220 protein-coding genes, 2 tRNA genes, 1 pseudogene, 1 CRISPR repeat array and 1 riboswitch (1 of these 225 only partly in view) are annotated in these 225,754 nt (G+C 63.4%); of the genes and pseudogenes, 94 read left to right on the top strand and 129 right to left on the bottom strand.

The features are described 5' to 3' along the window. The 12 genes from lnt to trpS form a co-directional block, all read right to left on the bottom strand. Positions 1-829: the 5' portion of an apolipoprotein N-acyltransferase gene (gene lnt / locus ACX93L_RS08670; protein ID WP_459404486.1), read on the bottom strand. It extends 758 nt beyond the left edge of the window; the window shows 829 of its 1,587 coding nt (coding positions 1-829); its start codon is at positions 827-829; its stop codon lies beyond the left edge, outside the window. Between the two features lie 100 nt (positions 830-929). Further along, complete coding sequence (locus ACX93L_RS08665; protein ID WP_459404485.1) at positions 930-2,108, bottom strand: transporter associated domain-containing protein; 1,179 nt, start codon at positions 2,106-2,108, stop codon at positions 930-932. A gap of 12 nt (positions 2,109-2,120) precedes the next feature. After that, positions 2,121-2,627, bottom strand: a complete 507-nt coding sequence (gene ybeY / locus ACX93L_RS08660; protein ID WP_459404484.1) for an rRNA maturation RNase YbeY — start codon at positions 2,625-2,627, stop codon at positions 2,121-2,123. 17 nt (positions 2,628-2,644) lie between these two features. Next, a complete protein-coding gene (locus ACX93L_RS08655) occupies positions 2,645-3,697 on the bottom strand; it encodes a PhoH family protein (protein WP_169591398.1) in 1,053 nt (350 codons plus the stop codon). A 39-nt stretch (positions 3,698-3,736) separates the two neighbouring features. Then, positions 3,737-5,143: a tRNA (N6-isopentenyl adenosine(37)-C2)-methylthiotransferase MiaB gene (miaB, locus tag ACX93L_RS08650; RefSeq protein ID WP_459404483.1), complete on the bottom strand. Its 1,407-nt coding sequence runs from the start codon at positions 5,141-5,143 to the stop codon at positions 3,737-3,739. 50 nt (positions 5,144-5,193) lie between these two features. Further along, the gene (olsA, locus tag ACX93L_RS08645) at positions 5,194-5,997 is read right to left on the bottom strand and encodes a lyso-ornithine lipid O-acyltransferase (protein WP_459404482.1); all 804 of its coding nucleotides are present in this window, start codon (positions 5,995-5,997) and stop codon (positions 5,194-5,196) included. A gap of 29 nt (positions 5,998-6,026) precedes the next feature. Then, the gene (locus ACX93L_RS08640; RefSeq protein WP_459404481.1) at positions 6,027-6,455 is read right to left on the bottom strand and encodes a Fur family transcriptional regulator; all 429 of its coding nucleotides are present in this window, start codon (positions 6,453-6,455) and stop codon (positions 6,027-6,029) included. Between the two features lie 43 nt (positions 6,456-6,498). Continuing rightward, positions 6,499-6,996: a GNAT family N-acetyltransferase gene (locus ACX93L_RS08635; RefSeq protein WP_459404480.1), complete on the bottom strand. Its 498-nt coding sequence runs from the start codon at positions 6,994-6,996 to the stop codon at positions 6,499-6,501. Between the two features lie 5 nt (positions 6,997-7,001). After that, positions 7,002-7,646, bottom strand: coding sequence for a tRNA (adenosine(37)-N6)-threonylcarbamoyltransferase complex dimerization subunit type 1 TsaB (gene tsaB / locus ACX93L_RS08630; RefSeq protein ID WP_459404479.1), 645 nt, complete (start codon positions 7,644-7,646; stop codon positions 7,002-7,004). Between the two features lie 29 nt (positions 7,647-7,675). Beyond that, positions 7,676-8,239, bottom strand: coding sequence for a NifU family protein (locus ACX93L_RS08625; protein ID WP_169591417.1), 564 nt, complete (start codon positions 8,237-8,239; stop codon positions 7,676-7,678). Between the two features lie 114 nt (positions 8,240-8,353). Continuing rightward, positions 8,354-8,845, bottom strand: a complete 492-nt coding sequence (locus ACX93L_RS08620; RefSeq protein WP_459404478.1) for a universal stress protein — start codon at positions 8,843-8,845, stop codon at positions 8,354-8,356. A gap of 81 nt (positions 8,846-8,926) precedes the next feature. After that, positions 8,927-9,991, bottom strand: coding sequence for a tryptophan--tRNA ligase (gene trpS, locus ACX93L_RS08615; protein WP_459404477.1), 1,065 nt, complete (start codon positions 9,989-9,991; stop codon positions 8,927-8,929). A gap of 303 nt (positions 9,992-10,294) precedes the next feature. Here trpS and ACX93L_RS08610 point away from each other — a divergent pair, with 303 nt between their 5' ends. Then, positions 10,295-10,726, top strand: coding sequence for a YcbK family protein (locus ACX93L_RS08610; protein WP_459404476.1), 432 nt, complete (start codon positions 10,295-10,297; stop codon positions 10,724-10,726). An 18-nt stretch (positions 10,727-10,744) separates the two neighbouring features. On the opposite strand, the gene murJ is transcribed toward ACX93L_RS08610, so the two are convergent. The 3 genes from murJ to mutS form a co-directional block, all read right to left on the bottom strand. Further along, positions 10,745-12,307 carry a murein biosynthesis integral membrane protein MurJ gene (gene murJ / locus ACX93L_RS08605; RefSeq protein ID WP_459404475.1) on the bottom strand — a complete coding sequence of 521 codons (1,563 nt, stop codon included), beginning with the start codon at positions 12,305-12,307 and terminating at the stop codon, positions 10,745-10,747. A gap of 3 nt (positions 12,308-12,310) precedes the next feature. Then, entirely contained in the window at positions 12,311-15,139 is a 2,829-nt protein-coding gene (locus ACX93L_RS08600; protein WP_459404474.1) for a [protein-PII] uridylyltransferase, read from the bottom strand. Between the two features lie 97 nt (positions 15,140-15,236). Continuing rightward, positions 15,237-17,972, bottom strand: coding sequence for a DNA mismatch repair protein MutS (gene mutS / locus ACX93L_RS08595; protein WP_459404473.1), 2,736 nt, complete (start codon positions 17,970-17,972; stop codon positions 15,237-15,239). Positions 17,973-18,085: 113 nt separating this feature from the next. Between mutS and ACX93L_RS08590 the strand changes: the two genes are divergently transcribed. Then, entirely contained in the window at positions 18,086-20,368 is a 2,283-nt protein-coding gene (locus ACX93L_RS08590) for an NADP-dependent malic enzyme (RefSeq protein ID WP_459404472.1), read from the top strand. Here ACX93L_RS08590 and ACX93L_RS08585 read toward each other — a convergent pair. After that, the gene (locus tag ACX93L_RS08585) at positions 20,365-21,309 is read right to left on the bottom strand and encodes a LysR substrate-binding domain-containing protein (RefSeq protein ID WP_459404471.1); all 945 of its coding nucleotides are present in this window, start codon (positions 21,307-21,309) and stop codon (positions 20,365-20,367) included. The two genes, ACX93L_RS08590 and ACX93L_RS08585, sit on opposite strands and share 4 nt — an antisense overlap. A gap of 113 nt (positions 21,310-21,422) precedes the next feature. Between ACX93L_RS08585 and ACX93L_RS08580 the strand changes: the two genes are divergently transcribed. Then, the gene (locus ACX93L_RS08580; protein ID WP_459404470.1) at positions 21,423-21,593 is read left to right on the top strand and encodes a hypothetical protein; all 171 of its coding nucleotides are present in this window, start codon (positions 21,423-21,425) and stop codon (positions 21,591-21,593) included. A 59-nt stretch (positions 21,594-21,652) separates the two neighbouring features. Here ACX93L_RS08580 and olsB read toward each other — a convergent pair whose 3' ends face one another. The 6 genes from olsB to ACX93L_RS08550 all read right to left on the bottom strand — a co-directional run bounded on the left by olsB (position 21,653) and on the right by ACX93L_RS08550 (position 26,049). Continuing rightward, positions 21,653-22,531, bottom strand: coding sequence for a l-ornithine N(alpha)-acyltransferase (olsB, locus tag ACX93L_RS08575; RefSeq protein WP_459404469.1), 879 nt, complete (start codon positions 22,529-22,531; stop codon positions 21,653-21,655). A gap of 141 nt (positions 22,532-22,672) precedes the next feature. Continuing rightward, positions 22,673-23,164 carry a signal peptidase II gene (lspA, locus tag ACX93L_RS08570; protein WP_459404468.1) on the bottom strand — a complete coding sequence of 164 codons (492 nt, stop codon included), beginning with the start codon at positions 23,162-23,164 and terminating at the stop codon, positions 22,673-22,675. Next, the gene (locus tag ACX93L_RS08565; RefSeq protein ID WP_459404467.1) at positions 23,161-24,021 is read right to left on the bottom strand and encodes a TrmH family RNA methyltransferase; all 861 of its coding nucleotides are present in this window, start codon (positions 24,019-24,021) and stop codon (positions 23,161-23,163) included. Before ACX93L_RS08565 ends, lspA begins: the two co-directional genes overlap by 4 nt. Next, positions 24,018-25,145: a class I SAM-dependent methyltransferase gene (locus ACX93L_RS08560; protein WP_459404466.1), complete on the bottom strand. Its 1,128-nt coding sequence runs from the start codon at positions 25,143-25,145 to the stop codon at positions 24,018-24,020. Before ACX93L_RS08560 ends, ACX93L_RS08565 begins: the two co-directional genes overlap by 4 nt. A 132-nt stretch (positions 25,146-25,277) precedes the next feature. Continuing rightward, entirely contained in the window at positions 25,278-25,622 is a 345-nt protein-coding gene (locus tag ACX93L_RS08555) for a DUF1049 domain-containing protein (RefSeq protein ID WP_459404465.1), read from the bottom strand. A 106-nt stretch (positions 25,623-25,728) separates the two neighbouring features. After that, entirely contained in the window at positions 25,729-26,049 is a 321-nt protein-coding gene (locus ACX93L_RS08550; protein ID WP_315853078.1) for an integration host factor subunit beta, read from the bottom strand. Positions 26,050-26,377: 328 nt separating this feature from the next. Between ACX93L_RS08550 and lptC the strand changes: the two genes are divergently transcribed. The 6 genes from lptC (at position 26,378) to ptsN (ending at position 31,516) form a co-directional block, all read left to right on the top strand. Next, positions 26,378-27,043 carry an LPS export ABC transporter periplasmic protein LptC gene (lptC, locus tag ACX93L_RS08545; RefSeq protein WP_459404464.1) on the top strand — a complete coding sequence of 222 codons (666 nt, stop codon included), beginning with the start codon at positions 26,378-26,380 and terminating at the stop codon, positions 27,041-27,043. 14 nt (positions 27,044-27,057) lie between these two features. Then, positions 27,058-27,618: an LptA/OstA family protein gene (locus tag ACX93L_RS08540; protein WP_459404463.1), complete on the top strand. Its 561-nt coding sequence runs from the start codon at positions 27,058-27,060 to the stop codon at positions 27,616-27,618. Positions 27,619-27,655: 37 nt separating this feature from the next. After that, complete coding sequence (lptB, locus tag ACX93L_RS08535) at positions 27,656-28,444, top strand: LPS export ABC transporter ATP-binding protein (RefSeq protein ID WP_459405351.1); 789 nt, start codon at positions 27,656-27,658, stop codon at positions 28,442-28,444. A 152-nt stretch (positions 28,445-28,596) separates the two neighbouring features. Then, positions 28,597-30,165: an RNA polymerase factor sigma-54 gene (gene rpoN / locus ACX93L_RS08530; protein ID WP_459404462.1), complete on the top strand. Its 1,569-nt coding sequence runs from the start codon at positions 28,597-28,599 to the stop codon at positions 30,163-30,165. 231 nt (positions 30,166-30,396) lie between these two features. Then, the gene (gene hpf, locus ACX93L_RS08525) at positions 30,397-30,981 is read left to right on the top strand and encodes a ribosome hibernation-promoting factor, HPF/YfiA family (RefSeq protein ID WP_459404461.1); all 585 of its coding nucleotides are present in this window, start codon (positions 30,397-30,399) and stop codon (positions 30,979-30,981) included. A gap of 70 nt (positions 30,982-31,051) precedes the next feature. Further along, positions 31,052-31,516: a PTS IIA-like nitrogen regulatory protein PtsN gene (gene ptsN / locus ACX93L_RS08520; RefSeq protein WP_169591489.1), complete on the top strand. Its 465-nt coding sequence runs from the start codon at positions 31,052-31,054 to the stop codon at positions 31,514-31,516. A gap of 80 nt (positions 31,517-31,596) precedes the next feature. Here ptsN and grpE read toward each other — a convergent pair whose 3' ends face one another. Both grpE and hrcA read right to left on the bottom strand, forming a co-directional pair. Continuing rightward, positions 31,597-32,211 (bottom strand): nucleotide exchange factor GrpE, encoded by a 615-nt coding sequence (grpE, locus tag ACX93L_RS08515; RefSeq protein WP_459404460.1) that lies wholly within the window; start codon positions 32,209-32,211, stop codon positions 31,597-31,599. Between the two features lie 100 nt (positions 32,212-32,311). Further along, positions 32,312-33,400 carry a heat-inducible transcriptional repressor HrcA gene (hrcA, locus tag ACX93L_RS08510; protein ID WP_459404459.1) on the bottom strand — a complete coding sequence of 363 codons (1,089 nt, stop codon included), beginning with the start codon at positions 33,398-33,400 and terminating at the stop codon, positions 32,312-32,314. Between the two features lie 172 nt (positions 33,401-33,572). Between hrcA and rph the strand changes: the two genes are divergently transcribed. The 6 genes from rph (at position 33,573) to ACX93L_RS08480 (ending at position 38,496) form a co-directional block, all read left to right on the top strand. After that, complete coding sequence (gene rph / locus ACX93L_RS08505; protein ID WP_459404458.1) at positions 33,573-34,289, top strand: ribonuclease PH; 717 nt, start codon at positions 33,573-33,575, stop codon at positions 34,287-34,289. A 25-nt stretch (positions 34,290-34,314) separates the two neighbouring features. Further along, positions 34,315-34,731, top strand: a complete 417-nt coding sequence (locus ACX93L_RS08500; RefSeq protein ID WP_459404457.1) for a VOC family protein — start codon at positions 34,315-34,317, stop codon at positions 34,729-34,731. 13 nt (positions 34,732-34,744) lie between these two features. Further along, positions 34,745-35,389 (top strand): RdgB/HAM1 family non-canonical purine NTP pyrophosphatase, encoded by a 645-nt coding sequence (gene rdgB / locus ACX93L_RS08495; RefSeq protein WP_459404456.1) that lies wholly within the window; start codon positions 34,745-34,747, stop codon positions 35,387-35,389. Positions 35,390-35,396: 7 nt separating this feature from the next. After that, positions 35,397-36,578, top strand: a complete 1,182-nt coding sequence (gene hemW, locus ACX93L_RS08490) for a radical SAM family heme chaperone HemW (protein WP_459404455.1) — start codon at positions 35,397-35,399, stop codon at positions 36,576-36,578. Between the two features lie 21 nt (positions 36,579-36,599). After that, positions 36,600-37,337, top strand: a complete 738-nt coding sequence (locus ACX93L_RS08485) for a class I SAM-dependent methyltransferase (RefSeq protein WP_459404454.1) — start codon at positions 36,600-36,602, stop codon at positions 37,335-37,337. A gap of 160 nt (positions 37,338-37,497) precedes the next feature. After that, positions 37,498-38,496 (top strand): fatty acid desaturase, encoded by a 999-nt coding sequence (locus ACX93L_RS08480; RefSeq protein WP_459404453.1) that lies wholly within the window; start codon positions 37,498-37,500, stop codon positions 38,494-38,496. Here the strand turns inward: ACX93L_RS08480 and ACX93L_RS08475 are convergent. From ACX93L_RS08475 to mutM, 5 genes are all read right to left on the bottom strand, one after another. Next, a complete protein-coding gene (locus ACX93L_RS08475) occupies positions 38,478-39,281 on the bottom strand; it encodes a phosphate/phosphite/phosphonate ABC transporter substrate-binding protein (protein ID WP_459404452.1) in 804 nt (267 codons plus the stop codon). The two genes, ACX93L_RS08480 and ACX93L_RS08475, sit on opposite strands and share 19 nt — an antisense overlap. A 9-nt stretch (positions 39,282-39,290) precedes the next feature. Next, complete coding sequence (gene dnaA / locus ACX93L_RS08470) at positions 39,291-40,841, bottom strand: chromosomal replication initiator protein DnaA (RefSeq protein ID WP_459404451.1); 1,551 nt, start codon at positions 40,839-40,841, stop codon at positions 39,291-39,293. Positions 40,842-41,696: 855 nt separating this feature from the next. Next, positions 41,697-41,963, bottom strand: coding sequence for a 30S ribosomal protein S20 (rpsT, locus tag ACX93L_RS08465; RefSeq protein ID WP_459404450.1), 267 nt, complete (start codon positions 41,961-41,963; stop codon positions 41,697-41,699). A gap of 187 nt (positions 41,964-42,150) precedes the next feature. Beyond that, positions 42,151-42,924, bottom strand: a complete 774-nt coding sequence (locus ACX93L_RS08460) for an enoyl-CoA hydratase (protein WP_459404449.1) — start codon at positions 42,922-42,924, stop codon at positions 42,151-42,153. Between the two features lie 25 nt (positions 42,925-42,949). After that, positions 42,950-43,846, bottom strand: a complete 897-nt coding sequence (gene mutM, locus ACX93L_RS08455; protein ID WP_459404448.1) for a bifunctional DNA-formamidopyrimidine glycosylase/DNA-(apurinic or apyrimidinic site) lyase — start codon at positions 43,844-43,846, stop codon at positions 42,950-42,952. A gap of 139 nt (positions 43,847-43,985) precedes the next feature. Here mutM and ubiE point away from each other — a divergent pair, with 139 nt between their 5' ends. The 7 genes from ubiE (at position 43,986) to ACX93L_RS08420 (ending at position 51,070) form a co-directional block, all read left to right on the top strand. Beyond that, positions 43,986-44,762 carry a bifunctional demethylmenaquinone methyltransferase/2-methoxy-6-polyprenyl-1,4-benzoquinol methylase UbiE gene (gene ubiE, locus ACX93L_RS08450; protein ID WP_459404447.1) on the top strand — a complete coding sequence of 259 codons (777 nt, stop codon included), beginning with the start codon at positions 43,986-43,988 and terminating at the stop codon, positions 44,760-44,762. Positions 44,763-44,767: 5 nt separating this feature from the next. Next, positions 44,768-46,342, top strand: coding sequence for a 2-polyprenylphenol 6-hydroxylase (ubiB, locus tag ACX93L_RS08445; RefSeq protein WP_459404446.1), 1,575 nt, complete (start codon positions 44,768-44,770; stop codon positions 46,340-46,342). A 59-nt stretch (positions 46,343-46,401) separates the two neighbouring features. Then, the gene (locus ACX93L_RS08440; protein WP_459404445.1) at positions 46,402-47,889 is read left to right on the top strand and encodes a sensor histidine kinase; all 1,488 of its coding nucleotides are present in this window, start codon (positions 46,402-46,404) and stop codon (positions 47,887-47,889) included. 2 nt (positions 47,890-47,891) lie between these two features. Next, a complete protein-coding gene (locus tag ACX93L_RS08435; RefSeq protein WP_169591550.1) occupies positions 47,892-48,329 on the top strand; it encodes a response regulator in 438 nt (145 codons plus the stop codon). A gap of 15 nt (positions 48,330-48,344) precedes the next feature. Beyond that, a complete protein-coding gene (locus ACX93L_RS08430; protein WP_459404444.1) occupies positions 48,345-49,397 on the top strand; it encodes a sensor histidine kinase in 1,053 nt (350 codons plus the stop codon). Positions 49,398-49,481: 84 nt separating this feature from the next. Further along, positions 49,482-50,699: a bifunctional phosphopantothenoylcysteine decarboxylase/phosphopantothenate--cysteine ligase CoaBC gene (coaBC, locus tag ACX93L_RS08425; protein WP_459404443.1), complete on the top strand. Its 1,218-nt coding sequence runs from the start codon at positions 49,482-49,484 to the stop codon at positions 50,697-50,699. Between the two features lie 5 nt (positions 50,700-50,704). Further along, complete coding sequence (locus ACX93L_RS08420; RefSeq protein WP_459404442.1) at positions 50,705-51,070, top strand: MmcQ/YjbR family DNA-binding protein; 366 nt, start codon at positions 50,705-50,707, stop codon at positions 51,068-51,070. 12 nt (positions 51,071-51,082) lie between these two features. Here the strand turns inward: ACX93L_RS08420 and ACX93L_RS08415 are convergent, their stop codons facing one another. Further along, a complete protein-coding gene (locus tag ACX93L_RS08415) occupies positions 51,083-51,907 on the bottom strand; it encodes a class II glutamine amidotransferase (RefSeq protein WP_459404441.1) in 825 nt (274 codons plus the stop codon). Positions 51,908-52,137: 230 nt separating this feature from the next. Between ACX93L_RS08415 and ACX93L_RS08410 the strand changes: the two genes are divergently transcribed. The 4 genes from ACX93L_RS08410 to ACX93L_RS08395 all read left to right on the top strand — a co-directional run bounded on the left by ACX93L_RS08410 (position 52,138) and on the right by ACX93L_RS08395 (position 55,602). Beyond that, a complete protein-coding gene (locus ACX93L_RS08410; RefSeq protein WP_459404440.1) occupies positions 52,138-53,049 on the top strand; it encodes a pirin family protein in 912 nt (303 codons plus the stop codon). 140 nt (positions 53,050-53,189) lie between these two features. Beyond that, positions 53,190-53,807, top strand: coding sequence for a glutathione S-transferase family protein (locus ACX93L_RS08405; RefSeq protein ID WP_459404439.1), 618 nt, complete (start codon positions 53,190-53,192; stop codon positions 53,805-53,807). A 36-nt stretch (positions 53,808-53,843) separates the two neighbouring features. Beyond that, entirely contained in the window at positions 53,844-54,455 is a 612-nt protein-coding gene (locus ACX93L_RS08400) for a hypothetical protein (protein ID WP_459404438.1), read from the top strand. A gap of 112 nt (positions 54,456-54,567) precedes the next feature. After that, positions 54,568-55,602 carry an Ldh family oxidoreductase gene (locus ACX93L_RS08395; protein WP_459404437.1) on the top strand — a complete coding sequence of 345 codons (1,035 nt, stop codon included), beginning with the start codon at positions 54,568-54,570 and terminating at the stop codon, positions 55,600-55,602. Between the two features lie 102 nt (positions 55,603-55,704). Here ACX93L_RS08395 and ACX93L_RS08390 read toward each other — a convergent pair whose 3' ends face one another. The 5 genes from ACX93L_RS08390 to thiM form a co-directional block, all read right to left on the bottom strand. After that, complete coding sequence (locus ACX93L_RS08390; RefSeq protein WP_459404436.1) at positions 55,705-56,667, bottom strand: dihydrodipicolinate synthase family protein; 963 nt, start codon at positions 56,665-56,667, stop codon at positions 55,705-55,707. Positions 56,668-56,861: 194 nt separating this feature from the next. Then, complete coding sequence (locus ACX93L_RS08385) at positions 56,862-57,626, bottom strand: 3-oxoacyl-ACP reductase (protein ID WP_459404435.1); 765 nt, start codon at positions 57,624-57,626, stop codon at positions 56,862-56,864. Continuing rightward, positions 57,623-58,441: a bifunctional hydroxymethylpyrimidine kinase/phosphomethylpyrimidine kinase gene (gene thiD / locus ACX93L_RS08380; protein ID WP_459404434.1), complete on the bottom strand. Its 819-nt coding sequence runs from the start codon at positions 58,439-58,441 to the stop codon at positions 57,623-57,625. Before thiD ends, ACX93L_RS08385 begins: the two co-directional genes overlap by 4 nt. Beyond that, positions 58,438-59,073 (bottom strand): thiamine phosphate synthase, encoded by a 636-nt coding sequence (gene thiE / locus ACX93L_RS08375; RefSeq protein WP_459404433.1) that lies wholly within the window; start codon positions 59,071-59,073, stop codon positions 58,438-58,440. Before thiE ends, thiD begins: the two co-directional genes overlap by 4 nt. After that, the gene (thiM, locus tag ACX93L_RS08370) at positions 59,070-59,873 is read right to left on the bottom strand and encodes a hydroxyethylthiazole kinase (protein ID WP_459404432.1); all 804 of its coding nucleotides are present in this window, start codon (positions 59,871-59,873) and stop codon (positions 59,070-59,072) included. Before thiM ends, thiE begins: the two co-directional genes overlap by 4 nt. Positions 59,874-59,928: 55 nt before the next feature. Then, positions 59,929-60,025: riboswitch (TPP riboswitch) on the bottom strand. Between the two features lie 189 nt (positions 60,026-60,214). Here thiM and ACX93L_RS08365 point away from each other — a divergent pair. Then, complete coding sequence (locus ACX93L_RS08365; RefSeq protein ID WP_459404431.1) at positions 60,215-60,886, top strand: HAD-IA family hydrolase; 672 nt, start codon at positions 60,215-60,217, stop codon at positions 60,884-60,886. A gap of 50 nt (positions 60,887-60,936) precedes the next feature. Here ACX93L_RS08365 and ACX93L_RS08360 read toward each other — a convergent pair whose 3' ends face one another. Further along, the gene (locus ACX93L_RS08360) at positions 60,937-62,520 is read right to left on the bottom strand and encodes a peptide chain release factor 3 (RefSeq protein ID WP_459404430.1); all 1,584 of its coding nucleotides are present in this window, start codon (positions 62,518-62,520) and stop codon (positions 60,937-60,939) included. A gap of 93 nt (positions 62,521-62,613) precedes the next feature. Here ACX93L_RS08360 and dut point away from each other — a divergent pair, with 93 nt between their 5' ends. Beyond that, positions 62,614-63,081 carry a dUTP diphosphatase gene (gene dut / locus ACX93L_RS08355; protein WP_459404429.1) on the top strand — a complete coding sequence of 156 codons (468 nt, stop codon included), beginning with the start codon at positions 62,614-62,616 and terminating at the stop codon, positions 63,079-63,081. Between the two features lie 47 nt (positions 63,082-63,128). On the opposite strand, the gene ACX93L_RS08350 is transcribed toward dut, so the two are convergent. Beyond that, positions 63,129-63,608, bottom strand: a complete 480-nt coding sequence (locus tag ACX93L_RS08350) for an Lrp/AsnC family transcriptional regulator (protein WP_459404428.1) — start codon at positions 63,606-63,608, stop codon at positions 63,129-63,131. An 89-nt stretch (positions 63,609-63,697) separates the two neighbouring features. Between ACX93L_RS08350 and ACX93L_RS08345 the strand changes: the two genes are divergently transcribed. Next, complete coding sequence (locus ACX93L_RS08345; protein ID WP_459404427.1) at positions 63,698-64,612, top strand: DMT family transporter; 915 nt, start codon at positions 63,698-63,700, stop codon at positions 64,610-64,612. Continuing rightward, a complete protein-coding gene (locus tag ACX93L_RS08340; RefSeq protein ID WP_459404426.1) occupies positions 64,609-64,911 on the top strand; it encodes an NIPSNAP family protein in 303 nt (100 codons plus the stop codon). The genes ACX93L_RS08345 and ACX93L_RS08340 overlap by 4 nt, the downstream gene beginning before the upstream one ends. Before the next feature lie 41 nt (positions 64,912-64,952). On the opposite strand, the gene ACX93L_RS08335 is transcribed toward ACX93L_RS08340, so the two are convergent. Beyond that, positions 64,953-65,582 carry a LysE family translocator gene (locus ACX93L_RS08335; RefSeq protein WP_459404425.1) on the bottom strand — a complete coding sequence of 210 codons (630 nt, stop codon included), beginning with the start codon at positions 65,580-65,582 and terminating at the stop codon, positions 64,953-64,955. 147 nt (positions 65,583-65,729) lie between these two features. Between ACX93L_RS08335 and ACX93L_RS08330 the strand changes: the two genes are divergently transcribed. Beyond that, positions 65,730-66,344: a LysE family translocator gene (locus ACX93L_RS08330; RefSeq protein WP_459404424.1), complete on the top strand. Its 615-nt coding sequence runs from the start codon at positions 65,730-65,732 to the stop codon at positions 66,342-66,344. Between the two features lie 161 nt (positions 66,345-66,505). Beyond that, complete coding sequence (gene cysK / locus ACX93L_RS08325) at positions 66,506-67,474, top strand: cysteine synthase A (RefSeq protein WP_459404423.1); 969 nt, start codon at positions 66,506-66,508, stop codon at positions 67,472-67,474. A gap of 179 nt (positions 67,475-67,653) precedes the next feature. Here cysK and ACX93L_RS08320 read toward each other — a convergent pair whose 3' ends face one another. The 9 genes from ACX93L_RS08320 to rsmI all read right to left on the bottom strand — a co-directional run bounded on the left by ACX93L_RS08320 (position 67,654) and on the right by rsmI (position 76,785). Continuing rightward, positions 67,654-69,186 carry a YifB family Mg chelatase-like AAA ATPase gene (locus tag ACX93L_RS08320; protein WP_459404422.1) on the bottom strand — a complete coding sequence of 511 codons (1,533 nt, stop codon included), beginning with the start codon at positions 69,184-69,186 and terminating at the stop codon, positions 67,654-67,656. Positions 69,187-69,378: 192 nt separating this feature from the next. After that, entirely contained in the window at positions 69,379-70,326 is a 948-nt protein-coding gene (gene gshB, locus ACX93L_RS08315) for a glutathione synthase (protein ID WP_459404421.1), read from the bottom strand. A gap of 99 nt (positions 70,327-70,425) precedes the next feature. After that, positions 70,426-70,926 carry a cupin domain-containing protein gene (locus ACX93L_RS08310; protein ID WP_459404420.1) on the bottom strand — a complete coding sequence of 167 codons (501 nt, stop codon included), beginning with the start codon at positions 70,924-70,926 and terminating at the stop codon, positions 70,426-70,428. A 126-nt stretch (positions 70,927-71,052) separates the two neighbouring features. After that, positions 71,053-72,168 carry a sn-glycerol-3-phosphate import ATP-binding protein UgpC gene (locus tag ACX93L_RS08305; RefSeq protein WP_459404419.1) on the bottom strand — a complete coding sequence of 372 codons (1,116 nt, stop codon included), beginning with the start codon at positions 72,166-72,168 and terminating at the stop codon, positions 71,053-71,055. A 13-nt stretch (positions 72,169-72,181) separates the two neighbouring features. Next, positions 72,182-73,024: a sn-glycerol-3-phosphate ABC transporter permease UgpE gene (ugpE, locus tag ACX93L_RS08300; protein ID WP_459404418.1), complete on the bottom strand. Its 843-nt coding sequence runs from the start codon at positions 73,022-73,024 to the stop codon at positions 72,182-72,184. A gap of 11 nt (positions 73,025-73,035) precedes the next feature. After that, positions 73,036-73,917, bottom strand: coding sequence for an ABC transporter permease subunit (locus ACX93L_RS08295; protein WP_459404417.1), 882 nt, complete (start codon positions 73,915-73,917; stop codon positions 73,036-73,038). Between the two features lie 172 nt (positions 73,918-74,089). Further along, on the bottom strand, positions 74,090-75,388 hold the full coding sequence (locus ACX93L_RS08290) for an extracellular solute-binding protein (RefSeq protein ID WP_459404416.1): 1,299 nt from the start codon (positions 75,386-75,388) through the stop codon (positions 74,090-74,092). A 120-nt stretch (positions 75,389-75,508) separates the two neighbouring features. Next, the gene (locus ACX93L_RS08285; protein ID WP_459404415.1) at positions 75,509-75,877 is read right to left on the bottom strand and encodes a YraN family protein; all 369 of its coding nucleotides are present in this window, start codon (positions 75,875-75,877) and stop codon (positions 75,509-75,511) included. Next, a complete protein-coding gene (gene rsmI / locus ACX93L_RS08280; RefSeq protein ID WP_459404414.1) occupies positions 75,874-76,785 on the bottom strand; it encodes a 16S rRNA (cytidine(1402)-2'-O)-methyltransferase in 912 nt (303 codons plus the stop codon). The genes ACX93L_RS08285 and rsmI overlap by 4 nt, the downstream gene beginning before the upstream one ends. A 252-nt stretch (positions 76,786-77,037) precedes the next feature. Here rsmI and dnaN point away from each other — a divergent pair, with 252 nt between their 5' ends. From dnaN to ACX93L_RS08245, 7 genes are all read left to right on the top strand, one after another. Then, positions 77,038-78,156, top strand: coding sequence for a DNA polymerase III subunit beta (dnaN, locus tag ACX93L_RS08275; RefSeq protein ID WP_459404413.1), 1,119 nt, complete (start codon positions 77,038-77,040; stop codon positions 78,154-78,156). Positions 78,157-78,279: 123 nt separating this feature from the next. Beyond that, positions 78,280-78,873 carry a phospholipid N-methyltransferase PmtA gene (gene pmtA / locus ACX93L_RS08270; protein ID WP_459404412.1) on the top strand — a complete coding sequence of 198 codons (594 nt, stop codon included), beginning with the start codon at positions 78,280-78,282 and terminating at the stop codon, positions 78,871-78,873. Between the two features lie 9 nt (positions 78,874-78,882). Further along, entirely contained in the window at positions 78,883-79,473 is a 591-nt protein-coding gene (locus ACX93L_RS08265; protein WP_459404411.1) for a histidine phosphatase family protein, read from the top strand. Further along, positions 79,470-80,162 (top strand): orotidine-5'-phosphate decarboxylase, encoded by a 693-nt coding sequence (pyrF, locus tag ACX93L_RS08260; RefSeq protein WP_459404410.1) that lies wholly within the window; start codon positions 79,470-79,472, stop codon positions 80,160-80,162. Before ACX93L_RS08265 ends, pyrF begins: the two co-directional genes overlap by 4 nt. 169 nt (positions 80,163-80,331) lie before the next feature. Further along, positions 80,332-80,619, top strand: coding sequence for a DUF1330 domain-containing protein (locus ACX93L_RS08255; RefSeq protein WP_459404409.1), 288 nt, complete (start codon positions 80,332-80,334; stop codon positions 80,617-80,619). Between the two features lie 119 nt (positions 80,620-80,738). Further along, a complete protein-coding gene (locus ACX93L_RS08250) occupies positions 80,739-81,719 on the top strand; it encodes a complex I NDUFA9 subunit family protein (RefSeq protein ID WP_459404408.1) in 981 nt (326 codons plus the stop codon). Between the two features lie 191 nt (positions 81,720-81,910). After that, on the top strand, positions 81,911-82,069 hold the full coding sequence (locus ACX93L_RS08245) for a hypothetical protein (protein ID WP_028738715.1): 159 nt from the start codon (positions 81,911-81,913) through the stop codon (positions 82,067-82,069). Between the two features lie 67 nt (positions 82,070-82,136). On the opposite strand, the gene ACX93L_RS08240 is transcribed toward ACX93L_RS08245, so the two are convergent. Beyond that, positions 82,137-82,955, bottom strand: a complete 819-nt coding sequence (locus tag ACX93L_RS08240; RefSeq protein ID WP_459404407.1) for an undecaprenyl-diphosphate phosphatase — start codon at positions 82,953-82,955, stop codon at positions 82,137-82,139. Positions 82,956-83,104: 149 nt separating this feature from the next. Here ACX93L_RS08240 and ACX93L_RS08235 point away from each other — a divergent pair, with 149 nt between their 5' ends. The 13 genes and pseudogenes from ACX93L_RS08235 (at position 83,105) to guaA (ending at position 96,463) form a co-directional block, all read left to right on the top strand. Then, a complete protein-coding gene (locus ACX93L_RS08235; protein ID WP_169591712.1) occupies positions 83,105-83,797 on the top strand; it encodes a glutathione S-transferase family protein in 693 nt (230 codons plus the stop codon). Positions 83,798-83,809: 12 nt separating this feature from the next. After that, complete coding sequence (queG, locus tag ACX93L_RS08230) at positions 83,810-84,964, top strand: tRNA epoxyqueuosine(34) reductase QueG (RefSeq protein WP_459404406.1); 1,155 nt, start codon at positions 83,810-83,812, stop codon at positions 84,962-84,964. Positions 84,965-84,968: 4 nt separating this feature from the next. After that, a complete protein-coding gene (locus ACX93L_RS08225; RefSeq protein WP_459404405.1) occupies positions 84,969-85,862 on the top strand; it encodes an NAD-dependent epimerase/dehydratase family protein in 894 nt (297 codons plus the stop codon). Positions 85,863-86,205: 343 nt separating this feature from the next. Beyond that, entirely contained in the window at positions 86,206-86,568 is a 363-nt protein-coding gene (locus ACX93L_RS08220; protein ID WP_169591723.1) for a septal ring lytic transglycosylase RlpA family protein, read from the top strand. Between the two features lie 100 nt (positions 86,569-86,668). After that, positions 86,669-87,958, top strand: a complete 1,290-nt coding sequence (locus ACX93L_RS08215; protein WP_459404404.1) for an RsmB/NOP family class I SAM-dependent RNA methyltransferase — start codon at positions 86,669-86,671, stop codon at positions 87,956-87,958. A 134-nt stretch (positions 87,959-88,092) separates the two neighbouring features. Beyond that, positions 88,093-89,370 (top strand): annotated as a pseudogene (locus ACX93L_RS08210) (imelysin family protein); the annotation flags it as partial. A 51-nt stretch (positions 89,371-89,421) separates the two neighbouring features. Next, positions 89,422-90,954, top strand: coding sequence for a di-heme oxidoreductase family protein (locus ACX93L_RS08205; RefSeq protein WP_459405350.1), 1,533 nt, complete (start codon positions 89,422-89,424; stop codon positions 90,952-90,954). Beyond that, the gene (locus tag ACX93L_RS08200; protein ID WP_459404403.1) at positions 90,951-92,054 is read left to right on the top strand and encodes an imelysin family protein; all 1,104 of its coding nucleotides are present in this window, start codon (positions 90,951-90,953) and stop codon (positions 92,052-92,054) included. Before ACX93L_RS08205 ends, ACX93L_RS08200 begins: the two co-directional genes overlap by 4 nt. A gap of 3 nt (positions 92,055-92,057) precedes the next feature. Continuing rightward, the gene (locus ACX93L_RS08195) at positions 92,058-93,140 is read left to right on the top strand and encodes a DUF1513 domain-containing protein (protein WP_459404402.1); all 1,083 of its coding nucleotides are present in this window, start codon (positions 92,058-92,060) and stop codon (positions 93,138-93,140) included. A 44-nt stretch (positions 93,141-93,184) separates the two neighbouring features. Next, on the top strand, positions 93,185-93,637 hold the full coding sequence (locus ACX93L_RS08190) for a TspO/MBR family protein (protein WP_459404401.1): 453 nt from the start codon (positions 93,185-93,187) through the stop codon (positions 93,635-93,637). Between the two features lie 86 nt (positions 93,638-93,723). Then, positions 93,724-94,173, top strand: a complete 450-nt coding sequence (locus ACX93L_RS08185) for a PaaI family thioesterase (RefSeq protein ID WP_459404400.1) — start codon at positions 93,724-93,726, stop codon at positions 94,171-94,173. After that, positions 94,170-94,808 carry a 5'-methylthioadenosine/S-adenosylhomocysteine nucleosidase gene (locus ACX93L_RS08180; RefSeq protein ID WP_459404399.1) on the top strand — a complete coding sequence of 213 codons (639 nt, stop codon included), beginning with the start codon at positions 94,170-94,172 and terminating at the stop codon, positions 94,806-94,808. Before ACX93L_RS08185 ends, ACX93L_RS08180 begins: the two co-directional genes overlap by 4 nt. 92 nt (positions 94,809-94,900) lie before the next feature. Further along, positions 94,901-96,463: a glutamine-hydrolyzing GMP synthase gene (gene guaA, locus ACX93L_RS08175; RefSeq protein ID WP_459404398.1), complete on the top strand. Its 1,563-nt coding sequence runs from the start codon at positions 94,901-94,903 to the stop codon at positions 96,461-96,463. A 39-nt stretch (positions 96,464-96,502) separates the two neighbouring features. On the opposite strand, the gene ACX93L_RS08170 is transcribed toward guaA, so the two are convergent. Together ACX93L_RS08170 and ACX93L_RS08165 are read right to left on the bottom strand one after the other, a co-directional pair. Beyond that, on the bottom strand, positions 96,503-98,029 hold the full coding sequence (locus tag ACX93L_RS08170) for a mechanosensitive ion channel family protein (protein WP_459404397.1): 1,527 nt from the start codon (positions 98,027-98,029) through the stop codon (positions 96,503-96,505). Next, a complete protein-coding gene (locus ACX93L_RS08165) occupies positions 98,026-98,922 on the bottom strand; it encodes a Tll0287-like domain-containing protein (protein WP_459404396.1) in 897 nt (298 codons plus the stop codon). Before ACX93L_RS08165 ends, ACX93L_RS08170 begins: the two co-directional genes overlap by 4 nt. A gap of 461 nt (positions 98,923-99,383) precedes the next feature. Here ACX93L_RS08165 and ACX93L_RS08160 point away from each other — a divergent pair, with 461 nt between their 5' ends. Both ACX93L_RS08160 and ACX93L_RS08155 read left to right on the top strand, forming a co-directional pair. Continuing rightward, on the top strand, positions 99,384-100,952 hold the full coding sequence (locus ACX93L_RS08160) for a methyl-accepting chemotaxis protein (protein WP_459404395.1): 1,569 nt from the start codon (positions 99,384-99,386) through the stop codon (positions 100,950-100,952). 118 nt (positions 100,953-101,070) lie between these two features. Further along, positions 101,071-102,018 (top strand): sensor domain-containing diguanylate cyclase, encoded by a 948-nt coding sequence (locus tag ACX93L_RS08155; RefSeq protein WP_459404394.1) that lies wholly within the window; start codon positions 101,071-101,073, stop codon positions 102,016-102,018. A 255-nt stretch (positions 102,019-102,273) separates the two neighbouring features. Here ACX93L_RS08155 and ACX93L_RS08150 read toward each other — a convergent pair whose 3' ends face one another. After that, positions 102,274-102,795 (bottom strand): MarR family winged helix-turn-helix transcriptional regulator, encoded by a 522-nt coding sequence (locus tag ACX93L_RS08150; protein ID WP_459404393.1) that lies wholly within the window; start codon positions 102,793-102,795, stop codon positions 102,274-102,276. Positions 102,796-102,938: 143 nt separating this feature from the next. On the opposite strand from ACX93L_RS08150, the gene ACX93L_RS08145 reads away from it, so the two are divergent. Beyond that, on the top strand, positions 102,939-103,289 hold the full coding sequence (locus ACX93L_RS08145) for an ArsC family reductase (protein ID WP_459404392.1): 351 nt from the start codon (positions 102,939-102,941) through the stop codon (positions 103,287-103,289). 4 nt (positions 103,290-103,293) lie between these two features. Beyond that, positions 103,294-103,767, top strand: coding sequence for a Cys-tRNA(Pro) deacylase (gene ybaK / locus ACX93L_RS08140; RefSeq protein ID WP_459404391.1), 474 nt, complete (start codon positions 103,294-103,296; stop codon positions 103,765-103,767). 18 nt (positions 103,768-103,785) lie between these two features. On the opposite strand, the gene ACX93L_RS08135 is transcribed toward ybaK, so the two are convergent. Then, a complete protein-coding gene (locus ACX93L_RS08135) occupies positions 103,786-104,295 on the bottom strand; it encodes a MarR family winged helix-turn-helix transcriptional regulator (RefSeq protein ID WP_459404390.1) in 510 nt (169 codons plus the stop codon). Positions 104,296-104,319: 24 nt separating this feature from the next. Between ACX93L_RS08135 and ACX93L_RS08130 the strand changes: the two genes are divergently transcribed. Continuing rightward, positions 104,320-104,991 carry a glutathione S-transferase family protein gene (locus ACX93L_RS08130; RefSeq protein WP_459404389.1) on the top strand — a complete coding sequence of 224 codons (672 nt, stop codon included), beginning with the start codon at positions 104,320-104,322 and terminating at the stop codon, positions 104,989-104,991. Positions 104,992-105,077: 86 nt separating this feature from the next. Then, positions 105,078-106,334: an aminopeptidase gene (locus tag ACX93L_RS08125; protein WP_459404388.1), complete on the top strand. Its 1,257-nt coding sequence runs from the start codon at positions 105,078-105,080 to the stop codon at positions 106,332-106,334. Positions 106,335-106,377: 43 nt separating this feature from the next. Here the strand turns inward: ACX93L_RS08125 and ACX93L_RS08120 are convergent, their stop codons facing one another. Both ACX93L_RS08120 and xseA read right to left on the bottom strand, forming a co-directional pair. After that, positions 106,378-106,719: a hypothetical protein gene (locus ACX93L_RS08120; RefSeq protein WP_459404387.1), complete on the bottom strand. Its 342-nt coding sequence runs from the start codon at positions 106,717-106,719 to the stop codon at positions 106,378-106,380. Between the two features lie 253 nt (positions 106,720-106,972). Beyond that, positions 106,973-108,610, bottom strand: coding sequence for an exodeoxyribonuclease VII large subunit (xseA, locus tag ACX93L_RS08115; RefSeq protein WP_459404386.1), 1,638 nt, complete (start codon positions 108,608-108,610; stop codon positions 106,973-106,975). A 217-nt stretch (positions 108,611-108,827) separates the two neighbouring features. On the opposite strand from xseA, the gene ACX93L_RS08110 reads away from it, so the two are divergent. Then, positions 108,828-109,091 (top strand): spike base protein, RCAP_Rcc01079 family, encoded by a 264-nt coding sequence (locus ACX93L_RS08110; protein WP_459404385.1) that lies wholly within the window; start codon positions 108,828-108,830, stop codon positions 109,089-109,091. A gap of 123 nt (positions 109,092-109,214) precedes the next feature. Next, entirely contained in the window at positions 109,215-109,433 is a 219-nt protein-coding gene (locus ACX93L_RS08105) for a hypothetical protein (RefSeq protein WP_459404384.1), read from the top strand. A 17-nt stretch (positions 109,434-109,450) separates the two neighbouring features. Here the strand turns inward: ACX93L_RS08105 and ACX93L_RS08100 are convergent, their stop codons facing one another. Then, positions 109,451-111,271: a hypothetical protein gene (locus ACX93L_RS08100; RefSeq protein WP_459404383.1), complete on the bottom strand. Its 1,821-nt coding sequence runs from the start codon at positions 111,269-111,271 to the stop codon at positions 109,451-109,453. A gap of 161 nt (positions 111,272-111,432) precedes the next feature. Here ACX93L_RS08100 and ACX93L_RS08095 point away from each other — a divergent pair, with 161 nt between their 5' ends. Both ACX93L_RS08095 and ACX93L_RS08090 read left to right on the top strand, forming a co-directional pair. Then, entirely contained in the window at positions 111,433-112,428 is a 996-nt protein-coding gene (locus ACX93L_RS08095) for a glycosyltransferase (RefSeq protein WP_459404382.1), read from the top strand. Further along, on the top strand, positions 112,425-112,799 hold the full coding sequence (locus tag ACX93L_RS08090; protein ID WP_459404381.1) for a GtrA family protein: 375 nt from the start codon (positions 112,425-112,427) through the stop codon (positions 112,797-112,799). Before ACX93L_RS08095 ends, ACX93L_RS08090 begins: the two co-directional genes overlap by 4 nt. Positions 112,800-112,808: 9 nt before the next feature. On the opposite strand, the gene ACX93L_RS08085 is transcribed toward ACX93L_RS08090, so the two are convergent. Further along, on the bottom strand, positions 112,809-113,798 hold the full coding sequence (locus tag ACX93L_RS08085) for a Gfo/Idh/MocA family protein (RefSeq protein ID WP_459404380.1): 990 nt from the start codon (positions 113,796-113,798) through the stop codon (positions 112,809-112,811). A gap of 202 nt (positions 113,799-114,000) precedes the next feature. Here ACX93L_RS08085 and ACX93L_RS08080 point away from each other — a divergent pair, with 202 nt between their 5' ends. From ACX93L_RS08080 to ACX93L_RS08065, 4 genes are all read left to right on the top strand, one after another. Next, entirely contained in the window at positions 114,001-114,561 is a 561-nt protein-coding gene (locus ACX93L_RS08080; RefSeq protein WP_459404379.1) for a cysteine hydrolase family protein, read from the top strand. Beyond that, positions 114,558-115,541, top strand: coding sequence for a GlxA family transcriptional regulator (locus tag ACX93L_RS08075; protein ID WP_459404378.1), 984 nt, complete (start codon positions 114,558-114,560; stop codon positions 115,539-115,541). Before ACX93L_RS08080 ends, ACX93L_RS08075 begins: the two co-directional genes overlap by 4 nt. A 96-nt stretch (positions 115,542-115,637) precedes the next feature. Then, positions 115,638-116,588, top strand: coding sequence for an aldo/keto reductase (locus tag ACX93L_RS08070; RefSeq protein WP_459404377.1), 951 nt, complete (start codon positions 115,638-115,640; stop codon positions 116,586-116,588). A gap of 7 nt (positions 116,589-116,595) precedes the next feature. Then, positions 116,596-117,042 carry a GNAT family N-acetyltransferase gene (locus tag ACX93L_RS08065; protein WP_459404376.1) on the top strand — a complete coding sequence of 149 codons (447 nt, stop codon included), beginning with the start codon at positions 116,596-116,598 and terminating at the stop codon, positions 117,040-117,042. Here the strand turns inward: ACX93L_RS08065 and ACX93L_RS08060 are convergent, their stop codons facing one another. Further along, positions 117,043-117,933 (bottom strand): LysR family transcriptional regulator, encoded by an 891-nt coding sequence (locus ACX93L_RS08060; RefSeq protein ID WP_459404375.1) that lies wholly within the window; start codon positions 117,931-117,933, stop codon positions 117,043-117,045. 120 nt (positions 117,934-118,053) lie between these two features. Between ACX93L_RS08060 and ACX93L_RS08055 the strand changes: the two genes are divergently transcribed. After that, a complete protein-coding gene (locus ACX93L_RS08055; RefSeq protein ID WP_459404374.1) occupies positions 118,054-119,052 on the top strand; it encodes an aldo/keto reductase in 999 nt (332 codons plus the stop codon). An 81-nt stretch (positions 119,053-119,133) separates the two neighbouring features. Then, a complete protein-coding gene (locus tag ACX93L_RS08050) occupies positions 119,134-119,493 on the top strand; it encodes a nuclear transport factor 2 family protein (protein WP_459404373.1) in 360 nt (119 codons plus the stop codon). Between the two features lie 67 nt (positions 119,494-119,560). Here ACX93L_RS08050 and pheT read toward each other — a convergent pair whose 3' ends face one another. The 9 genes from pheT to infC form a co-directional block, all read right to left on the bottom strand. Then, on the bottom strand, positions 119,561-121,984 hold the full coding sequence (gene pheT / locus ACX93L_RS08045; RefSeq protein WP_459404372.1) for a phenylalanine--tRNA ligase subunit beta: 2,424 nt from the start codon (positions 121,982-121,984) through the stop codon (positions 119,561-119,563). 13 nt (positions 121,985-121,997) lie between these two features. Then, a complete protein-coding gene (gene pheS / locus ACX93L_RS08040) occupies positions 121,998-123,083 on the bottom strand; it encodes a phenylalanine--tRNA ligase subunit alpha (protein WP_459404371.1) in 1,086 nt (361 codons plus the stop codon). Between the two features lie 134 nt (positions 123,084-123,217). Continuing rightward, on the bottom strand, positions 123,218-123,622 hold the full coding sequence (gene rplT / locus ACX93L_RS08035) for a 50S ribosomal protein L20 (protein ID WP_459404370.1): 405 nt from the start codon (positions 123,620-123,622) through the stop codon (positions 123,218-123,220). Positions 123,623-123,661: 39 nt separating this feature from the next. Next, positions 123,662-123,865, bottom strand: a complete 204-nt coding sequence (gene rpmI / locus ACX93L_RS08030; protein WP_169591873.1) for a 50S ribosomal protein L35 — start codon at positions 123,863-123,865, stop codon at positions 123,662-123,664. Positions 123,866-124,043: 178 nt separating this feature from the next. After that, complete coding sequence (locus ACX93L_RS08025) at positions 124,044-125,369, bottom strand: sensor histidine kinase (protein ID WP_459404369.1); 1,326 nt, start codon at positions 125,367-125,369, stop codon at positions 124,044-124,046. Beyond that, complete coding sequence (locus tag ACX93L_RS08020) at positions 125,366-126,031, bottom strand: response regulator transcription factor (protein WP_459404368.1); 666 nt, start codon at positions 126,029-126,031, stop codon at positions 125,366-125,368. The genes ACX93L_RS08025 and ACX93L_RS08020 overlap by 4 nt, the downstream gene beginning before the upstream one ends. A gap of 3 nt (positions 126,032-126,034) precedes the next feature. After that, positions 126,035-126,562, bottom strand: a complete 528-nt coding sequence (locus tag ACX93L_RS08015) for a PepSY domain-containing protein (RefSeq protein ID WP_459404367.1) — start codon at positions 126,560-126,562, stop codon at positions 126,035-126,037. Positions 126,563-126,719: 157 nt separating this feature from the next. After that, a complete protein-coding gene (locus ACX93L_RS08010) occupies positions 126,720-127,256 on the bottom strand; it encodes a hypothetical protein (protein WP_459404366.1) in 537 nt (178 codons plus the stop codon). A 152-nt stretch (positions 127,257-127,408) separates the two neighbouring features. Further along, positions 127,409-127,945: a translation initiation factor IF-3 gene (infC, locus tag ACX93L_RS08005; protein WP_169592907.1), complete on the bottom strand. Its 537-nt coding sequence runs from the start codon at positions 127,943-127,945 to the stop codon at positions 127,409-127,411. Between the two features lie 185 nt (positions 127,946-128,130). Here infC and ACX93L_RS08000 point away from each other — a divergent pair, with 185 nt between their 5' ends. Beyond that, complete coding sequence (locus ACX93L_RS08000; RefSeq protein WP_459404365.1) at positions 128,131-128,946, top strand: alpha/beta hydrolase; 816 nt, start codon at positions 128,131-128,133, stop codon at positions 128,944-128,946. Between the two features lie 105 nt (positions 128,947-129,051). Further along, positions 129,052-129,669, top strand: a complete 618-nt coding sequence (locus tag ACX93L_RS07995) for a transglutaminase-like cysteine peptidase (protein WP_459404364.1) — start codon at positions 129,052-129,054, stop codon at positions 129,667-129,669. 16 nt (positions 129,670-129,685) lie between these two features. On the opposite strand, the gene ACX93L_RS07990 is transcribed toward ACX93L_RS07995, so the two are convergent. Further along, on the bottom strand, positions 129,686-130,879 hold the full coding sequence (locus tag ACX93L_RS07990; protein WP_459404363.1) for an MFS transporter: 1,194 nt from the start codon (positions 130,877-130,879) through the stop codon (positions 129,686-129,688). A gap of 43 nt (positions 130,880-130,922) precedes the next feature. Then, positions 130,923-131,906 carry an iron exporter MbfA gene (gene mbfA / locus ACX93L_RS07985; protein WP_459404362.1) on the bottom strand — a complete coding sequence of 328 codons (984 nt, stop codon included), beginning with the start codon at positions 131,904-131,906 and terminating at the stop codon, positions 130,923-130,925. Positions 131,907-132,104: 198 nt separating this feature from the next. Between mbfA and ACX93L_RS07980 the strand changes: the two genes are divergently transcribed. The 4 genes from ACX93L_RS07980 to ACX93L_RS07965 all read left to right on the top strand — a co-directional run bounded on the left by ACX93L_RS07980 (position 132,105) and on the right by ACX93L_RS07965 (position 137,798). After that, positions 132,105-132,572, top strand: coding sequence for a group III truncated hemoglobin (locus tag ACX93L_RS07980; RefSeq protein ID WP_459404361.1), 468 nt, complete (start codon positions 132,105-132,107; stop codon positions 132,570-132,572). Between the two features lie 175 nt (positions 132,573-132,747). Next, a complete protein-coding gene (locus ACX93L_RS07975) occupies positions 132,748-133,854 on the top strand; it encodes a TRAP transporter substrate-binding protein (protein WP_459404360.1) in 1,107 nt (368 codons plus the stop codon). Between the two features lie 240 nt (positions 133,855-134,094). Beyond that, positions 134,095-134,949 carry a FecR domain-containing protein gene (locus ACX93L_RS07970; protein WP_459404359.1) on the top strand — a complete coding sequence of 285 codons (855 nt, stop codon included), beginning with the start codon at positions 134,095-134,097 and terminating at the stop codon, positions 134,947-134,949. A gap of 92 nt (positions 134,950-135,041) precedes the next feature. Continuing rightward, positions 135,042-137,798: an EAL domain-containing protein gene (locus ACX93L_RS07965; RefSeq protein WP_459404358.1), complete on the top strand. Its 2,757-nt coding sequence runs from the start codon at positions 135,042-135,044 to the stop codon at positions 137,796-137,798. 64 nt (positions 137,799-137,862) lie between these two features. On the opposite strand, the gene ACX93L_RS07960 is transcribed toward ACX93L_RS07965, so the two are convergent. The 6 genes from ACX93L_RS07960 to ACX93L_RS07935 all read right to left on the bottom strand — a co-directional run bounded on the left by ACX93L_RS07960 (position 137,863) and on the right by ACX93L_RS07935 (position 144,409). Further along, complete coding sequence (locus tag ACX93L_RS07960; RefSeq protein WP_459404357.1) at positions 137,863-139,422, bottom strand: hypothetical protein; 1,560 nt, start codon at positions 139,420-139,422, stop codon at positions 137,863-137,865. Further along, positions 139,419-141,422 carry an SH3 domain-containing protein gene (locus ACX93L_RS07955; RefSeq protein ID WP_459404356.1) on the bottom strand — a complete coding sequence of 668 codons (2,004 nt, stop codon included), beginning with the start codon at positions 141,420-141,422 and terminating at the stop codon, positions 139,419-139,421. Before ACX93L_RS07955 ends, ACX93L_RS07960 begins: the two co-directional genes overlap by 4 nt. 195 nt (positions 141,423-141,617) lie before the next feature. Beyond that, entirely contained in the window at positions 141,618-142,643 is a 1,026-nt protein-coding gene (locus ACX93L_RS07950) for a histone deacetylase family protein (protein WP_459405349.1), read from the bottom strand. Between the two features lie 140 nt (positions 142,644-142,783). Continuing rightward, on the bottom strand, positions 142,784-143,170 hold the full coding sequence (locus ACX93L_RS07945) for a hypothetical protein (RefSeq protein ID WP_459404355.1): 387 nt from the start codon (positions 143,168-143,170) through the stop codon (positions 142,784-142,786). Between the two features lie 119 nt (positions 143,171-143,289). Next, on the bottom strand, positions 143,290-143,808 hold the full coding sequence (locus tag ACX93L_RS07940; protein ID WP_459404354.1) for a GNAT family N-acetyltransferase: 519 nt from the start codon (positions 143,806-143,808) through the stop codon (positions 143,290-143,292). A gap of 22 nt (positions 143,809-143,830) precedes the next feature. After that, on the bottom strand, positions 143,831-144,409 hold the full coding sequence (locus ACX93L_RS07935; RefSeq protein WP_459404353.1) for a helix-turn-helix domain-containing protein: 579 nt from the start codon (positions 144,407-144,409) through the stop codon (positions 143,831-143,833). Between the two features lie 258 nt (positions 144,410-144,667). Between ACX93L_RS07935 and ACX93L_RS07930 the strand changes: the two genes are divergently transcribed. Then, on the top strand, positions 144,668-145,933 hold the full coding sequence (locus ACX93L_RS07930; protein WP_459404352.1) for an MFS transporter: 1,266 nt from the start codon (positions 144,668-144,670) through the stop codon (positions 145,931-145,933). A gap of 95 nt (positions 145,934-146,028) precedes the next feature. After that, positions 146,029-147,852, top strand: a complete 1,824-nt coding sequence (gene lepA, locus ACX93L_RS07925; RefSeq protein WP_459404351.1) for a translation elongation factor 4 — start codon at positions 146,029-146,031, stop codon at positions 147,850-147,852. Positions 147,853-147,991: 139 nt separating this feature from the next. Here lepA and ACX93L_RS07920 read toward each other — a convergent pair whose 3' ends face one another. From ACX93L_RS07920 to ACX93L_RS07900, 5 genes are all read right to left on the bottom strand, one after another. Beyond that, complete coding sequence (locus tag ACX93L_RS07920) at positions 147,992-148,483, bottom strand: acyl-CoA thioesterase (RefSeq protein ID WP_459404350.1); 492 nt, start codon at positions 148,481-148,483, stop codon at positions 147,992-147,994. 178 nt (positions 148,484-148,661) lie between these two features. Beyond that, positions 148,662-149,237 carry a LysE family translocator gene (locus ACX93L_RS07915; RefSeq protein WP_459404349.1) on the bottom strand — a complete coding sequence of 192 codons (576 nt, stop codon included), beginning with the start codon at positions 149,235-149,237 and terminating at the stop codon, positions 148,662-148,664. Positions 149,238-149,325: 88 nt separating this feature from the next. Continuing rightward, entirely contained in the window at positions 149,326-149,883 is a 558-nt protein-coding gene (locus tag ACX93L_RS07910) for a sugar O-acetyltransferase (RefSeq protein ID WP_459404348.1), read from the bottom strand. 51 nt (positions 149,884-149,934) lie between these two features. Continuing rightward, positions 149,935-150,636 carry a type 1 glutamine amidotransferase gene (locus ACX93L_RS07905; protein WP_459404347.1) on the bottom strand — a complete coding sequence of 234 codons (702 nt, stop codon included), beginning with the start codon at positions 150,634-150,636 and terminating at the stop codon, positions 149,935-149,937. Positions 150,637-150,747: 111 nt separating this feature from the next. After that, positions 150,748-151,194 (bottom strand): DoxX family protein, encoded by a 447-nt coding sequence (locus ACX93L_RS07900; protein ID WP_459404346.1) that lies wholly within the window; start codon positions 151,192-151,194, stop codon positions 150,748-150,750. 128 nt (positions 151,195-151,322) lie between these two features. On the opposite strand from ACX93L_RS07900, the gene ACX93L_RS07895 reads away from it, so the two are divergent. Next, positions 151,323-151,628: an Rdx family protein gene (locus tag ACX93L_RS07895; RefSeq protein ID WP_459404345.1), complete on the top strand. Its 306-nt coding sequence runs from the start codon at positions 151,323-151,325 to the stop codon at positions 151,626-151,628. Positions 151,629-151,678: 50 nt separating this feature from the next. Here ACX93L_RS07895 and ACX93L_RS07890 read toward each other — a convergent pair whose 3' ends face one another. Continuing rightward, positions 151,679-152,125: a BA14K family protein gene (locus tag ACX93L_RS07890; protein WP_459404344.1), complete on the bottom strand. Its 447-nt coding sequence runs from the start codon at positions 152,123-152,125 to the stop codon at positions 151,679-151,681. Between the two features lie 333 nt (positions 152,126-152,458). On the opposite strand from ACX93L_RS07890, the gene ACX93L_RS07885 reads away from it, so the two are divergent. Continuing rightward, positions 152,459-152,545 (top strand) — tRNA-Leu (locus ACX93L_RS07885). 112 nt (positions 152,546-152,657) lie between these two features. On the opposite strand, the gene ACX93L_RS07880 is transcribed toward ACX93L_RS07885, so the two are convergent. The 4 genes from ACX93L_RS07880 to ACX93L_RS07865 form a co-directional block, all read right to left on the bottom strand. After that, a complete protein-coding gene (locus tag ACX93L_RS07880; protein WP_459404343.1) occupies positions 152,658-153,056 on the bottom strand; it encodes a hypothetical protein in 399 nt (132 codons plus the stop codon). A 78-nt stretch (positions 153,057-153,134) separates the two neighbouring features. Then, positions 153,135-153,989, bottom strand: a complete 855-nt coding sequence (locus ACX93L_RS07875) for a C40 family peptidase (RefSeq protein ID WP_459404342.1) — start codon at positions 153,987-153,989, stop codon at positions 153,135-153,137. A 9-nt stretch (positions 153,990-153,998) separates the two neighbouring features. Continuing rightward, positions 153,999-154,349 (bottom strand): MarR family transcriptional regulator, encoded by a 351-nt coding sequence (locus tag ACX93L_RS07870; RefSeq protein WP_459404341.1) that lies wholly within the window; start codon positions 154,347-154,349, stop codon positions 153,999-154,001. Between the two features lie 132 nt (positions 154,350-154,481). Further along, on the bottom strand, positions 154,482-155,873 hold the full coding sequence (locus ACX93L_RS07865; protein WP_459404340.1) for a leucyl aminopeptidase family protein: 1,392 nt from the start codon (positions 155,871-155,873) through the stop codon (positions 154,482-154,484). 144 nt (positions 155,874-156,017) lie between these two features. On the opposite strand from ACX93L_RS07865, the gene ACX93L_RS07860 reads away from it, so the two are divergent. Next, positions 156,018-156,848 (top strand): tetratricopeptide repeat protein, encoded by an 831-nt coding sequence (locus tag ACX93L_RS07860; RefSeq protein WP_459404339.1) that lies wholly within the window; start codon positions 156,018-156,020, stop codon positions 156,846-156,848. Between the two features lie 21 nt (positions 156,849-156,869). On the opposite strand, the gene ACX93L_RS07855 is transcribed toward ACX93L_RS07860, so the two are convergent. The 9 genes from ACX93L_RS07855 to ACX93L_RS07815 form a co-directional block, all read right to left on the bottom strand. Beyond that, entirely contained in the window at positions 156,870-157,514 is a 645-nt protein-coding gene (locus ACX93L_RS07855) for a LysE family translocator (protein ID WP_459404338.1), read from the bottom strand. Positions 157,515-157,638: 124 nt separating this feature from the next. Further along, complete coding sequence (locus ACX93L_RS07850) at positions 157,639-158,625, bottom strand: type II secretion system F family protein (protein WP_169592003.1); 987 nt, start codon at positions 158,623-158,625, stop codon at positions 157,639-157,641. Positions 158,626-158,638: 13 nt separating this feature from the next. Continuing rightward, entirely contained in the window at positions 158,639-159,652 is a 1,014-nt protein-coding gene (locus tag ACX93L_RS07845; protein ID WP_459404337.1) for a type II secretion system F family protein, read from the bottom strand. A 5-nt stretch (positions 159,653-159,657) separates the two neighbouring features. Then, positions 159,658-161,154 carry a CpaF family protein gene (locus ACX93L_RS07840; protein ID WP_459404336.1) on the bottom strand — a complete coding sequence of 499 codons (1,497 nt, stop codon included), beginning with the start codon at positions 161,152-161,154 and terminating at the stop codon, positions 159,658-159,660. A gap of 28 nt (positions 161,155-161,182) precedes the next feature. Continuing rightward, entirely contained in the window at positions 161,183-162,472 is a 1,290-nt protein-coding gene (locus ACX93L_RS07835; protein ID WP_459404335.1) for an AAA family ATPase, read from the bottom strand. 33 nt (positions 162,473-162,505) lie between these two features. Continuing rightward, entirely contained in the window at positions 162,506-163,195 is a 690-nt protein-coding gene (locus ACX93L_RS07830) for a CpaD family pilus assembly protein (protein WP_459405348.1), read from the bottom strand. A gap of 62 nt (positions 163,196-163,257) precedes the next feature. Further along, positions 163,258-164,829: a type II and III secretion system protein family protein gene (locus ACX93L_RS07825; RefSeq protein WP_205927830.1), complete on the bottom strand. Its 1,572-nt coding sequence runs from the start codon at positions 164,827-164,829 to the stop codon at positions 163,258-163,260. Positions 164,830-164,840: 11 nt separating this feature from the next. Next, positions 164,841-165,653 (bottom strand): Flp pilus assembly protein CpaB, encoded by an 813-nt coding sequence (gene cpaB / locus ACX93L_RS07820; RefSeq protein WP_169592016.1) that lies wholly within the window; start codon positions 165,651-165,653, stop codon positions 164,841-164,843. 121 nt (positions 165,654-165,774) lie between these two features. After that, on the bottom strand, positions 165,775-166,290 hold the full coding sequence (locus ACX93L_RS07815) for an A24 family peptidase (protein WP_459404334.1): 516 nt from the start codon (positions 166,288-166,290) through the stop codon (positions 165,775-165,777). On the opposite strand from ACX93L_RS07815, the gene ACX93L_RS07810 reads away from it, so the two are divergent. After that, complete coding sequence (locus ACX93L_RS07810) at positions 166,289-166,480, top strand: hypothetical protein (RefSeq protein ID WP_459404333.1); 192 nt, start codon at positions 166,289-166,291, stop codon at positions 166,478-166,480. The two genes, ACX93L_RS07815 and ACX93L_RS07810, sit on opposite strands and share 2 nt — an antisense overlap. Here ACX93L_RS07810 and ACX93L_RS07805 read toward each other — a convergent pair. Beyond that, a complete protein-coding gene (locus ACX93L_RS07805; protein WP_169592019.1) occupies positions 166,477-166,653 on the bottom strand; it encodes a Flp family type IVb pilin in 177 nt (58 codons plus the stop codon). The two genes, ACX93L_RS07810 and ACX93L_RS07805, sit on opposite strands and share 4 nt — an antisense overlap. A gap of 577 nt (positions 166,654-167,230) precedes the next feature. Here ACX93L_RS07805 and ACX93L_RS07800 point away from each other — a divergent pair. The 7 genes from ACX93L_RS07800 (at position 167,231) to ACX93L_RS07770 (ending at position 172,716) form a co-directional block, all read left to right on the top strand. Next, positions 167,231-167,635, top strand: coding sequence for a pilus assembly protein N-terminal domain-containing protein (locus ACX93L_RS07800; RefSeq protein WP_169592022.1), 405 nt, complete (start codon positions 167,231-167,233; stop codon positions 167,633-167,635). Positions 167,636-167,767: 132 nt separating this feature from the next. Beyond that, a complete protein-coding gene (locus ACX93L_RS07795; protein WP_459404332.1) occupies positions 167,768-168,403 on the top strand; it encodes a TadE/TadG family type IV pilus assembly protein in 636 nt (211 codons plus the stop codon). Positions 168,404-168,477: 74 nt separating this feature from the next. Continuing rightward, positions 168,478-169,020: a TadE/TadG family type IV pilus assembly protein gene (locus ACX93L_RS07790; protein WP_459404331.1), complete on the top strand. Its 543-nt coding sequence runs from the start codon at positions 168,478-168,480 to the stop codon at positions 169,018-169,020. Between the two features lie 123 nt (positions 169,021-169,143). Next, entirely contained in the window at positions 169,144-170,364 is a 1,221-nt protein-coding gene (locus tag ACX93L_RS07785; RefSeq protein ID WP_459404330.1) for a phosphopentomutase, read from the top strand. Beyond that, entirely contained in the window at positions 170,361-171,329 is a 969-nt protein-coding gene (locus ACX93L_RS07780; protein WP_459404329.1) for an adenosine deaminase, read from the top strand. Before ACX93L_RS07785 ends, ACX93L_RS07780 begins: the two co-directional genes overlap by 4 nt. Before the next feature lie 110 nt (positions 171,330-171,439). Next, complete coding sequence (upp, locus tag ACX93L_RS07775; RefSeq protein WP_459404328.1) at positions 171,440-172,069, top strand: uracil phosphoribosyltransferase; 630 nt, start codon at positions 171,440-171,442, stop codon at positions 172,067-172,069. A gap of 131 nt (positions 172,070-172,200) precedes the next feature. Continuing rightward, on the top strand, positions 172,201-172,716 hold the full coding sequence (locus ACX93L_RS07770; protein ID WP_459404327.1) for a TIGR02281 family clan AA aspartic protease: 516 nt from the start codon (positions 172,201-172,203) through the stop codon (positions 172,714-172,716). Positions 172,717-172,829: 113 nt separating this feature from the next. Here ACX93L_RS07770 and deoA read toward each other — a convergent pair whose 3' ends face one another. The 10 genes from deoA to ACX93L_RS07720 form a co-directional block, all read right to left on the bottom strand. Then, entirely contained in the window at positions 172,830-174,143 is a 1,314-nt protein-coding gene (gene deoA / locus ACX93L_RS07765; protein ID WP_459404326.1) for a thymidine phosphorylase, read from the bottom strand. A 4-nt stretch (positions 174,144-174,147) separates the two neighbouring features. Continuing rightward, the gene (gene deoC / locus ACX93L_RS07760; RefSeq protein ID WP_459404325.1) at positions 174,148-174,921 is read right to left on the bottom strand and encodes a deoxyribose-phosphate aldolase; all 774 of its coding nucleotides are present in this window, start codon (positions 174,919-174,921) and stop codon (positions 174,148-174,150) included. Beyond that, complete coding sequence (locus ACX93L_RS07755; RefSeq protein WP_459404324.1) at positions 174,914-175,723, bottom strand: purine-nucleoside phosphorylase; 810 nt, start codon at positions 175,721-175,723, stop codon at positions 174,914-174,916. Before ACX93L_RS07755 ends, deoC begins: the two co-directional genes overlap by 8 nt. Then, entirely contained in the window at positions 175,720-176,112 is a 393-nt protein-coding gene (locus ACX93L_RS07750) for a cytidine deaminase (protein WP_459404323.1), read from the bottom strand. Before ACX93L_RS07750 ends, ACX93L_RS07755 begins: the two co-directional genes overlap by 4 nt. A 3-nt stretch (positions 176,113-176,115) precedes the next feature. Continuing rightward, complete coding sequence (locus ACX93L_RS07745; protein WP_169592062.1) at positions 176,116-177,087, bottom strand: ABC transporter permease; 972 nt, start codon at positions 177,085-177,087, stop codon at positions 176,116-176,118. An 11-nt stretch (positions 177,088-177,098) separates the two neighbouring features. After that, on the bottom strand, positions 177,099-178,202 hold the full coding sequence (locus ACX93L_RS07740) for an ABC transporter permease (RefSeq protein ID WP_459404322.1): 1,104 nt from the start codon (positions 178,200-178,202) through the stop codon (positions 177,099-177,101). A 7-nt stretch (positions 178,203-178,209) separates the two neighbouring features. Then, positions 178,210-179,730, bottom strand: a complete 1,521-nt coding sequence (locus ACX93L_RS07735) for an ABC transporter ATP-binding protein (protein ID WP_459404321.1) — start codon at positions 179,728-179,730, stop codon at positions 178,210-178,212. A gap of 65 nt (positions 179,731-179,795) precedes the next feature. Beyond that, on the bottom strand, positions 179,796-180,788 hold the full coding sequence (locus ACX93L_RS07730) for a BMP family lipoprotein (protein WP_169592074.1): 993 nt from the start codon (positions 180,786-180,788) through the stop codon (positions 179,796-179,798). 247 nt (positions 180,789-181,035) lie between these two features. Then, positions 181,036-181,695: a peptide-methionine (S)-S-oxide reductase MsrA gene (msrA, locus tag ACX93L_RS07725; protein WP_459404320.1), complete on the bottom strand. Its 660-nt coding sequence runs from the start codon at positions 181,693-181,695 to the stop codon at positions 181,036-181,038. 52 nt (positions 181,696-181,747) lie between these two features. Then, positions 181,748-182,065, bottom strand: coding sequence for a hypothetical protein (locus ACX93L_RS07720; RefSeq protein WP_459405347.1), 318 nt, complete (start codon positions 182,063-182,065; stop codon positions 181,748-181,750). 188 nt (positions 182,066-182,253) lie between these two features. Here ACX93L_RS07720 and ACX93L_RS07715 point away from each other — a divergent pair. From ACX93L_RS07715 to ACX93L_RS07700, 4 genes are all read left to right on the top strand, one after another. Continuing rightward, positions 182,254-182,343 (top strand) — tRNA-Ser (locus tag ACX93L_RS07715). 412 nt (positions 182,344-182,755) lie between these two features. Then, positions 182,756-182,971: a helix-turn-helix transcriptional regulator gene (locus tag ACX93L_RS07710; RefSeq protein ID WP_459404319.1), complete on the top strand. Its 216-nt coding sequence runs from the start codon at positions 182,756-182,758 to the stop codon at positions 182,969-182,971. Then, on the top strand, positions 182,968-183,426 hold the full coding sequence (locus ACX93L_RS07705; RefSeq protein ID WP_459404318.1) for a helix-turn-helix domain-containing protein: 459 nt from the start codon (positions 182,968-182,970) through the stop codon (positions 183,424-183,426). Before ACX93L_RS07710 ends, ACX93L_RS07705 begins: the two co-directional genes overlap by 4 nt. Before the next feature lie 189 nt (positions 183,427-183,615). Continuing rightward, positions 183,616-184,731, top strand: coding sequence for a tyrosine-type recombinase/integrase (locus ACX93L_RS07700; RefSeq protein WP_459404317.1), 1,116 nt, complete (start codon positions 183,616-183,618; stop codon positions 184,729-184,731). Positions 184,732-185,128: 397 nt separating this feature from the next. Continuing rightward, positions 185,129-190,220: direct repeats of the CRISPR family, unit length 29 nt; unit sequence GGGTCTATCTCCGCGGGTGCGGAGGAACC. Between the two features lie 52 nt (positions 190,221-190,272). Here the strand turns inward: ACX93L_RS07700 and cas2e are convergent. The 12 genes from cas2e to ACX93L_RS07640 all read right to left on the bottom strand — a co-directional run bounded on the left by cas2e (position 190,273) and on the right by ACX93L_RS07640 (position 205,272). Then, positions 190,273-190,584, bottom strand: coding sequence for a type I-E CRISPR-associated endoribonuclease Cas2e (gene cas2e, locus ACX93L_RS07695; protein ID WP_459404316.1), 312 nt, complete (start codon positions 190,582-190,584; stop codon positions 190,273-190,275). Beyond that, positions 190,584-191,480, bottom strand: coding sequence for a type I-E CRISPR-associated endonuclease Cas1e (cas1e, locus tag ACX93L_RS07690; RefSeq protein WP_459404315.1), 897 nt, complete (start codon positions 191,478-191,480; stop codon positions 190,584-190,586). The genes cas2e and cas1e overlap by 1 nt, the downstream gene beginning before the upstream one ends. 1 nt (position 191,481) lies before the next feature. After that, positions 191,482-192,285, bottom strand: coding sequence for a type I-E CRISPR-associated protein Cas6/Cse3/CasE (locus ACX93L_RS07685; RefSeq protein WP_459404314.1), 804 nt, complete (start codon positions 192,283-192,285; stop codon positions 191,482-191,484). Continuing rightward, the gene (gene cas5e / locus ACX93L_RS07680) at positions 192,282-193,040 is read right to left on the bottom strand and encodes a type I-E CRISPR-associated protein Cas5/CasD (RefSeq protein ID WP_459404313.1); all 759 of its coding nucleotides are present in this window, start codon (positions 193,038-193,040) and stop codon (positions 192,282-192,284) included. The genes ACX93L_RS07685 and cas5e overlap by 4 nt, the downstream gene beginning before the upstream one ends. After that, positions 193,027-194,160, bottom strand: coding sequence for a type I-E CRISPR-associated protein Cas7/Cse4/CasC (gene cas7e / locus ACX93L_RS07675; protein WP_459404312.1), 1,134 nt, complete (start codon positions 194,158-194,160; stop codon positions 193,027-193,029). Before cas7e ends, cas5e begins: the two co-directional genes overlap by 14 nt. After that, positions 194,157-194,687 (bottom strand): hypothetical protein, encoded by a 531-nt coding sequence (locus ACX93L_RS07670; protein ID WP_459404311.1) that lies wholly within the window; start codon positions 194,685-194,687, stop codon positions 194,157-194,159. The genes cas7e and ACX93L_RS07670 overlap by 4 nt, the downstream gene beginning before the upstream one ends. Continuing rightward, positions 194,680-196,254, bottom strand: coding sequence for a hypothetical protein (locus ACX93L_RS07665; protein WP_459404310.1), 1,575 nt, complete (start codon positions 196,252-196,254; stop codon positions 194,680-194,682). Before ACX93L_RS07665 ends, ACX93L_RS07670 begins: the two co-directional genes overlap by 8 nt. 20 nt (positions 196,255-196,274) lie before the next feature. Next, positions 196,275-198,854: a CRISPR-associated helicase Cas3' gene (gene cas3 / locus ACX93L_RS07660; protein ID WP_459404309.1), complete on the bottom strand. Its 2,580-nt coding sequence runs from the start codon at positions 198,852-198,854 to the stop codon at positions 196,275-196,277. 321 nt (positions 198,855-199,175) lie between these two features. After that, positions 199,176-199,673: a hypothetical protein gene (locus tag ACX93L_RS07655; protein ID WP_459404308.1), complete on the bottom strand. Its 498-nt coding sequence runs from the start codon at positions 199,671-199,673 to the stop codon at positions 199,176-199,178. Positions 199,674-200,019: 346 nt separating this feature from the next. Continuing rightward, on the bottom strand, positions 200,020-201,225 hold the full coding sequence (locus ACX93L_RS07650) for a tyrosine-type recombinase/integrase (RefSeq protein ID WP_459404307.1): 1,206 nt from the start codon (positions 201,223-201,225) through the stop codon (positions 200,020-200,022). Between the two features lie 370 nt (positions 201,226-201,595). Next, on the bottom strand, positions 201,596-203,374 hold the full coding sequence (locus ACX93L_RS07645; RefSeq protein ID WP_459404306.1) for a trypsin-like serine peptidase: 1,779 nt from the start codon (positions 203,372-203,374) through the stop codon (positions 201,596-201,598). Then, positions 203,371-205,272 (bottom strand): serine/threonine-protein kinase, encoded by a 1,902-nt coding sequence (locus ACX93L_RS07640; protein ID WP_459404305.1) that lies wholly within the window; start codon positions 205,270-205,272, stop codon positions 203,371-203,373. Before ACX93L_RS07640 ends, ACX93L_RS07645 begins: the two co-directional genes overlap by 4 nt. 175 nt (positions 205,273-205,447) lie before the next feature. Between ACX93L_RS07640 and ACX93L_RS07635 the strand changes: the two genes are divergently transcribed. Continuing rightward, positions 205,448-210,124 carry an nSTAND1 domain-containing NTPase gene (locus ACX93L_RS07635; protein ID WP_459404304.1) on the top strand — a complete coding sequence of 1,559 codons (4,677 nt, stop codon included), beginning with the start codon at positions 205,448-205,450 and terminating at the stop codon, positions 210,122-210,124. Positions 210,125-210,127: 3 nt separating this feature from the next. Here ACX93L_RS07635 and ACX93L_RS07630 read toward each other — a convergent pair whose 3' ends face one another. Further along, the gene (locus ACX93L_RS07630) at positions 210,128-211,978 is read right to left on the bottom strand and encodes a RyR domain-containing protein (protein ID WP_459404303.1); all 1,851 of its coding nucleotides are present in this window, start codon (positions 211,976-211,978) and stop codon (positions 210,128-210,130) included. A 2-nt stretch (positions 211,979-211,980) separates the two neighbouring features. Then, a complete protein-coding gene (locus tag ACX93L_RS07625; RefSeq protein ID WP_459404302.1) occupies positions 211,981-212,424 on the bottom strand; it encodes a hypothetical protein in 444 nt (147 codons plus the stop codon). Between the two features lie 150 nt (positions 212,425-212,574). Here ACX93L_RS07625 and ACX93L_RS07620 point away from each other — a divergent pair, with 150 nt between their 5' ends. After that, the gene (locus ACX93L_RS07620; protein WP_459404301.1) at positions 212,575-213,000 is read left to right on the top strand and encodes a hypothetical protein; all 426 of its coding nucleotides are present in this window, start codon (positions 212,575-212,577) and stop codon (positions 212,998-213,000) included. Positions 213,001-213,104: 104 nt separating this feature from the next. Here ACX93L_RS07620 and ACX93L_RS07615 read toward each other — a convergent pair whose 3' ends face one another. The 3 genes from ACX93L_RS07615 to hglS all read right to left on the bottom strand — a co-directional run bounded on the left by ACX93L_RS07615 (position 213,105) and on the right by hglS (position 217,287). Next, positions 213,105-214,337, bottom strand: coding sequence for a pyridoxal phosphate-dependent aminotransferase (locus ACX93L_RS07615; protein WP_459404300.1), 1,233 nt, complete (start codon positions 214,335-214,337; stop codon positions 213,105-213,107). Between the two features lie 117 nt (positions 214,338-214,454). Continuing rightward, positions 214,455-215,876, bottom strand: coding sequence for an FAD-binding oxidoreductase (locus tag ACX93L_RS07610; protein ID WP_459404299.1), 1,422 nt, complete (start codon positions 215,874-215,876; stop codon positions 214,455-214,457). A 10-nt stretch (positions 215,877-215,886) separates the two neighbouring features. Then, entirely contained in the window at positions 215,887-217,287 is a 1,401-nt protein-coding gene (gene hglS, locus ACX93L_RS07605; protein WP_459404298.1) for a 2-oxoadipate dioxygenase/decarboxylase HglS, read from the bottom strand. Between the two features lie 214 nt (positions 217,288-217,501). Here hglS and ACX93L_RS07600 point away from each other — a divergent pair, with 214 nt between their 5' ends. Then, complete coding sequence (locus ACX93L_RS07600) at positions 217,502-218,092, top strand: IMPACT family protein (protein ID WP_459404297.1); 591 nt, start codon at positions 217,502-217,504, stop codon at positions 218,090-218,092. Between the two features lie 24 nt (positions 218,093-218,116). Here the strand turns inward: ACX93L_RS07600 and ACX93L_RS07595 are convergent, their stop codons facing one another. The 8 genes from ACX93L_RS07595 to ACX93L_RS07560 form a co-directional block, all read right to left on the bottom strand. After that, positions 218,117-218,275: a hypothetical protein gene (locus ACX93L_RS07595; protein ID WP_169592155.1), complete on the bottom strand. Its 159-nt coding sequence runs from the start codon at positions 218,273-218,275 to the stop codon at positions 218,117-218,119. A gap of 114 nt (positions 218,276-218,389) precedes the next feature. Next, entirely contained in the window at positions 218,390-218,860 is a 471-nt protein-coding gene (locus ACX93L_RS07590; protein WP_459404296.1) for an SRPBCC family protein, read from the bottom strand. A 128-nt stretch (positions 218,861-218,988) separates the two neighbouring features. Further along, positions 218,989-220,293, bottom strand: coding sequence for a nicotinate phosphoribosyltransferase (gene pncB / locus ACX93L_RS07585; RefSeq protein ID WP_459404295.1), 1,305 nt, complete (start codon positions 220,291-220,293; stop codon positions 218,989-218,991). 139 nt (positions 220,294-220,432) lie between these two features. Beyond that, on the bottom strand, positions 220,433-220,696 hold the full coding sequence (locus tag ACX93L_RS07580) for a hypothetical protein (protein WP_459404294.1): 264 nt from the start codon (positions 220,694-220,696) through the stop codon (positions 220,433-220,435). 99 nt (positions 220,697-220,795) lie between these two features. Then, complete coding sequence (locus ACX93L_RS07575) at positions 220,796-221,758, bottom strand: 2-hydroxyacid dehydrogenase (RefSeq protein ID WP_459404293.1); 963 nt, start codon at positions 221,756-221,758, stop codon at positions 220,796-220,798. A 13-nt stretch (positions 221,759-221,771) separates the two neighbouring features. Next, positions 221,772-223,400 (bottom strand): ABC transporter ATP-binding protein, encoded by a 1,629-nt coding sequence (locus tag ACX93L_RS07570; protein ID WP_459404292.1) that lies wholly within the window; start codon positions 223,398-223,400, stop codon positions 221,772-221,774. Continuing rightward, positions 223,397-224,539, bottom strand: a complete 1,143-nt coding sequence (locus tag ACX93L_RS07565) for an ABC transporter permease (RefSeq protein ID WP_459404291.1) — start codon at positions 224,537-224,539, stop codon at positions 223,397-223,399. Before ACX93L_RS07565 ends, ACX93L_RS07570 begins: the two co-directional genes overlap by 4 nt. Position 224,540: 1 nt before the next feature. After that, on the bottom strand, positions 224,541-225,635 hold the full coding sequence (locus ACX93L_RS07560; protein WP_459404290.1) for a microcin C ABC transporter permease YejB: 1,095 nt from the start codon (positions 225,633-225,635) through the stop codon (positions 224,541-224,543). Positions 225,636-225,754 lie beyond the last annotated feature (119 nt).

Genomic DNA, 225,754 nt, shown 5'->3' with positions numbered 1-225,754 from the left:
GCGGCTTGCCGGCTGCAACAGGTTCGGCAGACAGCGCCAGATGCTGGTTGAAGACATCGATCCTGTCGGTGTTCGCCAATTTCTTGGCCTGATCGATCATCGGCTGGACCAGACGCACGGTCAGCGGCTTGCCGGACGGAACCGGCTCGGCAAGACGGTAGGCACCATAACCGAGATGGGCGGCCACCAGCAGTCCGGCGAGCGCCAGACCGGGCACGAGCCCCTTCCGGGTGCCCAGTAAGGCCGGGGCAGCGAAGACGACGACGGCAAGCGCACTGACGCCGAAGACACCGATCACCGTCACGGACTGCATCATCAGCGGGATCGGCATTGCGCCGTAGCCGACCGCATTCCAGGGAAACCCGGTCGCGACGAAGCTGCGAAGCCATTCCATCAGACCGAAACCGGCGGCGAGAGCTGCAAGGCGACCGAACCCTTCCGACCAGAAGAGGCGCGCCAGCATCGTCGCAAGACCATAGAAGACCGCGAGAACAGCAGGCAGGCCGAGTACCGCGAGCGGCAGCGCCCAGGCGAATTCATCGGCCTCCACGAGCAGGGCATTCCCAAGCCACCAGAGGCCGGCAACAAAATAGCCAAATCCGAAAGACCAACCGATGACGAAGGCCGAGCGCAACCCGAAGGAATGGCTTCGATCAGGATTGCCGGCTGTGCCGTCGAGCAACCAGACGAGGATCGTGAAGGAGAGAAACAGGGATGCGAAAAAACTGAAGGGCGGAAGGGCCAACGCGCCTACGGCCCCGGCCAGGAATGCCAGAAGCAATCGCTTCCATCCCCAGAGCAGCATGATCCTTCCGGCCAGCCGTTCCATGCCCGCCCTTTCCTTCATCCGCGAATCGGTTCGCCCGCAGTGTTCCAAAAAACACCTCGCTTGTCCCGTCGGTTGAACAATGAAGGGAATGCGGCGACGCTCATGCGCCGCTGTCTACATCCGTGGGCAATGCATCATCGGCCTTACCGGCCTTGGCGCCGCTACTGGCCCTGGCCGGCGCATCGGCCTCGCCCTTGGTCGGGCGCCGACGAGCGGCCGCGCGCTTGCGCACGATTCGGACACGCTTGATGCGTCTGGGATCCGCATCGAGGATGTGGAACTCGAAGCCGGGAACAGCCTGCACGACCTCGCCACGGACCGGGATACGACCCAGGGCCGAGAAGATCAGGCCGCCAAGGGTGTCGACATCCTCCAACTGGTCGCGAATGTCAAAATCCGGACCGATCGCCTCGGCGATTTCCTCCAGCTCGACACGCGCATCCGCGACCAGCACGTCTTCGGAGGTGCGGCTGAACATCGCCTCCTCGTCATCGTGCTCGTCCTCGATGTCGCCCACGACCATCTCCACGATGTCCTCGTGCGACACCAGACCGTCAGTGCCGCCATACTCGTCGATCACGAGGGCGATCTGCGTCCGCGCCGCCTGCATCCGGCTCAGAAGATCGGATGCGAGCATGGACGGAGGCACGAACAGGATGGAGCGAATGATGCCGCATTCGGCGACGGTCTTGCTCAGGTCGACGCGGGCAAGGTCGAGATCGGTCCTGGCATTGCGCGCCACCGCCTTCTCGGTCTTTTCCGCCTTTTCGGCGACAGCCGGGGCCGGGCGTGTTCCGTTGCGGCGTTTGTTGCGGGCCTGCTTCGTCACATAGGACAGCAGGTCGCGGATATGCACCATGCCGCGCGGATCGTCGAGCGTCTCGCAATAGACAGGCATGCGCGATCGCCCGGATTCCTCGAACAGCGTCATCAGTTCGCCGATGGTGATGTTCTCGTCGACGGCCTCGATGTCGACGCGCGGCACCATGACGTCTTCGACACGAACCTCGCGGAAGCGCAGGATGTTGTGGAGCATCGCCCGCTCTTCGGGCGTGAAGACGTCGCTCGTGCCGGCATCGGCCTTGAGGGCGTCGGTCAAGTCCTCGCGAAGGCTTGACGCCGAGGACGGCCTCAGGATGCGGGCGGCGCGCGCCCAGAAAGAAGTAAGTGCTCGGCCGGATGATCCCTCCGGCCGCGAAGGACTACTGCCTTCCTCCGAAGAGGAACCTTCAGATCCCTCATTGGCCTCTGCGGCCACTCTCGTCGAAAAATCGCTCATTATTCCAAACTATCAAACCGGGTCCTGCCCCGCATAGGGATCAGATAAGCCAAGTGCCGCCAAAATGCGAGTCTCAAGGGCTTCCATTCTTTCAGCCTCGCCCGCTTCCATGTGGTCATAGCCGAACAGATGCAGGAAACCATGGACCATGAGATGGGTCAGATGATCCCCGAAACTCTTCTCCAGGTCCAGTGCCTCCCGTTCGACGGTTTCCCTCGCAATGATGATGTCGCCCAGCATCGGACCGGGCATGCCACCCGGCTGCAACGGAAAGGCGGGGAAGGACAGCACGTTGGTGGGCTTGTCCTGTCCTCGCCACTCGGCATTGATCTCGCGAATGGACTGATCGTCGGAGAAGACGAGCGACACTTCCGGCGCCATCGCCGGGAAGGGTTGCTTTTCCTCGGCCTGGAGATAGCGGGCTGCCTCGCCCAGCACACGGCCGGCGAGGCGTTCAAGTTCGGCTTCGTCCGCCCAGCCTTCGGCTTCGACGGCGATCTGGATATCGAGTTCTTGCATCGTCGGTCGGTCCGACCCTATCGGTCGGTCTGCTCGCTTTCGTCCTGCACGGCATATTGGGCATCATAGGCCTTGACGATGCGCCCGACCAGCGGATGGCGGACGACGTCGACATCCTTGAAGCGGACCACCGAAATGCCCTCGACGCCCTTCAGGATCTGCAAGGCCTCGACCAGACCCGACTTCACGCCGCGCGGAAGGTCGACCTGGCTCGGGTCGCCGGTGATGATCATCCGGGCATTTTCGCCGAGACGGGTCAAGAACATCTTCATCTGCATCGACGTGGTGTTCTGCGCCTCATCGAGGATGACGGCGGCATTCGCCAGCGTGCGGCCACGCATGAAGGCCAGCGGCGCGATCTCGATGACGCCGGCGGTGATCGCCCGCTCGACCTTGTCACCGGGCATCATGTCGTAGAGCGCGTCATAGAGCGGACGGAGATAGGGATCGACCTTCTCCTTCATGTCGCCCGGCAGGAAGCCGAGGCGTTCGCCGGCTTCGACGGCAGGACGCGAAAGGATGATGCGGTCGACCGCGCCACGCTCCAAGAGCTGGGCGGCATGGGCAACGGCAAGATAAGTCTTGCCGGTACCGGCAGGGCCGACGCCGAAGACCAGCTCCGAACGCTCCAGAGCCCGCATGTAGGCATCCTGGGTTGGGGTGCGGGCCGAGATGGTCTTCTTGCGGGTGGCGATCTGCGCCATCGACAGCTTGGCCTTGCGTTCCATCGTCGGCAGCGTCAGCTGATCGTCGGCGGCGACTGCCATGCGGATCGCGCCTTCGACGTCGGAGGCTTCGACCGAGCCGCCGCTCTGAAGACGGGCATAGAGGAAATCCAGAGCGCGGCGCGCCTGATTGGTGGCGAGCAGGTCGCCGGAGATGGAGACGGAATTGCCGCGGGCCCGCGCCTCGATCTGCAGCCTGTCTTCCAGAAGCTTCAGGTTCTGGTCGAACTGGCCAAAGAGCTCACTGGCAAACCGATTGTTCTCGAACGTCAAAATGAAGTGATTGGCGTCGGTCAGGGCACGGACGTTGCGCGAGGATGAAGAAACCACTTCTTGTGCGTTCAAGCGATCAGGCTCCTGTTTGATCAGGTTCAGGCCCTCACTCTAACCCTCTGCCACCTCGGCAAACAAGCTGTTTGGGCCGGCTGCGGTGATTCGTACATTTATAATGTCGCCGATTTGCGATGAATTTGCATCAACATTCACGGACTGCAGCCAGGGAGACCTCCCGATCAGCTGACCGGGCTGACGTCCGGGCTTCTCGAGGAGCAAGTCGATCGTTCGACCGATCAGGGAATGCGAGAACTCCTGCTGCTGCCTGAGCAGCAGTTCCTGCAGTCGCGCCAGTCGCTCGACCTTGACCTCTTCCGGCACATGATCGGGCAGATCGGCGCCGGGCGTGCCGGGACGAGTCGAATACTTGAACGAGTAGGCCTGGGCATATCCGACGGTCTGGACGAGATCCATCGTCGCCCGGAAATCCTCGTCCGTCTCGCCGGGGAAGCCGACGATAAAATCGCCCGACAGGGCGATGTCGGGCCGCGCCGCGCGGATGCGCTCAATCAGGGCGACGTACTCCGAGGCCTTGTGGCGGCGGTTCATGGCCTTGAGGATGCGGTCGGAGCCCGCCTGCACCGGCAGGTGCAGATAGGGCATCAGCATCCGCAGGTCGCGATGGGCTTCGATCAGGCGATCATCCATGTCGCGCGGATGGCTCGTGGTGTAGCGAAGGCGTGCAAGGCGGGGAATTTCGGCCAGACGGTAAAGCAGATCGCCGAGACCGATCGCGCGGCCGGCGGCATCGACGCCATGCCAGGCATTAACGTTCTGCCCGAGCAAGGTGAGTTCGCGCACGCCATCGGAGACAAGCTTCTCGGCTTCGGAGATGATCTGGGCCAGCGGACGGGAAACCTCCGAACCGCGCGTATACGGCACGACGCAGAAGGTGCAGAACTTGTCGCAGCCTTCCTGGACCGTCAGGAAGGCGGTGACGCTGCGCACCCTGCCCTTCGTCTTCGTCGGATCCGGAAGGTGCTCGAACTTGTCCTCAAGCGCATATTCAGTGTCGACCACCCGCTCTCCGATACGGGCGCGGCGCAGAGCCTGCGGCAGGCGATGATAGGTCTGCGGGCCGATGACCACGTCGACCGCCGGCTCGCGGCGGGCGATCTCGTCGCCTTCGGCCTGGGCAACGCAACCGGCGACCCCGATCATGAATTCGCGGCCTTCGGCGGCGCGCGCCTTCTTCGTCTCGCGCAAGCGTCCCAGAGCGGAATAGACCTTCTCGGCCGCCTTCTCGCGGATATGGCAGGTATTCAACAGGACGAGATCGGCGTCCTCCATGTCGTCGGTCGTGACATAGCCTTCGGAGGCGAGCGCATCGGACATGCGGCCGGAATCGTAGACGTTCATCTGGCAGCCATAGGTCTTGATGAAGACCTTGCGCTCGGGCGCCGCAGCGGCGCCCTCCGGCGTGCCCGTCGCGTCAATCAGTGCTGTATCCTGGGTCATGCCGGCTATTTAGTGGTTTTTCCGGCCGGATTAAACCGAAAAATGAACGCTCAGGCCGAACGGGCGTGCCGCCCGCGCAGGTGATCGAGCAACATGTTGCGGATCCGGCGTTCGACGAGACCTGCGACCTGCTTGCGATTGTCGCCCTCACGATACTCCACTACCTCGCCGAAGCTGACGTCGACGTCGATGGCGCCCGCCTTCAACACTCCCATCAGATGCGGCACCAGGGCCACGTCGCCGGGCCATCCAACGAGCGGACGGTGATAGCGCCCCATCGGCAGTCCATGAACACGCGTGTAGGCGATCGCGATCGGCTGGACGTAGACGACCCCCTGCGGCGCGAGGGGAAGTGCGGCGGCGGCAGCACCGAACAGCGAGGTCTTCACCTCCAGCATGCGATTGCCGTCCGACGTGGTGCCCTCGGGGAACAGGACGACGATCTCGCCATCGGCCATGCGCTCGGCGATCTCGCTCACCTGGTCGCCCGTCCGCCGCTTCTGCTCGCGCACGACGAAGATGCTCTTCTGCAACCTTGCAAGCGTTCCGAAAAGCGGCCAGTCGGCCACTTCCGTCTTGGCGATGAAGACGACGTCGGCCAAGGCCCCAAGAACCAGGATGTCCTTCCAGGAGACGTGGTTGGCGGCAATCATCAGGGGTCGGTGCCGCTCCAGCGTGCCGTGGATGTTGATACGGACACCGATCAGCCGGCAGGTCACGGAATGCCAAACGCGGGGCAGACGTCGCCGCAGTTTCCAGTCGAAGCGGAGTGCGAGAAGTTGCAGCGGTGCCAGGACCAGCGTCATGACCGCGATGACGGACAGAGCGAGGGCGATCCTGAGCCCGTTGATCACGCTTCGCCCCTCATTGACCCCTGCATGCGTCAGCCTTCGTCCTTGGCCAGCGGAATGCCGTAGAGTTCGAGGCGATGATCGACAAGGCGGAAGCCGTGTTCGCGGGCAATGCGCTCCTGAAGCGCCTCGATCTCCGGAGAATGGAATTCGATGACTGTACCATTCTTCAGGTCGATCAGATGGTCGTGGTGCTCTTCCGGGACCGTCTCGTAGCGGGACCGGCCGTCGCGGAAATCGTGGCGTTCGATGATGCCCGCATCCTCGAAGAGCTTCACCGTGCGGTAGACGGTGCTGATCGAGATCTTCGCGTCGATCTTCACGGAGCGCCGGTAGAGTTCCTCGACATCGGGGTGATCGGCGGATTCCTCGAGAATGCGCGCGATGATACGGCGCTGCTCGGTCATGCGCATGCCGCGCTCAACGCACAAAGCTTCCAGCGATTTCAGTTCTTCGCTCATGGCCAAAGTGATCCCGCGCATGTCGGTCTTATGACAGAGGCAACTATCGAAGATCGCGACGCATGACAAGCGCGGAGGAACGCCGGCCGCTCGCATCGGCATAGTAGGCGGGGCGCTCGCCGGCTTTCTGGAAACCGAGCTTGCGGTAAAGCCCGAGAGCCGGCTCGTTGCCGTCGTCGACTTCGAGGAACATCGCCTCGCCGCCGCGCCCGCCGGCCTCGCGCATCGCCGCCTGCATCAGGCGCCAGCCCAGACCGAAGCGGCCGAACTTCTCGTGAACCGCGATGGTCAGGATCTCGGCCTCGCCAGCCGTCTCGCGAGCGAGGACGAAGCCCGCGAGCGGAGCCTTGAAGATCAGCGCATTGGTCTGCCAGACGACATAACCGAAGGAATTCGGCTGCAGGAGCAGGCTGAGGAATTCACCGTCGTTCCACGCCTTGGAAAAGCGCTGGGCATGCAACCCGGCCACCGCCGCACAGTGCTCGGCGGCCATCGGCACGACTTCGAATTCGGGTTTTCTGTTGAAGTAGCTGTCCAGCATCGATTTCACGCCCTGAGTACGGCAAACCCCGCCTGCGGTTTGGCATCGGGTCCCCGCAAATATAGCGGTTTGGGCTTGCCCGCAGCTTTCGCCACTGCTCCGAGACGCGCGACGGCGCCAATCGGGAAACGGTCTGTCTCGGTGACCATCGCCGGATCGGAAAGCAGTGCCGCAGCCGATCCGATGACCCGCAGGCCGCTCGCCGACCGGGCGAACGCCTCAACGGAAGCGATGGACGCTTCGCCCTCCGGCGTGCCGTCGGCGCGAAACTGCTGGAGGTAGACCTCGCCGCGCTTGGCATCCATGGCGACCAGAAATGGCTGACCGTCCTTTTCCGCGGCGTCGGCGATCGCTTCGAGCGTCGAAATCCCGACCGCATCGATGCCGAGGGAAAGGGCCAGCCCCCGGGCGGTCGCAACCCCCACACGGATACCAGTGAAGGAACCGGGACCGACGGTCACCGCCACACGCTCGATTGCCGAAAGGTCCAGCCCTGCTTCGGCGAGGGCAGCATCGATCGTCGCCATCAGTTTTTCAGCATGGCCACGGCCGATATTCTCGGTCGCCACGCCGACGAGGCGGCGGGCGCTTCCATCATAGACGGCCGCGGAACAATCGACCCCGGCCGTATCAATCGCCAGAACAATCATTCCCTGTCCCTGCTCCCGCCCGCGGTCCGTCAGACCGCTTCGACTTCCTGAACCTCGGGCACGAAATGGCGCAGAAGGTTCTGCACGCCGTGCTTGAGCGTCGCGGTGGAGGACGGGCAACCGGAGCAGGCGCCCTTCATGTTGAGATAGACCTTGCCGTTCTTGAAACCGCGGAAGGTGATGTCGCCGCCATCCTGGGCGACGGCCGGACGAACGCGGGTCTCCAGCAGCTCCTTGATGGTCGCGACGATGGTCTCGTCGCCCGCTTCGAAGAATTCCTCGTCACCGTCCTCGTCATTGGCGACAGCGGCCGAGCCCATGACCTTCGCGCCGCTCATGAAATGCTCCATGATGGTGCCAAGGATGGCGGGCTTCAGATGCTGCCACTCCGGGCCGTCCTTGCTCACGGTGACGAAGTCGTAACCGAAGAAGACCCCGGTCACGCCGGGGATGGAGAAGATGCGGGCTGCAAGCGGGGAAACGGACGCGCTCTCGGCGTCGCGGAACTCGGCGGTTCCAGTTTCCATGACCACCTTTCCGGGCAGGAACTTGAGGGTCGCCGGGTTCGGCGTGGCTTCGGTCTGAATGAACATGGGAACCTCCGGGCGGGTTCAAGGGCCGCCGTTCAATTTAGAATTCTTCAAAAGAAAATAGGCTCGAACGGATCGCCCTTCAAGCCTGTATTTGATGATTGCCGTACTTGCGGATCAGCAGAGAGCGTCGATCTCCTCGTCGGTCAGCGAGTCGGGCAGGACTGTGACCGGGATCGGGAAGGCGGCGCCGCGACCGGCGATCATCGATACCAGAGGCCCCGGCCCTTCCTTGGTCGAACCGGCGGCGAGAACCAGGATCGCGATGTCGCGGTCGTCCTCGATCAGAGCGTTGATCTGGTTGGCGGCACTGCCCTCGCGGATGACGATCTCCGGTTCGATGCCGATGGTTTCGCGCACCGTCTGCGCGGCCTTCGCCATCACGGCTTCCGCCTCCTCGCGCGCCTCGGCGCGCATGATCTCCTCGACGCCAAGCCATTGCTGGAAATCGCCTTCGGGGATCACATAGATCAGGACGAGGCCGCCGTTCGAATTCTTGGCGCGGCGACCGGCATAGTGCACGGCCCGCGAGCATTCCGGCGTATTGTCGATCACCGCCATGAACTTGCGGCGGTGACCCTCAAGGCGTGACAAGCGCGTTGAAACCATCTGGGACCCCGCCGGCGGACTGTTGATCTTGCCATGAACGCGGCTGGATCCGTCACCCCAGCCGCCCTGCTTCGCGCGACTTTACTGTACGAAACCGATAATGTCGCGGACTTCCTTCATGGTTTTTTCGGCTCGGGCGCGCGCCCTTTCGCCGCCATCCCGAAGGACGCTGTCGATGTAGGCGGTGTCGCCCATCAGGCGGCGCATTTCTCCGTTGACCGGCGACAGGACCTCAACGGCGAGCTCGACCAGCGCCGGCTTGAAGACCGAAAACTGCTGGCCACCGAACTCCTTCAGGACGTCTTCCTTGGTGCGATCCGAGAGCGCCGCGAAGATGCCGACCAGGTTGTCGGCTTCCGGGCGACCCTTCAAGCCTTCGGTCTCGCTCGGGAGCGCGTCCGGGTCGGTCTTGGCCTTGCGGATCTTCTTCGAGATCGCTTCGGCGTCATCCATCAGGTTGATGCGCGACAGGTCGGACGGATCCGACTTCGACATCTTCTTGGTGCCGTCCTTGAGGCTCATGACGCGGGGCGCAGGGCCGTCGATCAGCGGTTCGACCATCGGGAAATAGGCGTGTACCGGCTCGTCGCCGACGGTGATGTCCGTGCCGAGGCCGGTGCGGCGAATGTGCTCCATGAAGTCCATGTTGAACTTCATCGCGATGTCGCGGGTCAGCTCCAGGTGCTGCTTCTGGTCCTCGCCGACGGGCACATGCGTGGCACGATAGACGAGAATGTCGGCGGCCATCAGGCTCGGATAGGCATAGAGGCCGAGCGAGGCCTGCTCGCGGTCCTTGCCGGCCTTGTCCTTGAACTGCGTCATGCGGTTCATCCAGCCGATGCGGGCGACACAGTTGAAGATCCAGGCGAGTTCGGCATGCTGCGGCACGGCCGACTGGTTGAAGACGATATGCGCCTTCGGATCGATGCCGCTGGCGAGAAAGGCCGCGGTGATCGAGCGGATCTGGCCCGGCATGTCGTCGTGGACCAGCTGGGCGGTCAGGGCATGCAGGTCAACGACGCAATAGATGCAGTCGTGATGTTCCTGCAGCGCCACAAACTTGCGGATCGCGCCGAGATAATTGCCGAGATGGAGGTTGCCGGTCGGCTGAACGCCGGAAAAAACCAGCGGCTTGAACTCACCCATGATTGTCCTCAACAGGCTGGTGGAGGGCCCGATCTCTCGATCGAAATACGCTGCGGCTTATGCACGGCGCGCAGCCGACAATCAAGGGCTTCGTGGGCCGGCCAACGGGCGGCTAATCCGTCCGGTCACGCTACCCCGTAAGCAGCACTTCGGCACGAATTCCTTAATCAATATTAAGTATTTCGGCAACACATTCATATTATTGAGCAAATCCCTCCTTATTGATGTCATTTTTCGAAATGAAATACCCGTCCGCATCCTGTCAGACCTTTCATGACGAAAGGTCCTTTTCGGAGGGATATCATGCGCAAAACTTTTCGCGTCGCGCTTGCCTGCCTCTTGACGCTAGGCCTCAATGCCACCGCCGACGCCGGTGAACGCAAGAAGGCCCAGATTACAAAGCTGAAATATGATTACACCGCTGCCTACACCCTGCAACGCGTCAGCGTTCGGGCGAGTTGCTTCCCAACAAAATTGCGCATCATACTCGCGCACATTGCAGAACAAACCGGCCGAAGACCGGTCATTACTTCAGGCCACCGCCCCCACTCGGGCAGGTCGCAGCACACGCGCTGCTATGCGGCGGACATCCGCGTGCCGGGCGTTTCGGAAAAGCGGATCCTCGCCGCGGCAGCGACGGCGCCCGGCATCGGCGGCATCGGGCGTTACTGCAACGGCCTCGTCCATGTGGACATCGGCCCGCGGCGCGCCTGGGCGCATTGCCACAGACGATAGACGTCTCCTGCTGCAGGTTCAGCCCTTGCGCTGCAGGTTCCGCCGCAGCATGCCGAGGCTCGCACCACCGATGGCAAAGGCGACACCGAAGTAGATGACCATCGCGACAGCGATCAGGCCGGCGAGCGCCGCCACCTGATGGAAGAGAGAGGATTCGGGCGTCAGCCAGCCGGACCAGTAGTCCGACAGGTAGGCGAGCGCTACGGCCATGATTGCGGCAGCGACGATCAGGCGCATCGTACGGTGGAACAAGGCCCATTCCCAGGCAAGATGCCCGCGGCGATGAAGGGTCACGAAGAGCAGGACAGTATTGATCCAGCCGGCCGCCGCCTCGGCGACTGCGATACCGCGCTCGGCCAACAGCGGAAAGAGCGAGATCGCCAGGAGCGAGTTGATGACCACAGAGACGCCGGTGAAACGCATCGGCGTGCGGGTGTCCTCGCGCGCATAGAAGCCCGGCTGCAGCGCCTTGATCATCACGAAGCCGGGAAGGCCGATGCCGTAGATCGCCAGGATCGCTGCGACAACGGCGGTGTTTTGCTCGGAAAAGGCGCCGCGCTCATAGAGCACGCGGATGATCTCGTCCGACAGCACCCAGAGCGCCGCCGCCGCCGGCAGCGTCAGAAACAGCACGAATTCGATCGAGCGGTTCTGGAGGTTGCCGGCCTCCTTCATGAAGCCGCCCTTGAGGGCGCGCGCCAGTTCCGGAAGCAGGACAACGCCCACGGCAACCCCGACCACGCCGAGCGGCAGCTGGTAGATGCGGTCCGCATATTGGAGGGCGGCGATCGCGCCTTCCTTGCCGGAGGCGATCGCCTGACCGATGAGCTGGTTGATCTGCGTGATCCCGCCGGTGACAGCCGCCGGGACGGCGAGGATCAGCAGGCGCTTCACGTTGGGGGTGAAGCGCGGGAACTTGAAGGCGATGCTCATGCCCGCATGGCGAACACCGGCATAGACGACCGCCATCTGCAGCACGCCCGCGCCGAGCACCGACCAGGAGAGATACCAGGCCGTGGCGGCCGGGTCGGCACCGCTGTAGAGCGCCCAGAACAGGGCGCCGATCATCATCACATTGAGGAAGACCGGCGCGATCGCGGCGGCGAAGAAGTGATGCAGCGAGTTCAGCATGCCCGACAGCATCGCGGTCAGCGACATGCACATCAGGTAGGGGAACATGACGGCCGCGAGACGCACCGTCAGCGAGAACTTTTCCGGATCGTCAGAAAAACCGGGCGCGATGATCCATTCGACCAGCAACGGCATGGCGAGTTCCATGGCGATGGTGATCAGCATCAGCACGGAGAAGAGTACGCCGAAGACTTCTTCGGAGAAGCGCTTGGCCCCCTCGATGCCGTTCGCCTCGATCTCCTTGGCGAAAAGCGGAACGAAGGCGGCGTTGAACGCGCCTTCGGCAAACAGGCGGCGGAAGAGGTTCGGGAAGCGGAAGGCCGCATAGAAGACGTCTGCCATCGGGCCGGTGCCGAGCGCCGCCGCCATCAGCGTCTCGCGGGCAAAACCGAAGACGCGGCTGCCGAGGGTGGCGCCGCCGACGGTCATGAACTTCTTCACCAGTCCCATGGGTCAGACCTTGGCCTTCCTCTGCACCGGCACAGCGCGCTGCACCTGCGGCGCGATGATGCCCGACGGCATCCGGTCACGCAGTTCGTCGCTCTGCTCGCCCATCACGCCCTTCAACTGCGCGGCGATGCTGGCCTGGCGGTTTTCGTTGGTGACCTTCTGGCCGACCAGATCGGTGACGTAGAACGTGTCGATGACCTTCTCGCCGAAGGTGGTGATGCGGGCTGAATGGATGTCGAGCGACAGGTCCGACAGCACGGCAGTGATCTCGGCGAGCAGACCGATGCGGTCGAGGCACTCGACCTCGATGACGGTGAACTTGTTGGACAGCGCGTTCGAGATCGTCACATGCGGCTGGACGGGGAAGGTCTTGTTCTTCTTCTTGCCCTTGCTGCGGGTCGCGATCACCTCCGGCAGCCGCTTGCGGCCGGACAGCACGTCCTCGATCATCTTGCCGATCGTCGCGGCACGGCGCATCTCGTCTTCATCGATCGGGAATTCGCGGTTGACGAGGATCGTGTCGAGGGCGCGGCCATCCGACGTGGTGAAGATCTGCGCGTCGGCAATGTTGGCGCCCGCTGCGGCGCAGGCGCCGGCAATGATCGACAGCAGGCGCGGATGGTCGGGCGACAGAACGGTAATTTCCGTGATGGCATGGAAGGAGTGCGTCCTGACCATGGTCGCCAGCGCCTGGCCCGCCTTGTCTGCCTGCCGGATGAAATGGGCGTGGCGAACCTGATCCTCGAGCGCGACGGAGAGCAGATAAGGCTCGTAGTGGAGCTTGGTATAGGTCTTCTGGTCCTTCTGGCTCCAGTCGCCGAGCGACTTGGTCAGCATCTCGGCCGCATGCTTGGCGCGCTCCTTGCGGGAGACCTCCGAGAAGCCGCCGGAAAGCAGCAGTTCCGTTTCATAGTAGAGCGTGCGCAACAGCTGGCCCTTCCAGCCGTTCCACACACCCGGACCGACGGCGCGGATATCGCAGACCGTCAGCACCAGCAGCATCTTCAGGCGCTCGAGCGACTGCACGGTATCAGCAAAGTCGGTGATCGTCTTGCGGTCGTGAAGATCGCGCGTCTGGGCGACCATCGACATCAGGAGATGCTGTTCGATCAGCCAGGCGACCAGCTCGGTCTGTTTGGCATTGAGCCCGAACCGCGGGCAAAGCTTGCGTGCCACCTTGGCCCCGGCGATCGAATGGTCCTCCTGACGCCCCTTGGCGACGTCGTGCAGCAGCACGGCCACATAGAGAGACTGGCGATCCTCGATGCTCGGCATCACCTTGGCGGAGAGCGGATGGATCTCCTCGGACTTGCCCTTCTCGATCTCGGCCAAAACCTCGACGGTGCGGATCAGATGCTCGTCGACGGTATAGTGATGATACATGTTAAACTGCATCATCGAGACGATCTTGCCGAACTCGGGAATGAAACGCCCGAGCACGCCCGCCTCGTTCATCCGCCGGAGCATGAAACCCGGATCCTTGCGCGAGGTGAGAATGGCGAGGAACAGACGGTTCGCCTCCTCGCTTTCACGGAAATCGTTGTCGATCAGCGAGAGCGACCGCGTCACCGCCTTCAGCGCATCGGGATGGAATTCGAGACCGTTCAGGTCCGCAACATGGAACAGGCGCATGATCGAGACCGGATCACGCTTGAAGATGTCCGGATCGGCAATCGCGATGCGGCCGCGGTCCTCGATGAATTCCGGCGTTCCGGGGATCTTGCGCGGACGGTTGGCGAAGCGGCCGAGCACGCCGGTCAATCCGGGAGCGGCCTTCGCCTGCTGCTCCTCGAGCGTCGCGCAGAAGATGCGCGTCAGATCGCCGACATCCTTGGCGACGAGGAAGTAGTGCTTCATGAAGCGCTCGACCGCCGACAGGCCGGGCCGCGGCTGATAGCCGAGGCTGCGGGCGATCTCCGGCTGGATGTCGAAATAGAGGCGCTCTTCGGGCTTGCCGGTCAGATAGTGCATGTGGCAGCGAACTGCCCAGAGGAAATCGTCTGCCTTCTGGAACAGATGCCATTCATGGCGCGACAGGACGCCGAGACGCACCAGATCGGCAGCATCGCGGATGTGGTACTTGTACTTGGCGATCCAGAACAGCGTTTGCAGATCACGCAGACCGCCTTTGCCTTCCTTGACATTGGGCTCGACCAGATATCGGCTATCGCCTGCCTTGCGGTGGCGTTCGTCGCGCTCGGCGAGCTTGGCGGCGATGAATTCCGGCGCAGTGCCGTTCGCTACCTCCTGGTCGAAGCGGCGGTCCAGTTCGGTGACAAGCTCTTCCCGGCCACAGACGAAGCGCGCTTCGAGGATTGCCGTGCGGATCGTCATGTCGCTCTTCGAAAGGCGAATGGATTCGTCGATGGTCCGGGTCGCATGGCCGACCTTGAAGCCAATGTCCCACAGCAGGTAGAGCATGAATTCTACCGCCTTGTGCATGTTGCTGCTGATCTTCGGCGGCATCAGGAACAGCAGGTCGATGTCCGAGCCCGGCGCCAGCGTGCCGCGGCCATAGCCACCGACTGCCGCAACGGCGATCTGCTCGGCATTGTCCGGATAGACGTGGGTCACGACCAGATCGAAGATCACCGAAATTAACTGGTCCTGGATCCAGGAAATACGGCGTGCGCAGTCCATGCCGCTTCCGTCGGCAAAAAGCCGGGTGCGGGCAACTTCGCGTCCGTCGGCACTGGCTTTCTTGAGGATCGGCAGAACGCCGGCGCGAATATCGAGGAGGTGGCCGGCGTGGTTGCGGGCGACCGCCTCGCATTCAGCCTTCAGAGCGGCGACGTCGAGCAGTTCACCGTATTCAATGTCGAGTTTGGCCATTACTGCGGCTTGCTTTCCTGGCTGGCCGGCCGCTTCCGGACCGGAGACGGATGGCGCTATAGCGCCTTTACGGCACGTTGGACAGGGATATTAGCCGTCAAGACTTGCCAAGTTGTTTCCTCAGATCATAGAGCGCATCGAGCGCCTGACGCGGCGTCATGTCGTCGAGATCGAGGCTTTTCAGGGCCTCCTCGACCTTCGAGGGACCGGATTTCCTTGCCTCCTCGCGGCGCACCGCGACCTGGAAGAGCGGCAGGTCGTCGATCAGCGAGCTTGCGGGATTCTTGCGGTCGGCGTCTTCGAGATGCGAGAGCACGTCGCGGGCGCGCGACACGACGGAGGCCGGGAGACCCGCAAGGCGCGCCACCTGGATACCGTAAGAGCGGTCGGCGGCACCCGGGCCGACCTCATGGAGGAAGATCACGTCCCCGTCCCACTCCTTCACCCGCATGGTGACATTGGACAGGCGGTCCAGCTTTTCCGACAGTACGGTCAGTTCATGGAAATGGGTGGCGAACAGTGAACGGCAGCGGTTGACCTCGTGCAGGTGCTCCACCGCCGCCCAAGCGATCGACAGCCCGTCGAAGGTCGCCGTTCCGCGGCCGATCTCATCCAGAATGACGAGGGAACGATCGCCGGCCTGGTTTAGGATCGCCGCCGTCTCGACCATCTCGACCATGAAGGTCGAGCGGCCACGTGCCAAATCGTCGGATGCCCCGACGCGCGAGAAGAGCCGATCGACGACGCCGATATGGGCGGAGCCCGCCGGCACGAAGGAACCCATCTGAGCCATGATGGCAATCAGGGCGTTCTGGCGCAGGAAGGTCGACTTACCGCCCATGTTGGGGCCAGTCAGCAGCCAGATCGCGCCGTCGGAGCCGCCCTCCGAGGGCGAAAGATTGCAGTCGTTGGCGATGAAGGGGCTCGCCGCCTGCCGGCGCAGCGCCTGCTCGACCACCGGATGGCGACCGGCGACGATCGAGAACATCCGGCTGTTGTCGACCAGCGGCCGGCAATAGCCCTGCTCCTCGGCGAGCGCGGCGAGACCGGCCGCGACGTCGATCGCGGCCAGCGCCCGGGCGGCGGCCTTGATCGGCTCGGCAGCGCCGACGACGGCGGCGGTCATGCGGTCGAAGGCCTCCAGTTCGATCGACAGTGCCTGGCCGGCGGCATTGGCGATGCGGCTTTCGAGGTCGGCGAGTTCGGTCGTCGTGAAGCGCATCGCACTCGCCATGGTTTGGCGGTGGATGAAGCGCGCCTTCGCCGCCTCGCCCTCGGTCATCGTGCCGGAATTGCCGGCCGTCACCTCGATGAAGTAGCCGAGCACGTTGTTGTGCTTGATCTTGAGCGACTTGATGCCGGTCTCCTCGGCATATTGTAGCTGCAATCCGGCAATCACGCGGCGCGACTGGTCGCGAAGCGCGCGCACTTCGTCGAGTTCCGGTACTGCACCTTCGCGCAGGAAACCGCCGTCGCGCTTGAGGAGCGGCAGGTCGTCCGCCAGCATCGTTGCCAGGAGTTCCCCGAGTTCGCGCGGCAGGGTGGCGATGTCGGAAAGGGCATCAGAAAGCTCTGCGGGGAGCGGGATCGAAGCCAGGAGACGGCCGACCTCGTGCGCCGCCGACAGGCCGTGCAATATGGCACCGAGATCGCGCGGCCCGCCACGGTCGAGGGCAAGGCGGGAGAGCGCGCGCGGCATGTCCGGTACCCGCTTCAACGCATCACGCAGACGGTCGGCGAGCGAGGGCTCCGAAAGCATCAGGGCAACCGCATCCTGCCTAAGCGCGATGGCGTCCGGGTCGGTCAGCGGGGACATCAGCCGTTCGGCGAGAAGGCGGGCGCCTCCGCCCGTCACCGTGCGGTCGATCGCCTTCAGGAGCGAACCGTTGCGATCGCCCGACAACGTCTTCACAAGCTCGAGATTGGCGCGGGTCGCCGGATCGATGAAGAGGGTCGAGGCGGCGCTCTGCCGCTCGGGAAGCCCGAGTGGCGGGCGCTCAGAGATCTGGGTTTTTTCGACATAGGCGACTGCTGCGGCTGCTGCCGCCGTCTCCGCGCGCGAAAAGCTGCCGAAGCCGTCGAGCGTTCCCACGCCGAAATAGCGGGCGATGCGGCCCTCTGCGGTCGCACTGTCAAACAGGATGGCCGGCTGCGGCACCACGACGCGGCCGAGCACATCGAAGGCCGGCTTCAGTTCCGGATCGAAGAACAGCGTGTCGGCGACGATGAGTTCGCGTGGCTCGATCCGCAGGATGTCGGCGAGGAGCCGGGTCTCGTCCGTCTCGGCCAGGCGGAAGACGCCGGTGGAGATGTCGATCCAGGCGAGCGCCATCTGCGGTGTGGAACCGCCGCGGATGCGGGAGAGCGCCATCAGATAGTTGGACTCGGATGGGGAGAGCAGCTTCTCCTCGGTCAGCGTGCCGGGGGTGACGAGGCGCACGACGTCGCGCTTCACCACCGACTTGGAGCCGCGCTTCTTGGCTTCTGCAGGATCCTCGACCTGCTCGCAGACAGCGACTCGGAAGCCGAGCGAGATCAGCTTCTGCAGGTAGTCGTCGGCCGCGTGGACCGGCACGCCGCACATGGGAATATCGAGACCGAGATGCTGGCCGCGCTTGGTGAGCGTGATGCCCAGCGCACGCGATGCCTCCACCGCATCCTCGAAGAACAGCTCGTAGAAGTCGCCCATCCGGTAGAACAGCAGGCTGCCCGGATTGTTGGCCTTGATCTCGATATACTGTTCCATCATCGGGGTCGCGGAAGCGCGACTTTCCTCCGAGGCGAGCTCGGCGGCGTTCAGGACCTCGTTCGTGGGGGTGCTGTTGATCGTCACTGTCTAAAGTTTTCTTGAAAAAGAAGTCGTGCAACACTAACGACCTTGGCCAAGCAAAAACAACCACCAAGGACAGCCATGGGAAGGCTGCCCACAACAAGCTTCGAGGGAACATGGCAAGCAGGGATCGCAACGAACGCAGCAAGACGTCCGTCACGGAACAGGAAGCGCTCGATTTTCACGCACAGGGTCGTCCGGGCAAACTGGAGATCACGCCGACGAAGGCGATGGCGACACAACGCGACCTTTCGCTCGCCTATTCGCCCGGCGTCGCCGTGCCCGTGAAGGCGATCGCCGCGGATCCCGCAACCGCCTACGATTACACCACGCGCGGCAACATGGTGGCCGTCATCTCGAATGGCACGGCGATCCTCGGCCTCGGCAATCTTGGTGCGCTGGCCTCCAAGCCGGTGATGGAGGGCAAGTCCGTTCTCTTCAAGCGCTTTGCCGACGTCGATTCGATCGACCTTGAGGTCGACACCGAGAATGTCGAGGAATTCATCAACTGCGTGCGCTATCTCGGCCCCTCCTTCGGCGGCATCAACCTCGAGGACATCAAGGCTCCCGACTGCTTCATCATCGAACAGCGGCTGCGCGAGATCATGGACATCCCGGTCTTCCATGACGACCAGCACGGCACCGCGATCATCGCCGCCGCCGGCCTGATCAACGCACTCGAACTCACCGGGCGCGACTTCAAGACGACGAAGCTCGTCTGCAACGGCGCGGGCGCGGCGGCGATCGCCTGCATCGAGCTGATCAAGGCGATGGGCTTCAATCCGGCCAACATCATTCTCTGCGACACCAAGGGCGTAATCTACCAGGGCCGGTCCGAGGGCATGAACCAGTGGAAGTCGGCGCATGCGGTCAAGACCGACAGGCGGACGCTGACGGAGGCCATGGCAGACGCCGACGTGGTGCTCGGCCTGTCGCAGAAGGGGGCGTTTTCCGCGGACATGATCCGCTCGATGGCACCCAATCCGATCATCTTCGCCATGGCGAACCCCGATCCGGAAATCACGCCGGAAGAGGTCGCCGAGATCCGCGACGACGCCATCATGGCAACCGGCCGGTCGGACTATCCGAACCAGGTCAACAACGTGCTCGGCTTTCCCTACATCTTCCGCGGCGCGCTCGATGTCCGCGCCTCGCAGATCAACGACGCGATGAAGATCGCCGCCGTCCGGGCGCTGGCGAGCCTCGCCCGCGAGGATGTGCCGGACGACGTCGCTGCCGCCTACCAGGGCAATCGTCCGCGCTTCGGCGCCCAGTACATCATTCCGGTTCCCTTCGACCCGCGGCTGATCTCCGCCATTCCGGTCGCGGTCGCCAAGGCGGCCATGGAGACGGGCGTCGCGCGCAAGGCGATCGACGATCTCGACGCCTACGCCCGCGAGCTTTCGGCCCGCCGCGACCCGATCGCCGCGACCACGCAGCGCCTCTACGAGCGGGTGCGCCAGAACCCGAAGCGCGTGGTTTTCGCCGAGGGCGAGGAGGAACAGGTAATGCGGGCGGCGATTTCCTTCGTCAACCAGGGCCTCGGCACCGCCATCCTGCTCGGCCGCGATGCGCCGCTGAAGGAGACGGCCGAACGCGCCGGCATCGATCTCGACCGTCCCGGCATCGAGGTCGTCAACGCCCGCGTCTCGAACCGCGTCGAGGCCTATACCGAATATCTCTATTCGCGCCTGCAGCGCAAAGGCTACCTGCTGCGCGACTGCCAGCGCCTCGTCAACACGGATCGCAACCACTTCGCCGCCTGCATGGTGGCGCTGGGCGACGCGGACGCGATGGTGACCGGCACCACCCGAAACTACTCGACCGCACTCGAGGATGTCCGCCGGTGCATCGACCCTCAGCCCGGCCACCGGGTGATCGGCGTGTCTCTTGCACTGACCCGCGGTCGCACCGTGCTGGTCGCCGACACGGCGGTCCACGACATGCCGACGGCGGAAGAGCTTGCCGACATCGCCGAAGAGGCCGCGGGCCTTGCCCATCGCCTCGGCTACGAGCCGCGGGTTGCGCTTCTCGCCTACTCTACGTTCGGCCACCCCACGGGCGAACGCTCCGAGCGTCTGCGCGAAGCGGTGAAGATCCTCGACAAGCGCCGCGTCGACTTCGAATATGACGGGGAGATGGGTGCCGACGTGGCCCTCAATGCCCACCGCATGGAACAGTATCCGTTCTGCCGCCTGTCGGGCACGGCAAACGTGCTTGTCATGCCCGCCATCCACTCGGCGTCGATCTCGACCAAGATGCTCCAGGAACTCGGCGGCTCGACCGTGATCGGACCGCTTCTGGTCGGCCTCGAGAAGTCTGTGCAGATTGCCCAGATCGGGGCAAAGGACACCGACATCGTCAACATGGCGGCCATTGCCGCCTACAACGCGCTTTAAGCTCTTGCGTTTTCGTCCGGATCGATGCCCGTCGACCGGACGAAACCTTCGAGTGCCTCCATGTCCGCGGCCAGTGCCTCGCGCAGCCATGCCCCGAAGACCTCGACCTTCGGATCGTGGGGAGCGTTTTCGGCTGTGACAAGATAGTGCCCGTCGCCGGTTGCGGCGAAAGGCCCGAAAGGCACGACAAGCTGTCCGCTCTGGATCGCATGGGAGGCAAGCGTCTGCCATGCCAGCATGACGCCCTGGCCTGCGATCACCGCATCAAGGCAGAGCGACGCCTCGTTGAACACATGCCGCCCCGTCACCCGGCCGACGGGCAATCCCGCACGTTCAAGCCACACATCGCGTGAAAACAGAGCGCGTGCATCCACGACCCACGGCATGTCCAGAAGATCCGCGGGCGAAGCAAGACCGGCAGCAAGCGCCGGCGCACAGACGGGAAAGACGCGCTGCTGCAAAAGAAGGTCGGCCCGCACGCCCGGCCAGCGTCCCCTTCCAACCCGAATACAGAGATCGACATCGCCGACATTGGGATCGGCGAGACGGTCGGTGGCGTCGAGCCGGATTCGGATATCCGGATGACGCTCGGCAAAGCGGCCCAGCCTGAACACGAGCCATCGCGCGGCAAAGACGGGTGCGACCGAGATCGTCAGGACGTCATCGCGCTCGTGGCGCACTACTTCCACTGCGCGGGAAATCCCGCCGAACGCTTCTGTCAGGCGCGCAACGAAATCGCGCCCGCCCGGCAGCACCACGAGACCGCGTGGCTCCCTTGCGAAAAGGGTTCGCCCCAGCTGTGTCTCGCACTTGATGACCTGCTGGCTGACGGCGCCGATGGTAACGCCGAGTTCATCTGCGGCGGCCTGCAACGAGCCTAGGCGGGCGACCGCCTCCACCGCCCGCAAGCCATTCAGGGTAATCACATTCAGGTTGCGCATGCAGAAAATCTACACACCTCTGCGGAATACATCAATGGATGGAGCCTGCCTCTGGGACTATACCACTGAAATAACGAAATTTTCAGCACCCACCAGGAATAGGAGGCCAAAGCATGCTCAAGATATTCTTGAATTTCCTCAACCGCTTCCGCAGTCCGGAACAGAGATTGGAATTCTGTGCGGAGGGGATCCGCGACCCGCTCGGCCATCCGCAGATTGCAGCCATGGACGAGCGCCGCAGGGCAGACCTGCCGTTCGATCCTCGTGCGATCCCGCCGGAATGATTGATGAAGAGGATTCGCCCGCGGCTATTTCCCAGAGGGATCCAGCGGGCGAAAGGTCGTCAGCTGGCGAAACGGCCGGCGTCGGCGCCGTAATAGTTGCGGTAGCGATCTGAAATGCTGGAAATCGGCAGCACGATCAAAACATCCGTGGTGTTGAAGGCATGATCGACGACGGCGCCTTCCCCGACCATGGCGCCGAGCCGCAGATAGCCCTTGATCAGGGGCGGCATGGCCGATAGCGCCTTGCGGGGATTGACCGCCTCGACAGGCATCAGGTCCATTTCGCGATAGAGTTCCGGCAACGCCTTCACTGCCCACTCCCCGCGTGCGACCGCGTTGTGGTGAAGGAAGGAAAGCGCCAGCGCGTGCTCCTCCGGACGAATGCCCGGGAAGGAACCGCAACCGAACATCGCGTCGGCGCGATGCATCAGCGCATAGGCCCAGCATCCCTGCCACAGGAGTTCAACGGTGCGCTTGGTCCGGTATTCCGGCAGCACGCAGGAGCGGCCGAGTTCCATGAAACGCTTGCCCGGATGGCGGGCCATCAGTTCGTTGACGGCGAATTCGGACGCGGAATAGAAGCCGCCATGCGCGCGAGCCACTTCATGGCGCAGCAGTCGATAGGTACCGACGATCTGGTCTTCCGCGTCGCCCTCGATCGAGCGGTCAACGACGAGCAGGTGGTCGCAAACCGCGTCCCAGGCATCGACGTCGCGCTTGCGGCGCGCGGCATCCGGGGCGATCTGCGCGTTCATCTCCTCGACGAACACACGATAGCGGACGGCCTGTGCGGCATCGATTTCACGATCGTTGCGGGCAAGCCGAGTCTCCAGGTTGCCGATGCGCCCCAGAAGCCCCTCGGTCGAGCCGACAGTCTCCGTAGCGGACGTCGCACCACCATCAACCAGGGACCCACGATCCAAAAGTTCAATGCTCATAGCGACTCGTCCGAATTGCGTTTCAAGGCCTTTAAACACGTCGTTGCGACAACAAAGTGACAGACCGACGACATCTCCACGAAGAAGAACCTCCATCCAATCTGTGCCGCCGGCGCCGTCTGACGCTTGGTTTGCGACATTTTATGCCTTCGACCGGCGATGCGCCAGTATCTCGTCCAAAAGAATAAGGCCCGCTCCAACGGTAATGAAGCTGTCGGCAAGATTGAACACGGCAAAAGACCAGGTGCGGGTATAGAACAAGATGTAGTCGACGACGTGGCCATAGACGAACCGGTCGATGATGTTGCCGAGCGCACCGGCGATGATCATCGCGAAGCCGAGATGGGCGATATGGTGCCCCTCGCCTGTCCGGCGCCACAGCCAGAGAACGAAGGCGACGATCGCAACCCGAAGGGCGACGATGAACCATCCGTCGGCATCCGACAGCATTGAGAAGGCCACACCGAGATTGTGGGTGCGGTAAAGGGCCAACATCGGCATCACCGGCACGAGCTCGTGCATCGGCAGATAGACCTCGACCGCCAGCTTGATGACCTGATCGAGCATGAGCGCGACCAGAATGAAGATTGCCGCGGGAAGCGGCCGACTGAAGGGCGCGAGCATGTCGTTCATTGCGGCTTGTCAAGCACGAGGAGATGGCGGCGCACCTCGAACAGCATGACGCCCGTCGCCACGGCGAGATTGAGCGAGTCCGCCCTGCCGGTCTGCGGAATGCGGGCCAGAGAGTCGGCTGCTGCGGCAAGGTCATCGGGAAGACCGGACTGCTCGTTGCCCATCATCAGCACGACCGGCTTGCTGCGATAATCGATGGTCCGGTAGTCGACGGCGCCTGCCAGATGCGTTGCGACGAGGCGGGCTCCGCAATCCTTCTTCCAGCGCAGGAAGTCGGCCGGCGTCGTCTTGACCAGCGGCACGGCGAAGAGCGATCCCATGGTCGCCCGCACCGTCTCCAGCGAAAACGGATCGGTGCAGTCGCCGACGAGAATGACGCCCGAGGCGCCAGCGGCGTCGGCGGTGCGGATGATGGTTCCGAGATTACCCGGGTCGCGCACGCGGTCGAGTGCCACCCAGGTCTCCGTCCCGGACGGGCGAACTTCCTTCAATGTCGTCCAGCGCTGCTCGAAGATGCCCGCCACCATCTGCGGGTTTTCGCGCCGGGTGATCGACGACATCACCTTTTCGCTGACTTCGAGCACAAGGCCGCCGGACGCGATCGTCCGGGCCGCGACCTTCTCGACCATAGGCTTGCCCTTGGCCGCCTTGGAATAGACCAGCGTTCGGATTGTCCAACCAAGGTCGAGCGCATCGATCACCAGCTTCAGGCCCTCTGCCATGAAGCTCTTCGTTTCGTCACGCGCCTTCTTCAGCGTCAGCGCCTTGATGTCCTTGATGATCGGGTTGGCAAGGCTGGTGATTTCCTTGACCTGCCCGACGCGGCGGGCGCCTTCGTGTCTATAGTCGTCGGTCATTTCGGCACCCAGCGGCTAAAAAGGGAGGTGGAGAGTGCACGCCCCGGCGTCTTTCCGTCCAGGCCTGCCTCACGGATCACCAGTTCACCAGATTCGACCGTGCCGCCCTTGCCGCGCATCGTTTCGCGCATGAGCTCGTGGATCGAGTAGAAGCTCGCCCGGATCGAATAGGCCGTCAGCACAAGGCCGAGCGCCTTCGGCGCCAGAAGTTCGCGGCAGATGTCGAGCATTAGCGGGAGATGGTCGAAGAGCTGCCAGACCTCGCCGTTCGGGCCACGCCCAAATTTCGGAGGGTCGGTCAGGATGATGTCGTAGCGGTGGCCGCGACGCTCCTCGCGCTGGACGAACTTCATGGCGTCATCGCAGATCCAGCGGATTGGCGCCCTGTCGAGACGGCTCAGCGCCTGGTTCTCGCGAGCCCAGCCGATGGCCTTCTTGGACGCGTCGACATGGGTGACCTCGGCGCCGGCTGCAGCCGCGACAAGCGAGGCGACACCGGTGTAGCCGAAAAGGTTCAGCACCTTCAGCGGTCGGTTCGCGGTCTCGATCCGCTCCTTCATCCAGCTCCAGTGGGCGATCTGTTCGGGGAACACGCCGACATGGCGAAAAGCGGTGAAGCGGCCATGGAAATCAATGCCGAGCAGCGACAGCGGCCAGGTCTCGCCAAGAGCCTCGCGCGGGAACCGCCAACGGCCCATGCCGTCCTCGTCCGTGTCGCCGGTGAAGATCGCGTCCGCCCGTTCCCAGACATGCGCCGGAAGTGCGCGCGGCCAGAGCGCCTGGGCCTCGGGGCGCACGATGCGGTAGGGACCGTATTGCTCGAGCTTCAACCCTTCGCCGCTGTCGATCAGATGAAAATCGCCGGCCCCATGGGACTCGAGGATCAACGGAACGCGCTCGGCCGGACGCTCGCCGCTGCGGATCGTAAGCGTGCGCGCGGGTTCTGCGGCAGCATCGCCCTTGGCGTCCGCGGGGCTCGCGGCTTCGGCAGCCCTCACCGAACGGGGTGCGGCATCGCCATGACGGTCATTGCGCGGCTTGAAGGACCCGGCCTTTTCCGCATTCCGTGCACCGCCCTTCGGCCCACCGGACTTTCCGGCTTTTCCGGCGGATGCCTTCTGCATCGGCCGGCGTTCCTTGTTCTTCACGCTAGATCCCGCTTTTCCGTCCTGAAATGAGAGCGAAACGCCATAGCATCCCGAAGCGGGGCGGGAAAGCGCTTTCGAATTTTGAGGTGAGCGGACCCTGCGGCCCGGTTACTTCGCCGGAATCTGCGGCAGGCCACGGCCGGCAATTTCCTCGGCTCGGGTCTTGTGGCGATCGGCCTCGGCCTGCCAGCGCACCGCTGCACGGGATTCCGCGCGGGCCTTCTTGCGATATTTGCCCTGCGCGAGCCAGGTCACCGCCGAGCCCAGCAGCAATCCGACGATCACGGCAAGGAAAAGGAAGACGAAGAAGGGTGCCGTCAGCGACAGGACGGCATCATCGGGCCTGAAGGGATTGAGAGCCAGGGTCACGGCCTGACGATTGGCGACCGAGAGCACGATCAGAACGATCGCCAGGGGCACGAAGACGACCAGGGCGATAATTTTCTTGACCATAGCGAACTCACTCCTCACGTGGCCTTGCCGCTGTGTCTGTCCACCCGCGTCAGGCTACCATTCCAATTAAGCACGTTCCGCCGCCTTTCAAGCGCCGGACCGGGGCTCAATCATCGCCTTCGTCGGCCATTCCCGGATTGAGACGCTCGCGCAGCTCCTTACCGGTCTTGAAGAAGGGCACCCATTTCTCCTCGACGAACACCGTCTCGCCGGTCCGCGGATTACGACCAGAGCGCGACGGGCGATTCTTGACCGAGAATGCCCCGAAACCACGCAACTCGACGCGATTGCCGGCCGCAAGGGCGTCGGTGATCTCATCCAGAACGGCGTTGACGATATTTTCGACGTCGCGATGGTAGAGGTGCGGATTACGCGCCGCGACAATCTGCACCAGTTCCGACTTGATCACGCGCGCCCCCTGAAATATTTGAATGAAACCCTGAACGGCCCAAAGGTGCCAAACCGAAAAAGGACCGTCAAGGAACAACTTAACGGGTCCGTACGGCCCGAGCGACCGCCCGTAAAACACCACAATGCGCCGCGATAATCAACCGTCGAGGTCGCGTTGCGACAACTGGCACTCAAGCCGTGACGGCAATTCGTCTCCGCGGCTCCCTCTCGAAAGCCGCCGGCCGGCCATCCCTTGAATTCGCGCGCGCAGTTTTCATATTGGCAAGCGGATGCAATAATGCGAAATGACGCTCGAAATCCACCCAAAGCGTTTCCGGGCGGGCGAACCCGAACAGGCCTCACGCATGTCGAACCCTGTCAATGAAAGTGCGACGACTGCCGGCCGCCTGCCGGCTGGCGACGCCTATCGCCTAGCCGTCAATCACTCCCAGCGGGTCAAGCGCCTCAAGATCCTGCTGCCGATCGGTGCCTTCATTGTTTCGCTCGCCTTCATCGGCGTCTCCGTGGTGCGGGCCTACCTGCCGGAGAACCTGAAGATCGCCTCGGCCAAGATCGAGAACGGCAAGGTGGTGATGGAAAAGCCGGCGATCGCCGGCCGAAACGAAGACGGCATCAGCTATTCGATGCGCGCCGAACGCGCACTGCAGGACATCAAGAACCCGAACATCATCGCGCTCGAGACGATCACCGCTGCGGTGCCGCTGAACGACAAGACCATTGCCAAGGTCCAGGCGCTGAGCGGCATTTTCGACCGCTCGGCCGACCTGCTCAACATGGACAAACCCTTCACCATCAAACTCTCGACCGGCATCGACGCCAGCTTCCAGTCGGCCAATCTCGACATCAAGGGCGGGAGCATGGCCACCGACAAGCCCGTCGCCATCAAGGCGAACGAGGCGTCCATTGTTGCGCAGTCGCTCAAGATAACGGATAAGGGACGCATCATTACTTTTCAGGGTGCGGTTCGGGTAAACGTCGAGCCGTCCGCAATTCGCAAAACGGACAACTGAGAGCCGGGCCAGTCATGAATTTCAAATGTCGCACACCGAAACTGCTGGCAGGCCTTTTGCTCGCCACCGGCCTCGCCGCTGCCGCCTTCGCACCGGCTGCCCTTGCCCAGTCGACCAAGAGCAACATGGACAATCTGAAGCTGTCGAACGACAAGCCGATCCAGATTGAGAGCGACTCGCTCGAAATTCGCGAACAGGACAAGACCGCCCTGTTTTCCGGCAATGTGAAAGTCGTGCAGGGAACGACCACGCTGCAGTCCGGCAAGATGGTCGTCCACTACCGCGGCGAAGGCACGACGGTCACGAACGGCAATGCCGACATCGAGAAGATCGACGTCACCGAGAAGGTCTTCCTTTCCTCCGGCACGCAGCAGGCAACCGCCGACAAGGGCACATTCAACCTCGACACGCAGATCTTCGTGCTTGAGGGCGACCGTGTCGTGCTGTCCGAAGGGCAGAATGTGTTCGTCGGCTGCAAGCTGACGGTCCGCATGGATTCCGGCGAGGCCAAGCTCGACAGCTGCGGTGGGCGCGTGCAGATCCAGCTCGATCCCAAGTCCCAGAAGAAACAATAGCACCGGCCGCAACGTGAAGATTCCCGTCGTATCAGACCTGCTCGGCGCCGACCGGGCACGGCAGTCGAAGCCCGAAGAGCAGCGTCTCGACAAGACGCGCTACGAAGGCACGCTGATCGCCCACGGCCTGACCAAGAGCTACAACACGAGGCGCGTGGTGAACGGCGTTTCGCTGGTCGTGCGCCGCGGCGAGGCCGTCGGCCTGCTCGGCCCGAACGGCGCGGGCAAGACGACGTGTTTCTACATGATCACCGGCCTCGTTCCCGTGGATGCCGGGACGATCGCGATCAACGGCAATGAAGTGACGGCCATGCCGATGTATCGCCGCGCCCGTCTCGGCGTCGGCTATCTTCCCCAGGAAGCGTCGATCTTTCGCGGCCTGACCGTCGAGGAGAACATCCGCGCCGTCCTCGAAGTGCACCAGAGCGACCGCAAGAAGCGCGAAGCCAAACTGGACGAACTGCTGCACGAGTTTCATATCGAGAGACTGCGCAAGTCGCCGGCCGTGGCCCTGTCCGGCGGCGAACGCCGGCGCCTCGAAATCGCCCGCGCGCTCGCGACCGATCCCACCTTCATGCTGCTCGATGAACCGTTCGCGGGCGTCGATCCGATCTCGGTCTCTGATATCCAGAACCTCGTCCGCCACCTGACGGCTCGCGGCATCGGAGTCCTGATCACCGACCACAATGTGCGCGAAACGCTCGGCCTGATCGACCGTGCCTACATCATCCATGCCGGCGAGGTGCTGACGCATGGACGGGCGAACGACATCGTCAACAATGCCGATGTGCGCCGGCTTTATCTGGGCGACAAGTTCAGCCTCTGACGGCGCGACAGAAGAAATTCGCCGTCAGCCCATGGTTCGGCTTGACCAAACCTCTCAAAAAAGCAATTTTTGGGCCAAGTGGAGTTCAACGAGGTGTCCCGCGATCATTCGTAGGAGATTTCGGGGGAATATAGGGGAGTTTCGCGTCCGCCATGGCTTTGTCGGCCAACCTATTCCTGCGCCAGAACCAGTCACTGGTCATGACACCGCAACTGATGCAGTCCATCCAGTTGCTGCAGATGACCCATCTCGAACTGATCCATTTCATCTCGCAGGAAGTCGAAAAGAACCCGCTGCTCGAAATGGCATCCGACGACGGCGATGGCATCGGCGAGGTGCAGAACGGTGGCGCCGACGCCGCTTCCGCCTCCCCGTCCGACAATTCCACGGCAGACGACACTTCGGGCACCGACAGCTCGCTCGACAGCGACTGGTACGAGTCCGGGCATGAGAACGGGCTGAATGACCGCCTCGACGCCAATTTCGATACTGCATTTGCCGATGAAGGCAGCGCAACGCGCGCCGATGCGCCGGAGCTACTCGGGCAATGGAAGTCCATGCCGGGCAGCGGCTCGGAAAACGGCGAGGGCTACGACCTCGATGATTTCGTCGCCGGCCAGGTCAGCCTTCGGGATTATCTGAACCAGCAGATACCTTTTGCGATCGCCCGGCCGGGCGATCGCGTGATCGCCGCGGTCCTGACCGACAATCTCGACGAGGCCGGCTACATGCGCGGCGACATCGAGGAAATCGCCACCCGGCTCGGTGAGGACGTTGCCCGTGTCGGTGCCGTGCTCGATACGCTCCAGTCCCTCGACCCTCCGGGTATCTTTGCCCGTTCTTTGAGCGAATGCCTGTCAATACAGCTGCGCCAGCGCAACCGCCTTGATCCGGCGATGCAGGCGCTGGTCGACAATCTGGAACTGCTCGCCAAGCGGGACTTCAATACGCTGAAGCGGCTTTGCGGCGTCGACGAGGAAGATCTCATCGACATGCTCGCGGAGATCCGCAAGCTCAACCCGAAGCCAGGCAGCGGCTTCGAGACCAGCATTCTCGAATCGGTCATTCCCGACATCGTCGTGCGCACGGCGCCGGACGGCGGCTGGCGCGTCGAGCTCAATCCCGACGCCCTGCCCCGGGTGCTGGTCAACCAGAGCTATGTCACCGCGGTAGGCAAGGGCGGCAAGACCTCCAACGCCGACCAGACCTTCCTCTCGGAATGCCTGCAGAACGCCAACTGGCTGACCCGTAGCCTCGACCAGCGGGCCAAGACGATCGTCAAGGTGGCGATGGAGATCGTTCGCCAGCAGGACGGCTTCCTGCAGCACGGCGTCGATCACCTCCGGCCACTCAACCTGAAGACCGTCGCGGACGCCATCAAGATGCACGAGTCGACCGTCAGCCGGGTGACATCGAACAAATACATGCTGACGCCACGCGGCCTTTTCGAACTCAAATACTTCTTCAGCGTCTCGATCGGCTCTGCCGAAGGGGGCGACAACCACTCGGCCGAAGCCGTGCGTCATCGTATCCGCACAATGATTGCCCAGGAGAGCCCGGACGCCGTCCTATCGGATGACGACATCGTCCACACCTTGAAGTCGGGGGGCGTCGATCTGGCGCGGCGAACGGTCGCAAAGTACCGGGAGGCGATGAACATCCCGTCATCCGTCCAGCGTCGTCGCGAGAAGCGGGCACAGGCCAAGGCGACTGCCGTCTAGGCTGCGGGAAGGCCTGCAGCACAAGGCATAAGTTAAGAAGTCGTTGACTTTTGCAGGTGGCAGGTCTAGAAGCCCGCCGCGATCGATACAGGTTCACATTCGTTCCACCTTATCCCCAAGATACGCCGGGCACGCAGGAAACGGACCGACATTAACGCTTGAAAAGCTTGGATGCGGACAGGGCTTGGCGTAAACTGGTTTGCGCAAACCAATGATAAGAAGGGAAACTCCATGAGTGTGCGTGTATCCGGCAAACATATGGAAATCGGCGAATCCTTCCGGCAACGGATCGGTGAGCGGATCGATGAGGCGGTTACGAAGTACTTCGACGGCGGGTATTCGGGCCAAATCACCGTAACGAAGTCGGCAGCCGCCGCAGCCCAGTTTGTGGCGGACTGCCTCGTCCATCTGGACGCTGGCGCCAATCTGCAGGCTACCGGCTCCGCCAACGACCCGCAGATTGCCTTCGACATGGCTGCGGACCGGATCGAAAAGCGCCTTCGCCGATACAAGCGGAAGCTCAAGGATCATCATCCCGCAGGCCAGAACGGCACTCCGATCGAGATTGCCTACACTGTCATGGATACGGCATCCGAAGAGCATGAGGAGCTTCCCGAAGACTACGCACCGACCATCGTTGCCGAGAGCACCAAGCAGCTCCGGACCATGTCGGTGGCCAATGCGGTCATGGCGCTCGACATGACCGACGAGCCGGTCCTTTTGTTCCGCAGCCCGGGCAAGGCAGAGCTCAACATCGTCTACCGTCGTAACGACGGCAATATCGGATGGATCGATTCCGCCAACCTCAAGGGCTGAGACGCCCCAAGGCAGGTGGCGGTCCGCCGCCATCTGCTTCACACTTCTCGGCGGCATGAAGGATTATGAAATGGCCTTGGCAGATTTGCTGCAACAAGACGCGGTCGTTCCCGCCCTTCGGGTAAATTCCAAGAAACAATTACTCCAAGAGCTGGCGGTCAAGGCCTCCAAGCTCACCGGGATTCCCGAACGGGAAATCTTCGACGTCATCCTGCAGCGCGAGCGGCTCGGCTCGACCGGTGTCGGCAACGGCATCGCGATCCCGCACGGCAAGCTCAATCGCATCCACGCCATCACGGGCATCTTCGCCCGGCTCGAAACGCCGGTCGACTTCGAGGCCCTCGACGACCAGCCGGTCGACCTGGTCTTCCTGCTGCTCGCGCCCGAAGGCGCCGGCGCCGACCACCTGAAGGCGCTTTCGCGCATTGCCCGCGTGCTGCGCGACCAGGAACTGGTGGCGAAGCTCAGGGCAACGGATTCGGCCTCCGCCATCTATGCCTTCCTCAACGAGGAACAGGCTTCCAACGCCGCCTGAGAGCGGAAAGCGCCCAGACCAGATATAAGAAAAGCGCCGATCACGGCGCTTTTTTCGTTTTCGAAGTTAGGGTTTGAGGATCAGGCGTTTTTCTCGCTTTGAGCCTCGCCATTGGCCTCCCCCTTGGGGCCGCCCTTGGCGACGCCGACCATGGCCGGGCGAAGGACGCGGTCGCCGATGGCGTAACCGGCCTGGACCACCTGGACCACCGTGTTGTTCGGCACGTTCGGGTTCGGAACCTCGAACATCGCCTGGTGGAAGTTCGGATCGAACTTCTGGCCTTCCGCGTCGATCTTGCGCACGCCGTGACGCTCGAGCGTCGACAGCATACCGCGTTCGGTCATCTCCACGCCTTCGACAAGGGCGGAAATTCCGGCATCGGCGGCCGCGCGCAGCTCCTCCGGCAGGGTTTCCAGCGCACGACGCAGATTGTCGGAAACACCGAGCATGTCACGGGCGAAGCCGGTGACGGCATAGGTCTTGGCGTCCTTCAGTTCGCGTTCCGTGCGGCGGCGCAGGTTGTCCATCTCCGCAGCGAGACGCAGGAAGCGATCGCGCAATTCGGCATTCTCGGCCTTCAGCGCCTCGATCGGATCGACTGCGGCTTCGGCGCCGGCGTTTTCAGCTTCCTGAGCCGCATCGGCCATGGTTTCCGCTGCTGCGTCAGGTCCGGTGTTGTTTGCTTCGTCGGTCATGACGTCCTCCGAGTGACGATTTATCGAATTCGTGCCCGATATCAGGGTTTAACGTGGAAAAATCAAGGCTTGGGCAAAAGAAGGATGATCAGGGGACCGCTCAGAGACCCGACCGCGACAGCCTGGCCATCAGTTGGGCCGTATAGTCGACCATCGGCACGATGCGGGAATAGTTGAGCCGCGTCGGCCCGATCACGCCGACGGCACCAACGATGCGATCCTCCCCATCACGATAGGGTGCCACGATCAACGAAGAGCCCGACAGCGAAAAGAGCTTGTTTTCCGAACCGATGAAGATCCGCACCCCCGGACCGCTCTCGGCGAGATTGAGAATCTCGATCAGGCTCTCCTTGCGTTCGAGATCATCGAACAGCAGGCGCAGGCGATCGATGTCCTCGGAGCCGGCGAGCCCCTCGAGCAGGTTGGCGCGGCCGCGGACGATGAGCCGTGTTGGCTTTTCCTCGTCGAGGCCGCCCGACCATACGGCAAGTCCGCGCTCGACGAGATCCTGGGACAGCGCGTCGAGTTCGCCGGCAACCTGCTGCCGGAGCTTGACCAGTTGCGTCCGCAATTCGGCGAGCGTCTGGCCGGTCATGTTCGCATTGAGGAAGTTCGCCGCCTCGGTCAACTGCGACGCGGTGATCCCGGCCGGCAGGTCAATGATACGATTTTCGACCTGGTTATGCTCCCCGACGAGCACGGCGAGCGCCTTCGTGGGCTCCAGCCGGATGAATTCGACGTGCTTCAGCACCGGATCATTCTTGGACGAGATCACCAGCCCTGCCCCCTTGGAAAGGCCGGACAGCATGCGGCTCGCTTCGGTCAACAGGCTTTCCATGGGCTGGGCCGGCCCTGGTCGCCGGATCTGCCGCTCGATGCTGCCACGCTCCTCCTCGGAGAGGTCACCGATCTGCATGAAGGCATCGACGAAGAAACGCAGCCCCTGCTGCGTCGGCAGCCGGCCGGCGCTGACATGCGGCGCATAGATCAGGCCCAGATCCTCGAGATCTGCCATCACATTGCGAACCGAGGCGGGCGAAAGCGACATCGGCAGCAGGCGCGACAGGTTGCGGGACCCCAACGGATCTCCGGAATCGAGATAGGTCTCGACGATGCGGCGGAACACTTCCCTGGATCGGTCATCCAGTGAAGTGGCCACGTCCAGGGACGGTGACTTCGGTAAACCCATTAGCCGCACGAGATCTGTTGGTCTGTCATTGCACTGAAATATAGTGGCTCCGCTCCCAATCACCAACGGGAAAATCGGGGCTTCACAGCTGCCACCGCTGCGCAGCATGGTTTTTCTTTGCAAATCCCCCATGCGGACCTTAGAAGGCGTCTATCGATCCTAGGAGTGTGCAATGCGGCCATCAGGCAGAAAAACCGACCAAATGCGCAAGGTTTCTTTCGAGCGCAATTTTTCCAAGCACGCGGAGGGTTCCTGCCTCGTCAAATTCGGCGACACCCATGTGCTGTGCACCGCCAGCCTTGAGGAAAAGACGCCGCCGTGGCTGCGCAACAGCGGCAAGGGATGGGTCACCGCCGAATACGGCATGCTGCCGCGCGCGACCGGCGACCGCATGAAGCGTGAAGCTGCAGCCGGCAAGCAGGGTGGCCGCACCCAGGAAATCCAGCGCCTCATCGGCCGTTCGCTGCGGGCCATCGTCGATCTCGAAGCGCTCGGCGAACGCCAGATCACCATCGACTGCGACGTGATCCAGGCCGACGGCGGCACGCGTACCGCCTCGATCACCGGCGCCTGGGTCGCTCTTCACGACTGCCTCAAGTGGATGGAAGCGCGCAACATGGTCAAGGTGGAGAAGGTCCTGAAGGATCATGTCGCCGCCATCTCCTGCGGCATCTTCGCCAACCAGCCAGTCATCGACCTCGACTACCTTGAGGATTCCGCCGCCGAGACGGACGCAAACTTCGTCATGACCGGTACGGGCGCCATCGTCGAGGTGCAGGGCACCGCCGAAGGCGTTCCCTTCTCCGAGGAAGAGTTCCTGACGCTGATGCGGCTTGCCCGCAGCGGCATCGGCGAACTTGTCCAGATGCAGAAGCAGGCGCTTCTCTAGACGGGAAAACTGAGGAACGGGAGCAGTGAAACACCCCCTGGAAGGCATCCTGGAGACGGCGCTCTACGCGGGCGATCTCGATGCCGCGGAGGCCTTCTACGGTGGTGTGCTCGGCCTGGAGAAAGTGACCCGCCACGGCAACCGGCACCTTTTCTATCGTTGCGGCGCGGGGATCCTGCTGATCTTCAATCCGGCAGAGACGACAAAACCCGTCGCGGCCGGCGCATTGCCGGTTCCGAGCCATGGCGCAACGGGAGCGGGTCATGCCTGCTTCCGGGTCCGTGGCGAGGAAATCGACGCCGTGGCCCAACGGCTGCGGAGAGCCGGCGTCATCATCGAAGCCGATTTCCGCTGGCCGAACGGAGCGCGCTCCATCTATTTTCGCGACCCGGCCGGCAACAGCCTGGAATGCGCCGAGCCCAGGCTCTGGAACCTCGAATAGGATTTGACCGCATATGCGCAAGCTCGATACCCGCACCATCGTCGTGGCCAGCCACAACGCAGGCAAGATCGCCGAGATCGCCGATCTGATCGGTCCCTTCGGCTTTTCGGCCAAGAGTGCCGCGGAACTGAAGTTCGACGAGCCGGATGAGACCGGAACGACCTTCGAGGAGAATGCCGCGATCAAGGCGCTCGCTTCGGCGAAGGCATCCGGCCTTCCCGCACTCTCCGACGATTCCGGTCTGGTGATCGACGCGCTGGACGGCGCGCCTGGAGTCTACACGGCCAACTGGGCCGAGCGGGAAGACGGCAGCCGCGACTTCGCGATGGCCATGGAAAAGGTCGAAAAGGCGCTCGCCGAGCGTGGTGCGACGTCCGCGGCACAGCGCACCGGACGTTTCGTCAGCGTGCTCTGCCTTGCGTGGCCCGATGGGCACACCGAGTTCTTCCGCGGCGAGATCGAAGGCCAGGTCGTCTGGCCGCCGCGCGGGACATCCGGCTTCGGCTATGATCCCGTGTTCCAGCCGGAAGGATACGAGACCACCTTCGGCGAGATGACCGCGGACCAGAAGCACGGATGGAAGCCCGGCGACGCCGTGGCGCTTTCGCACCGCGCCCGCGCCTTTAAGCTTTTCGTCGAAACCTGCCTGGAGGCCTGAGGCGCCGATGTCCGAAGCCACGCCGCTTCTCCTGCCCGATACCGGCGAGCCGGGCTTCGGCATCTATGTGCACTGGCCGTTCTGTGCGGCCAAGTGCCCCTATTGCGACTTCAACAGCCATGTCCGCCACCAGCCGGTCGACCAACCGCGCTTCGTCGCGTCCTTCCTGCGCGAGATGGCGGAGATGCGGCGGCTCAGCGGCTCGAGGACGGTCACCAGCATCTTCCTCGGCGGTGGAACGCCGTCCCTGATGGATCCCGAGACCGTCGGGGCAATTCTTAACGGGATCGCGCGCCACTGGCACGTGCCTGACGGCATCGAAATCACAATGGAGGCCAATCCCTCGAGCGTCGAGGCGACGCGCTTCCGCGGCTACCGCGCCGCCGGCGTGAACCGCGCTTCGCTCGGCGTGCAGGCCCTCAACGACCCGGACCTCAAGTTCCTCGGGCGCCTTCACGACGTCGAGGATGCGCTGAAGGCGATCCGCCTGGCACGCGAGATCTTCCCGCGCATGTCCTTCGACCTGATCTATGCCCGTCCGCACCAGACGGTCGAGGCGTGGGAGAAGGAGCTCAAGGAGGCGATCTCCTATGCGGTCGATCATCTGTCGCTCTACCAGCTGACAATCGAGGAAGGCACCGCCTTCTACGGGCTGCACAAGGCGGGCAAGTTCGTCGTTCCGGACGACGAACAGGCGGCTATCCTCTACGAGGCGACGCAGGAAATCACGGCCCGCGAGGGGCTTCCCGCCTATGAAGTGTCCAACCACGCCCGTCCGGGCGCCGAGAGCCGGCACAATCTCACCTACTGGCGCTATGGCGACTATGCGGGCATCGGCCCCGGAGCCCATGGCCGGCTGACGCGCGGCCGTGACAAGCTGGCAACCGCCACCGAACGCAATCCCGAAGCCTGGCTCACCGCAGTCGAACGCGACGGCCACGGCATGGTCGAACAGGAACTGCTCGGACTGGACGAACAGGCCGACGAACTCCTGCTGATGGGGCTGAGATTGCGCGAAGGCGTCGACCTCGCCCGCTGGCAGCAGCTTTCCGGCCGAGATCCCGACCCGGCACGCGAGCAGACTTTACTGGAACACGGCTTCATCGAACGCCTCGGCAATTCACGGCTTCGCTGCACACCCAAGGGCATGCTGGTGCTTGATGCCGTGGTCGCCGATCTCGCCTGCTGAGGAGAACAGGAGGACATCGCCATGCCGGTCGACGACGCCTTCGCCCGCCACGACATGGCTGTCCTCTACGACAGCTTCAACCGTCACGGCCCGGACAACGACTTCTACCTCGGTCTCGCGACGGAACCCTGCAAGATCCTGGACCTCGGCTGCGGCACAGGCTCGCTCGCGCTCGAACTTGCGGAACGCGGGCATCATGTTACGGGCCTCGATCCGGCGCCGGGGATGCTCGCCGTCGCACGCGGGAAGGATCACGGACATCGGGTCGAGTGGGTGGCGGCGGATGCGCGCGACTTTTCGCTCGAAAGGCGCTTCGACCTGATCATCATGACCGGCCATGTCTTCCAGGTCTTTCTGGACGACCGGGAAACACTGGCCGTGCTTGAGAACGCCCACCGGCACCTTGCCGAGGGCGGACGGCTCGTCTTCGAAAGCCGCAATCCTGCGGCGCGGGAATGGGAGAACTGGACCGAGGCGAAAACCCGCGAACGGTGTGCAATCCCCGGAGCGGGACCGGTCGAGGTCTACTACCACGTCACGAGCGCATGGGACCACTTCGTCCGTTTCGACACCGTTTTCACACTTCTCGAAACGGGAGAGCGCCGGGGGAGCGAAAGCACCTTGCGCTTCCCGAACAAGGGCGCGATCGCGGGACTGCTCGCCGCGTCCGGCTTTTCCTCCGTCGACTGGATCGGCGACTGGGCGGGTTCGCCCTTTCGGCCGGAAAGTCCGGAAATCATCGCCCTGGCGCGGCGCTGACGCGCTTGAGAGGTGGCTGTATCGTCCAATCCCGATAATTCCGGGGACGGGAGCCTTACAATCAAGACCGGTCCAATTGACGGACAGTCTGTTTTGACATCACTATCGAAGCGCAATCGGCTGCGTCGTCCTTCCATGCCTCTCTCCCGCAAAGGCGAACATGAAACCACCCCGTGCGCGTGACGAAATGACCGGCTCCCCGAACCGATCACGGTCACGGTGGCGCGTCGAATGGCCGACAGTCGCCCTTGCCCTCACGATTTACGGGCTCTGGCTGGCTTTCACCTTCCACTGGGCTCACATCCCCTACCCGATCCTCTTCCTTGCCGGTGGATGGGTCATCGCCTGGCACGGCTCGCTTCAGCATGAGGTGCTGCATGGTCATCCGACACGCCTCCGGCAGGTGAACGACCTCGTCGGCTGGCCGCCGATCTCGCTCTGGCTGCCCTACAGGATCTACAAGCAGTCCCATCTCCAGCACCACCACGACGAATGGCTGACCGATCCTATCGAGGATCCGGAATCCTATTATCTGACGGGCACGCACTGGGAACGGACCGGCGCATTCGGGCGACTGCTGGTCAGGGCCAACAACACGCTGGCAGGCCGGCTGATCCTCGGGCCGCTGGTGACACTGGCCGCGTTCTTCACGGCGGAGGCCAACCTGATCCTCGGCGGCGATCGCCAGCGACTGAAGACGTGGATCGCGCATCTCCTCGGCTGCGCGGGCGTGCTCTTCTGGGTGCTCGCCGTCTGCGAAATGCCGCTCTGGATCTACCTTACGGCCTTCGTCTATTCGGGAATCGCGCTTTCCAGACTGCGTTCCTTTGCCGAACACCGTTATGCGGGAACGAAGGAAGAGCGCACGGCGATCGTCGAGAACACACCGCTCTTCGGCCTACTCTTCCTGCACAACAACCTGCATATCGTCCATCATTCATGGCCGCAGGTTCCCTGGTACGATATCCCGACGTTCTATCGCACCCACCGTCAGGCCTTCATTTCGCTCAACGGCGGCTTGGTCTACCGGGGCTATGCCGACGTGGCGCGACGCTATCTCTTCAGATCGCATCATGAACCAGTGCATCCGCAGCATGTCGTGCCGGGCAATGCCGAACCTATAGGCGTGGACGGCCAGGATCAGGCAATCGCCGGGTAGCCGGCGGCTTCCGCCTGCTGCCGATAGACGTCCAGGACCAGATAGTCCCGGTCGCCGAGGATCTCAAGACCGACCAGCCCCAGGCTTTGCCCCAGCCCGAGCGAAGGATCGGCGATCGCGTCGGCGATTGCCGCGCGAAGGGTGGCAAGCTCGCCGTCGGGCGCATCGATCCTCGTGATGAAAGGCAGCCCCGGCCCGCGCGGCGTTTCCGCCAGAATTCGCAAGCCTTCCACACTCTGCGGCGCGTGCCTTTCGAGAAGGCCGAAGGTCACCGTGTCCACCGCGGCGACGGATGCGCGACCGGTACGAACCGCTTCCAGCGAAGCGAGATGCCCGCCGGTCACTATCACGTCGGAGAAAAATCGGCCCGAAGCGGCCAGCGGCGCGATCATCGCACGCAGAAGGTTCATGCCTGAATTGGAAGCCGGATCGTTGATCGCCACCGTGGCGCCACGCAGATCCTCGATACGAGTCGCAGCCGATCGTTCCGCGACAACCACATAGCTCGCACGTGACGTTCCCTCTCCACCGGGAAAGGCATAGACCGGGGTCGCCACCAGCCGTACCTTTCCCCGAAGGACCGTGATGTAGGGGTAGCCGCAGGCCTGCGCCAAAACGAGCCCCGGGTCATGCCAGGGCGCATCATAAGGCGACAGCCGATCGAGATCGTCCGGAGCGCCAAATCCGGCTGCGCGCAACCGGCCCCGAACGAAATGCCAGAGCCGGTCATTGCCTTCACGGACCGGCGCCAGCATGTCGTACATGGCAAGGCTGGCGCAGGTCATCGAGACGCGTCAGGCGTTGTTCTCGTTGATCAGCCGCTTCAGAAGCTCGATCTCGTGGCTGAGCTTGGTATCCTCGCCGACCAGTTCCTCGATCTTGCGCACGGCATGCAGGACGGTCGTATGGTCGCGCCCGCCAAAGCGGCGGCCGATTTCCGGGAAGGAACGCGGCGTCAGCGTCTTTGACAGATACATGGCGATCTGGCGCGGCTTGACGATGACGCGCGTGCGGCGGTTCGACACCAGTTCCTGACGCGAGACGTTGTAATGCCGGGCGACGATGCGCTGGATGTCCTCGATGCGTACACGCTTCTGCTCGGACGCCCCGACCAGATGGGCCAGAAGCTCATCGACGCGCTCGACCGAAAGATTGGGCTCGAAGGAGCGGCGGAAGATCAGTTGGTTGAAGGCACCTTCCAGGTCGCGGCCGCTGCTCGTGACGTTGCGCGCCACGTGGGAGAGGATCTCCAGCGGAATGTCGAGCGATCCGTCATCCTTGCGAGCGGCATCAAGACGGCTCTTCAGCATTTCGAGACGCATTTCGTAGTCGGGCGCTTCCATCTCGATGGCGACGCCACCCTGAAGCCGCGAACGAACGCGCGGGTCGAGCGATTCCAATTCCCACGGCGCACGGTCGGCGGCGACGACGACCTGCTTGGCGCTGTCGAGCAGCATGTTGAGCAGATGGCAGAACTCGTGCTGAATCATCTTGCCCTGCAGGAACTGCATGTCGTCGATGATCAGCAGGTCGATGTTGCGGAGCGAGTCCTTGAGGGTGAGGGCGTCATTGTCGCGGATCGCGGTGGCAAAACGCCACATGAAATATTCGGCCGTCAGATAGACGACGCGGGGCGCACGTGGGCTCTGGATCGCCGCATTGGCAATCGCCTGCAAAAGATGCGTCTTGCCGAGGCCGACGGAAGAATGAATGAAGAGCGGGTTGAAGCGCACCGCGCCGGCGCCGGCTTCGGCGATCGTCTTGGCGGCCGCGAGCGCCACGCGGTTGGACGAACCCTCGACATAGCTCTCGAACGTATAACGGCTGTCGAGCGGCGAGCCGAAAAGCGGTCCGTTTGGCACGGCGCGGGCCGTCGGGCTGCCAACCGGGGGAACGATCTGGCCGATCGACTGGGCCGACGTCTTGCGGGTCGGTGCGGCGGGCGCCTGATCGGCAGCCGGACGCTCGTCCGCAGCCGGCGCTTTGGCGTTGCGGCTGGCGCTGCGCACCAGGATCTCGACCTTCAGGATCGCCGGATCTTCCTGCTGGAAGATGCCCGTGATGAGATCAAGATAACGGTTGTTGATCCACGATTTCAGGAAGGTCGTCGGCACCGTCAGGCGCACGAGGCTCTTCGATGCGGAATGAAGCTTCAAGCGGCCGAACCAGCTGGCATAGACATCAGGTCCGACCTGCGCCTTCAGCCGCTGGCTGAAGCGCTCGAAAAGCGCATCATGCTTCATTTCGGAAATATCCCCTGGCGCATCTGAGCATGCGGCGCCGAGTGCCGAATGTGCATGGTCCCCGTTCACCATTGCACCGGCCTTAACTGAATTAATCTGCATCTTGCCGCCTTCTTAAATCTTTGGCCGACCGGGCGACGCCTCGCGCACCCGGTGACCGCTTCATCCCCGTGCAGTGTGACGATCCCACCGTAATAGAGGTGACGACCGTACTCCCCTTCATCGCATGCTTACCCCAGCCAAAGGGCCAATGCGCTGCGACGTGAAACGCTGACGCGAATATACCGACCACGTTTCAACTCGCTCCGCCTGCCTTCATCCTCGACATGAGGGCCTGCGGTCGGGAAGGTCATTCCGTCCCGTTTCTTCTCCTGCCGGCACAACCGGCACAATCGACAAAAGGATCCTGTCACGGGAACTTGGGACTCCCGGTGCAAGGCCAACAGTGTCTGAAGAAACGGAATGGATATATCCCGCCCCAAGAGACGATGGGTAGATCTGACACTCGTTTTGCCAGTTCAGATTACCCCCGGAGGTCAACTCCGTGCCCCTTGTTGAGAGGCATTAAGGCAGGATCAAAAGTGAAGATCAACAGTGAATTTTACGCAAAATTAAGCCGCGGCCATTGACTCGCGGTCCCGTCTTTGACCGTCACAATTGCCGTCTCCAGAATCGCTTTTGAATCAAGGAGATTCAAAAAAGGCCGAGGAGGAAGAGGCAAAAATCCGCGAAAAATAAAAATTCGCTTGACTCAAAAGTCGGGCCGCCTGCCGTTAAGTGAAGCACAGCCTTCGCGGCAATCCTCGCGCAACTCATTGTTTTTATTATTTTTTTTGTGTCACTCGACTGACACGTAAATGCCAAACCAGCAAGCCGTTGAATGCAAAGAGACGAGCAGCAGAAAAAGCCCGGCTTTGCAGCCAGGCTTTTTAGATCATGTCAAAATGGTGTCTAAAATTAGACAGCCAGCGCCTTCACGCGGCTCGCGAGACGCGAGATCTTGCGCGATGCGGTGTTGGCGTGAACCACGCCCTTGCCGGCTGCGCGCTGGATCTCCGGCTGAGCGGCCAGGAGGGCCGACTTGGCGAGAGCGGCATCACCGGATGCGATGGCTTCTTCAACCTTGCGGATGAAGCCGCGAACGCGGGAACGGCGAGCCTTGTTGACTGCGGTGCGGCGAGCGATCTTGCGGGTCGCCTTCTTCGCCGAAGTGGTGTTGGCCATGGATGCCTCTCTAAGAATTCAAACCAAACTCCACCATCGCCGCGTCGGGTCGTTGCGACCTGCCATTTCAGCAATTCAGGAGCTATCTTCGGAAAAGCCAGCGGCTTTCCCAACCGTGGGCGGGCATATAGCCGGAAAGCGGCAGGCCGTCAACGCGCAATTTCAATGAATCGCGCGTTCAGGGCCATCAGCGGTTCTTGAAGACCGCCTTGCGCTTCTCGACGAAGGCCGCCATGCCTTCCTTCTGGTCCTCGGTCGAGAACAGCGAGTAGAAAAGGCGGCGCTCGAAACGCAGGCCTTCGGTCAAAGTTTGCTCGAAAGCCCGGCTGACCGTTTCCTTGACCATGCCGACGGCGACCTGGGAGAAGCCGGCGATCTTTTCCGCGGCGGCAACCGCCTCTTCCAGGAGCCGCTCCTGATCGACCACGCGGGCGACGAGACCGCAGCTTTCCGCTTCATGAGCGTCCATCATCCGGCCGGTGAGGCAGAGATCCATGGCCTTCGCCTTGCCAACGGCGCGCGTCAGGCGCTGTGTTCCGCCCATTCCGGGAATGACGCCAAGCGTGATTTCCGGCTGGCCGAACTTGGCCGTCTTCGTCGCAATGATGAAGTCGCACATCATCGCCAGTTCGCAGCCACCACCCAGCGCGAAACCGGAAACGGCCGCGATGATCGGCTTGCGGAAGCCGGCGATATCGTCCCATCCGCTGAAGAGATTTCCGAGGTAGACGTCGACGAAGTCGAGCGACTGCATCTCCTTGATATCGGCGCCGGCGGCGAAGGCCTTTTCGGAGCCGGTCAGAACCACGGCACCAATCGCTGCATCCGCCTGCAGCTTGCCGAGCAGATCGCAGAGTTCCGTCATCACGGTCGAGTTGAGCGCGTTCAGCGCCTGCGGACGGTTGAGCGTGATGACGGCAACGCGACCGCGGGTCTCCAGCAAGAGGGTTTCGTAGCTCATGGATGTCTCCCTTTCTTCCTTATTGTCATTTCTGGCAGGCGCGGCAGTAAAATGTCGAGCGTCCGCCTTGAACGATCCGCCCGACGGTACCGCCGCAACCCGGCGTCAGGCAAGGTTCGCCCTCGCGGTCATAGACGCGAAAACTGTGCTGGAAGTAACCAAGCGTGCCATCCGTCTGGATGTGATCCCTGAGCGAAGAACCGCCGGCGGCAATCGCATCGGCAATCACGGCGCGGATCGCATCAGTCAGGACGACGAGCTCCTTCTTCGGCCGCCTGCCTGGTGTCACAAGGGTCGCCGCAGCTCTTTGCGGGGCGAGATGGGAGCGCCACAGCGCCTCGCAGACATAGATATTGCCGAGACCTGCGATGACCGACTGGTCGAGCAGCGCCGTCTTCAACGGCTGGGCCTTGCCGGCAAAGCGGGTCGCAAGATAGTCGGCATCGAGCGCGTTGCCGACGGGCTCCGGTCCGAGCGTGCGAAAGGCCGGGTAGTCGTCGATCTCGTTGCGTAGCGCAAGATCCATGAAGCCGAACCGGCGCGGGTCATTATAGATCACCCGCACACTACCCCCGTCACCCGGGCGATCGAGATGGATGACGACATGGTCGTGCTTCTCGTCCTTGGAACGCTCCCGATGAAAGTCGCCGGGCGTCGTCGCCGCGTTGTTCGCCTCGACGCGGAAGGAGCCGGACATGCCGAGATGCGCGATGACCGTCGTGCCGTCGTCGAGGTCGATCAGAAGATACTTGGCACGACGGGCGAGACCGAGGACACGCCGCCCCTCGACACGTGCGACGAAATCGCGCGGCAGGGGGAAACGCAGATCGGGTCGGCGCAGCTCCACCTGCCGAACGAATGCGCCTTCCATCGCGGGAGAAAGCCCGCGCCTGACCGTCTCGACCTCTGGCAATTCAGGCATCGCCGACCATCTTTCTGTTTGAACCCTGCCGGAAACGACTGTAGACCAACGCCAAAGCGCGCACCGGCTGGCCCGAGATAGCGTGCCCGGAGCGATTTCGCTATGGTCTTTCGACCACCAATGAAAATGGAGTGATCAGATGGCCGAGAGCCGCACTTCCGCCGACGGCGGCATGGAAACCTCCTACGGCTTTCGCGACGTCGCGAAGGGCGAGAAGCAGGCTCTCGTCAATGATGTCTTCCACAAGGTTGCCAAGCGCTATGACATCATGAACGACGTGATGTCGGCAGGGCTGCACCGGATCTGGAAGGACGCGATGATCGCCGCGCTCAATCCCCGCAAGGACCCCGACTACAAGGTTCTGGACGTCGCCGGCGGTACAGGCGACATCGCCTTCCGGATCGTCGAGGCCTCAGCGCGGCTTGCCCATGCGACGGTGCTCGACATCAACGGCTCGATGCTCGGCGTCGGCGCAGAACGGGCTGAGAAAAAGGGGCTCGCCCCCAATCTGACCTTCGTCGAGGCCAATGCCGAAGAACTGCCTTTCGAGAACAACAGCTTCGATGCCTATACGATCGCCTTCGGCATCCGCAACGTGCCGCGGATCGACGTGGCCCTTCAGGAAGCCTATCGCGTTCTGAAGCGTGGCGGACGCCTCCTGGTGCTCGAATTCTCTGAAGTCGAGATGCCCTTGCTCGACAAGTTCTATGACCAGTGGTCGTTCAAGGCGATCCCGCGCTTCGGCCAGATGATCACCGGCGACGCCGAGCCCTACCAGTATCTCGTGGAATCGATCCGCAAGTTCCCGAACCAGCAGGATTTCGCCACGATGATCCGCACGGCCGGCTTCTCGCGCGTAACCTTCACCAACTATTCGGGCGGCATCGCAGCGCTGCATTCGGGCTGGAAACTCTGATCCTGATGAGCACGATCGGTGCATATTTCCGCCTGGCGCGGGTCGGCTGGGTGCTGGTCAGGGAAGGCGTGATCTCGGCGCTTCCGTCGGAAGGGCTGCCGCCGCTGGTCGGCACAGCCAAGGCCGCGGCCGGCCTTCTGGCCCGCAACCGCGCAATGCGGCAGCAGCGATCCGACCGGCTCGCCCGCGCGGTCGAGAGGCTTGGCCCGTCCTATGTCAAGATCGGCCAGTTCCTGGCGACACGGCCCGATGTGGTCGGCGCCGACTTCGCCGACGACCTCGCAGGCCTGCAGGACCGCATGGCCTTTTTCCCGACCGAGGCGGCCAAGGCGACGATCACCGGTTCACTCGGGCGCACGATCGAGGATCTTTACGCTTCCTTCGGAGAGCCGATCGCGGCCGCTTCCATCGCACAGGTGCATCCCGCCGAGATCGAGACACCGGAAGGCCGCCGGAAAGTGGCCGTGAAGGTGATCCGCCCCGGCGTGCGCAAGCGGTTCGCGGCCGATCTTGAGGCCATGTATCTCGTCTCGCATCTGCAGGAGCGGTTCCTGCCGCATACCCGTCGCCTGCGCCCGGTCGAAGTGACGCGCACCCTGGAGCAGACCACCAAGGTCGAGATGGATCTCCGCCTTGAGGCTGCAGCGCTCTCGGAGATCACCGAGAACACCAAGAACGACCCCGGTTTCCGCGTGCCGAGTGTCGACTGGGAGCGCACAGGCCGCGACGTCGTCACGATGGAATGGATCGACGGCATCAAGATGTCGGATGTCGACGCGCTGAAGGCCGCCGGCCACGACCTCGACCAGCTTGCCGATACGCTGATCCAGTCCTTCCTGCGCCATACCCTGCGCGACGGCTTCTTCCATGCGGACATGCATCCCGGCAACCTGTTCGTCGCACCGGACGGCGTGATCGTCGCCGTCGACATGGGCATCGCCGGCCGCCTCGGCAAGAAGGAGCGCCGCTTCCTCGCTGAGATCCTCTACGGCTTCATCACCCGCGACTACCTTCGGGTCGCCGAGGTGCATTTCGAGGCCGGCTACGTGCCCGCGCATCACAATGTGTCGAGTTTTGCCCAGGCGATCCGGGCAATCGGCGAACCGATCCACGGGCAACCTGCCGAAACCATCTCGATGGGCAAGCTCTTGACCTTGCTCTTCGAGGTGACCGAGCTTTTCGACATGGAGACACGGCCTGAGCTCGTGATGCTGCAGAAGACCATGGTGGTGGTCGAGGGCGTGGCCCGCATGCTCAATCCGCGCTTCAACATGTGGAAGGCATCGGATCCGGTCGTCTCCGCCTGGATCCGCGACAATCTCGGCCCGAAGCGCATCGTCGGCGATATCAAGGACGGCATCCGTGCAGCGGTCCGACTGTCGGAAGCCCTGCCCGAGATCGCGGCGAAGACCGAGAAACTGCATGGCGAAGTAGTCCGCATGAGCGAGGAAGGGCTGCGCTTTGCACCGGAGACCGCCGAGGCGATCGGCCGCTCGGAGGCCTATCACAGCCGCTTCGGCCGCTGGGCGCTCTGGCTGATTGCGATCGCCCTGATCATCATCGCCATGCGAATTGGTTGATTTTCATCAAATTTCTTTCTACCCCTCACAGGGAGAACGGAAAAACGACGGGATCTCTGATGTCGGCCACCAATGCCAGCTTTGCCCGCACGACGCTTCTGATGCTGCTTGTCGGCGCCACCGTCCTGCTCGGCATCATCCTTTCCTCACTCTGGCTGGTGGACAGAACACGGACCACATTCGACTACATCATCCAGGAGCGCGACATTCGCCGCGCGGCGGCTGACCTCCTGCAGAACCTCGTCGATTCCGAGACCGGGCAGCGCGGCTACCTGATCACCCGGCAGGAAAGCTTCCTTGAGCCTTATCGGCTGGCGCTCGATGATGTCCAGCGCAACCTCGCGCGCGTCGAAACGCTCGTCAAAGGCCGTCCGATCAAGGAAGAGCGGATTCCCGAACTGAAGCGGCTCGTCGAGCAGAAGGTTGCGGAAATGGCCCGCAGCGTCGAACTGACCCGGAATGGCCAGCAGTTGGAGGCGGCGGAACTTGTGCAAACCGAGTTCGGACGCGAGGTGATGGATGAGATCCGCGCGACCCTCGATTTCTTCAAGGAGCAGTCCGACCTCAATGTCCAGCGTGGTGTCGCGGAACAGGTAGAATCCTCCAGCCAGCTTCAGTGGTTCACGATCGGCGGCGGCATCGCCATCATCGCGGTCATGAGCGGCGCGATCTTCATCATCACCCAGCATGTCCGCGAACTATCACGCGCCCGGCGCGAGGTCGAACTGCTCAATGACAGCCTCGAAGAGCGCGTCAACGAGCGCACCGAGGACCTGATGCAGGCCAACCAGGAGATTCAGCGCTTCGCCTATATCGTCACGCACGACCTCAGGGCGCCGCTGGTCAACGTGATGGGCTTCACATCAGAGCTCGATACCTCGCTCAAGGCGTTGCAGGCCTATGTGCTTGCCGACGGCGGTCAACTTACAGAGGACCAGATCCGGGAGGCGCGGCTCGCCGCGTCCGAAGACCTGCCCGAGGCAATCGGCTTCATCCGCTCTTCCACGAAGAAGATGGACGGGCTGATCAACGCGATCCTCAAAATTTCCCGCGACGGCAAGCGACAGCTGAAGCCCGAGTCAATCGAGATGAAACCGCTCCTCGAAACCACCAGCGCCAGCGTGCACCACCAGATCGCCGAAAGCGATGGCAAGGTGCAGCTCGACGTTCGCGTTCCGATGATCAATACCGACCGTCTCTCGCTCGAACAGATCCTCGGTAACCTTTTCGACAATGCTGTAAAGTATAAGCATTCCGAGAGGCCATTGAACCTCTCGGTGCGCGTTTTGCCGGAAGGCCGCAACATGGTGCGCATCGAGGTCGAGGACAACGGCCGCGGCATCGCAGACGAAGACCACGAACGGATTTTCGAACTGTTCCGACGCTCGGGCCAGCAGGACAAGACGGGCGAAGGCATCGGCCTTGCCCATGTCCGGTCGCTGGCGCGGAACCTCGGCGGCGAGATAACCGTTAGATCGCAAATGGGATCGGGATCGACCTTCGTGCTGCGCCTGCCTTTGGATTTGTCGCGAATTGTACGGAGTTGAAGATGAAGGCCGTGGGAAAAGAAGTTACCATCGTGATGATCGAGGACGACGAGGGTCACGCCCGTCTGATCGAGAAGAATGTGCGCCGTGCTGGCGTCAACAACGAGATCATCCCGTTCACCAATGGAAATGACGCGCTCGACTTCATTCTCGGCAAGGACCGTAGCGGCAATGTATCAGTTGACCGCTATCTGCTGATCCTGCTCGATCTCAACTTGCCGGACATGTCGGGCACCGATATCCTGGAAAAAGTGAAATCAAATCCTCACACGCGCCGTTTGCCTGTCGTCATCCTCACAACGACCGATGACGAACGCGAAATTCAGCGATGCTATGATCTCGGGGCGAATGTCTACATCACGAAACCCGTCGACTACGACAATTTTGCCAATGCCATCCGGCAACTCGGGCTGTTCTTCTCGGTCATGCAGATCCCATGACATGAGTGGTCGCCCATGAGCATCCGGGTTCTTTATCTGGATGACGACGCGGCGATTGTACGGCTTGTACAGAAGGCGCTTGAACGCATCGGCCATTCGGTAGTCCATGCCGAAACGCCGGACGACGCACTCGCGCTTCTGGATGTCGAAGGCTACGATGTCATCGTACTCGATCACTATCTGCGCCAGATCACCGGCCACGAGGTGCTGCGGCGCATGCGCGCCCGCGGCATTTCGCTCCCGGTCGTCTATGTGACGGGATCGAACGAGGCACAGATCGCCATCGAGGCGATCCGGGCAGGCGCCTCGGACTATGTCATCAAGACGGTCAGCGACGATTTCATGCCGCTCCTCATCAGCGCCATCGAGCATTCGGTGGCGAATGCCCAGCTCAGGGCGGCCAAGGCGAAGGCGGACGAGGAAATCCGTCAGGGCAAGGAGCGTGCGGAGGCTCTTCTCGCGGAGGTGAACCATCGCGTTGCCAATTCGCTGGCTCTGGTCGCCAGCCTGCTGCGCCTGCAGATATCCAATTCGAAAAGCGAAGACGTCAAGGCGGAGCTCTCCGAAACCCAGGCCCGCATCACCGCGATCGCCGGCATGCATCGTAGCCTCTACACCTCGGACGACGTGAGCCGGGTCGAACTCGATCGCTATCTGCAAAACCTGACAGGCGAGCTTTCGAGCTCGCTGCAAAACCCGGAAAAGCCGCTTCACCTGAGGCTCGACGCCGACGCGATCTCCATGACCGCCGACCGGGCGGTCTCCGTTGGCATGATTGTCACCGAACTCGTCACCAACGCCTACAAATATGCCTATCCCGACGAGGCCGGCGGGGAGGTTCGCGTCCTCCTGAAGCGTATCGGCGAGAATGAGGCACTGCTCAGGGTCGAGGACGACGGCATCGGAATGAAACAGGGTAACGCTCCCAGTGGAACCGGTCTCGGCAGCCGCATCGTCAAGTCGATGGCCGCGGCGCTCGGGCCGGGACTTGCCCATGTCGAGACGGAACGAGGGACCGTCGTCGAGGTGCCGCTGCAGATCTGCGTCACCCATGCCGCCCGTCAGTGACGGCTGCGCTCACTTGTCCCGGCAATTTGCCTGACCGACAATTTGCGATAGTGTCGCCACGACTTAACGGAGGTTGCCTGTCGCATGACACTGGCGGGAAAGCGTATTCTTCTCATCATCTCGGGTGGTATCGCCGCCTACAAGAGCCTGGACCTGATCCGGCGGCTGCGGGAACGCGGCGCTATGGTCCGGCCCGTCATGACGCAAGGCGCACAGGAATTCGTGACGCCGCTTGCCGTCGGCGCGCTGTCGGCGAGCCACGTCTATACCGAACTCTTTTCGCGTGAGGACGAGCAGGATGTCGGGCACATCCGGCTTGCCCGCGATTGCGACCTCGTGGTGATCGCACCCGCGACGGCCGACCTGATGGCGAAGATGGCGAACGGCCTTGCCGACGATCTTGCGTCGACGGTGCTCCTGGCGACCGACAGGCCCGTGCTCGTGGCCCCCGCCATGAACCCGAAGATGTGGGCACACCCGGCAACGCGCCGAAATGTCGAGACGCTGCGCCGGGACGGGCTTTCCTTCGTCGGGCCGACCGCCGGTGAAATGGCAGAGAGCGGCGAGAGCGGGCTCGGACGAATGGCCGAACCGCTGGACATCGTTGCGGCAGCGGAACGGCTTTTTGAGGCCCAGGGCACAACCGGGCCGCTTTCCGGCAGGACCGCGATCGTCACGTCCGGCCCGACCCATGAGCCGATCGATCCGGTGCGTTATATCGCCAACCGCTCCTCGGGGCGCCAGGGCCATGCGATCGCGGCAGCCCTTGCCCGGCTGGGCGCCGACGTCACCCTGGTCTCAGGTCCCGTCACGATCCCCGACCCGGCCGGTGTGAAGGTCGTCCATGTCGAACGTGCCGAAGAGATGCGGGACGCGGTCGTATCCCGCCTGCCTGCGGACATTGCGGTGATGGTGGCAGCCGTCGCCGACTGGCGGGTGGCGACGTCCTCGGAACAGAAGATCAAGAAGAAGCCCGGCCAAGCGCCCGCCCCCCTTCAGCTCACGGAAAATCCCGACATCCTGAAGACGGTCGGCCATCACGAAAATCGGCCGGAAATCGTGGTCGGTTTCGCCGCGGAAACCGAGAATGTCGAAGACAATGGCCGCACCAAGCTCGAGCGCAAGGGCGCCGACCTCATCGTCGCCAACGACGTTTCGCCCGAGACCGGTATCATGGGCGGGACCCGCAACAGCGTGAAGATCATCTCGAAGGCGGGCGTCGCGGAATGGCCCGACCTTTCCAAGGACGAGGTCGCGACCCGGCTCGCTGACCTGATCGCCGGCAGGCTGAACGGAGCCTGACGGCCATGAACCTTTTCGACCTCGCCGATTTCGACGGTTTCGTTTCCCGCCTGCCCGGCGTTTCGCTGTTCGACCAGTGGGACTCGCGCGTGGCCAAGGTTGGCGACAAGGTCTTCACTCTGCTGAGCCCCGCCGACGACGGAGCACGCATCACGCTGAAATGTTCAGAGGAGAGCTTCGAGATCCTGACGGCGCTCGAGGGGATCGGGCAGGCACCCTATTTCGCCAAGCGCAAATGGATCTCGGTCGCGGCAACCGCGCCGCTTTCGGAATCCGAACTCACCCACTATATCCGCAGATCCTACAATCTCGTTGCGGAAGGGCTGACCCGCAAGCTGCGCGCCGAACTCGGGATCGTGACGCTCGACTGAACCTCTCCGGCGTCAGTGTGCGATCGCCGGCTCGCGCCGTTCGGTTGTATCGCACTCGGGCTCCCAGGCGGGATCGAAGCCAGCCGCATCAAGGCCGTTGGCATTGAGGATGACGGCGCTTCCGGCCGGAATCTCCACCCAGTCGGTCTCGTCGTTCAAAGGTTCAGACACCAGACAGTAGCCACCCTTGCCGCCCATCGGGGCGGCGTAGAGGGTCGGGGCATATTCATCGGTCGCGTAGCGGACACCATAGAGGGTCTGGCCATCGGTGAAGGCTGCCGTGAACCGGACGCGGGCGGTACCGGTGAGATGCCGGCTGATCTGCTCGACGAAGCCGATCGCCTCCGCCATTGCCGCGATCGGCCTTTCGCGCAGGCCGAACTGGAGCGCGAGCAGAAACAGCAGTTCGGAATCGGTCGAGCCCGCACGGGCGTTGAAGTGCTCGTCGTCGAGCATCGATTCCATCGACCGGCGCAGGCGATCGAAATGATCGATCTGGCCGTTGTGCATGAAGGACCAGGAGCCGTTGACGAAGGGATGGCAGTTGTCGCGCCGGGTGGAGCCATGGGTCGCGGCGCGGACATGGGCGAGGAAGAGCGGCGACTTGATCTGGCGGGCAAGACTCTTGAGGTTGCAGTCGGACCAGGCGGGCAGTACGTCGCGGAAGCGACCAGGCTCCGGACGATCGCCGTACCAGGCGATGCCGAAACCGTCGGCATTGGTCGCGGTCTTGGCGCGCGTCGCGCAATGCGACTGCTCGATCAGGGAGTGTGCAGGCGAAGTGACGAGTTCCTCGAGATAGATCGGTTCACCACGATAGGCAGCCCAACGACACATGCTTTTTCCCAAACGATCCGGTTAGTCCAAAGGACAGTGTTTGCCCGAATGGTTAACGAATTCTAAACATGGCGGCATTGATGACAGAATTTTGACGGATGCGGCAATCACTTTTTGCACTGCGACATGGCCTTTTGTGAACACTGCGTTCCCATCGGCAATCTCTACGCCCCGCGCCGGATCCCCTATATTGTGCCCAACTTCAAGTTCTGCTCGAAAGGAGCCCGACAATGTCCATACGCCCCGTCAAGCATGAAAGCCGCGCAACGCCCGCAATGGAAGGCGCCGGCGTCAAACTGCATCGCGTCTTCGGTTTCGGCGATCCGTCGACGACGGACCCGTTCCTGATGATGGACGATTTCCGCAACGACAACCCGCAGGACTACATTCGCGGCTTCCCCTGGCATCCGCATCGCGGGATCGAGACGATCACCTATGTTCTCGCCGGCACGGTCGAACACGGCGACAGTCTCGGCAATCACGGTCTGCTCGGCGCCGGCGACCTGCAGTGGATGACGGCCGGCAGCGGCATCATGCACCAGGAAATGCCGAAGGGTGACTTCTCCGGCAAGATGCATGGTTTCCAGTTGTGGGCCAACCTGCCCTCGTCGCTCAAGATGACTGCGCCGCGTTACCAGGATATCAAGTCCGGCGACATTCCGGTGGTGGTCGATGACGACGGCACCGCCGTGCGGGTGATTTCGGGAAGCTTCTGGGGCAAGTCCGGCCCGGTCGACGGCATCGCCGCCGAACCGGTCTATCTCGACATCTCGATCCCGCCGGGAAAGCGCCGGAGTTTTCCGGTCGACACCTACCGCTCGGCCTTCGCCTACATCTTCGCCGGCTCCGGCACCTTCCGTGATGCCTCGAAGCCTTTCGGCGTCAAGGTCGAGAAGGAGTACCAGGGCGAGGAACTGAACATCCGCGACCTGTCGGGCAACCGCACTCTCGTCGTTTTCGACACGGGTGACGAAGTCACGGTCCAGGCCGGTGACGAGGGCATCCGCTTCCTGCTGGTCACCGGAAAGCCGATCAAGGAACCTGTCGCCTGGCATGGCCCGATCGTGATGAACACCCGCGAGGAACTCATGCAGGCCATGCGGGAACTGCAAAACGGCACCTTCATCAAGGCCGATCACTAGTCCAAGAGACGTCACTGCACCAACACCGACGCCGGGCGAAAGCCCGGCGTCTCTGCTTGCCTCGGATCAGAGCGAAACACGGCTTTTCATCGCCGCGCCTTGCGATAGAGTGTCGCCAGAAATCTGGAGGCAACATATTCATGTACATACTTTATGGATCTATCGGCTCGGGCAGCGCCTCGGTCGAGGCGGCGCTGGCCGTGTCGGGCATCGCATACGAAATCGTTCAGGTCACGACCGCCGAGGGCCTGCACCTGACCGAGGACTTCAAGGCCATCAATCCGCGGCAGCAGGTGCCGGCGCTTCGGCTTCCCGATCGCTCCGTGATGACGGAAGGGTCCGCGATGATGATGCATCTCGCCGACGCCCTGCCGGCATCCGGGCTTGCTCCGGTGCCGGGAACAGCGGCCCGCGCCCAACACGACCGCTGGCTCGTCTTCATGGCCATCAACATCTACGAAGGCGAGCTTCGCAAGGCATATTCCGACCGCTACACGGACGACCCACAGGGTGCAGAAGGCGTAAGGTCAAGCGCGGACGCCTATGTGAAACGGCATCACACCATTCTCGAGGAAGCAATCGTCGGCCCGTTCATCCTCGGAGACCGGATGACGATGGCGGACATCTATCTCTGGATGCTGGCCGGCTGGATGGACCAGGAATGGCTCGCCACGCACTGCCCGAAGATCGTGGCGCTCGCAGCGCGCGTGAGGCAGGATCCGCGCATCGCCCCCATTCACGCCGCCCATTTCGGCTGACTCACACAGGCGCGTTTCGCGACAAGGAATATCACCATGGAGAAGACCGTTCTCGAGGACATTCAGGAGCGGCTCGCCTCCGCTCGCCGGGAACTCGAGGAGGAGCTCGACCGGCGCATTGCCGTTCAGCGCGAGCGCTTCCGCTACCAGATGCATCAGGGCAAGGTCCGCTTCGAAGCGGACATGCGGGAATGGCAGGTCAGATATCGGACGGGCCTCTGGCGCTACGTCACGCGCGGGCACCTCGCCTACCTGCTGACGGCGCCGGTCATCTACGGCCTGATCGTTCCGCTGGTCTTGCTCGACCTTTCCGTGACGATCTACCAGCACATCTGCTTCAGGGTGTATGGCATCGAGCGGGTGCGGCGCGGCAGCCATGTCATCATCGACCGGCAGCATCTCGCCTATCTGAACGGCCTGGAAAAGCTCAACTGCGTTTATTGCGGCTACGCCAACGGCGTGATCGCCTATGCGCGGGAGATCGCCGGACGGACCGAGCGCTTCTGGTGCCCGATCAAGCATGCGACCCGCGCCGCGGATCCGCATCCGCATTTCGAGAAGTTTCTCGAATACGGCGATGCGGAAGCCTATCGCGCCTGGGTCGAGAGCTATCGGCGCGGCAAGCCATTCCCCGAAAGCAAATCGTGAGACCCTTTCCGCAGCCCGGTTTGCGGGATATTACTCGCTTCGAGCGCTTGCATACTCTCTGTATGCAGAATAGATCGACAGCCATGTCAGACCGGATCAGGAGAGACACAGAGTGACGACCACCACCTTGAAGATCGCCGACCTGCAGAGCCGCGTGGAAGCCATCTTTCGCAAAGCCGGCCTTAATGCCGTGCAGTCCGAAGGCCTTGCCCGCGTCATCGTTGCCGGGGAACGGGATGCCTGCAAATCGCATGGCATCTATCGGATCGAGGGCGCGCTGCGCACCGTCAAGGCGGGCAAGGTGAAGCCGGATGCCGTCCCTGTCCTGGACCTCAACGAAGGCTCCGCGATCGTGAAGGTCAATGCGGCCGGCGGCTTCGCCAATCCGGCCTTCGAGCTCGGCCTGCCCGCGCTTGCCGAACGGGCCCGAAAGCTCGGCATCGCGGCACTCGTCATCAACGACTGCACGCATTTTTCCGCCCTCTGGCCGGAAGTCGAGGGCGTGACCGGCAAGGGTCTCGCCGGTCTCGTCATGTGCCCGAGCTACGCCACGGTCGCCCCCACCGGCGGCAAGACGCCGCTGCTCGGCACCAATCCCTTTGCCTTCGGCTGGCCGCGCGTCGATGCCTCGCCCTATGTCTTCGACTTCGCGACATCCGTTGCAGCGCGCGGAGAAATCGAGCTTCATCGCCGGGCGGGCAAGCCTCTACCGGAAGGCTGGGCGATCGATGCCCAGGGCAATCCGACGACCGATCCGGAAGCCGCACTCGCAGGCGCCATGCTGCCGTTCGGCGGCCACAAGGGTGCGGCCATCGGCACCATGATCGAACTGCTGGCCGGCATCATGATCGGCGACCTGACGAGCCCGGAAGTCCTCGACTATCTCGGAACGACGACGCTCGCGCCGTTCCACGGCGAACTGATCATCGCCATGTCTCCGCAGGCTTTCGCCCAGGGCCGCGCCGGCGATCCCTTTGCCCGCGCAGAGGTGTTGTTCGATGCCATCGTCGGCAGCGGCGCACGCTTGCCGTCGCAGCGTCGTTTCGCCGCCCGGGCGAAGTCGGAGGCCGATGGGATCACCCTGACCGCGGCCGAGATGGAGCAGCTGGACCGCCTGCTCGACAAGGGTCTCGACGCCGTCGCGTGACACACTGACGATACGGTGGTCACGCTACCGAGATCGGCATGATCGCCAAAACAAGAAAGGCCCCCGCGAGGAGGGCCTTTTGTTTTGCGCGTAACTTGAAGCTTACGCCTTGTACTTCTGCACGGCGCCCGGGAGCTTGCTCCACTCGGCATACCAGGTGTCGAACAGCTTCAGCTGGGCCTCGACATAGCCACGCTGGCTTTCGTTCAGCGCATCGGTTTCGTTGAAGTGCAGCGTGTATTCCTTGTCTCCCTTCAGCACCATCATGTGCTTGAAGAAGAGAACGAGGTCCGGACCCTCGTCGAAGGACGAGAGCACGGCCAGGGCCGATTCAAGTTCCAGTGCACGGGTCCGGGCATCCGCGTCACCTGCGGCGGCGGCCTGCGCGAGGTTGCACATATGGAGGACTTCCTTCGGCAGCACGCAACCGATGCCCGTGATTGCGCCGACCGCGCCGCAATTGACAAAGCCATGGAAGACGCAGGTGTCGACGCCGATCATCAGCGAGACGTCGTCATCGCGGCTGGTGATGTTCTCGGCCGCGTAGCGCATGTCGGCAGCGCCGCCGAATTCCTTGAAACCCACCAGATTGGGATGTTCGGCGCGCAACGCGAAGAACAGATCGGCGCGGGTGGCGAAACCATAATAGGGGCTGTTGTAGATGACCGCCGGAAGATCCGGAGCGGCGGACAGGATCGCCTTGAAATGGTTCTTCTGGGCAGCGACGACAGAGCCGCGAGACAGGACGCGCGGGATGACCATCAGGCCCTTCGCGCCAACCTTCTGGGCATGGGCGGCATGGGCGACAGCAGAGGCGGTGTTGACGGCACCGGTGCCGACGATGACCGGAATACCGGCCTTCACGAGGCGTTCCACACCTTCCATGCGCTGTTCGTCGGTCAGCAGCGGCCAATCACCCATCGAGCCGCAATAGACGACCGCGGACATGCCCTTGCTGATCAGTTCCTTGCCCTTGCGGACCAGCCCGTCGAAGTCCGGTGTACGGTCGTCATTGCAGGGCGTCATGAGCGCGGGAATTACGCCTGAAAATATCTGGGCCTTCATGTCGGTCTCCTTGGGCAGGTCTCTGAGGGTTGACGGAGTGGATCCGTCAACGGGATTGACCATGGGATATCATCTTGCATTCAGTTTGTCGACAGAAGATTTCTTGAAAACTCCGCAGGGGGCCAGGGCGGGTCGGTCGCGGCGAAAATGGCCGCCCGTGCCCGGTTCCCCGCCGCTGACGTTTGCTCCTCCGATCAGTTGAAGACCAATCCTCCGTCAACCACGAGGTTCTGGCCGGTCACCGCCCGCGACCAGGGGCTTGCGAAGAACAGCGCGGCATCAGCCATTTCGTCGGGCGTCGTTACCCGGCGCAGCGGCGTGGAACCTGCGATCAGGTCGAACACGGCGTCCGGCGTCGCGCGGCTCGCGTCGGTGGTCCTGAGCAATCCGCCCGAGACCATGTTGACCGTGATCCCGGACGGGCCAAGTTCTGCAGCAGCGGTGCGGGTCAGCGACAGGAGTGCAGCCTTTGCCGCCGTATAGTCGTGGTAGGGCACGACCGGGTTCTGAAAGAGATTGGTACCGATCAGCACGATCCGGCCGAAGCCGCGCTCGCGCATCTTGGGCACTGCGGCCCTGACGAGGTTCAGCGCACCCTTCACCCCTGTCTCCATGTGGGCGGCGATCTCCTCCCACGCCATCGCGTCGAGTTTCGAACGGGCATCGCCGTTGAAGGAGAAATCGGCCAGCGCATTGTGGACGATCGTGGTCGGGGCGCCGAAGTGCGTGGTTACATCTGCAATCATCCGGTTGACGGCCTCGCCATCACGCACATCGGCGCGGAAGGCGGCGGCCCTGTCACCGAGCCGCGAGGCCAGGGCCTCGGCCTCGTCACGGCTGTTGCGGTAGTTGACGGCGACCGCAGCGCCCTCTCGGGCAAAGGCTGCGGCGATCGCGGCGCCGAGGCCGCGACCGGCGCCGGTGACAAGCACGGTCTGTTGATCGATTGGCAAGCTCACAGGATGGTTCCTTTCGTGTTCCAGAGCGAATGAAAATGATGGACCGGTCCGTGGCCCGAGCCGACGGACAGCCTGCCGGCCTCGGCGATCGACCGGGCAAGCCAGGCCTTCGCGGCCGCGACCGCCTCCTCGGGGCTGGCGCCCCCGGTCAGTTCGGCGGCGATCGCACTCGACAGGGAGCAACCGGTCCCGTGGGTATTCCTCGTCGCCACGCGCGGCGCCTCGAGCCAGGTGGTGCCCTTCTCGGACACGATTACGTCCGGACTGTCGGTTCCGCCGAGATGGCCTCCCTTGACCAGCACCGCCGCGGGACCAAGCGCACGAAGCCTGTTTGCCTGAGCCTCCATGGCCGGCCGATCGGTCGCCTGTTGCTCACCGAGCAGGGCGGCGGCTTCCGGCAGGTTGGGCGTGAGAAACGTTGCAAGCGGGAGGAGCCGCGTCGTCAACGCGCCGACGGCCGCCGGGTCGAGGAGGCTTGCCCCGCCCTTGGCGATCATCACCGGATCGAGCACGACGGGAATGCCGCGATGCGGGGCGAGCGCGTCGGCGACTGCCGTCGCGATCTCGGCATTGGCGATCATGCCGATCTTCACCGCATCGACGCGGATATCGGCAAAGACCATGCGGATCTGCTCGGCAACGAAGCCGGGCGGCACGGCATGAACGGCCGAGACGCCTTGCGTATTCTGGGCTGTCAAGGCCGTGAGCACCGCCATGCCGTAGGTGCCGCGTGCGGAAAGGGCCTTGAGGTCGGACTGGATGCCGGCGCCGCCGGAGGGGTCGGAGCCGGCGATGGAGAGAATGTTGCGGATCATGATCTTGCCTTTCGGATGGCCCCTGACAACTCTGCGGCCGCGGCCCTGGGGTCCGGCTGCCCACAGATGGCGGAAACGACCGCGAGGCCATCCGCGCCGGCCTTCAGGACCGGTTCGACATGGCCCGCCTTCAGCCCGCCGATGGCGACGGCCGGCAGGCGCGTGACGGCGCGCATTCGTGCGAGCCCGTCGAGGCCGACCGGGGGCTTGTGGCCTGGCTTGGTGGATGTGGCAAAGACCGGTCCCATCCCGACATAGTCCACGACGCCCGGATCGACCGCCGCCGCCAGAACTTCGCTCTCGACGGACAGGCCAAGAATCATGTCGGGACCGATCAACTGCCGGGCCACCCTCGCCTCTATGTCGTCCTGGCCGACATGCAGACCATCGGCGCCGATCGCGACCGCAGCCTCGACATCGTCGTTGACGATCAGGGGCACGCCCGTGCCGACAAGTACGGCCCTCAGGGCCCGGCCCGCTTCGATCATGCGGGCCGAGGTCGCATCCTTGTCGCGCAGCTGGACCATGGTCACGCCACCTTCAACGGCGCGCCGCGCGGTCTCGACCATGCCGAGCGGGCGGCAAAGCTCCGGATCGAGCACGAGATAGAGCGAGAGATCGAAGGATTTCAAAGCCGCACCACCTCTCCCTCTTCATCGAGAGCGGCGGCATCGACGGCCGCGAGCTGGTCGATGAAGTGCATGGCGAAACTGCCGGGGCCCTGCGACCGCTCGGCCGCCCGCTTTCCTGCGACCGCGAAGTGGACGAGCGCAGCCACCGTCGCATCAAAGGAGCTCTCCGGCCGGGCCGCGACATAGGCGCCGACCAGGCAGGTCAGCGAGCAGCCGAGAGCGGTGACCTGCGGCATCAGCGAAGACCCACCGTGAATGCGGACTGCCCGATCGCCGTCCGTGACGAAGTCGGTCACTCCGGTGACCGCGACGATGCAGCGTTGCGTGGCCGCGAGGCGTCTTGCCGCCTCATCGGCGCGCTCGACCGGGTCACGGCTGTCGACGCCGCGGGCCAGGCTTGTGCCGCCGGCGAGCGATAAGATCTCCGAGGCATTGCCGCGGATCACGGTCGGGCCGAGCGCAAGCAGATCGGCGGTTGCCTTGCGCCGGAAGCCCGTCGCGAAATGCGCAACCGGATCGAGTACCCAGGGACGTTGCGCTGCCGTGGCGCCGCCGACGGCCGCCTTCATGCCGGCAATCCAGGCTGGCGACAGCGTTCCGATGTTGACGGTAAGTGCACCGGCAAACCCGGCAAATTCGCCCGCCTCTTCCTCTGCATGGACCATGGCAGGAGAGGCGCCCGCGGCAAGCAGGACATTCGCGGCGACGTTCATCGCCACATAGTTGGTGATGCACTGCACGAGCGGGTTTAGCCCACGCATGGCTGTCAGCAGGGTTCCGGGAGTTTCGGTTTTGGTCATCTTGCCCCTTTTCCGACGGGGCAAGGGCCAGGGGACGATCGGCGCACGAACGGCGAAAAGGCCCCGAGCGACTCCCTCCGCCAGCATTATCTGGTTCAGGTTCTAAGGGTACTTCTCAGCCCGTCTTGCGACGAGCGCCCCTGTCTCTCAATGCCGCGGTTATAGCCCCATCGCGCCCGCCTGTCACTCCTCCCTGTTGATCGTGCTGCCGGACCCGAGAATCCTAGGAGGCAATCCGAAAACGCGTCCGGAAACCGAAGCCTCGCATGCGCGTGATTTGCGGTATTGACGAAAAACGGGTAGTCGAACTGCCCTCACCTCTCGCCGCAAGGATCACACGCTTGAACTCCAAGACCTCCGTTTTCGGCCGCAGCCATGCCGGTTTCCTGTTCGACATGGATGGCACGCTGCTCAATTCGATTGCCGCCGCCGAGCGGGTCTGGGGCCGATGGGCGGAAGCGCACGGCCTCGACGTCGCCGCCTTCCTGCCGACCATGCATGGCAAGCGGGGGATCGACACGATCCGCGGGCTGAACCTGCCGGGCGTCGATCCGGAAGCGGAGGCCCTGGTCATCGAACGCGGGGAAATCGAGGACGTGGAAGGCGTCGTGGCCCTACCGGGCGCGATCGATTTCCTCAACGCATTGCCGAAGGACCGCTGGTCGATCGTCACTTCGGCCCCGACGGCACTCGCCCGCGCCCGGATCGAGGCAGCCGGCCTGCCGCAGCCGCCGAAGATCGTCACGGCAGAGGATGTCATGGTCGGCAAGCCGGATCCGGCCGGCTATCGGCTCGGCGCCCGGCATCTCGGCGTCGACCCCGCCCGCTGCCTGGTGTTCGAAGATGTGATGGCCGGTGTTCTGGCCGCCGAGGCGGCCGGTGCCGACGTGATGGTCGTCACCGCGACCCACGCCCACCCGTTCGATACAAGACACCCGACGATCGCCAGCTATGAAGGGCTCGGCGTCGGGCTTGATACGACCGGCGACATGACACTGGTCCGGCTCGCCTGAGAGCGATCTCGCACCACGCCAGTCGACTTGCCGCCACCAGGACCTGAGGATCACGCCGCCTTGATGGCGTGATACTCCTTGATCGCGGCCATCTTGATCGCCGGATAGCGCTCGCTTTCGTAGCGGAGCGAGAAACTGTCCTGTGCCATGAAGACCGGATCGCCGTCCAGGTCGCGGCAGATGTCGCCGCGCCGGGCGTTCATGAACTTGTCGAGCTCGCCCGGCTGTTCCGCCGAAATCCACCGGCAGACCGAGAAACGCGACATCTCGAAGGAGACCGGAAGGCCATATTCCGCCGAGAGTCGTTCCTTCAGAACGTCGAGCTGCAGGGCGCCGACCACGCCGACGATCGCGGGCGAGCCGTCTTCGGGCGAAAAGAGCTGTACCACGCCCTCTTCCGCCATCTGCTGGAGCGCTTCCTTCAGCTTTTTGGCCTTCATCGCATCCTCGAGACGGACGCGGCGCAGGATTTCCGGCGAAAAGTTCGGCACGCCCTGGAAGACCAGAGCCTCACCCTCGGTCAGCGTATCGCCGATGCGGAGCGTTCCGTGGTTCGGGATGCCGACGACATCGCCGGCAAAGGCGGTGTCGGCGAGCTGGCGCTGCGAGGCGAAGAAGAATTGCGGGGCCGTGAGGCCGATCTGCTTGCCGGTCCGGGCGAGCCGAACCTTCATGCCGCGCTCCAGCTTGCCGGAGCAGATGCGGGCAAAGGCGATGCGGTCTCGGTGGTTGGGGTCCATGTTGGCCTGAATCTTGAAGACGAAGGCCGTCATCTTGTCCTCATTGGCATGAACCGTGCGTGTGTCGGCCACCTGGTCGCGCGGCGGCGGAGCGAAATCGCCGAGCGCATTGATCAGGTCGCGCACCCCGAAGTTCTTAAGCGCGGAGCCGAAGAAGACCGGGGTCATGTGACCTTCGAGGAAGGACTGCCGATCGAAGGGACGGCAGGCCTCGCGGGCGAGCTCAAGCTCCTCGATGAAGGCCTGGCGCTCGTTTTCCGGCAGCCGGTCGGCGATCGCCTGCGGACCGTTGACCGGCAGCGGCTCGACCTGGGTGTCGGAGCCGCGGAAGGTGCTGGCGGCGAGATTGTACGAGCCCGCGAAGGTCTTCGACCGGCCGACCGGCCAAGTGACCGGAGCCGTGTCGAGCGCCAGCTTCTCTTCGACCTCGTCGAGGATCTCGAAGGGATCTCGGCTCTCGCGGTCCATCTTGTTTACGAAGGTGATGATCGGGATGTCGCGCATGCGGCAGACTTCAAACAGCTTCAGCGTCCGCGGCTCGATACCCTTGGCGGCGTCGATCACCATGACCGCGGCGTCGACGGCCGTCAGCGTGCGATAGGTGTCGTCGGCGAAGTCTTCGTGACCGGGCGTATCGAGGATGTTGAAGACATTACTTTCGTATTCGAAGGTCATCACCGAGGTGACGACCGAGATGCCACGCTCGCGTTCGATCTTCATCCAGTCCGAACGGGTCTGGATGCGATCCTTCTTGGCCTTGACCTCGCCGGCGAGCTGGATCGCGCCACCGAACAGCAGCAGCTTTTCGGTGAGCGTGGTCTTACCGGCGTCCGGGTGCGCGATGATCGCGAAGGTGCGGCGGCGGGAGACCGCCTCTGCGAGCGTTTCGGCCATGTGCTGAAAATCCTTTTGGTTGGGCGGTTATCTAGCGAGTTGGGGCCGAATATGCAATTGGGGATGCGGAACGCCCGGCAAGAAGGAAACGTCATGCGCGATGTCATCGGCCCCCAGCTCAATCTCGTCCGGCTGCCACACGGCGAGGACATTCCCCTGCCTGCCTACGAGACCGCCGGAGCCGCCGGCATGGACCTTCGGGCCGCCGTCGCGGAAGGCCAGCCGATGCGTCTCGAGCCCGGCCAGCGGGCGTTGGTGTCGAGCGGCTTCGTGTTCGAGATCCCGGAGGGTTTCGAGGCGCAGATCCGCCCGCGTTCGGGGCTGGCCTTCAAGAACGGCGTCACCTGCCTCAACACGCCGGGCACCATCGACAGCGATTATCGCGGCGAGGTGAAGGTGCTGCTCGTCAATCTCGGGCAGGAGGCGTTCGACATCACCCGCGGCATGCGGATCGCGCAGGTGGTCATCGCACCGGTCGTCCAGGCGCGCGTCGTGGAGGTGACCTCGGCATCGGAGACGACGCGCGGCGCCGGCGGCTTCGGCTCGACCGGGGTCGCGTGACCGGGGCCGCCTGCCTTTCGCCGGTGGCGGAATGTTGAACCGTCCCCTCAGCCGACGAAGGGCGGCAACCGTCGTTTGACCGGGGTCGACTTGATCATCGACGTGTTGGTCTGTGCCCGCTCTACGACCCGTTCCAGGATACGGTCGAGATCGGTCATGCTGCGAACCGCCATGCGGCAGATGAAGCAGTCGTCGCCCGTCACCTTGTCGCATGCGGTGATTTCCGGGGTCTCCTGGATGATCTTCTCGACGACGTGCAGCATACCCGGCAGAGGTCGTACCCTGACGATCGCCTCGAGCGGATAACCGAGCGAACTGAGCTCCACCTCGGCGCTGTAGCCGGTGAGCACGCCGCGTTCTTCCAGTCGCCGCAGGCGTTCCGAGCAACTGGGAGACGACAGGCCAGCCCGAGCAGCCAGTTCTTTGAGGGACAGACGGGCATCGACGGCCAACGCCTCGACGATCTTGCGGTCGATGGCGTCGAGGCCAGAGACTCCGTTAGGCTGCACGACCAAACCTCCAAACATTATTAGAGAAACAAGCCTAAACGCCTCATCGTCGAGAAGCAATCCGGCGCGAGACCGCGCTATGATGCGTCCCATCGAAGGAGAGCGCCATGACGGGACCCCACACACGCGGAATACTGGAAATGACGGCCGCGATGGTCGTTTCGGGAACGATCGGATGGTTCGTCGTGACCTCCGGCGAGCCGCCGGTCGATGTCGTTTTCTGGCGCTGCCTGTTTGCGCTGCCGGCCCTTGTGGCGATCTGCCTTGCCGGCGGCCATCTCCGCGTCTCGCTGCTCGATCGACGAAAGCTGATGCTGGCGATCGGCGGCGGCGTAGCGCTGGTGCTCAACTGGCTGGCGCTCTTTTCCGCCTACCCGCTCGCCTCGATCTCGGTCGCCACGATCGTCTACAACGTACAGCCCTTCTTGCTGGTCGGCCTCGGCCTCGCCTTCCTCAACGAGCCGATCTCGCGTGACAGGCTGGCGTGGCTCGCCGTCGCCTTTGCCGGAACGGCGGTCATGACGCTTGGCGGCGCGCAGATCGGCTCCCCAACCGGGGCCGGAGGCTATCTGCTCGGCATCTTTCTCTCGCTTGCGGCCGCCTTCTTCTACGCCCTGGCCGCCCTTGCCGCGCGCAAGCTCCGCGGCACGCCGCCCCAACTGATTGCGCTGATCCAGGTTGCGACGGGTGTTCTGATGCTGGCGCCGCTCGCGGACTGGGACACGCTGCCGACAGGCCTCGGAACCTGGTCCGTTCTTGTCACGCTGGGTTTCGTGCACACGGGGCTGATGTATGCACTGCTCTACGGCGCAATCCAGAAGCTGCCGGTCGCGCTGACCGGAACGCTGTCCTTCCTCTATCCGGTGGTGGCGGTCGCGGTCGATCTCTTCGCCTTCGGCCATGTGCTCACACTGACCCAGGCCATCGGTGGCTATGCCATCCTCTTTGCCGCCATCGCGACGACGCTCAACTGGAGCCCGTTTCAACTGAAAACACCTGCAACACCGGGAGACCGCCCATGATCACCTGCTTCCTCCGTTACGTCATCGACCCCTACAAGCTGGCCGAGTTCGAACACTATGCGAGGCTCTGGATTCCCCTCGTGAACCGGCTGGGCGGGACACATCACGGCTATTTTCTGCCACACGAGGGCGCGAACGACATCGCGCTCGCGCTGTTCAGCTTTCCCTCGCTCGCAGACTACGAAATCTACCGGAGCCGCATGGCCACGGATGCGGAATGCCAGGCGGCGTTCGCCTATGCCGAGGAGACCCGATGCATTCTCCGCTACGAACGAAGCTTCATGCGGCCCGTCGCCTGAGGAGCATTCATGCCGACGGCGCAGGCGGCGTCACTGCGCGGTCAGCGCTGGGCTTCGGTCGCCATGCGCAGCGCCAGCCCCGCGAGAACGGTACCCATCAGCCAGCGCTGGACCGTCATCCAGAAGGGACGTCCGGCGAGGAAGAGCGCGATCGAACCGGCGGTGACGGCGATCATCGCATTGACGGTCACGCTGATGGCGATCTGGGTCGCACCGAGCACGACGGACTGAAGGAGCACGCCGCGCGACGGATCGATGAACTGTGGCAGGAGCGACAGGTAGAGGACAGCCGCCTTGGGATTCAGAAGATTGGTGACCAGTCCCATGGTGAACAGCTTGCGCGTGCTGTCCTTCGGCAGGTCGCGCACCTGGAACGGCGAGCGGCCACCGGGACGCAGCGCCTGCCAGGCAAGCCACAGGAGATAGGCGGCGCCGGCAAACCGCAGCAGGTCGTAGGCGAAGGGCACCGCCATCACCAGCACGGTGATGCCGAGTGCCGACATCAGCATGTAGAAGACGAAACCGAGCGCCACGCCGCCAAGCGAAACGAGCCCGGCTGCCGGCCCCTGGCAGATAGACCGCGAGACCAGGTAGATCATGTTCGGGCCGGGCGTCAGAACCATTCCCAGGCAGATGAGCGCAAAGGCGATCAGGGCGGCGGAAGACGGCATGGCAGGTCCCTGGGTGACGAATTGATCAGGCACCTAAACAAAGGCGACCGTCGGCGACAACGGGGAACTTGTCACCATTGCAAGTTCGCCCGCCCGGGATTAGGTCATGGGGCCCAGATAAGCTGATCCACATGCCCGGAGGACCGCATGACACCCGCCACGCTTCTCGCCTATAGCGGCGCCCTCTTTATCGCCGCGGCCATTCCCGGCCCGGGCATGACGGCGATCGTGGCACGTGCCCTCGGCTCCGGCTTTCGTCCCACCTTCTTCATGGGGCTCGGCCTGATCCTCGGCGACCTCTGCTATCTGACGGCGGTGATCCTCGGTCTGGCGCTCGTCGCACAGACATTCACCACGCCCTTCCTCATTATCAAGTTCCTCGGCGCCCTCTACCTGCTCTACATCGCCTTCAAGCTCTGGACCGCCGGCCTGTTGCCGCAGAATATCGAGGCGCAACGGGACACGAAGATAGGGCTCTCCTTCCTCTCCGGCCTGCTGGTCACGCTCGGCAACCCGAAGACCATGCTTTTCTACGTGGCACTGGTTCCCACGCTGATCCCGCTCGAAGAGATCACCATGCGCGATTATGCAGCCCTTACGGGCGTCACCTTCGTGGTCCTGATGTCCGTGCTCATCCCCTATATCCTGCTGGCGTCACAGGCCCGCGCACTGCTCAAGAAGCCGGCATCGCTAAAGCTGCTCAACCGCTCGGCGGCAAGCGTGCTCGCCGGGACGGCGGCTTATATCGCGGCCCGCGCCTGAACGAGAGGCCCGAACAGGAAGCCTGAAAGAAGTTTCGCCCGGCATGGCACTTGCCGCCATCTTTTTTCCAAGCAGACGGCGAAGCCTGGTCAAAGGGTTCTGGCGAGTATGCGGGTTTGGTCCTATGGTGCCGCCACGCATCCAGCAAAGGGAGAAACACAATGTCGGAAACGAAGAAACCGGGCCGCGGTCGCGTCTATGCCTCGATCACCGAGACGATTGGCGACACGCCCATCGTGCGCCTCGACAAGCTGGCGAAGGAAAAGGGCGTCAAGGCCAACCTCCTCGCCAAGCTGGAATTCTTCAATCCGATCGCCTCGGTCAAGGACCGCATCGGCGTCGCGATGATCGAGAGCCTGGAAGCCCAGGGCAAGATCACTCCCGGCAAGACGACGCTGATCGAACCGACCTCGGGCAATACCGGCATCGCGCTGGCGTTCGCGGCGGCGGCCAAGGGTTACAGGCTGATCCTCACCATGCCGGAAACAATGTCGATCGAGCGTCGCAAGATGCTGGCGCTGTTCGGCGCCGAACTGGTGCTGACCGAAGGGCCGAAGGGCATGAAGGGCGCGATCGCCAAGGCCGAGGAACTGGCGGCCACCCTGCCCGACGCCGTCATCCCGCAGCAGTTCGAAAACCCGGCCAACCCGGAGATCCACCGCAAGACCACGGCGGAGGAAATCTGGAACGACACCGACGGCGGCGTCGACATCCTGGTGTCCGGCATCGGCACCGGCGGCACGATCACCGGCACCGGCCAGGTGCTGAAGGCCAAGAAGCCTTCGGTCAAGGTGATCGCGGTCGAGCCGGCCGACAGCCCGGTGCTTTCCGGCGGCAATCCCGGCCCGCACAAGATCCAGGGCATCGGCGCAGGCTTTGCCCCGAAGATCCTCGACACCACGATCTATGACGAAATCGTCACCGTTACCAATGACGAAGCCTTCGAGAACGCCCGGCTCGTCGCCCGCGTGGAGGGCGTTCCGGTCGGCATTTCCTCGGGCGCTGCGCTGGCAGCGGCGATCAAGGTCGGCCAGCGCGAGGAAAACGCCGGCAAGACCATCGTGGTGATCATTCCGTCCTTCGCCGAACGCTACCTTTCGACCGCGCTCTTCGCCGGCCTCGGCGAGTAAGGGCGCGTTTGGCCTCCAGAAAAACCGTCGAGGGGCGCCCAGGGCGCCCCTTTTTCGTCCCTCTCGACCTACCGCCAGCCAGCCAGCGCCATCTCGTCTCCTCCGCTGCACCGGTTCGCGCCAACGGACAATCGCCGCCACCTAGTCACGGGGCTGAACGGGCAGCGAGAGCCCATCCCTTACGCGGCCGCGGATAGCCGATCCGTGGCGATGCGATAGGAGATCGCCTCGGCCAGATGGATGCGGCCGAGCAGGGCCGCCCCGTCGAGATCAGCGAGCGTACGCGCCACCTTCAGCACCCGATGATAGCCGCGGGCGGAAAACCTGAACTTCTCGGCGGCATCCCGCAACAGCTGGAGGCCGGCCGCGTCCGGCTCGGCAACCTTCTCGATCAGCGCCGTCGAGCAGCGCGCATTGGTCGTCACGCCGGAGATACCCGCCGCCTCGAAGCGATCGCGCTGCAATTGCCGGGCGAGGGCCACGCGTTTCGCCACCGCCGCGCTGGTTTCCGCCGCCATCGGGCGGATGAGATCGGTCGCCTGGACCGCCGGCACGTCGATGCGGATATCGATCCGATCCATCAGCGGACCCGAAATGCGCGACTGGTAGTCGGTGACGCAACGTGGACCGCGCGCGCAGACATGACCCGGCTCCCCCGCCATGCCGCAACGACAAGGGTTCATCGCCGCGACGAGCTGGAATTCCGCGGGATAGGTCACGCGATGGTTGGCGCGGGCGATGATGCATTCGCCGGTTTCGAGCGGCTGGCGCAGCGCATCGAGGACGGGCGGCGCGAATTCCGGCAGTTCGTCGAGAAAGAGCACGCCGTGATGGGCAAGCGAGGCCTCGCCCGGGCGGGCGCGCAGCCCCCCGCCGACAAGGGCGGCCATAGTCGCCGAATGATGCGGCGTGCGAAACGGCCGGCGGTCGGAAAGCTTGCCGCCGGACAGTTGGCCGGCGATCGAGTGGATCATCGACACTTCGAGCAGTTCCGCGGCCGAAAGCGGCGGCAAGATCGACGGGAGACGCGCGGCCAGCATCGACTTGCCCGACCCCGGCGGCCCGACCATGGCGAGGTTGTGTCCGCCGGCGGCTGCGACTTCCAGCGCACGCTTGGCGCTTTCCTGCCCCTTGATGTCAGCGAGATCGGGCATGTTGGCGGGCAGCGCGCGGATCGCCGGCTCCGGCCGGGTGAGAACCTGGGTGCCGCGGAAATGGTTGGCGAGCGCGATCAGGCTGCGGGGGGCGAGAATGTCGATGTCGGCGCCGGCCCAGGCTGCCTCGGCTCCGCAATCCAGGGGGCAGATCAGGCCCTTTCCGAGCGCATTGGCGCCGATCGCCGCTGGAAGCGCACCGGCGATCGGCGCGATCGTGCCGTCAAGATTGAGTTCGCCGATCACCACATAGCCGGCTAGCGCATCGCCCGGGATGGCGCCGAGGGCGGCCATCAGGCCAAGGGCGATCGGCAGGTCGAAATGGGAGCCTTCCTTCGGGAGGTCCGCAGGGGCCAGATTAACCGTCACCCGCTTCGGGGGAAGGGCCAGGCCCGAAGCGTGCAGCGCGGCCTGTACCCGTTCCCGGCTTTCCGCCACCGCCTTGTCGGGCAGACCGACGATCTGCATGCCGAGCTTACCCGGCGCGACCATCACCTGGACGTCGACCGGAACCCCTTCAATGCCCTGGAATGCGACTGTACTGACACGCGCCACCATTGCCCGCCCCCGAGAAAGCCAGATCGCCCTCCGCGCAACTACATCTTGCACGGGCTATCGATTGCAATCTGGCACAGGCAGCGCCGGAAAACAAGAACATTCAAGGAACAAATTCGCGTGTCGCGCGATGACGAGTTGTATGCGGTTGCAAGACGAGAACAAAGCCGGTCCGCCACCCGGGCGGACCGCAGTTCAGGCGCGCTTGCGTTCGATCGCGTCCCAAAGCAGGGATGCGATGTCCGCGCCGCCGAATTTCTTGACCTCGCGGATGCCGGTCGGCGACGTCACGTTGATCTCGGTCATGTAGTCACCGATCACGTCGATGCCGACCAGAAGGAAGCCGCGTTCCCTCAGCGCCGGCCCGATACGGGCGCAGATTTCCTTTTCCCTCGCCGTGAGTTCGGTCGCCTCGGCGCGTCCGCCGACATGCATGTTGGAGCGACTGTCGGTTTCCGCCGGAACGCGGTTGATCGCACCAACCGGTTCGCCGTCGACGAGGATGATGCGCTTGTCGCCCTTGCGGACCGCCGGCAGATAGGCCTGGGCGATGAAGGGCTCGCGGAACATCTGGTGGAACATCTCGATGAGCGAGGTGAAATTACGGTCGTCGCGGGCCGAGTGGAAAACCCCGGCACCACCATTGCCGTAGAGCGGCTTCAGGATGATGTCACCCATCTCGTCGCGGAAACGGGCAATCTCGGCGGGATCGCGGGTGATCAGCGTCTGCGGCATCAGATCCGCGAATTCGGTGACGAAGATCTTCTCCGGTGAATTTCGCACCCAGGCCGGATCGTTGACCACCAGGGTCTTTGGATGGACGCGCTCGAGCAGGTGGGTCGAGGTAATATAGGCCATGTCGAAGGGCGGATCCTGGCGCAGCAGGACAACATCCATCGTGGCAAGGTCGATGCGCTCGGGCTCGCCGAGCGTGTAGTGATCGCCCTTGACGTCGCGCAGCTCCATCGGCTGGGCGACCGCGAAGACGCGGCCGTCGCGCATGCCGAGCTGGTTCGGCGTGTAGTGAAACAACCGGTATCCGCGTGCCTGGGCTTCGAGGCTCATGGCAAAGGTGGAATCGCCAGCAATGTTGATGCTGGAAACATGGTCCATCTGGACCGCTACATTGGTGATCTTCGCCATGGCCTGCCCCTCGTTGAAAGCACACGAGATTTAGGCTGCCTCCCCGGGAAAGGCAACGCCGGCCAGGGTCAATTTTGCTGATCGAGGATCAATGTCCCCTCAGCCGAACAGACCCTTCGCGGAAGGCGAGCGCAGCGCGTTGCGGAGGCGATAGAGCGTGGCCAGCGGTTCAGGGAACGGCTTGCGCAGGAAGGCGATCTTGCGGACGTAGTTGTCGACGCGCCAGGTCGCCCAGGTGCCGCCACGGAAATAGGCGATGTCACCGGTCCTCAAGATGCGCTCGGAACCGTCTTCCGCCGTCACATGGACCTCGCCCTCCTGGATGACCACCGTCTCGTCCCAGCCGAAATACCAGCGGAATTCGCCGGCGGTGCAGTCCCACACGGCCGTCGAGCTCGCCTCGTCGGTGCTCGTTGAATGGTCGCCGACACGGGCGAGCGGCGTTCCGCGAATGATCCATTCCGGATTGATCGGCGCAGGCTTCAGCGCCAGATGACCGCTGTTGGCAGACACCACCGGCGGGTTTTCGCCGGCCTTGCCGTTGCGTGGCGATGCAAGCAGGGCTCCGGCCATGCCGACGAGCAGGAGTTTCAAGGGCATTTGCCTTCCCTAATCCGTTCAACTTCCGGAATGGTAGCAAAGGCCCGTTACGTTACACTTTGGCCGATCGCTAAAATTTTCGCGATCGGCAAGGCTTGCCCGACGCGACATTCCGCGTCCGGAACCTCAGGCAAACGACGTTTCGCGCACAGAAGACGCGACGGGCGCAGAACCGGAGCCAGCAGTCGGCACGTCGATCCGGCGACCGGTTTCATTCGAGAAGAAATGCAGCCGGTCCGGCGCGACCGTGAGCCTCAGTTCATCGGTGATCGTCGCATCGAGCGGCAGCACTGCGGTCAAGGACTGCCCTGCGAGATGGCCGTGCACGAGGCGGTGCGCGCCGAGTTCCTCGACATAGTCGACCACGAACGGCAGTCCATCCTGCCCCTCGTCCGCAAGTGTGATGTCCTCGCCGCGCACGCCGATGGTGACCGGACCTTCGACATGGCCGGACCGCTCGAAAGCGATCGAGAGGTCGCCGATCATCAGCCGGTCGCCGGCGACCGTGCCGTCGAGAAGGTTCATCGCCGGCGAGCCGATGAAGCTCGCGACGAAGGTCGAGGCCGGACGGTGATAGACCTCGAGCGGGGTGCCGATCTGCTCGATTGCCCCGCCGTTCAGCACCACGAGGCGGTCGGCCAGCGTCATCGCCTCGAGCTGGTCATGGGTGACGTAAATCGCCGTCGTCGCGAGCCGGCGCTGAAGCTTGCGGATCTCACCGCGCATCGTCACGCGCAACTTGGCATCGAGATTGGAGAGGGGCTCGTCGAAGAGAAAGACGGCCGGCTTGCGGACAATGGCGCGGCCCATGGCAACGCGCTGGCGCTGGCCGCCGGAAAGCGCCTTCGGCTTGCGCTGGAGATAGGGCTCGATCTCCAGCATACGGGCAGCTTCGGCCACTCTCGCCTCAATCTCGGCCTTCGGGGTTCTGCGGTTTCGCAGACCGTAGGCGAGATTGTCGAAGACGCTCATGTGCGGATAGAGCGCGTAGTTCTGGAACACCATGGCGATGTCACGATCGGCAGGCTCGATCTCGTTGACGACCCGGTCGCCGATCGAGACGGTGCCCTTGGAGATGCTCTCCAAGCCGGCCACCATGCGCAGCAGCGTCGATTTCCCGCAGCCGGACGGACCGACGAGCACGATGAATTCTCCGTCGCCGATCTCGATATCGACGCCTTTCACGGCATGCACGCCACCGTCGTAGATCTTCGAAACCTGGTCGATGATGATGGAAGCCATGGACGTACCTTTCTCACTTGTCGCTTTCGGTGAGGCCCTTGATAAACCAGCTCTGGAAGATCACCACGACGACGACAGGCGGCAGCATGGCGAGAACGGCCATGGCGAAGGCTTCGTTGTAGTCGGGGATCTGCGAGCCGATCCAGACCTGGAGGATCTGCTTGATGCCGCGCATCAAGGTGTAGAAGCTTTCGTCGGTGGTCATCAGCATCGGCCAAAGATACTGGTTCCAGCCATAGACGAACATGATGATGAAGACGGCCGCGATCATGGTGCGCGACAGCGGGACCAGGACGTCGATGAAGAATTTCACCGGGCCCGCGCCATCGATGCGGGCGGCCTCCAGCAGTTCGTCGGGCACGGACTTGAAGAACTGGCGGAAAAAGAAGGTTCCGGTCGCGGACGCCAAGAGCGGCAGGATGAGGCCGGTATAGCTGTTCAGCAGGCCGAGATCGCTCATCACCTTGTAGGACGGCATGATGCGCACCTCGAGCGGCAAAAGCAGCGTTGTGAAGATCAGCCAGAAGGCCAGCGTGGCGAAGCGGAAGCGGAAATAGACGATCGCATAGGCGGCCATCATCGACAGCACGATCTTGCCCACCGCGAAGCCGAGGCCGAGAACCAGAGAATTCATTGCCATGGTGAGGCCAGTCACCTCGCCGGTGAACCCGCCGCCATGGAACAGCACCCTGCTATAGGTCTCGTCGAACTGGTCGCCTATCGACAGCATCAGGCCCTTGGAGTGAACTTCCGCAGCACTGTGCGTGGAGGTGGTGAAGGCGACCACCAGCGGGCCGAGCATCAGCACGACGCCGGCAATCAGGATCAGATGGTCGAAGAACTTTGTTCGGTACATTCTCCCGCTCCTCAGCCGTAATGAACGCGACGTTCGATGAAGCGAAACTGGATGAGGGTCAGCACCAGCACGATGACCATCAGGATGACCGACTGCGCCGAGGACGAGCCGAGATCGTTGCCGCGGAAGCCGTCGAGATAGACCTTGTAGACCAGCGTGATGGGGTTGTTCGCCGCCTTGTCCTTCACGATGACGTCGATGACGCCAAAGGTGTCGAAGAGCGAATAGGTCATGTTGATGATCAGCAGGAAGAAGGCCGTCGGGGTCAGCAGCGGCAGGATCACCGTCCAGAACCGGCGGGTGCCCGACTTGCAGTCGATCGCGGCCGCCTCGCGCACCGACGCGGGAATGCCCTGCAGCCCGGACAGGAAGAAGATGAAATTGTAAGGGATCTGGTTCCAGACAGCGACCGCGACCATGGCGAAGGCGGTGTCGAAGTAATTGATCCCGACCTTCATGTCCCATCCGAAGAGGGCGACGAAGTCGACGAAGGGGCCGATATGCTGGTCGAAGAACATCATGCCGATCAGGCCCGCAACCGGCGGGGCGATCGCGTAGACGACAATCAGCAGCGTCTTGTAGGCCGACTTGCCGCGGATCACCGCATCGGCCTTCAGCGCCAAGAGCAGGCCGATCGACAGCGCCATGAAGGTGACGATCAGGCTGTAGGCGATCGTGAAGCGGGCGATCTTCAGGTATTCCGCAGAGGCGAGCGCATCCGTGTAGTTTGCGAGGCCGACGAAGGCGGAGCCGAAGCCGAACGGATCCTCGATGAAGAAGGACGAGTGGATCGCCTGGGCGGACGGCCAGTAGAAGAAGATCAAAATGATCGCGAACTGCGGCAGCAGCAGCAGATATGGAAGATATCGCGAGGAGAACTGGACGCGCTTCATGGTGTTGTCTTTCGAGAAAGAAGGCAGTCCGCCTGGCGTTGGGGATGCGCCCCTCATCCGCCTGCCAGCACCTTCTCCCCGCGAGCGGGGAGAAGGGCGAAACCCCGGCGTCTGCATTCCCTCGCCCCGCTTGCGGGGAGAGGGAGGAGTGAGGGGCAATAGCCCTCGGTGATCAGCCGGCCGTCTTGGCGAAGCGGGCGAGCAGCTCGTCGGCTTCCTTCTTGATGGTTTCCATGGCTTCCTTCGGCGTGGTCTCGCCGGCGAAGATGCGGTTGTATTCGCGCTCCATCACGGAACGGATCTGCGGGTAGAAGCCCATGCGGTAGCCCTTGTCCCATTCAGCGCCCGGCAGCGAAAGTTGCTGGATGCCAACTTCGGCGGCCGGCTTTTCTTTGTAGTAGCCTTCCGACTTGGACAACTCGTAGGCAGCCTTGGTGATGGCGACATAGCCGGTGGCCTGGTGGTAGAACTTCTGGACTTCCGGCGAGGTCAGGAAGTGGAAGAAGGAAGCCGTGCACTTGTTCTCGGCTTCCGGCTTGCCTGCCATGGCGAACAGGGCCGCGCCACCGATGAAGGTGTGGACACCTTCCGGAATGACCGACTTCCAGTAGGGCAGGAAGGTCGCCGAGAAGGGCATGGTTGCCGTCTTCTGCAGACCGCCGAACGAACCGGACGAGCCGATCCAGAGCGCAACCTTGCCCTCTTCGAACGGCTTCTGGTTGTCATTCCAGCCGGCGCCGTAGTAGCCGAACAGACCCTGGTCGTACCAAGCCTTCAGCTTTTCATACATCATGACGTGGTTCGGATCGGTGACGTTGATCGTCGTGTCGACGACGCTGTCGTAGCCGTTGTTGTTCGAAGCGAACTGAAGGTTATGGCGCGAGAAGAAGTTCTCGGTGAACTGCCAGGTCAGCTGCGACTGGACGAGCGGGATGAAGCCGGCTTCCTTCAGCTTCGGAGCGATGGCTTCGAACTCTTCCCAGGTCTTCGGGGCTTCGACACCGGCCTTCTTCAGGGCGTCGGTGTTGACATACATGATCGGAGCCGAGGAGTTGAACGGCATGCCGACGAACTTGCCGGTGGAGTCGGCATAGAAGTAACGGACACCTTCGATGAAGTCGTCGCGGTTGAATTCGAAGCCGGCGTCCTTGATCAGGTCTTCGGCCGAAACGGCAGCGCCCTTGGCGTTGATGATGGTGGCGGCACCGGCGTCGAAGACCTGCAGGATGTTCGGCTGTTCACCCGAACGGAAGGCGGCGATGCCGGCCGAGAGGGCCTCTTCGTACGTACCCTTGGAAACCGGGGTGATGGCGCATTCGGACTGCGCGGCGTTGAACTTCTGCGCCACTTCATTGATCACTTCGCCGTTGCGACCGCCCATGCCGTGCCACCAGGTGATATTGGTTGCGGCAAGCGTCGTCGATGCGGTCATCGCCAGGGCCAGAGCGGCCAGTGAAAGCTTCTTGAACATGGATAGATCCTCTCCGCCAGTGTTGGGGTGAGGAGTGGCTTAGTCGCGATCTGTGACGCAGAATTAAACGTTTTATGTCATTTCAATTACAAGACCCGCGAATACGAAAGCGAAACGAAATTAAAACGCACCTTCGAAATGGCGGGGCAGCGTCCAGGGCATGACGGCAACGATATCGTATCGCAGCGACAGCCGCGCTACATCCGGCTGGCGGGCAAGCCAATAGTCACTCGCCGCACGAATCCGGCGCTGACTTGTGACTGTAACGGCATCGATGGCGGCCATCGCATTTCGGCGAGCCTTGACCTCGATGAAAGCAACCAGTTCGCCACGGCGGGCAATGATGTCGATCTCACCTGCCCGGACGCGGTAGCGCATCGCGAGGATGCGATAGCCCTTGGCCATCAGGAAAAGTGCCGCACCCCATTCCGACCAACGTCCCCGACGTTCGGCTCGCTTTCGCTTGTCGGGCGTGGCGAACCTGCTCATCCGCCACCCTTGAGTTCGAGGAGCCGCTGATAGAGATCCTTGCGCGGCAGTCCGGTGATCCGGGCCGCTTCGGTCGCCGCCTTCGCGGTCGGCAGCCCGACCGCCAGTTCGCCGAGCAGGCGGTCGATCTCATCCGCCTTCGGCGCCGGCTTTTCCGACGGCGGCCCGACGACCAGCACCACTTCTCCCTTGACCGCGAGGTCAGCGTAGCGCTCCGCAAGCTCGCCGAGACTGCCGCGGCGGAACTCCTCGAAGGTCTTGGTCAGTTCCCGGCAGACGGACGCCTGGCGATCGGCCCCGAGTTCGTCGGCCGCGGCAGCAAGCGTGTCGCCGATCCGGTGCGGGCTCTCGAAGAAGATAAGCGTTGCCGGAACATCCCTGAAGACCGACAGGCGTTCGCGCCTGGCCTTGTCCTTGGTGGGCAGGAAGCCGGCGAAAAGAAAGGCGTCATTCGGCAATCCGGAACCGACCAGAGCGGCGAGCGGCGCAGATGCGCCGGGGATCGGCACGACGCGATAGCCGGCCTCGATCGCCTGCTGCCCCAAGCGATAGCCGGGATCCGAGACCAGCGGTGTCCCGGCATCCGACACGAGGGCCACAGACCTGCCGGCGCCGAGCGCGGCGATGAGGCGTGGGCCGGCCTCGTTGGCATTGTGCTCGTGGTAGGCATAGGGCTTGTTCTGGATGCCGTAGCGATCCAGCAGAACGCGCGTGACCCGGGTGTCCTCGCAGGCCAGCACGTCCGCGCCGGCGAGCGTTTCCAACGCGCGCAGCGTGATGTCGCCGAGATTGCCAATCGGGGTTGCGACAAGGTAGAGCGCGGGCTCGAGCGGGCGGGCCTCGACCGCGGTATCGTTCAGCCGATAGGTCCGTCTCGACTGCCCAGCCTCCTCTCTGTCTTCCGTCACCCTGGCCTCGCCCCGTCTGTTCGTCTTCGGTCCCCTTATCGTCCAGCCCCGGCGATTGAGCAAGAGCGGGGGCTCTGACCCGCGGCGTTAGCCATTGCACCAATTTGGTGCGGAGCGGTCGCAGCTAGCTCTTGCAATTCATGCGCAATTCCTGCCATTTTGCCCGTCCACATTGTCCGGCCCTTTCCTGCGGCCGGGAGGAGCAGTGCGGCCCGACACCCGGGCCGCGACAGGTCGAAAGCGGTAGCGTCCATGCGTATTACTCTTGAACGGTCCAACCTTCTCAAATCGCTCAATCACGTGCATCGCGTGGTCGAGCGGCGCAACACGATCCCGATCCTGTCGAACGTGCTGCTTAGGGCAGAGAGCGCGAGTCTCGCCATGAAGGCAACGGACCTCGACCTTGAAATCACCGAGGCGACCCCGGCGATGGTCGAGCAGGCCGGTGCGACTACGGTGCCCGCCCATCTTCTCTACGAAATCGTCCGCAAGCTGTCCGACGGCTCGGAAGTGGCGCTCGCCATCACTCCGGACGGGTCGTCGATGACAGTGACGTCCGGCCGTTCGAAGTTCTCGCTGCAGTGCCTGCCGGAGACCGACTTCCCGGATCTCACCGCCGGCAACTTCACCCATTCCTTCAAGCTGAAGGCGTCGGATCTCAAGATGCTGATCGATCGCACCCAGTTCGCGATCTCAACCGAGGAGACCCGCTACTACCTCAACGGTATTTTCCTGCACACGATCGAGGCCGGTGGCGCGCTCAAGCTGCGCGCGGTCGCGACCGACGGCCATCGCCTGGCGCGTGCCGACGTCGAGGCCCCGTCCGGCTCGGAAGGCATGCCCGGCATCATCATTCCGCGCAAGACGGTCGGCGAACTGCAGAAGCTGGTCGACAATCCTGAGCTCATCGTCACGGTCGAGGTTTCTGATGCCAAGATCCGGCTCACCATCGGCGAGATTGTGATGACCTCCAAGTTGATCGACGGCACATTCCCGGACTACCAGCGCGTCATTCCGGCTGCCAACGACAAGGAAATGCGCGTCGACTGCCAATCGTTCGCCCAGGCCGTCGACCGCGTCTCGACGATTTCCTCCGAGCGTGGACGCGCCGTGAAGCTGGCACTGACGGATGGCCACCTGATGCTTACGGTCAACAACCCGGATTCGGGCAGCGCGACGGAAGAAGTGGCCGTCGGCTACGAAAGCGATCCGATGGAGATCGGCTTCAACGCCAAGTACCTGCTGGACATCACCGCCCAGCTCTCGGGCGACGACGCCATCTTCCTTCTCGCGGATGCGGGTTCTCCGACCCTGATCCGCGACACGGCGGGTGACGATGCGCTTTATGTCCTGATGCCGATGCGGGTCTAAGACTAAAAACGCACAGGCAATTTTGCCGCTTGCGGCATTGTGCCTTGTTTTTGCGGCAAACCCGAACAACATTCATGAAGCGCGGATGACACGCGCTTCGCGTCTAGAGTGAGGGATTGGGCCATGGTGCGACGCTTGAAGGAACGGTTCGAAAAGAAGTTCGACGACGAAATCCGCTTCTTCAGGGGCATGATGCAAGGCCCCAAGACCGTCGGCGCCATCGCACCGACCTCTTCCATCACGGCCCGGCGCATGGCGAGCGTCGCCAATCCCCATTCGGGCCTTCCGGTTCTCGAGCTCGGCCCGGGCACCGGCGTCATAACCAAGGCGATCCTCGAGCGCGGAGTAAAGCCGAAGGATCTCGTCTCGATCGAGTATTCCGAAGACTTCTACGAACATCTGGTCCAGGCCTTTCCGGGCGTGAACTTCATTCGCGGCGACGCCTTCGACCTGAAGAAGACGCTCGGCGAACGCGCCGACCAGAAATTCGACTGCGTCATCTCCGCGGTGCCGCTCCTCAACTTCCCGATGGCGGACCGGATCGCGCTCCTCGAAACGCTTCTCGATCACATTCCGCCCGGCCGCCCGGTGATGCAGATCTCCTACGGACCCGTCTCACCGATCCTTGCCAAACCGTCGAGCTATCACATCCAGCATTACGACTTCGTCGTGCGCAACATCCCGCCAGCGCAGCTCTGGGTCTATCGCCGCAACTGACGGCGCCCGATGTTTGGTCTCTACATTACCCACCCGCAGGTCAGGATCGATCCCGACGTTCCCGTGCCGCAATGGGGGCTGTCCGAGATCGGCACCGCACGCGCCCGCCTGGCGGCATCGCGTCCCTGGGCTGGGTCGCTGAAGCGCATCGTTTCGAGCGGCGAGACCAAGGCGATGGAAACGGCGGACATTCTCGCGCGAGTCGCCGGCATTTCCTACGAAATCGTCGAGGCCATGCACGAGAACGACCGCTCTGCCACCGGATTCCTCACACCGGGCGAATTTGAGAAGGCGGCAGACTGGTTCTTCGCCCATCCCGACGGCAGCTTTCACGGCTGGGAAAGGGCTATCGATGCGCAAGCCCGCATCGTCGCCGCGGTCGAGGCCGTCCTTGCCGACCATGACCCGTTCCAGCCGATCGCCTTCGTCGGGCATGGCGGGGTCGGCACGCTGCTCAAGTGCCATCTCGAGGGTCGCACCATCGCGCGCAGTCTCGACCAGCCGGCCGGCGGCGGCAATCTCTATGCCTTCACTCTTGCAGATCGGCGCGTCGCATGCGACTGGACGCCCATCGAAGACTGGAAGGGGATGCCTCAATGACGCCAAGAGACCGCCTGATCGTCGGCCTGGACGTACCGACCGTCCGGGAAGCGGAAAAGATCGTCGACACGCTCGGAAACGAGATCCTGTTCTACAAGATCGGCTACCAGCTGGCCTTTGCCGGAGGCCTGGAATTCGCCCGCGAACTCGCCCAGTCCGGCCGGAAGATCTTCCTCGACATGAAATTGCTCGACATCGACAACACGGTGGCGTCTGCCGTGGAGAACATCGCCAAGATGGGCATGTCGATGCTGACACTGCACGCTTATCCGAAGGCCATGCGCGCCGCGGTCGCGGCGGCGAAGGGTTCGGACCTCTGCCTGCTCGGCGTTACGGTGCTGACTTCCATGGACGAGCAGGATTTGGTCGATGCCGGCTACGAATACGACCCGCACACCCTCGTCCTGAAGCGCGCCGAGCAGGCGCGCATCGCCGGTATGGGCGGCATCGTCTGCTCGGCCGAGGAAGCGAGCGCCGTGCGCAAGGTGATAGGCCCCGACATGGCGCTCGTCACCCCGGGCATTCGCCCGCTCGGCGCGGACAAGGGCGACCAGAAACGGGTCATGACGCCTGCAGATGCGCTGAAGGCCGGGTCCAGCCACCTCGTGGTCGCCCGCCCGATCGTCAAGGCGGCCGACCCGAAGGCCGCGGCCCAGGCGATCCTTGCGGAAATGGCTTCGGCGCTCTGACGCGCCGGCCACCCGCCCCCGCGAAAACCGTTCCACTTTCTCGGGGCGCCCGCGAACCAGCCTGTTAACCAGGCTGAACCAGCGCTCCAAACTGCGGTCCGAAATGCTTGACCGGGGGCGAAATTTCCGGAATTAAACCACCACAACCAGTCACAGATGGATAGAAGCTATGGCCAAGGGCTACTGGATCGCGCGCGTCGATATTCGTGACGCTGAACGCTACAAGGATTATGTCTCCGCCGCGAAGCTGGCATTCGAGAAATACGGCGCCAACTTCCTCGCCCGAGGTGGCGAGTTCACCGAGCTCGAAGGTAAGGCGCGTGCCCGCAACGTGGTGATCGAGTTCCCGTCTCACCAGGCCGCCGTGGACTGCTACAACTCGCCCGAATACCAGATCGCCGCCAAGATCCGCCAGGAAGTGGCCGACGCGGAAATGGTGGTCGTCGAAGGCATCTGAGCTTCGACCTTTTTCGAAGGGTCGCGACCGCCGACGGCCCTTCCGCTTGACCGGCGATTCGGCTAAAGACTGCTAGATCTTCAGCGCATTCTGCGCACGCCTATTCCAGGGAGCCCATCATGACCTTGTCCAACCTTCCGCCGCTCGTCACCGTGTTTGGTGGCTCGGGCTTCGTCGGGCGCCATGTGGTCAGGGCCCTGGCCAAGCGCGGCTACCGTATCCGCGTCGCAGTGCGCCGTCCGGATCTCGCCTTCTTCCTGCAGCCGCTCGGCAATGTCGGGCAGATCTCCTTCGTCCAGGCCAACCTGCGCTATCGTGCGTCGGTCGACAAAGCCGTGCAGGGTGCAGACCATGTCGTCAACTGCGTCGGCATCCTGTTCGAAAGCGGTCGCAACAATTTTGACGCCGTGCAGGACTTCGGCGCCCGTGCCGTGGCCGAAGCCGCCCGCTCGGTCGGCGCCAAGCTTACCCATATCTCGGCCATCGGCGCCGATGCCAATTCTGAATCGCTCTACGCCGCCTCCAAGGGCCGCGCCGAGGCGGCCGTGCAGGCGATCGTTCCAGATGCCGTGATCCTGCGTCCGTCGATCATCTTCGGGCCGGAAGACGGCTTCTTCAACAAGTTCGCCGCCATGGCCAAGATGCTGCCCGTGCTTCCGCTCGTCGGCGGCGGCAAGACGAAATTCCAGCCGGTGCATGTCGAGGATGTGGCCGAGGCTGTCGCCCGCTCTGTCGACGGCAAGCTCGCCGGCGGCAAGACCTATGAACTCGGCGGCCGCGACGTGCTGAGCTTCCGCGAATGCATGGAGACCATGCTCGCCGTGGTCGACCGCAAGCGCCTCTTCCTGCCTCTGCCCTTCGGCATCGCGTCCCTGATCGGCAGCCTCTCGTCGCTGATCCCGTTCGTGAAGCCGGCACTTACCAGCGACCAGGTCAAGCTCCTGAAGAAGGACAACGTCGTCTCCGAGGCCGCCAAGGCAGAGGGACGCACGCTTGAGGCAATGGGAATCACCCCGGTTACGCTTGATTCGATCCTGCCGACCTATCTCGTCCAGTACCGCCCGCACGGCCAGTTCACCGGCTCCGGCAAGGCTGCCTGAGCCTCGGAAGGAACCCGGGAGGTCGTCTCTGCGTTGCACAAAAGACGCAGTGACAAAATCCCTGCGTTAACGGGCGATTCAGCAAGATCTACTATTGATGGGTTAGCCGGCAACGCGTAAACAATCCGCAAATTCGGGCGCGGCAAGCAAAGCCTGCGACGAACAAAGTATCATCTCATAGGGGCCTATACATGGGTAAGTCTATCGCACTGTTCTTTGCGTGTGCGGCACTGGTCATCATCGCCGGTTCGTTTCTGGCACCGTCCACCGTTGCCGCCCGCAAGGGCAACTGCGCTCCCGCCTATGGCGTGGACCCCTGCAGCACCGGTTCGATCTCGGTCACGCAGTAAGCCTGCAGCCGACATCCCGATCAAAAAAGGCCGGCTGATCGCCGGCCTTTTTTCGTATCCGTCCGCCTCAGGCTGCGCCTCCAATCCCCAGCATCAGACCGGCCAGGCCGAGCACACCGACGACAATCCGCCACCAGGCGAAGAGTGCGTAGCCGCGCTTCGAGACGAAATCGAGAAGCGCCTTGACCACCAACAGCGCCGACAGGAATGCCGCGACGAAGCCGATGGCGATGATCGCGCCATCGTCGAAACTCAATGCATGGCGGTTCTTGTAAAGATCGAGAGCGAAGGCGCCGACCATGGTCGGCATGGCAAGGAAGAACGAGAACTCGGCGGCCGAGCGCTTGTCGGTACCAAGCAGCAGCGCGCCGACGATCGTCGCACCCGAGCGCGATGTCCCCGGGATCATCGCGAGACACTGGCAGAGGCCGATCTTGAAGGCGAGCGACAGAGGATAGTCGGTAACCTCGGTGTATCTCGGCGTCAGCTTGAGCTTGTCGACCCAAAGAAGCACGAAGCCACCGAGGATCAGCATCACACAGATCACCATTGGGGTCTCGAACAGCACGCTCTTGATGAAGTCATGGGCGAGCGCCCCGATGATCGCCGCCGGCAGGAAGGCGACCAGGATTGCCGCAACGAAGCGGCGGCTGCCCGGATCGGTCGGCAATGCGACGGCGATCAGGAAGAGCTTGCGGAAATAGACGCTGAGGATCGCCAGGATCGCGCCGAGCTGGATGAGCACTGCGAAGGTGTTGCCCGGGGATTTGAAGCCGAGAAAATGCCCGGCCAGCAGGACATGGGCCGTCGACGAGACCGGGATGAATTCGGTCAGACCCTCGATCAGGCCCAGGAACAGCGCACTGAGAATGGATTGATCTTCCATGGAATATCCTTGCGGGGAGAAGCGGGAGGAAAATTGCGATTTGCTTGTATTGCGACAGCCAAGCCCCTATAGCTTGGAAGCCGTGGTCATGGCCAGCCGCAAGTCGCGCGCCATGCCGGTGCCCAAACGTCATAGAAGTCCGAGTGACAATGCCGACATTGTATCATCACCCCATGTCCACCGCGTCCCGGTTCATCCGGCTGGTGCTCTCCGAATACGGCTTCCAGGTCGATCTCGTCGAGGAACAGACATGGGAAAAACGCCGGGAATTCCTGTCTCTCAATCCCGCAGGAACGCTGCCGGTCTATGTAGATGACAATATGCGCGTTTTGTGTGGCCCGGTCGTCATCTCCGAATTTCTCGACGAGACCCACGGCGTGCTGAAGCGCGACCGTCGGCTGCTGGCCGAAGACCCGTTCCAGCGCGCCGAGATCCGCCGGCTGACCGAATGGTTCCTGCAGAAGATGGAGCAGGACGTCACCAAGCCGCTGGTCCGCGAGCGCGTCCACAAACTCCTGATTCCGAACGGGCTGGGCGGCGGCGCCCCGGATTCGAAGGTGCTGCGCACCGCTCGCGGCAATATCCGCCAGCACATGAAGTATCTGAGCTGGCTGTCGGGGTCGCGTCAGTGGCTCGCCGGCGACCGGCTGAGCTATGCAGACCTTGCTGCCGCTGCCTCCCTGTCCGTCCTCGACTATCTCGGCGAGATCGAGTGGTCGGAGTTCCCGATCGCCAAGGAATGGTACCAGCGACTGAAATCGCGGCCATCCTTCCGTCCGCTTCTCGCCGAGCGCCTGCGTGGCCTCACCCCGGTCTCGCATTACGCGGACCTGGACTTCTGACGGGTGGCGGCCATGCCGGCGGAGCAGGCCGATCAGAAGAACGAGAAGCGTCGAGCGTCTCTCGCCGCCTTCCTAAGACAGGAGGCAGCCGCCCAGGGCTTCGATCTCTGCCGCATCACGCTTCCCTCGTCCATTCCCGACGCGCCGCAAAGGCTGGCCGAGTATATCGGCGCCGGCTATCACGGCACGATGGCGTGGATGCCGGAAACCTATGAGCGCCGTTCCGATCCACGGGTGCTTTGGTCCGAGGTTCGGTCGATCGCGATGTTCGCGATGAACTACGGGCCGGACCTCGATCCCCGTGACTTGCAGGACCATCCCGACAAGGGTGCGATCTCGGTCTATGCGCGAAATCGCGACTACCACGACATCATGAAAGGCAAGCTCAAGGAGATTGCCACCCGCTTTGCCGCGCGTGCCGGCGCCGACGTCAAGGTCTTCGTCGATACCGCGCCCGTGATGGAAAAACCGCTGGCAGCCGCCGCCGGGCTCGGCTGGCAGGGCAAGCATACCAATCTGGTCAGCCGCGAATTCGGCTCCTGGCTCTTTCTCGGCAGCCTATTCACCACCGCCGATCTCGAAATCGACGACGCGGAGATCGATCACTGCGGCTCGTGTCGGGCCTGCCTCGACGCCTGCCCCACGGCGGCCTTTCCGGCGCCCTACAGGATCGATGCACGCCGCTGCATCTCCTATCTCACGATCGAGCACAAGGGCACCATCGATCCCGCACTGCGGCCCGCCTTCGGCAACCGCATCTATGGCTGTGACGACTGCCTGTCGGCCTGCCCCTGGAACAAGTTCGCCCGGCAAGCCAGCGAAATGAAGTTGAAGGCCCGCGACGATCTCCTCGCGCCGGATCTTGCCCCGTTCCTGGCGCTCGACGATGCCGAATTTCGCGCGTTGTTCAGCGGCTCTCCGGTCAAGCGCATCGGACGTAACCGTTTTGTGCGCAACTGCCTGATTGCCGCCGGCAATTCCGGGGCCGGCGTGCTGGTCGGACCGTGCACGTCCCTGCTCGACGACGCGTCGCCGGATGTGCGGGGCATGGCGGTCTGGGCGCTGTCACGGCTGCTGCCGGGCGATACATTCGCCGCGCTTCGCCAGACACGCCTGCCGGGCGAGGCGGAACCGGACGTCAGGGAAGAATGGACAAGGGTGGAGTGAGAGCATGCGCGTGATGATCTTCGGAGCCGGTTACTCGGGAAAAGCCATCGGCCGGCTTCTTGCGGTGGGCGGTCACCATGTGGCCGGCACGACCCGAAGCGCCGACAAGCAGGCGGCCCTTGCCGATTGCGGCATCGCGCCCTTCCTGTTCGATGGCGATGGGCTGAACGCCGATCTGAGAGCCGAGCTTGCGAGCATCACCCATCTCGTCCAGTCAATCGCGCCGGGACGGGGCGGCGACCCGCTGATCCGGACATTTGCCGAGGAAGACCTGCGGTCGGTGATGCCGAAGCTGGAATGGATCGCTTATCTCTCGACCGTCGGCGTCTACGGCGATCATGGCGGCGGCTGGGTCGATGAGGAGGCGGCGCTGAGACCCGTTTCGCAGCGTTCGGTGGAGCGTGTCGAGGCCGAGCGCGCCTGGCAGGAACTTGCCGGCCGGCACGGCCTGCCGCTTTCGATCCTGCGCCTCTCGGGAATCTACGGTCCCGGGCGCAACACCTTCGTCAACCTCAGCAACGGAACGGCCCGGCGCCTCGTCAAGAAGGATCAGGTGTTCAATCGCATCCGCGTCGAGGATATCGCCGCGGCGACCGCCTTCCTTGCGGCGGACAACCGGCCGGGGATCTACAATGTCACCGACAGCGAGCCCTGCCCGCCGCAGGACGTCGTGACGGAAGCCGCGCGCCTCATGGGCGTCGCGCCGCCGCCGGAACAGGATTTCGACAGCGCCGAGTTGAGCCCCATGGCACGCTCCTTCTACGGCGAAAACAAGCGGGTCTCCAATGCCCGCCTGCGGGCGCTCGGTTTTGCCTTCCGCTACCCTGACTATCGCCAGTCTCTGGCAGATCTATGGGCAGGCGGACGCTGGAACAAAGACCCGGCGGGCGCGTTCTGAAGAGACAAGCGACCTCCAGTCGCGCGATCCACCGCCGTTTGCCCCCGAAACTTCACATTTCGGGCGGCAAATGTGGCGCAGTGGAATTTTTTTTCGTCATTTTCTTCGTGATCGCCCCATTTTGGGATTCGTCCGGAATGGCGTTCCGCTTTTCGCCTGTAAACAAACCGTTTTTCCAAAAAGTTACCAAAATCTGAACCGGATAGATCGATCGCTATCGATCACAAATGTTACATCACGAAACATTACGTGATCGCTAAAAGGCACGTTTTTGCCATTTTTCGCCTCGTTTTAGCGTCGCCAAGCAAATTTTGGCTCGTGTCAACGACTAGGGAAATGCACATTGACGAATATCCGGCGCTCTACATTCACCGCGGCAACAATAATTGCACTTACTGCTTTCCTGCCGCTGTCGGCCCATGCGGCCTCTTCATGCGGCGGCGCGTCCTGGTATGCGCTCCATTCGAAGACAGCTTCCGGTGAACGTATGAACCCGTCGAACCTCACCGCGGCCCACAAGTCGCTCCGCTTCGGCACCAAGCTCAAGGTCACCAATGCCAAGAACGGCAAGAGCGTGGTGGTCCGCATCAACGATCGCGGCCCGTTCATCCGCGGCCGAGTGCTCGACCTTTCGAAGGCTGCCGCCCAAAACATCGGCATGATCCGCTCCGGCCACGGCAAGGTCTGCTACGAAATCATCGGCTGATCCGGTCCGCCGCGCCCATTGCATTCGACCGGCCGCATAGACGCTTGCTCTTCAAACGGTTCGCCGTTACCACGCTCACTTCGAGCTCAGGAGAATGAACATGCGTTTGGGCGGCCGCCTTGCCGGTGCGATCGAAGTACTGGATGACATTGAAGCGCGGCGTCGCCCTGTCGCTGACGCGTTGAAGGACTGGGGCCTCGCCCATCGCTTCGCCGGCTCCGGCGACCGCGCCGCCATCGGCAACATCGTCTACGACGCGCTTCGCAAGAAACTCTCCCATGCCTGGCTGATGGACGACGACAGCGCCGCCTCGCTCGGCTGGGCAGTCCTCATTCGCCAGTGGGGCTACTCCCCCGAACGGCTCGCCTCCGAATTCGACGGCGACAATTTCGCCCCTGCACCGCTGAATGACGCGCAGATCGCCGCCATTGCCTCACGACGGCTCGAGGACGCGCCGCTTCACGTTCAAGGCGACATTCCCGAATGGATTCAGTCCTCGTTCGAAACAGCCTTCGGCGACAACTGGATCGAGGAAGCCCGGGCGCTTGCCGGCCGGCCGACCCTCGACCTCAGGGTCAACACCCTCAAGGCCAATCGTGACAAGGTTCTGAAGGCCTTGGATCGCGCCGGCGCTCAGGCAGCACGCATCGCCCGTTTCGGGATGCGTGTGCCTGCCGGCGAAGGGGCCTCGCGTCTGCCCAACGTCACTGCCGAACTCAGCTTCCAGAAGGGCTGGTTCGAGGTGCAGGACGAAGGCTCGCAGATCGTCGCCGATCTCGTCGACGCGCGCGAAGGCGACCAGGTGCTGGATTTCTGTGCCGGCGGCGGCGGCAAGACGCTTGCCATGGCAGCAGCCATGCACAACAAGGGCCAGGTGCACGCCTACGACGCGGATCGCAAGCGGCTGGCTCCGATCATCGAACGGCTGAAGCGCGCCGGAACCCACAATGTGCAGGTGCATGATAGCGCCAAGGGGCTTGCCGCCATCAAGGGCAAGCTCGACCGCGTGCTGGTCGATGCGCCCTGCACAGGCACCGGCACCTGGCGCCGCCGCCCCGACACCAAATGGCGTCTCACGGCCCGTAACCTCCAGGAACGCGTGAGCCAGCAGCAGGAAGCGCTGACCGAGGCGTCCGGCTATGTCCGGCCGGGTGGCGAACTTCTCTACGTCACCTGTTCCCTCTTGCCGGAGGAAAACGATGCCCAGGCGAGCGCCTTCTGCACCGCCAACCCGGAGTTCTCGATCGCTCCGGCGCTCGAAACCTGGGACAAGCTGTTTGCCAAGGATGCGCCCCGCCCGCTGTCGCAGAACGGCCTGACGGTAACGCTCAGCCCGGCATCGACCGACACCGACGGCTTCTTCTTCTGCCGCATGCGCCGCAAGGGCTGACGGGCTCCATCTTGACGAAAGGCAAGCCGTCGGCCGGATTGCGATACTGGACTATTTGACACCAGTTTCTTTTTCGGCCAAGACAGCTCCGTTCGTTCACACGGAGACGGCGCCTCGGCGTCAAAGGAGAGACCATGTCCCGGAAAACCATCATCGGCGCGTCGCTCGCGCTTCTGGTCGCGTCGGCAACGTTCATGACCGGTCCCGCCGCAGCTGCCACCGATCCGGCAGCCGTTCTGAAGCACTATGCAGAGCTGGCGCATGCCAAGTACGAGGACGCGCTGGTTACGGCGAAAGCCCTTGACGCCGCCATCGACGCACTGATCGCAACCCCGAGCGAAGACACGCTGAAGGCCGCCCGCGCCGCATGGATCAAGTCCCGCGTGCCCTACCAGCAGTCGGAAGTGTACCGCTTTGGCAACCCGATCGTTGACGACTGGGAAGGCAAGGTCAACGCCTGGCCGCTCGACGAAGGCCTGATCGACTATGTGGATGCGTCCTACGGCACCGAGAGCGACGAGAACTCGCTGTTCATTGCAAACGTGATCGCCAATCCGAAGATCAAGATCGGCGGCAAGGATGTGGACGCAACGAACATCACGCCCGAATTCCTCTCCGAAACACTGCATGAGGCTGGCGAAGTTGAAGCCAACGTCGCCACCGGCTACCATGCGATCGAGTTCCTGCTCTGGGGACAGGACCTCAACGGCACCGGGCCGGGCGCAGGCAATCGCCCCTATACCGATTTCGACGCGAAGAACTGCACCGGCGGCAATTGCGATCGCCGCGCCGCCTACCTGAAGGCCGCCTCCTCCCGGCTCGTCTCCGATCTCGAAGAGATGGTGACCGCCTGGGCTGCAGATGGGGAAGCAACCAAGCATGTCACCGCCGATCCGAAGGCCGGTATCGCCGCCATCCTGACCGGCATGGGCTCGCTGTCCTATGGCGAGCTTGCCGGCGAGCGCATGAAGCTCGGCGTGCTGCTGCATGACCCGGAAGAAGAGCATGACTGCTTCTCCGACAACACGCATGCCTCGCATCTCAACGATGCCGTCGGCATTGCCTCGGCCTATACCGGCGAATACACCCGCACCGACGGCACGAAGCTGACCGGCCCGTCGCTTTCCGAGCTCGTGGCTGCGAAGGATGCAGCTCTCGACACCGAGATGAAGGCGAAGCTGACCAAGACGCTGGACGCGATGAACGCGATGGCAAAACGCGCGGAAACTGTCGAGGCTTATGACCAGATGATCGGCGAAGGCAATGCCGAGGGCAATGCCACCGTCCAGGCCGCCATCGACGGCCTTATCGACCAAACCAAGACCATCGAACGCGTCATTGCGTCGCTGGATCTCGGCAAGGTCGAGCTTGAAGGCTCCGATAGCCTGGATAACCCTAACGCCTTGTTCCAAGAAGACAAGGGTGGGCCACCGGATCGATCCGGTGGCCCGATTTTCATCATCATGTCCCGCATGCCCAATCACCTGGCCAGACGCCTCTTGCTGGCAACCACCATCGTCCTTGTCTCGGCCGGCGGTGGTGCCACCGAAAATGATGTCCGGCGGACCGACCTTTCCCCGAAGGACCTCAAGCGAGTCGAGAAAGTCACCCAGCCGGCGACGGAGTTTACGAAACCGGAGCAGTTCGAGGTGATGCAGGGCGGGGCGGCGACCTCGACCAAGCCGATTAGCGCGGACGCGTTCTCGCACTTCTCCTCGAACATCACCTTTTCCGAGGAAGAGGATTTCAAGCTCGGTAACGCGCTGTTCCGCAAGTTCTGGGTCTCCTCGCCTTCATCGACGCAGGCCTCAGACGGCCTCGGCCCGCTTTTCAACGCCCGCGCCTGCCAGAGCTGCCACCTGAAGGACGGGCGGGGCCATCCGCCCGAGGGCGCGAGCGACGCGACCTCGATGTTCCTCAGGCTGGGCCGTCCGGCGCAGACTGAAGACGAGCGTAAGGCGGTGGCCGACCTCAAGGTCGTGAACTTTCCTGACCCGGTCTATGGCGCGCAGCTGCAGGATCTTGCGGTTCCGGGACTCGCCGCCGAGGGCCGGATGACGATCTCCTATACGGAGGAAGCGGTGACGCTTGCCGGCGGCGAGACGGTGTCGCTGCGCAGACCGAGCTACGCGGTGAGCGATCTCGCCTACGGGCCGCTCGATCCCGCGACCACCCTTTCGCCCCGGATCGCCAACCCGATGATCGGCATGGGGCTGATCGAGGCGATCACGGACGCCGACATTCTGGCGAAGGCCGATCCAGACGACACCGACGGCGACGGCATATCCGGACGCGTCGCCCGCGCGCGCGATCATCGGACCGGCGAACTGAAACTCGGTCGCTTCGGTTGGAAGGCACAGAATGCGTCGGTGCGCGACCAGAGCGCCAGCGCCTTCAAGGGTGACATCGGCATTTCCTCCCCGGACGCCCCGAGCCACTGGGGCGACTGTACGCCGGCGCAGAAGGACTGCCTGTCCTTGCAGAACGGTGTCCAGGCGCGGCTTGGCGACACCGAGGCGCCGGATCCGGTTCTCGATCTCGTGACCTTCTATTCGGAAAATCTCGCGCCGCCGGCACGCCGCAACGTCGACGACGCCACGGTGCTCAAGGGCAAGGCCCTGTTCTACGGCGCCGGCTGCGTTGCCTGCCACACACCGAAATACGTGACAAGCCGCAAGGCGGGCAACAAGGCCCAGGCCTTCCAGCTGATCTGGCCCTATTCCGACTTCCTGCTGCACGACATGGGCGAAGGGCTCGCCGATGGCCAGCAGGTCGGCGATGCAAGCGGCAGGGAGTGGCGCACGCCGCCACTCTGGGGTATCGGTCTGACCGACGAAGTAAACGGGCATACGTTCTTTCTTCACGACGGCCGCGCGCGCAACCTGACGGAAGCCATTCTCTGGCACGGCGGGGAAGCCCAGGCCGCCCGCGATCGCTTCGCCGCGTTGTCGCCCGACGAGCGCAAGGCGCTCACTACGTTCCTGGAGTCCCTATGAAGCCAATTCTCTTCGGCCTTCTCACCGCACTCGGCCTTGCCACAACAGCGCTGGCCCAGGATGCCACGCTCGCGCCGCCCTCACTCCACACGGAGGCGGTTCCGGCGGTGCTGCAGAAGGCGGTCGACGACTTCATCCGCCCGGGCTACCGCCATTTCCGCGACGAGGCTTCCCTGCTCGAGAAGGACATGCACGCGTTCTGCGCCGCGCCGACCGAGGCGGGTTTGCAGACGGCCCGTGACGCCTTCGGCAAGACCGTCGCAGCCTGGTCGACGATCGAGATCGTCCGGGTCGGCCCGATCATCGAGAACAATCGCTTTGAACGCATCCTCTTTTATCCCGACCGCAAGAGCACCGGCCTGAAACAGGTTCAGGCCGTGCTGGCCAAGCCGGACGAAAGCGCCACGTCGGTCGCCACGCTCAAGGACAAGAGCGTCGCCATGCAGGGACTGGGCGCGCTTGAATTCGTGCTCTACGGCACCGGCTCCGAAAAGCTCTCGACGGAAAAGGACGGCTTCCGATGCCGCTACGGGGCGGCGATCGCCGGTAACCTCGTTCGCCTCGGCGACGAACTCGTCACAGAATGGGATCGTCCCGGCGGCATCCAGGACGCCTGGAAACATCCCGGCCCGGAAAACCCGGTGTTCCGCGACGGCCGCGAGGCAATCACCGAACTGCTCGGCATTCTCGTGCACGGCGCGGAGACGATCCGCGACCAGCGGATCGAGAACTTCTACAAGGGCGAGGAAAACAACACCTTCCCCAAGCAGGCGATCTACTGGCGCTCCGGCAAGACCTGGGCTTCAATTGAGGGCAACATCGAGGGGCTAAGGACCCTGCTCAAGGTGTCCGGCATGGTCGAACTGGTGAACGAGGACACGCGTTCCATCGTCTCCTCCATCGATTTCGTCGCCAAGTCGCTGAGCCGGGTCGCCGGAACCATCGATCCCGACGTAGAGAAGGCCGTCACGGATCCCGCCGAACGCGCCAAACTCGATTTCCTTCTGCTGAACAGCAAGGACCTGATCCTGCGCCTCAACAACGACTATGGCGGCGCCATCGGCCTTGCCGCCGGTTTCTCCTTCTCTGACGGGGACTGATCCATGGGCAGGAGTGCGCTGATCGACCGGCGGTCGTTCATCAAGGCTGCGGGCGCGGCCTTCATGGCGTCTCTTGCGCCGCGTGCACTTTTCGCCCTTGAGCGCGCCGATGCCGTCTTCGCCTCCGGCTTCCGTGATCCGGACGGACGCTACGGTGTCGGGCTGATCGGGGAAGACGGCACTTTCATCGAAAAGATCGACCTGCCCGACCGCATTCACGGGTTGGGATACAGTCCGGCAACCGGCAAAACGGTCGCCTTTGCCCGCCGACCGGGCACCTTTGCGGTGGTGTTCGACGCGGCGCGGCGCTCCGAACCGGTGCCGATCGCAGCACCGGACAACCGGCATTTCTTCGGCCATGGCCATTTCTCGCCCGACGGGCGGCTGCTCTATGCAAGCGAAAACGATTTCGACGCCAATCGCGGCATGATCGGCGTCTATGACGCAGCCGACGGCTTCCGTCGGATCGGCGAATTCGAGGCGCACGGCATCGGCACCCACGACATGACCGTCAGCGACGACGGGAAACTTCTGATCATTGCCAATGGCGGCATCGAGACCCATCCGGATTTCGGTCGCACCAAGCTCAATCTCGACCACATGGAACCGTCACTCGTGATCGCCGACGCGAAAAGCGGGGCGCTCATCGAGAAGCACGTGATGCCCCGCGAACTGAGCCAGCTCTCGACGCGCCACCTTGATGTCGCCGACAACGGGCGAATCTGGTTCGCCTGTCAGTATGAAGGCTCGCGCAACGACAGCCCGCCGCTGGTCGGTCATTTCGCCAAGGGCGAGGCGCTTTCCTTCGTCAGTCTGCCCGACGAGATCACCGCAGGCCTTGCCAACTATGTTGGCGCGATCGCCGTCAACCGGCAGCAAGGCTTGGTGGGGGTCACCTCGCCGAAGGGCGGCCTTGCCGTCACCTTCGACCAGCGCAACGGTGCGATTGTTTCGACAACCACAGTCACGGACGCGGCCGGCATCGCCCCCGCCCCTTCCGGCTTTGCCGTCTCCTCCTATGACGGCCGTTTCGAAGCAACGAAGAGTCCTGTCGCCTGGGACCAGCACATCGTCCGGATCGCTTGAAAGCGCCCCTTGGCGAGCACGCGGAGCGCCCTATCTTGTGTTCCATGCGCAAGATTTTCACCTATCTGATCTTTCTCTTCGTCGTCGTCGGCCTCGGCATCCTTTCCGGTGTTTCGAACATGCCGGGCGAGTGGTACCAGCAGCTGGCAAAGCCGTTCTTCAATCCTCCGGCTTGGGTCTTCGCCCCCGTGTGGACCATTCTCTACGTGCTGATCGCGATTGCCGGTGCGCGCATATGGCTGGTCGCGCCCGCATCCTTCGCCATGCAGGCCTGGTTCGCCCAGATGGTCCTCAATCTCGCCTGGTCGCCGGCCTTCTTCGGGCTTCAGGCTCCGGGCCTTGCCCTCCTGGTGATCATCGCCCTTCTCGTCGCCGTCGCGGGCTTCGTCTGGAAGGCTGGGACCATCGACCGGCCGGCACGGCTGCTGTTCCTACCGTATCTCGCCTGGGTCAGTTTCGCGGCACTGCTCAATGCGGCGATCTTCCTTCTGAACTGACGACAAAGGCTCGGGAATTCCTGCTCCGGCCGCTTGCCGAAGTGCGGCCGCCATGCCACTTTCGCAACCGCGAGAGGGGCGACTACATGAGTGAAATCAACAGCGACACCGTGCACGAGCGGATCCGGCAGAGCTTTGCGCGGCAGGGAGCGATGCACACGCTCGGCGCCGAACTGACCAGTGTCAGCCAGGGTGTCGTGGAGATCGAACTGCCCTTCGACGAGAAACTGACCCAGCAGCACGGGATCCTGCATGCCGGCGTAATCTCGGCGGCGCTCGACAGCGCCTGCACCTACAGCGCCTACACGATGATCGAGCCGGACGTATCGCTGCTCACCATCGAGTTCAAGGTAAACCTGATGTCGCCGGGCAAGGGCGACCGCTTCCTGTTTCGCGGCGAGATCACCAAGCCCGGCTCGACGATCATCGTCGCCGACGGACGGGGTTATGCGCTAAGCGACGGCCCGGCCAAGCTCATCGCATCGATGACGAGCACGATGATGGTGGTTCGCGGCCGCGAGGGCATCACCGGATGAGCTTCGAACTGAAATCGGTCTCCGGCAAATCCATCCTGTTCGTAATGGCGGTCGACGCCGAATACGGTCCGTTCCTGCGTTCGCGGATCGATCCGCTGATGACGGGCGTCGGGCCCGTGGAGGCCGCCGTCGTTCTGACCCGGACGCTCGCCAAGCTCGAGGAAGAGGGCGAACGGCCCGATCTCGTGGTCTCGCTCGGCTCCGCCGGTTCGGCCAGGCTGGAACAGACGGAGGTCTACCAGGCCTCGCATGTCTCCTATCGCGACATGGACGCCTCCCCGCTCGGCTTCGAAAAGGGTCGAACCCCTTTCCTCGACATGCCGGCGGCGATCGAGCTGCCGCTGCGCATTCCCGGCGTGTCCACCGCAACGCTCTCGACCGGCGCCAATATCGTCTCTGGCGCGGCGTATGACGCGATCGACGCGGACATGGTCGACATGGAAACCTTTGCCGTGCTCCGGTCCTGCCATGCCTTCAACCTACCGCTGATCGGTCTGCGCGGCATCTCGGACGGCAGAAACGAACTCAATCACATCGACGACTGGAAGGAGTATCTCCATGTAGTCGACCGCAAGCTCGCACTCGCCGTCGACACGCTGTTCGATGCGCTCGAGGATGGCGTCTTCTGGTTCTGAAACCGGCAAAAGGGCGCGAAACTGCCCGAATTGCGGACAATCGGCACAATTCTCCGATTGAAAGAACCGGCGGTTTTCTTTAAAGCCTCGCCATGACCCAGACAGCACATCCCGACAGCGTTCTCATCATCGATTTCGGCAGCCAGGTGACGCAGCTCATCGCCCGGCGCGTCCGCGAAGCCGGCGTCTATTGCGAAATCGTTCCCTTCCAGTCGGCGGAGGAAGGCTTCCGCCGGTTGAACCCCAAGGCGATCATCCTGTCGGGCAGTCCCGCCTCGACGCTCGACGAAGGCAGCCCGCGCGTCCCGCAGATGATCTTCGACAGCGGCCTTCCGGTGTTCGGCATCTGCTATGGCCAGCAGACCATGTGCGCCCAGCTCGGCGGCAAGGTCGAGAGCGGTCATCACCGCGAGTTCGGACGCGCCTTCCTCGAAATCGACAAGGAATGCCCGCTGTTCGAAGGCCTGTGGTCGGCCGGCTCGCGCCACCAGGTGTGGATGTCGCATGGAGACCGCGTCACCGCGATCCCGCCGGGCTTCGAGGTGGTCGCAACCTCGTCCAACGCGCCGTTCGCCTTCATCGCCGACGAGAAACGCAAGTATTACGCCGTGCAGTTCCACCCGGAAGTCGTGCACACGCCGGACGGCGCCAAGCTGATCCAGAACTTCGTCCAGAAGATCGCCGGCATTCACGGCGACTGGACGATGTCCGCCTATCGCGCCAAGGCCGTTCAGCAGATCCGCGAACAGGTGGGCGACAAGCGCGTCATCTGCGCCCTTTCGGGCGGGGTCGACTCCTCCGTCGCAGCGCTGCTCATCCATGAAGCCGTCGGTGACCAGCTGACCTGCATCCTGGTCGACCACGGCCTGATGCGCAAGGACGAGGCGGCCAATGTCGTCGCCATGTTCAAGGAGCACTACAACCTCCACCTCATCCACGTCGACGCCGTCGACCGGTTCGTCGGCGAGCTGGAAGGGGTTTCCGATCCGGAAACCAAGCGCAAGATCATCGGCCGCCTGTTCATCGAAACCTTCGAGGACGAGGCCAAGAAGCTCGGCGGCGCCGAGTTCCTCGGCCAGGGCACGCTTTATCCGGACGTGATCGAGAGCGTCTCCTTCACCGGCGGCCCGTCGGTGACGATCAAGTCGCACCACAATGTCGGCGGCCTGCCCGAGCGCATGAACATGAAGCTCGTCGAACCCTTGCGCGAGCTGTTCAAGGACGAGGTCCGCGTGCTCGGCAAGGAGCTCGGCCTGCCCGATAGCTTCATCGGCCGTCATCCGTTCCCGGGACCGGGTCTTGCCATCCGCTGCCCGGGTGGCGTGACAAGCGAAAAGCTCGACATCCTGCGCGAGGCAGACGCGATCTATCTCGACGAGATCCGCAAGGCCGGCCTCTACGATGCCATCTGGCAAGCCTTCGCCGTGCTGCTGCCGGTCCAGACCGTCGGCGTCATGGGCGACGGGCGGACCTATGAATTCGTCTGCGCGCTCCGCGCAGTCACCTCGGTCGACGGCATGACCGCGGATTTCTACCACTACGACATGGAATTCCTTGGCCGTGCGGCAACCCGCATCATCAACGAGGTCCGCGGCATCAATCGCGTCGTCTACGACGTCACGTCGAAGCCGCCCGGCACAATCGAGTGGGAATGACGACAAAGAGCCCCTTCCGGGGCTCTTTTCACGTCCGGTTCAGGCGTCCCTTGCCGACGCGATCAACAGGTCGCGGATCGCCTCGCGTGACCGGTCGTGCAACTGGGGCAACCGCGCCAGACGATCGACGAGATGTTCCCCTTCCGGCGAGGCCATCAACTTAGCCAGTCCGTCGCGGTCGAACGCCATGACGTCCGCCTGCACCGGAACGCTTCGCCGCCGGGCCGCCATCAGCTCCAGGCCCAGGTAGCCGGCCCAACCGACGGGGGCGCCCGGCCCCAGCCTGCGCACCGGCCGGGCCGGCGCAAGTACGAGGAAGCGCGTCTTGTCGGCGTCTTCGGGAATGCGTGTCGCCAGCGCCTGATAGACGAAGAAGGGATCGTCCGTCAGACCAGCGAAGTGCTCGGCCAGCGTGAAGGCGATCGGCCCGAGGAACACGGCCGCCTGCCGTGAAATCTCGCGCAGCAGAGCCGGATCGAGCCGCGACAGTCGCTCGACGCCATGATCCGCCTCCAGGAGCGCGCCGACCGCACCGGAGAGATCAAATTCGTCCGCCAGCACCTCTTCCCGTAGCATGCCATCGACGACGATCCCGGTCAGGTCAGCCGGCAGCGCCTCGCCCGGGCCGAAGCGGAGAAGAGTGCCCCAGTTCCCGAGCTCCGTGGACATCACCGATCCGCCGCGGCGGCTCCAGCGCGGTGCAGCGCCCGTCGGCAAACCGAGACTCTCGGGGGCGGCGGTCATCGGAATGCCCCGCCGGTCGAGGGCATACCAAATGCCGGTCAGGACCGCGGATGTCTGGCGAGAGAGTTCGATCGGGCGCAGGCTGTAGAAGCGGGCTCCGTAGCGGATGACGCCCGTCTGCGCCTCAGTGCCAAGGACGACCGCACTTCCGGGTGGGTCGTCGGTAACGCCGGGTACGCCGTTCGCGAGCACCTCCCGCACCGTTTCCAGAACGATCATCGGCGGGATGTCGGCCGGTACGTGGAATGTCGCCTGGCTGCGAAAGGGTGCGCCGCGGCGCACGACTTCGACCGCATCGGTGGCGAGTGCGCTGTTGGGCAGAACGACGGTGCCGCCATCGGCCGTCCTGAGGAAGATCGAGCGCCATTTCAAGGCCTCGACCTCTCCTTCAATCGCTCCCTTGCGGATGAAGTCGCCGGCTCGCAAGGGCCGCTCGAGCTCCAGCGACAGGCCCGAGAAAAGATTGCCGAGCGTGTTCTGCAGGGCGAAGCCGATGACCAGCGAGACGATCGCCGAGGTGGCGAGCAGGTTGGTAATGTCGAAGGCAAGCCCGTAATGCAGCCAGACCAGAACGGCCGCGACATAGATGACGATGGAACTCATGACCTTGACGAGGTCGGTTGTGCGGCTGTTGCCGTCGGCATCGTCGACGAAGCTGTTGACCAGCACCTCGACAATGCGTGCCACGCTGATTGCCGTCAGAAAGTAGGCAGCCTCGCGCAGCAGGAGCGACCAGTCGTCGGCGTCCGGCGCGAGCGTGACGAAGAGAAGCCAGGTCAGCGCCGTCAGGGCAACCAGAAGAGCGGAGAAGACGTAGCTCATGGCCCATTCTTCCGTTTTCCGAGATCGGGGAGCAGCCTCAGCGCTTCGTTCAGACTGGTGCGCAGGCGGCCGATCGACTGTTCCAGATCATGGAACTGCCCGTTGAGCGGTGTGCGCTCACCCGTCTCGTGGCGCTCCGGAGCGAGACTGGTCGATATGGTGCGCCGCGTGATCGCCTCGAGCGGATGGGTGACGTAGCGGCGCAGCAGGAGCAGGAAGACGGACAGCGAGAGAATGAAGACACAGGTGAGCGCGCCCAATGTCACCAACAGACCCTTCATGGCCTGGGTGTTGGGGCCAAGGACGGGAACCTCGACGAGCTGCATGCCGATGACATCTCCCATCTTCCAGCCAAAGCCGTTGGCACCATACTTGGCGACCATGGATGCGGGGGCCACGTCCGGCGTGCTGTGGCACTGCAGGCAGTCGGTGCTCGGCATGCGCAGCGGTCGGGCGAGATAGAAGCGTTTGTCCGCGCCTGCACCGACCTCACCCGACAATTCCTTCAACTCGGCATCCTGCTGGAAGGTCTGCAGCAGCGTCACCTCCCAGTCATTGGCCCTGTCGGCGATATTGGTCGGGTTGAGCGACGCCTCGCGATAGCGATAGTCGGGGAAACGATCGCGCAGGAAACCGAGCGTGGTCTGGGCGCCGTAGGACGGCACCATCTGCGGGTGGAACTCCTCGTAGCCGAGCTTCTTGACGAGCGGCGCCACTTCCTTGCTCGTGTAGCTCCGCAGGGCGAGGCCTGTCTCCAGCAGGACGCGGGACTTCTCGTTCACCTCGGCGCGCGCCTGGCGGAACTCCAGCGTGAACGAGATGTAGCCGGCAATGGCCAGGCCGAAGACGAAACAGACGGCCAGGATCAGGCCGAAACGAAACTCGATGCGCATAGACGCCCCGCCAATTGGAGTGGATCATCCTCGCCGCCGGTCAACGGGCGGGGCCCGCATTGCAGTGCAGCATGATTGCACGATGACAGCGCCAGAAGGCATTTCAACCGCCAATTCTGGACCCATCAGGTTTGCGGTCTGGCCGGCTCTACGTCGCGCCTGCTTCCCCTCGCCAATGCAACGAGATCGGGCGACGTCGATGATGCATCGCAAAAACAGTTCCGCATGAAACGAATAAAAGCAAAAAAGATCCGCAATAATTTGACGATAATCAATTCCTATATCGCATTGCGGTATTTTATACTTCAATATTTCAATATTATTCAATCTTTCTAAAGAATAATATTTAGAACTTACCATTTATAAATCATATCACTCTATAATCTTCGCAGATGACCCAGAACACAATATTAGAAGAGGTCAATATTTCAGAAAATTCATTCACCGGCGAGGGGACCGCCATGACCAGTTTGAAGCAACAATCCGTTCAGTCGGATTCCAAGAATGCGCAAAGCGAATCTGACAGCCGGTCGGTGGGGCGGCGTCTCGATTTCATGCAGATCAGCCGGGCCGATCTCGACAGCATCCGGAGCATCAAGCCCCTGATCGATCGCGAACTGCCCAAGGGCCTCGACAAATTCTACGAGAAGCTGCGGGCAACGCCGGAGGTTCGCCACTTCTTTTCCTCAGACACCCACATCGATCGCGCCAAGGGCGCACAGATGAACCACTGGTCGAACATCTCGGCCGGCGATCTCAGCGAGGATTATGTCGCCAAGGTGAAGGCGATCGGCACGGTTCATGCCCGCATCGGACTGGAGCCGCAATGGTATATCGGCGGCTATGCCATCGTGCTCGACCATCTGGTTCGCGAAGTGGTGACCCAGGCTTTCGGCAGCCAGGGAATATTTGCCAGCGGACGCGCAAAAGCAGACGAAACCGGCCGCGTGCTCGGTGCGCTGATCAAGGCCGTCATGCTAGACATGGACTTTGCCATCTCGGTCTATATCGACGAGGCGGAGGCCGCCAAGCAGAAGGCCCAGGCCGAAGCGATCGCGGCGGAGCGCAACCTGGTCTGCGGCATCTTCGGCCATGCCATGGCCCGGCTCGCCGACAGGGATCTCACCCACTGCATGAGCCACGACGTTCCGGAGGCCTATCTCTCGGTCTGCCACGACTTCAACGATGCCATGCACCAGCTGGCCACGACCATCGGCGAAATCGAGAGTGGAACCCGCCATATCAACGCCGGCAGCAGCGAGATCCGCCAGTCGGCGGAAGATCTTGCCAAGCGCACCGAACGTCAGGCCTCCTCGCTAGAGGAGACCGCCGCATCGCTCGAGGAGATCACGACGGCCGTCGGAGACTCGACCCGCCGGGCCGACGAGGCTGGCAAGCTGGTCGACCGGATGAGGAACGGCGCCGAGCGCTCAGGTGCCGTGGTGCGGCAAGCGGTCGAGGCCATGGATGCGATCGAGGCCTCCTCCAGTGCTATCGGCAACATCATCGGCGTGATCGACAACATCGCCTTCCAGACCAACCTGCTCGCGCTCAATGCCGGTGTCGAGGCGGCGCGCGCGGGTGAGGCCGGCAAGGGTTTTGCCGTCGTCGCCCAGGAGGTCCGCGAGCTCGCCCAGCGCTCGGCGCAGGCGGCACGGGAAATCAAGGAGCTCATCACGCGGTCGGGCGAGCAGGTCCGCAGCGGCGTCGAACTCGTCGGCCAGACCGGCAAGGCGCTCGACGGCATCGTCGAGGACGTACGGGAACTCAACCACCATATCGGTGCAATCGTGCAAGCCGCCCGCGAACAGTCGACGTCGCTGAAGGAGATCAACGCGGCGGTCAACAGCATGGACCAGGCGACCCAGCAGAATGCCGCGATGGTCGAGCAGTCCACGGCAGCCACCCATGCGCTGTCAACGGAGATCGGCCGCATCGTCGGAATGGTGCAACAGTTCGAGATCGACCGGGCCGACCGCATGCCCGAAACCTTCGCCGCCACCGCTCCGCAGCGGCGGCCGGCCGCCTGACCAAGGGGAGCGGACCGGACGTCCGCTCCCCTCCCGGCAAAGCTCCATTAACGAAAAGCTGGTTCAATACCGGAATATTGCGAATACCCGAAATATTTCAGGGAAGAGGATTTTCATCTTGGCTCGCTCATCCTTCAACGAGCAGGCATCCCGTCTTGATGGTGAAGTCTTTGGCAAGATCGTCGCCGAGATGGAAGACGGCATTATTGCCATCGATGCACACGGAAAGATCCTCTACTGTAATCCCTCGGCCGCCACGCTGTTCCAGCAATCCACGGATGAGCTAGCCGGCCAGCCGATCGACACGATCCTGCCGCCCCGCTTCCGGCACGCCCACCGTGATCATCTTGCAGGCTTCATGAAGGGGCCGGTCGATGCGAAATACATGGGAAGCCGCAAGTCCTTCATCGTCGGCTACCGCGCCGACGGCACGGAGATCAGCCTCGGCGCGACGATTCTCAGGACGTCCGGTTCAGACGGCCCCATCTTCATCGCGGTGCTGCGCGATCTCACAGAGCGACATCATCATCAGAGCGAGCTCGAGCGCCTAGCCAACACCGATCCGTTGTCGGGGATCAACAACCGCCGAGCCTTCGTCAATCTCGCCGGGCGCGAGCTCGAACGATGCCGGCGCGACCACAGTCCGGTGGCCATGGTTCTTTTCGACCTCGACGGCTTCAAGGCGATCAATGACCGCTATGGGCACGATGTCGGCGATACGGTGATCTGCGAATTCGCCAATATCATGAAGTCGATCGGCTTGGACAACGACCTGCTCGCCCGGTGGGGCGGCGAGGAATTCATCGCGATCATGCCGGATGCCACGCTCGACCGGTCCCTTGCGGTCGCCGAGCTTGTCCGCCGCAATGTCGAAGTCCTGGGGTTCGGCGCGGCAAATGGTCTGGCGCTGCCGATGTCGGTCAGCGCCGGCGTAACAGTTTCGCAAGACGCGAACGAAAGCCTCGATGAACTCGTGCGCCGTGCGGACCTGGCGCTTTATGCCGCAAAGGCCGGGGGACGCAACCGAGTGGCCACCCAGATCGGGGAGACGACGGTCGCCGCTTGAGCTCGGCCCCGCGTCTCAACAATGTCAATCGCCCTTCTGACGGCAACGGGCCGCTATGGCGAGCCTCACGGCTTGGCGCAACACCGTTTCTGTCAGCGGAATGCGAGCGGTGTCGCTGGCCGGTGCCGCACGTTTTAGCAGCCGTGCCATGACCGGAATTGATTGAACAAGTCTTCGCATAGCACCTCTCCCGATCCATATATATGCATGCATTATGCATATATATGGATCGTGTCAAGACGACGGGACCTGCCATCACTTCATGTGGCTGATCGGGCAGCGGGCCCGCACGCAGACCGATTCGTCGCAGACCCGGCAGACGACGTCCTGGTCGGCGCCGAGATCCACAAGTGCGGGCAGCACCTTCTCCGCAAGTCGGCCGAACAACTGCATTTCATCGGGGTCGAGCACCGCGAAGGCACGTTCCGTCACGCCGCGCCGCGCTTCCTTGCAGCGACCGTACAATGCCCTCCCCGCCTCTGTCAGCTTCAGAGCCTTCGCTCGCCGGTCCCCATCAACCGGCTCGCTGCGCAGGACCAGACCCGCGGCTTCCAGCTGATCGATGAGGCGCACGGAGGCGGAATGGGACAGACCGATGATTCGCCGCAGCGTCTCGATGGTTAGGCCGGAGCCGGCGCCGATCTGGATCAGGGCGGCAACCGAGCTGGGACCAAGCCCGATATCGGCTTCATAGGCGCGTTCGAGCTTGTCGACGAGCGCCAGGCTCATGGCGCCGAAGATGTTTTCGAAGCGAAGTTTTTCCGTGTCGTCAGCCATTTTCTGTTCCCATATGCAGTTTGCATATAATTCGTGCGTTTGGCCACCACAAGAAAGCGTTTGCCGGAGCCGCGAGGCGGATTTTGTTTGACCGCCGCCTCGTGCTATCTGCGGATTGATTGTTTCATCCCGGATCTTCGACCATGCAGGCACGGCTTTACGGCATCAAGAATTGCGACACCATGAAGAAGGCACGCGCGTGGCTCGAAGAGCACGGCATTGATTATGCCTTCCACGACTACAAGATCTCTGGGATTGACCGGGACCATCTCGAGCGCTGGTGCGCCGAGGCCGGCTGGCAGACCGTGCTCAATCGCGCCGGCACCACCTTCAAGAAGTTGCCCGACGAGGCGAAACTCGATCTCGACCAGGAGAAGGCGATCGCCCTGATGCTCGCCCAGCCGTCGATGATCAAGCGGCCGGTGCTGGAGGCCGACGGCACGCTACTCATCGGCTTCAAGCCGGAAATCTACGCCGCTGCTTTGAAGGCCTGATCTCATGGCGAAGACGACGCGCGCGACCCAGTTCCTGGAAAAGGCCGGGGTGACCTTTACCACCGTGACCTATGACTATGATCCGAACGCCGAACGCATCGGGCTGCAGGCGGCGGAGGCGATCGGCGAGGCGTCGCATCGCGTGCTGAAGACGCTGATGGCCGAACTCGACGGCAAGCCAGTCTGCGTCGTCGTGCCCTCCGACAAGGAGGTAAGCATGAAGAAGCTCGCCGCCGCCTTCGGAGGCAAGCATGCGGCGATGATGAAGCCGGCGGTGGCCGAGAAGACGACGGGCTATGTGGTCGGCGGGATCAGCCCCTTCGGCCAGAAGAAGCTTGTGCCGACGGCGATCGAGATCGAGTCGATGGCGGAACCGCTGGTCTACATGAACGGCGGGCAGCGCGGCCTCCAGATTCGGCTTTCGCCGCATGATGCGCTGAAGGCGCTGGGTGCCATCGCCGCGTCGCTGGTCGCCTGACTACGGCGCGGCCGAGCCTCAAGCCAGTCGCTTGAGCAGACTTGTCAGCATTTGCGCCTCCTCCTCGCTCAACCGGGCGCCCAGATGCTCCTCGATCGAGCGCCCGTAGATCGCCCACATACGCGCGCGCCTTTCCCGCCCGGCCTCGGTGATCAGGACCCAGCGTCCGCGACTGTCCTGGTCGAACACCTCGCGGCGCACCAGCGCCTCCTTCTCCAGCCGATCGATCAGCCGTGACAGATTGTACTGGGTCAACAGGGTGCGCTCTTCTATCTCGAAAGGGCGCAGGCGGCCGTCTTCCGCGCGATCGAGCTCCCACAGCACGTCGTACCAACTGAGTGGTGGCAAGCCTGCCGCCTTCAGGTCGCGTTCCATCGCCGCGAGTACCCGCTGCTGCGCGCGCGCCAGCGTCACCCAGAGTTCCGTGGCGCGCGCGGCGGAACACGGAGCGGTCTTCTTTTCGTCGGACATAGATGCAATTACATGCATCTTGACGATCTCCGCAAGATGAATTACATGCAAATGCATCTATTCTCTCAAGGAGGTCATCTCATGGCCGAACTACGCCTCGTCAGCCACCACCTGTGCCCCTATGTCCAGCGAGCCGCCATCGCACTCGCCGAGAAGGACGTGCCCTTCGAGCGCATCAACATCGACCTTGCGGCAAAACCGGACTGGTTCCTGAAAATATCGCCGCTCGGCAAGGTTCCGCTCCTGCAGGTCGAACAGGACGTGCTGTTCGAAAGCTCGGTCATCTGCGAATACCTGGAGGAGACCCAACCGGGCCAGAAGCTGCACCCGGCCGACCCGCTGCGGCGCGCCCGTCATCGCGGCTGGATGGAGTTCGGATCCTCAATCCTCTCCGATCTCTGGGTCTTCGAAACCACCCAGGACCAGGCGGCGCTGGAGGCCAAGAGCAAGGTGCTCGCCTCCAAATTTGCGACGCTGGAGGCCGAACTCGGGGACGGGCCATTCTTCGCCGGCGCACATTTCAGCCTCGTGGATGCGGTCTTTGCGCCGATCTTCCGCTATTTCGACCTGTTCGACAGGCTCGCCGACCATCGGATCTTCGACGGCCTAACGAAAGTGACTGCATGGCGCCAGGCGTTGGCTGCACGCCCCAGCGTCAAAGGCGCGATCGCCGACGATTATGCGGACCGGCTCATGGCCTTCCTGGAGAAGCACGACGCTGTCCTCCTGAAGCAGGCGAAGCCGGCGGCCTGAACGGCAGCCGGCACCGCATCCGTCTTCTGTTTTGCCCGAATCCGTCCTAAAAGGGCGGAACGCAATCGACGGAAGCAGGATATTCGATGAACGCACCTCTCCATACCGCCATCGACCCGGTCGACCCGGTCCGCCTCGACAAGCTCGCCGAAGTGGCCGTCAAGGTCGGGCTCCAGCTGCAGAGGGACCAGGATCTGGTCATGACCGCGCCGATCGCGGCATTGCCGCTGGTACGCCTCATCACCAAACACGCCTACATGGCCGGCGCCGGTCTCGTCACCACCCTCTACGCCGACGAGGAGACGACGCTGGCGCGTTATGCCCACGCGCCCGACGAGAGCTTCGACAAGGCATCCGGCTGGCTCTATGACGGCATGGCCAAGGCCTTCGGGGGCGGGGCGGCACGGCTGGCGATTGCCGGCGACAATCCGATGCTGCTGGCCGGCCAGGACCCGGCCAAGGTGGCGCGCGCCAACAAGGCCAATTCGATCGCCTACAAGCCGGCGCTGGAGCACATCTCCAATTTCGACATCAACTGGAACATCTGCTCCTACCCCAACCCGTCCTGGGCAAAACTGGTGTTTCCGGACGTGCCGGTGGCTGAAGCCGTCGCGAAACTGGCCGAGGCGATCTTCGCCGCCTCACGCGTCAACGAGGCTGATCCCGTCGCCGCCTGGGCCACCCATAATGCAGAGCTCCGCAAACGCTCGGGCTGGCTGAACGACGAACGCTTCGCGGCCCTGCACTTCACCGGACCGGGCACGGACCTGACCGTCGGTCTCGCCGACGGCCATGAATGGCACGGCGGCGCCTCGACCGCGAAGAACGGCGTCACCTGCAATCCGAACATCCCGACGGAAGAGGTCTTCACCACGCCGCATGCGCTGAAGGTGGAGGGTCATGTCTCCTCGACCAAGCCCCTGTCGCACCAGGGCACGCTGATCGACAACATCCAGGTCCGGTTCGAGGGCGGCCGCATCGTAGAGGCCAAGGCGACCAGGGGCGAGGAAGTCCTCCTCAAGGTCCTCGATACCGACGAGGGCGCGCGACGTCTCGGCGAAGTGGCACTCGTGCCGCATTCCTCGCCGATCTCGGCCTCCGGCATCCTCTTCTACAACACGCTCTTCGACGAGAACGCCTCCTGCCACATCGCGCTCGGCCAATGCTACTCGAAGTGCTTCCTCGACGGTGCCTCGCTCTCCCAGGAACAGATCAAGGCACAGGGCGGCAATTCCTCGCTGATCCATATCGACTGGATGATCGGGTCCGGTGAGGTCGACATTGACGGCGTGCGGCCGGACGGCGCGCGGGTACCGGTCATGCGCAAGGGGGAATGGGCCTGAAAGGATGCGGCCCGCCCTCGCAGGAGCGGCGGGCCGTCCAATCTCAACGGTAGTAGATGATCCTGCCGCCGTTTGCGGCGGTTTGGACCCAGACCACGTTGTGCGGGGCGATATGGCGCCGCGCCAGCGCTTCCTGGAGGCTTGCGTCCCGCTCGACCTCGGCCTGCGCCGCCTGCAGGCGGGCCGGCGTCTGGAATTCCGGCGAGAAGGGACCGCCCATGCCGCCTTCGCGATGGCCGGGCCAGACGGAGACGGCCGTCACGCCGTCATTGTAGTTGCGGCCGAACAGGATGGCCGCGACATCCGCCTGATCGGCAAAGGCCGATGCGGCCAGGCTCGACGAAATCATCAGGCCGCCCAAGATGGCGACCGAAAACCTCTTCATGGTGTTTTCTCCTTGTCGTGAGCGACCGTCGTCCGTTGCCGCAATGATACGGGAACCATCCGGAAGGACATCACGTCGCTACCGTTGAGATAGGCCTTTGATCCGGCATTTAAATGGCCACGCCCGCAGCACAGGCCAGCCAGCCGATCACGAGGCGGTGAAAACGCGGCCAATGGTCGAGGGGTTCAGGGGACAGGCCAGGATGTACACGCATCGCATGTGACGCAGAGGACTTGCCGCCCTCCCGACACCGTCAGAACAGGCTTCCTTGTCCGGCGGGTGGATCGCTTTTCCTGGACGCACGCGGCGCGGCGGGTCTCGCAGGCGCCAGGGTGCCGGCGGTAGGCGCTTCTGGGAGGGAGGATGGCCGTGAGGGCGTTCCGTCACCGCCCTCGGTCACGGCGCCCAGCCGGCCATCGGCAAACTCGATGGAAATGGCCGCTCCGGCGGAAAGGGCGGCCGCCCGGGATACCGGGCGGTCCGCCGCGTCGCGGATGACCGCATAGCCGCGCATCAACACGTTTTTGTAGGACAGCGACTGCAGCATGCGCTCGTGGCCGGAAAGAGTCGCACGGCGGGCGCGTAATTCATTGGCGAGCGCACTGTCGGCGCGGCGGATCAGGCCGTCCAGACGATCGCGGCTGCGGTCCGTATGGGTGCGCAGCCTTGCAGGCACGTTGCGCAGCACCGCATCTGCGCCGTTCACGCGTCCGCGCAGCCGGTCGATCATCCTCTCGACGATGCGCTCGGCTATGGCCGCCCGCTCGGTTATGCGCTGGCGGCGCTCGCCGAGGCGCCGCGCCAGCATGTCGGGCGAGAGGCGCGACGCGGCCCGTTCGAAGGCGCCGCGCTTGGCCATCGTGTTGAGTTCGAGGCCTCTGCCGAGCCCGGCGGCCGCCTCGTCGAAACGGCGGCGCGGCAGGGCCAAAAGCTGGTCGAGCGAGGGAAGCGCACGCGCCAGCGCCCGCAAGCCCTGGCGGCGGGTTTCCATCTGCCGGGAAGATGCTCCGGAGAGGCGCGCGGCGAGGTTCGCGACCTGAGCGACGAGATCCGCCTTCACCGGCACCGCCATTTCGGCGGCGCCCGTCGGCGTCGGCGCCCTGACGTCGGCGGCGTAGTCGATGAGCGTCCAGTCCGTCTCGTGACCAACCGCCGAAATCAGCGGGATGACGCTTGCCGCCGCCGCGCGCACGACGATCTCGTCGTTGAAGCCCCAGAGGTCCTCGAGACTTCCGCCGCCACGGGCGACGATCAGCACGTCAGGGCGTGGGATGTCACTCCTCGGGTCCATGGCATTGAAGCCGTAAATGGCGTTCGCCACCTCCTCTCCACAGCCCTCGCCCTGCACCTTGACGGGCCAGACGAGCACATGGACCGGAAAGCGGTCTGCGATGCGATGGAGGATATCGCGAATGACGGCGCCGGTCGGCGACGTCACGACGCCGATCACCTTCGGCATGTAGGGCAGCAGCTGCTTCGTCGCGGGATCGAACAGGCCCTCGGCGCCAAGTCGACGCTTGCGTTCCTCGATCAGCGCCATCAATGCGCCGGCGCCGGCGGGCTCCATTTGCTCGATGACGATCTGGTACTTCGACGAGCCGGGAAAGGTGGTGATACGGCCGGTGGCGATCACCTCCATGCCCTCTTCTGGCCGATATTTCAGCTTTGAAAAGGACCCCTTCCAGATGACCGCATCGATGCGCGACTTGTCGTCCTTCAGGCTGAAATAGGCATGACCGGAGGAGTGCTGGCCGCGATAGCCGGAGATCTCGCCCCGCACGCGCACATGGTCGAAGGCGGTCTCGATCGTCCGCTTGATCGAACCGGACAGCTCCGAGACGGTGAACTCGGCGAGATTGGTGGGCGAATCATCGCTGAAGAAACTGGTCATGGACTTCTAGTAACGCAAAAAGCGGGGAAGATCAGCAAGGCTTGCACCCCTCTCCCTTGCCTTGGATCGTTGGCCAACCGCCGGAAAAACAAAACGTATCGCGGCCTAACATCACCACAAACGGCGCGGCGAATTTTTTATCGCAATCCGGAACGTCCCCGCCGCGCCGGCCTTGGTCGACAATGGCTCCATTGCAGACCTCAAGCGGAGCTTCGTCATGACCGATCGTTTTTCCCATTCCCAGCCGTCCCTTTCCGGCCCCGCATCGACGGGTTTTTCCGTCACGCCGAGCGACACCGCCGACATTGAGGAGGCCACCCGCGCCCTTTATGTCGGAACCGGCGGCGACCTCTCGGTCGTCATGCTGTCAGGCGTCACGCTTCTCCTCAACGGCGTGCCGGACGGCAGCCTTCTGCCGCTTCGCGTGACGCGCGTCCGTGCGACGGGCACCACGGCCAGCGAGATCGTCGCTCTCGCCTGAGCGCCGTCCTGACAACTCGACAGGCCGGGCGCCGCTGCGGTGTTCGGCCGCTTTACCTTTCGGAAACCATTTCGCCGTCAGACTGTCCGGCCTTCTGGAGGCGATTTTCGTGGAGGTACAGGCTTGATCTTCGTGACTGCGCTGGCGATAGGCATGGTGGCAGGCATCGCTCGCTCGGCGATGGTGATCGCCTTCGTCGCGGTCGTGGGCGGACTGAGTTTCGGTCTGGCCGCCGTGTTCACCTCGGCCTCGGTTTCCCTGGTCGGCCTCTATAGCGGTTTCAATTGCGGGCTCGCCACGGCACTCGCCGCGCAAATGCTGAAGGCCCGCCACCGCGGCTAGACAAACCCGCTTACGCCTTACTGTTCGAACTTCGTACGATAAAGGGCAATGCCCGAGTGGGGATCCCTCGGCAAGGGCACCAGGTAGGCCGGGATCTCGCCGCGGCCGAGCGCGGCATAGAGGCCGTCTGCCTTCAGCTTGCGGATCGCCGCCGTCTGCATGTCCGAATGACAGTAGGCAAGGATCGTCACCCCGGCTCCGCGCAGGAAGGCTTCCGCCTCCTTCGGCTCGGTCAGGCCGATGTGCAATTCGGTCAGCATGCCACCCTGGTTGCGATGATAGGGAGCGGACAGCACCCGATGCGGGGTGAAGCGCAGGATTTCCGACCCGATATTGGAGGGTGCCGCGACGGTCGCGGGCGGAAGCGCGGCCAGCTGGTGCAGCGCGGTCGCCGTTTCGCAATCCTCCGCGGCGGTTGCCGGCGCGTTCGCCTCGAAGCGGCGCGTGAGGCCCATCGTGCCCTCGGTTGCGAAGACACCTACCAGCACCCAGACGCTCGGCACGGACAGGAGCGTCGCCATCACGAAGGTGAAGCCGGCACTGAGGTTTTCCGGATCATTGTTGGCGTTGCGGCGCAGCTCGGCAATCAGAAGCGAGAGGGGCAGGATCGACAGAAGGTTGGCGAATACGGCTCCGCGCACCTGGATGAGCGCGATGATCCAGGAGACGAGGATCAGCGCGAACAGCACGGCATGGATCTGGGCCCGGTCGTCGCGCAGGATACGGAAGATACAGACGGCCAGCGCCAGCAACCCGGCGGCGTAGAAACCACCCAGCCCGGCCGGCTCGATGCGCAGCTGGCCCAGGACCGACTGCGCCTCGGCGACATAATCTAGCCAGAGGGTGAAGAGCAGCGGATCGAGATCGTTGAGCGGGTTCTGCAGGCATTGCGGTGCCAGCACCAGCGCTGCGGCAGCCACCAGCACGCCATCGAGCGCGAGCACCGCGAAGCGCATGGGCCGGCCGAGACCGCTCGCGAGCAGCGAAGACAGCAGGAGCAGCACCCCGCCGACGGCGGCGATGCCGTAATAGCCAATCGACAGGCTGTCGCAGGTGACGGCCGTATAGAGGCGTGGCGGTACCGTCGCGAAAAAGACGGCTGAAATGGCGATGGTGACGGCCAGCGAAAAGGCCCGTGCGGCGGGCCGGAAGGCCTCGCCGTTCCATGCCCACAGCGCTGCCACGACAAGGCAGGCCGCAGCGACGAAGGGTGTCGTCTCCGCACCGATCGCAATCGCGATGGCACAGGCGACCCCGGCGAGGGCAAAACTCCAGGCGCGCTTACGCGGATCCACCAGCATGGCTGCAATCACCGCCACCAGCACCAGCTGGACATTGTGGTGATCGATGGCGCCCGGCAGGAAGCGGTTCGACGTGAAGACGAGCAGCGCGCCGAGGCCCAGCGCGACCAGCATCGCCGGCGCTCCGCCGATCCGGCGCGCGCCGACGGCGATCGCAATCATCATCGGGATCGTGAGGAAGAGCGGCCAGACCAGGAGGGCCGTGGCTTCCGCCCGTTCGGGCGCGAAGAACAGGGAGAAGAACAGGATCAGCGTTGCGATCGGCAGGTCGATCAGCCGCGACCAATGCATGAGGGTCCCGCCCTCGAGCCCCAGCCGGTACTGCGTGAGGTCGAACCAGCTCTGGCCGGCGAGCAGGTCACGCACCTCGACGAGACGCATTGCATCGTCGTTGTCGGTGCCGACATAGTCGGTCGCTCCGGGGAGGTTGACCACGAGCAGCAAAAAGATGACCGCCGCCGAGAAGAGGGATATCAGTATCCAAGGCCTGGCCCACAGCCCCGATCCTGCCTTGTCGGAAAGTCCCTGGTCGGCCATGCGCGCTGCGATCCCCAAGCACCCGCGACGGAAGCCCGTGGCGAGGCGAAAAAGGTTGAATGACAAATCTTCCCGAAACCTAGCCTTAACCTTCTCAAGAAATAGTAAAACCGGGCCGGACACCTCTTTGTCGGGCATGTCTTCAGTAGCGAGTATATGATATGCGTGAGCCTGGACCTGAAAGTCTCGACGTGGCGGTTCTCCTGCCTTGCTACAATGAAGCAGGCACCATCGGCGCCGTCGTGCGCAGTTTCCGCGAGACGCTGCCGCAGGCGCGCATCTATGTCTACGACAACAACTCGACCGACAGCACGGCTCTGACCGCCATGCTCGCCGGCGCGACCGTCGTTCGCGAGCGCCGCCAGGGCAAGGGCCATGTGGTGCGTCGCATGTTCTGCGACATCGACGCCGACGTCTACATCATGGCGGACGGCGACGGGACCTATGCGCCGGAGGACGCGGAAGAACTCATCCGAACGCTCGTTACCGAGCGCTGCGACATGGTGGTCGGCACCCGTCGCGGCGTGCATGCCGATGCCGGCCGGCAGGGACATGCCTTCGGCAACCGCCTGTTCAACCAGCTCTACCGCATCCTGTTCGGTAACGATTTCACCGACATCCTGTCCGGCTACCGCGCCTTCTCGCGCCGTTTCGTCAAGAGTTTCCCGGCCGTTTCGGCCGGCTTCGAGATTGAAACCGAAATGTCGGTGCACGCTTCGCGGCTCAAGCTGCCGGTCTGCGAGCTGGAACTCGACTACGGACGCCGCCCCGAGGGCTCGCATTCCAAGCTGTCGACGTTCAAGGACGGAGCGAAGATCCTCTGGATGTTCGCCATGCTGATGAAGGAAACCCGGCCCTTCGCCTTTTTCGGCACGATCAGCGCGGCGATCATGGCGGCAAGCCTCGTCTTCATGATCCCGGTCCTCATCGAGTTCTTCACCACCGGCCTCGTCAGCCGCATGCCGACCTGGGTCGCGGCGATGGCGCTGATGATGATGTCGTTCCTCAGCTTCACTGCAGCGCTGATCCTCGATTCCGTCGCCCGCTCCCGGGCCGAGCAGTTGCGGATCCACTACATGAACCTTCCGGCCCTGACGCGCAGTCCCGCACCCGTCCGCGCGGTCGAGACGCCCAGTCGCCGGGCGGATGCGGCATGAAGAAGCTCCTGCGCTTCGGCATCGTCGGCGCGCTGGGTTTCCTGGTCGATGCCGGCATGCTCGCGGCCCTGCTCGCCTGGACGCCCGCCGGCCCCTTCCTTGCCCGCGCGATCGCGATCGCCGTCGCCCTCGTCTCGACCTGGCTCATGAACCGCAGCTTCACCTTCGGCGCCTCACGCCATTCGCTGGCTGTCGAGGGCTTCCGCTATGGTTCGGTCGGGCTTACCTCGGCGGTGGTGAACTACCTGATCTATGCAGGACTTCTGATATCGGTGCCGATCCTGCAGCCGCTGGCGGCGCTGGTCATCGCCTCGATCGCCGCCATGGCCTTCTCCTTCTTCGGCTATTCGCGTTTCGTCTTCCGCCGTTGAGCCCTTCGCTCAGACCGGCTCCCAGCCGTCCTTTTCACCGGCGCGGTAGATCGCATCGATGAAGCGCTGGTTGGCCCAGGAGCTTTCGAGACTGACGATCTCGCTGCGATCTCCGGAAAGCGCCGCCCTGGCGAATGCCTCGGCCTCGCGCCGGTACTGGCGGCTGTCCTGAAACCGGAAGATCTGCGACTGATTGTGCGACTGGTTGGAGAGTTCGACCTCTTCTGGTCCCCAGCGGTCGGCGTTGAAAGGCGAACGTACCTCGATGAAGCCCTCGGTGCCGTGGAAGACCATCGACTGCCGATTGGCCATCTGGGTCGAGATGTAGAAGCTCAGCTCGAAGCCGCCGAAGTCGGCCTTGACGCTCGAATAGATGTCGGTGCCGAATTCCGGATCGCGTTCGACGACCGCCTGCACGCGCTTCGGCTCGGCACCCGTGGCAAAGCGGGTCGAGATCGCCGGATAGACACCGATGTCCGGCAGACCGCCGCCGCCGAGGGCGGGGATGTTGCGCATGTTGCCGGGATCCCGGTTGAAATATGTGAAGACGCCCTGGACGTGTCGAAGCGTTCCGATCGCCCCTTCGCCGAGCAGCGAGCGAACCTTCCGCCAGACCGGCGTGTAAGTGACCATGAACGCTTCGGAGATCAGCACGCCGTTTCGCTCCCGCGCCGCGATCAGCGGATCGATGTCGGCCGCCTTCAGCGCGATCGGCTTTTCGCACAGCACGTGCTTGCCGGCATCCGCCGCCTTGACCGACCATTCGACATGCTGCGCCGTCGGCAGGGGAATGTAGACCGCATCGATCACGTCGGAGGCGAGCATCTCCTCGTAGCAGCCGAAGGCATGCGGCACGGAGAAGCGGTCAGCCATGGCGCGCGCCTTTTCAAGGTCGCGGCTCGCCACCGCCGTCACCACGCAGTTCTCGGCATCCTGCATGGCCGGCACGACGAGATCACGGCCGATCCTGGCCGTCGACAGAATTCCAAAACGCAGCATGGGTATCTCCTCCTGTATCGTTGCAGGCAAACTAGTCAGACACGACCGGCATTGCAACGGCTCGATGCGAGCTTCGGAAACCCCGGAGGGAACTTGTGACATTGAATGGCTGGATTCGTCCCATCATCGTCCGGGGAGTGTCTTTCCGCCTTTTATTCTGCGGATAGAATTGGCTATATCGTTGTTCAAAAGGATGCAGAAAATGACCGATACGAAAACCGCCCTCCTGGTGATCGATGTTCAGGAGTCCTTCCGCCACCGGCCGTACTGGCGCGACGAAGATGTCGCCGTCTATCAGTCCCGGCAGCAGGCGCTGATCGACGGCGCGCGGGCAGCCGGGCATGCCGTCGTGCAGATCTTCCACACAGACGACGACGCCGAGTTCCGCCTCGACAGCGGCTTCGTCACGACGCTTGCCGGCCTCAGGATCCAGCCGGACCTCGTCCTCCACAAGACCCGTCATTCGGCCTTCGTCGGCACGCCGCTCGAAGTCTGGCTGCGCCAGCGCGGCATCGGCCGGCTGATCGTCTCGGGCATCCGCACCGAGCAATGCTGCGAGACGACGACGCGGCACGGCGCCGATCTCGGCTTTGCCGTCGACTATGTGACGGAGGCGACGCTGACTTTCCCGATGACGCACGCCTCAGGACGGGTTTTCACCGCCGACGACATCAAGATCCGCACCGAACTGGTGCTCGCCGGCCGCTTCGCCCGTATCGTCACCGTGGACGAGGCCCTCGGACCGATCGGACTTGCCGCATGACCTCGGCACAGCACACCGACCGCCGGATCATCCCCGTCTACGTCGTCTTGCCGCCGCACACGCTGCTGATGGACGTTGCAGGACCGGTCGAGGTGCTGCGCTATGCCAACGTCGAACAGGAGGCGATCCTGTTCGACTGCCACTTCGTCGCCGCGCGCCGTGAACAGACCACCTCGATCGGGCTGACCCTCGCCAACCTCGAGCCCCTGCCCGAACGGCTGCCTGAAGGCGCCTTCGTCATCGTGTCGGGCAGTATCGGCAAGGTGCCCGATCCGACGCTCGTCGAGGCGGAGCGACGCGAAATCGCCGCCTGGCTCCGGCGCAGCGTCGTTCCCGGCATCACGCTCGTTACCATCTGTTCGGGCGCGCTCATGGCCGCGGCCGCCGGCCTGCTCGACGGGCACGCCTGTACCACCCATGCCGATTGCATCGACGACCTGCGTCATCTCGCACCCGGCGCACAGGTTCTGGAAAACCGGCTCTTCGTCGAAGACGGCGAACGTTATTCGAGTGCCGGGATTTCCACCGGCACGGACCTGATGCTGCATCTCGTCGCCAAGCTCACCTCAGCGGCGACCGCCCTTTCAATCGCCCGCGTCATGGTCGTCTACATGCGCCGTAGCGGCTCGGACCCGCAGCTCTCGCCTTGGCTTTCCGGCCGAAACCACATGCATCCGGCAATCCATCGCATCCAGGATGCGATCATGGCCGATCCGGCCCGCGACTGGACGCTCTTGCAGCTTGCGGAACTCGGCCATCTCAGCGAACGGCACATGACGCGGCTCTTCCGCGAGCACACCGACCTCACGGTGACGGCCTATGTGAACCTGATGCGCGTGACGCTCGCCCGGGAGATCCTCGCCGGAACGCGGCTCGACATGGAGGCGGTCGCGGAACGCTCGGGCTTTGCCTCCCCGCGGCACCTGCGCCGCATATGGTCGCAGCACAACGATCAGCCGCCCAGCCACTTTCGCCGTTAGATCAAAGAAATTGAGTGGTCGATCAACGGGGCGGTTGCTAACCTCCGACCTCCTTTATCCGACCGCCCGGTCGTCATCCCTCACGGAGCTTTCGTAATGCAGATGCGCAAACTCGGTCGCACAGGCCTTTCCATCGCGCCCGTCGTCTTCGGCGGCAACGTCTTCGGCTGGACGGCGGACGAGAAGACGTCCCTCGACCTGCTCGATGCGTTCTTCGACGCCGGATACAATGCAATCGACACGGCGGACGTCTATTCGTCCTGGGTCGACGGCCACCAGGGCGGCGAGAGCGAGACGATCATCGGCAAATGGCTGAAGCGCGGCCAAGTCGCCCGTGACAAGGCAGTGATCGTCACCAAGGTCGGGTTCGACAGCCAGGGCCGCAAGACCGGCCTTTCCGCCAAATGGATTGCAGAGGCGGCAGAGGCCTCTCTGAAGCGCCTCGGCACCGACTATATCGACCTCTACCTCGCCCACAAGCCGGACGACGAGGTGCCGATCGAGGAGACGCTGGAAGCGTTCTCGAAGCTCAAGGAACAGGGCAAGATCCGCGCGATCGGCTGCTCCAACTATGACGCCGAACAACTGCAGGCCTCCTTCGACGTCGCAGCCCGCAGCAACCTGCCGCGCTACGACGTGGTGCAGCCCGAATACAATCTCTATACCCGCGACCGGTTCGACGGTCCGTTGGCGGACCTATGCATCAAGGAGGAGATCGGCGTCATCAGCTATTATGCTCTGGCGGCCGGCTTCCTGACCGGAAAGTATCGCAGCCTGAAGGACACCAAGGGCGCGGCGCGCAGCTATCGCGTCGGCGACTATCTCGACGACAAGGGATTGCGGATCCTCGCCGCCCTCGACACGGTTGCGGCCGAGACCGGAACGACGCCGGCGACGGTCGCCATCGCCTGGGTTGCAGCACGCCCCGGCATCACGGCCCCGATCGCCTCGGCGACCAGCCTCAACCAGCTCGAAAGCCTGGTCGCAGCCGGGACGCTCCAGCTGTCCGCGGCCCAGATGGCCCTTCTCAACGACGCCGGAGCGTAAGCCATTCATGACCGTTGAAATTCGTGACGCCCAACCTCGCGACGAAGCCGCCTGGCGCCGGCTCTGGGCCGGATATCTCACCTTCTACAAGGTCGACCTCGCGTCCGAGATCACTGATCGCACCTGGGCCCGGATCCTTGATCCGGCCTCGCGCGTAGCGATGCGGGTGGCGCTCGTCGACGGCGTGATGGCCGGCTTCGCCATCCATCACTTCCACGATTCAACCTGGGCGCTGACGCCGGACTGCTATCTGGAAGATCTCTATCTCGCGGAAGAATTCCGCGGACAGGGCCTCGGCCGGGCACTGATCGACGACCTGATCGCGCTGGCAAAAGAGAAAGGCTGGTCGCGCCTCTACTGGCACACCAACCACGACAATGCGAACGCCCGGAAGCTCTACGACACCTATGCCAAGGAAGACGGTCATGTGCGCTATCGGATGAATCTCCGGTAGTCAGCCAGCGCTCTTGAAGAAGTCCACAAAGGCTCTCAGCGCGGGGCGCATCTGCCGGCGCGACGGATAATAGATGAAGAAGCCTTCGAAGGACGGGCACCAGTCCTCAAGCACGGGCACCAGCCTTCCGTCGCGGACATCCTCGTCGATCCGCGCGTCGAAGAGATAGGCAAGCCCCACGCCGTCGAGCGCTGCCCGGCGCATCAGCCGCTGGTCGGAAAGGGTGAGCGGCCCCGGCACGTCGACGGCAAGCGTCTTTCCCGCCTTTTCCAGTTCCCAGCGATAGAGGCGGCCGCTCGAAAACCGCCGCCGGATGCAGCGATGACGAAAGAGGTCCCCCGGCACTTCCGGCCGGCCATGGGCGGCGATGTATTCGGGCGCGGCGACGATCAGGCCGCGCTGGGGACCGCTGGCGCGAACGGCGATCATATCGGCCTCCAGATGTTCACCGAGCCTGAGCCCCGCGTCGAAGCCCTCGGCGACGATGTCCTCGAAGCGATCATTGGTGACGACATCGAGTTCGATCTCGGGATAGGCCGAAAGGAAGGCCCCGAGACGCGGCGCGATGAGATCCTCTGCGGCAAGCATCGGCATGGTCACGCGCAGGAGCCCGGCCGGTCGGCCGCGATCCTCGGCAAGGGCTGCCAAAGCCGCATCGATGTCGGAAAGCGCCGGCGCCAGCGTCTCGAGCAGACGCCTACCCTCCTCCGTCGGAGCGACGCTACGCGTGGTGCGGGCGAGAAGTCGGACCCCGAGGCTCGTCTCCAACACCGCCACCGCATGGCTGACTGCGGATGGTGCAATGCCGAGTTCGGCAGATGCCTTGCGAAAGCTGCGGGTCTCGGCGACGATCGCCAGCACGGCGAGTTGGGAGAGTTGGGTCCGGTTCATTGTTCCAATGAATAGAACAAGCTCGACAAAATTACAGCCATTTTCTTATCCAATCTGGCCGTTATGCTGGCACTCTCACTTCCGCGCAAAAGAGGCGCTTCTCGAAAAGAGGTTCAGACCATGAAGACAAGACAGCTCGGCCCGCTTTCCGTTTCCTCGCTCGGACTCGGCTGCATGGGCATGACGCACGGCTATACCCAGACCGGAGACGAGGCCAGCTCGCTCGCCACGCTCGCCCGCGCCGTCGAGCTTGGCGTCACGCTGTTCGACACCGCCGAGATCTACGGGCCGTTCACCAACGAGATCCTTGTCGGCAAGGGCCTCAAGCCCTACCGCGACAAGGTGAAGATCGCCACCAAGTTCGGCTTCCGGATCAATACGGAGAACCCCAACGACGCGAGCGCCGGCGGCACAGATTCCCGCCCCGAACACGTGCGCGAGGTCGCCGAGGCCTCGCTGAAACGGCTCGGCGTCGAGGTCATCGACCTCTTCTACCAGCACCGCGTCGATCCTGACGTGCCGATCGAGGACACGGTCGGCGCGATGGCCGATCTGGTCCGCGAGGGCAAGGTCAAGGCGCTCGGCCTGTCGGAAGCCAGCGCCGCAACGCTCCGCCGCGCCCATGCCGTTCACCCGATCGCTGCTATCCAGAGCGAGTATTCACTCTGGACGCGCGACCCGGAAGAAAATGGCGTGCTTGAGACCTGCCGCGAGCTCGGCATCGGCTTCGTACCCTTTTCGCCGCTCGGCCGCGGCGTGCTGACGGGTGCACTGAAGACGCTCGACGGTCTTGCCGAGAACGATTTCCGCCGCGCCCTGCCACGCTTCGCGCAGGAGAATTTCGACGCCAATCTGGCGCTTGTCGCGACCCTGGAGCGGATGGCGGCGGACAAGGGCGTCACGCCCGGCCAAATGGCGCTCGCCTGGGTGCTAGCCCAAGGCGACTTCATCGTGCCGATCCCCGGCACCACCAAGATCGCCAACCTCGAAAAGAATGTCGCCTCTGCCGAAATCGTGCTTTCCGTAGAAGAGGTGAAGACGCTCGGGGATCTGCTTTCGCCGGAGAAGGTGGCCGGCGCCCGCTATCCGGAGCGCATGGCAAAGATGGCGAGCCGCTGAAAACTCGCCTGTCGACGAACCGTCACCTATCCTCGGTGTGGCGGAGCCAAACCGGTTCCGCCACGAAAAGAGGACACAACGATGAGTGGACATCCGCAAATTTCAGACATCGTTCATCTCTATGTGGAGGGAATGGCTCTTGCCGACGAGGCGAAACTGAGAACGGCGTTCCACCCGGACGCGGCCGTCATCGGTAACTACCAGGGCGCCCTGGAATGCCTAAGGCTGGATGACTTCATAGCAGCCATTCTCGACGAAGCATCGGCGCCCGCAGGCTCCACGCCGTTGTGGGACATTCAGTCCATCGACATCGTCGGAGATGCCGCGACCGTGAAGGTCGTGGACGACTTTGCGGGCATGCGCTTCACCGACTTCCTGTCTCTCGTGAAAATCGACGGTGAATGGAAGATCGTCAACAAGGTTTACCACCTGCACACCTGACGCCTGAAGCACTCATGTAAACGGGGCCGCCAGGGCCCCGTTCGTAACCGTCATGCTTCTGCGCGGGTCAGGCCCGCAGGCTGCCGCCGGTGGTCTTTTCGACATTGCCGACGATCTTCTTCGTCAGCGCGTCGAAGTCCTCGTCGGTGAGCGTCTTTTCGACCGGCTGGATCAACACCTCAATCGCGACCGACTTGCGGCCCTCGCCGACGGAGGCACCCTCGAAGATGTCGAAGACATTGACGCCGGTGATCAGCTTGCGGTCCGCACTTGCCGCCGCCTTGATGATCGCTCCCGCTTCGACCGACTTCTCGACCACGAAGGCGAAGTCGCGCTTGACCATCTGGAAGGGCGAGAGATCGAGCGCCGGCTTGGTGCGGGTCGCCTTCTTCTTCGGCTCCGGCATGATGTCGAGATAGACTTCGAAACCGCAGAGAGCGCCCGACACGTCGAGGGCCTCGAGCGTCTTCGGATGGAATTCGCCGAAATGGCCGACAACCACCTTCGGACCCATCTTGATCGTGCCGGAGCGGCCCGGATGGTACCATTCGGGACCACCCTGCTCGACCTGGACATTCGACATCGGCAGGCCGCAGGCCTCAAGCACGGCAAGAGCATCGGCCTTGGCGTCATACACGTCGACCGGCTTGCCGCCGCCCTTCGTCGCGTTCGACCACATGCGGCCGGCGCCCGACAGCGAAGCGGTGCCGCGGCGTATGCCGCCGGCAACGCGGCGCTGGCCTTCCGGCTTGTCGCTCTCGTAAGTCCCCGATACCTCGAAGATCGCCACATCGCCGAAACCACGGTCGGCATTGCGCTGGGCGGCCGTCAAGAGACCCGGCAGCAGCGAGGGGCGCATGTCCGACATGTCGGCGGCGATCGGGTTGGCGAGCTTCAGCGCGCGGCTGCCGCCACCGAACAGCTTTGCCTGCTCTTCCGGGATGAAGGACCAGGTGACGGCCTCGAGCATGCCGCGCGAGGCGAGTGCCCGCTTGGCAGTGCGCGTACGGATCTGCAGCGGCGTCAGGATGCGACCGTTGACGGAACCCGTCGGGGCAAGCGGCTCGGGCTTGATGTTGTCGACGCCATGCACGCGCATGACCTCTTCGACCAGGTCCGCCTTGCCGTCGACGTCCGGGCGCCAGGAGGGCACGGAGACCGAAACGGTCTCGCCCTCGCCGGTGACCTCGAAGCCGAGGCCGGTCAGGATCGTGCGGGCTTCCGCGTTGGACACGTTGAGGCCGGTCAGACGCTTCACTTCCGAGAAGGGGAACTCGACGATCTTGCGATCGAAACCCTTGTAGCCAACGACCCTGGCCTTGGCCGCGGTGCCGCCGCACATGGACAGAACCAGTTCCGTGGTCCGCTCGAGGCCCGGCATCATGTATTCCGGGTCAACGCCACGCTCGAAGCGATAGCGCGCGTCGGTGATGATGCCGTGGCTGCGCCCGGTCTTGGCGATGTTGATCGGGTCCCAGAGCGCCGACTCGATCAATACGTTGACAGTATTGTCATCGCAGCCGGAATGCTCGCCGCCCATGATGCCGCCGATCGATTCCGGACCGTTGTCGTCGGCGATGATGACGTTTGTCGGGTTGAGCTTGTAGGTGCGGGTGTCGAGTGCGAGGATTTCCTCGCCTTCACGCGCGCGGCGCACGACGAGCGTACCCTTGACTTTGTCGGCGTCGAAGACGTGCATCGGACGGCCTTGGTCGAAGGTCATGTAGTTGGTGACGTCGACCAACGCTGAAATCGGACGAAGGCCGATGGCCAGAAGCCGCTGCTGCATCCATTTCGGGCTCGGGCCATTCTTGACGCCGCGCACCAGCCGGTAGGCGAAGCCGGGGCAGAGCCGCTCGTCGTCAAGCACGATCTTCAGCTCGATCGGCGTTTCGCCGTCGGTCGTGAACTCAGGCGCCTTGGGCGCCTTGAGCGTGCCGAGGCCAGAGGCAGCGAGATCGCGGGCGATGCCGTAGACGGAGGTGCAGTCGGGGCGGTTCGGCGTCAGGTTGATCTCGATGACCGGATCGTCGAGACCGGCATAGGACGCAAACGAGGTGCCGACCGGCGCATCTTCCGGAAGGTCGATGATGCCGTCGTGATTGTCCGACATGTTGAGCTCCTTTTCGGAGCACATCATGCCGTGGCTTTCGACGCCTCGAATCTTGCCAATGGCGAGCGTCACGTCGATGCCGGGCACATAGGTACCGGGACGAGCGAGTGCTCCGACGAGGCCGGCGCGGGCATTCGGCGCGCCGCAGACGATCTGGACCGGCTTGCCGTCACCGGCATCGACCGAGAGAACCTTCAGCCGGTCGGCCTCGGGATGCTTTTCGGCCGTCAGGACCCTTGCGATGACGAAGGGCCTGTAGGCGGCCTTGTCGTCGACATCCTCGACCTCGAGGCCGATCGCCGTCAGACGCTCGCAGATCTCATCGAGCGTGGCGTCGGTTTCCAGGTGATCCTTCAGCCAGGAGAGTGTGAATTTCATTGTTCTTTCCTCCTTATGCGCTCAGGCCGCCGAACAGGGTCGGCACGTCGAGCGGGCGGAAACCGTAATGGCTCATCCAGCGCACGTCGGCGTTGAAGAAGTCTCGGAGGTCCGGCATGCCGTATTTCAGCATGGCGATGCGGTCGAGGCCCATGCCCCAGGCGAAGCCCTGGTATTCGTCCGGATCGAGGCCGCCGGCGCGCAGCACGTTCGGATGGACCATGCCGCAGCCGAGGATTTCCATCCAGTCCGTTCCTTCGCCGAACTTGACGATCGGGCCAGACGAGCGGTCGCACTGAATATCGACCTCGAAGGACGGCTCGGTGAACGGGAAGAAGGACGGGCGGAAGCGCATCACGACATTGTCGACCTCGAAGAAGGCCTTGCAGAACTCTTCGAGGATCCAGCGCAGATGGCCGACATTGGCGGTCTTGTCGATGACGAGACCCTCGACCTGATGGAACATCGGCGAATGGGTGGCGTCACTGTCCTGGCGATAGGTCTTGCCCGGGATGACGATGCGGATCGGTGGCTTCTGCGCTTCCATGGTGCGCACCTGGACCGGCGAAGTGTGGGTGCGCAGCACCTTGCGCTCGCCGTTGTCGTCGGGTTCCAGGAAGAAGGTGTCGTGCATCTCGCGGGCCGGATGGCCCTCGGGGAAGTTCAGAGCGGTGAAGTTGTAATAGTCCGTCTCGATATCCGGACCTTCGGCGATCGAGAAGCCCATGTCGGCGAAGATCGCAGTGATCTCGTCGACGATCTGGCTGATCGGATGGATACGGCCGCGCTCTGCGGGCGAGGAGCGGACAGGCAGGGAGACGTCGACCGTCTCGGCCTTCAGCCGCGCGGTAATCGCGGCGTCCTTCAACTCGGCCTTGCGAGCGCCGATCCTGTCGGTAATTTCGTTCTTCAACGCGTTGATCGCGGCACCGCGCGTCTGGCGCTCTTCCGGCGTCATGGCGCCCAGCGTCTTGAGGAGTTCGGAAACCGACCCCTTCTTGCCGAGGGCCGAGACGCGCACCGCCTCGATGTCGGCTTCGTTGTCCGCCGCGGCGATATCGGCGAGAAGCGCCGCCTTCAAACTGTCGAGATCGGACATGTCCGTTTCCTGCCCCTAAATCCATCGCCGGCCCGTAACGCACCGGCATGACGACAAAATGAAAAACCCGCGCCAGCCCTGCCAGCGCGGGTTTCCCAACAATTTCTTTTTACAAAAGCTTGGGAAGCGCTGGCTTACTTGACCGCGCTTTCAAACTCGTTCGCCGTGCCGGCTTCCTTGAGGTAGGCCAGTGCCTTCTTGGCAGCGGCGACCAGCGAGCTGAAGGCTGCCGGTTCATGGATCGCCATGTCGGACAGAACCTTGCGGTCGACTTCGATGCCGGCCTTGTTCAGACCGTCGATGAAGCGGCCGTAGGTCAGGCCGTGTTCGCGGACGGCAGCGTTGATGCGCTGGATCCACAGGGCGCGGAAGTTGCGCTTGTTGACCTTGCGGTCGCGGTAAGCGAACTGCTTCGAACGATCGACGGCAGCCTTAGCTGCGCGGATCGTGTTCTTGCGGCGGCCGTAGAAGCCCTTGGCGGCCTTGAATACCTTGTTGTGCTTGGCGCGGGAAGTTACGCCACGTTTTACGCGTGCCATGTCATGATCTCCTTAATGATCCAAATAAGCGAAAGGGTCTCAGAGACCGTTCGGCAGGTAGTTCTTGATGACCTTCTTGCCGTCTGCTTCGGCGAGAACCATCGTGCCGCGTGCATCGCGGATGAACTTGTTGGACCGCTTGATCATGCCGTGGCGCTTGCCGGCGGCAGCTGCGAGGACCTTGCCGGTACCCGTGATCTTGAACCGCTTCTTGGCGGAGGATTTCGTCTTCATCTTGGGCATTTTGCTACTCCATTGTTCTTGTATCGAAAACTGGCAGACGAGGCCTGTTTTCAAGCATAAAGAACGGCCACGGCATGCCCTGCCGGACCGTTCGGACGGGGGCTTATAACCGCAGACGCGGAAAAGCGCAACGGGTCGGCGCGGGAATCTCCATCGGAAGCGGCCGCCGCCCTACCCGCTAATGCCGCAGCGGGACCGAGAGACGCACGGACAGCCCGCCCAGTCGCGAACGGGCCAAGTTCAGTTGGCCACCATAGGCCGCGACGATCTCGCGTGTGATCGACAGCCCGAGGCCGGAACCGCCGTCGTCTTCGCCGAGGTGAAGTCCCCGCGACGGAAGTGCTGCCAGGTCGGCGTCGGAAACACCGGGGCCATCGTCCTCGACGGTCACTTCAACCGAGGCGCCCGTCTGGACCGCGGCGATGGAAATCGTGCCCTTCGCGAAACGGGCGGCATTGTCGAGCACGTTGCCGAGCGCCTCGGCGAAATCGGCGGCGTCCATGTCGACGGCAAGCGCATCGGGTATGCGGACCGACCACTCGATGCCGTGTGGCGCAGTGATGGGCTTCAGCACCATGACCAGCTTGCCGACCAGGGGTGCGAGCTCCGTCAGCCCCATCTGCTCGACGCCAAGCCGCGCCGACTGGAGCTGGCGGTCGGCGCGCTGGCGGATGAGGTCCACCTGCTGCCGGGCGAGCTCCTTCTCCTCCGGTGGCAGGCGGTCGGCGAGCTGCAGGAGCACGGTCAGCGGCGTCTTCAGCCCGTGGGCGAGGTCGCTGGCCCGAGCCCGGGCCCGCTCGACTGCCGTGGAGCGCTCATCGAGAAGCAGGTTGAGTTCGGCGACCAGCGGCTTCAGTTCCGACACGCCGACATCGTCGACCGCGTTTGCCTGTCCGGACCGGACCGCGCCGACCTGATGCTGAAGACGCACCACCGGCGACAGCCCGACCGCCACCTGGAAAATGGCGGCAGCCACCAGCACGCCGGCGCTGAGTGCCAGCATCAGCGCCATCACTCCATGGAATTCCGAAATGGCCGTTTCCAGCTCGCTTCGATCGAAGGCGGCCTGCAGCAGGAAGCTTCTGGCGCCTTCGGGCTGTTCGAGGGTGATGCTGCGGCGCTGGACGAGAAGGCCCGCTCCGTCGGGGCCTTCAGCGCTGAAGAAGCCGAACGCGACGGTCGGGCGAACATCTGCGGGCAAGTCGACATCCCAGAGCGAGCGGGAGCGCAGCACCTCTCCCGTCTCCGCCTGGACCTGCCAGTAGCGTCCGCTGCCGGGCAGTTCGAAGCGCGGATCGGTCGGCTGCTTGTCGAGCACCACCTTGCCTTCGCGCAATTCGAGATCGGCCGCCAGCTGGTCGATCACCGTCGACATCTCGATCTGGTAACGTTCCGAGACATAGCTGGTGAAGACACGGCTGAGGCCGAAGCCGACCAGCACGAGGACGAAGACGATGGCGACGAAGGCTCCGACGGCGAGCCTGATCCTGAGCGACCTGATCATGCACCCTCGTCGGGCAGCACATAGCCGAAGCCGCGGCGTGTCTCGATCGCGCCGGGCTCGGTCTTTCGCCTCAGCCGCGCAATCATCGCCTCCACCGAATTCTTCGCCGCGTCATCGTCACGCCCCTGGACATGCCTCGCAATCTCGATCGGATCGAAGACCCGGCCCGGTGCGCTCGCCAGCAATTGCACCAGCCGGTATTCGAGCGCAGTCAGTTCGAGCGGCCGTCCGTCATAGGTCACCCGGCGCGCCTCGTCGTTGACGACGAAACGGCCGACAGACTTGACGGGCGAGGCTCGACCACCGGCGCGGCGCAGGAGCGCCTTGAGACGCGCGAGCAGCTCTTCGCTGCGGAAGGGTTTGGGAAGATAGTCGTCGGCGCCCGCCTCGAAGCCATCGACCCGCTCCATCCAGGAGCCGCGCGCCGTCAGGACGAGGATCGGGGTATCGACGCCGGCCGCCCGCCAGCGCTTGAGGATCGACAGGCCGTCCATTCCCGGCAGGCCGAGATCCAGGATGATCGCGGCATATTCGCCCGTCTCCCCTTCGGCCCAGACCTCCGGACCGGTCGCCAGGTGCTCGACGAGATAGCCCTCAGCCTCCAGCTTCTTCCTCGTGTGTTCGGCGATGTCACGGTCGTCTTCGGCAAGCAGCAGGCGCATTCGTCACCACCATCCGAACGTGGACAGCTTGCGGCCAGTCACCGCGTTCACTCGCAAAGTCTTCACCCTGCCCGCATCGCTCTGGACCTTCAGCGTATAGAAGGGCGACCTGCCCTGCAGCGAAAGCTCGACCGAGATGACCCGGCCCGTGTCCATGGCCTCGACCCTTTTCAGGATTTCACGCAAGGGCAGGATCTTGCCCTCGCGAACGGCGTCTCGCGCCTTCACGTGGTCGCCGTCTTCGGCTCCGGTGCCGCTCGTTCCCTTGCCGCTGTCGTCGTCATCCTTGCCGTCATCGTCACCGGCATCGTCTTTGCCGTCGTCGCCGCCGGACCCGCTGTTGCCGGAATCGCCGTCGTCGCCGCCGTCATCCGAACCACCGTCGTCGGATCCGCCGTCATGCGAGTCGCTGTCGCCCGAGTCACCCTTGCCGCTGTCGGCACGCGCCAAATCCGCGCGCAGAACCTCCGCGCCGCCGAGAAGGGCCGCGATCAGCAACAGCAGGAAATTGCGTCTATCCATCTTCGTCACGCTTTTCTCAGGTCCCTCCCGGACACGGACAAGCCCCCAGACTAGCGGTTGTCGGGTCGGGACGCCACCACGGCAAGAAAACCCCGCCCGGGGGTGCGGGCGGGGTTGAAACGGCGAGCGATCCTGGCGGCTGGGCCGCGGCCGTTTCGGGGACCTCTCAGTTTGCCGGAACGATCGACACCGCGGTAACCGAACCGCGTGGCGCCTTGATCTTCACTTCGGTCTGATTGTGCTCCTGCTCGATCTCGAGCTTCAGCCGGCGGCCGTTCTGGTCGACGGCGACCATCGTGCCGTTCTGCAAGCCTGCCAACTGGTCATCGCTCACCACGAGACGGGTGTCGTTGTTGCGACCCTTCCGACCGTGACCGTCGTCGCTCGAGTCATCGGAGGCGTCATCGGACGAGTCGTCGGATGAATCATCGTCGGAATCGTCGTCCGAACCGTGGTCGTCGGACCCATCGTCATCCGAACCGTGGCCACCGGATCCATGATCGTCCGAGCCACTGTCGTCCGAGCCGCTGTCATCGGATCCGCCGCCATGGTCGTCGCCGCCACCGTCGCTGTCGGCCAAAGCCGAGGACACGACGGATGCGCCGAGCGGCGCGGAAAGGGCCGCTACCAGTGCCGGTGCGATGGTCAGCGAGAAGATGGCGGCAGTGGAGACGAGCAGGTGCCTGCGCAAGATGACGAACATTTAATCCTCCGATAGATGCTTCGATGAACTCTATGGGAGGACTATGCATGCATGGCCCTGACAGGTCGCCGTGCGAAGCTGTCAGCGGATTGTCAGGAAAGGCACAAAAAAGCCGCCACAAGGGCGGCTCGTTTGATGAGACCGGCGGTGGCTCACTTCGGAGCCAGCACCATCATCATCTGGCGGCCTTCGAGCTTCGGCTCGGCTTCGACCTTCGCAATGGCGAGCGTGTCTTCCTTAACCTGCAGCAGCAGCTTCATGCCAAGCTCCTGGTGGGCCATTTCGCGGCCGCGGAACTTGAGCGTCACCTTGACCTTGTCGCCCTCTTCGAAGAAGCGGTTCATCGCCTTCATCTTCACCTCATAGTCATGGGTGTCGATGTTGGGGCGCATCTTGATTTCCTTGACCTCAACGATCTTCTGCTTCTTGCGCGCTTCGGCCGCCTTCTTCTGGTTGGCGTATTTCAGCTTGCCAAGGTCAAGGATCTTGCAGACCGGCGGCTCGGCGTTGGGCGAAATCTCGACGAGATCGAGACCGGCCTCTTCCGCCATTTTCAGCGCCTGGTCCGTCGGCACGATACCGAGGTTCTGGCCTTCCTCATTGATAAGCTGAACCCGGGGAATCCGGATTTCCCGGTTGGAGCGCGGCCCATCCTTGACGGGGGCGTCGGCTTTGAAAGGTCTGCGAATGGTCGTATTCTCCTGAACTATTGCGCATTGCCGCAACGCTTTCCGGCGCTGGTTTGGCGCGTCGCGGATATTTGGCGATTGCGGCGTTGCAAGTCAATAACACGCTTCGGATAGAAAATCACCTGCTGTCCGTCACTTCGCGAATCTGTTTAACAGGGCGGATCGAGCCTCAGGGAACCGTTCATATGTCGTCGATCCTGCCTGCCCCGCATGCCGCAACCATAACCGTCGGAAGCGGGGACGCGGAACGCGTCATTGCGACGCTGGTTCGTCCTGCCGCCGAGGCGACGCCGGCCGACGCTCCCGCCCTCGTATGGCTGGGCGGCTATCGCTCGGACATGACCGGCACCAAGGCTGTCGAAATGGATGCGCTCGCTGCCGAAAAGGGTCTCCAGGCAATCCGCCTCGACTACTCGGGCCACGGCGCTTCCGGCGGCGAATTCCGTGACGGCACGATTTCCCGCTGGCTCGAGGAAGCGCTTGCGGTGATCAACCATCTTGCGCCGACGCGCGTGGTGCTGATCGGTTCTTCGATGGGCGGATGGATTGCGCTTAGGCTCGCCCAAGAACTTACCCGCCGCGGCACCGGCCCGCGGGTCGCCGGCATGGTGCTGATCGCGCCGGCGCCCGATTTCACGGCGGACCTCATCGAACCCAATCTCAGCGAGGCCGAACGCGCCTCGCTCGCCGAACGCGGCTACTTCGAGGAACCCTCCGAATACAGCCCGGAGCCCAACATCTTCACCCGCGCGCTCATCGAGGACGGTCGACAGAACCGGGTGCTGACCGGGATCATCAAGACGGGCTGCCCCGTGCACATCCTGCAGGGAATGGAGGATCCAGACGTTCCCTTCGCTCACGCCCTGAAGCTCGTCGAGTTCCTGCCCGTCGACGATGTGGTTCTCACCCTCGTGCGCGATGGCGACCATCGCCTGTCCCGGCCGGAAGACATCGACCGCATGAAGGCGGCGATCCTTTCGATGGTCGGAACCGGCCTGTAGCAATTTAACCATAGTTGACAAATCACTAACGCGCACGCGCCGTCGCAATTGACTCGAAAGCCCCTTGGACATTAACGTTTTGTTAATGATCTAGGGGACGAGTTCATGACGAACAGTTCGCGCGCACTTGCCGTCGCGCTGGTTATGTTGGGTGTTTCAGCGCCCATGAACACGGCCATGACGGCACCCAAGCCGCAGTTTTCCATGCAGACCGGCAGCGTGACGTCGCAACCGATCGGCCATTACGAATTCTGCAAGCAGCATCATGCCGAATGCGCGATCAGGACAAAGGCAGCCGCCCTGCCACGGCTTACTCCTCACGGCTGGGACATCGTGCGAGACGTCAACAGAGACGTGAACGCCTCGATCACCCCGATGACCGATGCCGAGGCCTTCGGTCGCGAAGAAGTCTGGAGCTATCCGGTTGATGTCGGCGATTGCGAGGACTTCGTCCTTCTGAAACGCCAGAAGCTCATCAAGGCCGGCTTTTCCGCTGCCGACCTGCTGATCACCGTGGTGCGCAAGCCCGATGGCGAGGGTCATGCCGTTCTGACGCTCCGCAGCGCGCAGGGTGATTTCGTGCTAGACAACCTGGTCGACGACGTGAAGCTGTGGACCGACACGCCCTATACCTATCTCAAGCGCCAGGCGAGCTTCGACACCGGCCGCTGGGTCACCATCGAGAACGGCACCACCGACGTCATGGTCGGCGCGCTCAAGTAAGCCGGCTATCGACCAATTAGCGTTCGCCTTCCGGGCGAAGCGAGGGCATGCGGGCAAGGCCCAGCATGGCGACAAGTCCGACCGCCCCCATCGCCAGCAGGCAGCCGACGGCCGCCGCTACCCCCGCCTGTTCGTTGAGGAAGACGATCGTGACGGGCGCGGCCGCCGACAGCACCATGCGAATTCCCGACAGCGTGCCCATCGTTCGGCCATATCCTGCCGTGCCGAAATAATGCAGGGGCAGAACGCCGCGGATGATCGAGGTGAGGCCCTGGCCGATGCCGAAGAAGACGGCGAAGACGAGTGCCACGGCAACCGCCGGATAGAGAGCCGCGGCAAACAGCAAAGCCAGCGCCACAAATAGCGCGCCGGTGGCGATCAGGCCCGTGACCGGCGGAGAGAGCACGCCGCGGCGGGCATACTCAATGAGACGTGCAGCCACCTGGGACGGACCGATGAGGCTTCCGGTGAGCGTCGCGACGGCTGCCGTGAACCCGGCATTGCCGAGCAGGACCAGCAGCGATGCCCCCATGGCCGAGAGCACGAAGCCACCGGCCGAAAGGCTGATCGCCATCAACACCAGCTGGGGCCGCCGGCTCACGGGCTGCCGAGCGGCCGCGTCGTCGGCATCTCTTGAAACTTCGCCGGCTCTCTGTCGGCGTGACGGCCACAGCACATGCACGGGCAGCGCCAGAAGCAGGTTGAGCCCGGCCAGCACGAGATAGACCTCCCGCCAGGTCATGATGGTCAGTAGCCACTGGATGAGGGGCCAGAACACCGTGGAAGCGAAGCCCGCCACCAGCGTGACGAGGGTGATATGACTGCGCGCTTCCTGGCCGTGGCGCTGCGCAAGCGCTGCGAAGCCGGCGTCATACTGGACGGCGATCGACACGAATTCCGCGGCAAGCGTTACGACTGCGAACTGCCAGCCGTTCTGGACCATCGACAGCGCGGCAAGGGCAAGGGCCGCCAGAAGCGAACCGCTGACGAGAACCGGCCGCGCGCCGAACCGGTCGATCAGTCGCCCGATGATGGGAGCAGAGACCGCGCCGCCGAGCAGACCGATCGAGAAGACCGCGAAGACAAAGCTCTGCGACCAGCCGAAATCGCGGGCGATCTCGGGTGCAAGGATCGAAAATGAATAGTAGAGCGTGCCGTAACCGACGGTCATCGACACGCCCATGCCGAGCGTGGCCGGGGAGATTTGCATGACGAGGCGCTACGCTATTCGCATTGCACCGATGTGACAATCCTCAACCGTTGCCGATCAGGATGCCGGCGGCGAGCACGAGCGAACCGCCGAGCACGACCTGCATTGCCGCCCTGAGGAACGGCGTCTCCATATACTTGTTCTGGATGAAGGCGATGGCCCAGAGCTCGACGAAGACGATCACGCCGGCGGTCGCCGTGGCCGTCCAGAAATGCGGAATGAGGTAAGGTAGCGCGTGACCCAGGCCACCGAGCGCCGTCATGATGCCGGAAGCGAGGCCGCGCTTAATCGGCGAACCGCGCCCGGACAGTTTTCCGTCGTCGTGGGCGGCCTCGGTGAAACCCATCGAGATACCAGCACCGACGGAGGCCGAGAGGCCGACCAGGAAGGTCTGCCAGGTGTCGCCCGTCGCAAAGGCGGCCGCGAAGATCGGCGCGAGCGTCGAGACCGATCCGTCCATCAGGCCGGCAAGCCCCGGCTGCACATAGGTCAGGACGAACTGGCGGCGGGCGGTCTCGTTTTCTTCTACCTTCACGTCTTCCGGCGTGTGACGCTCGCCGAGCATCGAGGCGATTTCCTCGTGCCCCTGCTCCGCCAGCGCGAGATCGCCCAGCAGCTTGCGGGTCGAGGCGTCGGAGGTGCGGCTCGCGGCTTCGGTGTAGAAGCGATAGGCGCCCTGCTCCATGGCCTCGGCCTCGGCGCGGATCTGGTCGAGGCTCTGGCTGGCCCTGAGCCAGTCCGGCTTGCGGTCGTAGAAGCCGCGCACATGTTCGCGCCGGATCAGCGGGATCCGTTCGCCGAAACGCTGGCGATGCAGTTCGATCAGCTGGTTGCGGTGTGTATGCTCTACTTCCGCCATGTCCTCGAAGACCTTTGCCGACTGCGGATACTGACCGCGAAGTTGGTCGGCATAGGCGAGGTAAATCCGCGCGTCGTCCTCTTCGGAGGAAATGGCAAGCGCCAGGACCTCCTGGTCGCTGAGGCTCGAGAAGGAACGTTTGGAGGAGGAAAACAGGCGCGCGAGCATGGCTGGTCTTTCGTTCTTTATAATAGTTCTAAACTTATTCTGCCGCGAGAGACCCGTCAAGACAAGCGCGACCCTTCACCTCACGGAGCGAATTCGCGACGTCCGGATGCGACCTTGGGTCTCGGGCTTCAGGTTTGACGTGGCCGGTTCAATCGGCGAAAAGCAGGGCCAAGCTCCCAATCGAAGCAGGAGACAGCGATGCAAGACGATCTCGTGGCGCGTGCCGCCCACCGCGCCGACATCACGGCGCGCGCCGAAGCGCAGATGGCCGCGATGGGCGTGGATCAGGCCTTCATCGACAGGCTGGTCGAAACCTTCTACGGCCGAATCCATTCCCATGAGCGCCTCGGGCCGGTGTTCGACGCCCGGCTCGCCGGGCGCTGGCCCGAACATCTGACGAAGATGAAGGCCTTCTGGGGCTCCGTCGCCTTCAAGAACGGCGCCTATGGCGGCAAGCCGGTGCAGGCCCATCACGGCGTCGAAGGCATGCAGGAGGGGCTCTTCATCGAGTGGCTGGCCCTCTTCCGCCAGACGCTGTCCGATCTCGGCGCCAATGCGGAAGCCGAGGCATGGTTCATGGCGACCGCCGAGCGCATCGCGCGCAGCCTGGTGCTCGCGCTGTTCTACAATCCGGCGCTCGACGATCCGGCTCGCCGCACCAGTTGATACACGACCGCGCATCTTTCTCACCGAATGGGCTTCGGCTGCGAAATTTTGCGTATCTCCAGCGCGCCTTGCGCGCAATTCTCGCGACTTTCGGGCTTGCATGACCGGCCTGCGGTGATAAGACCGCGCGCGGAGGGGGAGGATAATCCATAGGAAACAACCAAGGCCAAGAATCATGAACCGCCGTAAATTTTTCCAGCAGGCCGGCGCCGCCGGTTTGGGTGCAGCTGCCTCCATGTCGCTTGCCGCGCCCGCGATCGCCCAGGAAAACCCCAAGCTCAACTGGCGCCTCACCTCCTCCTTCCCGAAGAGCCTCGACATCATCTTCGGCGCGGCCACCGACATCGCCACCAGCGTTTCGGAAGCGACCGGGGGCAACTTCACCATCACGCCCTTCGCCGCCGGCGAGATCATCCCGCCGCTGCAGGCCGCCGATGCGGTCGCTGCCGGCACGGTCGAAATGGCGCATACCTGCTGCTACTACTATATCGGCAAGGATCCGGCGTTTGCCCTCGGCACGGCGATCCCGTTCGGCCTCAACGCCCGCATGACCAATGCCTGGTTCACCGCCGGCGGCGGCAACGAGCTGCTCAACGAATTCCTCGCCGGCCACAAGCTCTATGCCCTGCCGGCCGGTAACACCGGTGCCCAGATGGGCGGCTGGTACCGCAAGGAAATCAAGACGATCGACGACCTCAAGGGCCTCAAGATGCGCATCGCGGGCCTCGCCGGCGAAGTGATGAGCAAGGTCGGCGTCACGCCGCAGCAGATCGCCGGTTCGGACGTCTATCCGGCGCTCGAAAAGGGCACAATCGACGCCACCGAATTCGTCGGCCCGTATGATGACTACAAGCTGGGCTTCTACAAGGTCGCCAAGTACTACTACTACCCGGCCTGGTGGGAAGGCGGCCCGGCCGTCCATGCCTTTTTCAACTCGGACAAGTTCAACGAATTGCCGAAGAACTATCAGCGCATCCTGACGGACGCCTGCGCGGCGGCCAATGCCCGGATGCTGGCCCGCTACGACGCGTCGAACGCCGCAGCCCTTCGCCAACTGGTCGCCCAGGGTACGGAACTTCGCGCCTTCGGCTCCGATATTCTCGACGCATGCCATGCGGCCGCGCTCGAAACCTATGCGGACCTCAGCGCCAAGAACGAGAACTTCAAGAAGCTTTATGAAAGCCAGCTGGCGTTCAAGAAAGACGCCTACCTCTGGGCCCAGGTCGCCGATTATGGCTTCGACACCTACATGATGATCCAGCAGCGCCAGGGCAAGCTCTGACCGTTCTCGACAACCGTTTTCGAAGACGCCCCGGGCAGCAATGCCCGGGGCGTTTGTCTTTGCGGGAAGGAACCGGGAAAACAACGCAGGATCGCATTTGTCGAGTCTGCGGAGTGCGTGAAGTTACGGGTACGGAAAACCACATCACGTTAGTCTTTTCTTATTTTTGATATTTTACGTTCGAAAGCACTGAAATGCCGGAGCTTTGTCGTGCGTCCCTCCCTCCTCTTTGTGTCGATCGTGCTGTTCTTCCTTAATCCCGGACTGGCCTCGTCCGCGGACTGGGTGGCGTCCAGGGTCAAGCAGCCGGTCAACTTCACCGTCGACAAGGTCAACTGGAAACGTCTTGAAGCCGGCATGCCGGTGCCTGGCGGCGCCTGGATCAGCAGCGGACCTCGCGGGCGGGCCGTGTTGACACATGCCGATGACATGATTGCGATCCAACCAGGCTCGATGGTCTCCGTGGTCGCAAAGGACACCGCCGGGAACAAGTTCGAGGTCGTCCAGCAGATCGGCGAGATCGTCGTCGACTTCGAAAAGCGTCCCGGCCGCAATCTTTCCGTCCAGACCCCATTTCTCGCCGCCGTAGTCAAGGGCACGCGCTTCACCGTCAGCGTCGACGGCAAGGCGGCCCAACTGGGCGTCGAGCGCGGGCTGGTCGGGGTCACCGATCCTCGGCGCGGCGAACGCGTCGATGTGAGGCCCGGCCAGTCGGTCGCGGTTTCGCCGTCGATCGCCCGCTCCCTTAAGGTTGTCGGCCCCGGCCCGAAATCGCCGGTCGTCAGCGTGGCAGCAAGCACGCCGACCGTTGCCGGCGTAGCTGCGGCCTCGGACACGTTGGATGACCGCAGCATCAGCGCGAGCGACGATAAAGGCGGAAGCGATGGGACGTCCAGCAATGGCAAGTCCGACACGGCCGGCAGCAATGGCAATGGAAGCAGCAACTCCGCGTCCAGTTCCGGTTCCAGCAACAGCAGCAACGGGAGCGGGAATTCCAACGCCAGCAGCAACAGCAATGCCGGAGGGAACGGCAAAGGCAAGGGGAAAGACAAGGACAAGGACGATAGCGACGACGACAGCGAAGACGACGATTGACGTCGCCAGCGCCTGAACCCTCCTCCCAAGCGACCCATACCGAGAGAACCGGAATGTCGAAGGCTTCTTCCCTTCCCCGTCGCAGGCTTTTCGTGCTGGGATTACTTATCACCGCCGTCGCGGGGCTGGCCGCGATCGGCGCGTTTACCCGCCTCGACGCCGCACTGGTCGCCAAGCGCATGGGCATCGTCAGCCGTGTGCCAACCGGCCAGGTTGCGTTCGTTGCCATCGACAAGCAGAGCCTCGACAAGGTCGGGACCTGGCCGTGGGACAGAACCATCTATGCCCGCCTCGTCGATATCTATGCGGCCGGCAGGGCACGCGACATCTTCTTCGACATCGACTTCAGCGCCCGGTCGAACCCGGCCAGTGACGCCGCATTCGCGGCCGCGCTCGAGGCTGCTGGCGGCGGCGTGATGCTGCCGTCCTTCACCCAGCAGCTGTCGTCCGACACAAGATCCGACGCGACCGGGGTCAATCGACCGGACCCGATGTTCGCCGAGCATTCCTGGCCCGCAAGCGTCAGCCTGAGCGCCGACGCCGACGGCCAGGTACGCCGTTTCCCGTACGGCGAAATGCAGGACGGCGAGTTCGTCATGTCGGTGCCGGCGACGCTTGCGGGTATCGCCGACAAGACCGCCGCACCCCTTATCATCGACTTCTCCATCGATCCCGGCAGCGTATCCCGATACTCGGTGATCGACGTGCTGGAGGGGCGGATCGATCCCTCCGTCTTTGCCGACAAGATCGTCGTGACCGGCGCCAGCGCCATCGAACTCAAGGACAATTTCCTTGTTCCGGTGCACGGGCTTCTGTCCGGTCCGATGGTGCAGATCCTTGCCACCGAGACCCTTCTCCAGGATCGCGCGCTGAAGCCCCTTTTCCCCTGGCCGTCGCTCGCGTTCGGGGCGATCATTTCCTTTTTCGCGCTCTCCCCCTACCGGGCGCTGCGCCGCCAACTGGGCATCGTGGGCGCGGGCATGATCGTGATCGAAGGGGTTGCCCTCTGGCTTCAGACGAGCCAGGGCGTGCTTCTGCCGACGGCTGCGACGCTGTTCCTGCTGCTGCTGACGGCCGCCACGCGCATCGTCGAGGAGCTCGACCTGCGCAGCTGGCTGTTGCGTCTTGCCTCGGCCGATGCCGACAACACCCGCAACCTGCTCGGCAGGGTCATCAACGACAGTGCCGATGCCATTCTCGTCGTCGACGAGGATGGCCTGCTGCTGGAGCACAGCGCGCGGCTGGTAGAAATCCTGCCCGGCATTCAGGCGTCACGAAAAGGCGATCTCGTCGCCGACAGGCTTCCACCGGAATGGCTTGCCGGCATCCGGCAGGCGATCGCGGCCCTGCGTGACGGCCACGCGCCCGAGTCCGCGCTGAACGTGCTGGTACTCGGACCTGAAGACGGCGACCGTGTCATCGAATACACGATCACTCCGTCGAGGCTGACGCGCGCCTCCGGCCGCGGCCGGCGTCTCGTCGCGCACGACTTCGTCGCCTGTATCACGGCCCGCGACGTCACGGTCCGCAGGCGCCAGGAAGATCGCATCACCTTCCTGTCCGAGCATGACGTGTTGACCGATGCGCTCCGCTCATCCCCCTTCATCGCCATGATCGATGCGGCTCTTCAAACCCCGCCCCCGGCGGACAAGGGACATGCGGTGTTCGCCATCAACCTTCATCGCTTCAAGACCATCAACGCGACGCTCGGCCGATCCAAGGGAGATGCCTTGCTGAAGGCCGTGGTCGCTCGCCTCGAGTGTGTCGAGCCGCGCCTGTCCGAGATCGCCCGGCTCGGCGGCGATACGTTCGCCGCCTTCACCACTTCGCCCGTGAGCGAGACGGAGGCGAACGCAATCGCGGAAAAGATCGTCCGGTCGATCGGTATCCCCTTCGACGTGCTTGGCTCGAAAGCCCGGCTCGGGGCCCGCATCGGCATGACTTTCCAAAGCGGTCCGCCGCTCAGAGGCGGCGCCGCGCTGGTCGCGGAGGCCGAACTCTCCCTCGACCTCGCACGCCAGACCAGCGGCAACGGCGTCACGCGGTTCGATCCGGAGACCGGACTGCGGCATGCGGACGCGCGCCGCATCGAGGCGGAGCTCTGGCATGCGCTGGACAAGGGTGAAATCCACGTTCTCTACCAGCCTCAGGTCCGCCTTTCGGATCGCAAGCTCGTCGGCGCCGAGGCGCTGATCCGCTGGATCCATCCGAAGTTCGGCTTCGTTTCCCCGCAAGACTTCGTGACGATAGCGGAGGCCAACGGCTTCATCGAGCAGCTTGGTTGCTGGGTGCTGACGCGCGCCTGCAGGGATGCGCTTGGCTGGCCCGGCGAACTGACGGTCGCGGTCAATGTCGCCCCGCTGCAGTTCCAGCGCGGCGACATCGTCGGCGCGGTGCGCGACGCGCTTTCCCAGAGTGGCCTCTCCCCGAAGCGCCTTCACCTCGAGATAACCGAATCCGCCTTCCTCAATCCGTCGCCGGATGTGTTCGCCAAGATGGCCGACCTCAAGGCGCTCGGCATTTCCCTTGCGCTCGACGATTTCGGGACGGGCTATTCCTCCTTCGGCTATCTCGCCCGGTTCCCGCTCGACAAGATCAAGGTCGACCAGATGTTCGTCCGCAGCCTGATGGAAAACCCGGCAAGCCGGGCAATCGTCCATTCGGTCAAGGCGCTGTGCAAGGGTCTCGGGATCGCGATGATCTGCGAGGGGGTCGAAACCGAGGAACAGGTCGCGTTCCTCAAGGACATCGGCTGCGAACAGGGGCAAGGTTACCTGTTCGGGAAACCCCAGACGTCGTCCGACCTCATCGACATGGCCACGGGAGCAAGGGAGGCAATTCCCGCCTGACGATCACGCCTGCGACAGGTCACCCCCCTCATCGCCGGCGTACAGGGAGGCTACGCCCTGCATCCTACTTGGTCGCCTGCCAGCTGCCGCTGCCGCCGCCCCACTTGTTCTTGCCCGACCACTGGCCTGAGCCCGATCGACCGTCGACCCTCCCGCTCACCGTGCCGTTGAAAGGATAAGGTTTGACCTCGCTGAACAGCTTGCCTTGCAAGACACCCGTGGTCGGCGCGGTGAACGAACCGTCACTGTTGACCGCGCCCGAAAACCGCGCGGTAAAGGCGTCGCCTTCAAAGGTACCGGAAATGGAACCGGAAACCGATGCGCCGGATACGACGAGGGTCATGGATCCGGACGCCTGACCTGAAATGCGGCCGCTATATTGGCCGGCAAGATCGGCGGTGGCCGTCCGCGGCTCGACGGTCAGGCCGCTGTGGCCCGCAACGGCGGTGCGGTACGCCTCGAACTTGGCCAGCTGGTCCTGGTACTCCTTCGAGTTCGTGCCGTGAACCAGCCCGGTCGACAGGAGATTCGCCATGGCCTTGATGTGAATTGCATTGTGCGGATCGAGCACACCGTCCTTCTTCAGCCTGTCGCGGATCAGCTGGGTGAAGCGTTCGAGATTGTAGGGGTGCTTGGTCCACCAGTCCCGCCCGTACTTGCCATAGGCCGCGGAATCCAGCGCCTCCATCATCAGGCCGGCTTCGGCCTGTGCATCGGCGCGAGCCTTTTCCACGACGGCGGCAGACTGCTCCTTCTTGGTGCGCGCGGCGAAGGTCCGGAAAATGTTGTCGATGACTTCACCGTCGCTGGTCTCTGTCAACCGCTCGCGAACCGCGTCGCTGGGCTCCGCCGTCGCTTGGGCGATATCGTCGGCACGCTGGTCGGCGAGTTCAATCTTGCGATCGCGAATGACCGAAGCGTAGAGCGGCAGGGTTTCCAACCGTTCGCGGATCGCCTCGCGGGTATGTTCGTCGCCCTTGGCATATTCCTGGTAGAGTTCCTCGATGGTGCTGTCGACGAACTTGCCCTTGGCATAGGAGACCACGCCGGCCGCCGTCTCGACTGCAGTGAAGGCGGCGGCGGCGGGCGTCGCGGCGATGAAGGCACGGCCGAGATACTCATAGGCCGCCTGCGGGTCGCCGCCGGCGGCCTTGCCGAGCACGTCAGCCGCTTCGTTGACCTTGTCGATGTTGCCGAGCGCTCCGGCCATCTGCTGGCGCAGCGCCGGATCCTTGATCCCGTTGGCCAGCGTCTTGCCGAGCGCGACCGCGACCTCGTTGGAGGCAGCCTTGGCCTTTTCCGGGTCACCGCTTGTCATGGCGTCTGCGGCGTTCTCGGCGAATTTGTTGATTTCGTTGGCCGAAAGCGCCACCGTGCCGAGCTGTCGGGCGAGAGTCTTGTTTGCACCCGACTTGTAGAGCTTCTTGTAGAGCGCAACAATCGCCGCCTGCGACTGCGATTTCACCACGTCCTTGGCTTGCTGGTCGGCATAGTCGAGTGCGGCCTTCTTGGCATCCTCCTGCCATGTGGTCGGCGCCTGAGCACTTGCAGGCGCCACAGACGAAAGCGCGAAGGCACCGGCGAGGATCATGGCCCGAAAATCGAAGGGTAGCAGCGGTCTCATCTCGGCTTCACCTCCAGGTCGCTCAGATCGATATCGGCGAAAGGATCGCTGCCAGCTGCCGGTGCGACAACGGGAGACTCGCCTTCCTCGGGCGGAGCGAACGTCTCGTCCAGGCTCGCCAGCACCATCTCGAACAAAGGAAGGCCATCGCCCAGTTCCTCACCGAAGGCCCGGTAGGCGAGCGTCAAGCGCGCACCGCCACCGCGCGGCTCGTCGAAAAAGATCTGCCGGGCGCGCATGCGCCCCTCGCTCAGCTCCAGAACGGTCGCCGGCCGCCCAAGCATGACGGTGTAGTCGAGCGACGTCACCTCCGCGCTCGGCATCGGCCTGTCATCCGGCCAAAGGGACAAGGCGATCTGTGCGCCTTCGTCCGGCCGGGTCATGACGATGCCGCCGGCAATGTTCTCGTCCGGCCCGACTTTCCAGCCGCTCGGCACCGTGACCGAGATGCGACCAACCCAAGCCCGGCGCTCCTCGTCCTCGGCGCCGCCCTCGTCGGCCGTTGCTTCATTGACCGTCGCGACATCCTCCGTCGTGGCATTGGGAGTTATCGGCTCCTCGCCGTCCGGCCGGGGGACGATCAGCGGCTGACCGCTGTCTTCCGCTCCGGACTTACCTTCCGGGCCATCGATCGTCACGCTCTGAAGGATGCGGTCGAAGTCGGGGTCACCGCCGCCGAGGCGGAGACCGCCGGTCGCCTCGAAAAGAAAATGCAGCCGCTTCTTGTCGGCCCGCCCCTCGTCGAGGGTCACACTCAGCGTCTCAACGCCCTCGAATTTCGAATGGATCCACAAGGCCGGCTCACCCGCCACCCTGATCTTGCGGTTGGAGACGATATCGGAATAGCCGAGTAGCGGTTCGTCGGGGAACCACCACCAGACCATCAGGCTTCGCTTGCCGTCGGGAGCCTTGAGCACGAGCGTGTCGCCGTCGACCGATGCCTTCCAGTCTCCCGGCGCCTTCAGGGCGAACCCGTCGAGATCATGCGATCTCCAACCTTGGCCCACAGTCACCGAAAGCGCCTTGCCATCGTCGTCTGTCGCCCCGGCGAAAGGGGCACCCTGCAGCCCGGAGGCATTCGTCTTCGGTTTCTCGCTCTTGCTTTCCACAGACTCGTCCCCGGCCCGCAGCGACTGCGCCATGCGGGCGGCCACCGGGTCGAGCTTCGCCTTCAGGCTTTTGGCATAGCTGATCTCGAACGTGTGGATCACCGCCCCGGCATCGCTCAGCAAGACCTTGCGGAGGAAGAAGTCATCGCCGCGGAAACCGGAATGTAGATACCAGTCCTCGCCCCGACGCTTCTGCGTGACTTTCTCCCCCTCGCCGAGACCTGCGAGATTTTCCTCAATCAGTTCGTCGAGCGAGCTGTCGAACACGTTGTGAGAGGCGAAAACCATGAAGCGGGCCGAGCCGTCACGCGCCTCGAAGCTCCGCCCGTCGTCGTTTTCCGGCGGCGGCAGCATCTCGAAAAAGGGGGCCGAATAATCGATGCGGGTGCCGAAGCGGTCGTTGCGGTAGGTGATCCAGTTGCTCGCTGCGGGGTCTGCCGTCGTTCCGGCGGACAGGGTGGCGGGCGTCTTCGTATCTCCCGGCCTCACATCAGCAGATGTGGAAGGCGCCTCCCCACCGATGTCAGCCGCCGGTTCATCCGGCGACACCTTGGCAGGTGGCGGCGGCTCGGCAGCTACGCTGTCCGACGGTTCGTCTACAGGGCCGTCGCCCGGCGCGGCGCCGCCGACGACATAAGCGTCATAGGCCCAGCCGCGGGTGCCATCCTCCAACTCGACATTCAGCCAGCGGCCATTGCGGCCGATCACGGTCAGGAAAGTCCCCGGCCCCATCGGCAGGATCATCGGAAAGCGCGAACCGGGGCCGGTACGCAAGGCCAGGAAATTATCGCCGGCCGGATTGAGCCCGCCGACATAATCGGCATTCACCGGCGCCGCCCCAAGCGACGCTCCCAGCAAAGCCGCGAGCCAGAAGATACGTTGCCGATCCATCATGTCCCCTTCAGCCCGGAGCATGCGCCGTCCACGATCAGCGGACAGGGAACGACATTCCGGCAAACTCCCCGACAATCCGAAGTCACTATGCGCCTTCTCGGCCGACGACGATTGATTGAAGTCAACTGTCGAGGGCAGAAAGCCCGGCCGACATCAGGATCCCGGATCGCACGTGCGCGATGTCCCCGAGGCTCAGGCCTCGAGACCCTTCAGGACGTTCGCGACATTGAGGCCGATTTCGGGGACACCGTATCCACCTTCCATGACGGTCAGGATCGGCAGGCCGCTCGCGGCGATCATCTCGCCCATGCGGATATAGTCCGGCGACTTGAGCTTGAAGAAGCTGATCGGATCCTGCTCGAAGGTGTCGACCCCGAGCGACAGAACGATTGCCTCGGCGCCGAAGGCCGCGATCCGCTTCAGCGAGTCTTGCAGTGCGGCGGACCAGACCTCCCAGGGCGTGCCGGCCGGCATCGGGTAATTGGCGTTCAGGCCCTCGCCCTCACCCTCGCCCGTCTCGTCGGCATAACCCAGGAAATAGGGGAAGGCATCGACCGGATCGCCATGCAGCGAGGCGAAGAAGATGTCGCCGCGATTGTAGGTGATGTCCTGCGTCCCGTTGCCGTGATGGAAGTCGACATCGAGGATCGCGACCTTCTTCGCGCCTTGGTCGAGCAGGCGCTGGGCCGCGACCGCCGCGTTATTGATGAAGCAATAGCCGCCGAACAGATCGATGCCGGCGTGATGGCCCGGCGGGCGGCAGAGCGAGAAGGCGAAACGGTTGCCCTCGTTCAGCCAGTCGGCGCCGGAGATCGCGACATTCATCGAGGCGAGCGCCGCCTCGTAGGTGCCCTTGGAAATCGCCGTCTCGACCGAGTTTGCGTAATAGCCCACGGCCCCGTCGATATTGTTCGGGACGCGGTTGCGGCTGCGGCGATAGGCAAAGGCAGTCGGGATGGCCTCGCCCTTGAAGCCCATGGCGCTCCAGCGGTCCCAGCAGGTGCGCAGGAATTCTAGATAGTCGGCGCCATGCACCTTCAATGCGGTGGCAAGCCCGTGATCGCGGGGCGCCACGACGTCGGAAAAGCCTGCTTCCTTGACGGCCGCCAGGATCCACTCGGCCCGGAACGGCCCCTCGAAAGGCTTGACCAGCAGGCCGCCATGCAGCTCCGTCTTGGCATCTCTCAGCTTGTGGTCTTCGGAATAGATGACACGCATGTCGGTTACGTCCCCTTTGTTCTTGTCGGGCAAACGTAGCGTCATCACCTGCCGCTCCGCAAGACAGAGCGGGCCGGTTTTAGGTCAAATGACCAAATATCTTCGGTTATAGAAGTGCCGGTCGACGGCACCGCTTTCCGTCATTCGACGAGATTGATTTCCTCGGTCTGGCCGCCCTCGCAGGTGTAGCAGCAGTCCGTGCAGGTTTCGCCATTGTCCGGGCCGGTGCCCCAGTAGCTGCCCTTGTCGCCGGAAACCCAGGCGCCATAGCAGATCTGCTCGCCCTCGTTGCACGACAGCGGGATCTCCTTGGTCTCGCCGTCATCGAGATAGAAGACCTCGTTGCCGCCCGGCCAGACATGGTCGCGGTCCTGACTGTAGAGTTCGACCTCGACGGCATTCGGATGGCTGTTGCGCATGATGAAGGTCACATCGGCAGCAAGGGCTGGCATTGCGGCACCGGCAACGGTTCCAGCAACAAGAGCAAGGACGGCGGCGCGGAGCGACGCAGCAAGGAAAGACGACATGAATGAACCCCCGGTTGTCAGCGGTCCGCAGGCGCGAACCACCGACAGCCTAGCATGGGGTGACCGCACGACAAGAGGGCGGACGGAGCGTTTCCTTGAGCCTCTCAAGACCTCCGGCGTCAGCCGATCCTCTTGTAGAAGACCGTGGTGTCGCAATAGCGGCCGTCGGGAAAGAGCGCGTAGTCGGGGATGACTCCGCTGCGGCTCCAGCCGAGCTTTTCGTAGATCCGCTCGGCCGGCTCGCCGGTCGCGGTGTCGAGCACCAGCAGGCTGCGGCCCCGGCGGGCGGCTTCGGCTTCAGCCGTTTCCATCAGCGGTCGGGAAAGGCCCCGGCCCCGCGCCCGGCGGTGGACGAGCAACTTCATCAGATCTGCGCGATGCGGCTGGTTGGGCTTCAGTGCGAAGCCGATCTGCACGGTTCCATCGATCCGGCCTTCGGTCTCAGCGACGAAGAGCAGCACCTCGCCGCGCCCGACGGCGGCGGCCACGCCCTGCCAGAAGGGCACGGCATCCGCCGGCGTGAAGGGAGACATGAAACCGACAGAGGCTCCACCCTCGACGCAGTCCGCGAGCACGTCGCAGAGGTCGGGCAAGACCGCGAGGGTCTGTTGTTCGTTCAGCATGCGGATGGCGGTCATGGAGGCTCCGGTTCAGACGGGTTCAGCGGTGGCCGAGATCGATGATCACGGCATAGCGGGCCGGTTTGTCCGTCGGGTTGCGAAACCCGTGGACGTCGCCGACATTCATGAACAGGCAATCGCCGGGCAGAAGACGATGTACCGTGTCGCCGACGGTCAGGTCCATCTCGCCGTCGAACAGCCAGACATGTTGCCACTGGCTGCGGCTTGCCTGCTGGCCGGGAAACCGTACCTCGGCACCGGCCGGGAACTCCACTTCGACGACGTCGACGCGGCTGTCCGTTCCGCCCGGTGTAACGACCCGGCGGAGATAGCCGCTTTCCGGATCGCGCCAGACCGGCTGGTCGGCCCGCCGGGCGAGCGGCGGCGCCTCCGCCCCGCCGTGGGCGAAGAACACCGAGAGCGAGACGCCGAGCGCCGAACACAGCCGCGCCAGAAGCGCCGCCGTCGGGCTCGCCTCGCCGCGCTCCACCCGCGAGATCATCGCCCGGCTGACGCCCGACAGCTCGGCGAGCCCGTCCAGCGTCAGGCTGCGCTCGGCGCGCAACGTGCCGAGGCGGGCACCAATGCGGTGGGCAAGGTTCTCGTCTTCAGTTTCCATTATTGTAGAATTACGTAATCAGATATTGGAGTCAAGGCCGATCACAGCTGCGTCCAGGCAGCCGAGTTCATGCCCGCTGCTTGATCGGAAACCTGTCCTGCGCCCCACCGGAAACTGCGGAATGACGTCGCGTGCACGCTATCGCAGCCGTTTCCGTTCGGCTAGAAAAGTCGCTTCGACCGGCCCGCCAAGAAGGGCAGACAATCTCAACCCTTCGCGCGGCTCTTCCGGCGCGGTAGCCTTTTCCGGGATCATTCGATGACGACGCAGACCGTGACGACGACCAATTCGCCGCTCTCCGTCGCCAGCATCGTCCTGTCCATGACTGCGGTCGCGCTCGGAAACGGGGTGATGTCGGCCTATATCCCCTTCGTCCTGTCACGCTCCGACAGCCCCTCCTGGGCGGCCGGCGGTGCGATCACGGCGGTCGCCTTCGGCGGGCTCGTCGGCTGCGTCGTCGCCGGCCCGCTCATCCGCCGCGTCGGCCATGCGCGGCTCTTCGCGGCGTCGATGGCGCTCGTCATTCTCGGCGCCTTCCTGATCGCCCTCGGCGTCGACCCTCTTCTCTGGATCGTCGGCCGCACGCTCTATGGCGCGGCCGGCAACACCAATTTCATCATCGCCCAGAGCTGGATCAACCACGCCGCTTCGAATGCCTGGCGCGGCAAGGCGATGTCGTTCTTCTACATGGCCTTTGTCATCGGTCTCGGGGCCGGCGCCTGGGGATTCGGACAGATGCCGGCGGAGGGCAATCTCGCGCCGCTCGTCACCATCTTCTTCACCGCCATCGCCATCCTGCCGATCAGCCTTACGCGCCTGCCGACGCCACCCGCCCCGGCAAGCGTCAGCGTCGACATCAGGATGGCCTGGCGCAACTCGCCGGTCGGCTTCGTCGGCGTGCTGGCGGCCGGCGGCTTCTCGATGATGGTCCAGGGCTTCACTCCGATCTACGCGGCGGAAAACGCCGTTTCGCAGTCGGACATCGCGATGCTGATGTTCGTCATGCAGCTCGGCATGCTGTTCGTGCAGTATCCACTCGGCACGCTGTCGGACCGGATCGACCGGCGGTTGGTGCTGATCATCGCCTGCGCCCTGATCGGCGTCATGGCGGTGGCCGCATTCTTCGTCTCGTTCTCGAATTTGCTGTTGCTGATGGTCGTCTATGCGATCTGGGCCGGCGCCGTCGAATCCGTCTACTCGATCGCCAATGCGCATGCCAACGACCGCACGGCACCGCAGGACTTCGTGCCGTTGTCCTCCACGCTTCTCGTCGCCTGGTCGACGTCCGCGACGCTGATGCCGCTCGGCGTCACGCTGATCACCCCGGTCTTCGGCCCGCAGACCTTCATCTTTGCGGCGATGGGCCTCGCGGTCGCCTATGGCGGCTTCGTGCTGCTGCGGCTCAAGGGGCGCGAAGCGGTTCCGCCGGCGGAGCGGGAGGGCTTCGAAATGCTGAGCGCCCAGCTGCCCAATGCGACCGTCATCACCGATCCGGACAACGAGCGGGCCGACACGACCCGCTAGAGCGGCCCGAAAGCCACAGTTTCCGGCACTCAGGGTGAACAAATCCCTTTCTTTCCGCTTTGCGGGCTCAACCGCCGCTGCTATATGCGCAAGCCATGAGCACAGAGAACCGCACCCCCCTCGACCATATCCGCAATTTCTCGATCGTCGCGCATATCGACCACGGAAAGTCGACGCTCGCCGACCGCCTGATCCAGACGACCGGCGGCCTTGCCGAACGCGAGATGTCGGAACAGGTGCTCGACTCGATGGACATCGAGCGGGAACGCGGCATCACCATCAAGGCCCAGACGGTGCGCCTGCACTACAAGGCCAATGACGGCGACACCTATGTGCTGAACCTGATCGACACCCCCGGCCACGTCGACTTCGCCTATGAGGTGTCGCGATCGCTCTCGGCCTGCGAGGGCTCGCTGCTCGTCGTCGACGCATCCCAAGGCGTCGAGGCGCAGACGCTCGCCAACGTCTACCAGGCGATCGACAACAACCACGAGATCGTCACCGTCCTCAACAAGATCGACCTGCCGGCGGCGGAACCCGACCGCATCAAGGAACAGATCGAGGAAGTCATCGGCATCGACGCATCCGAAGCCGTGCTGATTTCGGCCAAGACGGGCCTCGGCATTCCCGACGTGCTGGAAGCGATCGTCCACAAGCTGCCGCCGCCGAAGAGCCCGGGCGGCGAGAAGGCCCCCTTGAAGGCGCTGCTCGTCGACAGCTGGTACGACACCTATCTCGGCGTCATGGTTCTGGTGCGCGTCATCGACGGCGTGCTCTCCAAGGGCCAGACCATCCGCATGATGGGCACCGACGCCAAGTACCAGGTCGAGCGCGTCGGCATCCTGACGCCGAAGATGGTGGCCGTCGACAGCCTGGGCCCAGGCGAAATCGGCTTTTTCACCGGCTCGATCAAGGAAGTGGCCGACACCCGCGTCGGCGACACGATCACCGAGGATAAGCGCCCGACCGCGGAAGCCCTTCCCGGCTTCAAGCCGGCGCAGCCGGTGGTGTTCTGCGGCCTCTTCCCGGTCGATGCCGCCGACTTCGAGGACCTGCGCGCCGCCATGGGCAAGCTGCGCCTCAACGACGCCTCCTTCTCCTTCGAAATGGAAAGCTCGGCCGCCCTCGGCTTCGGCTTCCGCTGCGGCTTCCTCGGCCTGCTGCATCTCGAAATCATCCAGGAACGCCTGGAGCGCGAATTCGACCTCGACCTGATCGCCACGGCCCCCTCGGTCGTCTATCAGCTGACCATGACCGACGGCACTGAACGCGAGCTGCACAATCCGGCCGACATGCCCGACGTCGTCAAGATCGCCGAAATCCGCGAGCCGTGGATCAAGGCGACGATCCTCACCCCGGACGACTATCTCGGCGGCATCCTGAAACTCTGCCAGGACCGCCGCGGCATCCAGACCGAACTCACCTATATCGGCAAGCGCGCCATGCTGACCTACGAGCTGCCGCTCAACGAAGTGGTGTTCGATTTCTATGACCGCCTGAAGTCGATCTCCAAGGGCTATGCCTCGTTCGACTATCACCTGAACGGCTATCAGGAAGGCAATCTCGTCAAGATGTCGATCCTGGTCAACGGCGAGCCGGTCGATGCGCTCTCCATGCTGGTCCACCGCTCGGCGGCGGAAAAGCGCGGCCGCGACATGTGCGAGAAGCTTAAAGAACTGATCCCGAAGCACATGTTCAAGATCCCGATCCAGGCCGCGATCGGCGGCAACGTGATCGCCCGCGAAACCATCTCGGCGCTCCGCAAGGACGTGACCGCAAAGTGCTACGGCGGCGACGCATCCCGCAAGCGCAAGCTCCTCGACAAGCAGAAGGCCGGCAAGAAGCGCATGCGCCAGTTCGGCAAGGTCGAGATCCCGCAGGAAGCGTTTATCGCCGCGCTGAAGATGAGCGACGAGTGAGGCTCGCCTTCTCCCCTCGGGGAGAAGGCGGCCCTTAGCGCCGGATGAGAGGGGGCGTGCCGCCGGTCGATCGCCGGTCTCTCCCACGACTCCGACGAGATCACCGCCGCCACCGACCTATTCCAGGGCTTCTTCCCGCTTACTCCGCCCCCGCCTTCGCCCTCTCGAAACGCGCCTCGAACTCCTGGCGCAGCGCCCGGCGCTCTTCGGCCGCGCGCTTGCGCCGCGCCTTCACCTCCGTCTCGACACTGAGCTCCGGAACGGCGATCGGTTTTCCCGCCTCGTCGACCGCGACCATGGTGAAATAGCAGGAATTGGTGTGCCGGCGCTCGCCGGTGCGGATGTTTTCAGCCTCGACGCGGATGCCGATTTCCATCGAGGTGCGGCCGGCGAAGTTGACCGAGGCCCTGAAGGTCACGAGTTCGCCGACATGGATCGGCTGGCGGAACACCACTTGGTCGACCGACAGCGTCACGGCATAGTGCTGGGAGAAGCGCGAGGCGCAGGAATAGGCGACCCGGTCGAGAAGGTTCAGCAGGGCGCCACCATGCACCTTGCCGGAAAAGTTCGCCATGTCCGGCGTCATCAACACGACCATTTCGAGCTGGCTTGGGTCATGGGCGCGATCCATGGGTTTTCCTTTGCAACGGGAACTTTCATGCCAGTCTAGGTTCCGCCGGCAAAGGTGAAAAGAGGGACGACAGAAAGGTCTTGGGCATGCTGCCCGCCAAGGTCCACGAACAGATTCACCCGAAGTGGTCGAAGATCACAAGGTCGACTTCGCTCCGCCCAAGGAGATAACCGCGAAGTTACACCAGACCGACAACCCTGCCGGCGAGACTGATGGCGAAGAAGACGAGGAAGCAGGCCGCGACGCGGCCGACGAGCGCGGGGTGGCGGCGGCTGACGGCGCGGATCACGGCCGATCCCAGCGCAAGCCAGAGGCTCGCCACCACGCCGATCGTCATGCAGAGCACGGTCAGGTAGGGCAGCGTCTCGGCGATCCCGGCTGGCGGGATGAGCGCCAGCCCGATGATCAGCGCCTTCGGGTTCATGACCGTCGTCCAGTAGACGCAGCGTCCCTTGATACAGGTGTCGGCCGCCGTCGGGGCCGGCGCGGTCCACAGCCTGATCGCCAGGACGAGGACCCAAGCGGCCGAACACAGCTTGACGAGATCCGCAACCACCGGCTGGCCTTCGAGGAAGGGGCCGGCAAAGGTGACGAGGGGAACGATGGTCGTCAGGTAGCCGGCGAGTTCGGCGCCCATCAGCGGCCAGGCGCGACGGAAGCCCTGCGACGCCCCCGCCACGGCCAGCAGCGTATTGGTCGGCCCCGGCGTTAGAAGCAGAAGCGCAAGCGCGATGGCAAAGGCGGTAAGGTTCACGTCATGTCTCCGCGGTCCGTTCGCCTGCACCATACATTCGCCCAGCGCCGGCGACTTGATCCCAGTCAAATTGGCGCGGCTGCAGGCTTCATTTCCGCGTTGCCGGACGCGCCGGATTGCCGACCACCGTCGCGCCCGCCGGAACGTCGCGCGTGACCACGGCACCCGCGCCGACGATGGCGCCGTGGCCGATCGAAACACCGGCCAGGATCACCGCCGCGCCGCCGATCCACACATCCCGGCCAATCGTGACGGGGCGCGCCACCTCGAGCCCCGCCGCGCGGCTGGCCCGGTCCTTGTGATGTTCGGCGCAATAGATCTGCACCGCGGGTCCGAGCATGGAACCGGCACCGATCATAACCGGCGCACTGTCAAGAATGACGCAGCCGGCATTCAGGTAGACGTGGTCTGCGAGCGTGATGTTGAAGCCGTAGCCGCAATGGAACGGCGCCTCGACGAAGGCCGCTTCACCGAAACCGGCAAACAGGCGGATCAGCGCCGGGGCGGCCTGACCGCGCTCCGCCGGCGCTAGCGTGTTGTGGCTATGCACCGCTTCGCGCGCCAGAACGCGCAGGCGGTCGAGTTCGTCATCGAGGCAGCTGTACCACTCGCCCGCCGCCATCTTCTCGCGTTCGCTCGGCGCCATGTCCGGCTCCTTCCAAACAATGTTGCCGGCGCAGCGAAGGCGGCGCCCGGCTCAGATCAGCGACACCCAGGCTCGGGCGATGGCAAGCCCCGCCGCATCGGCTTTCTGCCCTTGGGAAGCGGCGTATTCGGGGTGGCGGGAAAGCCATCCGGGGTGCTTGCGCTCGACCAGTTCGGGGAACATGCGGTTCCATTCCTCGACGACGCCGCGGTTCGCCTCGAAATGGAACTGCATGCCATAGGCCGCACGACCGACGCGGAAAGCCTGGTGGTGAACGGCGTCATTGGCGGCGAGGTGAACGGCGTCCGGCGGCAGCGTGAAGGTGTCGTCGTGCCACTGGAAGGACAGGAAGCTGTCGTCGGCGATCGCCGAAAGCACGGGGTCGGCCCGACCAGCTTGCGTCGGGCGGATCGCCTGCCAGCCGAATTCGGGGGCCGCGCCGATCAGGTTGTCGCCACCGAAGGCGCGGGCGAGCATCTGGCTTCCGAGGCATATGCCGAGCACCGCCTTGTCGGCCTCGCCGAAGGCCCGCATGCGCTCGGCCAGCACGGGGAGATAGGGATGTTTTTCGTCGTCGCGGGCATTCTGCTCGCCCCCGAGCACGACCAGCGCATCGTAATCCTCGACCGAATTCGGCAGCGGTTCGCCGGCATAGGCACGGATCGTGTCGATGCGTGCGCCCGCCTCGGCGAGCGCCACGCCCACCTGGCCGGGGTCCGAATAACGGGTGTTCTCGATGATGGCTACGCGCATTGTCCGTCCCTTGCCGACTCGCTCGGCGACGAGATGACCACGACGGGAAATCCTCTTCAAGTACCAGCGGCGCGGCTTGTGGCGCCACCGGCACACTTTCGGGCTCGCGCCTCAGAATACCTTCTTCAACCGAGCATCGACAGAGTGGCGGTTGCCGCCGCGGACGGCGAAAAAGACGAAGATTGCGGTCCAGAGGATCGACTTCTCGGCGCCACCCAGTCCTTCCGCCTTGACGATGCCATGGAAATAGACCGTCACCAGGAGCACGATTGCCGCCGCGAGCGAGGCCGGGCGGGTGAATAGCCCGATCGCCACCAGGATGCCGCCGAAGAACTCCGTCGCGGCAAGCAGCGGCGACCAGAAGACGCCGGGATAGAAGCCGAGGCTTTCGACCATGCCGACCGCACCGAAGGGGTTCATGATCTTTCCGTAGCCGTGGGTGACGAGGAGCAGGCCGGCAACCACCCTCAGGATCGTCTCGACGCTTTCGTGGCCGGCGGAATAGAGCGGCGCGACCTGGGGAACGATCAGACGGTTGCGGTCGATGGGGGTGGACATGCTATCACTCCTTGTTTGCTTCTCGCCCGTCATCGCCTTATCGCCGCGACGGCTCAAGCGTCGGGCAATGATAACCTGATGAATTCAGCTGACTTTTTCGTGATGATTGAGACGAACGGAACTGAGGCATGAACGACAAGCCACGCATCACCATTCTCTACTGCACCCAGTGCAACTGGCTTCTGAGGGCCGGCTGGATGGCCCAGGAGCTCCTGCAGACCTTCGGCGACAGCCTCGGCGAGGTTGCCCTTCTGCCCGGTACGGGCGGAAATTTCGAGATCCGTGTGGATGGCGCACTGATCTGGGAACGCAAGCGCGATGGCGGCTTTCCCGGTCCCAAGGAACTCAAGCAGAAGGTGCGCGACGTGATCGAGCCGGAGCGCGATCTCGGCCATGTCGACCGGCATGCGTCCGCACCGAAAAAGGAAGACTGAAACGCAGAGGGCGGGGATCTCTCCCCGCCCGAAGCCTTTGCCGATTTCGCTCAGTAGTAGGGCGAACGGCAGATCTTGAAGTAGCCGCTCGACGACAGGAAGCGGTTGGTCTCCGGATTGTACGAGCGGTAGCGGTTGAAGCACCACTGCACATGCCGGTCCCAGCTGCGCCCGCCATAGACCGGCGGTGGCGACGGAGGCGGCCGGCGGTAGATCGGCGGCGGCGGGGGCGGCGGCCGGTGGTAGCCGTCATCCCATCCAGGAGGCGCTCCCCACGGCGGCGGGGGCGGCGGCCGGCGATAGATCGGCGGCGGTGGCGGTCGACGGATGTCGTAGCAGCCATAGGGGTCGCAGAAGACCTCGACGTTCACCACGTCGGAGGTTTCCGCAGCCGGCCGAAGCGACGGCGAGATCCCGGTCGCGGCCTCTGCCTGAGCGCCGAGCAGGCTTCCAAGGCCGATCAGCGAGCTCATTAGAAATGTGCCCAGTTTTTTCATGCGCTCCTCCAGGAGATAGAGCATTCGGCCTAGCGGGAGGACCATCCTCCCTTGCGCGGCGTTTTCGCGACCTGCCATCCCGGACGCCTTCGACCCGAAGGTCGACGGATCATGCGAAACGACGAAATCCCCTTGATCTTCCTAGAGATCATGGCAATTCCAAGACGCCCTCGCCTGCGTTCCGGCTTGTCGCTTGGCTCATCCTATCCCCACTTCCGGGAACTTCCGCAAGGATAAAAAGCGGGGTTTGCAAAGGGTCGGAGACGGTTCGACACGAAAACTTCAAAAACCCGGTTGACAGCCGGAGTCGGCCCCTTTAAACGGCTCTTCGTCGCCCAGATGGCGGAATTGGTAGACGCGCCAGCTTCAGGTGCTGGTACCCGAAAGGGTGTGGAGGTTCGAGTCCTCTTCTGGGCACCAAATTCCCGTTTCAGACCGTCCCAGACGGTTCTGAAGCAAAGCAAAAAGCCCGGTTCGCCGGGCTTTTTTGTTGCCTGAGATTCTGCCGATCAGCTTGAAGGCAAGCGCCCCCTCAGTCGATGGCGCGCGGGTTGACGCCGGGATACCAACCACGGGAAGGGGTCGGCGGTGAGAGGCCCTCATAGACCGCGCCATTGCGGGTACAGCGGTAGACGCGCACCGGCATGCCGTCACCGTGGAAGCGGACGCCATCGCGGCTGCGCTGGGTACGGATCTCCGAATCGCAGCGATAGGACGACTGCATGTCGGACGGGCTCGCTCCGGGCTTGACGCCGGGCAGGTCGTGGAAGGTCTCGGCGGTCGGCGGAACCAGGAGCGCCGGCGGCTTCGTCTTCTGGGCTGCCGGCACCGCGGATGCGGACAGGAGCAACACGCCAAGCAAGCCGGCGACACCGAAGAGCCGCGAGAGGTTCGAGGCGCCTTGCAGCCGTCGTTCAGTCCTTGATGCCACGTGCAAAACTCCCGGATGCCGATCAGCGTTCAGTCTGCATATGGGGCGCCCCGCAGGCAGAACCAAGTGCCGCGTCGATCAAAGGACGGGACGGCGATAGCCGGTCGGGTATTCGTAGAGCCAGCCGATCCGTTCGACTGCCGCTTCGAAGCCTTCGAGCGCGACCGTCATGGTGTGGCCGTTGGCGTGCAGCAGCGTGTGCTCGTCGGCCATGATACCGGCATGGCCCTTCCAGAAGACCAGGTCGCCGCGGCGAAGCTCCTCGCGGGCGATCTCGGCCCCCAGGCCGGCGGCCTGCATGTCGGAATCCCGCGGTGCCGTGCGGCCGGTCATCTGCAGGGCAAGCTGGACGAGGCCGGAACAATCGATGCCGAAACCGGAGCGTCCGCCCCACAGATAGGGCGTTTCGAGGAAGCGGCTGGCGATCGCCACGAAATCGTCGGTGGCATAGGTGCCGAGCGGCAGGCAGTGGTTCGCCACCACGGCCCGGCCATCGGCGAGCAGGAAGTAGCGCGTTCCACGGGTCTCGGCTTCTCCGGTCACCGCGATACGGCTGCCCATGGAGAGGGTCGCGGCGACGGGGAAGCGCAGGTCAGCGCCCGGATAGACGAAGGTTCGCGGGACGATGACGTGATGGGTGGGGGCGGGCGCATCGACGCTGAGCGCAGTCTCCGGCAGGTAACCGACATAGCCGTCGGAGCCCGCCTTGACCCAGGCCCAGCCGTCGGCGCGGTCGAAGACGGTCACGGCCTCGCCCAGCAAAAGTTCCGTGTCGATGCCGGCTGCGGCATCGGGTTTCGCACGAAGGCCGACCACCGGCGGGCCGACCCGCGCGGGGTCGCCCTCGACGAAGCGGGCGGCATTCACCAGCCCGTCGAGCGCCTTGTCGGCAAGGTCGTCACGAAAGGCGTTCAGTCTGCGGTCGAGAGCCATGGCTTTCTTTCAGTAGGTCAGCTTGCGGGCCTGGTCGATGACCAGGTCGCCGAATTTCTCGAGGAAGAGCGCACCTCCGACGGTACGCTTGATGACGACGTTGCGCCGGTCGCGCTCGTCGCGGACGCGGTCGACCAACCCCATCTGGCCCATCGTGTCGAGTGCACGGGTGATGACCGGCTTGGTGACGTTGAGCGTCGCGGCGAGCCCACGCACCGTGTGCGGCGGAGGCACCAGATAGATCTGCAGAAGGATCGCCATCTGACGCAGCGTCAGGTCGCGCTTGTCTTCCTGCACCTGCTGCAGCGTCACCTTGTGCCAGAGACCCAAAGCCTCGCTGGCGGTCAGTTCAACACTCATGGGCCGATCCGGAAACGGGGTTGCGTTCTTCTTTTCCGGCAATCGTGGCCGCAATGCAAGCATGTCAGGCGTGACGAAGGACTGTCGCAGCCGTCGCGGGGAGCGCTCAAGCGCCCTCCCCGCGCATCCGCATCATTTCACGCCGGAGCGCAGGAAACGATAGAGCGCACGGATCGCCTGGGCTTCTCCGCCGACGGGCGAATGCGGGCGCTCCGACTGCGACCAGCCGAAGATGTCGAAATGAACCCAGCTCTTCGACTTTCCGACGAAACGCTTGAGGAAGAGTGCCGCGGTAATCGCCCCCGCCATGCCGCCGCTGGGCGAATTGGTGAGGTCGGCAATCTGGGCGCGGATGTTCTTGTCGTAACCGCGGTAGAGCGGCAGACGCCACATCGGGTCGTCGGTCTCGAGGCTCGCATCGACCAGTTCGTGGGCGAGATCCTCGTCGTCGGTGAAGAAGGGCGGCAGGTCCGGACCGAGCGCCACGCGGGCGGCACCCGTCAGCGTGGCCATGTCGATCAGCAGATCCGGCTCGTCCTCGTCCGCATAGGCGAGTGCATCGGCCAGAATCAGCCGGCCCTCGGCATCGGTGTTGTCGATCTGGACGGTCAGGCCCTTGCGGCTGCGATAGACGTCGCCGGGACGGTAGGCATTGCCGGCGATCGAATTTTCCACGGCCGGCACGATCACACGCAGGTCGATCTTGAGCTTCGCATCCATGATCATCAGGGCGAGGCCCATGACATTGGCCGCACCGCCCATGTCCTTCTTCATCAGGAGCATGTTGGCGGCGCCCTTGATGTCGAGGCCGCCGGTGTCGAAACAGACGCCCTTGCCGACCAGCGTGACCTTGGGATGTCCCTTCTTGCCCCAGCGCATTTCAAGCAGGCGTGGCGCCTGTGCACTGGCACGGCCGACCGTGTGTACGAGCGGGAAATTGCGTTCCAGCAGGCCGTCGCCGACGATCACAGAGACCTCGGCCTTGTAGTGCTCGGCAAGGGCACGGAACGCCTTTTCGAGATCGGCCGGACCCATGTCGTTGGTCGGCGTGTTGATCAGGTCGCGCGCCAGATAGACGCCGGCGAGCTGGCGCTTGATGTCGGCCGCGTCGGCGTCTTGCGGGATCAGCAGGGTCGGTTCCGACGGCTTTTCGGAGCGGTAGCGGCTGAACTTGTAGGCGCCGAGACCATAGCCGAGCAGCAGTCTGTTGGCCGTCAGCGGCGCGGTCTCGATATGCCAATCACCGGCCGGCAGGGTGCGAGCCAGCTTGCCGGTAAGGAACGGTGTTTCAGAGGGGTTCGAGCCGAGGCCGAAAAGCGCTCCGCCGAGATGGCCGTCCTCGGTCGGGATCAGCAGAAGGGCACCCGACTCCGCCTTGAAACCGACCTTGCGGGCCCAGTCGAGGGCGATCGGATCGATCGTGCCGGTCTCGATATGGGCCGGGGTCACGGCGAAGACCGGAAGGGTCTTGCCGCCCTTGGTGTTGAACGGGGTCGGACGGTCAATGTACTGGTAGGGGACCATGGTCTGCCTTCTTCGGAGAATCACCTCGGGTTGGCGCTGTTAACGCTCCGTTAGGGTTAACAGATTATTGCTTGAGCGGAGGTTGCGCCGCCTTCGCCCTTCCGGACGACGCCGAGGCGCACACACCGATCCAGGACAAGCGACATGGCTCTTCGGCACGCATTCACCGGTTCCCCTGCCCGTCTCATGGGCAGCGTCTGCATCCTCGTCGCAGCCGCGGCCCTTGCCGGCTGTTCGACGACGAAGGACAAGACGCTCACCACCGGATCGATCCCCAAGATGACCAAGCCCGTCGAATCGATGACGGCGCCGGAACTTGCAAGCGCCGCCGAGCGCATCGGCAGCGCCTACGAACGCAATCCGAAGGACCGCAATACCGGGCTTGCCTATGCCAACATCCTGATGATGACCGGGCGCAACGCCCAGGCGCTTGCCGTCATGCAGCAGGTGGCGATCGCCAATCCGGCCGATCGGGAGGTGCTAGCCGCCTTCGGCAAGGCGCAAGCTGCGGCTGGCCAGCTGGAACAGGCGCTCGCCACGATCGGCCGCGCCCAGACCCCGGACCGGCCGGACTGGCGCCTCTATTCCGCGGAAGGCGCTGTCCTCGACCAGCTCGGACGCTCGCAGGAGGCCCGGGACCGCTACCGGATGGCGCTCGACATCAATCCGAACGAGCCGACCATCCTTTCCAATCTCGGAATGTCCTACCTGCTTTCGGGCGACCTGAAGACGGCCGAAACCTATCTGCGCAGCGGCTCCCAGCAGCCGGGCGCCGACAGCCGCGTCCGGCAGAACCTGGCGCTGGTTGTGGGACTGCAGGGCCGCTTCCAGGACGCCGAGCAGATCGCCCGCCAGGAACTCGACCCGCAACAGGCCGACGCCAATGTCGCCTATCTGCGCTCGATGCTGCAGCAGCAGAATTCCTGGAAACAGCTCGCCTCCAAGGAAAACAAGAGCCACAACAACACCAACTGATCCGGCAGTGCAGCGGGCCGATCAGACCGGCCGCACGCGCACGGCATCGAGGATCAGGCGGATGCCCAGTCCGACCAGCACCGCGCCGGCGATGCGGTCGACGACGTGTTTTGCCCGGCCATAGGCCGCGCGCGGGCGTTCGGCGGAAAAGACCAGGGCCACCACGGCATACCACCCCGCCTCGACCAGGAAGACCGCAAGCGGCAGCGCGGTGAAGAGCCAAGCTTCCGGCGAGGCCGGCAGGAAGGCTGCAAAGATGCTGCCATAGACGAGTGCCGTCTTCGGATTGCTGAGTTGCGTCGCCGCCCCGACGAAAAAGCTCCTCCAGATGCCTTCGCTCTGCTTTTTGCCTTCACCGCGCTCAGGCGGAAGCGGCAGGCTGGCGCCGCGCCAGATGCGCACACCGAGATAGGCGAGATAAGCGCCACCCAGAAGCTTGAACAGCAGATAAGCCCACTCCACCCTCATGAGGAGTGCGTTCAGACCTGCGAGTGCGAGCAGGGCGAAGACCGCACCGCCGACGCCCATGCCGAGCGCGGCGGCAAGGCCGGCCTGGCGGGAGCGAACGATCGCGGTATGCGAGACGAGCACGAAACTCGGACCCGGGCTCATGGCACCGACAAGCACGGTGCCGACAATGCTCAGCAGAATGACGATTGAAGACATCAGCACGTTCCCCGAAACGACAGACGGATTAGAAACGTGTAGGCTGAGTTGACCCAACCGGCAATCGGCGGATGGCGCCTTTTTTCAGGACGGAAAGCCGCGTCACCCCTTTACCGGAAGTGCCCTAGAAGCGATCAGCCACCTGCATGCCGGCCGGACCGAGAATGACGGCGACGAGCACCGGCAGGAAGAAGAGGATCATCGGAACGGTGAGCTTTGGCGGCAGGGCGGCGGCCTTCTTTTCCGCCTCGTTCATGCGTTCATCACGGCCTTCCTGGGCAAGCACGCGCAGCGCCTGGGCGATCGGCGTGCCATAGCGCTCGGCCTGGATCAGGGCCTGGGTCACGGCCTTCACACCGTCGAGCTGGGTACGGGTGCCGAGATTTTCGAGCGCCGTGCGGCGGTCCTGGAGGAAGGAAAGCTCGGCAGTGGTGAGGACCATTTCCTCGGCGAGCTCCGGCGATTGAATGGCGATCTCTTCAGCCACGCGCCGCATGGCCGCCTCGATCGAGATGCCCGATTCGACGCAGATCAGCATCAGGTCTAGCGCATCCGGCCAGGCGCGACGGATCGACAGCTGGCGTTTGGTCATCTTGTTCGAGACATAGATGTTCGGCAGATAAAAGCCGACATAACCGCCGACGATGGTCACCAGAAGGCGAATGCCGAAGGGTTTCTCCGCCATGTTGCCGAGCGCGAAAATCCAGAGCCCCGTCAAGGTCAGGGTCAGGAACGGCAGCAGGAAGCGGGCGACCAGGAAGATATTGAGAGCGTTTTGCGAACGGAAGCCGGCGGCCTTCAGCTTGTCCATGGTCGCGTCGTCGACAAGCGCCTGGCGCAGGTTGAAGCGCTCGACGATCTGGCGGACAGACTGGTTGTTGGTGGCGCGAAGGCTCGCCTTGCCATGGGTGCTCTCGGCGTTCATGCGGGCACGTTCGCGTGCGCGGATCTGATCGCGTTCGGTCGAGACGGCGCGCATGCGCTTGCCGAGATCGCCCCGTTCCAGATAGGGAATGGCGATCGTATAGAGCGTGGCAAAGACGGCGATGGCGACAAGCGCCGCAACGACCAGAGCGGGGTCGGTCAGTGTGGCGGCCAGATCCTGCGACATGCCCGGTCCTCCCCTAGATATCGAAATTGATCATGTTGCGCATGACGACGATGCCGATCGACATCCAGATACCCGACGCACCAAGAATCATATGCCCACGCGGATCCGTGAACAGCAGCATGATGTACTGGGGCGACGTCAGGTAGACGAGCAGCGTCACGATGAACGGCAGCGCCCCGATGATGACGGCAGACGCCTTGGCTTCCATCGAGAGTGCATTGACCTTGGCGCGCATCTTCTTGCGTTCGCGCAGGACGCGGGCGAGGTTGGACAGCGCTTCCGATAGATTGCCGCCGGCCTGCGACTGGATGGCGATGACGATCGAAAAGAAGTTCACCTCCTGGAGCGGCATGGTGAGCATCATGCGCTGGCAGGCTTCGGGCACGCTCAGGCCGACCTGCTGCGATTCGACCACGCGGCGGAACTCGCTCTTCACCGGTTCCTGACCCTCGGCGGCAATGAGGCGCAGGGCATCGTTGAGAGGCAGGCCCGAGCGGATCGAACGCACCATGACGTCGAGCGAGTTGGGAAGCTCCGCCAGGAACTTCTTCTGCCGGCGACCGATGAGGAAACCGAGGATCCAGCGGGGCAGACCGAGACCGGCGACGAACCCCGCACCGAGCACGGCGAGCAACGGCAGACCGACTACGAAGGTGCCAATGATGAAGACCAGGCCCAGAACGACGCTGGCCATGTAGAAGTGCGTGGGGGTGAAGGGCAGACCGGCCTGGACAAGACGCGACTTGAGGCTGGCGCTGGCGATCTTCTTGTTCTTTTCTTCCTGCTTGCGCTCCAGATCCTTCAGCGAATCCTGCACCGATTTGCGGCGCTTGGAGATTTCCTGGACGCGGTCGCGGGCGGCTTTCACCTTCGCCTGGTCGGTCTCGGCCGCCTTCACGCGATTGATGCGGCTTTCGGTCTTCTTGTCCGCCTCGATACGGGAATAAAGAAGTCCATAGGCGATCCCGCCCGTCGCGATCGCGGCGAGCACGACGATGGCAACCACCGTGGGATCAAAACCGAACATCTCCGTCAGGCCCCCTTGGTCTTCTGTTCCATGGCGTCGAGGGCAGCAGCCAGACGGCGCTCCTCGTTGTAGTAGCGTGCCCGATCCCAGAAATGCGGTTTGCCGATGCCGGTCGAGACATGGCGGCCGACGATCTTGCCGTTGTGGTCCTCACCCTCGATCTCGTAGCGCATCAGATCCTGGGTGACGATGACATCACCTTCCATGCCGATTACTTCGGTGATGTGGGTGATGCGGCGCGAACCGTCGCGCAGGCGGGCGGCCTGGATGACGACGTCGACGGAACCGGCGATGATCTCGCGCACGGTCTTGGCCGGCAGCGTGAAACCGCCCATGGCGATCATCGATTCCATACGGGAGAGGCATTCGCGCGGCGTGTTGGCGTGAATGGTACCCATCGAACCGTCGTGACCGGTGTTCATCGCCTGCAGGAGGTCGAAGACCTCCGATCCGCGCACTTCGCCGACGATGATGCGTTCGGGACGCATGCGCAGGCAGTTCTTGACGAGATCGCGCATGGTGATCTCGCCCTCGCCCTCGATGTTCGGCGGGCGGGTTTCGAGGCGCACCACATGCGGCTGCTGCAACTGGAGTTCGGCGGTATCTTCGCAGGTGATGACGCGTTCGTCGGCATCAATGTAGCCGGTGAGGCAGTTGAGGAGCGTCGTCTTACCCGAGCCGGTACCGCCGGAGATGACGACGTTGCAACGGACGCGGCCGATGATCTGCAGGACCTGCGCGCCCTCCGGGGTGATCGCACCGAATTTGACAAGCTGGTCGAGGTTGAGCTTGTCCTTCTTAAACTTACGGATGGTGAGCGCCGGGCCGTCGATGGCGAGCGGCGGCGCGATGACGTTGACGCGGCTGCCGTCGGGAAGTCGAGCGTCGCATATCGGCGAACTTTCGTCGACGCGGCGACCGACCTGACTGACGATGCGCTGGCAGATCGACAGCAACTGGGAATTGTCGCGGAAACGGATCTCCGATTCGATGGTCTTGCCATTCACTTCGATGAAGGTCTGGCCGGCTCCGTTGACCATAATGTCGGCAATGTCGTCGCGGGCGAGCAGCGGTTCCAGCGGACCGAAACCCAGGACGTCGTTGCAGATGTCCTCGAGCAGTTCTTCCTGCTCGGAAATCGACATCGCGAAGTTCTTGATCGTGATGATGTCGTTGACGATGTCGCGGATTTCCTCGCGCGCACTCTCGCCGTCGAGCTTGGCCAGCTGCGACAGGTCGATGGTGTCGATCAGCGCTGAGAAGACCTGGCTCTTGGTATCGTAGTAATCCTGGGTGCGCGCCGGGCGCCGGCGCGCCGCCGGGGACGCAGGAGCCTGCATCGGCGGCGGCGCCACCTGCTGGCGGGAGATCGGCTCGTCGGCCGGATCAAGGGTCGGCGCCGGGCGCTGCGGGGCCACGGCAGCCGGCGACGGCGCCGGCGAAACCGTTCCGGCTCCTGCTCCGCCCTTGCCAAATCCGTCGCTTCCGCGCTTGCCAAACATCACTGACTACCTGTTCCTGTCGAAGACATCACTTGCGCTTCAGAAGCTCGAGCACCTTGCCGAGCCCGGGCTTCTTCGGCTTCTTCACCGTCGCGCGCCCGGTCACCAGATGGGCGATCTGGGCGAAGGTTTCCGAAGTCGGCGATTTCGCATCGATTTCGGAGATCATCCGGCCGCTGTTCGCCGCATTGCCGAACAGTGCCGCATCGAAGGGAATGATGGCGATCGGCTCGATCTCGAGCGGTTCGAAGAAATCCTGCGGCGCAATCTCGGGACGCTTCGGCATACCGACCTGGTTGAGGATCAGGTGCGGCGCCTTGTCGTTGGGACGCAGCTTCTTCAGGGCGTCGAGCATATTCTTGGCATTGCGCAGGTTCGCGAGATCCGGCGCGCAGGTGATGACCACCTCGTCGGCCTCGCTGAGCACCGTGCGCGTCCAGTCGGACCAGGCATGCGGCACATCGAGCACAGTGACCGGTGCGGAGCGCTGCAGGAGTTCGAGCAGCGGCTGGAAGGCCGAACGATCGAAATCATAGGCCCGGTCGAGCAACGAGGGCGCAGCAAGCAGCGAAAGGTTCTGCGAGCAGGTCGTCAGCAGGCGATCAAGGAAGACCTCGTCGAGCCGGTCCGGAGAGAAGACGGCCTCCGCAATGCCCTGTGCCGGGTCCTGGTCGAAGTCGATGTTGGCGGTGCCGTAGGCGAGATCGAGGTCAGCCAGAATGGTTTCGGTCGAAAAGAGGCTCGAAATGCCGAAGGCACAGTTATGGGCGATCGTCGAGGAACCCACACCGCCCTTGGCGCCGATGAAGGCGATGTTGCGGCCGAGCGGCTCTGCTTCGGGATCGACGAAGATAGCGGAAACCGCGGCCATGATCTCGGCCATGCTGACCGGTGCGACGATGTATTCCGAGATGCCGTTGCGGATCAGCTCGCGATAGAGCGCAATGTCGTTGTGGCGACCGATGATGATGACGCGCGAGCTCGGGTCACAGACCTCGGCCAACGGCGCGAGCTCGCCGAGAAGCGCCTGCGGCGTCGCATCGGTTTCAAGGATGATCAGGTTCGGGGTCGGCGTGGAGCCGAACATCGCGGCCGCAGCGGCGATGTTTCCGCTGGTGATCCTGAGGCTGACCTTGGCCATGCGCCGATCCTGGGCGCATTGCTCCATCACCCGCTGCACGCCCTCGGATATGCAGAAGGCGTGCATCGAGATACGCGGCAGCGGCCGCAGGCTTTCGAGGTCGCCCGTGGCAACCCGTTCCTCGGGGTAGAGTTCGTCCCCGGCCCTCTTCTCGAATTCGTAGTCGATCGCACTCATGCTTTCATCCTGCCTTCAGACGGCTCGGCCATCCTAGTTCGTCGAGGTGTCGGAGCCTTCCCGATAAAGGCCGATCACCGTCGAGCGCCGCGTGGCATCGATCGGTGCCATGGCGCGCGGAGTGACGAGGTCCATCGGGTTGGCAATCTGGGCTGCGAGGTTGGCCTGGCTGGCGCAACCGAAATTGTGCCAGTTCTTGTTGGCCATGGTGTTGTTCTGCAGATCTTCGGGCCACTGGCCGCACTGGTCGGTGATCGCGGTCGTCGCAACATAGCTCAGGCGCACGGGAGCGACATCACCCGTCGCGCCGGCCTGGTAGGTGGTCTCGATGATGCGCGGCGCCGGTACGCCACGGCTGGTCAGGGCTGCACGGATATCCTTGCGAATATTGGCCGCGGCAGCCGAGTTGGGCGAACCCTGCGGCAGCATGATCTGGATGGTGCCCGTGGAGGACGTCATGTACTCGGAAGCAAAGCCGCCGATGGAATCGCGCATGCCGGCGGTCAGCGCGCGATCTCCGGACGCCACCGGAACGTCGAGAGTGTGCTCGACCTCGGTGATCGTGATCGGGTGACGGGTGCGATAGTCGTCCGGAATGGCACCAGTGGACATGTTGTCCCGGTTGGCACATCCGGCCAGGATGGCGGTCGCGCCGAGGATGGCTGCGGCGAGGGCGGTGCGCGCGAAACGCGGTGCGGCGTAGGTCGATCTCTTTACAGGCATGACATGGGCGCCTTCGCTCTTGCCGGGGATGGTCTCGTTCGTCTTCATGGCGAGGGCCCCGTTCACTTGTAGATAAACCCGACGGCGCCGTGGTAGCGGCCGGAGGCATCCGCCTCGCGTCGGCCGTAGACCTTGTTCACCTTGTTCAGGAAGAAGGTCGCGGCATCGTTCTCGGGGTTGAAGTTGTCATCCGGGCGCTGCAGCTGGTTGCGGGCAACCGGGCGCACCAGATACGGCGTGGCGATGATCACCAGCTCCGTCTCGTTGCGCTGGAAATCCTTGCTGCGGAAAAGGGTGCCGAGGATCGGAACCTTGGCGAGGCCGGGTACTCCGGACATGGCCTGACGGATGTTGTCCTGAACGAGACCTGCGATCACGATCGAGCCGCCGGAGGGGAGTTCCACGGTGGTCGAGGCTTCGCGCTTGCGGATCGACATATAGGTGGAGCCGGGGATGCCGGTGGACGTGTTGCCCGTGACCGCCGAACCTTCCCAGGTCGGTTCGGAGACATTGGTCTCGATCTTCAGGCTGATGCGGCCGGGCGCCAGGACGACCGGGCGGAAGTTCAGCTCGATGCCGTAGTCGACCGATTCGGTGGTGCGGCTGACCGACGGCTGGCCGGTATCGCTGTCGACACCGATTTCCTGTTCGGCTGCCATGCGGAACTCGCCACCGACATAGAACTTGGCGTCCTCGCCGGAAATGGCGGTCAGGCTCGGCTCGGCGAGCGTGCGCATCACGCCCGCCTGCTCCATCGCATTGATGTAGCTGCCGATGGTGTAGCGGCCGATCGTGGCGGCAGCCGTCGGCAGCGATCCGCCGAGCGCATTGGTGACACTGACGGCATTGCCGAGGTTGGCCGGGTTCTGGAAGGTGATGCCGCTCGAACCGTCGGAAACGCGGCCGTTGAAGCCGAGCTGCTTGAGAACCTGGCGGCTGACTTCGGCGACGGTCACCTTCAGCGAAACCTGGTCCTCGCCCTCGATGGTCAGCAGGTTGACGATCTGCGAGACCTGGCGTTCTTCGGCGAAGATCGCGACGTCGCCGCCATCCTTGCTGCTCGACGCGGTCTCGTTGCGGGTCGTCGCCTCACCGCCCTTGAGGAAGGCATTGGCCAGGCTTTCGGCGCGTGACGCATCCTGGGGCGTGCGCACCGTGCCGGTCAGCACGATGTTGTCGGAAACGATCTCGACGGTGATGTCGGATTCGGGAATGAAACGGCGCAGGTTGGTCTCGAGGCCGGCGATGTCGCGTTCGATCTCGATGTCGAGGCTCACTACTTCTTCGCCGTTTTCACCGAAGATGAAGATGTTGGTCTGGCCGACCGACTTGCCGAACAGATAGATGCGGCGCGAAGTGCGCGTCACCGCGTCCGCCATTTCCGGATCGGCGACGAGGATATCGTGGGCATCCTGCGGCAGGTCGATGACGAGCGCCTTGTTCAGGCCGAGCTTGATGGTGCGGCGAGCACCGGGACCGGCCTCGGCGATGCGGATCACGCTCTGGCTCGCGGCTTCGGCGACGGGCATATCGAAGAGATGCGGCGCGAAACTGCCCGGCATGCCGGAGAAGGCCAGCGAGAACGCGAGGCCTCCGGCGAGCGAGGAACGGAATTTCTGTTTCAAGCTGTTCATGACATCCCCACTCATTCGGACTTTGCATCGGTGGTCGACTTGACCACCTCGCCCGACTTGATGACCTGGATCGATGGCCGGCCCGAACCGCCGCTCAGCAGGTAGTCGGCGGCGGACGTGTCTTCTTCCTGCGCGTCGGCAACCGAACGCAGGGCAAGCGAGAGCCGTTCCGCCATCTGCTGGGCGACCGTGATGACCTTTGCCTGATCCGGGGTAAGCTCGAGGGTCGCAGTAGTACCGACGACCGACTTCGAGCCGTCATCCTTTTCCTGGATCTGCTGGTCGATCGCGAGAACGCGCACGTTGGAGAGAACCGTTTCAGTGAGGAAGGCATCGGCCTCCCCCCGGCGAACCATGATGACGTCGACACGGTCGTTCGGAAGGATAAAGCCGCCGGCACCGGTGACGACCGAAATCTCGGTGGCGACGGCGCGCTTTCCGGAGGGCAGAAGCGACGACATGATTCGCGACGACGAATCGGCGATCTTCTCGCGTCGCACCGGCTCGCCTTCGAACATGGGCAGTCGTACGACGGTGCCGGCAAGTTCGGTCAGGGCCTGGGGACGGTTGGTTTCCGTAATGAAGCCCTCGACAATACTGCCCTCGGGCCAGGCCATCCAACGCATCGACTTGTCGTCAAGACGGGAGCCGACCGGCAGATTTGCCGCAGAAACCAGCACGTTGACGGTCGGTTCCTTCTGGACCACGGTTTCGGCCTGCTGCTGCACAACCGACCTCGGGCCGCCGAGGCGCATGGCCAGCAAGCCGGCCAGGCCGGCTGCGACGATAGCCACTGCGAGAATGATGATGCGCGCGGGTTTCATGATCGTTCCTTGAGGGACACAAAGGTCTGTGTCCGGCAGAATGATCAGGAATTGGTGTAATTATGGTTAATAAGCGCCTTACGATCTTGGTTAACGATCGCTTTATGCGCTCGCAGACCAGCTAGCCGCGTAGTCCCTCCAGCGCCGCCAGGACGAGGGGCGATTGCGGATAGGTGGCAAGCCCGGCGACGCCGATGGCGATCGCATAGGGGATCTTCTTGGCCGAGATGATCGAATCGGGCAGCGGCAACCCCATGGCAAGCACCGAATTCGAGCGTGCCCGCAGGATGAGGATCAACAGGGTCAACGCGCCCCCGGCATAGGCCACATAGACAAGAAAGGTGAAAAGCGCCGGCGTCAGGCCGTACCAGACGGCGGCGGCGGTCAGCAGCTTGGCATCGCCACCGCCCATGACGTTCAAGGCAAAGAGAGCAAAGCCGACGGAGAAAACGACGAGGCCGGCGGCAAGGTGGAGACCAAAGGTCGTCCAGCTCATGCCGACAAAGGGCGCGACGACGAGGAAGGCGGCCAGAAGAATGAGAGGGATGCGATTGGGAATCGTCATCTCGAAGAAGTCCGTCCAGGACGCGAGAACGAGGCACATCGGGAAAATCACGAAAATCGCAGCTTCAAGCATGACTGACATTCCCTTCCAAGGATCAACGCAGGATAGCCGGCAGGCCTTACGAAATCGCAAACCCGGACTGCGGATGACGGATCGGTCCACCGACGATCCGCGCGCCAAAAAAAGAAAAGCCGCCTCCAGCTTGGAAGCGGCATTTTCCATGGCAGCCGGAACGGTGGTGAAGGCCACCGGATCCGATTAATTGCTGGCGTTGTCGAGCGTCGTTGCGAGGCCCGAGAACTTGTTGTCGAGCGAGTTGCCGAGCGTCGAAGCGCCGGTGATCAGGGCAACAGAGATGAGGGCAGCGATCAGGCCGTACTCGATTGCGGTTGCGCCGGACTCATCCTTCAGGAAACGTGCGAAAATCTTGGTCATGTTACTCTCCTACTCCACAAAAGTTGTTCAGCACTTCCGGCAACTGTTTGCCGCTGCTCGGATGCCAGCAACCTACACAGGAGCGTATTGCCATCGGCTTAAGAAAGAGGATTAACGGACCGTAAAGGCGGATTTGCCCGGGGCGTGGTAAACAATTGCCTGAAGCAATTCCGGGCATTTTAGAGAATAACCCGACACGTCCCGGGAAGCCTGGAAATACTTCATGCAAATCAGGGAGCTAAGCTTGGCCGCAGGGGACCAAACGACCGGGGCGTTCTGTCCGTGGCCATCAATCACCCCCGACGACAGCAGGGAAACGGTCGCGGAACCGGCTCACATGTGTCGAACCGGAACACAGGAGGCGCGTTTGCCAGTCAAGCGCGTCTCCCAGTCAGCATGTTCGCCTTCAGTCTCGGCACGGAATTGAAAACTCCTCAGAGCGATCGCACGACCCAAAGATGTCCATAGGGTCGAAAACACGGCGGTTTGGGCGACAGGCTTAACGGATCATTCACCATTCAGGCCCATGCTCTCAGCCCAGTCATTGGTCACGAGCGTCTTCAAAGGGCTGGCACGTATGTTGTCTCGCAGCGCTATCATATCGCTTTCCGGCGCCCTGGCGCTGAGCAGCGCGCTATCGGCCGTTTCCGCCCGCGCGGAAGACAATCTCCTGCGTGTCTATATGAACAGTGCGCGCGTGCTGAAGCTCGACCGGCCCGTCAGCAAGGTCATCGTCGGCAACTCCGATGTTGCCGACGCAACGGTTGCCGATGCGCAGACCATCGTCCTGACAGGCCGCGCCTTTGGCACCACCAATATCGTGCTTCTCGATGCAGACGGCAACGCGATCGTCGACGAACGGATCCTGGTCTCCATCGACGAAGGCAATACGGTTCGCGTCTTCAAGGCAACGTCACGGACCGTGCTCTCCTGCTCACCGAACTGCGAAGAACACGCGGCAACCGGCAGCAGTTCGAACTAGGTCAACTGTTCCCTTGTCAGAACCAGAACCGTTCCGAGCCTGAACGTCGCTCGAATTGTAAATATCGACGGAACGAAAAATCAATACTTGGTGCATAATGTCCGGGTGTATTCCGACTATCGGACATGGGCGATGAGCGCGCAGCAAGAACAGGACACCGCAGGGGCGAAATCAGGACGACGCAGGCGCCCGCTGTGGCGGCGGATGCTGAAGTCCCGCGACGGAGCGGCGGCGATCGAATTCGCCATCCTTGCCATCCCCTATTTCCTTATCATCTTCGCAACGATCGAGACCTTCGTGGCCTTTACGGCCGAGCAGCTCGTCTCGACGGCAGTCAATAACCTGGCGCGCGAGCTCAGAACCGGCAACATCACCTACAATCTCGGCCGCAGCACCGATATGACGAACGTACAGTTCCGGGCGGCCTTCTGCGACGAGGTGTCAATCCTCATCACGTGCTCGGACGCCGAGATTGCCACGCCGAGCCAGCTCTATCTCGACGTACGCACCTTCCCGACCTTCGGCGACATCCCGACGAGCATTCCGCGGGTATCTAGCGCACAATTCGCCGACATCGATCCGTCGAGCTTCGCGTTCACACCCGGCGGAGCAAAGTCGATCAACATGGTGCGGGCGCTCTATCGCTGGAAGGTGATGACCGACCTCGTGCGCCCCTACATCACCACCATCCGGCCCGCCGACGGCTCCATGCCGACCGACTTCCTGATCGTCGCGACGACCGCCTTCCAGAACGAGGCCTATCCGTGAGCCCTTCGAAGACGCCCAAGGCACAGGATCCCCGAAGCGGGCGAGCAGGCGGATACGCGCGGCGACTGGCCGGCATGCTGCGGCGTTTTCGCGACGACCGCAGCGGGATCGGCGGCGTGGAATTCGCGCTTTTGGCGCCGATGCTCATCGTCATCTACCTGATGGCCTTCGAACTGACGCTTGCCTTCAACACATCGAAGCGGGCGACAATGGCGGCGAGCACGGTCGCCGATATCGTGTCACGCACCGATTCGGTGGTGAAGGCCGATCTCACCGACATGGTCGACGTCGCCGACGCGATCTTCGCGCCCTACAGTCCGAACAATCTCTCGCTCAAGATCACGGGGGTGAAGGTCGACAGCGCCAAGGCGGCAAAAGTCGCCTGGTCGTGGTCGAATTCCGGAACGGCGCCCTATGCCGTCGGTACCGCCGTCAGCATACCGAGCGACATGCTTGCGGCAGACATCTTCCTCATTCGTACGGAACTCAGCGTCTCCCACGAACTGCTGATGTTCCTGCCGAGCATGTCCGGCCAGGAGCTCAAGAGCCTGACCATCAGCCGCGAGTTCTTCTTCCGCCAGCGCATCAACGACGAGGTCAAGTGCGGCGACTGCTGAACCGACAGGAGTGATCCTCCGTCGGCTCGGGTTTGCCAAGGCAAGAGTCAGGCGGTATTGATGCCGCTTTGACCGCTTGAACAATGAAGGCCATGACGGCCCTTCCCGCGGCGCAGGTGGACCATGGCACGCGCATTTCTTTTCGTACTCGATTCCTTCGGCATCGGCGGCGCCCCCGACGCGCTGGCCTATGGCGACGACGGCTCCAACACGCTTGGCCATATCGCCGAATTTTGCGCGGCCGGCGCCGGGGACCGCAAGGGCTTGCGGTCGGGGCCTCTTTCCCTTCCCAACATGTCGGCGCTCGGACTGCTCAGCATCGCGCGGCTCGCCTCAGGACATTCGCCGGCGGGCATGCCAGTCCCACAGCGGGTGTTCGGACTGCACGGGGCGGCGAGCGAAGTCTCGCACGGCAAGGACACCCCTTCGGGACACTGGGAGATCGCCGGCACCCCGGTGATGTTCGACTGGGGCTACTTTCCGGCCGGAGATGAAGCGTTCTCGCCGGAACTCGTCGAGGCGATCTGTCGCGAGGCGGAGCTTCCCGGCATTCTCGGCAACTGCCATGCCTCGGGGACCGAAGTCATCGCGCGCTTCGGCGAGGAGCATATCCGGACCGGCAAACCGATCTGCTACACCTCGTCGGACTCCGTCTTCCAGATCGCCGCACACGAAACCCATTTCGGGCTCGAGCGACTGCTGTCCCTCTGCCAGATTGTCCGCAGGCTGGTCGATCCGCTGAACATTGGCCGGGTGATTGCCCGTCCCTTCGTCGGAGAGACGACCGCGACCTTCGAGCGGACCGGAAACAGGCGCGACTATTCGGTCCTGCCGCCGGAGCCGACGCTTCTCGACCGGCTTGTCGAGGCCGGGCGTACCGTCCATGCCGTCGGCAAGATCGGCGATATCTTCGCCCATCAGGGCGTATCACGCGTCATCAAGGCGAACGGCAACATGGCGCTGATGGACGCGACGCTCCAGGTGATTGACGAAGCCCAGGACGGCGACCTGGTGTTCAGCAACTTCGTCGATTTCGACATGCTCTATGGCCATCGCCGCGACGTGCCGGGCTATGCCGCGGCGCTCGAAGCCTTCGACCAGCGCCTGCCGGAGGTTCATCGCAAGCTCCGGCCCGGCGACATGGTGCTGATGACGGCCGACCACGGCTGCGATCCAACCTGGCGCGGCACCGACCACACGCGCGAACGCGTTCCGATCATGGCCTTCGGCCCCGGCATCAAGTCGCGCATGGTCGGCATCCGCAACACCTATGCCGATATCGGCGAGACAATCGCGGCCCATCTCGGGATCCCTACCGGGCCGCACGGACGGAGTTTCCTTTGACTGCACATCTGAAAAAGGCGGAGCTGCATTGCCATGTGGAGGGTGCAGCGCCGCCGGCGCTGACGCTTGCCCAGGCCGAGAAATACGGGCTCGACCCCACCGGTTTCGTGGAGAACGGCGCCTATGTCTGGCATGATTTCACGAGCTTCATAGCCTGCTATGATTTTGTCGCGTCGGTATTCCGCACAGCGGAAGATTACGCGCTGCTGACCGAGGCATACCTTGCGGAACTCGCAACCGCCAACACGATCTATAGCGAGCTGTTCATTTCTCCCGACCATGGCGAAGCCGTTGGTCTTTCGCCGGACGACTATGTCGGCGGACTTGCGGCCGGCATCTACGCCGCGCGGGAAAAGACGGGGATCGAGTGCCGGATGGTCATCATCGGCGAACGTCATCTCGGGCCTGAAAACGTATTGCGGCGTGCCCGGTGGGCGGCCAAGTTCCAACATCCACTGGTCACCGGCTTCAACATGGCGGGCGAGGAGCGGATGAACCGCGTGGCCGACTATGCACCGGCCTTCGACGTCGTTCGCGAAGCAGGTCTCGGCATCACCATCCACGCCGGCGAACTCTGCGGCGCCTTCTCGGTCGCCGACGCGCTGGACCTCGTCCGGCCGAGCCGGATCGGCCACGGGGTTCGCGCGATCGAGGACGGCGAACTCGTCAAGCGGCTTGCCGACCTCGGGACCGTACTCGAGGTCTGCCCGGGCTCGAACGTCGCACTGAAGGTTTTTCCGGACTATGCAAGCCATCCACTCAGGCGTTTCGTCGATGCGGGCGTGCGCGTGACGCTCAATTCGGATGACCCGCCATTCTTTCACACCTCTCTTGCCGCCGAATACGAGACGGCGTCGCGTGTCCTCGGCTTTTCAGATGCCGAAATCGACGCTATGACCCGGACGGCGATCGAGGCGGCTTTCGTCGACGAAGCGACCCGACGGACCCTGCTTGCGCGGCTCTAAGCCGCGCGAACTGGGGATGATCGGGCAAAATTCGGCTATGCCCTTGCAGGCGTCTCAAGGAATGTGGAAAACATTCCCTATCAGAGAAAAAAGAATAGAAGGGCCCGGCCATGAACGGCGTCACAGTCATCGATCACCCGCTCGTACAGCACAAGCTGACCATCATGCGCCGAAAGGAAACCTCGACCTCGAGTTTCCGGCGACTGCTGCGGGAAATCTCCACGCTCCTCTGCTATGAGGTGACGCGCGACCTCGAGCTCACCATGGAGACCATCGAGACGCCGCTGACGACCATGCAGTCGCCGATCCTCGAAGGCAAGAAGCTGGTCTTCGCATCCATCCTCCGCGCGGGCAACGGGCTTCTCGAGGGCATGCTGGAACTGGTTCCGGCGGCGCGCGTCTCGCATATCGGCGTCTATCGCGACCACGAGACGCTGCAGCCGGTCGAATATTACTTCAAGGCACCTGAAGCGCTGGACGAACGCCTGATCATCGTCGTCGACCCTATGCTTGCCACCGGCAATTCGTCGATCGCCGCGATCGACAAACTCAAGGAACGGGGCGCCAAGAACATTCGCTTCCTTTGCCTGCTCGCCGCCCCCGAAGGCATCAAGAACTTCCGCGAGGCACATCCGGACGTTCCGGTCTTCACCGCCGCGATCGACAGCCACCTCAACGAGAAGGGCTACATCATGCCCGGCCTCGGCGACGCGGGCGACCGCATGTACGGCACGAAGTGAAAGCTTAACCAAATTTTGACGAAAGCGGCCCGGAGAGCCTATTCCGGGCCGCTTTCGTTTGCGCCTTAGACAGATTTCAACCCTGATGGACTAGAGAAGCCTCAACGTCGTCAATCGAGGGAAATCCGTCCATGCTCATGCGCACAATCGGCCTGGTGTTCGTGGCTGCGGTTGCTGCAACCCAGGTTCCGAATCTGGTCGAACTCTCGAAACAATCGGCCAAGGAAGAGGGCGACGCAGCCATTGCCGACCCGGTACCCGTCGCAGCCTCGCCGACGGGCACGACGATCCTGGAGGGGGATGCGAGCGGGCACTACCAGGGAACCTTCAAGCTCAACGGCAAGCCGACCGAAGCGATGGTCGATACCGGCGCCTCGCTGGTGGCGATCAACGAGAGTACGGCGCGCCGCATCGGCATCAGTGTCGCCTCCCTGGACTACAAGTATCCGATCGGCACCGCCAACGGGCAGACCGAGGCCGCCCATGTGCGTCTGCAGCGGGTGGAGATCGGGTCGGTCAGGGTCGAGGGGGTCGATGCCTTCGTCCTCAAGGACAAGGCGCTTTCGACGACGCTGATCGGCATGAGCTTCCTCAAGCGCCTAAACGCCTATTCCGCGGAAGGTAACAAGCTGCGCCTGGTGCGATAGAGCATATCCGTAGAAACCGGGGTCGCCTTCAATGCTCTATCTCTTTGTTTCTCGGCAATTCCGGACGGATAACTGCTGCACGCTTTTCCCGGCATTGCTCTAGACGCGGCCTGTCAGACCGAGACGCGCTTGCCGATCGCAGGCGGCAGGGCCGGCTTCTCCCCGGCAATCCCATAGCTTACTGTCACGAGGCCGGCGGCGTGTTCCGCGCTGTCGCGGTCGTTGGCATGAACGATCGCGATCGTATCGCCCTTGGAGACTGCCGTGCCGAGCGGCAACAGCCCGGACAGGCCGACGCGATGATCGATCGCATCGGTCGGCCGCTGGCGACCACCGCCGAGCGCGACGACGCAGAGCCCGAGACCGCGGGTATCGGCAGAGGCGAGATAACCATCGGCCGTCGCGACAACGGGGATCTCCACCGCCGCCTTCTGCAGGTAGCGCCCGGGATGCTCGACGAAATCGGCGGGACCACCGAGCGTGTGGACCATGCGGCCGAAGAGGTCGGCTGCCTCACCGGAGGCGAGCACCTTTCGGCACATGGCGAGAGCCCTGTCGAGGCCGTCAACCATGCCGGCATTCACCAGCATCTCCGCCCCCAGCGCAAGCGTGACGTCTTCCAACCGCGTGCCCGACTTGCCACCCGCCAGGAAGTCGACGGCGTTCTGCACTTCGAGCGCATTGCCCGCAGCATCCGCGAGCGGCTGGTTCATGTCGGTCAGGAGCGCCGTGGTGCGCACCCCTGCCCCGTTGGCGACGGCAACGAGCGAACGGGCGAGCGCCTCGGCGTCTTCGGCCTTCGCCATGAAGGCGCCATTGCCGACCTTGACGTCGAGCACGAGGCTTTCGAGGCCGGCCGCGAGCTTTTTCGACAGGATCGAAGCGGTGATCAGCGGAGTGGATTCGACCGTCGCGGTGACATCGCGAATCGCATAGAGCCGCTTGTCGGCGGGTGCGAGATCGCCGGTCTGGCCGATGATCGCGCAGCCGACCTCGTCGACGACCCTGCGGAAGGTCGCGGCATCCGGCATGACGTCATAGCCGGGAATCGACTGGAGCTTGTCGAGCGTGCCGCCGGTATGGCCGAGGCCGCGGCCGGAGATCATCGGCACGGCGAGGCCGCAGGCCGCCGCTATCGGCGCCAGCATGAGCGAGACGTTGTCGCCCACGCCACCGGTCGAATGCTTGTCGGCAATCGGCTTGCCGACGCCGGACCAGGAAAGAACCTCGCCTGAATCACGCATGGCCACCGTCAGCGCGACGATCTCTTCCGGTGTCATGCCTTGAAAGAAGACCGCCATCGCGAAGGCGGCGACCTGCCCCTCGGAGATCGTCTCCTTGCTCAGGCCTTCGATGAAAGCGGCGATCTCGTCACGGGTCAGTGTGCCGCCATCGCGTTTGCGGCGGATGATTTCCTGGGGCAGCATGGTCTCAGTATCCCGAATTGGCGGCAACCGAACGTCCGCCGCCGAGGACGGACAGAATGTCGTCAAGCAGGCCGGATGCGCCGAACCGGAAGGTGGACGGCATGACCCAGTCCTCGCCCATGATGGTATCGGCAAGCCGGAGGTAGAGCGCGGCGTCAGCGACCGAGGAGATGCCGCCGGCGGGTTTGAAACCGACCTTCTTGCGGCTGTCGCGGATCGCCTGGAGCATGATGTCGGCGGCCTCCAGCGTGGCGTTGACCGCAACCTTGCCGGTGGACGTCTTGATGAAATCGGCGCCCGCGGCAATCGCCAGCTCGGACGCCCGGCGGATGAGCGCGATGTCCTTGAGTTCACCGGTCTCGAGAATGGTCTTGAGCAGGACAGGCTCGGCACAGGCCTCGCGCACGGCGGCGACCATGGCCGTCACAGCAGCCTCGTCTCCGGCCAGCAGCGCGCGGTAAGGGATGACGAGATCGATCTCGTCGGCGCCGTCGGCGATCGCTTCCCGCATCTCCGCCAGGACATCCTCGACCTTGAGGTCGCCGGAAGGAAAGTTGACGACGGTCGCGATGCGGACCGGACTTTCGGGCCCCAGCAGCGTGCGGGCGCGGGCAATGAAGCGCGGCCAGATGCAGATGGCGGCCGTAGTGCCGAACGGTGTCACCGCCTTCTCGCAGAGCGCGTCGATCTGCGCCGGCGTGCAATCGTCCTTGAGGTTTGTGAGATCGACGAGCGCAAGCGCCCGGGCCGCGGTCGCCCGCAATTCGTGGTTATCCAAGATCCGTACCTCCGCCCGCGATCATCCTCTTGAGGATGGCGGCAAGTCGTTTACCACCGATGGGAGCCATGTCCTTGGTCTCTTCATGACTGAGTTCTGCCCCCGTCATGCCGGCTCCATAATTGGTAATAACCGATGCGGCCGCGACGCGCAGCCCAAAAAAGCGCGCAAGAATGACTTCTGGTACGGTCGACATGCCAACCGCATCGGCGCCGAGAATGCGGGCCATGCGGATTTCAGCCGGCGTCTCGAAGCTCGGGCCGGAGAACCACATGTAGACACCGGTTGCGAGCGGGATGCCCTCTTCCTTCGCCGCCTTCTGCATGGCGGCGGCAAGATCGGCGTCATAGGCCGAGGTCATGCCGACAAAACGACGGTCGCTTTCCTCGCCGATCAGCGGGTTCTTGCCGGAGAAGTTGATGTGGTCGGTGATCTGCATGACCGAACCGGGCGGGAGATCCTCCCGCAATGAGCCAGCCGAATTGGTGAGGACCAGCGACTGTACGCCCAGCCCCATCAGCACCTCAATCGGCAGGCGCATGGCATTCGGGTCGCCGTGTTCGTAGTAATGGATGCGGCCGGCCAGCATGATGACCGGGACGCGCCCAAGATGGCCGGCCACCAGTTCGCCGGCATGACCCGACACGCCGCTCACCGGAAAACCAGGCAGATCGTGATAGGAAATGCGGATCGGATCGCTCACCTCGTCGACCAGAGAGCCTAGGCCGGAACCAAGCACGATGCCATGACGCGGCACCAGGCCGTTCAACCGGTCGATGATGAAGTCGATCGCAGCCTTCATCCGAGGATGTCCGTGTCGAAGGAGAACGGCAGGAGCTCGTTCATCGTCATGGTCTTCTTCACGCCGACCTCGTCGCAGAGGTAGATGCGGGTATCGGGACCGGCGAATTCCGAGATCTTCTGACGGCAGCCGCCACACGGTGGGCAGAGCGCCATCTTCTCGGCGATGACCGCCATCTCGACGATCTTCTTTCCGCCGCCCATGATCATGCAGCCGATCGCCGTCGGCTCGGCGCACCAGCCCTGCGGGAAGGACAGGTTTTCGATGTTGGCACCCGTATAGATCCTACCGTCATCGGCGCGGATCGCCGCGCCGACCGGGAATTTCGAATAGGGCGCGTGGGCGAACTTCATGGCGTCGCGCGCCGCCTCGAACAGATCATGGGACATCGCTCAACGCTCCTTTACGTAGGGGACACCACCGGCCTTCGGCGGATTGGCGGCGCCGATCAGGCCGGCAAGCAGGATGCAGGTCAGCACGTAGGGCAGCGCCTGGAAGATCTGCACCGGGACCTCGCCGATCAGCGGAACCGACTTGCCCTGCATGAAATTCGCAAGGGCATCGAGAAAGCCGAAGAGCAGGCAGGCAAGCAGGACCGGGACCGGCTTCCACTTGGCGAAGATCAGGGCGGCGAGCGCGATGTAGCCCTTGCCGGCCGACATGTTGTTGATGAAGGCGGCGGACTGGGCGATCGCCAGATAGGTGCCGGAGAAGCCGCAGAGGAAGCCGGCGACCAGGACGGCGCGATAGCGAAGCCACACGACCGAGATGCCGGCGGTATCGACTGCTCCCGGGTTTTCGCCCACGGCGCGTAGGCGCAGGCCGAAGCGCGTGCGGTAGAGCACCCACCACGACGCCGGAACCGCGAGGAAGGCGAGATAGGTCAGAATGTTGTTGCCGGAGATGACGTTCGCGTAGATCGGCCCGATGACCGGCACGTCGCGCATCATGTCCGCCCCCGGAAGGGTGATCGGCGAGAAGCGCGCGTCACCCGTCAGCTGCGGCGTGCGGCCACCCTGGCGGAACCAGGCCTGACCGAGAACCGCCGTCAGGCCGGCGGCGACGAAGTTGATCGCCACGCCCGAGACGATCTGGTTGCCGCGGTTGGTGATGGAGGCGAAGCCGTGCACCAGCGAGAAGGCCAGCGAGACGCCGATGCCAGAGGCGAGGCCGATCCAGGCAGACCCGGTCAGATAGGCAGCGGTCGCAGCCGCGAAGGCGGCGGCCAGCATCTTGCCCTCAAGGCCGATGTCGAAGACACCAGCGCGCTCGGAGAACAGGCCGGCAAGGGCCGTGAAGATCAGCGGGATCGAAAGGCGGATGGTGGATCCGAGAATGCTGACGACAATGTCCAGAAAGTCCATGGGCGTGATCCTCAAGCTTTCACGAATTGCTGGTAGATCCTGACGATCGCCGGCCGGAACATGTATTCGAGCGCACCGGCGAACAGGATCACCAGACCCTGGATGACAACGATCATGTCACGGGTGATGTTCGGCATGTCGAAGGACAGTTCAGCGCCACCCTGATAGAGCACACCGAACAGGATCGAGGCGAGCACGATGCCGATCGGATGATTGCGGCCCATCAGCGACACGGCGATGCCGACGAAACCGGCGCCGCCGACGAATTCGACCTGCAGGCGGGCGGACGCGCCCATCACCGGATTGAGCGCCATCATGCCGGCGAGACCGCCGGAAATCAGCATGGTGACGATGACGATCTTCACATAGGGAATGCCGGCATAGGCGGCCGCCGAACGCGACAGGCCGAGCGTGCGCATCTCATAGCCAAGCTTGGTGCGCCAGATCAGCACCCAGACGACGACGCACATAACGAGCGCGATCAGGAAGGACACGTTGAACGGCGCCGGGCCGAGCTTCATGCCGAACATGGACATCAGCCAGTCGAGCTTCGGCAGTTGGCCGCCGGGCAGGAAGGTCCGGGTTTCGGGCGCCATCTTGCCCGGCACGATCAGCACGTTCACCAGCAGATAGACCATCAGGGCCGCGCCGATGAAGTTGAACATGATCGTCGTGATGACGATGTGGCTGCCGCGTTTGGCCTGCAGCCAGGCGGGGATCAGTGCCCAGGCGGCCCCGAAGATCGCGGCGCCCATGACGGCAAAGGGCATCGTCACGTACCACGGGACGTAATGGTCGAGCGCAAGCGCCACCAGAGCAGCCCCCAGGCCGCCGACATAGGCCTGCCCTTCGGAACCGATATTGAACAGGCCCGCATGGTAGGCGACGGCCACCGACAGGCCGGCGAAGATGAAGTTGGTCGCGTAATAGAGCGTGAAGCCGATGCCTTCGCCCCGACCGAGCGCGCCCTGAAGCATGAGCTTCAGCGCCTCATAGGGGCTTTCGCCGATGACCCAGACGACGAGGCCGGAGACGAGGAAGGCGAGGATGAGATTCACCAGCGGCAGAAGCGCATAGTTGATCCAGTTGGGGAGCGGTACGGATGCGGTGCTCATCAAATCCTCACGCGGCAATACCGGCCATCATCAGGCCGAGGGTCTGTTCACCGGTTTCCGGGCTCTTCTCGCCGACGATCTTGCCGGCGAACATCACCAGGATGCGATCGGACAGCGAGCGGATCTCGTCGAGCTCGACCGAGACCAGCAGCACAGCCTTGCCGGCGTCGCGCGTCTCGACGATCCGGCGGTGAATGAACTCGATGGCGCCGATGTCGACGCCGCGGGTCGGCTGGCCGACGATAAGCAGTTTAGGATCGCGCTCGATCTCACGGGCAACGACGATCTTCTGCTGGTTGCCGCCGGAAAAATTGGCAGTCTTCAGCCTCGGGTTCGGCGGTCGAATGTCGTATTTCTCGATCTCGTCGACCGCCGCCTTGCGCACGGCATCGGGCTTCATGAAAATGCCCTTACCGTAGCGTTCGTCGCGATGGTAGCCGAGGATGGCGTTCTCGCTCTCCTCGAAGGAAAGCACGAGCCCCATATGGTGGCGATCCTCGGGGATATGGGCGAGCCCGATCGAACGCAGCTCGGCGGGGTCGAGACCGACAACGGGCTGGCCGTTGACCAGAATCTCGCCGGAAGCCGGTTTTCGGATGCCGGTGATCGCCTCGAGAAGCTCGCTCTGACCATTGCCGGCGACGCCTGCTATGCCGACGATCTCGCCGGCGCGGACGTCAAAGGACACGTTGTCGACCATCACGACGCCGCGATGATCCTTGACGGTGAGGTTGCGGACAGAGAGATAGATCTCGCCCGGGGTCGCATTGCCCTTTTCGACATGCAGCAGCACACGGCGACCGACCATCAGCTCGGCCAGTTCCTCGACGGTCGTCTCGGCCGTCCTGCGGGTGGCGACGATCTCGCCGCGGCGCATCACGGACACCGTGTCGGTGATCGCCATGATCTCGCGCAGCTTGTGGGTGATCAGGATGACGGTCTTGCCCTGGTCGCGGAGCACGCGCAGGATCTTGAACAGATGATCGGCCTCGGCCGGTGTCAGAACGCCCGTCGGCTCGTCGAGGATCAGGATCTCGGCGCCGCGATACATGGCCTTCAGGATCTCGACGCGCTGCTGCAGGCCGACCGGAAGCTCCTCGACGACGGCGTCGGGGTCGACTTCGAGTTCGTAGTCGTCCTCAAGCTTCTTCAGCGCGCTACGCGCCGCATCCGTACCCTTGCCGAGCATCGGACCGCCTTCGGCGCCGAGCATCAGGTTTTCGAGCACGGTGAAATTCTCGACAAGCATGAAATGCTGGTGGACCATGCCGATGCCCGCAGCAATCGCAGACTGGCTGTCGCGGATATTCACGGCTTTTCCGTCGATACGGATCTCGCCGCTGTCGGCGTGATAGAAACCGTAGAGGATCGACATCAGCGTCGACTTGCCGGCGCCGTTTTCGCCGATGATGCCGTGGATCGAACCCTTGGCAACGGTCAGGTTGATATTCTTGTTGGCGTGTACCGCACCGAACTTCTTGTCGATGCCGACCAGCTCGATCGCCGGCGCCAGGCTCTTATCACTCATTCCGGTCCCCCAGACATGGAAAGGGCGCAAGGCGGGCTGATCAGCCGCCTTGCGCCCGCATCAGATCACTTCGGGCAGGAATTGTCCGACATGTAATCGTGGACCTTGATCGTGCCGGCAATGATGTCGGCCTTGGCCTTTTCGACCGCGGCCTTCATGTCGTCGGTGATGAGCTTGGCATTGTTGTCGTCGAGAGCGTAGGCAACGCCGTCTTCCTTGACGCCGAGAGCCTGGGTGCCGGCGGTGAACTTGTCACCCTTGGCATCGGCATAGGCGTTGTAAACGGCGAGGTCGACGCGCTTGACCATCGAGGTCAGCACCGAACCCGGATGCAGGTGGTTCTGGTTCGAATCAACGCCGATCGACAGCTTGCCGTTGTCGGCGGCGGTCTGCAGAACGCCGAGACCGGTCGCACCGGCTGCCGCGTAGATGACGTCCGCGCCCTGGTCGATCTGGTTCTTGGTGAGTTCGCCACCACGGACCGGGTCGTTCCAGGCAGCACCGGTGGTGCCGGTCATGTTCTGGAAGACTTCGATGTCAGCCTTGGCGGCGCGGGCGCCCTGCTCGTAGCCGCATTCGAACTTGCGGATCAGCGGAATGTCCATGCCGCCGACGAAGCCGACCTTGCCGCTCTTGGAGGCGAGACCTGCGAGCACGCCGACGAGGTAGGAGCCTTCCTCTTCCTTGTAGACGACCGAACGCACGTTCGGCAGGTCGACGACCGCGTCGACGATCACGAACTTGGTGTCCGGGAACTCGGCGGCGACCTTCTCGATGGCCGAGGTCCAGGCGAAGGAAACGGCAACGACCGGGTTGTAACCCTTGGAGGCGAAGTTGCGGATCGCCTGTTCGCCCTGCGTGTCACCGGTCGGCTCGAAATCGCGATAGTCGATGCCGGTTTCTGCCTTGAACTTCTCGGCGCCCGCATAGGCTGCCTCGTTGAACGACTTGTCGAACTTGCCGCCCGTGCCATAGACGAGCGCCGGCTTGACGTCGGCAGCAAGCGCCGTTGCCGACATGGCGGCCAAGGCAAAGAGACTCAAAAGGGTTTTCTTCATTTTACAGCCCTGTTGTTGCTATTGATCTTATTGGGTCTTACCGCAAGCGCTTTGACACGCACGAGGCGGAACCACCGACCCCTTCCTCAAGGGCCTGGCTGAACGCATCCTTGCATGGCTTTTGGAAAAATTCACCAGATTTTTTTCAACTGGTAAAGAATAGTCGAACCCACGAATTTTCCGGCGCAGGCGCCGAAAAACTAGTCAGATCAAGGGGCTTTGTGCCAAGCGATTCGGCAGCCGAGTTTCAGACGGCAGCCGGAAGCGGGCAGGAAACGCCGGTTCCGCGCAGGCCGCAATAACCGTTCGGATTCTTCGCCAGGTACTGCTGGTGATAGTCCTCGGCGTAGTAGAACGGGGCGGCCGAAGCGATCTCCGTCGTAACCTTCATCTTGCGTCCCGAGGCGATCAGCGCCTCCTGGAAGGCGTCGCGAACACGGATGGCGACATCGATGTCATCGGCGTCTTCCGCATAGATGGCAGACCGGTAGGTCGTACCGATATCGTTGCCCTGGCGCATGCCCTGGGTCGGATCATGGGCCTCGAAGAAGACCTTCAGAAGCGCCTCGAGGGTGAGAATGCTCGGATCGTAGACCACCTTCACGACCTCGGTATGGCCGGTCAGTCCCGTGACCGTTTCCTGGTAGGTCGGATTGGGCGTGAAGCCCCCCTGATAGCCGGCGGCGGTGACATAGACCCCGGGCGTGTTCCAGAGCAGCCGCTCAGCGCCCCAGAAACAGCCCATGCCGAGATAGACGGTGCGCAGACCTTCCGGATAAGGACCTTTCAGCGGTCGTCCGGAGACGAAATGGGTTTCGGCGGTCGGCATTTCCTCATTGCGGCCCGGAAGCGCCGTTTCCGGCGTCGGCATCGTCGTCTTCTTGTTGAACATGTCGATCAGGAACATCACAATCTCCTAGGAAAGGTCCGGCAGGACGGCTAATTGCGGCAACCGGGGCTCAGGCGGCAAAACGTCCGGCAGGCGACGGCTTCCGGTAACCGATCATCCAGAGCAGCAGGGCGGCGATCAGGAAGACGGCAAAAGCCGGCTGTGGAAAGAACCAGCGATCGAGAACCTGCCAGGCAACGGCTCCGAGATGCTCCTCGACAAGCGCGCGGAAGGATACCAGCGATGCCGGCTCGACCTTCATCCAGGCATAGCGAAACGTCGTCAGTACATACTGCGATGCAGAGACAGAGCCGATCGAATCCATCGTCGCGGCAATCACGCCAAGGCACAGTGCCGCAAAACTCGCCAGACGGAACACGAACCGCACCATTTACTTCACCGCACTTCCATTGCCGAGACGTCGCGACCGACCGTTCGGCCCCACAGACACAGGTAATAGATAGGCTTTTGCGCGGACAAGTCAAAAAACCGTCAGATTTCGGTTGATCGGGCGGAAATCCTCGTTATATATCGCGCCCGACCGACCGCTTCGACGACAGAGGCTTCGGATCTTACGGACAGGTGGCCGAGTGGTTTAAGGCGCACGCCTGGAACGCGTGTGTACGTGAAAGCGTACCGAGGGTTCGAATCCCTCCCTGTCCGCCATATTTAGATTTATCGTATTGATTTCATTGCGCAACTTCTGGCTCCCTGCGATTGGCCCGCCAGTCAGCCCGCCACGGAAATGCGGCCCGATATTTTTGTCGGTATCCCCACAAAAAAATCTGAATCCCCCCGTTGCCAATGACTATGACATTCGGCTAGTTGGAATTCATTGATAGCAATCACTGCGCAAGACGTGCGGTGTCCTTCCTAGAAAGGGACACGTATGTCTTCAGATCCGCAGTTGGGCCTGTTCCCCTCCCCCGATGAAATTGAGACTGCTGCAGCGAGCGATGCGGCAAACCGCACCGCTGCATCGCCTGATCCCGCTGCCGCTGCTTCTGTGGCAGCGCCCGACGTCCTGGCCTCCGAAAGCCCTCGGGCGGTTGGAAGTGTCGGTCTCCGACACAAGGACGTGGCTGTCGCACTTGCCAAGCCTCAAGCTGACGAGCGCTATCTTTCCGTTCAGGATGTAGCGCGCCGCTATGCGATCAGCGTCCAGACCGTCTGGCGCCACACCAAGCACAATTCCGCCTTCCCGAAGCCGATCAAGCTTCTGGGCGGTTCTACCCGCTGGCGCATGAGCGATATCCTGGCCTTCGAGGTCTCGCGTCAGGAGGTCAGCCGATGACCGCCGACAACACGTCCAGGAAAAAGCGCCGCAATCTGCAGAGCGATCGGAAAGCCAGGATCCATCAGCTCTATTCGAGCGATGATGTCATCAAGCTCTATGGGATCTCACGCAATACCCTGACCAACTGGATTGCCGACGGTCTTCCCTTCATCGATGCCGAACCGCGCCTGTTTCGCGGTTCTGACCTCAACGACTTCCACGGTCGACGCCGAAAGAGGGCGGCAGGAGAACCACTCGGCCAGTTTCTGGTCAAGTGCTTCGGGTGCAAGCGTTCCCACTCGCTGCTTGAGGGGGATGTTTCGGTATCTCCCGGTCGCACTGACGGGGTTTTCCGAGTTTCCAGGGCCTGCCCGGAGACCGGAGTGACGGCGAACAGGTTCGTCTGCACCGAGGAATTGGAGACCCTCCAGAGGCTAAGCCAGACCAATCCCGGAGGCGAGACTCCCGACTAATATGTTCCCTAAGTCCAGTCGAGGTTTGTGCAAAACGCCAGGTCACGTGTCCGTGGCTGCTCAGCCACAATACCCCTTCATCACACTCAAGGAGCGCCAGTACCAGCTAATCCGCAATCGCTGAACGTCCGCTTCGGTTGCTTGACCTGCGCGATCCCATTGGATCGCGCCGAGATAGAAAGAATGAGAATGAATATTATCAATGATCGTAATGCCAAGACCCTGTATCACTACCAGGGCGAACTAAAGCACGGAAAAGGCTTTCACCCCAAGACCGTGGACGACATCCTTCGCCACATCTGGCAGTTCGAAGGACGCACCGGATCGATCGATTTCCGGTCGGTGACGCGCAAGATGATCGAGGACTTCAAGGACGAACTCATCAGCCGGGCCGAAAAGTCCGGCAAGGAGGGCCTTTCCGCCTCGACCATCGTGCACACGTTCGGCAACCTGAAGGCCTTCTTCACCTGGCTTTCGACCCAGGACGGCTACAGAAAGACCATTACTGCCCAGCTCTACAACCACTTCAGCGCACCGCGCCATCTGGTGGAGATCGCGGGAGCGGCAGCGCAGAAGTTTGTCCCGAGCGTCGAACAGTTGCGGAAGATGTTGCAAGTGATGCCGGCCAGTTCGCCGGCCGAACGGAGGGACCGTGCCATGGTGGCGGGTCTGGTCCTGTTTGGCGTCCGCGACGGTGCACTGATCTCGCTCCGCCTGAAGCATGTCGATATCGAGCGCAAGCAGGTCTTCCAGGACGCCCGCGAGGTGAAGACGAAGTTCAGCAAGACGAGCATCGTCGACTGGTTTCCGATCGGAGAGGACTTCGAGCGGATCGTAACGGACTGGATCGGTGAACTCAGGAGCATGGGCGCCGGTGACGATGCCCCTCTCTTTCCAACGGCACCGTTCAAGCCGTGGATGGGCCGGCACAGCATCGAGCTTGAGTTCCTGACCACCGCCGCACCCGTCCGGCAGGTCCTGCGCAAGGCGGCAGCAGCAGCTGGCATTCCCTACTTCAAGCCGCATGCCGTTCGCTCGACCGTCGCCAAGCTTTGCGACGAGTGGGCCTCGTCACTCAGGGACATGAAGGCGCTCAGCCAGAACCTCGGTCACGAACAGGTCAGCACGACCTCGAAGTACTACGGGGATGTCGAGCCTGACGTGAAGCGGGAGCTGTTTCGCAAGATGCGCGACAAGCAGAGGAACCCGGGCGCGCGCGATATCGGCGAGCTCGCAGAGCGCGTCAGCCTTGAAACGCAGGATGTGGTTCGCAAGATCCTGCAGATGGCGCTCGACAAGCACTAGCGAAAAAACAAGCGCGGCGGCAAGGTTCTTGTCGCCGCGTCCGACGCCCGGGAAGTTGATCGCTCCGGGGCATGCCGGGCCCAGCACGCCGCCTTCGAGAGGCTCCCTTGTCCCTGGGACCAGAGCCAAATATCTATCATGGTATCGAAGGCTGGTCCATGACAGTACGACGCAACCGTTTTCTCGACAGTCGCTCCCATCCCTCCCGCGACTGCAGACCTCCTATCCCCCAATCCGATCGAGGTTCCTATTCTCCAGCCGGCTGAGACGGAGGAGCATTGAGTTCGGCTCGTGCCGTTCTCCTGTGGGCGAGGAGCTTCCGCTGCATGATGCCTTCCAGGTACCTCCGCGACTGCGGAGGTACCGGAGCCAGGGATGCCGGCACCTGGCTACTCCAAGGTATATCTCCGCGGGTGGGGAGGAACCCTCTTCCGGATCCTGCAGCGGCACAATCCGCAGGATCTATCTCCGTGGGTGCGGAGGAACCCGTCGGCGGCGCTCCAGGGCGGCCTCCAGACGGGGTCTATCTCCGCGGGTGCGGAGGAACCGCGATCCGACCATTCTTGCAGATTGGCGACAAGGGTCTATCTCCGCGGGTGCGGAGGAACCCGAGCCGGCAGACTTCTTCCTGTCCGGCGGTGGGGTCTGTCTCCGCGGGTGCGGAGGAACCCTGAGCGTCATAGTGGCCGGAAGCGGCTCGAAGGGTCTATCTCCGCGGGTGCGGAGGAACCTAGTGACCGTCGGCGCGATCGACGCCGTGGACGGGTCTATCTCCGCGGGTGCGGAGGAACCCGTCCTGGAACACGCCGGCAAGGCTGAATTCGGGGTCTATCTCCGCGGGTGCGGAGGAACCGCAAGCGCCGATGTCCCGGGCAAATCTGCGCAGGGTCTATCTCCGCGGGTGCGGAGGAACCTCTCGCGGGCGCCCACAATCACCATCTCACAGGGGTCTATCTCCGCGGGTGCGGAGGAACCCAGCCGCCGTTCGATTGGCGCCCCGTCGTCTGGGGTCTATCTCCGCGGGTGCGTAGGAACCGCATAAGCGCGTGTCGACTGAAAACCTGACGAGGGTCTATCTCCGCGGGTGCGGAGGAACCGCCGCTAGACTTCGGATAACCGGTGCTGGCGGGGGTCTATCTCCGCGGGTGCGGAGGAACCGAGCTCGGGGGGCGGATGGACTTGAACAGTGAGGGTCTATCTCCGCGGGTGCGGAGGAATCCGCCTCTGCCTTGCGGAGACAGGGGACAACCTGGGTCTATCTCCGCGGGTGCGGAGGAACCTCGATGACATAGTCGGGCGGGAACCCTTGCGCGGGTCTATCTCCGCGGGTGCGGAGGAACCCGGCGTTGTTCCGCGATACTGCGGTAGGGGTAGGGTCTATCTCCGCGGGTGCGGAGGAACCGAGCTTGGGGGGCGGATGGACTTGACCAGCGAGGGTCTATCTCCGCGGGTGCGGAGGAACCCGCGACAACCGCTTTCGTTCAGGCCGCCCTCGGGGTCTATCTCCGCGGGTGCGGAGGAACCTTGCTGATCGGATTGTCGGCAATCTCGAACCAGGGTCTATCTCCGCGGGTGCGGAGGAACCTGCGCATAGCGCTCGTCCTGCGTCGGCGGATAGGGTCTATCTCCGCGGGTGCGGAGGAACCATGAACGATCCGACCAGGACCTTCCAGTCGTAGGGTCTATCTCCGCGGGTGCGGAGGAACCCGGCGCCCCGGGCGGTAAGGCCCGCAAGCAGCGGGTCTATCTCCGCGGGTGCGGAGGAACCAAACAAACACCCTGGCAGCGTGTCTTTGCCAAGGGTCTATCTCCGCGGGTGCGGAGGAACCCGATTGCGCATATGCTTCGCGCATTAGCGGAGGGGTCTATCTCCGCGGGTGCGGAGGAACCATGACGGACGCGCACTTCTTGAGCTTATCTGGGGGTCTATCTCCGCGGGTGCGGAGGAACCACGTCGTACCGCGTCACTCGGCTGTTGGCCGGGGGTCTATCTCCGCGGGTGCGGAGGAACCATCGAGCTGGCCATGATGGCCCTCGCGGAACAGGGTCTATCTCCGCGGGTGCGGAGGAACCAAAACCACAAAGGCCGTCATCGCGCCGGAGGAGGGTCTATCTCCGCGGGTGCGGAGGAACCAGGGGAAAGCATGAAACGACGTGGCTTCCTTGGGGTCTATCTCCGCGGGTGCGGAGGAACCCCGGTAGCGGCGGCAGTGCTTGGCGGGTTGCCGGGTCTATCTCCGCGGGTGCGGAGGAACCCCGGCCCATAGCGCTGGCGACCTGGTCATTTTGGGTCTATCTCCGCGGGTGCGGAGGAACCGGCGCTCAACCATGACGGTCTTGGCATCAGGAGGGTCTATCTCCGCGCGTGCGGAGGAACCGCGCCGGCAAGTCAACGGCCACGCGCTTTCTCGGGTCTATCTCCGCGGGTGCGGAGGAACCCGCTTCACAAAACGCCTCCGCGGCGCAGATCAGGGTCTATCTCCGCGGGTGCGGAGGAACCGGAGGCGGCGAGTGGGATGTCACGCTCGAAGAGGGTCTATCTCCGCGGGTGCGGAGGAACCCGGTTCCGGCGCGACATAGGCGTTTGCCATGCGGGTCTATCTCCGCGGGTGCGGAGGAACCGACGATCCGCGACCGTCCATCGCCCGCGGTTGGGGTCTATCTCCGCGGGTGCGGAGGAACCCTTGGGCTCTTTGGCCTGACGGGCTGGAGATCGGGTCTATCTCCGCGGGTGCGGAGGAACCTCTAGCGGCGGGTGGTCGGGGATAGGTCAAGCGGGTCTATCTCCGCGGGTGCGGAGGAACCTATGCGGAGGGCGCCGGAATGGCAGGCGTCGGGGGTCTATCTCCGCGGGTGCGGAGGAACCGTGACGCGCCGTGCCTTCGCCGGCCCCTTGGAGGGTCTATCTCCGCGGGTGCGGAGGAACCTATGTCGAGATCGATTCCGAAATCCGTGCCGAGGGTCTATCTCCGCGGGTGCGGAGGAACCTCTGCGCCGGCTGCTGTGCGGAAGGCTGCGCGGGGTCTATCTCCGCGGGTGCGGAGGAACCAACGCCAAGGCCTATTACGCGGCATGGGTCGAGGGTCTATCTCCGCGGGTGCGGAGGAACCGCCATGATCCAGCCGCCGGCACGGTCTGGCGTGGGTCTATCTCCGCGGGTGCGGAGGAACCGTGAACATGCCGATCAGCGCCTTGCGATCGTAGGGTCTATCTCCGCGGGTGCGGAGGAACCTCTCACCACCATGGGCTTCCGTGGGCGGGGTCGGGTCTATCTCCGCGGGTGCGGAGGAACCAGGCCCTTGTTCGCTGCGGCGAGAACCGTGGTGGGTCTATCTCCGCGGGTGCGGAGGAACCTGGTTGCCGACGCCAACCAATCCGCCGACAGAGGGTCTATCTCCGCGGGTGCGGAGGAACCTGCAAGGCCATGCTTGGCGATGCGCTCGCCGAGGGTCTATCTCCGCGGGTGCGGAGGAACCCTTCGCCCGCTGCTCGGCGTGGATGGCCACAAGGGTCTATCTCCGCGGGTGCGGAGGAACCTCCTCGACGAGGCGCGAAAGCCGTTCTTTCAAGGGTCTATCTCCGCGGGTGCGGAGGAACCTGCCCTCGCCACCTTGAGACACCGCATCACGCGGGTCTATCTCCGCGGGTGCGGAGGAACCACGCGATTAATGGCGGCGGGGGGCCTCAGATAGGGTCTATCTCCGCGGGTGCGGAGGAACCGCCCGTGGAGGAGGAGACAGACGACCACCTGCGGGTCTATCTCCGCGGGTGCGGAGGAACCCTTGAAAGCGCGGGTGACTTCGGCCTTGATCGGGGTCTATCTCCGCGGGTGCGGAGGAACCCCATGAACAGCGCCTATCACACATTCATCACCGGGTCTATCTCCGCGGGTGCGGAGGAACCCAGACCTGCGCCTTCACCAGCATACGGTCATAGGGTCTATCTCCGCGGGTGCGGAGGAACCTCGATCAGCTTTGCAAGCATGAGCGAGGGCGAGGGTCTATCTCCGCGGGTGCGGAGGAACCTTTGCCTGTTGCGCGGCGACATCGGCGGCAAGGGGTCTATCTCCGCGGGTGCGGAGGAACCAATGCGCAATACCCGTCGTGTCGATCTCGTAAGGGTCTATCTCCGCGGGTGCGGAGGAACCGCTGAGAGCTTTGGCGGAGCCATGGGGCAAGAGGGTCTATCTCCGCGGGTGCGGAGGAACCGACATACGATCAGGCGGTCACGATTTCGGCAGGGGTCTATCTCCGCGGGTGCGGAGGAACCTTGTTCAAGATCGAGGCTCGCATTCATCTTTTGGGTCTATCTCCGCGGGTGCGGAGGAACCTGCTCTCTTGCCTTCGGCGAAAGACCGTCGAAGGGTCTATCTCCGCGGGTGCGGAGGAACCCGTCCCACGAAGATTTTGAAGCGTAGGAACAAGGGTCTATCTCCGCGGGTGCGGAGGAACCTCAACCATCTGGGGTGTTGCTCCTGATAGCTGGGGTCTATCTCCGCGGGTGCGGAGGAACCGGTCGTGCCTCCGTCCGGCTCCATCTTCAGGAGGGTCTATCTCCGCGGGTGCGGAGGAACCGGAAGAGCCTTTCCATAGGCGTTGAATTCGCGGGGTCTATCTCCGCGGGTGCGGAGGAACCCTTCGGCCGTGGCATGCGGCGATCCGCGACCAGGGTCTATCTCCGCGGGTGCGGAGGAACCCAGGAGGAAGCGATGAAGACATGGCATGCATTGGGTCTATCTCCGCGGGTGCGGAGGAACCACGGCGAACACGGAAAGCCATTCGTATCTTGAGGGTCTATCTCCGCGGGTGCGGAGGAACCTATCCGGCATGGGCGACGCCGTTCTTCAGGACGGGTCTATCTCCGCGGGTGCGGAGGAACCTGAACGGTGCAGGTTGACGTAATCGATTGATGGGGTCTATCTCCGCGGGTGCGGAGGAACCATGAACGCGCGGTTGGAGATCAGGTCGAAGTGGGGTCTATCTCCGCGGGTGCGGAGGAACCATCATCGCCGAGAGCGTGTCGACGCCGGCGGGGGGTCTATCTCCGCGGGTGCGGAGGAACCGACCACATGCGCTCGTCGTCATCGGCGAAGATGGGTCTATCTCCGCGGGTGCGGAGGAACCACGCAAAGCTTCAGCTAGGCAGCAACATTAAGGGGTCTATCTCCGCGGGTGCGGAGGAACCCGCTTCACGAATGGTTGGGTATTTCCGATACCGGGTCTATCTCCGCGGGTGCGGAGGAACCCTTACGTCTGGTCTTATCAAGATCGCGCTTAAGGGTCTATCTCCGCGGGTGCGGAGGAACCCTGAAGAACAAGGCAAGCCTGGCTTATGAAGGGGGTCTATCTCCGCGGGTGCGGAGGAACCCGAGGCTCTTGCGCGGCGTCTCGCGCTCCCCGGGGTCTATCTCCGCGGGTGCGGAGGAACCTCGAGCGATCCCGACTGCGCCTTCTTCGGAACGGGTCTATCTCCGCGGGTGCGGAGGAACCTCTTGTATCCAAGTGCATGATTATATGGACAATGTCAAAGATCGGTCAACGCTCAGATGTTGACGGTTGCGATAGAGCGCCTCACCAACAGCATGGCATCATGCGCAACAATCTGCTTGGGCGGTTCACCCAGCGTGGCAAGTCCAAGTCCGCCATGGGACGTGCTGTCGGCCCAAGTCATCACGATGCTGCCCTGCCGCAACTGGCCATACCAATCCACCATGACATCCCAGATACGGCCGCGCACGCCGGCACTCATCCGGGGATGCGCATAGACACCGGCGGACAGTTCCAGCATGATCGAACCGAGGAAGCCCCGATAGCGGGCTTCCACATCGCGGGTCATGATCACCACCATCGGCATCAGTCTTCGTCTCCACCCGGCGCATCGATTTGGCCGATCTCGGGGGCCACCAGAAGCTTGATCCGGTCGATCATCGAAGGAATGACGTCTCGCTGGCGGAAAAGCCTCGCAGCTCGCCGTCGCGTCAGGCGTTCGACTGGTTCTCCAGCCTTCAGTGCTTCCTTGGCGGCCCCGAAGGCAATGTCCAACGTCACGTCGTGGCGGTATAGATCGGCGATATCGAGCACGAAGGACTGGCCGGAATCTTCATGCACGAAACCCAGTTGCGGAATGGCGCCGACGCTCGCCACCGCAACCGCTGCGGCGGCCCGCATGGCGCTCGCGGCGTGGTTGATCGCCTGATTGGGCACGTCGCCTGAATTGGGATTGTAGCGGTCGTAGTTACGCCCTTTCCAGAGTACGCCGTGACGCTCTGCAGCAAGTTGATAGCTACGTTTGATGCGGGCGCCTTCCTGCCCACGCAACACTTCGATATCGCGTGTGCGCACGATTTCATCGAAACGGATGGCATACATGGCGCGCGCCACCTCCATGCGCTTCATCGGGTCCGCCCAGCGGCGCACCTGCTCGCGGGCCAGCGTAGAGGTATCGGGCATAAGGGGAGGGGCGGTATAGACGCGCACCCCGCCCTCGCCGATCGCCGCCAGCGCACAACCGTGCCGCGCCAGCAGCCGAAGCGCATCATGCGTCACGCTGGAACCCGGACCCAGCAGAATGATCGAGAGCGCCTGGTGGGGGATCTGGTAGTCGCCTGCGGCAAGCTCGCCACCGCCGGCGGTCACGAAGCGCAGGCAACCGTCTTCCACCTCCAGCCGTCCACGGTCCAGCCAGACGAGACCGTGCCGGTCGGAATGCGGAATGCGCGCCTTCTCCAGCCCCAGGCGACCGATCAGCATGTCATGAACCACCGGGACGCAGCAGCAGCATTCCGAAACCATAGGCCGTGTGACGCCCGACGCCCGATGCCAGCAGTTTCTGAAACGCGTCTCCCTCCGTCACCGTCAGTTCGCCATGAAAGGTCGCGTCCGGTCCCTCGGAGATCGCTTCGGTTCCGTTTCGATCGCTGCGCTGAACCCTGTCGCGTGCAAAACGGGCCATCGTCGTCGCCTGCCGGTCGAGCACGGCGGCGCCTTCGAAGCGTTCTGCCAGCCAATCGAGATAAACGCCTTCCCGGGAAAGTTCACTCGCGTTCGCATCCTCCGGCAAACCGTCCGGAAACCGCCGTAATCGAGCAATCAGAAAGGCATCCACTTCACTGCCTTTCTTCATCGGGTCGTGCCGATCCTCGCCCTTCAGCCGCCGCCGGTTTTCTTCACGGCTCCAGCCCTCAAGCGGTTTGAAAAGCCTTCGAACGGGCCGCACTCTGAGATCGAAGGCGAGACGCCTGCCCTCGCGCCAGTTGCCAGGCATTTCCTTCAGGGCCAGATGTGACGTTCCCAAGGCGGTCGAGAGCTCAGGCGCCGCTAGCTCCAGATTGTCCCTCAACACTTCTGCCGGCGTCTTGCTATAGGCATAGAGCGTCGCTCCATGACCTCCGGATGCCGGCATCAGCCGGAAGGGCTGCAGCAGGCTCTTGCCGAAGGTTTCGCTGAGGAAATGGTGTAGGGCGCGGCCTTCGTCTGCGCCAAAGCCGCGAAATGCCGCCAGCCGGCGAAATGCGCGCAGATCGACCGGCAGGCTTGCCAGATGCAGCGCGCTCATGGTGCCACCTCTTCCAGCGTCACGAAGCCCTCGACAACCCTGCGATGACCGCCATGTAGCCCGCTTCGCCAGTTTCGCAAGTCCGGCAGGTCGTAGATGCGGGCCACGGCCTCTCCGTCCTCTGGTCCTTCTCCCGGCGGCCAGAAGGCACGCAGTGTGCTTTTCCGGCCTTGCCTGTCGGCTGCGGGCAGGCGCGCGAGCGCCGCGTAAGCGGTCGGGGCATGGAGGAGCCAGTCTTCGCGCCGCGCCGGCAGGATCGGCCGTGATGGAAGGCAGGGCTTGCGGCCGATGAAAAGCGGACGGGCCGGGCGAAAAAGCGCCTCGGCCAGGCGCTCCAGATCCGGTTCGCCATCGGCGGGTTCGAGCCGCACGGCGATCATCACGCGTGTATCCATGTGGTAATCCCGCTTGCGGCGATGCGGAGCGCCATAGCTTGCACCGTCGCGGCCTTCCACGATGCCCCATGTCGTCCAGCCGCGGTCGCCTTTTTCGAGCTGGGCGTTCTGTATGTCGGTGAGGGTGCCTGCCGGCATGTCCCGATCGATCCGGGCGGCAAAGACCAGCCGATCCTGCAGCGCCTGATGCCTCTGCGCTTCCGTGCGTGTCCAGCCGAGCGCATTGGCGAACAGACCTGTGAGCATGGAAGCTGCCGGAAAGTCGCGGGTGACGCCGATCTGGTCGATGACCACGCCGCCGAAGGCCAGCAGCGGCGCCTCGAGATCGAGGATCAGCCACTGCTTGTCAGTCATTGGCATCGGCCGCATCCTTCACCTGCTCGGCAGCCCAGGCCGCCAGATCCGAAAGGGGCGTTTTGTCGATGCCGGGCAACTGGCCCTCGATGCAGAGATGGCGGCGCGCCTCGCCCGTGGCATAGGCCTCCTCGAAGGCTGCCAGTTGCCGCGCCAGTGCGTCGCGCCCCTTGGCAAAACTGTGAACGACGGCCTCGCGATAGGCGGTCGACAGCGAGCGCGGCTGGCGGTCTCCCGCCTCCACCAGCATCAGCTCCGCCCTTCCATAAGGCGCCGTCGAACCGAGCTTGGCACCCGGAGAGACTTCCGCGATCAGATAGAGGAGATTGTGGACGACGCGGGCTGCCAGCCCGCGATCCTCGCCGCAATTCCTGATCAGCCCCGGCAGATCGATCACCACATAGCCGTAATAGAGACCGGAGGTCAGCTCGGTTTCCTGGATCGTATCGGCACCGCTGTCGTCATCATCCCGCTTCAGATCGTCGACGGCGGTAAAATAGTCGTCCTCGCTCTCGGCCGGATGAATGGTGAAGGCATGTGCCACATGCACCGGCGCGTCGATATTGGCGGCGGGATCGGAGGTGACCATGCGGCCAAAGAGTGCAGCGGTCAGGCCGCCCGGCAGGCTTGCACCCTCGGTCATCGCCCTGAAGTTCTTGTCCTTCGCCCAATCCGCAACGGCCTTTTCGGCAGCCTTGGCATCCGCCGTCGATGCGGCGATCTCATCGGCGCGCGCCGCAAGCCATGCGATTTCCGGCTCGCCAAGCAGCAGAGTCTGGCGGTTCCTTTTTCCTTTTGCGCCACTGTCGCCGTAGACGAGCTTCTGGAAAGCCGGTTCCAGCGCATTCACCACTTCATCGGCAAAACGGCCGCGCAGCGGCTTGATGACCTTCTCCGTCACCAGTTCGCGGGAGCGGAAGGAATCGACATAGCCGGCAAGCTGCTTCAGCGCGTGCGGGTCGCTCTCCGCCTTGCGCCAGCGGCGCTTGAGGCTCTGGGAGGAAATGCGGGTGCGGGTCGTGCCGCCATAGACGAGGCGCTTGGCCTGGCCGGTATCGTCGCGATTCAGCAGGGCCGCGGTATAGGTATGCAGAGTATGGATCTGCAGAAAACGGGGTTTCGTCATTTGTCTTCTCCCTTTGCCTCAACGGCAGCAATGCGATCGGATGCGTCGTAGTAATGCTTGGCGAGCTGGCGCAGCGGCCAGACCTTATCGACGAAGAGCAGATGGGCGATATCGACACAGTTCACGCCCTGTTCCATTTTTCGCGAGATGAAGCGCACAAGGCCTTCAAGCGCCTCGCCGCGTCGGGCAAAGGGCAGGGCCAGGAAGCTTGCCAGCCGCTTTTCCGAAAACTCGGCCTCGGCCAGCACCTTGCCGAGCGGTTCGCCGAGGCGATGAAAGGGTGCCCTCGCAGCGACGTCGCCGCGTGGCGCCAGCAATGCGAGGATTTTCACCAACTGCATGCCGGATGTATCGCCGCGAATGTCGATGTCGCGGATGAGTCGCCAGAATTCCAGCTCGCCCGGGCCGTCCACATCCATGCGGCGCAACCGCGCGAGCCCACCGGGGTCGAGCTGCATCATCTTGCCGACAAGAGCGGCGATGGTGGATTTCAGATCGTCATCTTGTGTCTCAGCGGCCTCAGGCATGTTCTGTCACCTCCCTGGCTTTGTGATCCGTGAACAGTTCGGGATAAGTTTCCCGCAAGTCTCTCGATCGAAGCGCCCGCCGCGCCCGCACCTCGCCTCTCAAGCGATAGAGGGAATGGCAGGGCATATAAGGCAGGAACTGCTCGAAAATCGCGTGCGTGCGGTCCCAGAGGCGGGAGGCGAAAGCGAGCGCTTCGGCCGTTCGGGCAGCCTCGTCCAACGCCTCCACCTCGAAACGTCGCCAGAGGTGCTCGAAGAAGATCGTGTCGGCGAAGCGGTCAAGTTGCGCACGGGCCGATGCTGTCAGCGAATAGCTGTCGCGGCTGATGCGCTCGCTCTCGCCGGACGCTGCGGCGAGTACCAGCGCATAGGCCAAGGCCTTGTCGAAACGGTCTATGGCCTTCGTCTGCTCCTGGGCGATCATCCTCAGGATTTCCTGCGATTGCGGATCGCCCCAGCCCCGCGTGATCTGCCGGCCTTCAAGAGGAACGATGCGCGAGCGAAAGCCGCCGGTCTTCGAATTGCCGCGTGCCAGCGCCTGGGCAACGATCGCTAGAGAACTTTGCGGCCCTTCGAAGGAGGCACGAGCGGCCAGAAGCGGCAGTACCCATTCCCCGGAAAACAGCAGTCTGGTCAGCGTCCGATAATCGAATTCGCCTTCATCCCCGATCGTCAGGCTCTTGTTTTCAGCCTTATGGACGGGCGCCCAGGGATCCTCCAGACTGCCTTTGGCCGATTTGGCCGCGATACGGGTCTCGCGCGATGTGCCCTTGACCGCCGTGATCCGCCCGTCGGCCTCCAAAAGCCGGACTCTGCGACATATTTCGATGAACCAGATGTCGAGATCCTTCAGTTGAAGCTGATCGCCCTCCGGCCAGGGTTTCAGCCATGTCAGGCCGATCCCGTCGTCCGGATAGGGCAGGGCGGTGTTTTCGAGAACGCGGTCACGCGTTTCCAGGAGAATCCGCAGATCCCGTCGAAACCAGGCGCCGGGCCGCACGGCTATGGTCTTGCCGGGTACCAAAGGTGCCAAGGTCAGCATGGCGCGGGAGGACGAGCCGCCATTCATGCGGACGATGCCCTGATTGCCGGCCCCGCCGTAACCCTCGCCGGTCTGCAGCGAGACGAGCGCAAACAGCCAATCCTCCGCCGTTCCGTCGCGCGCCATCATCTGTTTCAGGTCGTGGTTGCGCGAGGTGATCAGGAGATCCAGCCCATCGGCGGTCACGACGTCATTGCCGAGCCTCACGCCATCCGGCACGGCCGGCTGCAGAAAGGCGGGTTTCGACCAGTCGTCGACCACCAGACACCAGGCTTCGTCATCCGGGTAATCCCGTGTCAGGCCGCGCAGCAGCATCAGCCATTCGTCCTCGCGCTGCGGAATATCCTCCTGTTCGGCCTTGTGCAGCGCGAGTGCTGCCAGTTGCACCAGGAACATATGCCAAGCAGGCTCCTGATGGGGGCGAAGGGCCGGAAAGCCGTCGATTCCGTCGCGCGCCAGCGCCGCCAGAATACCGGGAAGGGTGAGGCTGGCGGACGGCACGACGGTGATGAGAGGCTCTCGCAAGAGATTCGTTCGGACCAATTTTATCCCTCCCGCATCAAGCCCGTCCGCCCGTAGCGGAAAGCTTTTTCGTTGATCCTGAATGTGACGGACCCATCATCCAGTTCCGGCACAACCGGTTCCTCGGAAAACACGCCCTGCCAGTGCGACGGCAGGGTGATGCCCGTGATCTGCTCGCCGAACGGACTGGTGACGGGTTCGGAAAATTCGATGCGCGCGCCTTCCGCGCCGAGCCGGGTACGGACCTTTTCCTCCACATCGGCAAACAGCGGCTGGCTCATGAAATCGCATTCGATTTGCAGCCTGAGATTCTTGGCCGATTGGGCGTCGGCGACGTCCTTGCCGTAAACGCTATTCCAATAGGTCTGCCATAGCGGACCCAGTTCCGCATTCAGCGCTTCAATCCGTTCGGGATGGGTGGCGCTTTCCACGAGAAAGCGGTTCATCTCCGGGATCACCCAGGCGGGATGGTCGAGCACCAGTCGGCGCGTCAATTCGCAGGCCTGCAAGTTGCGATAAACGCCACCGCCATCGCGGAACTGGCCGAGGCCGTTCTCGAATGCCGGCTTTGCCAACCTGTCCAGCCCATCCTCCGGTGACAGAACCAGGCATTGCGCCGCTGCGAACTCGTCCGGGCGGCCGAGCCCATGGCGGTGCAGCCGGCCGATGCGTTGCAGCAGAACATCCACCGGGCAGAGATCGGTGATCAGAAGATCGGCATCGATGTCGAGCGATTGCTCCAGTGTCTGCGAACCGACGATGATCACGCCCTGGTCTCCGCGAACGCTCTCGTCCGGGCTCAGCAGGCGCTCCACATGGGAGTCGAGAAGCCGCCTGTCCTCGGCCGCAAAGCGTGAATGATGCAGCGCGGGTCCGTCCGCCACCTGCATGAGGAGCGCCTCCGCACCCATTTCTTTCACGGCTTCGAACGTCTCTTGCGCAGCCCGCACCGTATTTCTGATGACGAGCGCCTTGGCGCCTTGTCGCGCTGCCGCGATGGCGCGGCGGGCGGCTATGTCTCCGGACCAACCGGCCGCCAGCGTCATCGCCACCTCCTTGCCGCGCTGCGCCGATCGATCCACCTCGCGCAGACCATCGCGGCGTCCCCAGACGGCCGGATAGGGAGCGGCGACGGCGGTCTCGAAATCCGGCACAGTCCGGCTCTTTCGATCGGCGCCCAGCCATTTTACCCGGGCATCGGCGCCGAGCGTCGCCGACATCAGCATGGCGTGCCCGCCGCGCCCCAGATGCATTTTCAACAGATGCGTCTGGATATGGGTCATGTAAGAATCCGACGAATGGATTTCGTCGATGACCAGCAGCGAGCGGGAAAGGGCCGCGGCGCGAAGATGGGCATGCTTGACCTGAAGCGCCGCCAGCATCGCCTGGTCGACTGTACCGACCGCAACGGTTGCCGCCAGGTAGCGGCGCCCGCTTTCCGCTGCCCAGCGGGCAATGCGACGGGCTTCGTCGGGATCGTCGTCCCACAAGACCTCGAAGGCTGGAAGTTGCTTGCCCGAGATTTCGCCCGATCGAAGATAGCCCGGCACTGCCTGCACGGCCTCTGGAGCATCGTCGCCCATCAGCCGCCGCAGGACGTCATTCACCCGCTGATGGATTTGCCGCGCCGCGGCCCGCGTCGGCAGCGCGAAATAGAGACTATCCACCTTTCCCGCTTCGAAGAGTTGCGCGAAGCGCCAGAGCGCCGCTTCCGTCTTGCCCGATCCGGTTTCCGCTTCGAGAATTACGAGCGAATCATCCAGTGACCATTCCCCGGTCGCCAATTGGGCCGGACGCGGATGCTTTCCGTCGGCAAGCAGCTCGAAGCGCGCCTTGCCTTGGATGACGTTGCGGAAGCGACCGACATCCAGTCCAACGCCGATTACGGCCTGGGCTGCCTGTTGTCGCGCATCACTCATGTAATCGGGGTTGCACTGGGCAATGAACGGAAAGAGGCTCTGGGTGGAGCCGAGCCAGTCCGCCAGAGAGACAAGCCCGCAGAACAGATGTTGGAAATCGGGCCCTTCCGGAAGTGATGGAGTATTGCCTACCAGGAAGGCCTCCTGGAACCACCCCCGCATCAAGACGCCCAATTGCGCGGCAGCTGCAAGCGGCGCATAGCCCGGATCAACAACGTCTCCCCAAGCCTTGCCAGCCTTTTCCTCCAGGAAGAACGGTCGCCCATGATGTGCGATCGCAGCCCATAAAAGACCCTGACTGACACCCCATGCTCGCAGCGCCGTCACGTTGAGTGCTTCTGCCAACACCCCATCCTCTGCCCCGGCAAAGATCGCCGCACCTTCCTGAACATGTCCGTGCAGGATGGGCGGTGACTGAGAGAGGTCTACGATACCCGCCTTAGCCTGAAAACCGGGATGAAGCTTGCCGCAATCATGCAGGAAGGCGAGTGCCGCGAGACGGGAAATATGGGTATCCGAGAGGGTGCGCCCCGCCGACTGCTCCATTCGGTTGCGCACGACCGGAAGTCTTGCAAGGGCTTCGAAGCAGGCCGCTACGTCCGCGCAGTGATGTGCGAGGTGGTGACTGGATCCATCTTTCGATTTTCCCCAAGGAAAGAGGCACTCCACGAAGTTGCTCCCCATAACAACTACTCGCGAATAGACAGCATCTTCTTCATCTGTGCAACTATTTGTCGAAATACTGTTTGCATCTCCATACTGTAAGGCAACTGAGCCATAGCCCCCTGGCATTCGCTTTGAGACGCGTCAGTGGCTTTGGATGCCCTTCCCAAACATAGCTTTACATCTTACGAGATCGCATTTCGGCTTGCAGCGCGGTCAAGCTGACGGAAGCAACTGGCCGCATTTGACGCAACATGTCTCGTCCAGTGCCGGTCGCTACCGTAACGGCGCGGAGGTGCGGTCTTCCAGTCCGCCGGTGCCGTGGGTCAGGGTACGATCATATCAGCGGAAAAAAGTCGGCTTGGGAATGCCGAGCTTGTCGAGGGTCTGCCTCACCGACAGACGCGACTGCTCGACCAGCCGGATGATTTCAAGTTTCTCGGTGGTACGGCATCTCAATCGTCGTCGCCCCATGTTCGATAATGCTCTTTTGAGCAAGCGGTTCTCTAGGCTGCGGTCGGCCTGCGCTTCCGTCGGGTCGCGGCTCTTCTTCCGCAGCGCCTTAACCTCGTCGCCGGTCACCGAACATGCGATGTCACCGGAAAGCCGCTTATTGCCCGCTTCAAGGAATTCCTTGGACCAGCCATAATACAGGCTCTCGGCGATCGCTTGACGGCGGCAGTTTGTGGTAACGCTATCTCCGCCGCGAGGGCCTCCAGAACGATCCAGCTTCTGTCCTCGGCCGAATGATGCTCGCGCGTGGCGCGGCGGATAGCCGCGCTCGACTACCTGCAGCACGGTTTCTTCTTTAGGTTTTGGGGCAAATGTGTGAGAAATCACAAGCCGCCTCCTATACTCAAAGGATAGACTGGGCATGTCCACCGGGCTAGGGGCAGTCCAAAGGTAACCCGAGGGTGTCTACGAAAATTGGGGCTATTCAGTAAGCTGGCCGGCAGCGCCATTCCAGACCCCGCTGCCGCAACCCTTTGGGGGAGCATCTTAGCCAAAGAAACCAGCTCATTCCTTCATCGGCGCAGATGAAGGAAGTGCCTGTGGAAGCGCCAGGACAGACACCGCTTCCTTCACTGCCGGATGACTAGCCGGCAAACAGACACTGGATTAGTTCCATAATCTTGCGGCGCTGGCAATGCCCAAACCAGACTCCATGCCGCCTCGACCGCTGCCGCTATCCACCCAGGCAATATCTTTCCCAGTCCAACATCATCGGTCGCCGCTGATCGAGAAGGTCGGTCCTGTGATACGCGGCCTCGACCGCGTTCTTGACAGTGTGCGCCAACGCCCTTTCTGCCAGATCGCGTGAATAACCGTTCTCGGATGCCCAGTCGCGAAAGCTCGAACGAAAGCCGTGTGCGGTCGCGTGACGTCCCGGCGTATCGCTTTCCACAGCGTGATCGTGCAGGAATTTTGTGAGCGCCATGTCCGTGACTGGTTTCATCGTCCGCGACAGGAACACCAACCCTTCCCCGGTTTCCGATTGTTCAAGGCGTTCTTCGAGGATCTCGATTGCCCGCGGTCCCAGGGGTACGCGATGCGCCACCTTGGCCTTCATTCGCGGCGCCGGCACCGTCCAGATAGCGTTAGAGAAATCGATCTCTTGCCATTCCATATGTCGAAGCTCACCAGAGCGACAGCCCGTCAGGATGAGAAGCTCCAGCATATGGCGGGTTATGTTGGTCTCGCCCGCATGAAGGACTCGGCCGAAGAAGGTCGGCAGTAATCTCCACGGCAGCGCAGGTTGGTGTTCAACGCGCTCGCGTTTGCCCGGCTGTTTCGGCAGCAATTTGTCGACCACACCGACGGGGCTTGCCACGATGAAACCGTTCGCAGCAGCCCAGTTCATGACGGCATCGCAACGCTGCTTCACGCGGGAGGCGGTCTCCGGTTTCGTCAGCCAGATAGGTTTGAGACAGGCGGCAAAGTCCGCCGGGCCGAGTTCATTGACGCGCCTCTTGCCAATCTTCGGAAAGATGAACCTTTCGAGTGTGCTGATCCATTGATCGCGATGCTTCTTGTTGCGGAAGCCCTCGGCCTTGTCAGCGTGATGCTGTCGTGCGGCATCGGCGAAGGTCGGGACCGCTGCAAGTCGCTCGACCTCCCGCTCCTGTTTGCGGCGGATCTCCAAGGGATCACTTCCGTCGTCTATGACGGTGCGCGCCTCAAAGGCCTTCGCTCTCGCGTCCCGAATGGAAGTCGTCGGATAGCTTCCAAGTCCCATTTCGCGGCGTTTGCCAGTCACGGGCGAAAGAAACCGCAGGATCCATTTTCCGCTGCCGGGGCTGCCGCCAGGTACGAGGTAGAGTCCTACAATCGTACCGTCTGAAACGGCTTTGTCGTTCGGTTTCAGCTTGCGGGCCTTGGCGTCACTCAGCATGTTTCATGTCTCCTTCATGCACTCCATGAAGGTTTGCTAGCCCGCCACTCAGCCCGCCACAAGAGCCGAGATTTGTTGCTACGGGATGATACGAGATGGCATGTGGACGGGCGAAGAACACATAAATTGCGATGTTATTACAATACGATACAGGATCCACTGAGTTTGAATGAGGCGGACGGAACAGCGGCCTCCCTGTCCGCCATATCCTTGCAAATCACTGACGCTTCAGAAGAAATCGTACCCGCCTCGCCATTCTGCGGCGGCGGCACGGCATGGTTTGGGTCGCTTGGAAAGCGGCCCAAAGGCGCAGGATTGTTTGTCCTGGGTTCCCCGATAGCCCGCCCCCTGATCCTCGGTGGTCCGGCGCCTAACTGCCGCCAGTCGGCGCTGCGTCTTCCGCCGCGAGTGGCATGCGCCAGATGCGGATCACCGCGTCGGGTGCCTGCTCCTGCGCGCCGGAGGAGACAATGACGTCGAGTGGCGCGGAATCTTCCTTGGTCGCGATGAGGCTCGGATACCAGTCGAGCGCCTTGTCGCTCGCCTCTTCCTCTTCTCCGGAGAAGATGGACAAGTCGATATCGCTACGGCTCGGAGAAAGCGCAAGAATCAGGTAACGTCCGGGCTCGACCAGCGCATCGCCGAAGCGGCGAAGGAAGATTTCCTCACCCTCGTCGAATGGAAGGACGATTTCCTCCTCCATGACCGGCGTCACGTCACCGGCCTTCGCATCGGGATTGGTGGCCAGCCACTCGCTCAGCACCTTTTGCGGGATTGCTTCCATCGGATCTTTGTAGGTCGAGAAACCCATGTTCCAGGCGAGTTCCCGCAGCGCATGACGTTCGGCCGACGGCCCATCCGGCAATTCGACCAGAAGATCGGCCCGCTGGGCGAAGTTGATGTTGACCGCGTTCGGCGCACGCGCACCGTCTTCGGTCTGGATGATGTTGATCCCGGAAATCAAGCCGACGACATGGCCCTTGCGATTGACCATCGGGCTGCCGCTCGCCCCACCCGTCGCGGGGATCGAGTGCTGGATCAGATAGCGTTCCGCCGGAATGACCGGGAGAAGAAAATAGTCGCTCAGCGCCGTAACATTTCCCAACTGGATCTGCGGAACAGGGGCGACCGGGTTGGTGCCGCCGGATGCAAGCTTTTCCATGGGGAAGCCGGCATAGGCGACGGCATCGCCGGCCTGCAGGGCGTCGATTTCGGACGCATCGGCGACCGTCAGGGCAGGCCCGAGATCGCCGCCCGGCTCCGTATAGAGCAGTGCCACGTCATACCCCTCGCCCGGCGCATCGAGCACCTCGACATCACCGCCCACGGACCGGAACGGCTTGAACTTCTCCCATGCCTGGGTGAAGCGCTCATAGTCCGGATGGACCGCCACGGTCTCTACACGGAAGGTGCTGTAGGGCGAGACGGACGAACGCACGATCATGGTGTCGCCAGGAGTACGTTGATTGAAGGCGGCCGCCACATGGGCGTTGGTGGCGAGCACGCCACCATCATAGACCCAGGCCGTGCCGACAGGTGTTTCCGAGCTGTCCGGCGACAACATCAGGACCAGATAGACGGACTTGGCCACATCACGCAGAACCGAAGGCGCGATGACCTCGGTGTTCTCCAACTTTTCGAGCTTGGCCACCAATTCCGCGACCTGGCGGCTTTCCCGCTCGCGCTCGACATAGAGCCAGCCGCCGAAGCCGGCGAGAACGAAGACCAGGGCCAGGGTCGCCCAGAGCGCCAGGCGCAGACGTCCGGCCGATCGGCGGGTTTCCTGGGAAGGGGAAAGCATGGCCGTGCCGATGCGTGTTTCCGGCAGCGCGCTGTCGATGCTCGTCGTAATCTTCAGCGAAGGTCCGTCTTCGCCCAGCTGCAAGACATGCACACCCTCCAGTGGCTCGCCGTCGAAAGGTTCGCGCCCGTCGATCAGCACCGGATTGCGCAGGTTGGTTTCCAGCCCGTAGTGCCCACCGCTGTTGCGGATGGCGACATGCCGGCGCCCGACGCTGGTGAAGTCTGCCGGAAAGGTCACGCGACAGTGCGCGGTGTCGCGTCCGATCTCGACGACGTCGACATCGTCTTCGAAGACATGAACCGTTCCCGCGCCGGGGCCGCTGACAATCTCGATCCTAAGGGTCATGAAGGAGATCCTGCTTTGCTGTTGGGAGTGGGTGTTGCCGCAGCGGCCATGAAGGCCCGTGCGACCGCTTCGGCTGCCGGCCTTTCCGACGGGTCGGGGGACAGAAGCGCGCAGAGAAGATCACGGATGGCGAGGTCGATGCCGCGTTCGACGAGACGCTGAGCGACTGCCGGCCCCAAGGGACCGTGCTGGCCGAAGGGCCAGAGACGCACCCGAGCCTCAAGGCCTGCGGGGCGCATGCCGGTCAGGATTTCCACCGCCATGACGCCGAGCGCGAAGCAATCGGCAGCCGGGCCTGCCGGTTCTCCCTGCTGCTGCTCGGGCGCGGCATAAGCCTCGGTTCCGCCGAGGATGCCCTGCGTTCCCGCGAGCGTGGCAAGGCCGAAATCGACAATAACCGGCTCTCCGGTTGATCGACAGAGAATATTGGCGGGCTTCAGGTCGCGGTGGACGAGGCCGCAACTGTGGAGGGCCGACAGGACCTGGGCGATGCGCCCTACGAGCAGGATACCCTCCCGGAGCGCCAGGGATTGCGCGGCAACCAGGTCGGCGACGCTGTCGCCCTCGACCAGTTCCTGCGCCAGATAGGGCGAACCGTCGCGGTCGATGGCGAAGGCGAGTGCGCGCGCGACGCCGGGATGATGGAAGCCCTGGGTCGCATCCAGTTCCGCGCGGGCGGTCTCGATCGCCGATCGTCGCATGTCCTGATCGTATTGATCCGGAAGATGGAAACGCTTGAGCGCCACTTCGCGTCCACGCACGAGATCGAAGGCCCGGAAGACCGTGGCGAAGCCACCGCGCCCGAGCCGCTCGATCAGGATGTAGCCTTCCGCGGCAAACATCGCCGCGTCACGCCGGGTATCGATGCCGAGACCCGAAGCGGGGCCGATGAGCGCCAGGGTCTCCCTGACCTTGCGTTCCAGGGCAACCGAACCGGACGCGACCGCGGCAGCGAGCGCCTTGCCCACCGCGGCGAGCGCTTCGCCCTCGCGCGAAAGATCGGTCAGCAACCGCGCCTGCTCCAAGCGCAGATCGATCGCGGGGGCGATGAGCCGTCGCTCCGAAAAGAGATCCGCAAGGCGCGCGAGGACCGGCTCGGCGGCAGCCTGGCCGTCACGCGCATCGGCCGAGGCAACGATCGCCTCCAGCATGATCACCTCGTAGCTGCCAGGCGCGGGCTCGATACGGGCAATCGCATTCGTCGCGATCTGACGGGCTTCGGCGTTCCGTCCGCGTTCAAAAGCAAGACGCGCCCTTGCCTTCGCGATACGGAAGGCGAGATAGCCAGACCCACCGGTGTCCGCATCCGTCAACTCGGAAAAAAGGACCTGCGCCTCTTCAAGGGCACCGCTTTCGATCTCGGCCTCGATCAACCCCAGGCGACAGCGCAAGTGGTCGCGCGGTGAGGCCGAGGCGTCGAGCAGCTTCGCCTGTTTCCGGAAAAATGAACGGGCGGCCCCTGCCTGACCGGCCTCCAGATGGATTCGGCCGCAGTCTCCGCAAAGCCCCGCAATCGCGACACGGTCTTCGCAGGACGCCGCCTCTGCGAGAGCGAGCGCCAGATGGGTCAGAGCCTCATCAAAGCGCCCCCGCCAGGCATGCAGGCTTGCGATCGTCGCATTGGCACGGATGACGAGGTCGGATCGGCTCTCGGACTCGGACATAAGCGCCGCCCAGTGCAGGTCGCGCAGTGCGGCCTCCGTGCGATCAAGCCTGTGGAGCGCGAGACCGCGGGCCAGGCGAGACAGGATCTCCGCGACGACCGGTAACGGGGGGTCCTGCAGCAGGCGGTCAGCCTCATCGGCAATGCCCTCTGCATCCTCAAAGTCGTCCAGGCGCACAAGAAGACTGCGGGCTCGCGCTTCCGAGCCCGTCTGGCCGCCCCCCTGACGGTTCATCGATACCCACCCCTCTCAGTGATCCCGCCCGGCCAGGCCGGCTGATGCAGAACACGCCATTATCAATCACAGTATTTTCGCATCAACAAGTTGTCAGCGGTATATTTTTGTCTCTATTCTTTCCTCCTGCTCCACCTTTACATCCGCCCCGCATCGAAAGTCCGGCCGCTACTACATGCGCACGATCCGTGTCTTCATCTCCTCCCCTTCCGATGCCATGCACGAGCGCAATCGGGTTTCCCGTGCCGCGGCGCGACTGAACAATCGATATCAGTCGATCCTGCGTTTCGAGATCGTTCGCTGGGAGGACGACTTCTACAAGGCACACCAAACCTTCCAGACGCAGATCCGCGAGGCGCGGGACTGCGATATCGTGATCGGCGTGCTGAAGCACCGTCTGGGCTCTCCGCTTCCGGAGGACTTCCCCCGCATGCCGGAGATGCCGCCGTTCAACGGCGAACGCTATCCGTCGGGTACGGCTTACGAAATTCTATCTTCGATCGCAGCGCGCCTTATGTCTCGGGAGGAGAGCCCGGATGTCTATGTGCTCCGCGATGCGGAACCGCCCCGCATCAGTCTGGGTGCGCGCGATGCCGAACAGGTGACCGAACAATGGCACCGGCTCGAGACCTTCGTCCGGCGCTACTTCTTCACGGAGACCGGCGAATTCCGCTTTGCCATAGACACCTATTCCTCCACCGATGCGTTCGAAGCCCGCATCGAGGCGCTGCTCGAGAAATGGGTGGCCGACCATGTGCGCGGCGACGAGCGGATCACCTGGCCGATCGCAGTGAAGGGGTCGCCGTTTCGCGGTCTTGACGTCTTTGACTTTGCACATCGCGATGTCTTCTTCGGCCGAAGCAGGGAGACGGAAAGAGCGTTGTCGATGATCGCCTCGCTGTGCGACGCAGACGATAGCCGGCCAGCCTTCCTCCTGGTTCTCGGTCCCAGCGGTTCGGGCAAGTCGTCGCTGCTGAGGGCGGGTCTCGTTCCGACCATTCTGCAAGCTGACATAGGCAACGCCGACGAATGGCGGGTCGCCGTCATGAAGCCATCCGAAGGCGCATCGCCTTTCGAGGCCTTGGCGCTGGCGCTCTCCGGCAACAGAGGCGAACAGGATGCAGGAACGGTCAGTACTGCCGACCAGCCCCGCGCCCTGCCCGAGCTCGCCGTTGGCGCCTTTGCCAATCCGCAGTCACTGACGGCGCTTCTGGCAGCCGGAGGCCTGGCGGCGGCCAGCGCGATCGAGGCTGCGCTCGATGCCGCGGAACGGCAGCTCTCGGCGCGGAATGATTTCACCCGGCCCGCCCGGATCCGCCTGCTGCTGGTGGTCGACCAACTCGACGATCTGTTTTCCGGTGCGGTCAGCGACGCCGATCGCGACCGTTTCACCGAGCTCCTGCGGGTGTTGGCCACAGGTGGCCGGGTTGCGGTCGCCGCCAGCCTTCGGGCGGGTCTCTACGAACAGGTACTGAACGATGCGACGCTTTCTGCACTCCGACAGCAGGGCGCAATGCTCGAGCTTGCCAGCCCCGGCACTGCGGAACTCGCGGAAATCGTGCGCCGGCCCGCGGCTGCGGCAGGACTGGTGTTCGAGCAGGATCCGGCAACCGGTCAACGCCTGGACGAAAAGCTGCTTGCCGATTTCGATCGACCGGACATGCTTCCCCTGCTGCAGTTTGCACTCGAACGGTTGTTCGTCGATCGACGCGAAATAGGCGGCCACACGACCCTGACGATTGCGTCCTACGAGGCGATGAACGGCATCGCAGGCGCGGTCGCGGCCGTCGCGGACCAGGCGCTTGCCGGCCTGGACGCCGCTGCGCGATCGAAGCTTCCAAAACTGTTGCGGCTTCTCGTCCAGCGTTCGCCTGGCACGAGCGACGGAGAAACGGCATTCAGCCTGACCGAGGCGCCGGCGATCCTGATCTCGAACGATCCTCCGCTCGCCGAACTTGCCGGCGCGCTGACTGCGGCCCGTCTCATCGTCGAATGCCGTACGAAGACGGGCCAGCCGGCGTTTCGGCTTTCGCATCAGCGCCTTCTCACGATATGGCCCGAGGCCGCAAAGGCCGTCGAGGACAATGCCTTTTTCTTTCGCGTGAACACCGAACTCAACGAGGCATTGGCGCGCTTCCTCCGGAATGGCGGCCGCTTTTCCGGCGTCATACGCGATCCCGTGCTGCTCGCGGAGACGGTGCGGCTGAAACGGGAATATGGCGACGAACTTTCTCCTGCCGCCACGTCGCTGATCGGGCGCTCGCGCCTGCGCGCGCGGCTCGGGGCTATCGGCCTCATGACCGCCGTTGCAGGCTTCGCCGGCCTGTCCGTCGCGGCCTTCGTCTCCTATCAGCAGTCCGAGAGAAATTTTGGCCTTGCAGTCTCGACGCTCGACGGGGTGGTCAGCGACATCGCGGACGGACTGCGCAACGTGACCGGAATGACGATCGAAAACCGCCTCCGGATTCTTGGTCGCGTGCAGGAGACCGTCGATGCGCTCGAAGCACAAGCGGGCGCATCCGATCGGTTTGCCGTCACGCGCTGGCGCATGCTGGTCGTCAACGGCGATTCCCAGGCTGCCGGCGGCAACGGCGAGACCGCCGAAGCACTCTATCGTGAAGCACTCGGCCTTGCGGAGAGCGCAACGGCGAGCAATCCGGCGGACGCCACCTGGCAGCGCAATCTTTCGGTCAACCTGGAGCGTCTCGGCGATCTGGTGCTGAAGCAGGGCGACCGCGCGGGCGCCGAAGCGCTCTACGAGCGCAGCATCGCTGCGTCGCGAGCCCTTATGAGCGTACTGGATGAGGCGGTCGCCGGGCCGGATCTGGCGATCAGCATCGACCGCTTCACCCGCCTGAAGACCGGTAGCGGCGACTTCAAGGGCGCGCTGGCAGCCGCCGAGGAAGCGCTGGCCATCAGGCGGAAGCTTGCGGCATCCTATCCCGACGACCGATGGAACCGGGACATCGCCTCTTCTCTGCAAACGATCGCCGAGATCGAAAATGGCCTTGGCGATTCAGACGCGGCGCGCGCGCGGATCGAGGAAGCCTTGCAGCTTTCGCGTCAGCTCACCCAGTCCGACCCCGGCAATGCCGATTATGCCAGCACATTGTTTTCGGCGCTCAATATGGAGGCCGACGCCCTGGCCGATGCGGATCGTCGCGCCGATGCCGCGGCGATCATCGAAGAAGCACTGCGTCTCGCCCGCCAGATGATCGCATCGGATCCGGGCAATGCGACATGGCAGGAGCACCTGGCCAACGCGCTGGAGCGCCAGGGCAACTACGCCCTGTTCGACAAACGGCTCGACGAGGCCAGGCGCGCCTATGAGGAAATTGTCAGCATGGCGCGCGCGTTGAGCGCAACCGATCCCGCCAATCTCGATTATCGCAATCAACTGGCCATCGGCACGATGCGGCTTGCGGACGTAACGCTGGAGGCCGGCCAGACCGCAGAGGCCAAAGAACTGCTCGAGGAGGCGCTTGCCATCCGGAAGGCGCTTCTCGAAAGCGACCCGCACAATATCCGGATGCTGGAAACGCTGAACACGGTCGAGATGCGCCTCGGCAACCTGGCAGAGCGGCAAGCCAACCCGCAGGAGGCGCTTCGCCATCACATCGCCGCCATCCAGTCGGCGCGTTCGTTAACCGCAGCTTCGCCGGACACGCCGGACTATCGCATCCGCCTGCTCACCCGCCTGGTTAAGGCCGGCGATGCGAAGATCGCGCTCGGACAGCCGAAGGACGCCGTGCAATTCTTGGAGGAGGCGCTATCCCTTGCGCGATCAATTGCCGCAAGCGGGAATAGCGGCGACCGGCGCGACCTGACCGTGATCCTCGACAAGCTGGGGGAAGCAGAACGTCTTTCCAACGCTCCGCAAGCAGCCGCAACCTACGCGTCGGAAAGCGTTTCCATCTCCCGCCAGCTGCTTTCGGAAACACCCGCAGATCCTGACCGGCAGAGTGATCTGGTTCGTGGTCTGGCGCTTCAATACAAGGCCGAAGAGGCGGCCGGCCGGCATCCGGCCGCCCTCGCCAACCTACAGGAGGCCACCCAACTGAGCTTCGACATGCTCACTCGCAATCCGGCCGACGCCGCCAATTGGGATCTCGCCCTCGAAGCGTCGAAGGAGTTCGTCATGCTTGCCGGAGAGGATCCCGAGGCGAAGCCCACCGCGCTGACCTTGCGGCGCGAGATCATCGAGAAAGTGCTGTCCCTGAAGCCTGACAATCCGGATCGCCTGTTGGACATGGCCGAGGTCTCGGGGCAACTGGCCGAGGCAACCGATGATTCCGCCGAACGGGAGCGCCTGTTGCGGCAAAGCCTCGCGGCAGCGCAGAAGCGCGCGGCACTGATGCCGTCTGATGCGGAGGTGCAGCGGCTTTCGGCCCAGCGCGGAGACAAGCTGGCCGAACACCTGCTTGCACAGGGTCGTTTCGCCGACGCGCTGACGCTTTTTGTTTCCGGCCGAGAGATCGCCGCGACGCTGAGCGCCGCCGCCCCCGAAAACGACATCTACCGACGCGACATTCTGGTCAGCGATCTCTATGCCGGCGCAGCGGCCACGCAGAAAGGCGACAAGACGGCGGCGGCCGCGTATTTCGCCGATGCCGTCGGCCACGCCCGGATCTTAAGCGAACACAGCGATCCGGGCGAAGCCGGACCCAGACTCGAACTGGTCAGAGCCCTTTACAATCACGCGGAGGCTACGACCGGGGTCCTGCGCCTTGACGCACTCACAGACGCCCGCGCAGTTCTCGCAGAGCTTCAGCAAAGCGGATTGCTCGCGGAAGACAAGAAGGGTTGGATCGGCGAGATTGATGCAATGATTGCCGCCGAACCGAAACCCTGACCCTCAGCGACGGGTCAGGGCACGCACCATCTCACGGTCATAGTCCTTCACGTCGTCCGGCAATGCATCGTAGCCCACCAGATGCGGATGGAGCAGCCGATCGTCGTCGCGGCGCTCTGCGAAACGCCATCCGTTCAGTTCCCGGTCGATGCGCCAGGAATCATGTTCGAGGCGAGCCAGCGCCTCCAGCCGCCCGGGGTCTTCCACTATTTCCGGCGGCAGGGCGGGTCCGTCCGTCACGTCACGCCACGCCGCCAGACCGGCGCTCAGACGTTTGACCGGCAGATAGTCAGCCGAGCGGCGGCTGGCGATGCGCCAGGTTTCGGCAAGCCGCTCCCAAGGCGCGAGCGCGGGAAGATCAGCCGACGCCCCTTCTCCGAAACTCTTCAGGCGATAGGTCTCGTGAAGCCGTCGCGCCAGAGCCTCCCGAGCGCCGAAGATGGCGTCCAGATTGCAGATATCCTCGAACAGGCCAAAGGGCTCGATCGCTTCACCGGGCGTTGCTGCCTCTAATAGCCGGGCACAGGCAGAGCCATCTTTCCCCATCCGGCCCGGCAGGCGGCGAAACAGGGTTTCGAGGCTCGAGCGTTTGTCCATGCGAACGAAGAAGGGCACCGCGAGGCCCGCTCCCCTATTTCCCGGGGTATTCAGGGCAAGCGCCAGACGCGCGTCATTCAACACATTCTGCGAGGCAAAGATCGTCGCCGTGAACGGTCCCCATTCCGCCAGACGGCCCAGCAGCGCGGCATCCCAGGACAGCACGGAGGGATCGGCCTCGACGATGCGGAGCCGGGTCGCCCATGCGAGTGGCACATCTTCCGCGGGATCGGGGGCCGCAAGGCCATCCTCGAGTGCGAAGGCGAGGTTCGGAACGCGGGCCAGTATGGTCTCCCGGGCGGCCTCGGCATTTCCGGTCAACACGCTTATACGGCTCGGACCGAGACCGGCACAGGGCGAGAGACGAAGGTAGTGCAGCAGTACTTCCAGTGCTGCCGACGAGAATCCCGCAAACAGGAGATGAACATGCGACTGGCCGGTCGTGAGGGCCAGGTCCGAAAATGGCGTTCGTGCCAGCAGGAGGCGTGCCGCCAGCGCATCCGCGTTGAAGATTGCCAGTTCGTCGCCGCGGCCGGGCTGCGCGATCGCCGGTTGACGTGCCAGGGTCTCGGCCATGGCCGGATCGTCGATCGTCAACACGATGCGGCCGTCGCGCGCCTCCGCGGCGGCACGGCGGCGCAAGACGGCCTGAGCCAAGGCAAGATTTCGCTCGTCCGACCCGGAGCCGATCAGGACGAGCCTTGCCTTTTCCACGCGGGCTGGCGCGATTGCCTCGGAGTGATTGAGGTCCGCTTCCAGCAGAACGGCCCGTTGCGCCGTCGCCATATGGGCCATCGCGCTGCGGTCGTGGTCCAGGATGATGCTGGCGCTGCGATCCTCGGCGGTGCGAGCCGAACGGGCGAAATGCGCATTGCGCTGACCATGACCCAGAACCGCGGTGTGGCCGGACAAGAACGAGGCACGCCAGACCGCAAACTCGCGGCCGAAAAGCGAAGCGATCGTCCGCCAGACGGCGACCACGGCAACCGTTGCTCCGACAAAACGGGCGACGACCAGGAACCAGTTTTCGGCAAGCGGCCGCGACGACAGATCGAGGGAAAAGAGCTTCAATGTCTGGATGAAACTATGGACCGCGAGCTTCGCAGCACCGGCACCATCGGTCGGCTGAATTCCGTCACGCATGTTCTCGACGAGGAAACCGACAAGTCCGCTAAATAGAACGAAGATTGCGGCAATCGCCAGGCCTCGCGACTTCAGCAGCCTCGCTGCCGCTCCAATTTTCTTCTGCAGCTTCAAATTCAACTCCATCCCAGGCGATCGCCCGCGTCCAATATGGGCCGGCGTTCACGGCTGCTGGCGATTGGAACCCGGTACATCCTGCTCGCGACCGTGTAGGTCAGGCTTGCCTGCTCCTGCACGTGATCGCCTTCCCGGGTAGGTTCCAATGCCACCTTCGATGCCTCCTTTTCGCTGATCGGGCGGGCACGCTGAATCCGACTGCCCGTGACAAGCCAAAACGTCGTCATTCGTTCTTCCACCTGATCCGGATCAGCGCGCGTCAACGCGATCTTGAACGGCGCGAGCGGCTTCGCCCAGCCGGCGCATGCGGCCGTCGTGCACCACCAGCAGTCCGTAAAGATCTTGCCGAAGAGATCTGTGAAAATCCGGGACCTGTCTTCCGCTTGGGTGAAGAGCGGCACGAGGAAAGCAGCGACGGCAACGAATAGACATCTTGCTTTCACGCGTCGCTTACTCCGATAAGGCCTCTTCGGCTATGTATTTATCCAATACCTCACGATCGAACAACTGTATCATTCACGATCAGTACTAGGCCTAGCGATCGTCAGCACGTCCGTGCCAGAACTCGAAGACCTTGCAGCGGGAGATTTGTGATGGGATGTGACATTCACTGCGTGGCCGAGATCAAACGAGCGCAAGGTTATGTACGAACTGTCGACCTGGGGTTCGGCGGGGGGCTCGGCGAACCCTTCGGCGCCGGTCCCTATGCAGTCTTCAGCTTCCTTGCCGATGTTCGCAACGACGCAAACATAAAGCCGATCGCGATGCCGCGCGGATGGCCCGGCGATGCGAGCGCCGATGCGCAGGCCTATTACGACGAATGGACAGCCGACGCGCATTCGGCATCCTGGCTTCTGGTCGAGGAACTCTCGTCCTTCGACTATGACCAGATCGCCCAGACGGACGCTTCAGGAATGCCGACAACCTATCGGGAATTCCTGGGTCCCGACTTCTTCGACGACCTTCATCGCCTGCAGGAAGGCCGTGCAAGCCGGATCGTCTTCTTCTTCGACAATTGATGAAGACGGAGGCGCCACGTCGGCAGGGCGCTGCCGGCGTGGCGGGTGCAAGAGGAGGATCCACCTCCTAACCCGGCCCTAGGCATGGGGCCGGAAGGCAGATGTCACTTGAGCCTGGCGCAAGCGTCCGCGATGCGGGAAAGCGCTTCCCGGAGTTCCGCTTCAGCACTCGCATAGGAGATGCGGAAGAAGGGCGAGAGGCCGAAGGCGGAGCCGGGGACGACGGCGACATTCGCGTCCTCGAGCAGGTAGGCGCAGAAGTCCGCATCGGTTTCGAGGACCTTGCCCGAAGGGGTCGTCTTGCCGAGTACGCCCGCGCAGCCGGAGAAGGTGTAGAAGGCGCCTTCCGGGACCCGGCAGTCCAGACCGTCGATCGCGTTCAGGCCGGCCACCACCAGGTCCCGACGATACTTGAAGCTCGCCTTGCGCTCGGCGAGGAAGTCCTGCGGACCATTGAGCGCAGCGACGGAGGCCGCCTGGCTGATCGAGGACGGGCAGGACGTCGCCTGGCTCTGCACCACGGCCATGGCCTTGATGAGATCGCGCGGACCGCCGGCATAGCCGATGCGCCAACCGGTCATCGCATAGGCCTTGGAGACGCCGTTGACAGTCAGGATGCGATCCTTCAGCCGCGGCTCGAGAGCAGCGGGCGTGACGAATTCGAAGCCGTCATAGACGATGTGCTCGTACATGTCGTCGACCAGGAGCCAGACCTGCGGATGGCGCAGCAGCACGTCGAGCAGCGGGCGATAGTCCTCGGCACGATAGCCGGCGCCTGAGGGATTGGACGGCGAGTTGAGAATGACCCAGCGCGTGTTCGGGGTGATCGCCGCCTCGAGCTGCTCGGCCTTCAGGCGGAAGCCGGCTTCCGCGCTGCAGGCGATCAGCACCGGTGTCGCCTCGGCGATCTGGACGATGTCGGAATACGAGGTCCAGTAGGGCGTCGGGATGATGACCTCGTCGCCGGGGCCGAGCGTCGCCATCATCGCATTGAACAGGATCTGCTTGGCGCCAGTGGCAACCGTGATCTCGTCGAGGGCATAGTCGACCGCGTTCTCGCGCTTGAACTTGTCACGGATGGCGGCCTTCAATTCCGGCGTCCCGTCCAACGCGGTGTACTTCGTCTGGCCGGCCTGCATGGCCTTCCAGGCGGCTTCCTTGATATGCTCCGGCGTATCGAAATCCGGCTCGCCGGCACCGAGGATGATGACCGGCCGGCCTTCGCGCTTCAGGGCTTGAGCCTTGGCGCCGATCTTCAGGATTTCCGAAACGCCGATCGAGGAGATCCGCGCGGAAGGCCGGAATGCGGCCTCTTCAGTCTTGCTATTGATGTTCATGACCATCCTCTCCTTTGTTCTCGTCCTCGCTCCCCGATGGAGAGCGGCTCGCCTCTACCGTCCTGCTCGCAGGCAATTGCGGTCCGAAAACCGCTTCAGGCCTTTCCTCGCATTGCCCTAGCCAAAACGAACAGCGCCGAGAGCCGCCGGCGAGGTGATCGCCTTCAGCCCCGCCGCGAGCGCCTTGATCTTGGCGTCCGTGTAGAGGTCGTAATAGTTCTGGTTCTTGCGGCCGATCGCGTGTTCGGCGCTGAAGCTGCCACCGAAATCGCGGACGGCAATCTCGAAGACCCAGTCGCGCAGCCGCTTTTCAAAAGCCTTGTCGCTTGCGGCGGATGAGTCCTTGGGCACGACGAGATTGAAGTGCACGCCGCCGTCGCCGACATGGCCGAAATCGCAGATCGTCACCTCGGGGAACACCGAGGGCATCTCCGCCTTCATGCGGTCGCAGAAGGCCATGATGTCGCCGCGGCGGAAGGACAGGTCGAAGGCGATCAGCTTGCCGGAATGCTTGACGCCCTCCGACAATGCGTGGCGCAGTGCCCACATCTCATGGGCCGGACCGACGAAGGCATCGCCGAGCGGCGCCTCCGCGCTTTCCCAGATTTCGGCGAGAACGGTTTCAAGGACCGCGTCCAGGGTCTGCTCGCCCTCGCGGGGTTCCCAGGTGCGGGAAATCTCGCAGAGGATTACATAGTCCGGGACGACACCGCCCTGGAACGGATTGCGCAGCGACGGGACGTGATCGAGCGCAGCGGCCACGGCGTTCCTCGACATGCCCTCAAAGGCCGAGAGGTAGGCGCCGAGGCGCTCCTCCATCGCCCGCAGCAGCGGCATGACATGGGCACCGCTTGCCGGCACGAGATAGGCGGTCGCTACCTGCTTCGGCAGCGCCTCGAGGTTCAGCACGCATTCGGTGATGATGCCGAACGAACCGGCCGTGCCGATGAAGATCTGTTTCCAGTCGACGCCGGTGTTGTTCTTGCGGAGATCGCAATCGAGGTCGAGGACGGTCCCCGCCTCGTCCGCCAGAACGACCTTGATGCCGAGCGTGTTGCGCCGGACGTCGCCGTATTTCAGGAAACGCGAACCGCCGGTGTTGGTCGACAGCATGCCGCCGAGACGCGGGTCGGCGCCGAGATCGATCGGGAAAAATAGTCCGTGGCCTTCGAGGCGCTGGTTGACCTCGGACAGGCGAAAACCCGCGTCGACCGCGAGCGAGCGATTGTCGAGGTCGAGTTCGAAGCGCTGGGTCAGACGATCGAGGCTGAGGACCACTTCACTTCCGGATCCGTCCGGCGTCGAACCGGAAACGAGGCCGGTATTGCCCGATTGCGGGATGAGGGCCAGTCCGTTGCGGACACAATAGGCGACTGCTGCGGAGACCTCTGCCGTCGTTGCCGGCCTCAGCACGAGGCCCGCCAGACCTTCGTCGTAGCGGGCTCCCGTCTGATAGGCCACCATGGCACCGGCATCCCGAACGACACCCTTGTCGCCGAGCATGTCCACCAGCGCCAGAATGTGCTCCTGGTCGATCATTTCGTCTGCTTCACTCCGCTGCCTGGACGGCCGAGAGCATCTGGCGGCAATCGGCGATCGATGCCTGCTCAATGCCGGCATAGTGTTCGAATTCGTTCAGCACCTTGGCACCAAGGTCAAGCTCGAAACGCTGCTGGTTCGGGCTGGCGACGAATTCCTGCGTTGCGTCATCGCCGAGATTGGACTGGAAGATGCCTGCGGCGCTGACCGGCAGGAAGTCTTCGTAGACGATCGGATCGAACTGGACGAGGCCGTCGGCGATCAGGTCATCGAGGCTGGCCTGCGGATCGGCCTTCGACTTGCGGCCCTTCGCGGTGAGCGAATAGGCGAAGTAACCGAGCCCTTCGGCGCGGATCGCTTCCCAGGTATCGGGGAACGGCACAAAGGCTTCGGCGAGCGCCTTTTCGTATTCGACGGCATTCGAACCGTCGGCAGCCGGGCGCACAATCTTGCGGGATGCGTTCAAGAGGTCGTCGTAGAGCGCACGGCCCTTCGGGGTGAGCGCAATGCCGCGCTGCTCGATCTCGCCAAAGCGGGCGGTGTGCGAGCCTTCCTTCCACTCGCCGCCCTCGCCTTCGAACAGGACCGGTTCGTTGAGAGCCTTGAACGAGGTCTGGCGCAGCAGGATTGCGCATTTGCGGGTCGGCGGCCCCTCGACTACGGCCTTCGGCGCAATGCCGTATTCCGGCATGCGGGCCTGGACGAGATCGATGTCGAGCGTGCGCGGCGTCAGGTGGTTGATGTGCGGCCCCTTGAACGAGACGACATCGGCGATCAGGCGGTGAGCGGCATGAAGCCGCGCATACATGTCCGCGCTGACGCGCGCCTTGTCGTGCCAGCGGAAGGTTTCGAGCGCTTCGGACACGAAGCGCGCCGCATCTGCGCGATCGAGACCACCCTGCTGCTCGGCCTTTTCGGTCAGCTCGACGGCGCCCTCGGTGAAGATCCGGCGGGTCGAAAGCGTGGCTTCCGCCTCAGCACGAAGGCTCTGATCGGCGATCAGGTCAAGACGCAGCAGCGAGGTGAAGACGCGGAAGGGGTTCTTCTTGAGGCTCGCGTCGCCGACCGGGCGGAAGGCGGTCGAATGGACAGGAACACCCGCCGTCGAAAGATCGTAATAGCCAACCGGGAACATGCCCATCACCGCGAAGACGCGGCGCATCATGGCGAGTTCTGCGGGCGTACCGAGGCGGATGGCGCCGTGACGCTCTTCCGAGATGCGATCGAGACTGTCGGTGTCTTCGAGGCGCTCGCGCAGCTGCGGGTCGGCATCGAGCGTTTCCTGGTTCACGCGGGCGACCAGATCCATCAGCGTGCCATAGGCAGGAACCTCGGCGCGGTACATGGCGGACATGGCGGCGGAAAACATCGAGCGGATTTCGTCGCTCGAGACAAAGGTGGTCTTGGTCATCACAGGCATCCCTAAGAACGGCAGGTGGAGAATTCGATGACCGGACGGATAACCTTTTTGCACTGCAATAGATGCTGACGTTTATCAATGAGTTCATGCGTAAGCGGAATGACTTTCCATTTTACCGGACATTTGTGCATGAACTGAAAATCGAGCGAAGCCTGCTGGCGAGGCGGCGAACGAGGCGCTATGAGGATTGCCAGGAGAGTTGCGCATGTTCACCCTCGCCCGCACGGAAAGCTTCAGTCAGGACATCAAGAAGAGCCGGTTCACCGCGCATGTCGCGCCGGTGGAAAACGAGGACGTCGCCAAGGCTTTCATTGCCGCCGCCGGCGATCCGGCCGCCAACCACAATTGCTGGGCCTTTCGCGTCGGCCAGGCCTATCGCTTCAGCGACGACGGAGAACCCAGTGGCACGGCGGGCAAGCCGATCCTGCAGGCCATCGACGGACAGGGTCTCGACAATGTGGCGGTCGTGGTCACGCGCTGGTTCGGCGGCATATTGCTCGGGAGCGGCGGGCTGATGCGCGCCTATGGCGGAACCGCCGCGGCGTGCCTCCGGGCCGCCGAAAAGATCGAGGTGATTGCCCGTATCGATGCGCGGATCACGGCAGGCTTTTCCGACCTCGCCTTGGTGAAGGCAAGGCTCGGCGCCATTCCCGATCTTCTGGTCAGGAACGAGGACTTCACGGATAGCGGTGCAATCCTGACGGTGGCGCTGCCGGAGGCATCGGCCGCCGGCATGGAGCGGCTGGTGACCGACATCACCAGTGGCCGGGCTCAGATCAAGATCGAGGACCGTTGAGCCGGCTCGGCGCCGATACGGAGCTCAATGAATGGTGTCGACCGTTTCGTCGCGCAGAAGATCAAGGACGTCACTCAGCGCCGCCACCAAAATGTCGGTGAGCTCGTCGCCCTTGTTCTCGACGATCAGATGCTTGATCGCTGCATCCTGCTGCTCGAAAAAGTGATCCGGTTCATTGGTCATCGTATCAGTCCCCTCATGGTGCCGATTCGGCTTGCGTCTTCCGGGGCAGTTAGACGCGCCTTGGCTTGCGCCGGGCTGTCATAAAAAAGACAAGGGGCCAAAACCCCTCAAGCATCAAGAGGCGGCGGCATCCTCACCGGCCCCACCGGCGACGATTTCGCCGAACTTCGAGAAGAACTCACCCGCGAGTTTCTTCGAGGTCGAGTCGATCAGTCGCGAGCCGAGTTGGGCGATCTTGCCGCCGACCTCGGCTTTCACCGTATAGGTCAGGATCGTCGCATTCGCCCCGTCGGCGGCAAGCGAGACGTCCGCGCCGCCCTTGGCAAAACCGGCGAGACCGCCCTTGCCTTCACCGGCAATCGTGTAGGAATGCGGCGGATTGAGGTTCTGCAGCTCGACGGCGCCCTCGAACTTCGCCTTGATCGGACCGATCTTCAAGACGACCTTCGCGGTCATGTTCGTGTCCGAGGTCTTATCCAGGCTCTCGCAGCCGGGTATCGCCTGTCTGAGGATCTCCGGGTCGTTCAATGCCTGCCACACAGTCTCGACCGGCGCTTCGATCCGCTCGCTGCCACTCATGTCCATGATGTCGTTCCTCCCCGGTGCATATTGACTGCCGCACGGCCCCTCCCCGGGCCGATCGACAGCTATCTGACGAACAGCTTACAGAGCGCCACGCGGATCGCAAGGGACGCTTGCGAAGGGCGCGGCACTCAGACGAACACGGCCTGTTCGACGCGATCCTCGGTGCCGAAGAATTTCATATAGCGCTCGACCTCGGACGGATCGCCGGTGGCCTTCTTGGGGTTGTCCGAGAGCTTCACCGCCGGCCGGCCGTTCGCTTCGCTGACCTTGCAGACCAGTGAAATCGGCTTCAAACCTTCGATCTCGCGCGGGGCGCAACCGGCGAAATCATTGGTGAGGTTGGTGCCCCAGCCGAAGCTCATGCGCACCCGACCCTCGAAATGGCGGTAGGTGTCGATAATGGCATCGACATCGAGCCCGTCGGAGAAGATCAGCAGCTTCTGCCTCGGATCGCGACCCATCTTTTCCCACCAGGCGATGATCTTCTCGCCGCCCTCGATCGGCGGCGCGCTGTCAGGGCGGAAACCCGTCCAGTCGGCCACCCATTCCGGCGCATTGCGCAGGAAGGCGGCCGTGCCGAAGGTATCCGGCAGCACGATCAGCAGGTTGCCGCCATAGAGACGCTTCCAGTCGGCCAGAACCTTGTAGGAGGCCTCGGCCAACTCCTGGTCGTTGCGAGCAAGAGCCGCCGTGACCATCGGCAGCTCGTGCGCATTGGTTCCGACGGCTTCGAGGTCGGAATCCATGGCAAGGAGGACGTTGCTCGTACCGGTGAAAGCGGGTCCGATGCCTTCCTTCAATGCCTCCACGCACCAGCGCTGCCAGAGAAAGCTGTGGCGGCGGCGGGTGCCGAAGTCTGAAATTCGCAAGCCGGGGAGTTCACGCAGGCGTTCAACCTTGGCCCACATCTTGGCCTTGGCACGGGCATATAGCACGTCGAGCGTGAAGAGGCCGAGCGAGCGGGATACGGCGCGCGACCGCATCTCGTTGATGATCGCCAAAGCCGGGATTTCCCACATCGTTGTCTCCATCCACTTGCCGTAAAAATGGAGACTGAACTGACCGTCCTTTTTCGACAGCTCGTATTCGGGCAGCTGAAAATTGGCGAGCCAGGCAAGAAATTCCGGTTCGAAGATCTGCTTGGTGCCGTAGAAGGTGTTACCAGCGAGCCAGATCGCCTCCTTCTTGGTCAGGCGCAGGGTGCGGGCGAAATCGAGCTGGTCGCGAAGCTCCGCCTCGTCGATCTCCTCGGCAAGGCGCACCGTCTTCGTGCGGTTGATCAGCGTGAAGGTCGCGTCGACGTCCGGGTAGAGTTTCCAGATCATCTGCAGCATCAGCAGCTTGTAGAAGTCGGTATCGATCAGGCTGCGAATGATCGGATCGAGCTTCCAGCTGTGGTTGAAGACTCTCGTCGCGATGTCGGTCTTGGTCATCGAAGTGACTGCCCTGCAAGTCGCGGCCTATTCTTGATGCCGCTCAAATGGCCGGGAATCCCCCCGGCCGTTTCAAGCTGTCACTTATCCGGAATTCACATTCCAAAGTCCATAGCTGGCCAAGATCCAAAGCCGGAGGTCAGCGCTGGACGTTGGAGTTCTCCGCCGGAGACGGCGCCACGTTTTCGACCGGCTGGTTGGACGGATTGTCCGGGGCAATCGCATTGCCCCACCACTCGGCCGGAATCCAGGCGATCAGGGCCAGAAGGATGCCGACCAACAACACGAGCAGGACGGGACGCCCGCGAAAACCCTGGCGGGCCTCGATCGGGGTCATCGGTTCGGGATGCAGGCCACGGGTACGACGGTCCGTGGCATCCGGCAGGTCAAATCGGCTGTTCATCGGGCTTCTCCCTATTTTCCGCGGCAGCTCGTCGGAGCCGCATCTGCGGGTCAACGGAAGGGAAGGCGGAAGGTTCCGATGAAGAGCGCGCTCAGATGCTCAGTAACCGGCGGCCCGATCGACGACATGCTCCAGTGGCTTTCCGGACTCGAGCCGCGCCATCTGAGCTTCGACATGGCGGAAAAGCGCCGCGACATCGGAAGCGGCCGCGGCATGCGGCGTGATGATCACGTTTTCGAGTGCCCAGAGCGAGCTTCCCACATCGAGCGGCTCCTTTTCGAACACGTCGAGCGACGCCGCCCCCAGCACGCCGCCTTCGATCGCCGCGACGATATCCGTCTCGACCTGGCTACCACCGCGGCCGGCGTTGATGAAGACCGGTTTGCCCAGGGCACCGCCCTGGCGAAGCCGGGCAAAGAGACGTGCGTCGAAGATGCCGCGCGTTTCATCGGTCAGGGGCAACAAGCCGACCAGAATGTCGGTCCGGGCGAGAAAATCATCGAGGCCGGCGGCATCAAACGTCTCAATGCCGGCGATCTCCTTCTTGCGGCGCGACCAGCCGACCACATCAAAGCCCATCACCTTCAGCTTGGCGACGGCGTCCTGCCCGAGCACACCGAGCCCCATCACGCCGACGGTGACGTCGCGCGCCTCCGGCTGGGGCGAGAACTCGTCCCAGATGCGCTCGCGCTGCTGGCGCGCATAGGGCAGCGCCCAGCGCAGATGGGTCAGGCACTGGAGCACCACCCACTCGCTCATGCGATCGGTCAGACTGCGGTCGACGAAGCGCACGACGGGCAGGTCAGGCAATTCATAGGCGGACAGGATGTGATCGACGCCGGCACCACCGGAGAAGATCACCTTGAGATCCTTCGCACGCTCGAAGAGCGCTGGATCAGGTTTCCATACGACAGCATAGGAGACACCGGACAGATCCCTTCCCGCATTCTCCGGCTCGGCCATGTCGACGACGGTGCGGCCTGCAAAGGCACCCTTCAGGGCCGCGACGACGCTCGGGCGCGCGAACTTCAGGTCGATGACGACGGCATTGTGGTCGGACATGGCTCAAGATCCATTACTGGCTGACGCCGCCGATCTCGACGGCTTCGAGGTTGAAGGCTGCTGCCATCAGGGCGCGGGTATAGTCGGCCCTGGGCGCGTGGAAGATGTCGGCAGCCGGACCCTGCTCGACCACCTTGCCGGCGCGCATGACGATCACCTCGTTGGCGAGCGCCTTGACCACCCGGAGGTCGTGGCTGATGAAGAGATAGGCCAGATCATGTTTCTTCTGCAGGTCGCGCAGCAGGTCGACGACCTGCGCCTGAACCGTCATGTCGAGCGCCGAGGTCGGCTCGTCGAGCATGACGAAACGGGGCTTCAGGACCATGGCGCGGGCAATCGCGATGCGCTGGCGCTGACCGCCGGAGAATTCGTGCGGGTAACGCCAGCGGGTCGCCGTGTCGAGCCCCACTTCGTCGAGCGCCCAGCAGACGCGGGCATCGCGCTCGTCGGCAGACAGCGCCCGTTCATGCACCTTGAGGCCTTCGGCGATGATCTCGCCCACCGACATGCGCGGGCTCAGTGAACCGAAGGGATCCTGGAAGACGATCTGCAGCCGATCGCGCAATGGACGCATCTCGGCGAAGGAATACTTGTCGATGTCCTGCCCGATGAAGCTGATCCGGCCCCTCGACGAAATGAGGCGGGCAAGCGCGAGGCCGAGCGTGGTCTTGCCGGAACCCGACTCGCCGACGACGCCGAGCGTCTGACCGGCACGCAGCACCATGTCGACGCCGTCGACCGCCTTTACGTGATCGACCACCCGGCGCAGGAAGCCGGCCTTGATCGGAAACCAGACGCGAATGTCGTCGCCCTGCATGACGATCGGCTTCGCCGGGTCGAGCGCCGGCGGCTCGCCGCGCGGCTCCGAGGCAAGCAACTTCTTCGTGTAGTCGTGCTGCGGATCGGTAAAGATCGTTTCCACCGGTCCGCTTTCGACGATCTTGCCCTTGGTCATCACGCAGACCCGGTCGGCGAATTTTCGCACGATGCCGAGGTCGTGGGTGATGAACAGCATCGACATGCCGTGCTCCGCCTTCAGCTGGCGCAACAGGTCGAGGATCTGCGCCTGAACGGTGACGTCGAGCGCGGTCGTCGGCTCGTCGGCGACGAGCAGCTTCGGGCGGTTGGCAAGCGCCATGGCAATCATCACGCGCTGGCGCTGGCCGCCGGACAGCTCGTGCGGATAGGCCGTCAGGCGCTTTTCCGGATCGCGGATGCCGACCTGGCGCAACAGTTCGAGCGTGCGCTCGCGGGCCGCCTCGCCGCTGACGACCTGATGCAGGGCGAGGATCTCGCCGATCTGCTTCTCGATCGTATGGAGCGGATTGAGCGAGGTCATCGGCTCCTGGAAGATCATGGTGATGTCGTTGCCGCGAACTGCACGCAGCTCACGCTCGGACGCCGTCATCAGGTCGCGCCCCTCGAACAGTATCTGGCCCGAGGGATGGCTCGCCGACGGATAGGGCAGCAGCTTGAGGATCGAGGAGGCCGAGACCGATTTGCCGGAACCGGATTCGCCGACCAGCGCGACGACTTCGCCAGGTGCGATGTCGAAAGAGATGTGATCGACGGCGAGTGTCTCCTTGCCACCTTGGTGGAAGGCAACCGAAAGATCCCGGACGGAGAGAAGAGGTGTGCTCATCGGAAGGTCTTCCGCGGATCGAAGGCGTCGCGCACCGCCTCGCCGACGAAAATCAGCAGCGACAGCATGATCGACATGGTGAAGAACGCGGTCAGGCCGAGCCAGGGGGCCTGGAGGTTGCGCTTGCCCTGGGCGATCAACTCGCCGAGGGACGGCGAGCCGGGGGGCATGCCGAAGCCGAGGAAATCGAGCGAGGTCAACGTGGTGATCGAGCCCGACAGGATGAAGGGCAGGAAGGTCAGCGTGGCGACCATGGCATTCGGCAGCAGGTGGCGGAACATGATCGTCCAGCTGCCGACGCCTAAGGCACGGGCGGCGTTGACATATTCGAAATTGCGGGCACGCAGGAATTCGGCACGCACGATGCCGACGAAGCTCACCCAGGAGAAGAGCAGCATGATGCCGAGCAGCACGAAGAAGCCGGGCGGCAGGATCGCGGCGATGATGAGCAGGATGTAGAGAACCGGCATGGAGGACCAGATCTCGATGAAGCGCTGCATCAGCAGATCGGTCCAGCCGCCGAAATAGCCCTGGATGGCGCCGGCGGTCACTCCGACGACGGCCGAGGCAATGGTCAGCACGAGGCCGAAGAGAACCGAGATGCGGAAACCGTAGATCATGCGCGCGGCGACATCGCGGGCCTGGTCATCGGTGCCGAGCCAGTTGAGATTGCCGAGGATGCATCCCGGATCGTCCGCCTTCAGCGGATAGGCGGCGCAACGCTCCTCCTTGCCCATCAGCCAGAAGGGCGCGGTCGGCGCCGAATGCGGGATTTCCGAGTTCACCGTGCGGTATGAATACCGGATCGGCGGCCAGATCATCCAGCCATTGGCGTTGATCTCGTCGGCGATGAAGGGCGAGCGATAGTCCGTGACGGCGAGAAATCCGCCGAACTTCTCTTCCGGATAGTCGACCACCACGGGAAAGAGGATCTCCCCCTTGTAGGAGGCGACCAGCGGCCGGTCGTTCGCGATGAACTCGGCAAACAGCGAGAGGACAAACAGCACCAGGAAGAGCCAGAACGACCAGTAGCCACGCCTGTTGGCCTTGAAGTTTTCCAGCCGCCGCCGGTTCGTCGGCGACAGCCACGGTTTGCGGATTGCCGGAGTTTCGGCGGGCGCAGCATCGACCACGCTCATATCAGACGTCCCTCCGCTCGAAGTCGATGCGCGGATCGATCCAGGTGTAGATCAGGTCGGAGACCAGGCCGACGACGAGCCCCATCAGCGAGAAGATGTAGAGGGTGGCAAAGACGATCGGGTAGTCGCGATTGACGACCGCGAGATAGCCGAGGCGACCGAGGCCATCCAGCGAGAAGATGTTCTCGATCAAGAGCGAGCCAGTGAAGAAGGCGGAGATGAAGGCACCGGGAATTCCGGCGATGACGATCAGCATCGCGTTGCGGAAGACGTGGCCATAGAGCACCTGGCGCTCGCCAAGCCCCTTGGCGCGTGCGGTCACCACATACTGCTTCTTGATCTCGTCGATGAAGGAATTCTTGGTCAGCAAGGTCGTGGTGGCGAAAGCGGAGAGCGACAGCGCGATCAGCGGCAGGGTCAGGTGCCAGAAGTAGTCGATGATCTTCTCCCACCAGGAGAGCTCGGCAAAATTATCGGAGACGAGGCCGCGCAAGGGGAACCAATCGAAGAAGGACCCGCCGGCGAAGAGCACGATCAGCAGGATGCCGAACAGGAAGCTCGGCACGGCATAGCCGATGACGATGACGCCCGACGTCCAGACATCGAAGGGCGATCCGTCCTCGACGGCCTTCTTGATGCCGAGCGGGATCGAGATTGCGTAGGAAAAGATCAGGATCCAGACCCCGAGCGAGATCGACACCGGCATCTTCTCGACGATCAAGTCGATCACGCTGGTATTGCGGAAGAAGCTCTCGCCGAAATCGAAGCGGATGTAGTTCCACATCATGTCGAGGAAACGGGAGAGCGGCGGCTTGTCGAAGCCGAATTGTTTTTCCAGCTTGGCAATGAGCTCCGGATCAAGCCCCTGAGCGCCGCGATACTTGGCGTTCATATCGTCGGCTGCGAACTGCTGGTTCAGCATGTCGCCGCCGCCGGACAGGCGCTGGTCGGCCCCGTCGCCCTGACCGGTCAACTGGGCGATCACCTGCTCGACCGGGCCGCCGGGGGCAAACTGGATCACCAGGAAGGAAATGCCCATGATGCCGACGATGGTCGGGATCATCAGAAGAAGGCGCCTCAGGATATAAGCACCCATCAGTCCGCCGCTCCCGCCGGGTTCATGCCATGCCGAAGCTTCGTCATGCCGTTTCCGTCACTCAATCCGCAATTTCCTTCCGGCGGCGCCGATTCGCCTCTCCCATTCCTATCCGTTTG

Source organism: Rhizobium sp. CAU 1783 (genome assembly GCF_054551725.1).
This window is presented reverse-complemented; position numbering and strand designations above follow the sequence as displayed.

What these genes read in the sequence shown, in the direction of transcription:
- ACX93L_RS08665 (WP_459404485.1), bottom strand. Translation starts at nt 2,108, where the DNA reads ATGAGCGATTTTTCGACGAGAGTGGCCGCAGAGGCCAATGAGGGATCT.
- ybeY (WP_459404484.1), bottom strand. Translation starts at nt 2,627, where the DNA reads ATGCAAGAACTCGATATCCAGATCGCCGTCGAAGCCGAAGGCTGGGCG.
- miaB (WP_459404483.1), bottom strand. Translation starts at nt 5,143, where the DNA reads ATGACCCAGGATACAGCACTGATTGACGCGACGGGCACGCCGGAGGGC.
- ACX93L_RS08640 (WP_459404481.1), bottom strand. Translation starts at nt 6,455, where the DNA reads ATGAGCGAAGAACTGAAATCGCTGGAAGCTTTGTGCGTTGAGCGCGGC.
- ACX93L_RS08635 (WP_459404480.1), bottom strand. Translation starts at nt 6,996, where the DNA reads ATGCTGGACAGCTACTTCAACAGAAAACCCGAATTCGAAGTCGTGCCG.
- tsaB (WP_459404479.1), bottom strand. Translation starts at nt 7,646, where the DNA reads ATGATTGTTCTGGCGATTGATACGGCCGGGGTCGATTGTTCCGCGGCC.
- ACX93L_RS08625 (WP_169591417.1), bottom strand. Translation starts at nt 8,239, where the DNA reads ATGTTCATTCAGACCGAAGCCACGCCGAACCCGGCGACCCTCAAGTTC.
- ACX93L_RS08620 (WP_459404478.1), bottom strand. Translation starts at nt 8,845, where the DNA reads ATGGTTTCAACGCGCTTGTCACGCCTTGAGGGTCACCGCCGCAAGTTC.
- trpS (WP_459404477.1), bottom strand. Translation starts at nt 9,991, where the DNA reads ATGGGTGAGTTCAAGCCGCTGGTTTTTTCCGGCGTTCAGCCGACCGGC.
- ACX93L_RS08610 (WP_459404476.1), top strand. Translation starts at nt 10,295, where the DNA reads ATGCGCAAAACTTTTCGCGTCGCGCTTGCCTGCCTCTTGACGCTAGGC.
- murJ (WP_459404475.1), bottom strand. Translation starts at nt 12,307, where the DNA reads ATGGGACTGGTGAAGAAGTTCATGACCGTCGGCGGCGCCACCCTCGGC.
- ACX93L_RS08600 (WP_459404474.1), bottom strand. Translation starts at nt 15,139, where the DNA reads ATGGCCAAACTCGACATTGAATACGGTGAACTGCTCGACGTCGCCGCT.
- ACX93L_RS08590 (WP_459404472.1), top strand. Translation starts at nt 18,086, where the DNA reads ATGGCAAGCAGGGATCGCAACGAACGCAGCAAGACGTCCGTCACGGAA.
- ACX93L_RS08585 (WP_459404471.1), bottom strand. Translation starts at nt 21,309, where the DNA reads ATGCGCAACCTGAATGTGATTACCCTGAATGGCTTGCGGGCGGTGGAG.
- ACX93L_RS08580 (WP_459404470.1), top strand. Translation starts at nt 21,423, where the DNA reads ATGCTCAAGATATTCTTGAATTTCCTCAACCGCTTCCGCAGTCCGGAA.
- olsB (WP_459404469.1), bottom strand. Translation starts at nt 22,531, where the DNA reads ATGAGCATTGAACTTTTGGATCGTGGGTCCCTGGTTGATGGTGGTGCG.
- lspA (WP_459404468.1), bottom strand. Translation starts at nt 23,164, where the DNA reads ATGAACGACATGCTCGCGCCCTTCAGTCGGCCGCTTCCCGCGGCAATC.
- ACX93L_RS08565 (WP_459404467.1), bottom strand. Translation starts at nt 24,021, where the DNA reads ATGACCGACGACTATAGACACGAAGGCGCCCGCCGCGTCGGGCAGGTC.
- ACX93L_RS08560 (WP_459404466.1), bottom strand. Translation starts at nt 25,145, where the DNA reads ATGCAGAAGGCATCCGCCGGAAAAGCCGGAAAGTCCGGTGGGCCGAAG.
- ACX93L_RS08555 (WP_459404465.1), bottom strand. Translation starts at nt 25,622, where the DNA reads ATGGTCAAGAAAATTATCGCCCTGGTCGTCTTCGTGCCCCTGGCGATC.
- lptC (WP_459404464.1), top strand. Translation starts at nt 26,378, where the DNA reads ATGTCGAACCCTGTCAATGAAAGTGCGACGACTGCCGGCCGCCTGCCG.
- ACX93L_RS08540 (WP_459404463.1), top strand. Translation starts at nt 27,058, where the DNA reads ATGAATTTCAAATGTCGCACACCGAAACTGCTGGCAGGCCTTTTGCTC.
- rpoN (WP_459404462.1), top strand. Translation starts at nt 28,597, where the DNA reads ATGGCTTTGTCGGCCAACCTATTCCTGCGCCAGAACCAGTCACTGGTC.
- hpf (WP_459404461.1), top strand. Translation starts at nt 30,397, where the DNA reads ATGAGTGTGCGTGTATCCGGCAAACATATGGAAATCGGCGAATCCTTC.
- ptsN (WP_169591489.1), top strand. Translation starts at nt 31,052, where the DNA reads ATGGCCTTGGCAGATTTGCTGCAACAAGACGCGGTCGTTCCCGCCCTT.
- grpE (WP_459404460.1), bottom strand. Translation starts at nt 32,211, where the DNA reads ATGACCGACGAAGCAAACAACACCGGACCTGACGCAGCAGCGGAAACC.
- hrcA (WP_459404459.1), bottom strand. Translation starts at nt 33,400, where the DNA reads ATGGGTTTACCGAAGTCACCGTCCCTGGACGTGGCCACTTCACTGGAT.
- rph (WP_459404458.1), top strand. Translation starts at nt 33,573, where the DNA reads ATGCGGCCATCAGGCAGAAAAACCGACCAAATGCGCAAGGTTTCTTTC.
- rdgB (WP_459404456.1), top strand. Translation starts at nt 34,745, where the DNA reads ATGCGCAAGCTCGATACCCGCACCATCGTCGTGGCCAGCCACAACGCA.
- hemW (WP_459404455.1), top strand. Translation starts at nt 35,397, where the DNA reads ATGTCCGAAGCCACGCCGCTTCTCCTGCCCGATACCGGCGAGCCGGGC.
- ACX93L_RS08485 (WP_459404454.1), top strand. Translation starts at nt 36,600, where the DNA reads ATGCCGGTCGACGACGCCTTCGCCCGCCACGACATGGCTGTCCTCTAC.
- ACX93L_RS08480 (WP_459404453.1), top strand. Translation starts at nt 37,498, where the DNA reads ATGAAACCACCCCGTGCGCGTGACGAAATGACCGGCTCCCCGAACCGA.
- ACX93L_RS08475 (WP_459404452.1), bottom strand. Translation starts at nt 39,281, where the DNA reads ATGACCTGCGCCAGCCTTGCCATGTACGACATGCTGGCGCCGGTCCGT.
- dnaA (WP_459404451.1), bottom strand. Translation starts at nt 40,841, where the DNA reads ATGCAGATTAATTCAGTTAAGGCCGGTGCAATGGTGAACGGGGACCAT.
- rpsT (WP_459404450.1), bottom strand. Translation starts at nt 41,963, where the DNA reads ATGGCCAACACCACTTCGGCGAAGAAGGCGACCCGCAAGATCGCTCGC.
- ACX93L_RS08460 (WP_459404449.1), bottom strand. Translation starts at nt 42,924, where the DNA reads ATGAGCTACGAAACCCTCTTGCTGGAGACCCGCGGTCGCGTTGCCGTC.
- mutM (WP_459404448.1), bottom strand. Translation starts at nt 43,846, where the DNA reads ATGCCTGAATTGCCAGAGGTCGAGACGGTCAGGCGCGGGCTTTCTCCC.
- ubiE (WP_459404447.1), top strand. Translation starts at nt 43,986, where the DNA reads ATGGCCGAGAGCCGCACTTCCGCCGACGGCGGCATGGAAACCTCCTAC.
- ubiB (WP_459404446.1), top strand. Translation starts at nt 44,768, where the DNA reads ATGAGCACGATCGGTGCATATTTCCGCCTGGCGCGGGTCGGCTGGGTG.
- ACX93L_RS08440 (WP_459404445.1), top strand. Translation starts at nt 46,402, where the DNA reads ATGTCGGCCACCAATGCCAGCTTTGCCCGCACGACGCTTCTGATGCTG.
- ACX93L_RS08435 (WP_169591550.1), top strand. Translation starts at nt 47,892, where the DNA reads ATGAAGGCCGTGGGAAAAGAAGTTACCATCGTGATGATCGAGGACGAC.
- ACX93L_RS08430 (WP_459404444.1), top strand. Translation starts at nt 48,345, where the DNA reads ATGAGCATCCGGGTTCTTTATCTGGATGACGACGCGGCGATTGTACGG.
- coaBC (WP_459404443.1), top strand. Translation starts at nt 49,482, where the DNA reads ATGACACTGGCGGGAAAGCGTATTCTTCTCATCATCTCGGGTGGTATC.
- ACX93L_RS08420 (WP_459404442.1), top strand. Translation starts at nt 50,705, where the DNA reads ATGAACCTTTTCGACCTCGCCGATTTCGACGGTTTCGTTTCCCGCCTG.
- ACX93L_RS08415 (WP_459404441.1), bottom strand. Translation starts at nt 51,907, where the DNA reads ATGTGTCGTTGGGCTGCCTATCGTGGTGAACCGATCTATCTCGAGGAA.
- ACX93L_RS08410 (WP_459404440.1), top strand. Translation starts at nt 52,138, where the DNA reads ATGTCCATACGCCCCGTCAAGCATGAAAGCCGCGCAACGCCCGCAATG.
- ACX93L_RS08405 (WP_459404439.1), top strand. Translation starts at nt 53,190, where the DNA reads ATGTACATACTTTATGGATCTATCGGCTCGGGCAGCGCCTCGGTCGAG.
- ACX93L_RS08400 (WP_459404438.1), top strand. Translation starts at nt 53,844, where the DNA reads ATGGAGAAGACCGTTCTCGAGGACATTCAGGAGCGGCTCGCCTCCGCT.
- ACX93L_RS08390 (WP_459404436.1), bottom strand. Translation starts at nt 56,667, where the DNA reads ATGAAGGCCCAGATATTTTCAGGCGTAATTCCCGCGCTCATGACGCCC.
- thiD (WP_459404434.1), bottom strand. Translation starts at nt 58,441, where the DNA reads ATGATCCGCAACATTCTCTCCATCGCCGGCTCCGACCCCTCCGGCGGC.
- thiM (WP_459404432.1), bottom strand. Translation starts at nt 59,873, where the DNA reads ATGACCAAAACCGAAACTCCCGGAACCCTGCTGACAGCCATGCGTGGG.
- ACX93L_RS08360 (WP_459404430.1), bottom strand. Translation starts at nt 62,520, where the DNA reads ATGGCCGAAACGCTCGCAGAGGCGGTCTCCCGCCGCCGCACCTTCGCG.
- dut (WP_459404429.1), top strand. Translation starts at nt 62,614, where the DNA reads ATGCGCGATGTCATCGGCCCCCAGCTCAATCTCGTCCGGCTGCCACAC.
- ACX93L_RS08350 (WP_459404428.1), bottom strand. Translation starts at nt 63,608, where the DNA reads ATGTTTGGAGGTTTGGTCGTGCAGCCTAACGGAGTCTCTGGCCTCGAC.
- ACX93L_RS08345 (WP_459404427.1), top strand. Translation starts at nt 63,698, where the DNA reads ATGACGGGACCCCACACACGCGGAATACTGGAAATGACGGCCGCGATG.
- ACX93L_RS08340 (WP_459404426.1), top strand. Translation starts at nt 64,609, where the DNA reads ATGATCACCTGCTTCCTCCGTTACGTCATCGACCCCTACAAGCTGGCC.
- ACX93L_RS08335 (WP_459404425.1), bottom strand. Translation starts at nt 65,582, where the DNA reads ATGCCGTCTTCCGCCGCCCTGATCGCCTTTGCGCTCATCTGCCTGGGA.
- ACX93L_RS08330 (WP_459404424.1), top strand. Translation starts at nt 65,730, where the DNA reads ATGACACCCGCCACGCTTCTCGCCTATAGCGGCGCCCTCTTTATCGCC.
- cysK (WP_459404423.1), top strand. Translation starts at nt 66,506, where the DNA reads ATGTCGGAAACGAAGAAACCGGGCCGCGGTCGCGTCTATGCCTCGATC.
- ACX93L_RS08320 (WP_459404422.1), bottom strand. Translation starts at nt 69,186, where the DNA reads ATGGTGGCGCGTGTCAGTACAGTCGCATTCCAGGGCATTGAAGGGGTT.
- gshB (WP_459404421.1), bottom strand. Translation starts at nt 70,326, where the DNA reads ATGGCGAAGATCACCAATGTAGCGGTCCAGATGGACCATGTTTCCAGC.
- ACX93L_RS08310 (WP_459404420.1), bottom strand. Translation starts at nt 70,926, where the DNA reads ATGCCCTTGAAACTCCTGCTCGTCGGCATGGCCGGAGCCCTGCTTGCA.
- ACX93L_RS08305 (WP_459404419.1), bottom strand. Translation starts at nt 72,168, where the DNA reads ATGGCTTCCATCATCATCGACCAGGTTTCGAAGATCTACGACGGTGGC.
- ugpE (WP_459404418.1), bottom strand. Translation starts at nt 73,024, where the DNA reads ATGTACCGAACAAAGTTCTTCGACCATCTGATCCTGATTGCCGGCGTC.
- ACX93L_RS08295 (WP_459404417.1), bottom strand. Translation starts at nt 73,917, where the DNA reads ATGAAGCGCGTCCAGTTCTCCTCGCGATATCTTCCATATCTGCTGCTG.
- ACX93L_RS08290 (WP_459404416.1), bottom strand. Translation starts at nt 75,388, where the DNA reads ATGTTCAAGAAGCTTTCACTGGCCGCTCTGGCCCTGGCGATGACCGCA.
- ACX93L_RS08285 (WP_459404415.1), bottom strand. Translation starts at nt 75,877, where the DNA reads ATGAGCAGGTTCGCCACGCCCGACAAGCGAAAGCGAGCCGAACGTCGG.
- dnaN (WP_459404413.1), top strand. Translation starts at nt 77,038, where the DNA reads ATGCGTATTACTCTTGAACGGTCCAACCTTCTCAAATCGCTCAATCAC.
- pmtA (WP_459404412.1), top strand. Translation starts at nt 78,280, where the DNA reads ATGGTGCGACGCTTGAAGGAACGGTTCGAAAAGAAGTTCGACGACGAA.
- ACX93L_RS08265 (WP_459404411.1), top strand. Translation starts at nt 78,883, where the DNA reads ATGTTTGGTCTCTACATTACCCACCCGCAGGTCAGGATCGATCCCGAC.
- pyrF (WP_459404410.1), top strand. Translation starts at nt 79,470, where the DNA reads ATGACGCCAAGAGACCGCCTGATCGTCGGCCTGGACGTACCGACCGTC.
- ACX93L_RS08255 (WP_459404409.1), top strand. Translation starts at nt 80,332, where the DNA reads ATGGCCAAGGGCTACTGGATCGCGCGCGTCGATATTCGTGACGCTGAA.
- ACX93L_RS08250 (WP_459404408.1), top strand. Translation starts at nt 80,739, where the DNA reads ATGACCTTGTCCAACCTTCCGCCGCTCGTCACCGTGTTTGGTGGCTCG.
- ACX93L_RS08245 (WP_028738715.1), top strand. Translation starts at nt 81,911, where the DNA reads ATGGGTAAGTCTATCGCACTGTTCTTTGCGTGTGCGGCACTGGTCATC.
- ACX93L_RS08240 (WP_459404407.1), bottom strand. Translation starts at nt 82,955, where the DNA reads ATGGAAGATCAATCCATTCTCAGTGCGCTGTTCCTGGGCCTGATCGAG.
- ACX93L_RS08235 (WP_169591712.1), top strand. Translation starts at nt 83,105, where the DNA reads ATGCCGACATTGTATCATCACCCCATGTCCACCGCGTCCCGGTTCATC.
- queG (WP_459404406.1), top strand. Translation starts at nt 83,810, where the DNA reads ATGCCGGCGGAGCAGGCCGATCAGAAGAACGAGAAGCGTCGAGCGTCT.
- ACX93L_RS08225 (WP_459404405.1), top strand. Translation starts at nt 84,969, where the DNA reads ATGCGCGTGATGATCTTCGGAGCCGGTTACTCGGGAAAAGCCATCGGC.
- ACX93L_RS08215 (WP_459404404.1), top strand. Translation starts at nt 86,669, where the DNA reads ATGCGTTTGGGCGGCCGCCTTGCCGGTGCGATCGAAGTACTGGATGAC.
- ACX93L_RS08205 (WP_459405350.1), top strand. Translation starts at nt 89,422, where the DNA reads ATGTCCCGCATGCCCAATCACCTGGCCAGACGCCTCTTGCTGGCAACC.
- ACX93L_RS08200 (WP_459404403.1), top strand. Translation starts at nt 90,951, where the DNA reads ATGAAGCCAATTCTCTTCGGCCTTCTCACCGCACTCGGCCTTGCCACA.
- ACX93L_RS08195 (WP_459404402.1), top strand. Translation starts at nt 92,058, where the DNA reads ATGGGCAGGAGTGCGCTGATCGACCGGCGGTCGTTCATCAAGGCTGCG.
- ACX93L_RS08190 (WP_459404401.1), top strand. Translation starts at nt 93,185, where the DNA reads ATGCGCAAGATTTTCACCTATCTGATCTTTCTCTTCGTCGTCGTCGGC.
- ACX93L_RS08185 (WP_459404400.1), top strand. Translation starts at nt 93,724, where the DNA reads ATGAGTGAAATCAACAGCGACACCGTGCACGAGCGGATCCGGCAGAGC.
- ACX93L_RS08180 (WP_459404399.1), top strand. Translation starts at nt 94,170, where the DNA reads ATGAGCTTCGAACTGAAATCGGTCTCCGGCAAATCCATCCTGTTCGTA.
- guaA (WP_459404398.1), top strand. Translation starts at nt 94,901, where the DNA reads ATGACCCAGACAGCACATCCCGACAGCGTTCTCATCATCGATTTCGGC.
- ACX93L_RS08170 (WP_459404397.1), bottom strand. Translation starts at nt 98,029, where the DNA reads ATGAGCTACGTCTTCTCCGCTCTTCTGGTTGCCCTGACGGCGCTGACC.
- ACX93L_RS08165 (WP_459404396.1), bottom strand. Translation starts at nt 98,922, where the DNA reads ATGCGCATCGAGTTTCGTTTCGGCCTGATCCTGGCCGTCTGTTTCGTC.
- ACX93L_RS08160 (WP_459404395.1), top strand. Translation starts at nt 99,384, where the DNA reads ATGACCAGTTTGAAGCAACAATCCGTTCAGTCGGATTCCAAGAATGCG.
- ACX93L_RS08150 (WP_459404393.1), bottom strand. Translation starts at nt 102,795, where the DNA reads ATGGCTGACGACACGGAAAAACTTCGCTTCGAAAACATCTTCGGCGCC.
- ACX93L_RS08145 (WP_459404392.1), top strand. Translation starts at nt 102,939, where the DNA reads ATGCAGGCACGGCTTTACGGCATCAAGAATTGCGACACCATGAAGAAG.
- ybaK (WP_459404391.1), top strand. Translation starts at nt 103,294, where the DNA reads ATGGCGAAGACGACGCGCGCGACCCAGTTCCTGGAAAAGGCCGGGGTG.
- ACX93L_RS08135 (WP_459404390.1), bottom strand. Translation starts at nt 104,295, where the DNA reads ATGCATTTGCATGTAATTCATCTTGCGGAGATCGTCAAGATGCATGTA.
- ACX93L_RS08130 (WP_459404389.1), top strand. Translation starts at nt 104,320, where the DNA reads ATGGCCGAACTACGCCTCGTCAGCCACCACCTGTGCCCCTATGTCCAG.
- ACX93L_RS08125 (WP_459404388.1), top strand. Translation starts at nt 105,078, where the DNA reads ATGAACGCACCTCTCCATACCGCCATCGACCCGGTCGACCCGGTCCGC.
- ACX93L_RS08120 (WP_459404387.1), bottom strand. Translation starts at nt 106,719, where the DNA reads ATGAAGAGGTTTTCGGTCGCCATCTTGGGCGGCCTGATGATTTCGTCG.
- xseA (WP_459404386.1), bottom strand. Translation starts at nt 108,610, where the DNA reads ATGACCAGTTTCTTCAGCGATGATTCGCCCACCAATCTCGCCGAGTTC.
- ACX93L_RS08110 (WP_459404385.1), top strand. Translation starts at nt 108,828, where the DNA reads ATGACCGATCGTTTTTCCCATTCCCAGCCGTCCCTTTCCGGCCCCGCA.
- ACX93L_RS08100 (WP_459404383.1), bottom strand. Translation starts at nt 111,271, where the DNA reads ATGGCCGACCAGGGACTTTCCGACAAGGCAGGATCGGGGCTGTGGGCC.
- ACX93L_RS08095 (WP_459404382.1), top strand. Translation starts at nt 111,433, where the DNA reads ATGCGTGAGCCTGGACCTGAAAGTCTCGACGTGGCGGTTCTCCTGCCT.
- ACX93L_RS08090 (WP_459404381.1), top strand. Translation starts at nt 112,425, where the DNA reads ATGAAGAAGCTCCTGCGCTTCGGCATCGTCGGCGCGCTGGGTTTCCTG.
- ACX93L_RS08085 (WP_459404380.1), bottom strand. Translation starts at nt 113,798, where the DNA reads ATGCTGCGTTTTGGAATTCTGTCGACGGCCAGGATCGGCCGTGATCTC.
- ACX93L_RS08080 (WP_459404379.1), top strand. Translation starts at nt 114,001, where the DNA reads ATGACCGATACGAAAACCGCCCTCCTGGTGATCGATGTTCAGGAGTCC.
- ACX93L_RS08075 (WP_459404378.1), top strand. Translation starts at nt 114,558, where the DNA reads ATGACCTCGGCACAGCACACCGACCGCCGGATCATCCCCGTCTACGTC.
- ACX93L_RS08070 (WP_459404377.1), top strand. Translation starts at nt 115,638, where the DNA reads ATGCAGATGCGCAAACTCGGTCGCACAGGCCTTTCCATCGCGCCCGTC.
- ACX93L_RS08065 (WP_459404376.1), top strand. Translation starts at nt 116,596, where the DNA reads ATGACCGTTGAAATTCGTGACGCCCAACCTCGCGACGAAGCCGCCTGG.
- ACX93L_RS08060 (WP_459404375.1), bottom strand. Translation starts at nt 117,933, where the DNA reads ATGAACCGGACCCAACTCTCCCAACTCGCCGTGCTGGCGATCGTCGCC.
- ACX93L_RS08055 (WP_459404374.1), top strand. Translation starts at nt 118,054, where the DNA reads ATGAAGACAAGACAGCTCGGCCCGCTTTCCGTTTCCTCGCTCGGACTC.
- ACX93L_RS08050 (WP_459404373.1), top strand. Translation starts at nt 119,134, where the DNA reads ATGAGTGGACATCCGCAAATTTCAGACATCGTTCATCTCTATGTGGAG.
- pheT (WP_459404372.1), bottom strand. Translation starts at nt 121,984, where the DNA reads ATGAAATTCACACTCTCCTGGCTGAAGGATCACCTGGAAACCGACGCC.
- pheS (WP_459404371.1), bottom strand. Translation starts at nt 123,083, where the DNA reads ATGTCCGATCTCGACAGTTTGAAGGCGGCGCTTCTCGCCGATATCGCC.
- rplT (WP_459404370.1), bottom strand. Translation starts at nt 123,622, where the DNA reads ATGGCACGCGTAAAACGTGGCGTAACTTCCCGCGCCAAGCACAACAAG.
- rpmI (WP_169591873.1), bottom strand. Translation starts at nt 123,865, where the DNA reads ATGCCCAAGATGAAGACGAAATCCTCCGCCAAGAAGCGGTTCAAGATC.
- ACX93L_RS08025 (WP_459404369.1), bottom strand. Translation starts at nt 125,369, where the DNA reads ATGATCAGGTCGCTCAGGATCAGGCTCGCCGTCGGAGCCTTCGTCGCC.
- ACX93L_RS08020 (WP_459404368.1), bottom strand. Translation starts at nt 126,031, where the DNA reads ATGCGCCTGCTGCTTGCCGAAGACGACCGTGACATCGCCGAACACACG.
- ACX93L_RS08010 (WP_459404366.1), bottom strand. Translation starts at nt 127,256, where the DNA reads ATGTTCGTCATCTTGCGCAGGCACCTGCTCGTCTCCACTGCCGCCATC.
- ACX93L_RS08000 (WP_459404365.1), top strand. Translation starts at nt 128,131, where the DNA reads ATGTCGTCGATCCTGCCTGCCCCGCATGCCGCAACCATAACCGTCGGA.
- ACX93L_RS07995 (WP_459404364.1), top strand. Translation starts at nt 129,052, where the DNA reads ATGACGAACAGTTCGCGCGCACTTGCCGTCGCGCTGGTTATGTTGGGT.
- ACX93L_RS07990 (WP_459404363.1), bottom strand. Translation starts at nt 130,879, where the DNA reads ATGCAAATCTCCCCGGCCACGCTCGGCATGGGCGTGTCGATGACCGTC.
- mbfA (WP_459404362.1), bottom strand. Translation starts at nt 131,906, where the DNA reads ATGCTCGCGCGCCTGTTTTCCTCCTCCAAACGTTCCTTCTCGAGCCTC.
- ACX93L_RS07980 (WP_459404361.1), top strand. Translation starts at nt 132,105, where the DNA reads ATGCAAGACGATCTCGTGGCGCGTGCCGCCCACCGCGCCGACATCACG.
- ACX93L_RS07975 (WP_459404360.1), top strand. Translation starts at nt 132,748, where the DNA reads ATGAACCGCCGTAAATTTTTCCAGCAGGCCGGCGCCGCCGGTTTGGGT.
- ACX93L_RS07960 (WP_459404357.1), bottom strand. Translation starts at nt 139,422, where the DNA reads ATGAGACCGCTGCTACCCTTCGATTTTCGGGCCATGATCCTCGCCGGT.
- ACX93L_RS07955 (WP_459404356.1), bottom strand. Translation starts at nt 141,422, where the DNA reads ATGGATCGGCAACGTATCTTCTGGCTCGCGGCTTTGCTGGGAGCGTCG.
- ACX93L_RS07950 (WP_459405349.1), bottom strand. Translation starts at nt 142,643, where the DNA reads ATGCGTGTCATCTATTCCGAAGACCACAAGCTGAGAGATGCCAAGACG.
- ACX93L_RS07945 (WP_459404355.1), bottom strand. Translation starts at nt 143,170, where the DNA reads ATGTCGTCTTTCCTTGCTGCGTCGCTCCGCGCCGCCGTCCTTGCTCTT.
- ACX93L_RS07940 (WP_459404354.1), bottom strand. Translation starts at nt 143,808, where the DNA reads ATGACCGCCATCCGCATGCTGAACGAACAACAGACCCTCGCGGTCTTG.
- ACX93L_RS07935 (WP_459404353.1), bottom strand. Translation starts at nt 144,409, where the DNA reads ATGGAAACTGAAGACGAGAACCTTGCCCACCGCATTGGTGCCCGCCTC.
- ACX93L_RS07930 (WP_459404352.1), top strand. Translation starts at nt 144,668, where the DNA reads ATGACGACGCAGACCGTGACGACGACCAATTCGCCGCTCTCCGTCGCC.
- lepA (WP_459404351.1), top strand. Translation starts at nt 146,029, where the DNA reads ATGAGCACAGAGAACCGCACCCCCCTCGACCATATCCGCAATTTCTCG.
- ACX93L_RS07920 (WP_459404350.1), bottom strand. Translation starts at nt 148,483, where the DNA reads ATGGATCGCGCCCATGACCCAAGCCAGCTCGAAATGGTCGTGTTGATG.
- ACX93L_RS07910 (WP_459404348.1), bottom strand. Translation starts at nt 149,883, where the DNA reads ATGGCGCCGAGCGAACGCGAGAAGATGGCGGCGGGCGAGTGGTACAGC.
- ACX93L_RS07905 (WP_459404347.1), bottom strand. Translation starts at nt 150,636, where the DNA reads ATGCGCGTAGCCATCATCGAGAACACCCGTTATTCGGACCCCGGCCAG.
- ACX93L_RS07900 (WP_459404346.1), bottom strand. Translation starts at nt 151,194, where the DNA reads ATGTCCACCCCCATCGACCGCAACCGTCTGATCGTTCCCCAGGTCGCG.
- ACX93L_RS07895 (WP_459404345.1), top strand. Translation starts at nt 151,323, where the DNA reads ATGAACGACAAGCCACGCATCACCATTCTCTACTGCACCCAGTGCAAC.
- ACX93L_RS07890 (WP_459404344.1), bottom strand. Translation starts at nt 152,125, where the DNA reads ATGAAAAAACTGGGCACATTTCTAATGAGCTCGCTGATCGGCCTTGGA.
- ACX93L_RS07875 (WP_459404342.1), bottom strand. Translation starts at nt 153,989, where the DNA reads ATGGCTCTCGACCGCAGACTGAACGCCTTTCGTGACGACCTTGCCGAC.
- ACX93L_RS07870 (WP_459404341.1), bottom strand. Translation starts at nt 154,349, where the DNA reads ATGAGTGTTGAACTGACCGCCAGCGAGGCTTTGGGTCTCTGGCACAAG.
- ACX93L_RS07865 (WP_459404340.1), bottom strand. Translation starts at nt 155,873, where the DNA reads ATGGTCCCCTACCAGTACATTGACCGTCCGACCCCGTTCAACACCAAG.
- ACX93L_RS07860 (WP_459404339.1), top strand. Translation starts at nt 156,018, where the DNA reads ATGGCTCTTCGGCACGCATTCACCGGTTCCCCTGCCCGTCTCATGGGC.
- ACX93L_RS07855 (WP_459404338.1), bottom strand. Translation starts at nt 157,514, where the DNA reads ATGTCTTCAATCGTCATTCTGCTGAGCATTGTCGGCACCGTGCTTGTC.
- ACX93L_RS07850 (WP_169592003.1), bottom strand. Translation starts at nt 158,625, where the DNA reads ATGTCGCAGGATCTGGCCGCCACACTGACCGACCCCGCTCTGGTCGTT.
- ACX93L_RS07845 (WP_459404337.1), bottom strand. Translation starts at nt 159,652, where the DNA reads ATGTTCGGTTTTGATCCCACGGTGGTTGCCATCGTCGTGCTCGCCGCG.
- ACX93L_RS07840 (WP_459404336.1), bottom strand. Translation starts at nt 161,154, where the DNA reads ATGTTTGGCAAGCGCGGAAGCGACGGATTTGGCAAGGGCGGAGCAGGA.
- ACX93L_RS07835 (WP_459404335.1), bottom strand. Translation starts at nt 162,472, where the DNA reads ATGAGTGCGATCGACTACGAATTCGAGAAGAGGGCCGGGGACGAACTC.
- ACX93L_RS07830 (WP_459405348.1), bottom strand. Translation starts at nt 163,195, where the DNA reads ATGCCTGTAAAGAGATCGACCTACGCCGCACCGCGTTTCGCGCGCACC.
- ACX93L_RS07825 (WP_205927830.1), bottom strand. Translation starts at nt 164,829, where the DNA reads ATGAACAGCTTGAAACAGAAATTCCGTTCCTCGCTCGCCGGAGGCCTC.
- cpaB (WP_169592016.1), bottom strand. Translation starts at nt 165,653, where the DNA reads ATGAAACCCGCGCGCATCATCATTCTCGCAGTGGCTATCGTCGCAGCC.
- ACX93L_RS07810 (WP_459404333.1), top strand. Translation starts at nt 166,289, where the DNA reads ATGACTGACATTCCCTTCCAAGGATCAACGCAGGATAGCCGGCAGGCC.
- ACX93L_RS07815 (WP_459404334.1), bottom strand. Translation starts at nt 166,290, where the DNA reads ATGCTTGAAGCTGCGATTTTCGTGATTTTCCCGATGTGCCTCGTTCTC.
- ACX93L_RS07805 (WP_169592019.1), bottom strand. Translation starts at nt 166,653, where the DNA reads ATGACCAAGATTTTCGCACGTTTCCTGAAGGATGAGTCCGGCGCAACC.
- ACX93L_RS07800 (WP_169592022.1), top strand. Translation starts at nt 167,231, where the DNA reads ATGTTGTCTCGCAGCGCTATCATATCGCTTTCCGGCGCCCTGGCGCTG.
- ACX93L_RS07795 (WP_459404332.1), top strand. Translation starts at nt 167,768, where the DNA reads ATGAGCGCGCAGCAAGAACAGGACACCGCAGGGGCGAAATCAGGACGA.
- ACX93L_RS07790 (WP_459404331.1), top strand. Translation starts at nt 168,478, where the DNA reads ATGCTGCGGCGTTTTCGCGACGACCGCAGCGGGATCGGCGGCGTGGAA.
- ACX93L_RS07785 (WP_459404330.1), top strand. Translation starts at nt 169,144, where the DNA reads ATGGCACGCGCATTTCTTTTCGTACTCGATTCCTTCGGCATCGGCGGC.
- upp (WP_459404328.1), top strand. Translation starts at nt 171,440, where the DNA reads ATGAACGGCGTCACAGTCATCGATCACCCGCTCGTACAGCACAAGCTG.
- ACX93L_RS07770 (WP_459404327.1), top strand. Translation starts at nt 172,201, where the DNA reads ATGCTCATGCGCACAATCGGCCTGGTGTTCGTGGCTGCGGTTGCTGCA.
- deoA (WP_459404326.1), bottom strand. Translation starts at nt 174,143, where the DNA reads ATGCTGCCCCAGGAAATCATCCGCCGCAAACGCGATGGCGGCACACTG.
- ACX93L_RS07755 (WP_459404324.1), bottom strand. Translation starts at nt 175,723, where the DNA reads ATGAAGGCTGCGATCGACTTCATCATCGACCGGTTGAACGGCCTGGTG.
- ACX93L_RS07750 (WP_459404323.1), bottom strand. Translation starts at nt 176,112, where the DNA reads ATGTCCCATGATCTGTTCGAGGCGGCGCGCGACGCCATGAAGTTCGCC.
- ACX93L_RS07745 (WP_169592062.1), bottom strand. Translation starts at nt 177,087, where the DNA reads ATGGACTTTCTGGACATTGTCGTCAGCATTCTCGGATCCACCATCCGC.
- ACX93L_RS07740 (WP_459404322.1), bottom strand. Translation starts at nt 178,202, where the DNA reads ATGAGCACCGCATCCGTACCGCTCCCCAACTGGATCAACTATGCGCTT.
- ACX93L_RS07735 (WP_459404321.1), bottom strand. Translation starts at nt 179,730, where the DNA reads ATGAGTGATAAGAGCCTGGCGCCGGCGATCGAGCTGGTCGGCATCGAC.
- ACX93L_RS07730 (WP_169592074.1), bottom strand. Translation starts at nt 180,788, where the DNA reads ATGAAGAAAACCCTTTTGAGTCTCTTTGCCTTGGCCGCCATGTCGGCA.
- msrA (WP_459404320.1), bottom strand. Translation starts at nt 181,695, where the DNA reads ATGTTCCTGATCGACATGTTCAACAAGAAGACGACGATGCCGACGCCG.
- ACX93L_RS07705 (WP_459404318.1), top strand. Translation starts at nt 182,968, where the DNA reads ATGACCGCCGACAACACGTCCAGGAAAAAGCGCCGCAATCTGCAGAGC.
- ACX93L_RS07700 (WP_459404317.1), top strand. Translation starts at nt 183,616, where the DNA reads ATGAATATTATCAATGATCGTAATGCCAAGACCCTGTATCACTACCAG.
- cas2e (WP_459404316.1), bottom strand. Translation starts at nt 190,584, where the DNA reads ATGCCGATGGTGGTGATCATGACCCGCGATGTGGAAGCCCGCTATCGG.
- cas1e (WP_459404315.1), bottom strand. Translation starts at nt 191,480, where the DNA reads ATGCTGATCGGTCGCCTGGGGCTGGAGAAGGCGCGCATTCCGCATTCC.
- ACX93L_RS07685 (WP_459404314.1), bottom strand. Translation starts at nt 192,285, where the DNA reads ATGAGCGCGCTGCATCTGGCAAGCCTGCCGGTCGATCTGCGCGCATTT.
- cas5e (WP_459404313.1), bottom strand. Translation starts at nt 193,040, where the DNA reads ATGCCAATGACTGACAAGCAGTGGCTGATCCTCGATCTCGAGGCGCCG.
- cas7e (WP_459404312.1), bottom strand. Translation starts at nt 194,160, where the DNA reads ATGACGAAACCCCGTTTTCTGCAGATCCATACTCTGCATACCTATACC.
- ACX93L_RS07670 (WP_459404311.1), bottom strand. Translation starts at nt 194,687, where the DNA reads ATGCCTGAGGCCGCTGAGACACAAGATGACGATCTGAAATCCACCATC.
- cas3 (WP_459404309.1), bottom strand. Translation starts at nt 198,854, where the DNA reads ATGGGGAGCAACTTCGTGGAGTGCCTCTTTCCTTGGGGAAAATCGAAA.
- ACX93L_RS07650 (WP_459404307.1), bottom strand. Translation starts at nt 201,225, where the DNA reads ATGCTGAGTGACGCCAAGGCCCGCAAGCTGAAACCGAACGACAAAGCC.
- ACX93L_RS07645 (WP_459404306.1), bottom strand. Translation starts at nt 203,374, where the DNA reads ATGACCCTTAGGATCGAGATTGTCAGCGGCCCCGGCGCGGGAACGGTT.
- ACX93L_RS07640 (WP_459404305.1), bottom strand. Translation starts at nt 205,272, where the DNA reads ATGAACCGTCAGGGGGGCGGCCAGACGGGCTCGGAAGCGCGAGCCCGC.
- ACX93L_RS07635 (WP_459404304.1), top strand. Translation starts at nt 205,448, where the DNA reads ATGCGCACGATCCGTGTCTTCATCTCCTCCCCTTCCGATGCCATGCAC.
- ACX93L_RS07620 (WP_459404301.1), top strand. Translation starts at nt 212,575, where the DNA reads ATGGGATGTGACATTCACTGCGTGGCCGAGATCAAACGAGCGCAAGGT.
- ACX93L_RS07615 (WP_459404300.1), bottom strand. Translation starts at nt 214,337, where the DNA reads ATGAACATCAATAGCAAGACTGAAGAGGCCGCATTCCGGCCTTCCGCG.
- ACX93L_RS07610 (WP_459404299.1), bottom strand. Translation starts at nt 215,876, where the DNA reads ATGATCGACCAGGAGCACATTCTGGCGCTGGTGGACATGCTCGGCGAC.
- hglS (WP_459404298.1), bottom strand. Translation starts at nt 217,287, where the DNA reads ATGACCAAGACCACCTTTGTCTCGAGCGACGAAATCCGCTCGATGTTT.
- ACX93L_RS07600 (WP_459404297.1), top strand. Translation starts at nt 217,502, where the DNA reads ATGTTCACCCTCGCCCGCACGGAAAGCTTCAGTCAGGACATCAAGAAG.
- ACX93L_RS07595 (WP_169592155.1), bottom strand. Translation starts at nt 218,275, where the DNA reads ATGACCAATGAACCGGATCACTTTTTCGAGCAGCAGGATGCAGCGATC.
- ACX93L_RS07590 (WP_459404296.1), bottom strand. Translation starts at nt 218,860, where the DNA reads ATGGACATGAGTGGCAGCGAGCGGATCGAAGCGCCGGTCGAGACTGTG.
- pncB (WP_459404295.1), bottom strand. Translation starts at nt 220,293, where the DNA reads ATGACCAAGACCGACATCGCGACGAGAGTCTTCAACCACAGCTGGAAG.
- ACX93L_RS07580 (WP_459404294.1), bottom strand. Translation starts at nt 220,696, where the DNA reads ATGAACAGCCGATTTGACCTGCCGGATGCCACGGACCGTCGTACCCGT.
- ACX93L_RS07575 (WP_459404293.1), bottom strand. Translation starts at nt 221,758, where the DNA reads ATGTCCGACCACAATGCCGTCGTCATCGACCTGAAGTTCGCGCGCCCG.
- ACX93L_RS07570 (WP_459404292.1), bottom strand. Translation starts at nt 223,400, where the DNA reads ATGAGCACACCTCTTCTCTCCGTCCGGGATCTTTCGGTTGCCTTCCAC.
- ACX93L_RS07565 (WP_459404291.1), bottom strand. Translation starts at nt 224,539, where the DNA reads ATGAGCGTGGTCGATGCTGCGCCCGCCGAAACTCCGGCAATCCGCAAA.
- ACX93L_RS07560 (WP_459404290.1), bottom strand. Translation starts at nt 225,635, where the DNA reads ATGGGTGCTTATATCCTGAGGCGCCTTCTTCTGATGATCCCGACCATC.